Source organism: Halopseudomonas pelagia, assembly GCF_009497895.1.
Taxonomy (GTDB): Bacteria; Pseudomonadota; Gammaproteobacteria; order Pseudomonadales; family Pseudomonadaceae; genus Halopseudomonas; species Halopseudomonas pelagia_A.
The window spans coordinates 2179451-2410136 of sequence record NZ_CP033116.1 but is presented as its reverse complement, the minus strand read 5'-3'; the positions used below and the strand labels follow the sequence as shown (position 1 = coordinate 2410136).

The 230686-nt window shown below is 58.0% G+C and carries 206 protein-coding genes and 5 tRNA genes (2 of these 211 cut by a window edge); 118 read left to right on the top strand and 93 right to left on the bottom strand.

Annotated features, from left to right (window positions below; translation table 11 throughout):
- From EAO82_RS11360 to EAO82_RS11330, 7 genes are all read right to left on the bottom strand, one after another.
- On the bottom strand, nucleotides 1-246 hold the start of the coding sequence (locus EAO82_RS11360) for a DUF4892 domain-containing protein (RefSeq protein WP_096345820.1). 579 nt of this gene lie to the left of the window's left edge; only the first 246 of its 825 coding nucleotides appear in the window; the start codon lies at nucleotides 244-246; the stop codon falls past the left edge of the window.
- A 152-nt stretch (nucleotides 247-398) separates the two neighbouring features.
- The gene (locus EAO82_RS11355; RefSeq protein WP_096345819.1) at nucleotides 399-1262 is read right to left on the bottom strand and encodes an alpha/beta fold hydrolase; all 864 of its coding nucleotides are present in this window, start codon (nucleotides 1260-1262) and stop codon (nucleotides 399-401) included.
- A 124-nt stretch (nucleotides 1263-1386) separates the two neighbouring features.
- Nucleotides 1387-1812 (bottom strand): hotdog fold thioesterase, encoded by a 426-nt coding sequence (locus EAO82_RS11350; protein ID WP_096345818.1) that lies wholly within the window; start codon nucleotides 1810-1812, stop codon nucleotides 1387-1389.
- A gap of 28 nt (nucleotides 1813-1840) precedes the next feature.
- Nucleotides 1841-3523: an AMP-binding protein gene (locus EAO82_RS11345; RefSeq protein WP_096345817.1), complete on the bottom strand. Its 1683-nt coding sequence runs from the start codon at nucleotides 3521-3523 to the stop codon at nucleotides 1841-1843.
- A 172-nt stretch (nucleotides 3524-3695) separates the two neighbouring features.
- Nucleotides 3696-4166: a phosphohistidine phosphatase SixA gene (sixA, locus tag EAO82_RS11340; RefSeq protein ID WP_096345816.1), complete on the bottom strand. Its 471-nt coding sequence runs from the start codon at nucleotides 4164-4166 to the stop codon at nucleotides 3696-3698.
- Entirely contained in the window at nucleotides 4163-4477 is a 315-nt protein-coding gene (locus EAO82_RS11335) for a DUF4389 domain-containing protein (RefSeq protein WP_096345815.1), read from the bottom strand. The genes sixA and EAO82_RS11335 overlap by 4 nt, the downstream gene beginning before the upstream one ends.
- Nucleotides 4477-5523, bottom strand: a complete 1047-nt coding sequence (locus EAO82_RS11330) for an NAD(P)H-dependent glycerol-3-phosphate dehydrogenase (protein WP_096345814.1) — start codon at nucleotides 5521-5523, stop codon at nucleotides 4477-4479. Before EAO82_RS11330 ends, EAO82_RS11335 begins: the two co-directional genes overlap by 1 nt.
- Before the next feature lie 146 nt (nucleotides 5524-5669).
- Here EAO82_RS11330 and EAO82_RS11325 point away from each other — a divergent pair, with 146 nt between their 5' ends.
- The 11 genes from EAO82_RS11325 (at nucleotide 5670) to selB (ending at nucleotide 21687) form a co-directional block, all read left to right on the top strand.
- Nucleotides 5670-7865, top strand: coding sequence for a TonB-dependent receptor plug domain-containing protein (locus tag EAO82_RS11325; RefSeq protein WP_096345813.1), 2196 nt, complete (start codon nucleotides 5670-5672; stop codon nucleotides 7863-7865).
- Nucleotides 7866-7926: 61 nt separating this feature from the next.
- The gene (locus EAO82_RS11320; protein WP_096345812.1) at nucleotides 7927-8850 is read left to right on the top strand and encodes a hypothetical protein; all 924 of its coding nucleotides are present in this window, start codon (nucleotides 7927-7929) and stop codon (nucleotides 8848-8850) included.
- On the top strand, nucleotides 8847-10781 hold the full coding sequence (locus EAO82_RS11315; protein WP_096345811.1) for an ATP-binding protein: 1935 nt from the start codon (nucleotides 8847-8849) through the stop codon (nucleotides 10779-10781). The genes EAO82_RS11320 and EAO82_RS11315 overlap by 4 nt, the downstream gene beginning before the upstream one ends.
- 94 nt (nucleotides 10782-10875) lie before the next feature.
- On the top strand, nucleotides 10876-12426 hold the full coding sequence (locus tag EAO82_RS11310) for a class I adenylate-forming enzyme family protein (protein WP_096345810.1): 1551 nt from the start codon (nucleotides 10876-10878) through the stop codon (nucleotides 12424-12426).
- A gap of 209 nt (nucleotides 12427-12635) precedes the next feature.
- On the top strand, nucleotides 12636-13151 hold the full coding sequence (fabA, locus tag EAO82_RS11305) for a 3-hydroxyacyl-[acyl-carrier-protein] dehydratase FabA (RefSeq protein WP_096345809.1): 516 nt from the start codon (nucleotides 12636-12638) through the stop codon (nucleotides 13149-13151).
- An 11-nt stretch (nucleotides 13152-13162) separates the two neighbouring features.
- Nucleotides 13163-14380 carry a beta-ketoacyl-ACP synthase I gene (gene fabB / locus EAO82_RS11300; RefSeq protein WP_096345808.1) on the top strand — a complete coding sequence of 406 codons (1218 nt, stop codon included), beginning with the start codon at nucleotides 13163-13165 and terminating at the stop codon, nucleotides 14378-14380.
- 268 nt (nucleotides 14381-14648) lie between these two features.
- Nucleotides 14649-16088, top strand: a complete 1440-nt coding sequence (locus EAO82_RS11295) for a methyl-accepting chemotaxis protein (protein ID WP_096345807.1) — start codon at nucleotides 14649-14651, stop codon at nucleotides 16086-16088.
- Nucleotides 16089-16232: 144 nt separating this feature from the next.
- Nucleotides 16233-17669: a thiol reductase thioredoxin gene (locus EAO82_RS11290; RefSeq protein ID WP_096345806.1), complete on the top strand. Its 1437-nt coding sequence runs from the start codon at nucleotides 16233-16235 to the stop codon at nucleotides 17667-17669.
- Nucleotides 17666-18196 carry a UGSC family (seleno)protein gene (locus EAO82_RS21120; protein WP_321540944.1) on the top strand — a complete coding sequence of 177 codons (531 nt, stop codon included), beginning with the start codon at nucleotides 17666-17668 and terminating at the stop codon, nucleotides 18194-18196. The genes EAO82_RS11290 and EAO82_RS21120 overlap by 4 nt, the downstream gene beginning before the upstream one ends.
- 228 nt (nucleotides 18197-18424) lie before the next feature.
- Complete coding sequence (selA, locus tag EAO82_RS11275) at nucleotides 18425-19831, top strand: L-seryl-tRNA(Sec) selenium transferase (RefSeq protein ID WP_096345887.1); 1407 nt, start codon at nucleotides 18425-18427, stop codon at nucleotides 19829-19831.
- Nucleotides 19828-21687, top strand: a complete 1860-nt coding sequence (gene selB, locus EAO82_RS11270; protein WP_096345803.1) for a selenocysteine-specific translation elongation factor — start codon at nucleotides 19828-19830, stop codon at nucleotides 21685-21687. The genes selA and selB overlap by 4 nt, the downstream gene beginning before the upstream one ends.
- Nucleotides 21688-21723: 36 nt before the next feature.
- Here selB and EAO82_RS11265 read toward each other — a convergent pair whose 3' ends face one another.
- Nucleotides 21724-22899, bottom strand: coding sequence for a multidrug effflux MFS transporter (locus tag EAO82_RS11265; protein ID WP_096345886.1), 1176 nt, complete (start codon nucleotides 22897-22899; stop codon nucleotides 21724-21726).
- Between the two features lie 256 nt (nucleotides 22900-23155).
- Here EAO82_RS11265 and EAO82_RS11260 point away from each other — a divergent pair, with 256 nt between their 5' ends.
- Both EAO82_RS11260 and EAO82_RS11255 read left to right on the top strand, forming a co-directional pair.
- Nucleotides 23156-23671 (top strand): ankyrin repeat domain-containing protein, encoded by a 516-nt coding sequence (locus EAO82_RS11260; protein ID WP_096345802.1) that lies wholly within the window; start codon nucleotides 23156-23158, stop codon nucleotides 23669-23671.
- Between the two features lie 229 nt (nucleotides 23672-23900).
- Nucleotides 23901-25262: a diguanylate cyclase domain-containing protein gene (locus tag EAO82_RS11255; RefSeq protein ID WP_096345801.1), complete on the top strand. Its 1362-nt coding sequence runs from the start codon at nucleotides 23901-23903 to the stop codon at nucleotides 25260-25262.
- 26 nt (nucleotides 25263-25288) lie between these two features.
- On the opposite strand, the gene EAO82_RS11250 is transcribed toward EAO82_RS11255, so the two are convergent.
- Nucleotides 25289-26731: a sodium-dependent transporter gene (locus tag EAO82_RS11250; protein WP_096345800.1), complete on the bottom strand. Its 1443-nt coding sequence runs from the start codon at nucleotides 26729-26731 to the stop codon at nucleotides 25289-25291.
- Nucleotides 26732-26817: 86 nt separating this feature from the next.
- Between EAO82_RS11250 and EAO82_RS11245 the strand changes: the two genes are divergently transcribed.
- Nucleotides 26818-28590 (top strand): ABC transporter transmembrane domain-containing protein, encoded by a 1773-nt coding sequence (locus EAO82_RS11245; RefSeq protein ID WP_096345799.1) that lies wholly within the window; start codon nucleotides 26818-26820, stop codon nucleotides 28588-28590.
- Between the two features lie 19 nt (nucleotides 28591-28609).
- Here the strand turns inward: EAO82_RS11245 and EAO82_RS11240 are convergent, their stop codons facing one another.
- From EAO82_RS11240 to EAO82_RS11230, 3 genes are all read right to left on the bottom strand, one after another.
- Nucleotides 28610-29809: a MalY/PatB family protein gene (locus EAO82_RS11240; protein ID WP_218838576.1), complete on the bottom strand. Its 1200-nt coding sequence runs from the start codon at nucleotides 29807-29809 to the stop codon at nucleotides 28610-28612.
- A 26-nt stretch (nucleotides 29810-29835) separates the two neighbouring features.
- Nucleotides 29836-31983, bottom strand: a complete 2148-nt coding sequence (ovoA, locus tag EAO82_RS11235) for a 5-histidylcysteine sulfoxide synthase (protein ID WP_096345797.1) — start codon at nucleotides 31981-31983, stop codon at nucleotides 29836-29838.
- A gap of 178 nt (nucleotides 31984-32161) precedes the next feature.
- The gene (locus EAO82_RS11230) at nucleotides 32162-32404 is read right to left on the bottom strand and encodes a DUF2789 domain-containing protein (protein WP_096345796.1); all 243 of its coding nucleotides are present in this window, start codon (nucleotides 32402-32404) and stop codon (nucleotides 32162-32164) included.
- Nucleotides 32405-32602: 198 nt separating this feature from the next.
- Between EAO82_RS11230 and EAO82_RS11225 the strand changes: the two genes are divergently transcribed.
- From EAO82_RS11225 to EAO82_RS11215, 3 genes are read left to right on the top strand one after another with little or no spacing between them, the layout of a single operon-like run.
- On the top strand, nucleotides 32603-33727 hold the full coding sequence (locus EAO82_RS11225) for an efflux RND transporter periplasmic adaptor subunit (RefSeq protein WP_174958842.1): 1125 nt from the start codon (nucleotides 32603-32605) through the stop codon (nucleotides 33725-33727).
- A gap of 5 nt (nucleotides 33728-33732) precedes the next feature.
- Nucleotides 33733-36891 (top strand): efflux RND transporter permease subunit, encoded by a 3159-nt coding sequence (locus EAO82_RS11220; protein WP_096345794.1) that lies wholly within the window; start codon nucleotides 33733-33735, stop codon nucleotides 36889-36891.
- Between the two features lie 59 nt (nucleotides 36892-36950).
- The gene (locus EAO82_RS11215) at nucleotides 36951-37154 is read left to right on the top strand and encodes a bacterioferritin-associated ferredoxin (RefSeq protein ID WP_096345793.1); all 204 of its coding nucleotides are present in this window, start codon (nucleotides 36951-36953) and stop codon (nucleotides 37152-37154) included.
- 63 nt (nucleotides 37155-37217) lie between these two features.
- Here the strand turns inward: EAO82_RS11215 and EAO82_RS11210 are convergent, their stop codons facing one another.
- Entirely contained in the window at nucleotides 37218-38174 is a 957-nt protein-coding gene (locus EAO82_RS11210; RefSeq protein WP_096345792.1) for a LysR substrate-binding domain-containing protein, read from the bottom strand.
- Nucleotides 38175-38285: 111 nt separating this feature from the next.
- Here EAO82_RS11210 and EAO82_RS11205 point away from each other — a divergent pair, with 111 nt between their 5' ends.
- The gene (locus EAO82_RS11205) at nucleotides 38286-39221 is read left to right on the top strand and encodes a DMT family transporter (RefSeq protein ID WP_096345791.1); all 936 of its coding nucleotides are present in this window, start codon (nucleotides 38286-38288) and stop codon (nucleotides 39219-39221) included.
- Nucleotides 39222-39274: 53 nt separating this feature from the next.
- Here the strand turns inward: EAO82_RS11205 and ogt are convergent, their stop codons facing one another.
- Both ogt and EAO82_RS11195 read right to left on the bottom strand, forming a co-directional pair.
- The gene (gene ogt, locus EAO82_RS11200; RefSeq protein ID WP_096345790.1) at nucleotides 39275-39811 is read right to left on the bottom strand and encodes a methylated-DNA--[protein]-cysteine S-methyltransferase; all 537 of its coding nucleotides are present in this window, start codon (nucleotides 39809-39811) and stop codon (nucleotides 39275-39277) included.
- Nucleotides 39795-41294: an AlkA N-terminal domain-containing protein gene (locus EAO82_RS11195; RefSeq protein ID WP_096345789.1), complete on the bottom strand. Its 1500-nt coding sequence runs from the start codon at nucleotides 41292-41294 to the stop codon at nucleotides 39795-39797. Before EAO82_RS11195 ends, ogt begins: the two co-directional genes overlap by 17 nt.
- Nucleotides 41295-41483: 189 nt before the next feature.
- Between EAO82_RS11195 and EAO82_RS11190 the strand changes: the two genes are divergently transcribed.
- The 3 genes from EAO82_RS11190 (at nucleotide 41484) to EAO82_RS11180 (ending at nucleotide 44094) form a co-directional block, all read left to right on the top strand.
- Complete coding sequence (locus tag EAO82_RS11190) at nucleotides 41484-42740, top strand: RNA polymerase sigma factor (protein WP_096345885.1); 1257 nt, start codon at nucleotides 41484-41486, stop codon at nucleotides 42738-42740.
- A gap of 78 nt (nucleotides 42741-42818) precedes the next feature.
- The gene (locus tag EAO82_RS11185; protein ID WP_096345788.1) at nucleotides 42819-43682 is read left to right on the top strand and encodes a YciI family protein; all 864 of its coding nucleotides are present in this window, start codon (nucleotides 42819-42821) and stop codon (nucleotides 43680-43682) included.
- 43 nt (nucleotides 43683-43725) lie between these two features.
- Complete coding sequence (locus EAO82_RS11180) at nucleotides 43726-44094, top strand: YciI family protein (RefSeq protein WP_096345884.1); 369 nt, start codon at nucleotides 43726-43728, stop codon at nucleotides 44092-44094.
- A 51-nt stretch (nucleotides 44095-44145) separates the two neighbouring features.
- Here the strand turns inward: EAO82_RS11180 and EAO82_RS11175 are convergent, their stop codons facing one another.
- A complete protein-coding gene (locus tag EAO82_RS11175) occupies nucleotides 44146-44499 on the bottom strand; it encodes a DUF1428 domain-containing protein (RefSeq protein WP_096345787.1) in 354 nt (117 codons plus the stop codon).
- Between the two features lie 218 nt (nucleotides 44500-44717).
- Here EAO82_RS11175 and bfr (EAO82_RS11170) point away from each other — a divergent pair, with 218 nt between their 5' ends.
- On the top strand, nucleotides 44718-45182 hold the full coding sequence (gene bfr, locus EAO82_RS11170) for a bacterioferritin (protein WP_096345786.1): 465 nt from the start codon (nucleotides 44718-44720) through the stop codon (nucleotides 45180-45182).
- Between the two features lie 153 nt (nucleotides 45183-45335).
- Nucleotides 45336-46130, top strand: coding sequence for a DUF4377 domain-containing protein (locus EAO82_RS11165; RefSeq protein WP_096345785.1), 795 nt, complete (start codon nucleotides 45336-45338; stop codon nucleotides 46128-46130).
- Nucleotides 46131-46144: 14 nt separating this feature from the next.
- Here EAO82_RS11165 and EAO82_RS11160 read toward each other — a convergent pair whose 3' ends face one another.
- The 3 genes from EAO82_RS11160 to EAO82_RS11150 form a co-directional block, all read right to left on the bottom strand.
- On the bottom strand, nucleotides 46145-46432 hold the full coding sequence (locus EAO82_RS11160) for an encapsulin-associated ferritin-like protein (RefSeq protein WP_096345784.1): 288 nt from the start codon (nucleotides 46430-46432) through the stop codon (nucleotides 46145-46147).
- Nucleotides 46433-46539: 107 nt separating this feature from the next.
- Nucleotides 46540-47517 carry a hypothetical protein gene (locus EAO82_RS11155; RefSeq protein WP_096345783.1) on the bottom strand — a complete coding sequence of 326 codons (978 nt, stop codon included), beginning with the start codon at nucleotides 47515-47517 and terminating at the stop codon, nucleotides 46540-46542.
- A gap of 58 nt (nucleotides 47518-47575) precedes the next feature.
- Nucleotides 47576-48208 (bottom strand): LysE family transporter, encoded by a 633-nt coding sequence (locus EAO82_RS11150; protein WP_096345782.1) that lies wholly within the window; start codon nucleotides 48206-48208, stop codon nucleotides 47576-47578.
- A gap of 187 nt (nucleotides 48209-48395) precedes the next feature.
- Between EAO82_RS11150 and EAO82_RS11145 the strand changes: the two genes are divergently transcribed.
- The 3 genes from EAO82_RS11145 (at nucleotide 48396) to EAO82_RS11135 (ending at nucleotide 49920) form a co-directional block, all read left to right on the top strand.
- Complete coding sequence (locus EAO82_RS11145) at nucleotides 48396-48686, top strand: hypothetical protein (RefSeq protein ID WP_096345781.1); 291 nt, start codon at nucleotides 48396-48398, stop codon at nucleotides 48684-48686.
- Nucleotides 48687-48828: 142 nt separating this feature from the next.
- Nucleotides 48829-49254: an HPF/RaiA family ribosome-associated protein gene (locus EAO82_RS11140; protein ID WP_096345780.1), complete on the top strand. Its 426-nt coding sequence runs from the start codon at nucleotides 48829-48831 to the stop codon at nucleotides 49252-49254.
- 129 nt (nucleotides 49255-49383) lie between these two features.
- A complete protein-coding gene (locus tag EAO82_RS11135; RefSeq protein WP_218838575.1) occupies nucleotides 49384-49920 on the top strand; it encodes a GNAT family N-acetyltransferase in 537 nt (178 codons plus the stop codon).
- 13 nt (nucleotides 49921-49933) lie between these two features.
- On the opposite strand, the gene EAO82_RS11130 is transcribed toward EAO82_RS11135, so the two are convergent.
- Nucleotides 49934-50665, bottom strand: coding sequence for a DsbA family protein (locus EAO82_RS11130; protein WP_096345882.1), 732 nt, complete (start codon nucleotides 50663-50665; stop codon nucleotides 49934-49936).
- 379 nt (nucleotides 50666-51044) lie between these two features.
- On the opposite strand from EAO82_RS11130, the gene thpD reads away from it, so the two are divergent.
- Entirely contained in the window at nucleotides 51045-52004 is a 960-nt protein-coding gene (thpD, locus tag EAO82_RS11125; protein ID WP_096345779.1) for an ectoine hydroxylase, read from the top strand.
- A gap of 104 nt (nucleotides 52005-52108) precedes the next feature.
- Here thpD and EAO82_RS11120 read toward each other — a convergent pair whose 3' ends face one another.
- From EAO82_RS11120 to EAO82_RS11105, 4 genes are all read right to left on the bottom strand, one after another.
- The gene (locus tag EAO82_RS11120) at nucleotides 52109-53755 is read right to left on the bottom strand and encodes a methyl-accepting chemotaxis protein (protein WP_096345778.1); all 1647 of its coding nucleotides are present in this window, start codon (nucleotides 53753-53755) and stop codon (nucleotides 52109-52111) included.
- Nucleotides 53756-53997: 242 nt separating this feature from the next.
- On the bottom strand, nucleotides 53998-54615 hold the full coding sequence (locus EAO82_RS11115; protein WP_096345777.1) for a TPM domain-containing protein: 618 nt from the start codon (nucleotides 54613-54615) through the stop codon (nucleotides 53998-54000).
- A gap of 19 nt (nucleotides 54616-54634) precedes the next feature.
- Entirely contained in the window at nucleotides 54635-55375 is a 741-nt protein-coding gene (locus tag EAO82_RS11110) for a TPM domain-containing protein (RefSeq protein WP_096345776.1), read from the bottom strand.
- A 35-nt stretch (nucleotides 55376-55410) separates the two neighbouring features.
- Nucleotides 55411-56019 carry a LemA family protein gene (locus EAO82_RS11105; protein WP_096345881.1) on the bottom strand — a complete coding sequence of 203 codons (609 nt, stop codon included), beginning with the start codon at nucleotides 56017-56019 and terminating at the stop codon, nucleotides 55411-55413.
- 200 nt (nucleotides 56020-56219) lie between these two features.
- Here EAO82_RS11105 and EAO82_RS11100 point away from each other — a divergent pair, with 200 nt between their 5' ends.
- Both EAO82_RS11100 and EAO82_RS11095 read left to right on the top strand, forming a co-directional pair.
- On the top strand, nucleotides 56220-57470 hold the full coding sequence (locus EAO82_RS11100) for a DEAD/DEAH box helicase (RefSeq protein WP_096345775.1): 1251 nt from the start codon (nucleotides 56220-56222) through the stop codon (nucleotides 57468-57470).
- A gap of 206 nt (nucleotides 57471-57676) precedes the next feature.
- Entirely contained in the window at nucleotides 57677-59026 is a 1350-nt protein-coding gene (locus EAO82_RS11095) for a DUF1329 domain-containing protein (RefSeq protein ID WP_096345774.1), read from the top strand.
- 87 nt (nucleotides 59027-59113) lie between these two features.
- Here the strand turns inward: EAO82_RS11095 and EAO82_RS11090 are convergent, their stop codons facing one another.
- Nucleotides 59114-59287, bottom strand: coding sequence for a hypothetical protein (locus EAO82_RS11090; RefSeq protein ID WP_153274287.1), 174 nt, complete (start codon nucleotides 59285-59287; stop codon nucleotides 59114-59116).
- 78 nt (nucleotides 59288-59365) lie between these two features.
- Nucleotides 59366-59929 carry a phosphoribosyltransferase gene (locus tag EAO82_RS11085; RefSeq protein ID WP_096345773.1) on the bottom strand — a complete coding sequence of 188 codons (564 nt, stop codon included), beginning with the start codon at nucleotides 59927-59929 and terminating at the stop codon, nucleotides 59366-59368.
- 62 nt (nucleotides 59930-59991) lie between these two features.
- Between EAO82_RS11085 and EAO82_RS11080 the strand changes: the two genes are divergently transcribed.
- Nucleotides 59992-60609, top strand: a complete 618-nt coding sequence (locus EAO82_RS11080) for a phosphoribosyltransferase (RefSeq protein WP_096345772.1) — start codon at nucleotides 59992-59994, stop codon at nucleotides 60607-60609.
- A 45-nt stretch (nucleotides 60610-60654) separates the two neighbouring features.
- Here EAO82_RS11080 and EAO82_RS11075 read toward each other — a convergent pair whose 3' ends face one another.
- Nucleotides 60655-61761, bottom strand: a complete 1107-nt coding sequence (locus tag EAO82_RS11075) for a DUF2855 family protein (RefSeq protein WP_096345771.1) — start codon at nucleotides 61759-61761, stop codon at nucleotides 60655-60657.
- Between the two features lie 81 nt (nucleotides 61762-61842).
- On the opposite strand from EAO82_RS11075, the gene EAO82_RS11070 reads away from it, so the two are divergent.
- Nucleotides 61843-62493, top strand: coding sequence for a TetR/AcrR family transcriptional regulator (locus EAO82_RS11070; protein ID WP_096345770.1), 651 nt, complete (start codon nucleotides 61843-61845; stop codon nucleotides 62491-62493).
- 49 nt (nucleotides 62494-62542) lie between these two features.
- On the opposite strand, the gene EAO82_RS11065 is transcribed toward EAO82_RS11070, so the two are convergent.
- On the bottom strand, nucleotides 62543-63475 hold the full coding sequence (locus EAO82_RS11065; protein WP_096345769.1) for an alpha/beta hydrolase family protein: 933 nt from the start codon (nucleotides 63473-63475) through the stop codon (nucleotides 62543-62545).
- Nucleotides 63476-64136: 661 nt separating this feature from the next.
- Between EAO82_RS11065 and EAO82_RS11060 the strand changes: the two genes are divergently transcribed.
- On the top strand, nucleotides 64137-64430 hold the full coding sequence (locus tag EAO82_RS11060) for a PAAR domain-containing protein (RefSeq protein ID WP_096345768.1): 294 nt from the start codon (nucleotides 64137-64139) through the stop codon (nucleotides 64428-64430).
- Between the two features lie 36 nt (nucleotides 64431-64466).
- On the opposite strand, the gene EAO82_RS11055 is transcribed toward EAO82_RS11060, so the two are convergent.
- Nucleotides 64467-65381: a pirin family protein gene (locus tag EAO82_RS11055; RefSeq protein WP_096345767.1), complete on the bottom strand. Its 915-nt coding sequence runs from the start codon at nucleotides 65379-65381 to the stop codon at nucleotides 64467-64469.
- A 196-nt stretch (nucleotides 65382-65577) separates the two neighbouring features.
- Between EAO82_RS11055 and EAO82_RS11050 the strand changes: the two genes are divergently transcribed.
- Both EAO82_RS11050 and EAO82_RS11045 read left to right on the top strand, forming a co-directional pair.
- The gene (locus tag EAO82_RS11050) at nucleotides 65578-66498 is read left to right on the top strand and encodes a hypothetical protein (protein WP_096345766.1); all 921 of its coding nucleotides are present in this window, start codon (nucleotides 65578-65580) and stop codon (nucleotides 66496-66498) included.
- A gap of 161 nt (nucleotides 66499-66659) precedes the next feature.
- Nucleotides 66660-68531: a 5'-nucleotidase C-terminal domain-containing protein gene (locus tag EAO82_RS11045; RefSeq protein ID WP_096345765.1), complete on the top strand. Its 1872-nt coding sequence runs from the start codon at nucleotides 66660-66662 to the stop codon at nucleotides 68529-68531.
- Between the two features lie 50 nt (nucleotides 68532-68581).
- Here the strand turns inward: EAO82_RS11045 and EAO82_RS11040 are convergent, their stop codons facing one another.
- The 4 genes from EAO82_RS11040 to EAO82_RS11025 all read right to left on the bottom strand — a co-directional run bounded on the left by EAO82_RS11040 (nucleotide 68582) and on the right by EAO82_RS11025 (nucleotide 73145).
- On the bottom strand, nucleotides 68582-68818 hold the full coding sequence (locus EAO82_RS11040) for a DUF2798 domain-containing protein (RefSeq protein WP_218838574.1): 237 nt from the start codon (nucleotides 68816-68818) through the stop codon (nucleotides 68582-68584).
- Between the two features lie 133 nt (nucleotides 68819-68951).
- Nucleotides 68952-70172, bottom strand: coding sequence for an alginate export family protein (locus EAO82_RS11035; protein ID WP_096345764.1), 1221 nt, complete (start codon nucleotides 70170-70172; stop codon nucleotides 68952-68954).
- Between the two features lie 180 nt (nucleotides 70173-70352).
- Entirely contained in the window at nucleotides 70353-72410 is a 2058-nt protein-coding gene (locus EAO82_RS11030) for a TonB-dependent receptor (RefSeq protein ID WP_096345763.1), read from the bottom strand.
- 204 nt (nucleotides 72411-72614) lie between these two features.
- Nucleotides 72615-73145 carry an ATP-dependent zinc protease gene (locus EAO82_RS11025; RefSeq protein WP_096345762.1) on the bottom strand — a complete coding sequence of 177 codons (531 nt, stop codon included), beginning with the start codon at nucleotides 73143-73145 and terminating at the stop codon, nucleotides 72615-72617.
- A 268-nt stretch (nucleotides 73146-73413) separates the two neighbouring features.
- Between EAO82_RS11025 and gtfA the strand changes: the two genes are divergently transcribed.
- The 4 genes from gtfA to EAO82_RS11005 all read left to right on the top strand — a co-directional run bounded on the left by gtfA (nucleotide 73414) and on the right by EAO82_RS11005 (nucleotide 77336).
- Nucleotides 73414-74856 (top strand): sucrose phosphorylase, encoded by a 1443-nt coding sequence (gene gtfA / locus EAO82_RS11020; protein WP_096345761.1) that lies wholly within the window; start codon nucleotides 73414-73416, stop codon nucleotides 74854-74856.
- Between the two features lie 24 nt (nucleotides 74857-74880).
- A complete protein-coding gene (locus EAO82_RS11015) occupies nucleotides 74881-75834 on the top strand; it encodes a cation diffusion facilitator family transporter (RefSeq protein ID WP_231703195.1) in 954 nt (317 codons plus the stop codon).
- Between the two features lie 196 nt (nucleotides 75835-76030).
- Nucleotides 76031-76843 carry a helix-turn-helix domain-containing protein gene (locus tag EAO82_RS11010; RefSeq protein ID WP_096345760.1) on the top strand — a complete coding sequence of 271 codons (813 nt, stop codon included), beginning with the start codon at nucleotides 76031-76033 and terminating at the stop codon, nucleotides 76841-76843.
- A 37-nt stretch (nucleotides 76844-76880) separates the two neighbouring features.
- Nucleotides 76881-77336 carry a carboxymuconolactone decarboxylase family protein gene (locus EAO82_RS11005; RefSeq protein ID WP_096345759.1) on the top strand — a complete coding sequence of 152 codons (456 nt, stop codon included), beginning with the start codon at nucleotides 76881-76883 and terminating at the stop codon, nucleotides 77334-77336.
- A gap of 134 nt (nucleotides 77337-77470) precedes the next feature.
- Here the strand turns inward: EAO82_RS11005 and EAO82_RS11000 are convergent, their stop codons facing one another.
- Both EAO82_RS11000 and EAO82_RS10995 read right to left on the bottom strand, forming a co-directional pair.
- Nucleotides 77471-77950 carry a nuclear transport factor 2 family protein gene (locus EAO82_RS11000; RefSeq protein WP_096345758.1) on the bottom strand — a complete coding sequence of 160 codons (480 nt, stop codon included), beginning with the start codon at nucleotides 77948-77950 and terminating at the stop codon, nucleotides 77471-77473.
- A gap of 35 nt (nucleotides 77951-77985) precedes the next feature.
- Nucleotides 77986-78723: an SDR family oxidoreductase gene (locus EAO82_RS10995; protein WP_096345757.1), complete on the bottom strand. Its 738-nt coding sequence runs from the start codon at nucleotides 78721-78723 to the stop codon at nucleotides 77986-77988.
- Nucleotides 78724-78900: 177 nt separating this feature from the next.
- Here EAO82_RS10995 and EAO82_RS10990 point away from each other — a divergent pair, with 177 nt between their 5' ends.
- On the top strand, nucleotides 78901-79827 hold the full coding sequence (locus tag EAO82_RS10990; RefSeq protein ID WP_231703194.1) for an AraC family transcriptional regulator N-terminal domain-containing protein: 927 nt from the start codon (nucleotides 78901-78903) through the stop codon (nucleotides 79825-79827).
- 33 nt (nucleotides 79828-79860) lie between these two features.
- On the opposite strand, the gene ppk2 is transcribed toward EAO82_RS10990, so the two are convergent.
- A complete protein-coding gene (ppk2, locus tag EAO82_RS10985) occupies nucleotides 79861-80790 on the bottom strand; it encodes a polyphosphate kinase 2 (protein ID WP_096345756.1) in 930 nt (309 codons plus the stop codon).
- Between the two features lie 220 nt (nucleotides 80791-81010).
- Nucleotides 81011-81475, bottom strand: a complete 465-nt coding sequence (gene bfr / locus EAO82_RS10980) for a bacterioferritin (RefSeq protein ID WP_096345755.1) — start codon at nucleotides 81473-81475, stop codon at nucleotides 81011-81013.
- A 285-nt stretch (nucleotides 81476-81760) separates the two neighbouring features.
- Here bfr (EAO82_RS10980) and EAO82_RS10975 point away from each other — a divergent pair, with 285 nt between their 5' ends.
- Nucleotides 81761-82141: a VOC family protein gene (locus tag EAO82_RS10975; RefSeq protein WP_096345754.1), complete on the top strand. Its 381-nt coding sequence runs from the start codon at nucleotides 81761-81763 to the stop codon at nucleotides 82139-82141.
- 63 nt (nucleotides 82142-82204) lie between these two features.
- On the opposite strand, the gene EAO82_RS10970 is transcribed toward EAO82_RS10975, so the two are convergent.
- Nucleotides 82205-83698 (bottom strand): ice-binding family protein, encoded by a 1494-nt coding sequence (locus tag EAO82_RS10970; RefSeq protein ID WP_096345753.1) that lies wholly within the window; start codon nucleotides 83696-83698, stop codon nucleotides 82205-82207.
- Nucleotides 83699-84053: 355 nt separating this feature from the next.
- Between EAO82_RS10970 and metG the strand changes: the two genes are divergently transcribed.
- The 12 genes from metG to EAO82_RS10910 all read left to right on the top strand — a co-directional run bounded on the left by metG (nucleotide 84054) and on the right by EAO82_RS10910 (nucleotide 96014).
- Nucleotides 84054-86117, top strand: coding sequence for a methionine--tRNA ligase (metG, locus tag EAO82_RS10965; protein WP_096345877.1), 2064 nt, complete (start codon nucleotides 84054-84056; stop codon nucleotides 86115-86117).
- 242 nt (nucleotides 86118-86359) lie between these two features.
- Nucleotides 86360-86944: an electron transport complex subunit RsxA gene (gene rsxA, locus EAO82_RS10960; RefSeq protein ID WP_096345752.1), complete on the top strand. Its 585-nt coding sequence runs from the start codon at nucleotides 86360-86362 to the stop codon at nucleotides 86942-86944.
- Between the two features lies 1 nt (nucleotide 86945).
- Nucleotides 86946-87527, top strand: coding sequence for an electron transport complex subunit RsxB (rsxB, locus tag EAO82_RS10955; protein WP_096345751.1), 582 nt, complete (start codon nucleotides 86946-86948; stop codon nucleotides 87525-87527).
- Nucleotides 87527-89713, top strand: coding sequence for an electron transport complex subunit RsxC (rsxC, locus tag EAO82_RS10950; RefSeq protein ID WP_096345750.1), 2187 nt, complete (start codon nucleotides 87527-87529; stop codon nucleotides 89711-89713). The genes rsxB and rsxC overlap by 1 nt, the downstream gene beginning before the upstream one ends.
- The gene (gene rsxD, locus EAO82_RS10945) at nucleotides 89713-90780 is read left to right on the top strand and encodes an electron transport complex subunit RsxD (protein WP_096345749.1); all 1068 of its coding nucleotides are present in this window, start codon (nucleotides 89713-89715) and stop codon (nucleotides 90778-90780) included. The genes rsxC and rsxD overlap by 1 nt, the downstream gene beginning before the upstream one ends.
- A 2-nt stretch (nucleotides 90781-90782) precedes the next feature.
- The gene (gene rsxG / locus EAO82_RS10940) at nucleotides 90783-91436 is read left to right on the top strand and encodes an electron transport complex subunit RsxG (protein ID WP_096345748.1); all 654 of its coding nucleotides are present in this window, start codon (nucleotides 90783-90785) and stop codon (nucleotides 91434-91436) included.
- Nucleotides 91429-92145: an electron transport complex subunit E gene (locus tag EAO82_RS10935; protein ID WP_096345747.1), complete on the top strand. Its 717-nt coding sequence runs from the start codon at nucleotides 91429-91431 to the stop codon at nucleotides 92143-92145. Before rsxG ends, EAO82_RS10935 begins: the two co-directional genes overlap by 8 nt.
- A 317-nt stretch (nucleotides 92146-92462) precedes the next feature.
- Entirely contained in the window at nucleotides 92463-93098 is a 636-nt protein-coding gene (nth, locus tag EAO82_RS10930; protein WP_096345745.1) for an endonuclease III, read from the top strand.
- 108 nt (nucleotides 93099-93206) lie between these two features.
- Nucleotides 93207-93389 carry a PA3496 family putative envelope integrity protein gene (locus EAO82_RS10925; RefSeq protein WP_096345744.1) on the top strand — a complete coding sequence of 61 codons (183 nt, stop codon included), beginning with the start codon at nucleotides 93207-93209 and terminating at the stop codon, nucleotides 93387-93389.
- Nucleotides 93390-93557: 168 nt separating this feature from the next.
- Nucleotides 93558-93767 (top strand): DUF2061 domain-containing protein, encoded by a 210-nt coding sequence (locus EAO82_RS10920; RefSeq protein WP_096345743.1) that lies wholly within the window; start codon nucleotides 93558-93560, stop codon nucleotides 93765-93767.
- Nucleotides 93768-93915: 148 nt separating this feature from the next.
- Nucleotides 93916-95208 (top strand): serine/threonine protein kinase, encoded by a 1293-nt coding sequence (locus tag EAO82_RS10915; RefSeq protein ID WP_096345742.1) that lies wholly within the window; start codon nucleotides 93916-93918, stop codon nucleotides 95206-95208.
- Entirely contained in the window at nucleotides 95208-96014 is an 807-nt protein-coding gene (locus EAO82_RS10910; protein WP_231703193.1) for a VacJ family lipoprotein, read from the top strand. Before EAO82_RS10915 ends, EAO82_RS10910 begins: the two co-directional genes overlap by 1 nt.
- A gap of 207 nt (nucleotides 96015-96221) precedes the next feature.
- On the opposite strand, the gene EAO82_RS10905 is transcribed toward EAO82_RS10910, so the two are convergent.
- Both EAO82_RS10905 and EAO82_RS10900 read right to left on the bottom strand, forming a co-directional pair.
- Entirely contained in the window at nucleotides 96222-96674 is a 453-nt protein-coding gene (locus EAO82_RS10905; protein ID WP_096345741.1) for a YcgN family cysteine cluster protein, read from the bottom strand.
- A gap of 3 nt (nucleotides 96675-96677) precedes the next feature.
- The gene (locus EAO82_RS10900; RefSeq protein ID WP_096345740.1) at nucleotides 96678-96941 is read right to left on the bottom strand and encodes a glutaredoxin family protein; all 264 of its coding nucleotides are present in this window, start codon (nucleotides 96939-96941) and stop codon (nucleotides 96678-96680) included.
- 101 nt (nucleotides 96942-97042) lie between these two features.
- On the opposite strand from EAO82_RS10900, the gene EAO82_RS10895 reads away from it, so the two are divergent.
- Nucleotides 97043-98371 (top strand): deoxyguanosinetriphosphate triphosphohydrolase, encoded by a 1329-nt coding sequence (locus tag EAO82_RS10895; protein ID WP_096345739.1) that lies wholly within the window; start codon nucleotides 97043-97045, stop codon nucleotides 98369-98371.
- Nucleotides 98372-98398: 27 nt separating this feature from the next.
- On the opposite strand, the gene EAO82_RS10890 is transcribed toward EAO82_RS10895, so the two are convergent.
- From EAO82_RS10890 to EAO82_RS10875, 4 genes are all read right to left on the bottom strand, one after another.
- Nucleotides 98399-99259, bottom strand: coding sequence for a nitrate- and nitrite sensing domain-containing protein (locus EAO82_RS10890; RefSeq protein WP_096345738.1), 861 nt, complete (start codon nucleotides 99257-99259; stop codon nucleotides 98399-98401).
- Between the two features lie 20 nt (nucleotides 99260-99279).
- A complete protein-coding gene (gene gloA, locus EAO82_RS10885) occupies nucleotides 99280-99681 on the bottom strand; it encodes a lactoylglutathione lyase (protein ID WP_096345737.1) in 402 nt (133 codons plus the stop codon).
- Between the two features lie 157 nt (nucleotides 99682-99838).
- A complete protein-coding gene (locus EAO82_RS10880) occupies nucleotides 99839-101104 on the bottom strand; it encodes an argininosuccinate synthase (RefSeq protein ID WP_321540940.1) in 1266 nt (421 codons plus the stop codon).
- A gap of 68 nt (nucleotides 101105-101172) precedes the next feature.
- Nucleotides 101173-102015 carry a flagellar protein MotY gene (locus EAO82_RS10875; RefSeq protein WP_231703357.1) on the bottom strand — a complete coding sequence of 281 codons (843 nt, stop codon included), beginning with the start codon at nucleotides 102013-102015 and terminating at the stop codon, nucleotides 101173-101175.
- A gap of 178 nt (nucleotides 102016-102193) precedes the next feature.
- Between EAO82_RS10875 and pyrC the strand changes: the two genes are divergently transcribed.
- The 13 genes from pyrC to cobA all read left to right on the top strand — a co-directional run bounded on the left by pyrC (nucleotide 102194) and on the right by cobA (nucleotide 120323).
- Nucleotides 102194-103228, top strand: coding sequence for a dihydroorotase (gene pyrC / locus EAO82_RS10870; protein WP_096345734.1), 1035 nt, complete (start codon nucleotides 102194-102196; stop codon nucleotides 103226-103228).
- 39 nt (nucleotides 103229-103267) lie between these two features.
- Nucleotides 103268-103939 carry a ribonuclease T gene (rnt, locus tag EAO82_RS10865; protein WP_096345733.1) on the top strand — a complete coding sequence of 224 codons (672 nt, stop codon included), beginning with the start codon at nucleotides 103268-103270 and terminating at the stop codon, nucleotides 103937-103939.
- A gap of 270 nt (nucleotides 103940-104209) precedes the next feature.
- Nucleotides 104210-105184: a TAXI family TRAP transporter solute-binding subunit gene (locus EAO82_RS10860; RefSeq protein WP_096345732.1), complete on the top strand. Its 975-nt coding sequence runs from the start codon at nucleotides 104210-104212 to the stop codon at nucleotides 105182-105184.
- An 86-nt stretch (nucleotides 105185-105270) separates the two neighbouring features.
- Nucleotides 105271-107886, top strand: a complete 2616-nt coding sequence (locus EAO82_RS10855) for a TRAP transporter permease (protein WP_096345731.1) — start codon at nucleotides 105271-105273, stop codon at nucleotides 107884-107886.
- Nucleotides 107879-108307, top strand: a complete 429-nt coding sequence (locus EAO82_RS10850; protein ID WP_096345730.1) for a universal stress protein — start codon at nucleotides 107879-107881, stop codon at nucleotides 108305-108307. Before EAO82_RS10855 ends, EAO82_RS10850 begins: the two co-directional genes overlap by 8 nt.
- Before the next feature lie 154 nt (nucleotides 108308-108461).
- On the top strand, nucleotides 108462-109682 hold the full coding sequence (locus EAO82_RS10845) for a CmpA/NrtA family ABC transporter substrate-binding protein (protein WP_096345729.1): 1221 nt from the start codon (nucleotides 108462-108464) through the stop codon (nucleotides 109680-109682).
- Nucleotides 109683-109716: 34 nt separating this feature from the next.
- Nucleotides 109717-110292 (top strand): ANTAR domain-containing response regulator, encoded by a 576-nt coding sequence (locus EAO82_RS10840; RefSeq protein WP_096345728.1) that lies wholly within the window; start codon nucleotides 109717-109719, stop codon nucleotides 110290-110292.
- A gap of 199 nt (nucleotides 110293-110491) precedes the next feature.
- A complete protein-coding gene (locus EAO82_RS10835) occupies nucleotides 110492-111703 on the top strand; it encodes a nitrate/nitrite transporter (protein ID WP_096345727.1) in 1212 nt (403 codons plus the stop codon).
- 2 nt (nucleotides 111704-111705) lie between these two features.
- The gene (locus tag EAO82_RS10830; RefSeq protein WP_096345726.1) at nucleotides 111706-113370 is read left to right on the top strand and encodes a bifunctional protein-serine/threonine kinase/phosphatase; all 1665 of its coding nucleotides are present in this window, start codon (nucleotides 111706-111708) and stop codon (nucleotides 113368-113370) included.
- A 298-nt stretch (nucleotides 113371-113668) separates the two neighbouring features.
- Entirely contained in the window at nucleotides 113669-116125 is a 2457-nt protein-coding gene (gene nirB / locus EAO82_RS10825) for a nitrite reductase large subunit NirB (protein WP_096345725.1), read from the top strand.
- The gene (gene nirD, locus EAO82_RS10820) at nucleotides 116122-116448 is read left to right on the top strand and encodes a nitrite reductase small subunit NirD (RefSeq protein ID WP_096345724.1); all 327 of its coding nucleotides are present in this window, start codon (nucleotides 116122-116124) and stop codon (nucleotides 116446-116448) included. The genes nirB and nirD overlap by 4 nt, the downstream gene beginning before the upstream one ends.
- A gap of 301 nt (nucleotides 116449-116749) precedes the next feature.
- On the top strand, nucleotides 116750-119449 hold the full coding sequence (locus tag EAO82_RS10815; protein ID WP_096345722.1) for a nitrate reductase: 2700 nt from the start codon (nucleotides 116750-116752) through the stop codon (nucleotides 119447-119449).
- Between the two features lie 121 nt (nucleotides 119450-119570).
- The gene (gene cobA / locus EAO82_RS10810) at nucleotides 119571-120323 is read left to right on the top strand and encodes a uroporphyrinogen-III C-methyltransferase (RefSeq protein ID WP_096345721.1); all 753 of its coding nucleotides are present in this window, start codon (nucleotides 119571-119573) and stop codon (nucleotides 120321-120323) included.
- Nucleotides 120324-120364: 41 nt separating this feature from the next.
- Here the strand turns inward: cobA and EAO82_RS10805 are convergent, their stop codons facing one another.
- The 8 genes from EAO82_RS10805 to EAO82_RS10770 all read right to left on the bottom strand — a co-directional run bounded on the left by EAO82_RS10805 (nucleotide 120365) and on the right by EAO82_RS10770 (nucleotide 129516).
- Nucleotides 120365-120763, bottom strand: a complete 399-nt coding sequence (locus EAO82_RS10805) for a nuclear transport factor 2 family protein (RefSeq protein ID WP_096345720.1) — start codon at nucleotides 120761-120763, stop codon at nucleotides 120365-120367.
- Between the two features lie 117 nt (nucleotides 120764-120880).
- On the bottom strand, nucleotides 120881-122671 hold the full coding sequence (locus EAO82_RS10800; protein WP_096345719.1) for an ABCB family ABC transporter ATP-binding protein/permease: 1791 nt from the start codon (nucleotides 122669-122671) through the stop codon (nucleotides 120881-120883).
- A gap of 188 nt (nucleotides 122672-122859) precedes the next feature.
- A complete protein-coding gene (locus EAO82_RS10795; RefSeq protein WP_096345718.1) occupies nucleotides 122860-124209 on the bottom strand; it encodes a hypothetical protein in 1350 nt (449 codons plus the stop codon).
- Between the two features lie 286 nt (nucleotides 124210-124495).
- A complete protein-coding gene (locus tag EAO82_RS10790) occupies nucleotides 124496-125272 on the bottom strand; it encodes a dienelactone hydrolase family protein (protein ID WP_096345717.1) in 777 nt (258 codons plus the stop codon).
- Between the two features lie 179 nt (nucleotides 125273-125451).
- On the bottom strand, nucleotides 125452-127356 hold the full coding sequence (gene htpG, locus EAO82_RS10785) for a molecular chaperone HtpG (RefSeq protein ID WP_096345716.1): 1905 nt from the start codon (nucleotides 127354-127356) through the stop codon (nucleotides 125452-125454).
- A gap of 155 nt (nucleotides 127357-127511) precedes the next feature.
- Complete coding sequence (locus EAO82_RS10780; protein WP_096345715.1) at nucleotides 127512-128519, bottom strand: hypothetical protein; 1008 nt, start codon at nucleotides 128517-128519, stop codon at nucleotides 127512-127514.
- An 80-nt stretch (nucleotides 128520-128599) separates the two neighbouring features.
- Entirely contained in the window at nucleotides 128600-129040 is a 441-nt protein-coding gene (locus EAO82_RS10775; RefSeq protein ID WP_096345875.1) for a PaaI family thioesterase, read from the bottom strand.
- A gap of 2 nt (nucleotides 129041-129042) precedes the next feature.
- On the bottom strand, nucleotides 129043-129516 hold the full coding sequence (locus EAO82_RS10770; protein WP_096345714.1) for a PaaI family thioesterase: 474 nt from the start codon (nucleotides 129514-129516) through the stop codon (nucleotides 129043-129045).
- A 160-nt stretch (nucleotides 129517-129676) separates the two neighbouring features.
- Here EAO82_RS10770 and EAO82_RS10765 point away from each other — a divergent pair, with 160 nt between their 5' ends.
- Nucleotides 129677-130033, top strand: coding sequence for a hypothetical protein (locus tag EAO82_RS10765; protein WP_096345713.1), 357 nt, complete (start codon nucleotides 129677-129679; stop codon nucleotides 130031-130033).
- 152 nt (nucleotides 130034-130185) lie between these two features.
- On the opposite strand, the gene EAO82_RS10760 is transcribed toward EAO82_RS10765, so the two are convergent.
- The 11 genes from EAO82_RS10760 to sdhC form a co-directional block, all read right to left on the bottom strand.
- Nucleotides 130186-130581, bottom strand: coding sequence for an MAPEG family protein (locus EAO82_RS10760; protein ID WP_096345712.1), 396 nt, complete (start codon nucleotides 130579-130581; stop codon nucleotides 130186-130188).
- Nucleotides 130578-131333: a DUF599 domain-containing protein gene (locus tag EAO82_RS10755; protein WP_096345711.1), complete on the bottom strand. Its 756-nt coding sequence runs from the start codon at nucleotides 131331-131333 to the stop codon at nucleotides 130578-130580. The genes EAO82_RS10760 and EAO82_RS10755 overlap by 4 nt, the downstream gene beginning before the upstream one ends.
- Before the next feature lie 163 nt (nucleotides 131334-131496).
- Nucleotides 131497-132381, bottom strand: a complete 885-nt coding sequence (gene sucD / locus EAO82_RS10750) for a succinate--CoA ligase subunit alpha (protein ID WP_096345710.1) — start codon at nucleotides 132379-132381, stop codon at nucleotides 131497-131499.
- Nucleotides 132381-133547 (bottom strand): ADP-forming succinate--CoA ligase subunit beta, encoded by a 1167-nt coding sequence (gene sucC / locus EAO82_RS10745; RefSeq protein ID WP_096345709.1) that lies wholly within the window; start codon nucleotides 133545-133547, stop codon nucleotides 132381-132383. Before sucC ends, sucD begins: the two co-directional genes overlap by 1 nt.
- Nucleotides 133548-133832: 285 nt before the next feature.
- On the bottom strand, nucleotides 133833-135269 hold the full coding sequence (gene lpdA, locus EAO82_RS10740; protein ID WP_096345708.1) for a dihydrolipoyl dehydrogenase: 1437 nt from the start codon (nucleotides 135267-135269) through the stop codon (nucleotides 133833-133835).
- A 102-nt stretch (nucleotides 135270-135371) separates the two neighbouring features.
- Nucleotides 135372-136622: a 2-oxoglutarate dehydrogenase complex dihydrolipoyllysine-residue succinyltransferase gene (gene odhB / locus EAO82_RS10735; protein WP_096345707.1), complete on the bottom strand. Its 1251-nt coding sequence runs from the start codon at nucleotides 136620-136622 to the stop codon at nucleotides 135372-135374.
- Between the two features lie 40 nt (nucleotides 136623-136662).
- The gene (locus EAO82_RS10730; protein WP_096345706.1) at nucleotides 136663-139503 is read right to left on the bottom strand and encodes a 2-oxoglutarate dehydrogenase E1 component; all 2841 of its coding nucleotides are present in this window, start codon (nucleotides 139501-139503) and stop codon (nucleotides 136663-136665) included.
- 303 nt (nucleotides 139504-139806) lie between these two features.
- Nucleotides 139807-140511, bottom strand: a complete 705-nt coding sequence (locus tag EAO82_RS10725) for a succinate dehydrogenase iron-sulfur subunit (protein WP_096345705.1) — start codon at nucleotides 140509-140511, stop codon at nucleotides 139807-139809.
- A gap of 13 nt (nucleotides 140512-140524) precedes the next feature.
- Nucleotides 140525-142297: a succinate dehydrogenase flavoprotein subunit gene (gene sdhA, locus EAO82_RS10720; RefSeq protein WP_096345704.1), complete on the bottom strand. Its 1773-nt coding sequence runs from the start codon at nucleotides 142295-142297 to the stop codon at nucleotides 140525-140527.
- Entirely contained in the window at nucleotides 142298-142666 is a 369-nt protein-coding gene (gene sdhD / locus EAO82_RS10715) for a succinate dehydrogenase, hydrophobic membrane anchor protein (RefSeq protein WP_096345703.1), read from the bottom strand.
- The gene (gene sdhC, locus EAO82_RS10710) at nucleotides 142660-143034 is read right to left on the bottom strand and encodes a succinate dehydrogenase, cytochrome b556 subunit (protein ID WP_096345874.1); all 375 of its coding nucleotides are present in this window, start codon (nucleotides 143032-143034) and stop codon (nucleotides 142660-142662) included. The genes sdhD and sdhC overlap by 7 nt, the downstream gene beginning before the upstream one ends.
- 369 nt (nucleotides 143035-143403) lie before the next feature.
- Between sdhC and gltA the strand changes: the two genes are divergently transcribed.
- The gene (gene gltA / locus EAO82_RS10705) at nucleotides 143404-144675 is read left to right on the top strand and encodes a citrate synthase (RefSeq protein ID WP_096345702.1); all 1272 of its coding nucleotides are present in this window, start codon (nucleotides 143404-143406) and stop codon (nucleotides 144673-144675) included.
- 130 nt (nucleotides 144676-144805) lie between these two features.
- Here gltA and EAO82_RS10700 read toward each other — a convergent pair whose 3' ends face one another.
- Together EAO82_RS10700 and EAO82_RS10695 are read right to left on the bottom strand one after the other, a co-directional pair.
- Nucleotides 144806-145066, bottom strand: coding sequence for a YkgJ family cysteine cluster protein (locus tag EAO82_RS10700; RefSeq protein ID WP_096345701.1), 261 nt, complete (start codon nucleotides 145064-145066; stop codon nucleotides 144806-144808).
- Nucleotides 145067-145162: 96 nt separating this feature from the next.
- Nucleotides 145163-146041 carry an NAD(P)-dependent oxidoreductase gene (locus EAO82_RS10695; protein WP_096345700.1) on the bottom strand — a complete coding sequence of 293 codons (879 nt, stop codon included), beginning with the start codon at nucleotides 146039-146041 and terminating at the stop codon, nucleotides 145163-145165.
- Between the two features lie 292 nt (nucleotides 146042-146333).
- Here EAO82_RS10695 and EAO82_RS10690 point away from each other — a divergent pair, with 292 nt between their 5' ends.
- From EAO82_RS10690 to EAO82_RS10680, 3 genes are all read left to right on the top strand, one after another.
- A complete protein-coding gene (locus EAO82_RS10690) occupies nucleotides 146334-147392 on the top strand; it encodes an efflux RND transporter periplasmic adaptor subunit (protein ID WP_096345699.1) in 1059 nt (352 codons plus the stop codon).
- Entirely contained in the window at nucleotides 147385-150552 is a 3168-nt protein-coding gene (locus tag EAO82_RS10685; RefSeq protein WP_096345698.1) for an efflux RND transporter permease subunit, read from the top strand. The genes EAO82_RS10690 and EAO82_RS10685 overlap by 8 nt, the downstream gene beginning before the upstream one ends.
- Before the next feature lie 72 nt (nucleotides 150553-150624).
- Complete coding sequence (locus tag EAO82_RS10680) at nucleotides 150625-150906, top strand: pyrimidine/purine nucleoside phosphorylase (RefSeq protein WP_096345697.1); 282 nt, start codon at nucleotides 150625-150627, stop codon at nucleotides 150904-150906.
- 95 nt (nucleotides 150907-151001) lie between these two features.
- On the opposite strand, the gene EAO82_RS10675 is transcribed toward EAO82_RS10680, so the two are convergent.
- Nucleotides 151002-151463 (bottom strand): acyl-CoA thioesterase, encoded by a 462-nt coding sequence (locus EAO82_RS10675; protein WP_096345696.1) that lies wholly within the window; start codon nucleotides 151461-151463, stop codon nucleotides 151002-151004.
- Between the two features lie 148 nt (nucleotides 151464-151611).
- Between EAO82_RS10675 and EAO82_RS10670 the strand changes: the two genes are divergently transcribed.
- A complete protein-coding gene (locus EAO82_RS10670) occupies nucleotides 151612-153864 on the top strand; it encodes an Orn/Lys/Arg decarboxylase N-terminal domain-containing protein (protein ID WP_096345695.1) in 2253 nt (750 codons plus the stop codon).
- Between the two features lie 13 nt (nucleotides 153865-153877).
- On the opposite strand, the gene trkA is transcribed toward EAO82_RS10670, so the two are convergent.
- From trkA to EAO82_RS10625, 9 genes are all read right to left on the bottom strand, one after another.
- The gene (gene trkA / locus EAO82_RS10665) at nucleotides 153878-155254 is read right to left on the bottom strand and encodes a Trk system potassium transporter TrkA (protein ID WP_096345694.1); all 1377 of its coding nucleotides are present in this window, start codon (nucleotides 155252-155254) and stop codon (nucleotides 153878-153880) included.
- A 99-nt stretch (nucleotides 155255-155353) separates the two neighbouring features.
- Nucleotides 155354-156040 carry a response regulator gene (locus EAO82_RS10660; RefSeq protein ID WP_096345693.1) on the bottom strand — a complete coding sequence of 229 codons (687 nt, stop codon included), beginning with the start codon at nucleotides 156038-156040 and terminating at the stop codon, nucleotides 155354-155356.
- Entirely contained in the window at nucleotides 156037-157491 is a 1455-nt protein-coding gene (locus tag EAO82_RS10655; RefSeq protein WP_174958833.1) for an ATP-binding protein, read from the bottom strand. Before EAO82_RS10655 ends, EAO82_RS10660 begins: the two co-directional genes overlap by 4 nt.
- Complete coding sequence (locus EAO82_RS10650) at nucleotides 157491-158939, bottom strand: TrkH family potassium uptake protein (protein ID WP_096345692.1); 1449 nt, start codon at nucleotides 158937-158939, stop codon at nucleotides 157491-157493. The genes EAO82_RS10655 and EAO82_RS10650 overlap by 1 nt, the downstream gene beginning before the upstream one ends.
- A 150-nt stretch (nucleotides 158940-159089) precedes the next feature.
- Nucleotides 159090-159165, bottom strand: a tRNA-Ala gene (locus EAO82_RS10645).
- A 43-nt stretch (nucleotides 159166-159208) separates the two neighbouring features.
- A tRNA-Glu gene (locus tag EAO82_RS10640) sits at nucleotides 159209-159284 on the bottom strand.
- Nucleotides 159285-159358: 74 nt separating this feature from the next.
- Nucleotides 159359-159434, bottom strand: a tRNA-Ala gene (locus EAO82_RS10635).
- Nucleotides 159435-159656: 222 nt separating this feature from the next.
- Nucleotides 159657-161132: a glutamate--tRNA ligase gene (gene gltX / locus EAO82_RS10630; protein WP_096347267.1), complete on the bottom strand. Its 1476-nt coding sequence runs from the start codon at nucleotides 161130-161132 to the stop codon at nucleotides 159657-159659.
- 27 nt (nucleotides 161133-161159) lie between these two features.
- On the bottom strand, nucleotides 161160-162125 hold the full coding sequence (locus EAO82_RS10625; RefSeq protein WP_096347266.1) for a LysR family transcriptional regulator: 966 nt from the start codon (nucleotides 162123-162125) through the stop codon (nucleotides 161160-161162).
- 102 nt (nucleotides 162126-162227) lie between these two features.
- On the opposite strand from EAO82_RS10625, the gene EAO82_RS10620 reads away from it, so the two are divergent.
- The 23 genes from EAO82_RS10620 (at nucleotide 162228) to tal (ending at nucleotide 191535) form a co-directional block, all read left to right on the top strand.
- Nucleotides 162228-163259: an HlyD family secretion protein gene (locus EAO82_RS10620; RefSeq protein ID WP_096347265.1), complete on the top strand. Its 1032-nt coding sequence runs from the start codon at nucleotides 162228-162230 to the stop codon at nucleotides 163257-163259.
- On the top strand, nucleotides 163252-164796 hold the full coding sequence (locus EAO82_RS10615) for a DHA2 family efflux MFS transporter permease subunit (protein WP_231703324.1): 1545 nt from the start codon (nucleotides 163252-163254) through the stop codon (nucleotides 164794-164796). Before EAO82_RS10620 ends, EAO82_RS10615 begins: the two co-directional genes overlap by 8 nt.
- A gap of 96 nt (nucleotides 164797-164892) precedes the next feature.
- Complete coding sequence (locus tag EAO82_RS10610) at nucleotides 164893-166176, top strand: NAD(P)/FAD-dependent oxidoreductase (protein ID WP_096347264.1); 1284 nt, start codon at nucleotides 164893-164895, stop codon at nucleotides 166174-166176.
- 192 nt (nucleotides 166177-166368) lie between these two features.
- A complete protein-coding gene (locus tag EAO82_RS10605; protein ID WP_410402943.1) occupies nucleotides 166369-166773 on the top strand; it encodes a PA2779 family protein in 405 nt (134 codons plus the stop codon).
- A gap of 4 nt (nucleotides 166774-166777) precedes the next feature.
- The gene (locus tag EAO82_RS10600) at nucleotides 166778-167719 is read left to right on the top strand and encodes a PA2778 family cysteine peptidase (protein WP_096347263.1); all 942 of its coding nucleotides are present in this window, start codon (nucleotides 166778-166780) and stop codon (nucleotides 167717-167719) included.
- Nucleotides 167720-168404: 685 nt separating this feature from the next.
- The gene (gene tssA / locus EAO82_RS10595) at nucleotides 168405-169991 is read left to right on the top strand and encodes a type VI secretion system protein TssA (protein ID WP_096347262.1); all 1587 of its coding nucleotides are present in this window, start codon (nucleotides 168405-168407) and stop codon (nucleotides 169989-169991) included.
- Nucleotides 169992-170008: 17 nt separating this feature from the next.
- Nucleotides 170009-170518: a type VI secretion system contractile sheath small subunit gene (tssB, locus tag EAO82_RS10590; RefSeq protein WP_096347261.1), complete on the top strand. Its 510-nt coding sequence runs from the start codon at nucleotides 170009-170011 to the stop codon at nucleotides 170516-170518.
- 36 nt (nucleotides 170519-170554) lie between these two features.
- On the top strand, nucleotides 170555-172030 hold the full coding sequence (tssC, locus tag EAO82_RS10585) for a type VI secretion system contractile sheath large subunit (RefSeq protein ID WP_096347260.1): 1476 nt from the start codon (nucleotides 170555-170557) through the stop codon (nucleotides 172028-172030).
- A 3-nt stretch (nucleotides 172031-172033) separates the two neighbouring features.
- Entirely contained in the window at nucleotides 172034-172438 is a 405-nt protein-coding gene (tssE, locus tag EAO82_RS10580) for a type VI secretion system baseplate subunit TssE (protein ID WP_096347259.1), read from the top strand.
- 82 nt (nucleotides 172439-172520) lie between these two features.
- A complete protein-coding gene (gene tssF, locus EAO82_RS10575) occupies nucleotides 172521-174308 on the top strand; it encodes a type VI secretion system baseplate subunit TssF (RefSeq protein ID WP_096347258.1) in 1788 nt (595 codons plus the stop codon).
- Nucleotides 174272-175291 carry a type VI secretion system baseplate subunit TssG gene (gene tssG / locus EAO82_RS10570; RefSeq protein WP_096347257.1) on the top strand — a complete coding sequence of 340 codons (1020 nt, stop codon included), beginning with the start codon at nucleotides 174272-174274 and terminating at the stop codon, nucleotides 175289-175291. Before tssF ends, tssG begins: the two co-directional genes overlap by 37 nt.
- A gap of 15 nt (nucleotides 175292-175306) precedes the next feature.
- Complete coding sequence (gene tssH, locus EAO82_RS10565) at nucleotides 175307-177892, top strand: type VI secretion system ATPase TssH (RefSeq protein ID WP_096347256.1); 2586 nt, start codon at nucleotides 175307-175309, stop codon at nucleotides 177890-177892.
- Between the two features lie 16 nt (nucleotides 177893-177908).
- On the top strand, nucleotides 177909-179447 hold the full coding sequence (locus EAO82_RS10560) for a sigma-54 interaction domain-containing protein (protein ID WP_096347280.1): 1539 nt from the start codon (nucleotides 177909-177911) through the stop codon (nucleotides 179445-179447).
- A gap of 83 nt (nucleotides 179448-179530) precedes the next feature.
- Nucleotides 179531-179668: a type VI secretion protein gene (locus tag EAO82_RS10555; RefSeq protein ID WP_096347255.1), complete on the top strand. Its 138-nt coding sequence runs from the start codon at nucleotides 179531-179533 to the stop codon at nucleotides 179666-179668.
- Nucleotides 179669-179688: 20 nt separating this feature from the next.
- A complete protein-coding gene (gene tagH, locus EAO82_RS10550; protein ID WP_096347254.1) occupies nucleotides 179689-180888 on the top strand; it encodes a type VI secretion system-associated FHA domain protein TagH in 1200 nt (399 codons plus the stop codon).
- A 5-nt stretch (nucleotides 180889-180893) separates the two neighbouring features.
- Nucleotides 180894-181376 carry a type VI secretion system lipoprotein TssJ gene (gene tssJ, locus EAO82_RS10545; protein WP_096347253.1) on the top strand — a complete coding sequence of 161 codons (483 nt, stop codon included), beginning with the start codon at nucleotides 180894-180896 and terminating at the stop codon, nucleotides 181374-181376.
- A gap of 3 nt (nucleotides 181377-181379) precedes the next feature.
- On the top strand, nucleotides 181380-182711 hold the full coding sequence (tssK, locus tag EAO82_RS10540; RefSeq protein ID WP_096347252.1) for a type VI secretion system baseplate subunit TssK: 1332 nt from the start codon (nucleotides 181380-181382) through the stop codon (nucleotides 182709-182711).
- A 5-nt stretch (nucleotides 182712-182716) separates the two neighbouring features.
- Nucleotides 182717-183631: a type IVB secretion system protein IcmH/DotU gene (icmH, locus tag EAO82_RS10535; protein ID WP_096347251.1), complete on the top strand. Its 915-nt coding sequence runs from the start codon at nucleotides 182717-182719 to the stop codon at nucleotides 183629-183631.
- 1 nt (nucleotide 183632) lies between these two features.
- Nucleotides 183633-187157 (top strand): type VI secretion system membrane subunit TssM, encoded by a 3525-nt coding sequence (gene tssM, locus EAO82_RS10530; protein ID WP_096347250.1) that lies wholly within the window; start codon nucleotides 183633-183635, stop codon nucleotides 187155-187157.
- Between the two features lie 14 nt (nucleotides 187158-187171).
- Nucleotides 187172-187888, top strand: coding sequence for a PP2C family protein-serine/threonine phosphatase (locus tag EAO82_RS10525; RefSeq protein WP_096347279.1), 717 nt, complete (start codon nucleotides 187172-187174; stop codon nucleotides 187886-187888).
- Nucleotides 187889-187905: 17 nt separating this feature from the next.
- Nucleotides 187906-188883, top strand: coding sequence for a serine/threonine-protein kinase (locus EAO82_RS10520; RefSeq protein ID WP_096347249.1), 978 nt, complete (start codon nucleotides 187906-187908; stop codon nucleotides 188881-188883).
- Between the two features lie 621 nt (nucleotides 188884-189504).
- Nucleotides 189505-190551 carry a tRNA dihydrouridine(20/20a) synthase DusA gene (gene dusA / locus EAO82_RS10515; RefSeq protein ID WP_096347248.1) on the top strand — a complete coding sequence of 349 codons (1047 nt, stop codon included), beginning with the start codon at nucleotides 189505-189507 and terminating at the stop codon, nucleotides 190549-190551.
- 33 nt (nucleotides 190552-190584) lie between these two features.
- Nucleotides 190585-191535 carry a transaldolase gene (tal, locus tag EAO82_RS10510; protein ID WP_096347247.1) on the top strand — a complete coding sequence of 317 codons (951 nt, stop codon included), beginning with the start codon at nucleotides 190585-190587 and terminating at the stop codon, nucleotides 191533-191535.
- Here tal and rssC read toward each other — a convergent pair.
- Together rssC and EAO82_RS10500 are read right to left on the bottom strand one after the other, a co-directional pair.
- Nucleotides 191524-192009, bottom strand: a complete 486-nt coding sequence (gene rssC / locus EAO82_RS10505) for an anti-sigma factor antagonist RssC (RefSeq protein WP_096347278.1) — start codon at nucleotides 192007-192009, stop codon at nucleotides 191524-191526. The genes tal and rssC overlap by 12 nt on opposite strands.
- Nucleotides 192009-193199 (bottom strand): PP2C family protein-serine/threonine phosphatase, encoded by a 1191-nt coding sequence (locus tag EAO82_RS10500; protein WP_096347246.1) that lies wholly within the window; start codon nucleotides 193197-193199, stop codon nucleotides 192009-192011. Before EAO82_RS10500 ends, rssC begins: the two co-directional genes overlap by 1 nt.
- Nucleotides 193200-193425: 226 nt before the next feature.
- Between EAO82_RS10500 and EAO82_RS10495 the strand changes: the two genes are divergently transcribed.
- Nucleotides 193426-193725: a PilZ domain-containing protein gene (locus EAO82_RS10495; RefSeq protein ID WP_096347245.1), complete on the top strand. Its 300-nt coding sequence runs from the start codon at nucleotides 193426-193428 to the stop codon at nucleotides 193723-193725.
- Nucleotides 193726-193779: 54 nt separating this feature from the next.
- Here EAO82_RS10495 and EAO82_RS10490 read toward each other — a convergent pair whose 3' ends face one another.
- Nucleotides 193780-194505 (bottom strand): VacJ family lipoprotein, encoded by a 726-nt coding sequence (locus EAO82_RS10490; RefSeq protein ID WP_410402942.1) that lies wholly within the window; start codon nucleotides 194503-194505, stop codon nucleotides 193780-193782.
- Nucleotides 194506-194611: 106 nt separating this feature from the next.
- On the opposite strand from EAO82_RS10490, the gene EAO82_RS10485 reads away from it, so the two are divergent.
- Complete coding sequence (locus EAO82_RS10485) at nucleotides 194612-195037, top strand: acyl-CoA thioesterase (protein ID WP_096347244.1); 426 nt, start codon at nucleotides 194612-194614, stop codon at nucleotides 195035-195037.
- 32 nt (nucleotides 195038-195069) lie between these two features.
- On the top strand, nucleotides 195070-195348 hold the full coding sequence (locus tag EAO82_RS10480) for a DUF4404 family protein (RefSeq protein ID WP_096347243.1): 279 nt from the start codon (nucleotides 195070-195072) through the stop codon (nucleotides 195346-195348).
- A gap of 30 nt (nucleotides 195349-195378) precedes the next feature.
- Here the strand turns inward: EAO82_RS10480 and queF are convergent, their stop codons facing one another.
- From queF to EAO82_RS10465, 3 genes are all read right to left on the bottom strand, one after another.
- On the bottom strand, nucleotides 195379-196215 hold the full coding sequence (queF, locus tag EAO82_RS10475; protein ID WP_096347242.1) for an NADPH-dependent 7-cyano-7-deazaguanine reductase QueF: 837 nt from the start codon (nucleotides 196213-196215) through the stop codon (nucleotides 195379-195381).
- A gap of 69 nt (nucleotides 196216-196284) precedes the next feature.
- Nucleotides 196285-197061 carry an ABC transporter permease gene (locus tag EAO82_RS10470; RefSeq protein WP_096347241.1) on the bottom strand — a complete coding sequence of 259 codons (777 nt, stop codon included), beginning with the start codon at nucleotides 197059-197061 and terminating at the stop codon, nucleotides 196285-196287.
- 2 nt (nucleotides 197062-197063) lie between these two features.
- A complete protein-coding gene (locus EAO82_RS10465; protein ID WP_096347240.1) occupies nucleotides 197064-197996 on the bottom strand; it encodes an ABC transporter ATP-binding protein in 933 nt (310 codons plus the stop codon).
- A gap of 202 nt (nucleotides 197997-198198) precedes the next feature.
- On the opposite strand from EAO82_RS10465, the gene EAO82_RS10460 reads away from it, so the two are divergent.
- The 3 genes from EAO82_RS10460 (at nucleotide 198199) to EAO82_RS10450 (ending at nucleotide 202650) form a co-directional block, all read left to right on the top strand.
- Nucleotides 198199-199518 (top strand): spinster family MFS transporter, encoded by a 1320-nt coding sequence (locus tag EAO82_RS10460; RefSeq protein ID WP_218838641.1) that lies wholly within the window; start codon nucleotides 198199-198201, stop codon nucleotides 199516-199518.
- 173 nt (nucleotides 199519-199691) lie between these two features.
- Nucleotides 199692-202166 (top strand): acyl-CoA dehydrogenase, encoded by a 2475-nt coding sequence (locus tag EAO82_RS10455; protein WP_096347275.1) that lies wholly within the window; start codon nucleotides 199692-199694, stop codon nucleotides 202164-202166.
- An 82-nt stretch (nucleotides 202167-202248) separates the two neighbouring features.
- The gene (locus EAO82_RS10450) at nucleotides 202249-202650 is read left to right on the top strand and encodes a PA2817 family protein (protein WP_096347239.1); all 402 of its coding nucleotides are present in this window, start codon (nucleotides 202249-202251) and stop codon (nucleotides 202648-202650) included.
- 90 nt (nucleotides 202651-202740) lie between these two features.
- Here EAO82_RS10450 and EAO82_RS10445 read toward each other — a convergent pair.
- Together EAO82_RS10445 and EAO82_RS10440 are read right to left on the bottom strand one after the other, a co-directional pair.
- A tRNA-Gly gene (locus EAO82_RS10445) sits at nucleotides 202741-202816 on the bottom strand.
- Nucleotides 202817-202832: 16 nt separating this feature from the next.
- Nucleotides 202833-202908 (bottom strand) — tRNA-Glu (locus EAO82_RS10440).
- Between the two features lie 288 nt (nucleotides 202909-203196).
- Between EAO82_RS10440 and EAO82_RS10435 the strand changes: the two genes are divergently transcribed.
- Together EAO82_RS10435 and EAO82_RS10430 are read left to right on the top strand one after the other, a co-directional pair.
- Nucleotides 203197-203967 carry a hypothetical protein gene (locus tag EAO82_RS10435; RefSeq protein ID WP_096347238.1) on the top strand — a complete coding sequence of 257 codons (771 nt, stop codon included), beginning with the start codon at nucleotides 203197-203199 and terminating at the stop codon, nucleotides 203965-203967.
- A gap of 53 nt (nucleotides 203968-204020) precedes the next feature.
- Complete coding sequence (locus EAO82_RS10430; protein ID WP_096347237.1) at nucleotides 204021-204692, top strand: glutathione S-transferase family protein; 672 nt, start codon at nucleotides 204021-204023, stop codon at nucleotides 204690-204692.
- On the opposite strand, the gene EAO82_RS10425 is transcribed toward EAO82_RS10430, so the two are convergent.
- On the bottom strand, nucleotides 204677-205579 hold the full coding sequence (locus EAO82_RS10425) for an ATP-binding protein (RefSeq protein WP_410402941.1): 903 nt from the start codon (nucleotides 205577-205579) through the stop codon (nucleotides 204677-204679). The genes EAO82_RS10430 and EAO82_RS10425 overlap by 16 nt on opposite strands.
- Before the next feature lie 160 nt (nucleotides 205580-205739).
- Here EAO82_RS10425 and EAO82_RS10420 point away from each other — a divergent pair, with 160 nt between their 5' ends.
- A complete protein-coding gene (locus EAO82_RS10420) occupies nucleotides 205740-208082 on the top strand; it encodes an ATP-binding protein (RefSeq protein ID WP_096347236.1) in 2343 nt (780 codons plus the stop codon).
- Here EAO82_RS10420 and EAO82_RS10415 read toward each other — a convergent pair.
- A complete protein-coding gene (locus EAO82_RS10415; RefSeq protein WP_096347235.1) occupies nucleotides 208079-208564 on the bottom strand; it encodes a glutathione peroxidase in 486 nt (161 codons plus the stop codon). The genes EAO82_RS10420 and EAO82_RS10415 overlap by 4 nt on opposite strands.
- Nucleotides 208561-208956: a peptide-methionine (R)-S-oxide reductase MsrB gene (gene msrB, locus EAO82_RS10410; protein WP_096347234.1), complete on the bottom strand. Its 396-nt coding sequence runs from the start codon at nucleotides 208954-208956 to the stop codon at nucleotides 208561-208563. The genes EAO82_RS10415 and msrB overlap by 4 nt, the downstream gene beginning before the upstream one ends.
- Before the next feature lie 101 nt (nucleotides 208957-209057).
- On the opposite strand from msrB, the gene EAO82_RS10405 reads away from it, so the two are divergent.
- From EAO82_RS10405 to htpX, 3 genes are all read left to right on the top strand, one after another.
- Entirely contained in the window at nucleotides 209058-210269 is a 1212-nt protein-coding gene (locus EAO82_RS10405) for a pyridoxal phosphate-dependent aminotransferase (protein ID WP_096347233.1), read from the top strand.
- Between the two features lie 25 nt (nucleotides 210270-210294).
- The gene (locus EAO82_RS10400) at nucleotides 210295-210723 is read left to right on the top strand and encodes a hypothetical protein (RefSeq protein WP_096347232.1); all 429 of its coding nucleotides are present in this window, start codon (nucleotides 210295-210297) and stop codon (nucleotides 210721-210723) included.
- A gap of 161 nt (nucleotides 210724-210884) precedes the next feature.
- The gene (htpX, locus tag EAO82_RS10395; protein WP_096347231.1) at nucleotides 210885-211775 is read left to right on the top strand and encodes a protease HtpX; all 891 of its coding nucleotides are present in this window, start codon (nucleotides 210885-210887) and stop codon (nucleotides 211773-211775) included.
- A gap of 113 nt (nucleotides 211776-211888) precedes the next feature.
- Here htpX and EAO82_RS10390 read toward each other — a convergent pair whose 3' ends face one another.
- Nucleotides 211889-213016, bottom strand: coding sequence for an ATP-NAD kinase family protein (locus EAO82_RS10390; RefSeq protein WP_096347230.1), 1128 nt, complete (start codon nucleotides 213014-213016; stop codon nucleotides 211889-211891).
- Between the two features lie 119 nt (nucleotides 213017-213135).
- Here EAO82_RS10390 and EAO82_RS10385 point away from each other — a divergent pair, with 119 nt between their 5' ends.
- The gene (locus EAO82_RS10385; RefSeq protein ID WP_153274286.1) at nucleotides 213136-213309 is read left to right on the top strand and encodes a PA1571 family protein; all 174 of its coding nucleotides are present in this window, start codon (nucleotides 213136-213138) and stop codon (nucleotides 213307-213309) included.
- Nucleotides 213310-213327: 18 nt separating this feature from the next.
- Here EAO82_RS10385 and pdxB read toward each other — a convergent pair whose 3' ends face one another.
- Nucleotides 213328-214491: a 4-phosphoerythronate dehydrogenase PdxB gene (pdxB, locus tag EAO82_RS10380; protein WP_096347273.1), complete on the bottom strand. Its 1164-nt coding sequence runs from the start codon at nucleotides 214489-214491 to the stop codon at nucleotides 213328-213330.
- 366 nt (nucleotides 214492-214857) lie between these two features.
- On the opposite strand from pdxB, the gene EAO82_RS10375 reads away from it, so the two are divergent.
- The gene (locus EAO82_RS10375; protein ID WP_096347229.1) at nucleotides 214858-215778 is read left to right on the top strand and encodes an alpha/beta fold hydrolase; all 921 of its coding nucleotides are present in this window, start codon (nucleotides 214858-214860) and stop codon (nucleotides 215776-215778) included.
- A 28-nt stretch (nucleotides 215779-215806) separates the two neighbouring features.
- On the opposite strand, the gene EAO82_RS10370 is transcribed toward EAO82_RS10375, so the two are convergent.
- Complete coding sequence (locus tag EAO82_RS10370; protein WP_096347228.1) at nucleotides 215807-216337, bottom strand: elongation factor P hydroxylase; 531 nt, start codon at nucleotides 216335-216337, stop codon at nucleotides 215807-215809.
- Nucleotides 216338-216421: 84 nt separating this feature from the next.
- Here EAO82_RS10370 and EAO82_RS10365 point away from each other — a divergent pair, with 84 nt between their 5' ends.
- Both EAO82_RS10365 and EAO82_RS10360 read left to right on the top strand, forming a co-directional pair.
- Entirely contained in the window at nucleotides 216422-217828 is a 1407-nt protein-coding gene (locus EAO82_RS10365) for an MATE family efflux transporter (RefSeq protein ID WP_096347227.1), read from the top strand.
- 62 nt (nucleotides 217829-217890) lie between these two features.
- On the top strand, nucleotides 217891-218973 hold the full coding sequence (locus tag EAO82_RS10360) for a DUF3080 family protein (RefSeq protein WP_096347226.1): 1083 nt from the start codon (nucleotides 217891-217893) through the stop codon (nucleotides 218971-218973).
- Here the strand turns inward: EAO82_RS10360 and tusA are convergent.
- Complete coding sequence (tusA, locus tag EAO82_RS10355) at nucleotides 218970-219209, bottom strand: sulfurtransferase TusA (RefSeq protein ID WP_218838640.1); 240 nt, start codon at nucleotides 219207-219209, stop codon at nucleotides 218970-218972. The two genes, EAO82_RS10360 and tusA, sit on opposite strands and share 4 nt — an antisense overlap.
- 151 nt (nucleotides 219210-219360) lie before the next feature.
- Between tusA and EAO82_RS10350 the strand changes: the two genes are divergently transcribed.
- Nucleotides 219361-219645, top strand: a complete 285-nt coding sequence (locus EAO82_RS10350) for an antibiotic biosynthesis monooxygenase family protein (protein WP_096347225.1) — start codon at nucleotides 219361-219363, stop codon at nucleotides 219643-219645.
- A 32-nt stretch (nucleotides 219646-219677) separates the two neighbouring features.
- Here EAO82_RS10350 and rlmM read toward each other — a convergent pair whose 3' ends face one another.
- Both rlmM and metE read right to left on the bottom strand, forming a co-directional pair.
- Nucleotides 219678-220763 carry a 23S rRNA (cytidine(2498)-2'-O)-methyltransferase RlmM gene (rlmM, locus tag EAO82_RS10345; RefSeq protein WP_096347224.1) on the bottom strand — a complete coding sequence of 362 codons (1086 nt, stop codon included), beginning with the start codon at nucleotides 220761-220763 and terminating at the stop codon, nucleotides 219678-219680.
- Nucleotides 220764-220792: 29 nt separating this feature from the next.
- On the bottom strand, nucleotides 220793-223123 hold the full coding sequence (gene metE, locus EAO82_RS10340) for a 5-methyltetrahydropteroyltriglutamate--homocysteine S-methyltransferase (protein ID WP_096347223.1): 2331 nt from the start codon (nucleotides 223121-223123) through the stop codon (nucleotides 220793-220795).
- Nucleotides 223124-223246: 123 nt separating this feature from the next.
- Between metE and EAO82_RS10335 the strand changes: the two genes are divergently transcribed.
- The 6 genes from EAO82_RS10335 (at nucleotide 223247) to EAO82_RS10310 (ending at nucleotide 230203) form a co-directional block, all read left to right on the top strand.
- Nucleotides 223247-224170: a LysR family transcriptional regulator gene (locus EAO82_RS10335; RefSeq protein WP_096347271.1), complete on the top strand. Its 924-nt coding sequence runs from the start codon at nucleotides 223247-223249 to the stop codon at nucleotides 224168-224170.
- A gap of 346 nt (nucleotides 224171-224516) precedes the next feature.
- Nucleotides 224517-226382: a carboxylesterase family protein gene (locus tag EAO82_RS10330; RefSeq protein ID WP_096347222.1), complete on the top strand. Its 1866-nt coding sequence runs from the start codon at nucleotides 224517-224519 to the stop codon at nucleotides 226380-226382.
- Nucleotides 226383-226611: 229 nt separating this feature from the next.
- Nucleotides 226612-227478: an alpha/beta hydrolase family protein gene (locus tag EAO82_RS10325; RefSeq protein WP_410402940.1), complete on the top strand. Its 867-nt coding sequence runs from the start codon at nucleotides 226612-226614 to the stop codon at nucleotides 227476-227478.
- A gap of 215 nt (nucleotides 227479-227693) precedes the next feature.
- Nucleotides 227694-228554 (top strand): alpha/beta hydrolase, encoded by an 861-nt coding sequence (locus tag EAO82_RS10320; RefSeq protein WP_096347221.1) that lies wholly within the window; start codon nucleotides 227694-227696, stop codon nucleotides 228552-228554.
- A 104-nt stretch (nucleotides 228555-228658) separates the two neighbouring features.
- Entirely contained in the window at nucleotides 228659-229420 is a 762-nt protein-coding gene (locus EAO82_RS10315) for an SDR family oxidoreductase (protein WP_096347220.1), read from the top strand.
- Nucleotides 229421-229579: 159 nt separating this feature from the next.
- A complete protein-coding gene (locus EAO82_RS10310) occupies nucleotides 229580-230203 on the top strand; it encodes a QsdR family transcriptional regulator (protein ID WP_096347219.1) in 624 nt (207 codons plus the stop codon).
- A 30-nt stretch (nucleotides 230204-230233) separates the two neighbouring features.
- Here the strand turns inward: EAO82_RS10310 and EAO82_RS10305 are convergent, their stop codons facing one another.
- On the bottom strand, nucleotides 230234-230686 hold the final stretch of the coding sequence (locus tag EAO82_RS10305; protein WP_096347218.1) for an ATP-binding protein. It continues 1143 nt past the right edge of the window; only the last 453 of its 1596 coding nucleotides appear in the window; the start codon falls outside the window, past its right edge; it ends in the stop codon at nucleotides 230234-230236.

Sequence of the window (230686 nt, the reverse complement as noted above, 5' to 3'; positions counted from 1 at the left end):
GGTGGCACGGATCAGCTCGCCCGTGGTTCTTACTTCACGCTCCGCGCGTAGCTGATTGTTGATGCGCCGAATACTGCCCATCACCACCGCATGGTCGACAGCCGCTTCGTTGGAAGAATCCACCAGCGTTGCACCAGGAAAGGCGCTCAGCACAAGGCGCTCTGACAGTTCATCTGCGGCCGCGGGCCGGGCCAGCACACAAAGCAAAAGGCCAGCAAAACCGAGGGTGGGTAGAAAAAAGGGCATTCAATCTCCTGTTGGCACCCTCAGAACGGGGCACATGGGACCATACACTACTCAGCAGCATTATATTGGTAAGGCGCTCTCCCCTCGCCGCTGATGGATACTGTAGACCAAGCCGCTGTTGGTATTGATCATTTGCGTCTGACGGTCCAGGGTCAAGTCAGCTTTCTGAAAAAACTGTCAAATATCGTTGCGACTTCCGCAGCTGGTTCCTCAAGATGCAGGTGATGCCCCCCGTCCAATTGATGCAACTCGATATTCTGAAAGCGTTCGATACGGTCCAGCACTTGAGGGTGTTTATGCATTACGCCCTGGTTGGCCAGTACCAGGCAGGTCGGCGAGGTGATGGCCTCAATAAACGCCACAGCATGGTTGCTGGTGAAGCGCATGGGTGAAGGCAGCATGAGCTGCGGATCGGTGCGCCAGGTCCAGCCGCCGTTGTCCGGCATCAACCCGCGCTCCACAAGTATCTTCACCGCCTCATGGCTGATATCCGTATTACTGCCCTTGGCCCGCGCTTGAATGGCGTTGTCGACACTGTCGTAAACCGGTTTGCGCTTGCTCTCCAGTGCCAGGCTGGCAGCGAAGAAACGCGCCATCTGTTTGGGTGCATCCTCGGCTTCGGAGGTAAATGGCAGCAGGCCATCGATCAGGCAGGCACCCATGATCCGCTCAGGCAGGCTGCCGGCCAGCACCCCACTGATAATCGCGCCCATGGAATGGCCAAGCAGCGCAAAGCGTTTCCAGCCCAGATTCTCGGCCACCTGCAACACGGTCGCGGCTTGCTGCCACAGGCTGTAGCCCGCCGCCGGCATGTGCCCGGACAACCCGTGACCCGGTAGGTCGAGCGCTACCAGATGTACATCATTCAGCAACGGCGCGATCCGGTCAAAGGTGGCAGCGTTATCCAGCCATCCATGCAAACCGATCACTGGCAAGCCGTCAGGGTTACCCCAGACCTTGGCAGCAACCTCTAGTGACGGCAGGGAAAATCGAACTTCGTGACTACTCACGCTCATGACAGAATCCTATGGGTGGGATACAGAAAATCGCAGCCTGGACCGCAGTACCGGCGGGCAATCTATGCCACCACTGAATGCGAGACAAGTAATGCAGAGCCCATGAATGACCTGGCATAAGGTCTTATCTGACCGGCACCACAGCCATCGTCAACCGAGCAATACAGGTCAGTTGGTCCGCAGCATTGTGCAGCCGAATGTCCCATACGTGAGTGGTACGCCCCAGATGGATCGGCTTGGCCAGGGCTGTCACACGGCCACTGCGTACCGCCTTGAGATGATTGGCATTGACTTCCAGACCCACGCAATACGATGTGCTGTTGTCGATGCACAGATAGGATGCGGTACTGCCGAGCGACTCTGCCAACACCACCGAGGCACCCCCATGCAATATGCCGTAGGGCTGATGGGTGCGTGCGTCCACTGGCATACTGGCGGTGATCCAATCATCACCCACGTCCTCAAAGCGGATATCGAGCAGCGAGTTGATATGCTCGCCCGGCTTGTTGAGTTCTTCAAGATCGACTTTCTGGTGCCAGATAGCAGCCATTCTTCCTCCTAGATACTGATGCGTTAGCTTACTGGCCTTGCCAGAGCACCCGGTGCCCACTCACCGACCATAATTCGAACTGGTCCTGGTAGGTCGCTTCCACGACATTGCGCTTGATCTTCAGGGTCGGCGTCATAAAACCATTCTCGATTGTCCAATCATCTTCCACGATCACCAGGCAACTGAGCTGCTCATGACGCTCGACTTTCGCATTAACATTATCCAGTAACTCGCTGAAATCTTTAGAAAGCTGTTCACGACTGCCTTGCGCTTCCTGCTGACCAGCCTCTGACAGTTGCACCAACGCCAAGGGTTGACCGAGGTTATTCCCGACCACACAGACCTGCTCTACGCGACTGTGCGCAGCGAGCAAGTTTTCGATCGGCGCCGGCGCCACATACTTGCCTTTGGAAGTCTTGAAAATATCCTTGATACGCCCGGTCAGGCGAAGAAAGCCTTCGTTATCGATCTCGCCTACGTCACCGGTGCGCAGGAAACCGTCTTCGGTAAGCGTTTCTGCGGTTTTCTCCGGCTCTTTAAAATAGCCCAGCATGGTTGCATTGCTACGTACCTGCAGCTCGCCTTCTGGCGAAAGACGACTTTCCACGCCAGGATTGGGCAACCCGATCCAACCTGGCTTGACCCGGCTGGGCCGCCCCAGGTGCGAGTAACCACAGTTCTCGGTCATGCCGTACACCTCGGCGATGCTCAAGCCAAGACGCCTGTACCAGGCCAGCGTGGTGTCGGCCACTGGCGCGGCACCGCATACCGCATAACGAATCTGATCAAGCCCCAAACCAGTCAGCACCTTACGCGCCATCACTCGACCAATTACCGGTATTTTCAACAGCTTATCCAACAAAGCTGCGGGAATTTTACTGATAACCCCCATATGGAATTTGACCCAGATACGCGGCACGCCAAAAAACACCGTGGGTCGAGCGCGCTGCATATCACGCTGGAAGCTCGCCAGGGTATCGGCGAAAAACACGGTCTCCCCCGCCAACAGCGAAGCCACCTCGACAAACTGGCGTTCGGCAACGTGACATAGCGGGAGATAGGACATCAACCGGTCGGCGTCGCTGATATTGAACAAACGCAGGCAGTTGTTAGCAGAAAAATACATGCTGGCGAAACTGAGCATGACGCCCTTGGGCATCCCGGTAGTGCCGGAGGTATAGATGATCGTTGCCAGTTGCTCTGGATCAGGTAGCGGCTCGCCTTGCATGGGCTCATTGGCTTGCAGCAAAGACTGCCAACCGAGCAACTGCGGGTCTTCTGGCGCCAGCGGCAACCCGAGCATGGGCAAGTTTGGCGGCATGCCAGGACGCATGCTTTGCCAATCATCGAGCTTCCCGATGAACACCGCTCGCGCTTCCGAGTGTTCAAGAATCTGGCGCGCCGAGTCGGCGGTCAGGTTCGGGTACAGCGGAACGGAGACATGCCCTGCCATCCAGATCGCCAGGTCAGCGATTATCCAGTGCGCGCAGTTCTTCGAGACCAGGGCGATATGACTGCGCTCGGGAAAATCCAGGCTGCGCAGGTAAGCCGCCACCCGTCGAGCCTGCTCACCAGCCTGCCCCCAACTGATCTCTTCGACCTGCCCGTCGGGCAAGGGCTGGACCAGATAGATTTTCTCCGGATGCTTTGCCTCTCGCTGGTAGAAGGCTTCCAGCGCAGATGACACGGTCAGCCTGACCTGATCTCCCATGACGGCACCTCGGTTCTGATTGTTTTTTATGAGATAAGCTGCACTGCAATACCTACTGGTAACGTTGCTCACCCGTATGAATGAACACTATCCCATCTAGCCACCCCCTCGACAAGATAGAAGAAGCACGCAATAAAGGGCATATCGGCCGCCCCGTGTACTGGTTGCGTGATCAGTTAAGCAGATCGGCCGGGCTGGTCAGGAGCCGCAGTTGACCCAGACCGGCAGCGGGGAGGTCCAGTTCGATGCACGCCAGTCCGGCGGTTGGCATTGGGTAGTGCCCTGCCCGATTACCCTCGACCAGCAGGCTGATCAACTGGCTGACCAAGGGTTGGTGGCTAACCAGCAACAAGTTCTGTTCCGCGCGCTCAGCAAGGAAATCCAGCACCCGGCGCGGGTCATCATCCGGAGTCAGCCAAGCCACTGTGGCCACGCCACGGCGCAGTTGTGTCTGCTGCTGCACAATCTGAGCTGTTTGCTGGGCGCGCAGGTAAGGGCTGGCCAGAACGGCATCCAGGGATTGGCCGGCCAATTGCGCCGCCATCACCTGCACCTCTTCACGACCTTCGTCGGTCAATGCTCGCAACTCATCGCTGGGCGCCAACCCTTCCGCCTGACCATGGCGCAGAATCCAGATCTTCATATTTTCTCGGCGGGCGCTTCAGAGACAGGTGCCGCCGTGTTGTCCGTTGGCCATTCCATGAACGGCCAGGGTTTCTGCTCCGACGCGCCGGTAACGTAGCGGCCGATCTGCGCGGCGTACGCCGACAAGCTACTGCCGAACTCAGCCAACCTGGGGTCAGCCTTGGCAGTGAACACTCGGTAGCCGATCTGGAGTATCACTACCGCTATCAACAGCAACTCCGTAACCTGCCAGGCGAGCGCCAAGAGCAAGGTATAGAGCAGGCGCAGCCAGAAATCGGCCGAGCCGACGGATTGATTCAGTTTACTCATCAAGGTTTCTCCTGCACCGCTGTAGTGGACATGAATGCGGCAAACTCCACATCGTGCTTCTGTTCAGCGCTCATCAGGCGACTGATAACCGCCGCCAGCGGCTGCTGTTCGAACAGGATTGCATGCAAGCCCGCTACCAGCGGCATGTAAACACCCTCTTCCTCGGACTTCTGCCGCAGTACTCGCAACGTATTAACGCCTTCGGCCACTTGCCCCAACTGGGCAACCGCCTCCTCCAGTGTTTTACCCTGCCCCAGCGCAAATCCCACCTGGTAATTACGCGACAACGGCGACATACAGGTCACAATCAGATCGCCCACACCGGCCAGGCCCAGGAAGGTCAGCGGATTGGCACCCATATGCACGGCGAAGCGACTCATTTCCGCCAACGAACGGGTAATCAACATGCTCCGGGTGTTCTCGCCCATACCCATCGCGGCTGCCATGCCGGAAATGATCGCATAGACGTTTTTCAATGCGCCGCCCAGCTCTACGCCGTATCGATCCTGACTGGCGTACACGCGCAAGCGCTTGCTGCCCAGCACGCCCTGCACCTGGGCACAGAGCGCCTGGTCATCGCTCGCTACCACAGTGGCGGTCAACTCACCGGCCGCCATCTCCTTGGCCAGATTGGGACCGGAGAGCACAGCAACGCGGGCCTCTGGCGCTTCTTCAGCGGCGATATCGCTCATCATCAGGAAGCCTGGCTGTTCGATACCCTTGGTGGTACTGATCACGCCCTTGCCGGCCAGAGCCGGTCCGATGTCCTTGAGCACCGAGCGAAAAGCGCTGCTGGGAATGGCTAGAAACACCAGTTCGGCATTAGCCACTGCCATTTGCATATCAGTGCTCACCGTCAGCCGCGGATCAAGCTTGAAACCCGGCATGTAGCGACGATTCTCGTGCAGTCGGTTGATTTCCTCGGCTACCTTTTCATCCCGCAGCCACAGGGTGACAGGTACACCTTCTGCAGCCATCAGTCCTGCCAGCGTCGTGCCGAAACTACCGCCACCCAGTATGCAGACAGGCGTCTTGTAATCGGTCATCTGAGATCCTTGGAACAGTGATTGATAGGCGCAGTATAAATCGTGCTAAGGCTAAATGGGGCGCTGCCGATAAATCAGTTGCCCAAAGGTGGTAAAAAAGCCGCCTCTGGGTAAGATGGGCCGACAAGAACCTGAATGGTCGCAAAATGATGGCATCACATTTGAAGTATCCTTTATTGCCGCTGCTATGCATGCTCGCCAGCACTCCTGCTACTGCAATGGATGATTTGACCCTTGGCGACACCGAACTGCCTTCGGTACTCAGCGCCACCCGACTCAAGCAGTCGCCGGCTGAAGTGCCGGGCAGCATGACCGTTATCGATCGCGACTTGATCCGCGCCAGCGGAGCCCGGGACATTCCCGAGATACTGCGCCTGGTGCCGGGTATGAAGGTGGGCTACCTCTCCGGACATAGTGCCAACGTGAACTACCATGGCACCAACACGACTGAAGCGCGTCGCATGCAGGTGCTGGTCGATGGCAGATCGGTGTATCGCCCCGGTTTGGCCACCGTGGACTGGACTGACATTCCCCTGGCGATTGAAGACATCGAGCGCATCGAAGTGTTTCGCGGGCCGAATACCGTCACCTATGGCGCCAACGCGCTGATGGGCGTGATCAATATTATTTCCACGCGCCCGGAATTGGCCCAGGGTACACGCCTGAAAATCACCCAAGGTGACCGCGGCGTAAAGGATCTGTATGGCAGTCAGGGCTTCAAATTCGGCAACAGCCTGGCCCGCCTCAGCGTATTTGGCAAGGAGGACAGCGGTTTTGACTCCGATGATGAGGGCAATGACTTTCGCGACGGCAGACGTCTCAACGCCTTCAATATGCTCGGTGACACCACTTTATCAGCCAGCCAGAGTCTGAGCTGGCAATTCGGCGCAAAAGAGGGAACCAGCCAACGTGCAAATGACTATTCGGTACTGGCCGAAGGGGTAGAAGACAGCCCATTTCTTTATGACCAGACGATACTGTCACACAACCCTGATTCGGATATGACGTCGCGCGACTACTTTGCGCAGCTTCACTGGAAAAACGATTTGTCGGCTGACCATCGTCTTGACATCAAAACCTATGTGCAACATATGGAGCGCCTGGCTGACTGGCGTGCATGCGATTCACCAATAGTGTTTTCGCCAGAGTTGCGCGAGCTTTATCAGCTCGGGAGTGTTTTCCCACGGCGGATCAACGACATTTTGACCGATAAGAACGGCGTGTGGGGTGATCCGGTATTTGCGAAAAACTATCTGATGACTCGCGACAACATGCCTGAAGAGTACTGGCCGGTGATCGAGGGCGTAGTGGCTGAACACGCCGCCGCGCGCAATGGCGAGCCGGCGTGCTGGGACTTGAATGAAAACCTCCGTGAAACGCGATATGAAGTAGAGATACAGAACACCATGCAGCTCGCCGATAACCTGCGGACCGTGTTCGGCGGCAGCATGCGATACGACCAGGCAGACTCCGACACGTTGTTCGGCGGGCAGGTCAATAATCACATAGGCCAGCTATTCGGCAACATTGAATATCGGCCTCACCACCGCTGGCTATTACATGCTGGTGTAATGGCCGAAGAAGATAAACTGAGTGGCTTCTCCCTCTCGCCCAGGATCGCCGCGCATTTTTTTATCCAACCCACCCACAGCCTGCGAGCAGTGTACTCCGAAGCCGTGCGCTCACCTGACATGTATGAAAACAACGCCCAATGGACCTACACCGCCGACAACCTCAGCGGCCCCGTTTCAGGCAGCAATCAGTATTACGCAGTCGCGAAAGGCCCCGGCAACCTCAAACAGGAAGAGATGCGTTCATACGAGGTTGGCTACAATGGTTACTTCCATCAACTGGGTCTGTCCATCGACATAAAAGGCTTTTATGACGAAATTCGTAACATGATCAGCCAGCCTTTGCAGATCGTGAATTTCGTACCCGACAACAGCAGCTTTTCGCGCTTCACCGGTGCTGAATCCCAACTCGACTGGAAACTGACGAACGACGACCGTTTGCGACTGACCTATGCATACGTCGATTTCGTAGCCTCCAACAGGCTCGACCAGCGCCTGACAGCCCGTAACAGTGGCTCTGCGGCCTGGCTGCGACAATGGCCAGGCAAGATTGAAAGCAGCCTGATTTACTACGGCGCCGACATGCTCAATGAGCGTCGCTTCGAGCGGCTTGACAGTCGCATTGCCAAGCGCTTTGATTTAAGCAACTCAAGCAGTCTCAACCTGGCATTGACCTGGCAGTACCGCCTGGATGACGAGGGCCTGACCTGGCCGGAAAATCAGTTTAATAGCCCCAGCCATTATTATCTTAGTGCCGAGCTCAATTTCTGAGGCACCATAGCAATCCGCAGCAGCGATCGCTGTTGCGTATAGATAGAGCACTAGACAGGGAATGTCGCATGAAGAGACCAATCACCAAGGCACCTGGGCGATGAATCGCCTTCGCCTGCTGCTGATTGGTTGCTGCATGCTGGTCTGCGCAGTCGCCCGTGCCGACACCCTGCTGGTGGTCATTCCCGAGCCTAGCAGCCTGACCGAAGAGTTCGTCGAACGTCTGCGCGAACAGCGCCGCTACGATGACGTATTGGTCCACAGCCTTGCCAGTTCAAGCTCTGCCCCCGATGCCTCCCGCCTCATAACCATGGGCAGTCGCAGCCTGCAATGGCGGCTCAACCAGAAGCTTGATACGCCAACCATCGCTACCTATATCAGCCGCAGCAGTCTGCCCGATCTTGGGAAATCGTCCCCGGCAAAGTCGGTGCAGATATTGCTGGCCAACCCTGCACCGTCCAGGCAACTGCGACTGGCGCAACTACTGATACCCAGAATAGAAAATATCGGTGCGCTGTTTACACCGCAGCATCAAGCACAACTGGCTGAATGGGAGCAATCCGCTGCAGCTCTCGGGCTGAACCTGGTCAGTATGCCTCTCAACAAACAGGCGCAACTTGGCAGGCAGATGATCGATCTGCTTGATCGCAGCGACGTGCTGGTTGCCCTGGACGATCCGAATATCTACAACGCGGACAATCTGAAGACCATTTTGCTCAGCAGCTACACCCGTAACAAAGTGCTGATCGGCCCAAGCGCCCCTTTTATCAATGCCGGCAGCCTGAGTACCACCTACAGCACACCTGAGCAGATGGCGCAGAGCGTCGATGATTTACTCGATGCGCCCTGGCGCGGCGGCGTGATCAGCTACCCACGATATTTTTCCGTTCTCAGTAACGCTCAGGTTGCCCGCTCTCTCGGCTTCCCGCCGCCGGATGACGATGCTCTGAGCAGCCAGTTGAGACAACAGGAGGTGGGCCAATGAGCCCAAGGAACACCGGCAGCATTCACAACCGGCTGATTCTGATCGCCCTGGCCCCCGCGCTGATGTTGGGTTTGGTGGTCTTCGCCTATTTTGTCAGCGCACGCCTGGATGACGTGAGTCGTCAGTTACAGGACACCGGTGCGCTGATCGCGAAGCAACTGGCACCTACCGCTGAATACGGCGTGATCAGCGGCAACCTGAAGACACTCGAAAGCTTGATCAAAGGCACTCTGGACACGCCGCATGTGCGCAGCGTGGAGGTATATGACCAAGCCGGCACACTGATGCTGGATTTGCAGTCCGAAGCACAACAAGCACAGCCCGCCCCTTTGCAATACTTCGCGGCCGACATTCAGCGCCAAAGCATTCCATTACGCAATGAGCTCTACCTGCTGGATGCCCCCACGATGCAAGGCGACGAGGCGTCCCGCTATCTCGGGCAGGTGCGGGTGGGTCTGAGCCGCGAAGCCTTCGATGATCGACAGGATGAAATTCTGCTCGGCGCCCTGCTGCTTGCAGCGCTGGTGATCATGGCAGCGCTGATACTGGCGCTGCGGCTCGCCAGCGCCCTGTCAAGTCCGCTGGCACGCATGAGCCAAGCGGTTCAAGCGCTGCAGGATGGGCATTTGGACACTCGCTTGACCGAAGATCAGCAGCACGAAATGGGCAAGTTGATGCATAACATCAACACCCTCGCAGGCGCGTTACAGCAGTCGGCGTTTGAGCAACAGCAAGCGCTGGATCAGATGAATACAGCAAAGGAAGAGGCCGAAGCCGCCAACCGGGCAAAATCGTATTTTCTCGCCATGATGAGCCACGAGCTACGCACACCCATGAACGGCGTGCTGGGCATGTTGCAGCTACTGGACACCACCGAGCTGAACAATGAGCAGGCCGAGTATGTGCAGATTGCCGGCGAATCTACCGATCACCTGCTGAGGGTCATCAACGACATCCTGGACTTCTCTCGTATCGAACGCGGCGTGCTGGACCTGGAAGAAATAGCCTTCAACCTGCCCGATCTGATCAATCATTCCGTGACCGTGTTCGAGCACACCGCCGCGCAAAAGGGCCTCTCCCTGATCACACACACCCAGGGCAATCCCGTATCGCCCACGGTGATCGGCGACCCGACCCGGATCCGGCAGATACTGGTCAACCTGATCGGTAACGCGCTTAAATTCACTGAGCAGGGTCGCATCGAGATCGATGCCAGTTGGCTGGCAGATACCGATGCGCGCAATATCCGGCTGCGCTGCGAGATTCGCGACAGCGGCATCGGCATCGCGCCTGAACGGCTGGAAAGCATGTTTCAGGCCTTTCAGCAAGCTGACAGCAGCACCTCCCGACGCTTCGGCGGCACCGGTCTCGGTCTGTCCATTGCACGGACCTTTGCGCTGAAAATGGGCGGTAGCCTGGAGGCGCAAAGCATTGAAGGTCAAGGCTCATGCTTTACCCTGACAATGACCTTGCCCTTGACCGACACGCTGGCCGAGACGCCCGACACTGCCATCCCGCCAACCGCAATGATTGGAGAGCTACCGATACTGCTGGTGGAAGACAATCCGGTGAACCAGATGGTCATCGAGGGCATGCTGCACAGCCTGGGTTATCGCGTCATCACCGCGGATAGCGGACAGGCCGCGCTGAGCTATCTGACCATGGACGATCAAGCCTTCTCGGTAATCCTGATGGATCTTCAGCTACCTGATATCGACGGCCTTACCGTCTATCGCCAATACTTGCAGCATTGCCAAAGGCAGCAACACGCCCCCATCAGTTGCATCGCCTTGACTGCCAGCGCCATGCCTGATGACCGGCAACAATGTGTCGACGCTGGCATGCAGGGTTTCCTCAGCAAACCACTGTCGCGCCAGGCATTGCAAAAAGCGGTGGATGACCAGTTGCAGGCGAGAAAAGCCGATCATTGACCGCGCTGATCCACCACTATTTCACTCCTGTGCAAGGCTGCACCGAGCGGCGATACTACGCAGCTGTCATCAACAGCCTGCGAGTATCGTCACCATGACCATCACCCTTGAAACGCCTTTTAGCGTACTGCCTGACCTCATCGCCCTGCACGCCAAGACCCGAGGCAGCCATCCTGCGCTGATTCAGGATGATCAGCAGCTTGACTACGCGGCGTTGAACAAAAAGGTCGACCAAGTGGCGGCAGCACTGCAACGCGACGGCTTCCAGCCCGGCGACAGCATCGCCATCTGTGGCAGCAATTCGATCCCCTATGCCTTGCTGTATATCGGCGCTCTGCGCGCAGGTGTGGTTGTCGCGCCACTGGCACCCTCCTCCACGCCGGAAGGTCTGGTAACCATGATCCGCGACTCGGCAGCCAAGCTGGTGTTTGTCGATCAGGCCGTGGATCAGGCACTGGGCAAAACCGCCGAACAACATCAGATCAAGCTGATGAGCATGGATGACAGCCGTGCTGATCAGAGTTTTACCCACTGGCTCGCTGACGCCACGCCTGCTCCGGTGACCATCACCCCGGAGATGCCGTTCAATATCATCTATTCCTCCGGCACCACCGGCGAGCCCAAGGGCATCGTGCAATCGCACGGCATGCGCTGGTCGCACATTCAACGCGGCATCGTGTTCGATTATGGCCCGCAATGCGTGACGTTGATTTCTACCCCGCTGTACTCCAATACCACGCTGGTTTCCTTCCTGCCATCGATCGGCCTGGGCGGTACCGTGGTATTGATGGCCAAATTCGACGCGGCCAAGTATCTGAAACTCGCCGAGCAGCTGTCAGCAACTCACACCATGCTGGTGCCGGTTCAGTACCAGCGAATCATGGCGCGCGAAGATTTTGATCAATATGACCTGTCTTCCTTCCATATGAAGTTCAGCACCAGTGCGCCTTTCCACGCAGAGCTCAAGGCGGATATTCTCAAGCGCTGGCCGGGCGGCCTGATCGAGTTCTACGGCATGACCGAAGGCGGTGGCTCCTGCATGCTCGCTGCGCACCAGTTTCCAGACAAGCTCGCCACTGTCGGTAAGCCGCTGGAAAATCACGATATGCGCGTGATCGACGAAGAGGGCCTGGAACTGCCCTTCGGCGAGATAGGTGAAGTGGTCGGCCACTCCCCGGCGATGATGACCGGTTATCTGAACAAGCCGGAAAAGACCGCCGAAGCGGAGTGGTACGACGCCGAAGGCAAGCGCTTTATTCGCACGGGCGATGTCGGCCGCTTCGATGAAGAAGGCTTCCTGACGCTGATGGACCGACGCAAGGACATGATTATCAGTGGTGGCTTCAACATCTATCCCAGCGATCTGGAGCAGGAGTTGCGCAAGCATCCTGACCTGCTGGAAGTGACCGTTATCGGTGTGCAATCACGCAGCTGGGGCGAGACGCCGGTAGGTTATGCGGTACTGCGACCTGGCGTGAGCACTGACGCACCGGCCATCTGCCAGTGGTTCAATGAGCGGGTTGGCAAGACCCAACGACTCAACCGCATGATTCTCACCGATGAGCTGCCGCGCAGCGCGATTGGCAAAGTGCTCAAGCGCGAACTGCGTGATCAGTTCCAGGCGCAATATGGCGAGCTGGATTGATTCAGCGCAACCCGCCGTTAGTCGGGGGCAGAGAAACTTTGTCCTCGGCTCCCATCGCAGGTATCCTCAACGCCTGACTCGCCAGTCCGGTCCCGGTTGTGACTCTGAACCGGTACGGGCTGTCTGAGCTTACGCTGGCGGATAAAACCGTAAGCACCGCAGAGCCGAATTAATCGCACCCCACCGAACGGGGTTGAGCAGGAGCCAACATGTCTAAACAGAATGCGTACACCCGGGAAGAGTTGCTTAAATGCAGCCGTGGCGAATTGTTCGGGCCCGGAAACGCACAATTGCCCGCCCCCAACATGCTGATGATCGACCGCATCACCCACATCAGCGAAACCGGCGGTAGATACGGCAAGGGCGAGATCGTCGCCGAACTGGATATCAATCCTGATCTCTGGTTTTTTGCTTGCCATTTTGAGGGCGACCCGGTCATGCCTGGCTGCCTGGGTCTGGATGCCATGTGGCAGCTGGTGGGTTTCCACCTCGGTTGGCTCGGCTATGAAGGCAAAGGCCGCGCACTGGGCTCCGGCGAAGTGAAGTTCTTCGGCCAGGTACTGCCCACTGCGAAAAAAGTCACTTATACCATCCATATCAAACGCACCATCAACCGCTCTCTGACCCTCGGCATCGCCGAAGGCAGCATGGCCGTCGATGGGCGTGAAATCTACACCGCCGAAGGTTTGCGGGTAGGTCTGTTTACATCTACCGATAGCTTCTGAGGATACTCACCATGCGTCGCGTCGTTATTACCGGTATGGGCATCATTTCCTGCCTGGGCCAGGACCTGGAATCGGTCACCGCCAGCCTCAAAGCTGGCAAATCGGGGATTCGTCATAACCCTTCATATGCTGAAATGGGGCTGCGCAGTCACGTTTCCGGCACCGTCGATATCGATCTGGAAGCCGCCATTGACCGCAAGGTCAAGCGCTTCATGGGCGATGCCGCAGGTTTCGCTTACCTCTCCATGCAGCAGGCGATTGCCGATGCCGGCTTGAGCGCGGAAGACATCAGCCACCCCCGCATCGGCCTGATTGCTGGTAGCGGCGGCGCCTCCACCTTGAATCAGATGGAAGCGATCGACATCCTGCGTGAAAAAGGCGTCAAGAAGATCGGGCCATATCGCGTGCCGCGCACCATGGGCAGCACCGTTTCCGCCTGTCTGGCCACGCCATTCAAGATCAAGGGCATCAACTACTCGATTTCCTCCGCCTGTGCCACCAGTGCGCATTGCATCGGCAGTGCCATGGAGCAGATTCAACTCGGCAAACAGGACATGGTCTTTGCTGGCGGCGGTGAGGAAGAACATTGGTCGCAGTCGATGCTGTTCGATGCGATGGGCGCCCTCTCCACCCAGTACAACGATACCCCCGAGAAAGCCTCGCGCGCTTATGACACCAAGCGTGACGGTTTCGTCATCGCGGGTGGCGGCGGTATGGTGGTGGTTGAAGAACTGGAACATGCCCTGGCTCGCGGCGCGAAGATCTATGCCGAAGTGGTTGGCTACGGCGCTACCTCCGATGGCTACGATATGGTCGCACCCAGCGGTGAAGGCGCAGTGCGCTGCATGCAGCAAGCCCTGGCTACCGTTGATGGCACTATCGATTACCTCAACACTCACGGCACCTCCACACCGGTAGGCGACGTCGCAGAACTCAAGGCGATCCGTGAAGTGTTTGGTGACAAGGCACCGAAGATCAGCTCGACCAAGAGCCTCTCGGGGCACTCACTAGGCGCTGCTGGCGTACAGGAAGCCATCTACTGCCTGCTGATGATGCGCGACAACTTCCTCACCGCTTCGGCGAATATCGACGAGCTGGACGAGAATGCCGCCGGCCTGCCGATTCTGCTCGAACGCGCCGATGAAGCTGCAAACCTGATGATGTCCAACAGCTTCGGCTTTGGCGGCACCAACGCCACCCTGGTACTCAAGCGCTGGACTGGCGCCTGACAGCATCGACACTGCAGCACAAGACGGGCGCTAACGGCGCCCGTTTTTTATTGCGCAACCGACTGACCGGTCCGCGCCCGCCACTCCAGATGCACTAGCTGGGATTGCCGACGCACCATTGCGTTCTCCCATAAGCCCCCCCGCACCAAATCAATGCATGCAATGGCCTCCAGGCGGGCGAATCCGCAGGCTAGAGCGTGGCACTCTATTTGCTTGGCAGCAAAGACTGATATCAGATTGATAGCCTAACTCTGCCAAGGAACCTGTCATGAGTCTTTTCAACTTCTCCCGCAAGGATAGAAACGGAGCCGAGCAGCTGGACAGGCTGTTCGATCACCTGGATCTGAGTGTCACCGTGCCGGAACAAGCCGGCCTGCTTGGCAGAATCGGTCGATTGACCGGCAAACTGCAGCAGCGCATTACGCTCAGCCTGCACGCGGCCGTGGGGATAGCTGCGCATGCGCCGAAACTGGCGAGCATTGCCAGAGCAACAGAAACTCAGGGCGACCAATTGGCCGAATCCTCGGAGATGATCGCCAGTGCGATCGAGGAAATCAGTGCGAGCCTGGAGTCGGAACTGGTGCCGGGCGCGACTGCCGTGGCGAATCTGGCCAGCAGCGTATCCACCCAGTTGCAGGCTTGCGAAACCGACAGCCAACTGGTGCTCGGCCAGGTCGACACCATACAGGCAACCGAACAATCGCTAGCAGCGGAAATCCAGACCCTGAGCAAGCAGCTTGAAGAGGTCAACCAGGTGATCGCGATGATCGCCAACATCTCTCAGCAGACCAATCTGTTGGCGCTCAATGCGGCTATTGAAGCGGCCCGCGCCGGTGAACAAGGCCGTGGTTTTGCGGTGGTCGCCGACGAGGTACGACGTTTGGCGGGCCACACCACCCAGGCAACGGATCAGGTCGGGCAGATCATCAATGGCCTGCGCGGCGGCATGCAAAGACTTCATCAAGCCGGGGACAGCATGCACCAGGCCATCTCCGACGGCCGCGAAGGCATTTTACGGGTTGATCAGGGGCTCAGCCATGCGACCGAATCCATGGCCCAACTGGATCAACGCGTGGCTGGCATGGCCAGTGGTACAGAGCAGATCGGCGCGGCCGTACGCTCGGTCAGCGCCGACGTGCAAAAAGTCGCTGACGTTGCCGGTGACCTGAAGCAAAGCGCTACCCAGGTCCGCGAACACAGTGATGCGGTCCGGTTGGAGAGTGACCGTCTGCTGGAGGGGCTGGGCGAATTTCAGCTAGCAGTCCACCAACAAATTCGCGAGCGCGTGGTCGCATTGGCGAAGGAACCCGCGATCTGCTCAGGCATCGGGGCAGCCGAGCAACTGATGCGTAGCTGCCTGGTACAGGATGGCCGCTTTGAATTGATGTACCTGGTGGGTGCAGATGGCATGCAGGTCAGCGAAAACATTCTGGCGCCAGATCTTGAATCCAGCAGCGCCAAGAGCATGAAGGGTAGCAATTGGTCGAGCAGAAGCTGGTTTCGCAAGGTCAAAGATCAGCTCACCCCGCAGATCAGTCCGGTTTACCGCTCCTCGGCTACCGATGCCTTTTGTTTTACCCTCTCAGCTCCGGTGTTTTCCGAGAATGGGCAATTGCGCTATGTGATTGGAGCTGACGTGCGCCTGTCTGCACTGCTGGAGCATGGTGGTACCAGCGGAAGGCCACAGCTGACCGCAATAGCCAGCTGAAGCGCCCAGCGGAAATACCACCGTGAGACACCTTAGTCAGCGCAAGGTAAGGCAGATACCCGTCTCGATATACGACAGTGGGCGAGCACCATCAAACCCAATGATAGTGCTTGCCTGTAGCGCTCAAACTGCTACAACTCAATTATGCAAACACTACCTGATGGACTCATTGTCATCCTCAAGCGCGCCTGCCCGACCTGCGCCTTGATCGAACCCGTACTGGCTCAATTGGCCAGCGGCGATCAACCGCTCACGGTTATTGTGCAGGACACCGCCGATTTCAACGTGGGCGCCGGCCAACAGATCCAGGACGACACGCTGGAGTGGTCCTGGCAGCTGGACTGTGAAATCGTCCCTACCCTTATTCATCGCGCCAACGGCCAGGAACAGAGCCGCACCTATGGCTGGTTCCGCGAGGATTGGGAGCAACTGACCGGCATGCCTGGTCTTGGCTCGGACCTGCCCCCTTCCCGCCCCGGCTGCGGGTCGAAAACCCAGGATCCGGGCATGGCAGAGAAGCTGGCAATCCGCTTTGGCGCCGTTACCTTTCAGTCTCGTGAGGTGGAAATCGGCGAGAGTGAAGATCCGATAGAAGCCTGTCATGAGCGTGGTTGGAGCGACGGTCTGCCCGTTGTGCCACCCACACCCGAGCGCGTGTACCGCATGTTGCAGGGCACCGAGCGCAAAGCCGACGAAGTGCTCGGGTTGATGCCGCCGGACCTGGTGCCCTGCACCGTGGAAAAAGTCGCGATCAATGCGGTCATGGCCGGCTGCAAACCTGAATATATGCCCGTGGTGCTGGCTGCCGTCGAGGCTGCGTTGATTGACGAGTTCGGCATGCACGGTTTGCTCTGCACCACCATGTTTGCCGGCCCACTGGTGCTGGTAAACGGTCCAGCAGCCAAACGTATCGGCATGAACTCCGGTGTCAATTGCCTGGGTCAGGGCAACCGCGCCAACGCCAGTATTGGCCGCGCACTGCAGTTGGTCGTGCGCAATGTCGGCGGTGGCCGACCCGGCGAGATTGACCGCGCAACCATGGGTACCCCTGGCAAATACAGCTTCTGCTTTGCCGAAGCTGAAGACAGCGAGTGGGATTCTCTGGCCGTGGAGCGCGGCTTTACCAAGGACCAATCGGTGGTCACGCTATTTGCCGCCGAGGGCGTGCAGGCGATCGTCGATCAGAAATCCCGCACACCCGAATCCCTGGCGCGCAGTTTTGCCCTTTCACTGCGCGCGGTCGATCACTACAAGCTGGTCATGCACGGCGACGCCATCCTGGTAGTATCGCCCGAACACTGCAGGGTATTTACCGATGCCGGCTGGAGCAAGGCGCGTCTGCACGAAGAGCTAGCTCGCCTTCTGACTCTGCCGGGCAAGGATCTGGTGATGGGCGCTCAAGACATTACCGAAGGCATGCCGGAAAATTTGGCCGGCGCCGATCTACCCAAGTTTCGACCTGGTGGATTGCTGATCGTCAGGGCCGGTGGCCCGGCTGGTCTGTTTTCCGCCGTTATCGCTGGTTGGGCCGCTTCCGGCCCTACTGGCTCCACCCCGGTTAGCAAGGAGGTAACGGCATGATATCGCCGACCGTATTGCTCGACCCGACCGCTGAACGCTCGGCAGCTAGCCGCGCGTTGACGGCCAGACCCGCCACACTGGAGGGGCTGACTGTCGGCTTGCTGGATATTTCCAAGGCACGTGGCAACGTGCTGCTGGATCGTCTGGATGAGTTGCTCAGCGAGCGCGGCATCGAGGTAAAACGCTATCGCAAACCTACTTTCGCACGTATTGCCCCCACGGATCTGAAACAACAGATCGCCAGTGAGTGTGATCTGCTGGTGGAAGGCCTGGCTGACTGAGGCTCCTGTACCTCGTGCTGTATGCATGATATAGGCGACTTGGAAGGCCGGCAGATCCCCGGCGTAGGCATAGCTTCCAGCGAATTTGTTGAAGCGGCAGCGTTGCAGTCCAAGGCATTGGGCATGGACCCGAAAATGGTGTTTGTTCCTCACCCGATTCAGGACCGTACCGATGACGAATTGCGCGCACTGGCCGACAACGCTTTCGAGAGTATTCTGGAGGCGTTAACGCTGCAAGACTCGTGATGGTGACGGGCCTTGCGGCCCGTGCATAAGGTTTGATCGTCAAGATTGGTGCTCTGGGCAAATGGGGCACTCTGCTACAAGACACGCGGCAAGTACGTCCGTGTAGCTCATCAATGCCATCCCTGGCATTGACGGTCTTGTAGCAGAGTGCCCCACTCGCCCTTATCAGCTCCGGCGTTTATCAACCCTCATGCTTAGCATCATCCCTCACGAGGCTAGTGTTCCGTGCTGAATACCGACCTGCCCACATCCTCCGATGTGCGTCGTACCCTGCCCTCCGTGGACCAGATATTGAACTGGCCAATCATCCACGAATTGACCAAGCACCACGGCCGCTCACTGACCAAGCAGATCATCAGCGATGAGCTGAGCCGGCTCAGAGCCAACAGTGAACCTTGCGACCCCGATCAGTTTGTCGAACGTGTACAGCAACAGTTGCACGCCCTGCTCGCCCCCTCCCTGCGCAAGGTGTTCAATCTCACCGGCACCGTTCTGCACACCAACCTGGGCCGCGCGCCATTGCCGGAAGAAGCCATCAGCGCCATGTGCGATGTGGCCCGAGGGGCAAGCAATCTCGAATTCGATTTGGCCAAGGGCAAACGCGGTGATCGTGACAGCCACGTCGAGGACTGGCTATGCCGCCTGACCGGCGCCGAAGCCGCCACCGTGGTCAACAACAATGCTGCCGCTGTACTGCTGACGCTCAATACGCTGGCAAAGGGAAAGGAGGTACTGGTGTCCCGTGGCGAGCTGGTGGAAATCGGCGGCGCCTTTCGCGTACCGGATATCATGCGCCGCGCCCAGGCCAAGCTGCATGAAGTAGGCACGACCAACCGCACGCACCTGCGCGACTACGCAGAAGCGATCAGCTCGAAAACCGGCCTACTGATGACCATCCATGCCAGCAACTACGCCATCCAGGGCTTTACCGCCAGCGTGCCGGAGGCGCAAATTGCCCAGGTCGCGCATGAACAGGGGTTGCCCTACGCCATAGATCTGGGCAGTGGCAGCCTGATCGATATGCGCCAGTGGGGCCTGCCCTACGAGCCCACGCCGATGGACAGCATCGCCAATGGCGCTGACCTGATCACCTTCAGCGGCGACAAACTGCTGGGCGGACCGCAGGCCGGCATTATCGTTGGCAAACGGGCATTGATAGACAAACTGAAAAAGAACCCGCTCAAGCGCGCCCTGCGCTGCGACAAGGTTACCCTGGCCGCACTGGAAGCGGTGCTCAAGCTCTATGCACACCCGGAAAATCTCGCCGCGCGCCTGCCGAGCCTGCGCTGGTTAAGCCGGCCGCAGCACGACATCCGCCAGCAAGTGAACAGGCTGTTGCCGTTATTTCAAGCCTGGGCAGGCGATGTCGCGCAGGCGTCGGTAATCGACGTTATGGGCCAGATTGGCAGTGGCTCCTTGCCGGTGGAAAGGCTACCAAGTAGCGCCATTGCCCTGCAGCCGACGGCCGGAAAGCGCGGCGCTAACAAACAACTACAACGTCTGCAAAGTGCCTTGATGAAGCTGCCGGTACCCGTCATTGGTCGACTGCACGACGGCCGGTTATTGCTCGACCTGCGCTGCCTGGACGAAGAACAGCTGCTGATCGACCAGCTCCAGGCGCGGCCTTTCACATGATCATCGCCACGGCTGGCCACGTTGACCACGGCAAGACGGCGCTGATCAAAGCGCTAACCGGCCAGCATACTGACCGTACCGCCGAGGAACAGCGCCGCGGCATGAGTATCGAGCTGGGCTACGCCTGGATGGCCTGCGCTGACGGCAAGACGATTGATCTGGTGGATGTACCCGGTCACGAAAAATTCATGCGCACCCTGCTCGCCGGCATGGGATGTGTCGACGCGGTGATGCTGGTGGTCGCTGCGGATGACGGCGTTATGCCGCAAACGCTGGAGCATCTGCAAGTCCTCAAATTGCTCGGCGGCCGACCAATCCTGGTGGTCATCAGCAAATGCGCCAGCGTCACTAACGAGCGCGCCTTGCGAGTACAGCAGGAGACCTTGCAGCTTCTGGCCGACCTAGCTGTTCATAATCCACCGAGCTTTTTGATCGACAGTCTGAGCGGCGATGGGATAGCTGCGCTTGTCGAGCAGCTCAACAGCTGGGTCGAGAGCTTTTCCGCGGCGGATAATCAAGGGCCGGCACGGATGAGCATTGACCGCCATTTCAGCCAGCCCGGCGCAGGCGATATCGTGACTGGCACCCTGCTGAGCGGGCGTGTTCAGACCGGTGACGTTCTACGCCTGTCTGACAACGGCGCCTCCTTGCGGATCCGCAGCATACAGGTGCACGGTCGGGCAGCTAGTGCCGCCCATGCAGGCCAGCGCTGCGCGTTGAATCTGGTGGGCGATATGACGGGCGCGGACCTGACCCGTGGCAGCCAATTACTCGACGCAGCCATTTTCGCGCCGAGCACTTGCCTGGACGCACGCATGCAGCTGATCTCCCGCCTGCCCAATCGAGGCACTCTGCAGTTGCATATGGGTAATGCGGTAATCAACGCCCGCTGTGTTCCGTTGAGGGGGGAGCCATTAACCGCAGATCAGCACTACGGACAGTGGATTCTGGACCGACCTGTATGTTGCCGTTACGGCGAGCGGTTTATCATCCGCGACCCGGCCAGCCGCAAGTTGCTTGGTAGCGGCCAGGTGCTCGATCCTTTTGCCGAGACCAAGGGCCGGCAACGGCCGGAACGTCTCGCAGCCCTGGTGGCCATGGATGCTCCCGATGCTGACCAGGCTCTGCAGAACTTGCTGGCCGTGCTGGCCGACGGCGTAGATCTGCGCCGCTTCATGCGTGCCCGCCACCTGACTATCGAGCCTGGGCGAGCGAGACATACAGAAATTCTTCGCGTGGCTGGCTGGCTGTGCAGGCGAGCTGATTTCGATCAGTGTTTGCAGCATCTGCTGGCAGCGTTAGCTGAGCATCATCTTCAGCATCCCGATCAGGCCGGCATGACCCGCCCGCGCCTCACAAGACATCTGGTGTTGCCTACCAGGAGTCGACTGCTGAGCGCGGTGATTCGTCATGCCCTCGACCGGCACATGCTGCAGCAAAACGGTCCCAACCTGCACTTGCCGGGCCATCAACCCCAAGCCGATACGCAAAGTCTGGAGTGGTTCGAACAGCTGCAGCCTGCCTTTCGCGCCTGCGCCCCACGCCCGCCTATTATCGGCGAGCTGATGGCTGATTTTAACCTGGACAAGGCCGGGCTACTGACCAGGCTGGATAAACTAAGCGCCCTGGGGTTACTGGCGTGCGTGGGACGCAATCGCTACCTGCTTCCGGAAAGCGTTGATCACCTGCTCAGCGTCGCTGGCGAGTTGGCAAGGCAACAGTGTGACGGGCAGTTCAGCACGGCCAGCTTCCGCGATCACAGCGGCATTGGTCGCAATCACAGCGTCGCGGTTCTGGAGTACTTCGACAAAGCCGGCCTGACCCGACAAAGCGGACACTATCGACGGCTCGCTTGAATTCAGCGCCCTGGAAAATCCAGGCCGTAGGCAGGTTCAGAAATGCAGACCGCCAGCGCGCCGGGCCTGCCGCGCCATCAACACCACCAGAACGCCACAAGTAGCCATTACGCCCGCCATGGGTAAGGCGGTGCCGTTGTGCAGCAGCCCAACCAATGCGGAAGTAATGCCCGCAATCACAAACTGCATGGTACCCATCAGCGCCGACGCTACCCCTGCCTGATGCCCATGCCCGGCCATCGCACAGGCCGACGAGTTGGGTAATACCAGCGCGATCACCGCGACGCTACCAAACAGCGGGAGCATAAGCGGCCATAGCGATTCAGGCTGCCATAGCGCCGTACCCAGTAGCCAGCAGGTGCACAGCAGATAGATCAGCGTGGTGCGTTGCAGCAGTTTCACCGGCGGCCGACGGCGCAGCATCCTGCTGTTGAACTGGGCGAACAGAATAAAACCCGCGGCGTTGGCACCGAAGAACCAGCCGAAATGCTCCGGGGCAATGCCATAGAGTTCGATAATGATGAAGGGCGAGCCAGCGATGTAAGCAAACATGCCAGCGATGGCAATGCCGCCAGTCAACGCGTGGTACATGAACACCGGTTCGCGCAATAAGCGCATATAGCGACCCCACGCGGTGGATAGCGCCGGCCGTTCATGCACAGACAACGTCTCACGCAAGCCGAAATAAACCGCGAAGGCAAACAGCCCGGAGAACACCGTCAGAAACAGAAAGATCGACGGCCAACCGCCGAGTTTGAGCAGCCAACCGCCGGCCAAGGGCGCCAGAATCGGTGCTACGCCCATAACCAACATCAACTGCGAGAAAGCCTTCGCAGCATCAATCGGCTTGCATAGGTCACGCACTACCGCACGCGTCACCACCATGCCAGCGCAGCCACCTAGCGCCTGACCAAAGCGGCCCACCAAGAGCCATTCGAGCGTGGGTGCCAAAGCACAGGCCAGCGAGGCCAGGCAGAACAGCGCAATGCCAAACATCAGCGGCTTGCGGCGGCCATAACGGTCGGCGACAGGGCCGTAGAAGAGTTGGCCTGAAGCCAATCCAAGAAAATACACTGACATGCTGAGCTGAATGTGCTCGATATCGGTGCCAAAGGCGGTAGCCATGGCCGGAAAGGCAGGCAGATAGAGGTCAATCGCCAGTGGGCCGAAAGCGCTGAGACCACCCAGAATGAGCAGTATTTTGAGAGGCATGTAATATCCGAAATAACGGGCGATCTGCTCGGAAGATAGCAGAACATAGACGCTCATGATGCCAGAAAAGCCCCGCCGCTGCTGGCAACAGACTGTTGCCGCAGAAGCCCGATGCGTGGAGTCAGGAGTGCTGCAAGGGAACCAAAATCAGCTTGGCGAGCCATAGCACAGAGACTGCGCAATTGACCTGCGCCAGTCTGAACGGCCATATCAAGCTTCTACATAAGAACAGCGACTACATCCAAGAAGGTAATTTATGCAGACTGACCCTCCCGGCGTACTTGATGATGAAGTACTCGCTTTTGCCGAAAAGATCTTTGATTTTGCTCGGGACGGAAACAGCCAGGGATTGGCGCCATTACTGCAAGCGGGGCTACCCGCCAATCTGAGAAATCACAAGGGTGATAGTCTGCTGATGCTGGCCAGCTACCACGGTCACCTGGAGACGTCGGCGTTACTTCTGAAACACGGAGCAGATCCAGACCTGGCCAATGATCGCGGGCAGACGCCACTGGCTGGAGTAGTTTTCAAGGGCGAAAGAGCGCTGATCGACGCCTTGATCCTTGACGGAGCTGACGTCAACTTTCGCCCGCCAGGAGGTAAAACCGCGCTGATGTTTGCTGCCATGTTCAACCAGCTCGATATCTTCAATCAATTGCTGGATGCCGGTGCCAACACCCGCGTTAGCGACGATGAGGGCAAAACCGCTCTGGATCTCGCCCGGGCGATGGGCGCCACTGACATAGTCGCTTTGCTCCAGCCCAACGATTGAGGCTGCCGATTACTGGCAAACTCCCCGCAGTTATCGCCTTTAGCGGTGAATGGGCAATACCCGCGTCAGCCACTGGCAATGCTTTTCTTAAGGCAAAACGGTGATATATTGCCAGCACTTGACGTAATGAATTCCTGTGTCGGGTATGCGGCATACTTGTCACTTAGTTCAGCAGAACTAGGATTACCAGCATGCTTGTCTGATCAGATTACGCATGTGAGGTTAACGGGTGAAGCTGGCTGATTTTATTCGCGGCAATATCGAGATACTGCTCCTGGAGTGGGACAAGTTTGCGCTGAGTATCGACTCAGCCAACAACCTCGACAAGAAAGGCCGTCGCGATCACGCCCGCGAAATGCTGATGGCCATCGCTACCGATCTGGACAAGCCGCAAACCGAAGCTCAGCAAATTGCCCGTTCCAAGGGCCAGGCCCCCTTTGATCCCGACGCAGACACCGCTGCAGAAGAGCACGGCGTTGACCGTCTGACCGCTGGTTTTACCATCAATGAAGCCGTATCGGAATATCGCGCCCTGCGCGTCAATGTGCTGCGCCTGTGGATGAAGGAAATCGACCCCGCCAACGCCCCCAACTGCCTGGACGACATTCTTCGTTTCAACGAGGCAATCGACCAGTCGCTGGACGAATCGCTGGCCAGCTACACCAACGAAAAAGACATGGACACTCGCCTGCTGAAAACCATCCTCAGCGCGTCCACCGACCAGACTTTCGTACTCGATCCCGAGGGTCGGTTTTTATACGTTAATGCAGCGACCGCCGATTTGTTCGACCGCCCGCACTACCAGATAATCGGCAAAACCTGCTTTGATCTGGGGTTTGACTTCGCCGCCAGCCTGCAGCGCAACCTGCTGCAGGTGGTCAGCAGCGGCGAAAGCTATCGAGGTGAATTTTCCTACACCCTCGGTGCTGGCCAGCAATTGGAATATATCCTCTCACCAGTATTGGTTAAAGAAGCCGATCAACCTGAAATGGTCGAAGCCGTGGTAGGCATCGCCAGGGATATCACGCTGCGCAAAGCGGCGGAAGACCAGAGCTGGCACCAGGCCAATTTCGACATCCTCACCGACCTGCCCAACCGTCGCCTGTTTATGGATCGGCTGCAGCAGGATCTGCGTCATGCCGAAAGGGCCAAGCTGTCCATTGCAGTGATGTTTATTGACCTGGACGGGTTTAAAGAGGTGAATGACAGCATGGGCCATGAGGCCGGCGACGTGCTCCTGCGCCTGGTGGCACAACGCATCAAGGATTGCGTCCGCGAGTCCGACACGGTTGCGCGCATGGGCGGCGACGAATTCACTGTTGCGCTGAACGAAATCAGCGCTCCCGAACAGGTGATGGCGGTGGCGAAAAAGATCACCACCGACCTGTGTCGGCCCTTCAGTGTTCTGGACACGCTGGTGCAGATTTCCGCCAGCGTCGGTGTGGCGACCTACCCTTTCGACAGCCTGGCCCCGGAAGATTTGGTCAACATCGCCGATCAGGCCATGTATGAGGCCAAACGGGCTGGTCGTAACCAGGTTGCGCTAGCCGCACACACATCCCGCCTGACCGTCTCGATAGAGCAGAGCTGAAAGGCACCCCGCTCCTGTTCTTCGCTTCAGCCGATGTTGCGCCGTGCCAACAACCTTCTGCCGACGCTGAACGCAACGATCATCAACACCGCCAGCACCGCCGGGCGTACGTTGCCTTCGATTTGCGGAATGGTGCGCAGAAACACAAACGCCACAGCCGTGGGGGCGATAAAGCGCACCAGGAACTGCCAGATACTAAACCAACCGGCGTTAGTGCCCATTTCCCCTAGTACCGCATCTCGGCTTAACGCCCAGCCGGCAAACAGTGCGATCAACAGACCGCCCAGCGGCATCAGAATATTGGTTATGAATTCCAGCACGTCAAAGGGTGAGCGGTCGAACAGCTGATGGGTAATGGTCCCTTCCGACCACAGATTGAAGCTGAATACTGTTACCAACCCCAGCAACCAGCAGAGTCCCACCATCAGTGCCACCGCTTTCGGACGGCTGAAACCAAAACGCTCGACCAACCAGGCTGCCACAGGCTCCACCAGTGATATGGCCGACGTTAAGGCCGCGCCAATCACCAATACGAAAAACACCCCGCCCAGAATCGAGCCACCCGGCAACTGGGCAAAAGCGATGGGCAAGGTAACGAACATCAAGCCAGGGCCCTGTGCAGCTTCCAGCCCGCTGCCGAAGACCAGGGCAAAGATCGCCACCCCGGCCATCAGCGCCACCACAGTATCCACCAGCGCAATAGCAAACGCGGTACGCGTCAGTGAAGCCTCGCCAGACATATAAGCGCCATACGCCATAATCGCGCCCATACCCAGACTCAGCGTAAAGAACGATTGCCCCATTGCTTCCAACCAGCCTTCCAGGCTCAGATCCTGCAGGTTGAAGGTAAACAGGAAGCTAAGCGCTGCCGCCGCATCGCCGACCATGAGTGAATACACCAGCACGACCAGCAGAATCAGAAACAATGAAGGCATCAGAAAACGCAAACTGCCTTCGATGCCTTTGTGAATACCCATGCCGACGATCAACCCGGAGCCGACAATAAACAACGTGTGATACATCAACAGCAATCCCGGCGATGCCAACAGGTTGTCAAACGACGCGCCGATGGCTGCCGCGTCCGCACCCGCCAGAGAACCGCTGAACATCAGCCCGGTGTAGTGCACTGCCCAGCCGGCAATCACCGAATAGAAGCTCAGAATAATGAACGCGGCTGCGGCGCCCATCCAGCCGATGCTGCGCCAGGCATTGTTCAAGCCTTGGCTTTCGGTAAGGTGTTTCATCCCCATGATCGGGCTGCGGCGGCTGGCGCGGCCAATCAGGGTTTCGGCGATCAGAATGGGAATCCCGACAATGGCAATGGTCATCGCGTAGACCAGAATAAAGGCTCCGCCGCCGTTTTCACCAGTCAGATACGGGAAGCGCCACAGGTTGCCGAGGCCGACCGCAGAACCAACCGCGGCGAGAAGAAAGGTCCCCTTGTGGGTCCAGATGTTTCGAGAGCTCATCAGTAGGGTTCCAGCAGGCAATTAACGGGAAAAAAATGAGCGCGCAAGGGTACCATAGCTATTATCGAATCTCGACTGGGCCCTCAATGAAGACTATAGCAGCTACGCATCGCCAGGCTCTGTCACTGACGCTGCGCTTTATAGCCCCTTACCGCTGGCAAGTAGCCGGAGCCATGCTGGCGTTGACCTTCACTGCGGCAATCACCCTGTCACTGGGTCAGGGGCTGCGCTTGCTGGTTGATCAAGGCTTCGCCACTCGGTCGCCGGAACTGCTCAATCAGTCAGTTGGCTTTTTTGCGGTGCTGGTGATTGCCCTGGCAGTTGGCACCTTTGCGCGTTTCTACCTGGTGTCGTGGATTGGCGAACGAGTGGTGGCGGACATACGGCGGCAAGTGTTCGATCATCTGATCGAACTGCATCCGGGATTCTATGAAAGCAACCGCGGTCTGGAGATCCAGTCACGGCTTACCGCCGACACCACAGTGCTGCAATCCGTTATCGGCTCGACCGTATCCATCGCCCTGCGTAACGCTTTAATGCTGCTGGGCGGTATTGTTCTGTTATTCGTCACCAATCCCAAGCTGACCAGTATCGTCATGCTGGCAATTCCCCTGGTGATTGCGCCAATCCTGTTCTTCGGCCGACGGGTCAGAAGCCTCTCCAGGCTAAGTCAGGATCGCGTTGCGGACGTTGGCAGCTACGTAGGTGAGATTCTCGGCCAGATCAAGACAGTGCAGGCCTATAACCATCAGGAGCAGGACCGCCGGCGTTTTTCCAGCGTAGTCGAGCAGGCCTTCGAGGTCGCGCGACAGCGGATTCGCCAGCGTGCCTGGCTGACCTTTGTGGTGATTGTGCTGGTGCTCGGCGCCATCGGCGTGATGCTCTGGGTTGGCGGCATGGACGTGATCGCCGGGCGTATCAGCGGCGGCGAACTGGCCGCCTTCGTCTTCTACAGCTTGATCGTCGGCGTCTCCGCCGCCGCGCTGAGCGAGGTGATCGGCGAGTTGCAGCGTGCTGCTGGCGCGGGTGCGCGCATCGTCGAGCTGCTTCAGACCCAGCGGGAAATTACCGCGCCCGTGAGCGGCTTGCTGCAACTGCCCGCCCGAGTCAGCGGCAACCTTGCATTTGAGCAGGTGCGGTTTGCCTACCCCATGCGGCCTGACGTTTATGCCATCGACGGCCTGGATTTGCAGGTTTACGCGGGGGAAACGCTGGCTCTAGTCGGACCCTCAGGGGCGGGCAAGTCGACTCTGCTCGACCTGTTACTGCGTTTCTTCGATCCCAGCTCAGGGCGGATTACCCTGGAAGGCTGCGACATCCGTCAACTGGACCCGGTCGATCTGCGTCGCTGCTTTGCGCTGGTGTCACAAAATCCGGCCCTGTTCTACGGCAGTGTGGCCGACAATATCCGCTACGGGCGTCCTGAAGCCGATATGCAGGCAGTCATCAATGCCGCGCGTGCAGCGCATGCCGAAGAGTTTATCAACGCCATGCCGCAGGGCTACGATACGCCGCTGGGCGATGCCGGCCTGGGCTTGTCTGGTGGCCAGAAGCAACGCCTGGCCATCGCCCGGGCACTGCTCACCGACGCGCCGATACTGCTGCTGGATGAGGCGACCAGTGCGCTGGATGCCCAGAGCGAGCACCTGATTCAGCAAGCGCTACCCGCGTTAATGCACGGCCGCACCACCCTGGTGATCGCGCACCGGTTAGCCACTGTTCAGCATGCCGATCGTATCGCGGTGATTGAGCATGGCAAGCTGGTGGCGCTAGGCACTCACCAGCAACTGATACAAAGCAGCCCGCTATATGCGCGCCTGGCCGAGTTGCAGTTTGGGCTGGGCCAGCGTACTGACTGAGATCCAGCGACTCGATACTCTAACGCGACTCACGGCCGAGCGCGGTGGCCACATGCACCTGAACAGCGTCGCGGATCTGTTCGAGAGCCTGCTGCAACAACGCGCGCCGGGTGCCGATATTGATCCGCATATAGCCACTGCCCGCAACCCCAAAGCTGATACCCGGGTTCAGCCCGACCCCGGCTTTTTGAATAAAGAAGGCCTTGAGCTGCCCATCGGTCATCCCCAGCGCGCGACAATCCAGCCACAACAGGTAAGTACCCTGAGCCTGGGCGCAGCGGATCTGTGGCACATGCTGCTGCAAATACTGCCGGACAAACTGCATGTTCGACTGCAGATACGGCAGCAGCGCATCCAGCCAGGGGCCGCCATGCCGATAGGCCGCTTCGAATGCGACAATACTGAACGGATTGGCCTGCAGCATATGCAGGGAATCGAACACCCGCTTGATTGCCTGGCGTTGGCCGGCATCCGCAATCACCAGCGCAGAAAGACCCATGCCCGGGATATTGAAGGTCTTGCTGGGTGCCAACGCGGTGATGATGCGATCCTCGCGCGTCGCCATACTGGCGAGCATCTGTTGGCGATGGCCATCAAACACCAGATCGCAATGGATATCATCAGAGACCACCAGCAGATCGTGTTGCCGCGTGATCTCCAATAAACCCTCTAGCTCTTCGCGTCGCCAGACTCGCCCAACGGGATTATGGGGCGAGCACAGAACCAGCATCCTGGCGCCCTGCCGTGCACACGCAGACAGATGCTCCAGATCCATCCGGTATTCACCGTCAACCCACTGCAGCGGGTTTTCAATCACCCGGCGCCCGGTTTTTTTTACCGAACTGAAAAACGGCGGATACACCGGCGGCTGAATAATGATCCCTTCGCCCTCAGCAGCGAATGCCATGGCAGCGGCGTGCAGCGAAGGCACCACGCCCGGCGCCAGCAAAATCCAATCACGTTCGATATGCCAGCCATGCCGGGAAGCGAACCAGTCGATCATCGACTGGTAGAGGGATTCCGGAAACAGGCTATAGCCGTAGACCGGATGCCGGGCTCGTTCCTCAAGCGCGCGGGTGATGGCTTGCGGCGCTGCGAAATCCATATCCGCTACCCACAGCGGAATCACCTGATCAGTGCCAAATACCGATTCTCGCGCATCGAACTTGACGGATTCGGTGTGCTCGCGGGAGATCAACTGGTCAAAATCAATACCCAATCCGTTATCCCTCATCTAAAGCCCGGTCACAGGATACGTTCCCATACGCTGGCTTCAGAATAGCTATGTTGGAATTTATGCCGAGTCTCACGGATGACAAATTCAACTTTTTGCGGCTCGCCTACTGGCCGGAAGTGTTTGCCGAGCAGATCCTGTAACCCGTCCAGGGTGGTGTAATTCTCACCGTCTTTCTTGAACCCACCCACCCATTGCGCGCGCGGGGTGTGCTCCTCAAGCCAGGTGTAGGGTGAAGCCAATACCAGTTTGCCACCCAGATTCAACCGTTCATGCACGGTCTCGAGAAAACTGGCGGGGTCATACAGCCGGTCAATCAGATTGACCGCCAGAACAAGATCGTAGCCGCTGAACTGCGGCTTGAGATTGCACGCATCACCCTGGTAGAACGCCACCTTTGACGCGTACTCGGCCAGTCGCAGGTCAGCCAGACTGCTGGACTTGTAGGAAACCAGCTCGCCCTCGTCCGTCAGCGTATAACGTAATATGCCCTGCTCCGCCATCTCTGCCCCCTGGCCGACAAAGCGCGCGGAAAAGTCGATACCGGTCACATGGGTAAAATGCCTGGCCAACTCGAAGGTCGCACGTCCAGAGGCGCAGCCCAGATCAAGCGCGGTTTCAGCCGGTTGATCACCCATTGCAGCAATCGCCAGCTCAGCCATCGCCTTGGGGAAATTCGAGACATTGAAGTAGCTGTCGCCGTAATGAAACTCGGCATATTCGGACATCTGCCGGTCACTTTCGTAATAGGCATTCGGCTCTTGAGCCTGAGCATCGGAAGACACGTAACGGAACCCCGCATGTTGGAAAAAATGACGACGGAAAGCATAGCGCGCACTGCGCCGGGTTTCGTTGCCGCAGGAGGCCCAGGACCCGCCCTTGATCAGATTATGCTGATTGTCGAAGGTCGGGGTGGTGAAATCATCGTACAACGGGTGCACCTGAAAGCCGTCGAAGGGATAGATAGGCGTGTGGGTCCATTGCCAGACATTGCCCACCACATCGTAAAAGTCGCCGTGGGCGAATTCGGTGACCGGGCATGGGGAGGCAAAGTGGTCCAGCTGAAGATTGGCACTGGCAGGGGCTGCCGATATTTCCTGCACCCCGGCGTGATCATATAGCCGATACCACTCATCCTCGCTAGGCAAACGGATCGGCTCACCCGTCTCACGTGCTTTCCAGCGGCAGAACGCGCTGGCCTCCAGACAATTGACCTCTACTGGCCAGTCCCAAGGCATGTTGACTTCTTCGCTCATCAGGCGCAAATGCCAGGCATCGCGCCAAACCCAGAACGCTGGATGTTGCGCAGCGGTGAAATCACGCCACTTGAGCCCCTCTTCGTCCCAAACCTCGTCATCGGCGTACCCGCCGGCCTCGACGAACTGCAGAAACTCGGCGTTGCTGACTAGATAGCGGCTGGCCTGGAACGCTTCGACATCCACTTGCCGGTGACCGTATTCGTTATCCCAGCCATAACGGTCCGCATTGCGCGCCTTGCCCAGAGTCACCTGACCGGCAGGCAAAGACAACAGCTGGTTTGCCGGGGCAGCGCTGTGAACGGCGCAAGAAGACTTGCATCGAGACCATTCGGGTAGGGAGCGAACATAATCGAGCTTGTGCTGACGTATCAGCACGGTGCTGGTTTCCAGATGAATCAGCTCATGTTCAATACACATGATTATCGGCCACCAAGTGCCCTCCCACTGAATTGGCAGGTGCAATGGCAGGCTATTGATCACCTTGAGCACCGCAGCACGCACTTTCTGTCGATAGGCGCGTACCTCACCCACACTGGGCCATTCGTAGTGAGTGTCGTCGAGGTCGTCCCAGCTCATCTCATCCACGCCGACCGCGCAGATGGATTCAAGCCGCGGGTCGATGCGCTCGGGAAGCAGTTTGGCCAATACCAGTTTGTTGGTATAAAAAGTTGCCGTGTGACCGAAGTAGAAAATCAACGGATGACGCAGCGCTATGGGCTTGTCGTAGAAAGCCGCATCATTGGCCAACAGGTCAAAAAGAGATTCGTATCGATCAAATACGCTGGTGAAATACTCAGCCATCTCCGCGCGCTTGGCTTCTGGATCGCTGCCGTCCAATGCGGGTGAACGGGGAAGGTATGACGAGCTAAGCTGGGGTCGCTGTGTTTCTACTGCAGTCATATGACGGAATCCTTTTGCGGTGGTCCGCAGATCTTGATAACCCGTCAATTATGGCTCCAGCGCGGACTCAGTGCTTATACAAATCGTGTACATTCATGTCCTGATGTACCGTTAACCCCAATATCCTAGCAAAACACAGCGCCTTGCGGGCTTGCAAGCCCGCAAGGCGCTAGCTGTCTCAGGCCTTGTTGGCGTGCAGTCTTACATTCAGCTCATCAACAATCGGTGCCCACTCTGCGTCTTCAAGAATCTCTGCCTTCAGGAACGCCGCCTGGCTATCACTCCAGAACGGAGCTTCCGACAGTTTTACCTCGTCGGGCAGTGGGTAGTGGCTAGCAATAAACTCATCGATACTCGCTTCATCTGCGGGTAAACCCAATTGTTCAAACAGTGTGCCAATGTCTTTCAGTGCCGGTTCCATGGGTACATCCTCAATTGCGGTTTTAGTGTTCCGTGTCCATGTAAATAGAGACAGGCGAGCCCGATTCGTTCCCTGCCACCGCTCAAGGCCATACATCTTTTGTAGCAATGCCTTGCGATGCCGCGCGCCCAGTGCGTTGCACTGAAGAAAGGCCTGTGTATGCTGTATTCAATCTATTTTCCGGCCGCTTGAGCAATGATGAACTCACCTTTCCTGCACTCCATGTCCCGGCAGCGCCAACTGCTGTGCGCCCTTCTGTTTTCCGCACTTTCCCTGAAAGTTGGCTTGGTTCATGCCAACAACGCAGTGATCGTTGAAGTGGGCGAAGCACGCGAACAACAGTTGGTCAACGAAGTGCCCATCAGCGGCAGCGTCTCGGCTTCACAGATCGCCTTACTCTCATCGCAAGTGGCCGGTCTGGTGCAACGGATCCACGTGGAAGCCGGTGACCAGGTCGGCGCGGGAGACTTGCTTATCGAGCTGGACAGCGAACTGGCGGAAATTGCTCTGGACGGCGCCCGCGCCTCGGCCCGCAGTGCACGGGAAGCTCAGGCCGACAGCCAGCGGCGCTTTGACGAAGCCCAGACATTGGTGTCGCGCAACGCAATTGCCGCCAGCGAGGTCCGCGGGCTGGAGTCTCAGGCGCGCGTGGATGCCGCCTCGGTCCAGGTAGCCGATGCTCAAGTGCGCCAACGCCAAGCAGAACTGCAACGCCATAAGATCACGGTACCCTTTGACGGTACTCTCAGTCGCAAGCTGGTAGAGGTCGGTGAATGGGTGACGCCGGGTACTGACCTGCTGGAGCTGGTATCCACTGAACAGTTACGTATCGATTTTCAATTAGCCCAGCGCTTCTACCCTCTGGTCGAAGACAGCGCGACCCTGAACATCCGCTTCGACGCGCATCCGCAACGCAGCTTCACCGGCAAGGTAATCAATAAGGTGCCTTTGAGCAGCAGCGATGCACGCACCTTCTTGTTGCGTACCCAGATTGAAGACGCGGATCAGCCACTGCTGATCCCCGGCATGTCAGCCCACGCGACCTTGAGGCTGGCTGAGAAACGCCGCGGTATTGTTGTCAATCGTGACGCATTGCGACGTTACCCTGACGGTCGCGTCAGCGTCTGGGTCGTCGCGGATGCGAGTGCGGAGGAAGGCGAGAATCCGACCGTGCGCGAACTCCAGGTAGAGACCGGCCTGAGCTTTGCCGGCCAGGTGGAAATCCGTTCTGGCCTGGAGGAAGGGCAGACCGTGGTCACCCGCGGCAATGAAACGCTCAGAGACGGCCAGGCCGTGAAGATTACCGCCACGGAAAGCGAGTAAGCCGAATGTTTGAACATATTGTCCGGCACGGCATCCTGGTTACCGTCACGGTATTGATTGTTTGCGTGCTGGGCGTGATTGCTGCACTGCGGATTCCGGTGCAGATGATTCCGGACCTGGAAACCCGCACCATTACCATCGAGACAAGTTGGCCGGGGGCGACGCCGCAGGATATCGAAAAGGAAATTCTTATCGAGCAGGAAGAATTCCTGCGCAACATTCCCTACCTGGAAGAGATCACGTCCACCGCCACTACCGGCTCGGCGGAAATCGAGCTGGACTTTCCCTTTGGCGTGGATATCACCGAGACCCTGATACGCGTCAACAATGCTCTCACTCAGGTGCCCTCCTACCCGGAGAATGTGGATGAGCCGCGCGTCAGCGCAACCTCCTTCTCTTCCAACGCTTTCATGTATTTCACCGTCTCGCCGCTGGAGAATAATCCACGTGGGCTGGATATGGACATGATGCGTGACTACATCGAAGACAATGTACGCACGCGCATGTCCAGTGTTGCCGGCGTGGCCCAGGTCGAGGTTCGTGGTGGGGCCGCGCGTCAGGTCCAGATCCGTATTGACCCCGAGCGACTGTCCGCCCGCGGCCTGAGTCTGAATGACGTGCGCGAGGCCATCGGCGAGCGCAATCAGGATATCTCCGGCGGCGAGATCGATAGCGGCAAACGCAGCTACCTGCTGCGTACGGTGGGCCGGTTTGATGATCTTGCAGATCTGGAAAACATGATTCTGACCCGCCGCGAAGACAGCCTTACGCGGCTGCGCGACGTGGCTGAAGTGGAGCTGGATCATTTCCGTATCCGTGATCGCTCCTATTACAACGGCAGCCCGGTAATCAGTCTGGCGGTTCGTCGGGAAAGTGGCTCGAATGTCATCCGTATCAAGGAGGACATGCAGGCCGAGATCGAGCTGATCAACCAAGAGCTGCTAAACCCGGAGGGCATGCAACTACGCTTGACCGCCGATGACGTAGTCTATGTGCAGGCCTCGATCATCAACGTCTGGAAAAACCTGCTGCTTGGGGCCCTGCTTTCGACGCTGATCATGTATCTGTTCATGCGCTCGTTTCGCGCTACCGCAGTGGGCGTGATCGGCATTCCCATCTGCACCATCGCCGCCTTCCTCGGGCTGGCATTGGCCGGGCGCACCATTAACGTTATCTCCTTGGCGGGCGTTGCTTTTGCTATCGGCATGACGCTGGATAACAGTATCGTCGTGCTGGAGAGCATCGAACTGGAGCGCCGCCGGGGATTGGATCGACTCAAGGCCGCCATTAGTGGGGTAAAAAAAGTCTGGCCCGCGGTCCTGGCCTCAACCCTGACCACCATTATGGTCTTTCTTCCGGTGGCCTTTATTGCCGAAGAGGCCGGTCAGCTGTATTCCGACGTCGCCATCGCCATCGCCGCCTCCATTCTGGCCTCGATGCTGGTGGCGATTACCGTCATTCCAACCATCAGCGCGCGGCTGGATTTCAAACAGAAATCCGACCCGGTCAGTGTCGGCGCGCGCTTGCATGCGGCGGTAGTGCGGCGCCTGGACTGGTTGGTGGCCACCGCCACCCGGCGTATCGGCTGCCTGGCCGTCACGCTGATTGTCAGCCTGTCGATCATTGTCTTTCTGACGCCACCGGCTGAGTATCTGCCAGAGGGCGAGGAGCCGAAGACCTTCGCCTCCATGAACGCCCCGCCCGGCTACAACCTGGCGACGATGGAAGCCTATGCAGAAGAAATACAGGCCTATTTTCTGCCATTCCTGGATGACGATCCCGCCGCTTACGAGAACGGTGATACCGACGTACCAGCGATGAAATACATGAACCTGGGCGTGAATGCGCAAAGCCTGAGAATCATTACCGAGCCCAAGGATCCGTCGCAGATCAATGATCTGATGGCGGCTCTGGAACGCAAATATGAAACCTATCCTGGCATGCGCGCCTTCGCTGCACGCGGGTCCATCATCAGCAGCAACGACGGCGGAACGCGCAGCGTCAACCTGGATATATCCGGCCCGGACCTGGCCACGCTTTACAGCGTCGCGCAGACCGCCTACAACCGCGCAGGAGAAGTGTTCGACGACCCCGGCCTGCAATCCCAGCCGCCCAGCCTCTCGCTGGCGCAGCCGTTGTTACAGGTTCGGCCTGACTGGGAGCGCGCAGCGGAAGTCGGCATGAACACCGAAGACGTGGGCTTTTCCATCGCGGCCCTCACCGATGGCGCCTTTGTTAACGAGTTTTTCCTGGCTGACGACAAGATCGATATGTACCTGTACAACCAGCAAGGCCCAGGCGCGACGCTGGAGACACTGGACAACATTGCGGTCTACACACCCGCCGGCGAAACGCTGTTGTTATCCGAGCTGACCCGTACTGAAGAGAGCGTCGACACCAGCACGGTGAGGCGCAAGGATGGCCGCCGTACCATTACCTTGAACATCATCCCGCCCCGCTCGGTGCCATTGGAGACAGGCGTGGAGATCGTCCGCCGCGATGTAGTTGAATACCTGCGCGATAACGGCGAAGTGCCCACCGGGGTAAACCTGACCATTTCCGGTGCGGCCGACCAACTGGACGCGACGCGTGAATCCCTGGCCAGCAACTACCTGGTGGCACTGATCATTGTCTATCTGTTGATGGTCGCGATCTTCAGTCACTGGGGCTACCCGCTGCTGATCATGACCACTATCCCGCTGGGTATCGCGGGCGGTATTGCCGGACTGGCCCTGCTCAACCTCACGGGTTGGGTAATGCAGCAAATGGGGATGAATGGCTTCACCCAGCCTTTTGACATGATCTCGATGCTCGGCTTCCTGATCCTGATGGGTACCGTGGTCAACAATCCGATACTGATCGTCGATCGGGCTATCCGCAATGGTCTGGAAGACGGCATGAATGCTGTCGATGCGGTCAATGAAGCGGTGGCTTCGCGCCTGCGTCCAATCGCGATCTCCACCATCACCACCATTTGTGGTCTGGCGCCACTGGTGTTCCTGCCCGGTGCGGGAAGCGAGCTGTACCGCGGTGTCGGCGTGATCGTCATGGCGGGCATTATCGGCGCCACGCTGGTCACCCTGACGATGCTTCCGGCATTGACCATTATGGTGCTGCAATGGCAGGAAAAACGCCTTGAGCAAAAGGCACAGAAATCTGTTTGACAAGCATTCTCATTCACATTAGCATGCAGAGCATAGTCATTTGCCCCAGGGTCAACGCCATGTATGTATGTCTTTGCAAAGGTGTATCAGACAAACAAATTCGTAACGCCGTTGCCGAAGGTGCATGCAGCATGCGCGATCTACGCAATACTCTTGATGTAGCCAACCAGTGCGGCAAGTGCGCACGCGATTGCAAGTCGCTGTTGAACGAATCCGTGCTGGCTGCCGCCAATGCATTCAGCGGTCAGTTCGTCGCCGCCTGATAAACGCCCCGCTTATTTTCTGATCCAAGCCCCATCAAATTCAGTTTTTAACTAACGCCTAACTCAGGCCTGCGCTGCATGCCTGAGTCCAGACTCTATGCTCTGATCAAGCAACCAGCGACGCAATATCTGAATCCCCGGCTCATGTCGCCGACTGGTTTTCCAGGCGAAGAAAAACTGGTCTCCGGTCATCAGATGGTGACAAGGCAAGCGCACAAAATCCGCCGAATCCGCGCGGTTACTCAGCATATAGTCATTAGTCAGTGCTATGCCCTGATGATAGCGCGCCGCCTCCAGCGCCAACAGCATATGGCTGAAGTGCTGCAAACGACTGCCCTTGGGTAAGGGTTCGCCGCCCGCGTCGAACCAGGCCGCCCAATCTCCACCGGCGCGATTGTAGATACTATGTGTAGACAGCAGCGGATATGCCGCCAGCAGCGCCGGGTGCATTGACGCCCCTGGCGACAAATGCAGCCCCGGGTCAATCTCCTGCTCGCGGCATAATGTCTGCCAGTATTGCTGGCTGCATACCGGGAACAGCCGTTCGGTGTAGAGCAACTCATAGCTGAATGCCGAAGAATCAGGCCTGACGGTAATAAAACAATCCGCAACCCGATCAGACAATTGCGGATTCCCGCCACTCATCTCCAATGACAGATCAAGCTGTGGCCACTGCTTCTGCAATACCGGCAGCCGGGGTACCAGCCAGCGTACGGCAAAAGAACTGAATACCGACAAGCGCAGCCGCGCCGTTTCGTGGCCCAGCAACTGCTCACTGGCGCGCTCGATCTGCAGCAGTGCGGTACTGACCGCATCGAAGTATTGCCGCCCTTCGTCGGTGAGCGCCAGGTATCGTCCCGTGCGAATAAACAAAGGCTCACCCAGGTAGGTTTCCAGCAACTTGATCTGATGGCTGACCGCGCTCTGCCCTACCGCTAATTCTTCGGCAGCCAGGGAAAAGCTATTGAGCCGCGCCACCGCTTCAAATACCGGCAGCGCTTTAAGGGGAGGTAATTTCATGACTCATCTTTAGTATCTATATTTCTAATAGATACTAGCCAAATATCATTTTCACGGATAGCCCCCACTCTTTACACTCTCGCCTCGTCAATCAGTCATGTGGAGGCCGTCATGTCAGGAAAAACCGTCAACAGTGCCATTCTGTTGCTGGTGATCGGCAACGCCCTGGCTTTGATCTCCGATGTGTTCATCAAGTTTCTGCAGGCGGATGCACCGGTCTTTCAGTACGCCTTCTTGCGCTGTGTGATTACCCTGGCATTGCTGTTGCCGTTCTGGCGGCAGTTGGATACCGGCAATCTGTTCGCCGGCGGCCGGCTGCATTTCATCCGCGGCCATGTGCATCTGGTCGGTATCGTGTGCATGGTCTACGCCTTGATCGCCCTGCCCCTGGCTACCGCCAATGCGGTTTTCTATGCGGCACCGATCATGGTGATGCTGCTCTCGGTGATGTTTTTTGGCGAGCGCCTGACCAAGCTCAGTCTGGCCGCGGTGATCAGCGGCTTTGCCGGCATTCTGGTGATCCTCCGGCCAGTCGACTTCAGCTGGGCGGCGCTGGCCGCTCTGGGATCTGCGGCGGCCTTGGCGATCAACGCCGTGCTGGTACGCAAACTGCCCCGGCAGCAGTCCACCATGCACAAGCTGTTTCTCAACTACTTGATGATCACACCAATGTGTCTGGGATTGATGCTTTGGGAAGCGGCGCCATGGAGTCAGGCGGTGCTTATCAGCGCGGCCGGTTCATCCTTGTTTATTCTCGGCTACAACGTCTGTGTGTTGCTCGCCTACAAGCATGTGGATGCCAACCAGGTCACCAGCGCGGAATACACTGGCCTGATCTGGGCTGTGATCATTGGCTGGGTGTTCTTCGCCGAAGTGCCGGATATCTGGTTTCTGGCCGGCAGCGCGATGATTGTCGTACCGCTGCTCCTGATTGGATTGCAGCAGCACCGCAAGCGTCCGCGGCCCAATCACCACGAATTGGCTGACACACGTTTTCACGCTGCGCCTGATGAAGCGGAGCAAAGCGGCGCACAAAAGACCAGCTAGCGTCAGGCTCACGCTGGGTTGAACCTGGGTTAAACCTTTGTTTAAAACTTTGTTCAAACCAAGGCAAAGGCAGCAGTAGCACCGCTGTGTCGGGCCTCGTGCTCAAGCAACCAGTGCTTGCGCCACAAACCGCCACCGTATCCGGTCAGCTTGCCGCTGGCGCCAATCACCCGATGACAGGGCACCACTAACGCCACCGGATTGGAGCCATTGGCCAAACCCACTGCGCGGCTTGCAGAGGGTCGGCCAATAGCCACGGCCAACTGACCGTAGCTGCGTGTGTGCCCTGCGGGAATATCCCTCAGGGCCTGCCACACTGCGCGCTGAAAGGCAGTGCCTGCGGTTTCGGTCTGTATGCAATCCAGCGCGCTCAGATCCCCGGCGAAATACGCACTTAAAGCCTGCCTGAGTGGTTCGGGCGTGGAACCGGGTCCAGGTTCCAGCTGATAATCGCCGTAGTGTTTATCGAGCAGCCGGATGAGTCGTGCGTGGTAGTCCTCAAAATCCAGCGCGCGCAGCCTGCCCTGTTCATCTGTGACCAGAAACAGTTGGCCCACCGGTGTGGCAAAAGTATCAAGCAGGAAGCGCATCTTTATTCTCCTCAAGTGACTTACGCATACCATCGTCAAGACCGTCGGCAGCCCAAAGGTGCATCACCGCATAGGCTCGCCAGGGTCGCCACTGCTCGGCCAAAGCAAGCAGTTGTTTGGCGTCAGGTCGCCCCTCGTCGCCAGCCATCGCTCGCTGCAGAGCCACATCAGAGGCAAGAAAAGCATCGCTCTCCTGCATGGCCCGCATGGCAATGTAGTTAGCCGTCCAATCACCGATACCCGGTAAGGCGCATAGTCGCTCTAGCGTATGTGGCAGGTCGCGCTGACGTTCGAGCAAACCGGGCTCGGCAAGACAAGCTTGAGCCAGCTTTGCCAAGGCGGTTGCTCGCGCCCGGGGCATGCCGAGGCCGACAATCTGCTCCGTATCAAACGCGTCCGGCGCTGGGAAATACCGCGTTAATCCGCTAGTGGTCGGAGCCACCAACGGCTCTCCCAGCTGGGCTACCAGGCGGCTGACCAGCGTTACGCCAGCGGCGACCGTCACTTGCTGGCCTAGGATCGCACGCACGGCAACTTCAAATGCATCCCAGGCGCCGGCCACCCGCAAACCCGGTCTGGCTGCCAGCATCAGCGCCAATGCCGGATCATGCGACAGGGCACGCTGGATCACCTCGGGATCAGCCTTCAGATCAAACATGCGGCGTAACCGGTCTATGATCAACGGTAACGACTGCAATCGGGAAAAACCTATTCTGACGCGCAGAGCATTGCGTGCCGGGACATGCTCGACGGACACTGCGCCCACATCCGAACCGATGCGGATCGTACGCTGATAGACGCCAGCCACTACCTGCTCCATACCAGGAATCGCCCGGCGTTGGAGGAAATCCAGCATTGCGTCCCAGTCGTAGGGCGGCCGGTAGGGTAACAAAAGCACGATGTCCGAATGCTCTGGAGCGTTGTTGCTCTCGCGCCTCAAGCTGCTCGGTGAGCGGCTATATAGCTGACTGAAGGCTTCGTTGAAACGCCTTATGCTGGCGAACCCGCTAGCCAGTGCTACGTCGCTCATCGGCAGAGGGGTTTGGTGAAGCAGTTGCTTGGCCAGCAACAGCCGCCGGGTTTGCGCTACGGTACTCGGCGCCGCGCCCAGGTGCTTGATGAATAGCCGGCGCAACTGTCTGGTACCCAGCCCTACCCGTTCGGCCAAGGATTCCAGGCTGCCGCTATCCAGTGCTCCGGCTTCGATCAGTGCCAAGGCGCGCGACACCACGGCGGAGGTGCCGGCCCAGGCGGCAGATGAAGGCGAACTCTCCGGACGGCAGCGCAAGCAAGGCCGAAACCCCGCCTCCTGGGCGGCAGCCGCAGTGGCTACAAAGCGGCAGTTGGCAAAACGCGGTGTGCGCGCAGGGCAGACCGGGCGGCAGTAAATCCCCGTGCTGGTGACACAGGTAAAGAACCGCCCGTCGTAACGTTCGTCACGCGCCACAACAGCCTGATAGCAATCGTTCGCTGAAATATCCATGGGCCAAGTCTACATGCACGCAGCGTAAAAGCTGGCGGTTTTCGGACCTGAATGATAACCGCCATATCCGGTATCACCCGCTGTGTCTTGACGAACGACCTGTGGTTAGAACCGCTTGACTGGGGCGAATTACGGCGTAAACATCAGCGCAAGCATTGCCTGCCTTTCAATCAAGCTGCAGATACTCCCATGTCGGTTAGCAAGCAAGTCGATCTAGTTTATCACCGCGAGTCGCGGCGGGTCCTGGCTACCCTGATTCGACTCCTGGGCGATTTCGAGCTGGCCGAAGAAGCCATGCAGGACGCCTTCGCCGCCGCATTACAGCAATGGCCACTGCAGGGCGTGCCCGACAACCCACGCGCTTGGCTGGTCAGTACTGGCAAGCACAAAGGGATAGATCAGATCCGCCGCCGGCAGACGGCCAGCCAACATTTGCAGCGCCTCGACCTGGATGACATCCCCACCCACGAGCTGAACGAAGACAGCATCGCCGACGATCAGCTGCGGCTGATTTTCACCTGTTGCCATCCTGCGTTGGCAATCGAAACCCAACTGGCCATGACCCTGCGGGAAATGTGCGGTTTGAGCACCGAGCAGGTCGCACGGTCACTGCTCCAGCAACCGGCGACCGTGGCGCAGCGGATCGTCAGGGCCAAGCGCAAGATCCGCGAAGCCGGCATTCCCTATGACGTGCCCGAACGCAAGGCGCTGCCGCAACGTTTACACAGCGTATTGCAGGTCATCTATCTGGTGTTCAACGAGGGTTATTCAAGCACCAGCGGCGAACACGTGGTCAACATCGACATGGCCAGAGAAGCTATCCGGCTCGGCACCCTGATGGCCAACTTGCTGCCTGATACCGAAGTCTACGGATTGCTGGCGCTGATGTTGCTGCAGGATTCGCGCCGCGATGCCCGGCAATCAACCCAGGGTGAACTGATCACATTGGAGGATCAGGACCGCAGCCTCTGGCACCAGACTCAGATCAGCGAAGGCGTCCGCTGGCTGGAAGCGGCGTTACAGCGCCCGCCTGCGGGGATCTACACGCTCCAGGCAGCCATCGCTGCGGTACACGCCGAGGCCAGCAGTACCGCCAATACTGACTGGAGCCAAATAATCGGCCTGTATGACGTTTTGCTGCAACGCAATCCCTCCCCGGTCATCGCGCTGAACCGCGCCGTGGCAGTGGCCATGCGCGATGGCCCGCAAGCAGGTCTGGCTTTACTGGACGTGCTCACTGATGCCCCAGCACTGCAGAACTACCATTTGTTGCCCGCTGCGCGCGCCGAGCTTTTGCGCCGTTCAGGTCAGCTATCAGCAGCGCGCGAGGCTTACCAACAAGCGCTGCAACTGGCCCAGCTCGGGCCGGAACAACGCTTTCTGCAGCGCCGGCTCGATGCGTTGGCGCTGGCATCGACTCAAACAGATAAATCGCAAAAAGGTTAGATTGCTGTCGATTTCGTGCTTTGCTCCCCGACTCATCCATATAGCACCCATTAACGTTCAGCTTATGGAGAGAAGGACATGAAATACATGTTGATGCGCAAAGCCGATGACCGGACGGAGCGCGGTGAAATGCCGAGCAATGAGATGCTCGCGACAATGGCAAGTTACAACCAGCAAATGCTCGACGCTGGGGTCTTCGTCGACGGCAATGGCCTGAGTCCCAGCTCCGAAGGTTGTCGCATCACCTTTCGTAATGGCGTCCCAACGGTCACTGACGGGCCCTTTACAGAGACCCGCGAGTTGCTGGCCGGCTACAGCATTCTTGATGTCGATTCGCGAGAAGAAGCCATCGAGTGGGCCTGCAAATGGCCGCGCATGGATAACAACGGTAACGTCACACTGGAACTACGACGCTATTTCGATCTGGAGGATTTTGTGCCCGGCGCCGGTCTCGATCAACATCGGCAGATGGCTGCCAGCATGGCCCGCAGACCCAGTAGCGTCAGCATGCATCTGGTGTTCAACGGCAATTGCCGCGAGGCAATGAACTGGTACTCCGAGGTGCTGGATGCGCGGGTGCTCGCCATGCTGACCCACGCCGAAACACCTGCAGCCAGCGAGGTTCCACCCGAGTGCCAGGAGTTGATCATCCATTCCGAGATACAGATCGGCCGCTACATCATCATGGCCGCAGACATGATGGGTGACTGCTACCAGCCACCTCAGGGATATTGCGTGCAGCTGCAATACGAAAAGGCGCAAGACGCACGCATGGTATTTGACCAATTGGCCGCCGGCGGCTCGGTGCACATGCCCTTCGAAAGAACCTTCTGGGCTGAGGGTTTTGGCATGCTGACCGACCGCTTCGGGACTGGCTGGATGCTGAATGCCGGGGTGGCGCCCATCGAGAACTGCACGCAAACAACTGCTGCTTCAGCATAAACCCGGCTTGGCATAGAACTTGGCATGGAAAAGGGAGATGACGATGAAATACCTGGCACTGGTTTATTATCAGGAAAGCCTGATCAACGCGATGACGGAACAGGAGTGGCATGATCTGAACCAGCAATGCATTCGCTGCGTCGAGAATCTAACGGAGAAAGGCCACTACCTGGCTGGCCAAGCGCTGCAGCCGGTCAGCAACGCGACCACCGTACGGGTACGTGATGGTGAAGCCATTATTTCCGATGGGCCCTTCGCCGAAACCAAAGAGCAACTAGCCGGTTTCTACATGCTCGAAGCGCGAGACTTGAACGAAGCACTGCAGCTGGCCAGCCACATCCCTCCTGCCAGGCTTGGTAGTGTAGAGGTGCGACCGGTCCGGGAATTGCCGCCGAAAGACCAGAGCGTTTGATGGAATCAGGCTGGCTGTTGCCCAACGGCAACGCCAGCCTGAATCACCCCATCAGGCGTCGACGATCATCTGAAACCCACCGTAGATCATGCGTTTGCCATCAAACGGCATGGGGTTGTTTTCCATGTCCAGGCGCGGGTCAGCCATGACTTTCTCCATACCCATATCGCGCACCTCTCGAGACGGCCAGGTGATCCAGGAAAAAACCACCGTTTCGTCATCACGCAATTTGACCGCCATCGGGAAGGAGGTCACCTCGCCATCAGGCACGTCATCGCCCCAGCATTCAACCAGGCTCAATGCGCCATGGTCCTTGAAAACCACCGCCGCGTCAGCCGCATGCTGGCGATATTTCTCTTTATTCGCGGTAGGCACCGCGACCACAAACCCATCTACATAAAGCATAAAATTCTCCACTGTTCAGTACCATTGTCGGGGTAGAAAACCCAGGTCTGCGCATTGATACACGCTACCTGCCTATCAGTCGTTCCAGACCCGGACAAATCGACAAATGCGGATCAAAATCATTACTCCAGGTATTTCAACGATTTACCCCATCAGCCATTTGACAGCCCTGTCAGCGATGACCAAACTCAACACTTGATTAACGCGAGGAAGCAGTCATGAAAGGCGACAAAAAGGTCATTCAGCACCTGAACATCATCCTGGGCAATGAACTGGTAGCCATCAACCAGTACTTTTTGCACGCGCGCATGCTGCAGGACTGGGGCTTGAACAAGATGGGCGATCACGAGTATCACGAGTCCATCGATGAAATGAAGCACGCCGACATGCTGGTCAAGCGCATCCTGTTTCTCGAAGGTCTGCCGAATCTTCAGGATCTGGGCAAGCTGATGATCGGCGAGACCGTACCGGAAATCATCGACTGCGATCTGAAGCTGGAAATGAAAGCCATACCGGATCTGCGCGAGGCCATCGCCTATTGCGAAAGCGTCGCGGATTACGGCAGCCGAGAGCTGTGCGAAAGCATTCTTGAGTCCGAGGAAGAGCACGTCGACTGGCTGGAAACCCAGAAAGGTCTTATCGATAAAGTCGGTCTGGAAAATTTCCTGCAATCACAAATGTGATCTTGCTCTGCGGCTGATGCGGGTGGGCCTTCTGGCTGGCCCGCGCAGCCTGCAGACCACTGCCTGCTTTATGGGTCGAAGTCGCCGCCTGTCAACCAATGTATTTCAGTACTATAATCCTGCCCCTTACCTCCAAGGACAGGGCTCTAGCCAATGCTTCTCATAAAACCCGCTGCCATTACCTGCGCATTGATTACCACTCTGGCCCTTTCCGGCTGCGCCAGCCTGAAAGGCGATTCAGACGCCGCCCCAGTCTCCGCTGATGCGCTGCTGCCTGCCTACTATTGGACTCTGGAGGAAGCAGAAGATCAGCATGGCAATCGCAATCAGGGCCTGTTCGGCGGCGATGCCGAGCCGTTGCAACTGCGTTTTGATAACAACATGATCAACGTCTCCGGCGCCTGCAACCGGCTCAGCGGCTCCTACAGCATCAAGGGTGATGACCTGGTTGCCGGCAATCTGATGCAAACCATGATGGCCTGTGAGGAACCATTGATGCTCCGTGAAGGGAGCATCAAGACCTATCTGGAAACCCCGTTGGAAATGGCGCTGGAGGCACACCCGCACAGCCCCAGCCTGACCTTGAGCAGCGATGAAGCCGGCAAACTCGTATTGCAAGGCAAGGCTACCCCACAAACGCGCTACGGCAGTGAGGGCGAAACCCTGTTCATGGAGGTGCAAGCGCAGACAGTCGCCTGTCCACACCCGTTGATTCCTGATTATCAATGTATGCGAGTGCGCGAGCTAACGTACGACGCTCAAGGTCTGAAAACCTCGGACAGTGAATGGACCCTGCTTTACCAAGGCATCGAAGGGTTTGACCATCAACCTGGCACACGCAATATTCTGCGCCTGCAACGCTTTGTCGTCGCTAACCCGCGAGCCGATGAGCCGGGTATCGCCTACGTGCTGGACACGGTCATCGAGTCGGTCAGGGTGATGGAATAAACCATCACTCAGGATCAGTGGTGGGCCAGATCCTTATCGGTGAACAACCAGTCACGTAGCTCTTTATCAAACACCGGATCACGCCGGCGGATCCATTCCAGGGTCATCGCGGCGTGTTCTTTCTCTTCGTCACGGTTGTGCTTGAGCACGGCCTTGAGGTCGGCATCCTTGCACGCGTCGACGCGCTGGTTGTACCAATCCATGGCTTCCAGTTCTTCCATCAGCGATACGATGGCGCGGTGCATATCGCGGGTCTCGTCGCTCAGCTCGGAAACGGGTTCGTGATAACCTTCATTTGACATTAAAACGTCCTCTTGATTGATGTTCCAGCATGCTATTGAAGCGCTCCCAATTGGGCAACCCTACCAATGCGATAAACCCCTGCGCCAGTGAGATGGCAAGTGTTGGCTCAGCCTACCTGCCAACCATCTGCCCGGCACAGCGCAAGTAATCGAGCACGACATGGCAGGTAGTGGGCCAGTGCCTGTTTAAATTCCTCACTATTGATCGCCGCGCCCTGCTTCACCGCTGCTGCCAGCAACGGTGCCGGGCAGTCAGGATCTTGCTTAACGGTCGCCCCGGAAGCGTGTAGCTGGGCAAAGTTGTGGATACTGCTATTGACTACCTGCAACACGCCCATTGGCGCGCGGCGGTCTGGCGCAGCTACCTGCAACACAAAGCAGGCATCCGCCAACAGCAACACAGCATGCGCTGGAGAAAAATCCACCGAGGTGGAATGAAAATACGCCAGTATCGGATAAGCCAGATGCTTGAGTCGCTGGTGATCGATTTCTCCCGCAGTGGTCAGAAAATGATTTTTCAACGAATCGCGCGGATCGCTCAATCTGGCGTTGTCTATAACCTGCGTTACGCTCGTGCCCATGCCAAAAACCGACTGCGCCAACTTCTTGCGATCAATCGCCGCCGACACTACGGACAGCACATAGGACAGAGAGACCGTCAGCACCGCCGTTCCAGCCAGGGTTCCCAGGGTTGCCAGCAGCGTCCATGGAAACGCCGACGGCACCCAGTCACCATACCCCAGTCCGGACAGGGTGGTGTTAATGAAGTAGTAGCGCGTCTCCAGCGACGCCGGCGCATTCGAGCTACCGTGCACTACCGAGTCGGGCTGCACCGAGAAGATCAGCAGCAGTGCCAGCCCAATCAGACAGTACCAGAGCAGAATGCTGCTGAGCAGCACGAAGGGTCCCGCCAGCGACAGTACCCGATGGATTGGCCGCCGCCGGTGCAGGTGCAGCAGACCTGCCCAGATCCATTTACCCCAACGATAGGACAGCGGCCCTGCCCCCTGCGTACTGAACACCGTGATAAACACATCCCACAGTGTCAGCAGTAGAACAAAGACCGCCAGAATGACCAACAGCATCTGTGTCCTCCATGCCTGAAAATGGTATGCGGTCAGACTCAAATAGGCGGCGAAGGGTTCAGTTGGCAGCCCGACGGACGCAGGCCAGAAGCCCTGCTGCGCCAGCAAACAACCCGGCAAAGGTACGGTTGAGCAGCCGCTGTTGCCGTGGTGAGCGCAGCAATCCCAGTACACGTGCCGCCAGGCCGGTATAACCCGCCATGACGATCAGATCAACCACCACCATGGTTATGGCGATCAGCAGATACTGACCCAGCAACGGCCTGCTCAGATCCAGAAATTGTGGCAGCACCGCCAACATGAACACCACCGCCTTGGGATTACTGGCGTTGATCAGAAAGCCGCGCATGACCAGGCTCAGCGGCCGACCTACCGGTCTGGTCAAAGAGGCTGCATGCATATCCACGGGTGCAGCGCGCCATTGACGCCAGGCCAGGAAGAGTAAATAGCCGACCCCAAACCATTTGATCAATCTGAACGCCAGCTCCGAGGTTGCCAGCAACGCGCCGACCCCCGCAGCCACGACGGCGATCTGCAACAGCAGCCCGAACTGCAAACCGAGGGCCGTCCAATAGCCACGCAGGAAGCCGTAATTCAGGCCACTGGACATCGACGCGATAGCACCGGCGCCAGGCGACAAGCTGATGATCCAGCACGCCAGCAGGAAGGCCAGCCAGGTTTCGATACTCATTTTCTACTCTGCCAGGATGGGTCGATAGCGAGGAACTCTAGCAACAAAATACGCCGTTGGCGCGCTGGTTTTTAAAACTTCACTGCCAGACTGAACAGCCGAGGGGATTGCCTGTCTATCACTTAGCAGCCTGCCATAACATGCACTCATCATTACCCCTTCAGGCTGCCTAACAGGAGAAGTGTCCATGCCTACTTTCAGATTACTCACTGCCGCCCTGGCGCTCAGCGCCCTGGGAATGGCCGCCCCTGCGCTTGCCGACGAACACGCCGCAGATCACGGAGCGGAGCATACTCGGGACGCGGATACAGAAGCTGAGATCGGTGGCTCCGCCCAGGTGCCAAACACGCGCGAGGGTGCCGAAACAACCAACCCCTATGACGATGTTGGCCTGGATGAAATGGGCGATGAAATAAGTGATGAAATGAATACCGACGAAGACGCCATTCAAGATGACGAGCAACCGATCAACGAATGAGGCTTGCCAAGCGCCGGCTGAAGGCGCAATTTGGAACAGTGGAAGGGTCGCAAGCGTGAAGCGCAAGCCGGCCCTTCGCAAGTGGGAACTTTGATCGCCGCAAGGCGTTGAAGCGCAGGTAAATAACCATAAGGAATTTCCTATGCAGGTACAGGTCAACAGCAAGCACATTCAAGGCAGCGCACGGCTGCAGGAATGGGTCAGCGCTACAGTCACCGACCAACTTGATCACTTCGATGATTACCTCACCCGAGTCGAAATACACCTTAGCGACGAGAATGCGCATAAGGCTGGAACCGACGACAAGCGTTGTCAGATCGAACTTCGCCCCAAAGGCCATCAGGCCATGTCTGTCACGCACAAGGCCGAATCTCTGGAACAGGCAGTTAACGGCGCCGCCACCAAGGCGCGCCATGCCCTGGAGCACCTGATGGGCAAACTGGAAGCCAAAGGCACCCCAGCCAAGCTGCTCAGCGACCCCTTGCAGGACGAAGAGCCCAAAGCGGTCAAAGACGCCCTATTGCAGGAAGAATTTCTCGCTCGGCAACACGAACTCGGCAATAGCTGACTCGCGTTTTCAGTCTAGGCACTTTTCAGTCTAGACACATGGGGAGCGCCTCTCCGGCGCTTCCCTCTTGATATCACCTTATACCCTGGAGCCATGCAGGTTTCTGGATAGATAATATGGAACACCCTCATGCGTCAGAAGCCTTGCGTTATTCGCCGCATGCAGCAGGATGATCTGGTCGCAGCTGCACAAATCCACAAAGACGCATTTACCCGACAGCGTAATTCCTATCACTGGCTGGCATGTAACCTGGTGGCCTACCCGCGCATCGTGGCGTACATAGCGACCCAAGATGAGCGATGCCTAGGCTACTGCCTGTGGACCCAGAAAAGCGGCTTTCGCCCCGAAGTGGTACTTGAGCTGGAGCAGATCGCCGTATCAGCTGAATTTCAGGGCAAAGGCGTTGGCGCAGAGCTGATCAGGGAATCGCTGCAGGATATTCGCTCGATCCTGGTGACGCATGGATCGGCGCTCAAACATGTACTGATAACAACCCGTGCGGACAACAGTGCACAACGACTCTACGCGGCTGTGCTGGGTGCCAAGGTCGAGGCTGTCATCAATAACCTGTACTCCGCCGATGAGGTGATCATGGTCGCCCGTGACCTTTCACATATTGGCCAGGCACCGCGATCACCCGATGCCGAAAATCCGCTCCAGAGCTAACAATCCGACTGAATCACTGACCTTCGAGCTGCTGTTCAATCAGCCCTGACAACTGCTCCCAACCTGGCCGGGTAAGCGGGATGTTATCGACCAGCACGGTAGGCGTGCTCGCCACTCGCAGTTGTTGCGCAATCGCTGCACTGGCTTCTACCTGCTCGCGGCGTTGCTCAGTATTCATGCAGCGTTCAAAGCGTCCTTCGTTCAATTCCAGGTTCTGAGCATAACCGTTGAAAATCCTCAGCGGATCACCCTGCGCACTCCAGCTGGATTGACTGGCAAACAATTGATCATGCATTGCCCAATAGGCACCCTGATCCCCCGCGCAACGGGCTGCCTGTGCGGCAGGAAGCGCATTGCGATGCTGACTCAGCGGTAGCTCGAAGAACACCAGGCGCACCTTGCCGGTATCTATATAGTCCGTGCGCAACTGCTCATGTACCCGAGCAAAGGCGGCACATGCGGGACATTGATAATCGGCGAATTCGCGCACCACTACAGGCGCATCCGGATCACCCAGTTCAACACCGTAACGATCCAGTTCCGCGGGAAACGGCGGCGTATTTTCCGGCACGCTTGGCAGTGCCGTGGTCGGGCCGCTACCGGGTGTGGCCAGGTACACCGTTAACCCGACAAGTGCCAGAACCACCACCAGCCCGCCGCCCCATAGCAGCGACTGTTTGTGTTTGCGCTTCTCGCGCTGCGGTGCTGGTTCCCCGGTGGTCCGTCGGCGCTTTGCTTCTCCCATGATGCTCATCCTGTTAACAATGTTGTGCTTGAAGCCAATGCTGGCATCGGCAAATTTCAGGGGCCAAGCGTACACCCAGAAACGACGCGGTGGTGAGCATAAAGAAAACTCTTGAAACTTTTTTCAGCCCCCCCATGTCGCATGGGTACGGCGAAGGTCATTCCGCAACACAATCTGGCGGCGCAGTTGCCGCGACAGCTTGAACATCCGCAGCGCGTACCAAAGCAAGACTCGCACCGGCAACCTGATTCATCTCTGTATGAACAATCTCTGCTGCCACGCTCTGACGGAAATACAACCCGCGATCATTGGACCTTTGCCCAGGACGCTGAACTGTGCTCTTACAGACAGATAACAGATAACCCTGGAGGTTACCCGCATGACGAAATCGTTGGATTTATACCCCACCCGCCTGTCGGAACACCACGCGCCGGTAAGGCGCCGCGACCCCGTAGTGCACTCGCGCAATCAACATCGCTGGAATGGTCCGCTGGACGAGGTGGCTTTGTCCCATTACGAGCGCGATGGTTTTCTCTGGTTTGAAGGCTTCTTTTCCCAGGAAAGCATGCAGCCGTTCTTTGAAGAGCTGAAGGAAATGGCTCAGGACCCTGAAATGCTCAAATCCGAACAGGTCATCTCCGACCCGGCCAGCGGCGCCATTCGCTCGGTATTCGGTATGCATGAGCTGTCGGAACGGTTCAGCAAGTTGACCCGCGACCCGCGAATCCTGGGCATGGTCCGCCAGTTGTTGGGCAGCGAGGTGTACATCCACCAGTCGCGCATCAACGACAAGTACGGCTTTCAAGGCAGCGGATTTGACTGGCATTCGGATTTTGAAACCTGGCACGCCGAAGACGGCATGCCACGGATGCGCGCCGTCAGTGCGTCGTTAATGCTGACTGACAACAACGAGTTCAACGGCCCGCTGATGCTCATCCCTGGCTCGCACCACCAATTCGTGCCCTGTGTCGGTGAAACCCCCGAGGCCAATTGGGAGAGCTCGCTGAAGGCGCAGAAAGCCGGTGTACCTGACGAAACCGTCCTCGCGGACCTGGGCAAGCGCGGCGGTATTCAAGCACCCAAGGGGCCTGCTGGCTCACTGCTGTTATTCGAGTGCAATGTGCTGCATGCGTCAAACGGCAATATGTCGCCCTGGCCACGCTCCAATCTGTTCTTCGTCTACAACAGCGTCGACAACCCATTGGGCGTGCCCTACGCCGCGAATAGCGAACGGCCTGAATACCTGGGTGCGCGCCGCAACGTGAAGCCCCTGGAAATTCACGATGACTTCCCCGAGCTGGCCGGCCAGGGCGTTGAACCCCTGCAAGGCCATGGCTAGATTCGGGATCGGCTAGCGAAGCTACAGCGACAGAGGCGTGGTTCCTACTCCGAACATAGGACCACGCTCTGCCGGCCGATAAAGCACTGGACCACGAGCAATACTCAGGTTCTGAAACGACCTACCTGCTGCTGTAATCCTGCCGCCAGTCTGGCCATTGATTCGCTGGCTTGGCGACTTTCTTCTGAGCTCTGCGCTGCCTGGTTGGACAGATCGCGAATGCCGCTGATATTACGTGCGATCTCTTCAGTGGTTTGGCTTTGCTCCTCACAGGCCGACGCTATCTGCGCGGCCATGTCATTGATGCGTACTACCGATTGGGCGGTCTCGTTCAACGAGCGCTCCGCCCCGGCGGCTTGTTCCACGCTTTGCGAGGCAAGCCCTGCACCGCGCTGCATGACCGCCACCGCCTGACCACTACCTGCCTGCAGGCTCTGAATCATCTCCTGAATATCCCGCGTGGAGGCTTGTGTGCGGGCGGCCAATGCCCGTACTTCATCGGCCACTACCGCAAAGCCCCTGCCCTGCTCTCCGGCGCGCGCCGCTTCAATCGCCGCGTTCAACGCCAGCAGGTTGGTCTGTTCTGCAATCGCCTGGATAACACTGAGCACTCCGCCGATCTTGTCGCTGTCCTGCTCCAGACGATTGATCACCCCGGCAGCCTCTTCGACGTCTGCCGCCAACCGGCGCAGCGCATTCATGGTCTGGCCCACGACCTCGGAGGCAGCGTGCCCCTGCTTGTCTGCCTGGCTGGCAGCCTCGGCGGTGCTGTGGGCGTTATCCGCGACCTCCTGAATGGCCGCGGTCATCTCTGTCGCGGCGGTACTGACCTGATCGATCGCACTGTACTGTTCATTGACCAGGCGATCCTGATGCGCAGCAATGGTACTCATCTGCTCGGACGCCGCTGCCACTTGCAGAGTGGAGTCAGCGACTTCGCGGATCAACGTCTGCAGCTGGGAGAGGAACTGGTTAATAGTGGTGCCCAACTGGCCTATTTCATCAGTCGAATTGACCTCCACCCGCTTGGTCAAATCACCTTCACCATCGGCTATATCACTAATGCGCTGCAGAATGTTCTGGATAGGACGGACAATCAGACCGGGGAAAAATAGGATCATCAGCAAACACACGGCCAATCCGATCAGCGTCATGGTCGTAACAATGGCCGAGCCCCTAGCCGACGCGACGCGAGCTTCAGCCTCCTCCAAGGCGGCCTGCGCATCAATCTGCTGGGTCATCTCATCTATCATTTCTCGGGCATTGCTAAACAGCTGCGCTGACCGTCCAAAACTCAGGGTTTCAGCGCGTATCATATCAGCGTCGTAATCGCTCTGGGCCAAGCTCACCACTTCGTCTGTCGAACGCTTCCACTCTGCAAAAGCATCGTTGAACCGCTGCGCCATAGCCTTCCCTTCACTTGAACGGGTATTGCTAGCAAAGGCGCTAACTCGGTCAATGGCCTGCTGCATATTCTCGCTGTGCTCCGCTGTCATTTCCGCGAACTGATCAGGATCAAGTCCGCTTACCAATGCTCGTTCCGCCAGCAAGGCCTGATACAAGTCACGATCAGCTTGGAGCAGGGTCGTCGACTGTGGCAAAAGCTCATCGGAAAAACGGCTCAAACGGCCTGTAAGATCGGTTACTGCAATATACGACACCATTCCCAGGGCGAAGAACAAGCCGACCAAAATACCTAGCGGTAAAGTCAGCTTCCAACGAAAGCTCATATTGCGAAAAAAGCCGAACATAGTTATCACTCCAGTAACCAACGCAATGCACTCTGCAGAATTTCCGTGACAGCATCACCGATTTCCTGGCGCATCTGACCGGAGTATCGACCAAAATACCGCTTTCTTTAGTTTTGGTTACATTTTATGCAACAGTTCATGCCGGCAAAGGCAACAATTTGCTGGAGCAGTTGGACTGATGAGCATCGAGGCGGGTACTTACAAGGGGAAAACAAGCCAACCCGGGAGGGTTGGCTATTGGATCAGGAGAGCATAACCAGGCGGTTCGGCAGCTCGTTGCGCTCGTGGGTAGCGGGTACATGCTGCTGCAATTGCTCACCACAAGCCTGAATACAGGTTAGAAAGCCTTGGAGCACTTCGCCTTCGCGCACCTGGGCAGTAAAGCGCTCGATGATCGACTCCCACACCGCATCATCAATCCGCGCAGAAATGCCGCGGTCGACCAGTATTTCCACATAGCGCTCGGCCTCTGACACGAAGATCAGCATGCCGGTATCGCCTTCGGTGTGATGCAAACCCTGCTCGACGAACTGCCGACGCGCAAGATTACCCGCGCGCCAGAATCGGACCGGTGCCGGTATTAACCGGGTCATGATTCCCGGTAGCCGGAACACCAGCGCCAGCAAGATAAAGCTCAGCCACTGCACCAGCAGCAGTTGCCACGGCCCCAACCAATCGGTCAGCAGCAGCACCGCTCCCGGCAATACCAGGGCTATCAAGCTGGCCCACAGCAGCGGGATGTAATGATAGTCATCAGCCTGCGCGGCCAATACCGTGACCACCTCGGCATCGGTTGTCAGTTCAATTCGGTCGATCGCATCAGCTACTTGCTGCTGCTCATTTTGCGTAAGAAGAGTCATTGCTTTTCCATCCTGGACATTACCAGCCACCCGAGGCGCCACCGCCTCCAAAGCCGCCACCACCACCACCGAAACCGCCGCCACCGCCCATACCGCCACCACGGCCGCCCATACCACCGAGCAAGGCTCCTGCCAGCATGGCTGTGCCCAGGCGGCCGCGTTTACCACGCCCACCACGGCCACCGCCGCCAATCAGGCCCATGACGATAAAGAACAGCAGAATAAATATCCCGACCGGCGGCTTGTCACCTTTGCCTGCGGGCTGCGCATCCGGAGCGCGAAGTGGATCACCCCCGAGCACCTGAACCATCGCCGTCGTCCCTTCAACGATACCGCGCTCGAATTCATTCTGACGGAAGGCCGGGGTAATAATGCTGTTGATGATCAGCGAAGACTGGGCATCTGTCAGACGCCCTTCCAGGCCATAACCAACCTCGATACGCAGAAGCCGATCATCGCGGGCAATAATCAGCAAGGCACCAGTATCTTCCTCGGCCTGGCCTATACCCCAGGTACGCCCGAGTTCCAGACCGAACTCTTCGATACTGCGCCCCTGCAGGTCCGGTACCGTGACCACAACAACCTGCTCGCCGGTAGCCTGTTCGTGGCTGGCCAACATCGAGGTCAGTTGCGACTCGGTGGCAGATTCGAGCATCTCGGCCTGGTCAACTACTCGACCGGTTAGCTCAGGAACGGTTAAGTCCTGCGCCGTCACTGTGCTCGCCATCAGTACCAGACCTGCGATCAGGGCCGCTTTCATGCCTGACCTTATAACTGACAAGGGTGATGCATAGCTCATTCGAACTCCACAGCAGGCGCTTGTTCAGCGTTGTCGGTTGTCGCTTCGAAGTTTTCACGGATGGGCATATCGCTGTACATCACGCTATGCCAGAGACGTCCTGGGAAGGTGCGTATCTCGGTGTTGTACTGCTCGACGGCAGCGATGTAATCCCGGCGAGCAACCGCAATACGATTCTCGGTGCCTTCAAGTTGCGACTGCAGCGCCAGAAAGTTCTGATTCGACTTCAGTTCCGGATAGCGCTCGGAGACCGCCATCAGGCGGCTCAATGCCCCGGTCAGTTGGCCTTGGGCCTGTTCGAAGGCGCGCATCTTAGCCGGATCATTCAAGTCATCCGCGCTGATCTGGATCGAGGTTGCGCGGGCGCGTGCTTCGACCACTGCGGTCAAGGTCTCCTGCTCCTGGCGGGCAAAACCTTTTACCGTTTCCACCAGATTCGGGATCAGATCCGCACGGCGCTGATACTGGTTCTCGACCTGCGACCAGGCGGACTTAACCTGCTCATCGTAGGTTGGAATATTGTTGATGCCGCAACCGGCCAGAAACGTGGTAATCACGAGAAGAGCTGCCAGGTGCCAAGGTAATCGCAAATGCTGCGTATGCATTTTGTACTCGTCCATGCCGAAAGGGTTTCAAGTCAGACCATCTGCCCGAAGGTGAGTTCAGAGCATTGTGCAGAGCCCACCCTAACAGCATTGCCGCTGTTTTTCTTGCAACGACAACCGCAGGGCTACAAATGCGCGCCGCAGCAGCCGTCGCGAGAGGGTAAACTGGTGTTCAGACTCTAACACCGGTTCCGCAAACAATGACCTTCGCCTCCCTCGGCTTGATTGATCCGCTCGTACGCACTCTGGCAACGCTTGGCTACGAGACCCCGACGCCCATCCAGCTACAGGCCATACCCGCCGTTCTCAAAGGCGGCGATCTGCTGGCTGCCGCCCAAACCGGCACGGGTAAAACGGCCGGTTTCGCCTTGCCGCTGTTGCAACGGCTGACCCAGGAAGGCGCCAAGACAGCCAGCAACTGCGTGCGGGCCCTGGTCCTGGTGCCGACCAGGGAGTTGGCCGAGCAGCTATTGCACAGCTTCACGGCCTACGGTGAACAACTGCCATTGCGCAGCTACGCGGTATACGGCGGTGTGGCGATTAATCCGCAGATGATGGCTTTGCGCAAAGGGACGGATGTGCTCATCGCCACGCCTGGCCGACTACTCGACCTGCATCGTCAGAACGCGGTGAAGTTTAGTCAACTGCAGGTACTGGTCCTGGATGAGGCCGACCGTATGCTCGACCTGGGTTTTGCCGACGAGTTGCAACAGCTATTCATGACGCTGCCGAAACGGCGTCAGACGCTACTGTTCTCCGCAACCTTTTCCGCGACCATCCGGAGCCTGGCGGATGAGTTGCTGCACGATCCCCTGCAGATTGATATCAGCCCGCGTAACTCCGCAGCGCGTAACGTTACCCAGCACGTCATTCCGGTGGATAAAAAGCGCAAAAGCGAGCTTTTTCTCCACTTGCTCACCCAGCGCAGCTGGGGCCAGGTGCTGGTCTTTGCGAAAACCCGTGTTGCCGTCGACCAGCTAGCGGAAGCGCTGCAAGCCCAGGGCATACCGGCGGACGCCATCCATGGCGACCGGCCACAGCCCAGCCGCTTGCGCGCCCTTGCCCGATTCAAGGCTGGCGAGGTGCAGGTGCTGGTGGCTACCGACGTGGCCGCCCGTGGCTTGGATATCGAAGCGCTGCCGGTGGTGGTCAATCTGGACCTGCCCATCGTCGCCGAGGATTACATCCACCGCATTGGCCGTACTGGTCGTGCTGGCGCTGATGGGGAAGCTATCTCTTTAGTCAGTGCAGATGAAGTCAGGCAGCTCGCCGCCATTGAAACGCTGCTGCAAACCTTGCTGCCACGCCAATCCGAGCCCGGTTTCGAACCCGAGCACAAAGTCCCCGTTACCGGGCTCGGCGGCCAGTTGATCAAGAAACCGAAAAAGTTGAAAAAGAACAAAACCGCTAAAGGACGTATCCACCTGGGCGACTGGTTCGAAGAGAAATAACTTTCGGTTGGGGTGCAGCGCCCGAAGCAAAATGTGCATCAAGTCTCAGCCTCGCTTCTTACCAGCCATCTGGAGCCTTACAGCAGTGAAAAATCGCGCTACAATCCGCGCGATTTTTTGCGTCTGAGCGGCATTTCGATCCGTATAGCCGATAAATAGACACGGACCGCATCGGTGTCCGTAGTGAGTCATCAGGGAGCAGGACGATGGACAGGAAGTGGGGATTAAGAGTGCTGACCTTTGCGGCAGCTTTGAGCGTAACCCAGGCTCACGGCAAAGTTGACAGTACGCAGGCGGCCCAACTGGGCAATGGACTTACGCCATTGGGGGCGGAACGCGCCGGTAACGCAGAGGGCACCATTCCAGCCTGGACGGGCGGAGCCAGTGCACCTGCCCATTACCGCCTAGGCATGCACCACCCAGACCCTTATGCCGACGAAGCCGCGCTCTACCAAATCTCTCACGAGCACACCGAACAGAACGCCAGCCTGCTACCCGAGGGTCTGCGTGACTTGCTTGAGCGCCATCCTGAATACTACCTGCGGGTCTTTCCCTCACGCCGCAGTGCCGCGGCACCAGAGCGGGTCTATGAGGCGACCCGGCAAAACGCCTTGAATGCTGAGCTGGTCGAAAATGGCAACGGCATCACTGGCGCTGCTGCCGGCATACCCTTTCCTATCCCGCAAAATGGTACCGAGGTGATCTGGAACCACATCCTGCATTACCGCGGCGATCAGAACCATTTCATCAACAATCAGGCAGTGGTTATTAACGGCAATGCCAACCTGATCAAGCGCGACCGGCAAATTTACTATGTTTACGGTCGCGAGGGCATGACGTCGGCCAAGCTCGACAATACGCTACTGCACTACAAATACACTGTCACCGCACCGGCTCGTCTGGCCGGCACGTCGTTGGTCGTCGAGGATCCGTTAGACCAGATTTTCACTACGCGCAAGGCCTGGCGTTACAGCCCGGATAACCGCCGGGTTCGCCGCCTGCCCTCGCTGGCCTATGACTCCTTGCAACCCGATACCAGCGGCCTGGCCACTGCCGACGTGGTGGACTCCTACAATGGCGCGCCGGATCGCTATGAATGGACGCTGGCGGGAAAGCGCGAAATGCTGGTGCCCTACAACAGTTATGCCGTTCACCAAAAGGGCATTCCCTACGACCAGATCGTCCAGGCCAAAACCCTGAACCCGGAACTATTGCGCTACGAGCTGCATCGGGTTTGGGTTGTTGACGCCAATTTGCGCTACGGCTACACCCATCCCTACGTGGTGCGCCGTTTCTATATCGATGAGGACAGTTGGCAAATCCTCGCCGTGGATTTGCGGGACAAGAATGGTGAGTTGATCGGATTACAGGAAAGCCATCCGATCAACTACTACGATGTGCCCATGTTCGGCAGTACGCTGGAAACCCTTTACCACTTGAAGACGGGCAACTATTTCGTCGACGGCCTGGATAACAACGAACCGATGTACAACTTCGAGGCTCAATTGAGCCCCCGGGATTTCTCGCCCCAGGCGTTGCGCCGGGAAGGAAACTGACCCAAACGCTCCGCGGTCTGGCCAGCCAGTCGCGGGGCTGCCCGCCTGGACCTACCCCCCAGAACGAACTGCGCCGACTAAAGAACCTCAGCGGTTTCTTTCGTCCTTCTCATCGAGTTGCTCGCGTATCTTGCCGGGATCTATCTCGTTCAGCTCCTCGCCCTCCAGCGGACCTTCCCACTGATCATGAGGCGGCTCATCACTGGGACGCGGCTTGTGAGGCGGATTATTTTCACCGGGATGTTGATGGTCGTTAGTCATGAGAACTCCAGCCAATACAGATGCATGTTCTGGTGTGATAGGTAAAAACCGGCCCGAGTTCCGCTGACCGTGTCTATCTCACTTCAAATGCGGCGCCAGAATGGCATACAGCTCGGGTCGATTGGCCCTGATCTCTTCATGCGACAATCCCTCCAGCGAATGCGGATACTTTAGCCACGCATCGGTATTGTGCTGATAGTAGTCAGGTTCCCAGCCCACCTCGTTGCGGCTTGGCTTGTAGTACGGCACGGCGACACGGATGTCATTCGGAGTATTGAGCCGCGCCTTCTGACGCAGCTCCTCGATAATCGCAGCAACCGACCTGCCAGTATCGAATACATCATCAACGATCAGCAGCCGGTCTTCCTGGGTGACGTGTTTAACCAGGTAATTCAGCCCATGCACTCGTACCGTGCGGCTTTGCTGGTCTATTCCGTGGTAGGAAGAAGTGCGAATGGCGATGTTGTCGGTCTGCACGCCGTGATAATCAAGAAATTCCTGAACGGCGATACCCATGGGCACACCGCCGCGCCACACGGCGATCATGAAGGTGGGGCGAAACCCGGAGTTGAGCACCTGCGCGGCGAGATGAAAGGCATCTTCGAGCAAACTTTGTGCGCTGAGGTATTGTTTCTCTGGCATAAGACCGTTAGCGTTTGTGACTTCGCGCCATAGTCCCACCAGTCGGAGCATCCTGGCAAGTCATGCAAGAGCCTTCAGCACCTCAGCAAACCCCACGCCAGCGGCGATTCCTACAGGAAAACGAGCTGATTGAAGACGCCTTTCGCCTGGGGGTGCAAATCTATGAGAGCGGCTTCCGACCCAATTTTATTGTCGGCCTGTGGCGTGGCGGCAGCGCCATCGGCATCTATGTACAGGAATGCTTGCAAACCCTTGGTGTAGCTACTGACCATATCGCCTTGCGCACCTCCTATCGGGGTATGGATCATTACGATGCGATGGTGGCCTCGCCCGAGGAAGAAATACGGGTTCACGGCACCCATTACCTGCTAGACAACCTCAACCACGACGATCGCCTGCTGATCGTGGACGATGCCTTTGGCACGGGTTACAGCATGACTGCCGTATTGAATCGGCTGAGCCAGCAACTCAAGCGCAATATGCCGCAGGACACGCGCATTGCTACGCTTTATCAGCGCCAGGGTGCCGGGCGTACCGCGCTAAAACCTGACTACTGTCTGCACAGCACCGAAGATTGGTTGGTCTTTCCTTACGAAATGAACGGCCTGAGTCGCGCAGATATCGACCAGCACAAGCCCTATCTCGGCGCCATACTCGATAGCGTCAAACCGCGGACATAAACAGGGCGCCATCTGGTGCCCTGTCCGCAGAGAAAAAACCAGGTCTTAGTCGATCAGCACCACATGCCCTTCACGCGGATCAATGCGCCCGGCGCAAAGATCTTCGACCAGCGCCTGCGCGGCTTCCAGACCGTGATGCTCATTGACCCGCATCCAGGGTTGCTGTTTGTCGCCGACCCGGCGAATAAACGCCAGCTGCGCCTCATTGAACCGACGTGTTACTTCGGCCGCGCCCCAATCGGCATTGCGCTTCTTGATCTGATAGGGCGCGAAGTAAAACTGCGGCGCGGGCCCCGGCAAGTTTTTCTCGCTCTCGTCCAGATGCTCATGGGACTGTGCAGAGCCCGCGTAACAGTCGTAGACCAGCGAATCGCCAAAATGGTGGTGTACACGCGAGCGCAACTGATCATCACCGGAGAAATCCACATACAGCGTGGGTACGGATGGATCGAGGGTTTCCAGCTCGTCATAACCCACGCTCTGATCGTAGCAACCCAGAGAGTCGACAAATGCCTGGTTGCCGGAAGAGGTCAGGCCGAACAGATGCACCTTATCCAGGCTCTCCAGGCAGAACGCTGTACCGTAAGCGGTTTTGCTCGAAGCGCTGGATACCACAATCTGCCGGGCACCGAAAAAACCATTGTCTTCCAGAAAGTCCGCCAGCATGAATGAGGTGATAAACAGCGGGCGCAGCAGCATCTGGTAGTACTCGTCATCCGCGCGGTAGGCGGCATCAGTACGGGTACGCTGGTATTGATTGTAGGCAGAGGTCAGGTCCAGCCGATGTTCGCTACCATCATAGAAACCGCGCTCGCCGACCCGGACTGGTTTGACCACCAGATGGCTCGCAATCGGCCAGTAGCCATAGAAGCGCTCACCTTTCTCCAGCCCTTCCACAGTGGACTCGACCACCTCGGCAAAGCCCCAGGCCGGCATGTGGCCCCAGCCCTTTTCCTGGGTGGGAAAGAAGTGCCAGTAGCGCAAATGTGGCGTGTCACCGAAGGCGGCATAGGTGATATTGTTGGTTGTAACCGCGAGCCCGTCGATTTTCATCAGCGCCTCGCCTTGCTGCAGCCTCGGTAATTCGCTGGTTACAATACGTGTGCGCTCCAGCGCGGACTTATCAGTTTGCAGTTGAGTCAGCATTGTCATCGCTTGTTGCTCCATAGGAGGGGTTTTCAGGATGCAATTACTCTATCGCGTTGAATCGAGCCCCGGGTTCGGTTATTGAACATGCGCCCCGCTGCCCCTGAAACCAAGGCCCGGCCGCTAAAAAGACCTTCGCAAGCGCGGGCCAAGTTCACCGTTCAAGCCATTTTTGATGCCTTTGTTCGGATTTGGCAGCGCGACGGTTGGCAGCGCATCACCACGCGCGCCGTCGCGCTGGAAACGGGTATCGCCGTAGGTACCCTGTACGACTACTTCCCGAACAAGACCGCCCTGCACTCGGGCTACATGCGCTACTGCATAGAGTCGCTGATTGAAAAGGTCGATACTCAAGTGACGCAGGCGCAAGGCCTGGACTGGGAAGCCCGCCTGCACGGTCTGTTACAGATACTCTGTGGCGTGGAACGTACGGGCTTGCCCTGGTTTCATCCAGACATGCTGGACCTGGAGCCGTCCATCGCTGAACTCAAACACCAGCAGCGCGCACACCAGGAACTGAGCCAGATGTGGCAGCGCGTGTTTCAAGCCTGTACCGATCTGCCGCGCATCCCTTCCCCAGCAACCATAGAGGCGTTACACATCGCAGTCTGGGGCGGGCGGCGTTATGCCCTGTTACTGCAGATGGATGACGATTACATGCGTCAGTGGGCGGAACAGATGGAGCAGCTGTGCCGTGCCGCAATTCAAGCCGACAACAACATCTCGACATCCAACTGAAAACGCCGAGCCCTGAGGGGGTCCCGGCGCTTCATTAGTAGCCTGCCGCTTAGTAAGGGCAGTTACCGCGATACTCGGAAATGTCGCTGTCGTCCTCATGGTCAGGACCGCAGAGGAACTGCTGATAACGGTCATCATTATCCAGATGCAGCTTCATCCAGGACACACCGAAACGGCTCAGCACATCATTGTTGAACCCACCACCGTTGCCGCAGTAGTGGCTGCCACCGTCGATCTCGACGAAGGCCTTGTCCACGTCCTCGGGGATGCGGTTGTAGAACGGTGATGCATGACTTCCCACCGGAGCAATAATGTCGGACTCGCAGGCAATGATCAGCGTCGGCGCCTCTACATTGCGAAAGCGCAAGCTGGAGGTATCCCAAGGCGCCAGCGGTATGGCCGCACTGATACGACCCTCAGTGGCCACGCGCAGCGTGCCGCCGCCGCCCATCGACCAGCCAACTACACCCAGGCGATCGGTATCGATCATGCCCTGCACCGGGCTACCCGAGCTGGTGTTTTCATCAACCAGATAATCAAGAGCGGCATTGATCTGATCAGCACGGCTTGGCGGCTGATCGAAGCCGCTGTTGGTATCGATGGTCATGACTACAAAGCCGTGTGAAGCCAGCTTGGGCCCCCACCATTCGATAGACGACTCGGCAGATACATAACCGGGAATCACAACGATCGCCGCCATGGTGCCGGTGGTGTCTTCAGGGTAGTGAATAGTACCGCCACCGAAACCACTCACGAAGCCAGAGACCCGTTCGGTATCGACAGAATAAGGACCGGTAGCCGCTTCCAGAAAAGACACACTGGGATCGGGACCGCGCTCAAAGCCCGTACCAGGCTCACTCGGCTCGTCTGGAGGAACTGGGTTTGCGGCCATCGCAGTAGCAGAGAGCATCAACGCACTCGCCGTAAGGAACGTAGACAGAGTCTTGGAAAGGCGGGCTGGGCGGGAAATAGTATTTTTCATTGAAACTCCATGGATATAACAACGGTTTTATTATTCAAACTTGTTTTAGCTGACGGTCCACGGACCAGAGAAATACCATCAGCCGGCCGAAGTTTTGATCCATAAAGAACACAAGTCAATGCCATCTGGGCACTTTCACCCATATGGGTTAAAGTTATAAATGATACACTTTCATTTTATGACCATACGAAATGAATTGTTTTAAATCAATTGCTTAACCCAAATGGGTGAGATAGCGTTGTGCCGAAATGCATATAAACACTTCGTCACTAACAACACGAAAACTTGAATAGAAAGACCAAAGAGCCCGACATAGTAAGTTAGCGATTAAAACACCAACTTATAAAGTTAAGACGTGGTGCGATTAACACCAATGCTAACGAACAAATCAGCCAACGCGTGCTTATTGAGCAGTAGTGTCAAGCGCTGCGCTGCCTGTCTAAAAAGCCAAGAACACAACCAGCTTATGCCCAGGTGTCCGCACTCATGCGTCAAAATGTGATCTGCCCAGCAAAGCTGTCACCTTCGAATTGACCTGAGCGCCTGGGTTATTAAGCTCATGCGCCAGAGTGTTGTCGTCATGCCTGTGCATCTAGAGCAAAACCAATGCTCCCACTCTTCACAACAGGCTAAAGCGGTTTTACCAGGAGCGTTAAGCGTCATGCTGAAAATAGGGATTGGTTCTAAGACCTCCACTGGAGGCGCCGTTATTGAGGGCAACTCGGGGCTGACGTTCGATGGCCTTGTAGCCAGCTCCATTGGTCACAAGGCCACCTGCCCAGCTTGCAAGAAAGGGATTGGCGAGATCGTGGCGGTCGGCAAAAGAACTGTCACTCTGCCCGCAGGCCTGGCAGCCAGAGCTGGCGATTACGTTGCCTGCGGTTGCCCGCCGGGGTCCAATACGCTGCTTGGCGAGGGAACCATTACCTTGGGCAGTAACAGTGTGCGTGGTTAACCCCGAAGCGTGATCGCCAACACGCAGCGCCATCAATCAAGGCAAGGGAATAAACTCGTCCTCATCACCCACTACCTTGGCGAATTGCCCCGCGCGCCAAGCCTGTTTGGCCTGTTCTATCCTTTCTCTGCGGCTGGATACAAAATTCCATTCGATAAATCGCCGCCCCAGTGGCTCGCCCCCAATCAGCGCGATGCGGGCGTCCTCGGTGGCAGTCACCACAATATCTGGGGCGCTGGAGAAGATCGCCATCGAGTGCAGGGGTAACGCCGTGCCTCCTGCCTGCAATGCACCACTGGCAACATACACCGCACGTTCGCCGGTTTCGGGGAGCATCAGCGATTGCCCGGCTTTTAAATGCGCCTCTACATACAGCGTCTCGGAGAACACCCGCACTGGCGAGGTGACGCCGAAGGCGCTGCCCATCATCACTCTTACTGTTACGCCTTCTACATCGACGGCAGGTATATCGCGGCTCGGATAGTGGTGAAATGTCGGCGCCACCTCCTCATCTGATTCAGGCAGCACCAGCCACAATTGCAGACCATGCAACTCATGCTCGACTGCCGTGATTTCCGGTCGTTCGCGCTCGGAGTGCACCATGCCGCTACCCGTCACCATCAGATTGATGTCGCCAGGCCGGATAGGCTGCAGACTACCGATGGAGTCCCGATGCAAAATTTCGCCGGCAAACAGGTAGGTCACGGTGGCAATACCAATATGCGGATGTGGCCGCACGTTGATGCCCTGCCCCGCGGAAAAACGTGCGGGCCCCATATGGTCGAAAAATATCCAGGGGCCGACCATCTTGCGTTTCGCCGTGGGCAACGCCCGCCGGACCACCAGACCGCCGATATCGTGCTCGCGTGGCTGGATGATCAGCTCAATGGCGGCGCAAGGCGGGTCAGATACTGAGCAGGACTGAACGGCATCTGGCAACGTATTGCTCATGTGATTTTCCTCCCAACTTAAATTCGCGTAAGACCCGGCCCGCCAACCAGCTCAGCATAGCTCCAGCAACACAAACAGGTCGAGCTTCCCCAGACCTTTCCATCATTGCTCTGAATATCTCTACAACCGCACGTTTGCCGAGCCCCTGTCACTCTGACTACACTTCAGCGATCCCCTGTACACCAAGGACAGAACCATGAGCTTTGCTACCCCTCTCTACCTTTGCGGGCCACTGCGCGAACCCAAGCAAATGCTGGCCGACCAGCAATACAGCGGCCACACCTCCATTCACGATGACAGCATGGCGGAAAAGCTCGGCTTCCGAGCCGGACCTATTGAAGGCCCCACACACTTCAGCCTGTTCGTTCCGCTGTTGGCGGAAATCTGGGGCCAGGCCTGGTTTGAGCGAGGCTGTTTCTCGTCGCACTTCCAGAATATGGTCGTTGAGGGTGAACTGGTTCGCGCTTTTGTCGAGCGGCCTGCTCCCGGCGCCACTCGTGTGCGCGCCTGGGCGGAGAAAGCCGATGGCACTCCGGTACTGGAAGCCAGCGCCAGCCTCGGCCCGGATGACAGCCCTACACTGCTGGATGAGCGTATGGCGAAACTGCGCGCACCGGAGAAGCTGGTCATCCTCTCCGATCTGCACGTCGGCATGCTGGGTGCTGAGGACGAGAAAGTGCGCATGGATGCCGAGCAGCACATGGGCGACCTGTATCCCTTCTCGCTTGCGCAAAAGCTTGAGGGCATAACGGAAAATTCACCCTGGTATTCTGACGACGCCAGCACGCCCTGGGGTCACGCGGTCATTCCGCTGGAGATGGTCAGCGTACTGGCCGAGTACACCAGCAAGCAAGCCGCCTTTCCGGTCAAGCAGCCGGTGATCGGCCTGTTTGCCGATCAGGAGATCCGCATGATCGACGGCCCCCTGTTTGTCGGCGAGGACTACCTGATCCGTCGCGAGATCGTGGCCCTGTCAGAAAGCAAACGCACCGAATCCTACTGGGTCCGCAGCCGCATCTACGACGCCAGCGGCGGAACACTCAAGGCTGAAATGCTGCTAAACCACGCTACGCTAAAGCACTCTTACGCCAACTACGAGGCTGAAGCTTCGGCTTGATGGGCCGCGCCGTTACTGAAGGTAGCGGCGCTTCATCCAGCCTCTCTAGCGCTGCCAGAGTTCAGCACCTGTGTTGATGAATCTTGCATGACGGTCATCCATCGGTAATACCCGCATCCTAGGTTTGAAGTACTTCGTCATACACAACCAAGGATGCGTCAATGTTGAACAATCAATTCAAGGGACTGGCTTGTCTGGTCATCTGCACTTCTCTGACAGCCTGTAATAGCGACTCGTCGGATGATTCCAACGATGATCCGGCTCAGGCGGGCCCACTGACGCTCAACATAGCGCACATAAACGATCATCACTCGCAGCTCGACGCCACCGGCAATTTTGAAATCCAACTGGACGGTGAACCTACCCGCGTTGAGCTCGGTGGCTTTTCACGTGTTACCGCGGCCTTTGCCGAGATAGAACAAAATGTTCCCAATCTGCTGAAGTTACACGCCGGTGACGCTATCACCGGCACTCTTTACTACACCTTTTATCAAGGTGAAGCGGACGCGGACATGATGAATACTGTCTGCTTCGATGCTTTTGCTCTCGGCAACCATGAGTTTGATGACAGCGACGCAGGCTTGAAAACCTTTCTGGATTACCTGGCTGATGGTGACTGTGATACCCCGGTGCTGGCCGCCAACGTCAAACCGCAGGTCGGCACACCACTGGCTCCATCGGCGGTTGATGATTACATCAAGCCTTACATGATCCGCGAAGTCGACGGCGTGCAAGTCGGCGTTATCGGTATCGACATCAGCGGCAAGACCACCAACTCCTCTCGTCCCCTGGACACCACTGAGTTTCTCGATGAAGTTCAGACAGCCCAAGATACGATAGACGATCTACAGAGCCAGGGGGTCGAACATATCGTTCTGCTCACCCATCAAGGCTATGAGAACGACCAGACCATGGCCGCGAGCCTGAGCGGTGTAGACGTCATTATCGGTGGCGACTCACACTCGCTGCTTGGTGATTTCAGCGCCCTGGGCCTGGCCTCCTCCGGAGACTACCCGACCCGCACCACCAACGCCGATGGCGACCTGGTCTGCATCGGCCAGGCGTGGGAGTACAGCAAAGCGCTGGGGCTGATGAGTATCGAGTTCGACAGCGAAGGTAAAGTGGCCAGTTGCGAGGGTCAGGCATCGTTGCTGGTGGGCGACAGCTTCCAACCAGCAGTAGAGGGTAGCTTTGCGGACGTAGACGAAACTCGCCGCCAGGAACTGCTGGCGCTGGTTGAAGGCATCGACGAGCTGCGTGTCACCACGCCGGACGCCGCTGCAGATGCTATTCTAGCGAACTACAAGGAGCAGATAGACGAGCGCAAACAAGAGATCATTGGCCTGGCCAACGAGTCATTCTGCCTGGTACGTGTTCCTGGCGAAACCACTAATCGCAGCAGCGGCACGCCCGGTTGTGACACAGCCAACACACTGGCTCAGGGCAGCGATGCTGCACAACTGGTAGCCGAGGCCTTTCTCAATGCCAGCCAGCGTGCTGACTTTGCATTACAGAACGCAGGCGGTGTGCGTATCCCCTTACCCGCAGGCAACATTACCTATAACACCGCATCGACCATGCTGCCCTTCACCAACGTGCTGGTAGAGCTGGACATCACCGGTGCCGAGGTGATCTCAACCCTGGAGGATGCAGTAGCCAACCATCTTGACGCTTCAGGGTCCGACGGCTCCCAGCCTTATGCAGCGGGCTTGCGCTGGGATGTTGATCTATCCGAAATACCAGGCTCACGCTTCAGTAACGTCGAAGTGCGGGATGTGAACGGACAATGGGCGCCGATAGCGCTGAATCGTACTTACGTGTTGGTGACCAATGACTTTATCGCTGAAGGTCGTGACGGTTACACCACACTGGGTACGGTGACCGAGGATGGGCGGTCGGTAAATACTTACCTGCTGTACACCCAAAGCCTTGTCGATTACCTGATCGCTCAGAATAATGTGTCTCGCCCGTTGCGGGCAGATTATTCTCACCAGGCGGTAGTGACCGCTGATGATGTGCGACTGCTGGACTGAGGTCTGCCACTGCGCTAATAAGCGCTCCGTCTGGGGCGCTTATAATGGGCTCAGATGTTCTTGTCTGACGCCACGATAAATGACACCAGATAACGCACCACCGGCACCACTACGGTAATGGTCGGGAACGCTACCACGAACGCCAGCATCCACGCCTTTAGCCAGATCGCCAGAATATTGTCTACCCAGCCGATATTGAACAGCGAGATCACCATCGACATGATGCCAGACATGATCAAGGCCATCAGAAAGGAAAAAACGTAAGCGGCGTATTTCTGCGGTATCAAACGGGGGCCTCCTCTTGGGCGATGCCAACATCAGGCATCTCAATAGGTCGCCATGATACCCCCTGCAGGCGCGACAGGGGCATGAACACTGTGTTGCATATTAAGGTGTTGCTCCGCCACCCCTGCTCTGACGCTAGAAACTGTAGGCCAGGTAGAGAGACGTTCGCGTCGCATCATCATTGAGCTCATCCGCCCAGTAGCGTCCAAGGCGCCAGCTGATGGTGGTCTTGCTCAACCCCTTGTATTCGAGCATCAGGTCCAGACCGTTGCCATAATGGGCGTCACCGGTGTCGGCGTTATAGTCGTAGAGCACGGTGAGGAATGTCAGGGCATCGACGCCAGGCACCTTGCCCGCGGCATTGACGGAAAACACCTCAAGCCCGTGATTGTCCCCGACGCTGGGGTTGACCAGAAACAGCTCGGTCAGACTGTTGAAGGTATGCGACAAAGGTGTGATGAACTTGTTGGTGAGCGACTCGCCACTGAGCAAATTGTAGCCCGCACGATAGGCGATATCGGATACCTGAAAGCCCAACTCCAGTAATTGATACTCCGCATCGACATGATTCGGGTTGTGCCCGGCATCGCGCTGAATAGCGTATTCCAGTGTGGACAAGAGCTGCCAGCCGGCCATAGGCGAACTGCCTTCAAAACGCACGCCGTAAGTATCGACGGAATTGGTCGGCTCACTGTCATAGTCCAGCAGCACGCCATAGGTTTTCAACGTGCCGAGGTTATCGATCTGATAGCCCAGATTGTAGAAATGTGAATCCATATCGGCACGGCCGTTGCTCGCCCGTTCGCCAAGCACTCGCAGGGCGCGATTGAGGTAGCCATATTCCAGCTTCAAACCTGCCACGGGCACAGTGGTAAGAGTAAAGCCGTTGAAGGATTGATGGTTCTGGCGCAACCCCGAGGTGCTGATAAAGCGGCCATTGTTAAGCATGATTTCCTGGCGTCCCGCACGCATCTGCAACAGCCCGCCCGGGTCTGCATATTGCACATAGGCCTGGTTCATCTCGGAGCCACTGGGGTCAGCAATCACCGGGTAGCCCGGCTTGTTCTGGTCTGGAACCGTCGGCACGTTGTAGCCGTCGTTGAACTGCTCTACCGCTTCGAATTCGGCAAAGCCACTGAAGTAATCGCCAACATTGGCTTTGGCCTTGAGCCCCAGACGAACGGTCGAAGCCTTGGACGTCTCGTCGATATCAAACCATTCGTAGCGATAACGCAGATCTGCGCCGTACTCCATACTGACCTGGGCATTTGACACATCGCTGATCAGCAAGCCAGCGAAGCCAATCCCTATTACAACTATCGGTGCGCGCGACACCTTCGATAGCAGTTTCTGCATTTTTATTATTCTCTTTGGGTAAAACGCATGCGCGATCCAGGACAAGTTTCGCACTGCGAGGCATGAGCCTATATCACCTTGGCGCTTCGACCAATTAGCGCGCGAGCATAATAAATGACAGGAATGACGAAGCCCCGGCTGAAAACGGCCGGGGCTTTGTGTGGCGTTACGCGTTACTGATTAGAAGTCGAACTTGACCCCCACGGTCAAATTCCGGCCCGGCAGCAACACTTCATCCTTGATAAACGACGAATGCTGGCGGGCTTTTTCATCGAGCAGGTTATTGGCCCGTGCATACAGCAGGTAACCCAGATCCTCATTTGCCTGCCCGCGATAACTCAAACCGGCGCCCAACATGGTGTAGCCCGAGGTTGAGGTTTCATTATCAGCCACCCGGCTCTGCCCCTTCACACGGTAAGCTTCCACCTGCCCGGCAAGGCCTGCAGTGATGCGTTGATCGAAACGTACACCCAGCCGGCTCGCGGGAATGCGGGGTAGATTGCCGTCGCCCTTCAGCTTGCCCCGTACCAGATCGCCAAACAGGCTGACTTTGAGACCATCAGTGGCCTGCAGTCCGATAACGCCTTCCACCCCGTGCAGCACGGCATCGCGCTGGCGATACTCGAACTCGCGTACTCCGTCGCCGGGATCGGTGCCGGCATCGGCCATGTAGATAAAGTCGGAAATCTGATTGCGATACAAACTCAGGTCATAAGTCACCACCCCGGCCAGCTTGCTCAGCCCGAACTCGATGTTGTAGCCAGTTTCCTTCTTCAGGTCGGGATCGCCGACTTCGATAACGCCGGTCGCCGCGTGCGGTCCGAAGGCATACAACTCCTCCGCACTGGGCAAGCGCTGCGAGCGTGAAAGGCTGCCACGCAGTGCGTATTCCGGTGCAAAGCGCCATGTAGCGCCAGCCGAGGCCGAGGTACCACTGTGCGAACGGTCTGGTGCCGCCACACCGGCGCGGATACCGTCTGCATCAATATCCTGCCAGTCATGCCGCAGACCCAGTTCGTAGCGCCAGTCGCCGACCTTGAGCTCTTCCAGCAGGAAGACCGCATGGCTACGGGTAAGCGTGGGTATCAGGTAATCCTCTTCGCCTTCGGCGGAGAAATCCCGTCGGGAGGTCTGCCCACCGACCACGCCACGCCATCCGTGGAAGGGTTGATGAGTCAGCTCCAGACGCGCCTCAGTGCCCTGGTTCTCAAACCGGGTACCCACCAGGCCCTCCTCGATTTCGTCGTGCTCGTAATCGGTATGTGACACACGCAGCTTGGCCAGCTCAAAACCGGCAAAGGGATCGGCGTATTCGCCGCGCACATCCCAGCGGCGCTGAACCATGCTGATGTAGGCGCCGTGATCATCTCCGTGCTCGTGATCATGATCGTGGTCGTCGTGATCGCCGTGGCCACCGCAGTGCCACTCGGTCTGATGGTGGGTGTGGCAGTCGATATGCTCATGCGCGAGCAGACCATACTCCTTCTGCTGGCGACTGAATGCAGCGCCCAGATAGCCGCGCTCTCCAATCCAGCTCAAGCCCAGTGAATAGGACTCCGAATCATTGAACGCACCTTCCTGCCGTGACGGGTTGCCGGGTATGCGATAAGGATCCGCTTGGGATTTACTCGCTTCGATATGCCCGGCCACCTGGCCCGCGCCCAGGGTCACGCCCACAGCTCCGGCTCTCTCGTCGGCGACTGTGTTGCCGCGCAGATGTACATTTCCTTCAATGCCTTTCTCCGGGACGTAGGTAGGGACCTTGCGGTCGATCAGATTGACCACGCCGCCTATGGCACCACCGCCGTAGAGCAGGGTTGCCGGTCCCTTCAATACCTCTACCTGCTCAACCAGCAGCGTATCGGTGGTGATGGCGTGGTCCGGGCTGATGGTCGAGGCATCCATCACGTCAACGCCATCGCTCAGCACTCTGACCCGCGCACCTTCAAGGCCGCGTATCACCGGCCGGCCCACACCGGGGCCAAATCCCGAGGCATGTACACCGGGAAAGCCGTTAAGCGTATCGCCCAATGTCGCCTCAGTGCGCTGGGTCAATTCATCGCCACGCAGCACTTCCACCGGGGTGGTCATTTCGGTCGTGCGGGTATTCAGGGCCGAAGCGGTAACAGTTACCTCGTCCAGCACGATCGGTTTATTCGTTTGAGCAAACGCCGATGCGCTGCAAGCCAGTGTGGCCATGGCCACCGACCAGGCTAATGGATGGTGTAGCAGTCTCATAAATCTCCCTTGTGCATATTGTTTGTGCGCAATGTGTCGCCAGTAGCGAACCGGGGGAGAATATAAACGTTATGTTATAACAATAGAACAAAAGAATGAGCTAATTTTGTTCCTGGCGCCGCAAGTGAGGGCTTGCGGCGTTCGCATTGCTGCCAATTGGTAAGGGGGGGGATTTGAGAGCAAGGCGCTCTGGACACCTTCAGATCAGGTGTTGCTGCAATCTGGCTCGGTGGTAAAAGTCTTGCTGGAATCTACTACCGCACCGATGTTTTCCAACGTTCGGCGGCCGATAAGGACGGGATAGTTCATCCGGTCACGGTCATTCAATGAGAACTGCTCGTCATAGACCTTGTCACCAATACAAATTTTCATCATCACTACCGGCCGTCTCTCGGCCCCGCCAGCACCACGCACCTTGATGTAGCGCCGTACTTCGCGTTCAAAGGTCGACTCGATCTTCTCGTCACGGTCGACGTCTTCCAGCTCTACGCTAAAACGAACCCAGTCATCCCCATCCTTTTCAAATTCATCAATGTCTTCAGCGTGCATGGAAGAGGTCAATGCCCCCGTATCCAACTTGAATTTCACTGCGACTCGTTCGGGTAATACCAGCCCTTTTTCTATCCAGCCCAGCGAATCTGACTCAGCGAGGGCCAGAGGAGCAGCCGTACAGAGCCCCAGGAGCGTGGCCGCCAGCAGACGCCGTGAAAATAGATGTCGCGAACAAATAGTCATGCCAGGACTCCTGCTTGATGGGCACTCAGTGCCAGAAAAGTTGTGTACGATGGATTGGCAGCGGCTGGATAAGTTCATACCGTCCGACCAGGAGCGCGCTACAGAGCGCGTTCATGTGCCTGGGATCATGGCTTGCAATGCCATAGCAGATTCTTTGTGCCGGGATCAGCACGAAAAGTGCATAGGAATCTGTAATGTGATAATTGTCGAAAAACCTATTGCACAGCATAAATCTCGAACCGATTAACGCGAGCACCTGGAGGCCACATTGATCCTACGCAACGCAGTCCAGCTCATCTGTTATCCCAACCGCATCGGCAATAACCTCACCGACCTGCACACGGCGATTAATCGTCACCTGTCCGATGCCATCGGCGGCATACACATACTGCCGTTCTTCCCCTCCAACGCTGACGGCGGTTTTTCACCGCTGACGCACAAGGAAGTCGATCCCGCTTTTGGCACTTGGGAGGACATCGAGCGGCTGGCAGCCGAATACGACATCTGTTCAGACCTGACGGTCAACCACATTTCCGATGAGTCGGAGCAGTTTAAGGATTTTGTGCAGAATGGCTTTGACTCGCCCTATGCCGAGCTCTTCGTACACGTCAACCGGTTTGGCGAGATCACCCCCGACGACCTGGCCAAGATTCATATCCGCAAGGAGAAAGAGCCATTCCGCGAGATAACCTTTGCCGATGGCAGCATTGACCGCGTCTGGTGCACCTTTACCGAGCGGCAAATCGACCTGAACTACGAGGCAGACATCACCTACCGGCTGATGGAGGAATACATCCAGTTTCTTACCAGCAAAGGCATCAAGCTGCTACGTCTGGATGCCTTCGGCTATACCACCAAACGGATCGGCACCAGCTGTTTCCTGGTCGAGCCGGATGTGTATCGCATTCTCGAATGGGTCAATGAAACGGCCGCCCGGCATGGCGCCGAGTGCCTGCCAGAGGTGCACGACCATACCAGCTTCCAGTACGCGATCAGCCGGCGCAATATGCATCCTTATGCGTTCGCCCTACCACCATTGCTACTGTACACGCTCCTCGACAATAACAGCGTGTACCTGAAGAACTGGCTGCGCATGTGCCCGCGCAACAGCATCACGGTGCTGGATACCCACGACGGCATCTGCATCCCCGATGTCGAAGGTGTACTGCCCGAGAACAAGATTCGCGAACTGATCGACAACATCAGCGCCCGCAGTGCCGACCCGATTCTGCGCCGCTCCGCCGCCCGGGTGAACAGCGTGGGCGCTATCTACCAACTCACCTGCACCTTCTACGATGCCCTGATGAACAACGACGACAGCTACATCGCCGCCCGCGCCATTCAGTTCTTTACACCCGGCATACCCCAAGTGTATTACGTCGGGTTGCTGGCTGGCTGCAACGACGAGGAACTGATGAACGCCACAGGCGAGCTGCGGGATATCAATCGGCACTTCTACAGCCTGGAGGAAATGGACGAAGCCATCGAGCAGCCTGTAGTGCAGCGCCTGCTGAAGCTGATGCGCTTTCGCTCCAACTACCCGGCCTTTGATGGCCGCTTCGAGCTCAACTATTCAAACGATTCCAGCGTGGCCATGGCCTGGCGTCACGGCGAGTACTATTGCCACCTGTTGGTCGATCTCAACTTCAAGACCGCCCGTATCACCTATCGAGACGAAGATGATTTCAGCGAAAAACTCTTCACTTGCTAAGCACGTTTACCCAGGGAGCAACAGGTGAGTAGCCATAACACGGAAGCAGCGCACGGAGCCCATGATCACCACCATGGGCATGAGCACCATCATGGCCACTCCCACGCACCGGAGGTGAACACCTCCAATGAACGTAGGCTGCTGATGGTATTTGCCCTGACGTTCGGTTACGCCTTGATCCAGGCCGTGGGTGGCTGGTTGTCCGGGTCACTGGCGTTGATTGCCGACTCCGGCCACATGATTTCCGATGCCGCCGCCCTGCTGCTGGCTCTGATCGCCTACCGGATTGCCCGCAAGCCCGCTGATGCCACGCGCACTTACGGCTTTCATCGCATACGCGTGCTCGCCGCGCTGGCCAACGGCGCCAGCCTGCTGATTCTGGTTGCCTGGATTGCTTGGGAAGCCATAAGCCGAATCAACTCGCCGGTCGAAGTACTGGCCGGACCCATGTTGGTGGTCGCGGTGATCGGCCTGCTGGTGAATATTATTGGCGCCTGGACGCTCTGGTCGGGCAATCGGGATGATGGCAACCTGCGCGGCGCTCTACTGCACGTGATCGGCGATCTACTCGGCTCGGTGGCTGCCATCGCCGCGGCCATCGGCATCATGCTCACGGGCTGGACGATTCTCGACCCGTTGCTGTCGATACTGGTCGCGCTGCTGGTGGTCAAATCTGCCTGGGGGTTGGTTGCGGATTCCATCCGCGTGCTGCTTCAGGCCGCACCCCGTGGGCTGGACGCTGCAGCGGCAGAGCGCGAGCTGGCGCAATTGCCTGGCGTACTGGAGGCCGGCCATTTCCACGCCTGGACGTTGATGGATCAAACCTGTGTCGCCACCGTGCATGTCACCCCTCAGCCTGGCACCGATGCCTTGGCACTGCCGCCGCTGGTCGCCCAATGGCTGAAGGACCAGTACGCCATCGAGCATGTCACTGTGCAGGTAGATCCGCCGGGGGGATTGATCCAGGCCTCGCACTAGCACTGCTCTAACGCTTAAGCGTCGATTATCTGTACTCCTCGGCGCCCTTCTACAGGAACGGCAGTTAATGTGCCGCGTTAGACCTGCAACCATAAGCTATCCTGAGGCTTGATCCAGAACTATCATCAAACTCGTACTGCCTCAGCCTCGCACGGGCAATGCGCCTAGCGCCCCGGAAGCAGCCTGGTATTCGCTCATGTATCCACGCCCTTTGACGCCCGACTCACCCCGCCCAGCGGTTGCGCTGGTGCACTATGCGCCAGCCATGGCGCTGCTGCCGTGGATTCAAAGTTACTGGGTGCTTGAGCAGACATTTTCTGCACTACCCACCCCGCAAAAGTTGCACCCTGACGGTGGGGTCAGTCTGATACTTGATCTTGCCAGCGCCGCGCCGCAGGCCACTCTTATGGCGTCCTCCAGGCTGGTTTACCAATCATTCAGTGGGCCTGTCAGCCGCCTGGGCATTCGGTTCCAGCCTGGCGGGCTGGTCGCGCTATTCGGTCTGGATATACAAGAGCTCATGGATACGCCAATTCCGGTCGCGGACCTCTCGCTACCGGGTTGGGACAGATTGTTCGCCGGCATAACTGGCGCCCCCTGGCCCTTGGTCCGACATCTACCGCTACTGGATAATTGGCTGCTGCTCCAGGCCAGAGCCCAACAAGCGGCTCCCGGCACCTTGCAACGCTTGCTGCCCTGGCTACTGACCGGCCGGTTGGATATCAATACCCTAATCAGCACCCAGGGCTTGAGCCGCAGAACCCTTGAACGTCTGCTGCGCGATCAGGTCGGGCTCGCCCCGGCGCAGTTGAATCGCCTTGGCCAAATAAAACGGGCTCGTAATCTACTCATTGGCGGCGCCCAGCCAGTGTCAAGTATCGCTCTGGACTGCGGCTTTCATGACCAGGCGCATTTCACCCATCACTTTCGCCGGCATACCGATGAAACGCCAGGCGCCTACCGGAAACGCAAATTGACGCAAATATACAATCGCCCACCAGGCTCATAACGCATGCTCTCCTCAACCACTCAAGAGGAGCAACACCATGCAAGAACGTCTGAGCTACCCTAAATTTCACCGTTTGCAACCTGCGATTGCCGAAGGCCTGGGCCTCATCCACGAAGCTGTGGCGGCTTCACTGGATCCGCAATTGGCCCACCTGATTCACTATCGGGTGTCGCAGATCAACGGCTGCGCTTTCTGCCAACATATGCACGCCGCAGAGGCGCGGCAGGATGGCGAACAGCAGGAGCGCCTGGACATGCTAGCGGGCTGGCATGACGCGCCCGGCTTCAGCACTCGCGAACGCCTGGCATTGGCCTGGGCTGAAGCCTTGACACGTATTGCTGATGCCCCGGTGGACGACGACCTCTACGGCTCGGTGAAGGCGGAGTTTGGCGACAAAGGCATGATCGACCTGACCGCTGAAGTGCTGATCATCAACAGCTGGAACCGCATAGCCATTTCCAACCGTTTTATGCCAAAGCTGACAACCCAATAAACCGGAATGGATCCCCGCTTTCGCGGGGATGCCGGGGCCTCAGGTTGTGCTCCTGCGGCTTGGAGACAAATGCAATGTCTCGCCGTCACCAAGTCGTCATCCTCGCGAACGCGGGGATCCATTTTCAGCGCTGATTACTCCATCAACTCAACCAGTGCCCAGGTATCAAGGAACGCCATCACCCGCGTAATAGCACCATCTTCCATCTCCAGGTGCCAGGCGTAGCTGTTGTTATAAGGCGCTCCGTTCCGCGCAGTGGCAGTACCATCCCAGAGCACGACTACGTTGTTGCCCTGGGCAATGATGTGCTTGACCTCTGGCGTAATCGCCGTCGACAGCTGCGCGTGAATCGGCTCAACAGCCTCCTGCACCAATGCTTGCCTGGTCGGGTAGACGGCCGACACCGGACTGACGCCCGCCACCGTCCACTCGGCATCCTCAGACAGTAGGTTAAATACGCTGCCTCGACCATTCTCCCAATCGTCGAACGCCTGACGAATCAGTGCGCTATTGGTCTCTTCTACAGATTGGGCATTGGCTTGGCTGCTGATGGCCATAAGAAACAGCAGAGCCAGCACGACACGAGTTTTGCTACTGCGATTTTTGATAAGCATGGGACGATCCTCCTGGAGCTTGATCGATAATCGACTTAAAATGGGCTGGCCGTGGGCCGAACGATAATTTCGCTGGTGTCCACATCATCAGGCTGCTCAACCGCGAAACAGATCGCCCGGGCGATGGCGGAGGCGCTGATAGCCACCTTGCGAAACTCCTTCATTTCTTCACGGCCCTGCTCGTCCGAGATACTCTCGGCCAGCTCCGACTCTGTAACGCCGGGGCTGATGGTAGTAACGCGAATCTCGGGGCTTTCCTGGCGCAGCCCATCGGAAATCGCCCACACCGCATACTTGGTCGCGCAGTAAACCGCCGCTGTCGGTGATACCGCATGCGCGCCGATGGATGCCACGTTGATCACCTGTCCCCAACCCTGCTTCTGCATTACGGGCAACACCGCCGCGATTCCGTGCAGCACGCCACGAATGTTTACATCGATCATGCGATCCCACTCGTCCACCTTGAGTGCAGCCAGGGGCGACAGCGGCATGACGCCAGCGTTATTGATGATCACGTCAATCCGGCCGAAATCGTTGAGCGCCGCGTCGACGAACGCCTGCACTTCTTCGCGCTGCGTCACGTCTAACTGGCGGGCCATGGCGATCTCACCGGCGTCACGGATCTCGGCTACCAGGTGTTCCAGCCGATCTGTGCGGCGGGCCCCCAGCACAACCTTGGCGCCCTGCTGTGCAAGCTGGCGCGCCGTGGCTTCGCCGATACCGCTGCTGGCACCGGTAATGAGGATGACCTTGCCTTGAATATTGCTGTTCATTGTCATGACTCCTGCTGATACCTGAATGAAAAATGATTACCGCTTCATCCTAGGTAGCCACGACACGAACGCTAAGGCCCGTTCATCTCGGAACCTTGCCTATTTGTATCAGGGGCCTGTCAAGCAGCGGAAAATATGCTGATATAGTCGCTGGCTCTCCAGTCGGGACTCAGCAAAATGGCCAGCACATCAGATCAGCAGGCACGCATGATCGAGCTGATAAAGCGCTTGGCGCCAACCGAGGGTTACACCCAGTCAGCGCTGGATAGCGTCACCTTCATGCGCTCGAATCGTTCTATCCCGCGTACGCAGGCACTCTATGAACCCAGCATCGTTATCGTGCTGCAGGGCAAAAAACGCGGGTATTACGGCGGAGAGATGATTGTCTATGACGCAGGGCATTACCTGGCCCTCTCGGTGCCGCTACCATTCAGCACGCAAACTGAAGCCAGCGAAGCCGAACCCATGCTCGGGCTGGCACTGCGCATGGATGCGGCAGTAACTGCAGAGTTGGCGATGGGCGTGGATGAGACGGCGCCAGCGGATGCAAAAAAACCGGCGACCCTCTACGCCACACCCATCGACACCAAGCTGGAAGATGCGATCTTCAGGTTATTGGAGGCGCTGAGCTCGCCGGTGGAAAGCAAGCTGCTCGCCCCCTCAATCTTTCGCGAAATCACTTTTCGGGTACTCACCAGCGAACAGGGTGGCGGGCTGCGCGCTGCATTACTACAAGACGGCCATTTCGGCCGCATCGCCAAGGTGCTCAGACATATTCACGGCAAGTTTGACAGCAACCTGGATGTAAGCACGTTAGCGAAGGAGGCTTATATGAGCGTCCCTTCTTTCCACAACCATTTCAAAGCCGTAACCCAGACCTCACCCATTCAGTACATCAAGGCCATACGCTTGCACCAGGCACGGCTGATGATGATCCGCAACGGCATCAGCGCGTCCAGTGCGTCACAACGAGTGGGTTATGAGAGTCCATCGCAGTTCAGCCGCGAGTTCAAGCGGCTGTTTGGTCGCAGCCCGTTGGAGGAGGCGCGTTATTTCCAGGAGGTTCTTACACTGTCAGCACCGGTAGCGACTCCGGCGCTATAGCTGAGGGCACCAAAGCTGCACCCGCGGAACAGACTAATAAATCTCAGGCACAAACATCTCTTTGGACACAGGTCGGCGAACATAGTCCTCATGATGTTCACGCGGGGGTAATTGGATAGACGGACGCTTTACTTCGGTATAGGGGATTTGCGTGAGCAGATGATGAATGCAGTTCAGTCGCGCCTTTTTCTTGTCGACCGCTTCCACAACCCACCAGGGCGCCTCACTGATATGCGTGCGCTCCAGCATCACTTCCTTGGCTTTGGTGTACTGCTCCCAGCGCCGGCGTGACTCAAGATCCATGGGGCTCAATTTCCACTGCTTCAGCGGATCGTGAATACGCCCCATAAAGCGCAGATACTGCTCGTCATCGGAAATCGAGAACCAGTATTTGATGACCTGAATACCCGAACGCACGAGCATGCGCTCAAAATCCGGCACTGTGCGAAAAAACTCCTCGTATTCATGCTCATCGCAAAACCCCATTACTCGCTCAACGCCCGCGCGGTTGTACCAGCTGCGGTCAAATAGCACCATTTCACCGGCCGCCGGCAGATGCGATACATAACGCTGGAAGTACCACTGGGTACGTTCCCGCTCATTGGGCGCGGGCAGCGCCGCAACGCGGCAGATACGCGGATTGAGGCGCTGGGTGATGCGTTTGATTACCCCACCCTTGCCAGCGGCATCGCGACCCTCAAACAGAATCACCACTTTGTGCCCCGTGTGGGCAACCCAATCCTGCAGTTTCACCAGTTCAATCTGCAGGCGAAACAACTCTCTGAAGTATTGCCGCCGACCCTCTTTACGTATGAGCGTTTCCTGCGGCGACTCCGGCGCTCTGGCCATACCCGGTACCAGGTCGTAAAACTGATCCTCAAGCTCCAGCTCGAACTCTTCGTCATGGCTATCGAGCAGGTCATCGTTGATCCGCTGCATGATGTCAAGGTGGTTAAGGTTCATGGGCGTCTCGATTGAGGGATTTTTGAATCAATCATGCTACCCACCCTAAGTGACAGAATTATTTCGCCTCGCCTATGGCCGTTTGTGTGTGAATCGGACACGCGCAAACAAACTACCTTTAGCAGTTCGTCTTCGCGAATAAGTTAGTGATCGTAAAAGAATATGGTTTGGCCAGGCGGCCACCAGCAAGTTCAGAGAGCGGTATCGCTCAGCCCCACTCTCAGATCTGCGATTGCAGATAGTTCTCCATACCCAGCAGCTTGATCAGGCGCAGTTGCTGTTCCAGCCAATAAGCATGATCTTCCTCAGTATCCTTGAGTTGAATCTCAAGCATCTCGCGGGTCTGGTAGTCGCGGTGTTTTTCGCACAGGGCAATGGCGTTGGCCAGGTTCTCGCGCACCTCGTATTCCAGCTTCAGATCAGCAGCAAGCATGTCAGGCACGGTATAGCCGGGGTCGATCTCGGAGGGACGCATGTCCGGCATGCCTTCCAGAAACAGGATGCGCTTGAGGATCGCATCGGCGTGCTGGGTTTCCTCTTCCATCTCATGGTTTATGCGCTCGTACAACTTGGCGTAACCCATATCTTCGTACAACCGGGAGTGCAAAAAATACTGATCGCGAGCACCGAGCTCGCCGCGCAGCAATGCGATGAGACAGTTGATGACGTCCTGTTGGCCCTTCATGGTACTGCTCCCCTGCTACGGCTGTAATCCGTGAATTGTGCCGAACAGTGGCATCAATTACCACCCTTTCCTTTGAACAAAAAACCAATACGAACAAAGGTTTATGTGGAATTTTATCGTAGCCGGAAGAGCAACCATTGGCATTCTCATCCCACAATGCAGCCAACCTCCTGAAAAATAAACTGGAACTGGCTTGTTACGATAAGCCTGTTGACGGGCCAGGCGTTTCACTGAAGTCTAGCGGGGTTAAACCGCACAATAAACCTAACAATCAAAGGAAACACCATGTTCAGTCACGTCATGCTCGGCACCAATGATATCCAGGCCTCCAAGGCGTTCTACGACGCCATCCTCGGCGTCGTAGGCTGCAAACCCGGCGTTATCGACGAGAAGGGTCGCTGCTTCTATTTCACCAAGACCGGCACATTCGCGCTCAGCAAACCGATTGACGGTGAGCCCGCTTCCCACGGCAACGGCAGCACCATCGGCTTCGCCATGGAAACATCCGAGCAAGCCGACGCCTGGCACGCTGCCGGCGTCGCCAATGGCGGCACTACCTGTGAAGATCCGCCGGGCGTGCGCGAAGGCGGCGGCATGAAACTCTACCTGGCCTACCTGCGCGACCCGTCCGGCAACAAGATCTGTGCGCTGCATCGCATGGGCTGATGCCTGATCAACAGGCAATAAAAAAGGACCCCGAGGGGTCCTTTTTCAGTAGTGCCGCCAATCTCAGGGTTGAGTGCCAATCACAGCATCCAGCGTCACCGCAGTCTGGCCGAGCGCCCGGCCATTAAAGGTAGCACCTGTCTGCATTACGATTTCCTTCTCGCTCAGCAGAATACCGTTCAATGTAGCGTCTGTACGCAGCGTAACATTACCCGTTACCTGCCAGAAGATGTTCTCAGCTTTGGCACCGCCAGCCAACTGCACGGCCACCCCAGTTTCCAGCAGAAGATCCTGCGCAATCTGCAGAATCCAGACATCGTTCGGACCACCATCAAAAGTGAAATCTGATGACGCACTGACACCCGTGCCCCATTTGTACAAGCCAGGAGACAAGGTCAAACCACTGATATCACCAGCGCCCAGCTCAGTTTCCGAAGGGTTGCTGCGACCGGCGGCATCATTGAATGCCAGCTCCATGTCGCTTATCGCGGTAGTCAGGTAAGTCGGCGTTGGCGTGGCCATATTGGCCGCGTAGATCTTGCCGGTAACCAGATCGGAAGTGGAAAAGGTATCGGTCGAATCCCGTACCTGACCAAAACCGGTAATGGCTGCCTCATTGATCGGGCTAACCCCCATATCACCGGTAATCGCAGTAACACCCGTGGTGGTGATGCCGGTCTTCGAGAGGATTACGAAATTACCCGCGGTCCCCAACAGAACCGGATCCGGGCCAGCAGCGGGCAGTACCGTGTTTGCCGTTGTGAAAGACACAATCTGATCCGCTGGTAGTGCATTGGCCGGGCTGGCCAAGTCAGTAATCGACGTAGTCAGGGTAGCGATGTAGTCCGTATCTGGCAGCAAATCTACCGCAGGATTGAATACCGCCGTAGTGCCGATATAAGTCACTGTGCCCAGTACAGCCGTACCGGCAGTTTCCAGCGTAAAGCTGTCTGCAGTCACTGTGGTCGGATCAATACTTTCGGAGAAAGTCGCGGTGACGGTACGGCTGGTCGCCACATCAACAGCGCCGTCCAGCAGACTGAACGCTGCGCTAGGCGCAACGTTATCTGTCGTGCTACCGGTGGTGAACTGCCAGCTCAAATCGTCTTCCAGGGCAACACCCAGTGCATCTTCCACATCAGTGGTCAGGGTTGCGGTATAGAGCGTCTCGTCGGTCAGGCCACTGTCGGGGGTGAAAATCGCGGTGCGGGTGTCTGCGTCATAAGTGACTACGCCCACAATCGCCGGGCCGGTATCGCCCTGTAACAGGAAGCTGGTGCCATTGATGGTGCCGGCATCCATGTCCTGGTTGAAGGTTACGGCCAGTTTCTTATTGGTATCAACAGTGGCGCTCTCGCTGATGGGGCGCACGGCCTGAACAAGGTCAGACTCGGTGATCGGCACCAGAGGTGCGGCAACCGGAGGATTGGTTCCGCCGCCGGTGTTGTCATTATCGGAACTGCCGCCGCTGCCGCCGAAGCAACCAGCCAGCGATAGGCCGGACACGATAATGGCGCTAACCGCCAGCAACCTGGCGATAGGAAGAGATTTTTTCATGGGAATTACCTATGGTCGAACACTGACCGCGTAAAAAGATGAAGGCGATCGCATTCGGTAAAATGGAAACTCAAATCTGAAACGGACGCTCAAAACCCCTGATCGGTTGTTAGTAGAGTTCAGGATGATGAGATGGCGTCGGGATGGGAGTCTGGCGCAAAATATTCAATACAAGTCAGTTATACGCGGTATTCGAATGGTTTGTGGGTTTATTTACAGGACTCCAAGGAACAGCACTTGGTTCTTCCGCGCGTTAAGACCTGCTGTGACCTAGCACGCTGGCTAATGACCCCCGCCCCCCAAACAGGTATCATTCCCCCCTTTTCCACCCGTCACCAATAGAAGCCGAATGTCCATGTCCAGCCACAGCAAACCTCGTCAAATTCTGGTTACCAGCGCCCTGCCCTATGCCAATGGATCCATCCATTTGGGGCATATGCTTGAGTACATTCAGACCGACATATGGGTGCGCTTTCAGAAGCTGCGCGGCAATCAGTGCATCTATGTGTGTGCGGACGATGCCCACGGCTCGGCGATCATGTTGCGCGCGGAGAAGGAAGGCATTACCTCCGAGCAGTTGATCGATAACGTCAAGGCCGAGCACACGGCAGATTTTGCCGATTTTCTGGTCAACTTCGACAACTACCACTCCACCCATTCGGAAGAGAACCGTGAGCTGTCGGCGCTGATCTATGAGCGTTTGAAGGATGCCGGGCATATCAGCACGCGGTCGGTGACGCAGTATTTCGATCCTGAAAAGGAAATGTTCCTCGCTGACCGCTTTATCAAAGGCACCTGCCCGAAGTGTGCCTCGGAAGACCAGTATGGCGATAATTGCGAAAAATGCGGCGCGACCTATGAGCCGACCGAGCTGAAAGATCCACGCTCGGCGATCTCCGGTGCGACACCGATATTGAAGGATTCCAAACACTTCTTCTTCCGCCTGCAGGATTTCAGCGACATGCTGAAGGAATGGACCCGCAGCGGTGCGTTGCAGGATGCGGTGGCAAACAAGATAGCCGAGTGGCTGGATTCCGGTTTGCAGGAATGGGACATCAGCCGTGATGCGCCCTACTTCGGCTTCGAAATTCCCGGCGAGCCGGGCAAATATTTCTATGTGTGGCTGGATGCGCCGGTTGGCTACATGGCCAGCTTCAAGAACCTCTGCGAGCGTCGTCCAGAGCTGAGTTTTGATGCTTTCTGGAGCACCGATTCCGATGCCGAGCTGTATCACTTTATCGGCAAGGACATCGTCAACTTCCATGCGCTGTTCTGGCCGGCAATGCTTGAAGGCGCAAACTTCCGCAAGCCGACCGGCATCAATGTGCACGGTTACCTGACGGTCAATGGCCAGAAGATGTCCAAGTCGCGCGGCACCTTTATCAAGGCGCGTACTTATTTGGATCACCTGTCGCCGGAATACCTGCGTTATTACTACGCGGCCAAGCTGAGCCGTGGCGTTGAGGATCTGGACCTGAGCCTGGACGACTTTGTGCAGAAGGTGAATTCCGATCTGGTTGGCAAGGTGGTGAATATCGCCAGCCGTTGCGCGGGCTTTATTCACAAGGGTAACGGCGGCGTGATGGTGGCAGCTAATCCCGCGCCCGAGCTGACCGATGCGTTTGTCGCCGCCGCGCCAAGCATTGCCGACGCTTATGAAAAGCGCGACTTTTCCCGCGCCATGCGTGAAATCATGGGCCTGGCGGATAAGGCCAATGCCTATATCGCCGACAAGGCGCCCTGGGCGCTGAACAAGGTGGAAGGCAAGCAGGCCGAAGTGCAGGAGATCTGCGCGCTGGCTATCAACCTGTTCCGACAACTGGTGATCTTCCTCAAACCGGTACTGCCGAAGCTGGCCGCCGATGCGGAAGCCTTTCTGAACGTGCCGGAATTGACTTGGGATAGCCACACGAAGTTGCTGGCTGATCATCAGTTGAATGCCTTTACCCCGCTGCTCACGCGTATCGAGCCCGCCAAGATCCAGGCTATGGTCGACGCATCCAAGGAAGATCTGGAAGCCGCTGCCACAGAGACTGCGCCCGCTGCCGCTACTAATGGCAACGGCGAACTGGCTAAAGATCCGATAGCGCCGGAAATCGATTTCAACACCTTTGCTGCGGTGGATCTTCGCATAGCTCTGATCGAGAAAGCCGAGTTTGTCGAAGGTGCGGATAAGCTACTGCGTCTGACACTGGATATTGGCGATGCCAAGCGCAATGTGTTCTCCGGGATCAAGAGCGCTTATCCTGATCCGAGTAAACTGGAAGGCGAGCTGACGCTCTACGTAGCCAACCTCGCGGCGCGCAAGATGAAGTTCGGGCTGTCGGAAGGTATGGTGCTGGCCGCTGGCCCCGGTGGCGACGAGATTTACCTGCTGAGCCCGGATGCCGGTGCCAAGCCGGGGCAACGGGTTAAATAATAGAACGGCAGACTGCGCGGAATTCAAAGCGGTGTTGACGACCGCTTGTTTCGGACCGTCGATGCCCTGGTCGAAAATTGCTCCTGCATTTTCGACACTTCCGCCATCCATGGCGGTCGGATGGGCATCGCCGAGCTTACAGGGATGTATTTACAGCGTGTCCGGAACAGGCGGTCGGCAACGACGCAAACACAACAAGCCGAGCACTGACAAGCCAAGCGATCTCAATACGGTTAGGTAAGATGACGGAATTTGCCCTGATCCTGGTCAGTACCATACTGGTCAACAATTTTGTGCTGGTGCAGTTTCTCGGGTTATGTCCCTTTATGGGCGTGTCCGGCAAGCTGGAGACCGCTATTGGCATGTCGGCGGCCACCACCTTCGTGTTGACGCTGGCGTCGATCCTCAGCTACCTGACCTTCCAGTACATTCTGGTGCCCTTCGATCTGGAATTTCTGCGCACCATTTCCTTCATTCTGGTGATTGCGGTGGTTGTCCAGTTCACCGAGATGGTCGTGCACAAGACCAGCCCATTGCTTTACCGCGTACTAGGCATCTTTCTGCCACTCATTACCACCAACTGCGCGGTACTGGGTGTGGCGCTGCTGAACACCAACCGCGCCGAGCAGACCTTTATGAAGTCCGCCGTGTACGGGCTTGGCGCGGCGCTGGGTTTTTCGCTGATTCTGATTCTGTTCGCCGGTCTGCGTGAGCGCATCGCCATTGCCGATGTGCCCAAGCCCTTCCAGGGCGCCGCCATCGGCATGATCACTGCCGGGCTGATGTCCCTGGCATTTATGGGCTTTACCGGGTTGATCAGGCTTTAACATGTCCATCGTCCTCACTGCCATCCTCGTCCTGCTGGGCCTGGCGCTGATCTTCGGCGCCATCCTCGGCTATGCCGCCATTCGCTTCAAGGTCGAAGGCGATCCTATCGTCGACCAGATCAATGCCCTGTTGCCGCAAACCCAGTGTGGCCAGTGCGGCCATCCTGGTTGCAAGCCCTACGCCGAAGGCATCGCCAATGGCGAACCGATCAACAAGTGCCCGCCCGGCGGCGAGGCCACGATTCACGCGCTGGCCGACCTGCTGGATGTGGAAGCGCCGCCGCTGGACGCCGAACACGGTGAAGAAAAGCCGAAGATGGTCGCCTACATTCGCGAGGCCGAGTGCATTGGCTGTACCAAGTGCATTCAGGCCTGCCCGGTGGATGCGATTCTCGGCGCGGCCAAACAGATGCATACGGTGATCGTCGATGAATGTACCGGTTGCGACCTGTGCGTTGAGCCCTGCCCGGTCGACTGCATTGATATGTTGCCGCTGCCAACCACCGCGCAGAACTGGAAGTGGGATTTCCCGTTGCCACCCGCCCGGCTGATCGCCACTGACGCCCAACACGGAGCTGCCTGATGCTGGCCAAGGTGAGAATCTGGGACATTCCCGGCGGTATCCACCCCGAAGAACACAAGCATGAGTCTACCCAGCATGGGCTCGAGCCTATGCCCCTGCCGAAGCAGCTGATTCTTCCACTGCTGCAGCATATAGGCGCCCGCGCAGAGCCGGTGGTGAACATTGGCGACCGCGTACTCAAGGGCCAGTTGCTCGCCGAAGCCAGTGGCCTGGTCAGCTGCCCACTGCACGCGCCGACGTCCGGCACCGTAACGGCGATTGGGCCTGCGCCCTACCCGCACGCGTCCGGTCTGGAAGAGTGGGCGATCACGCTGGATACCGACGGCCTGGATGAATGGACCCAGCTGCAGCCAGCGACCGATTACTCAGCCCTGGAAGCCACTACCCTGCTGAACATGATCCGCAATGCTGGCGTGAGCGGACTGGGCGGTGCCGGCTTTCCAACTGCAGCCAAGCTCAAGGCCCGGCCGGAGCAGAAGCTGCATACGCTGATCATCAACGGCACCGAGTGCGAGCCCTATATCACCGCCGACGATACCGCGATGCGCTACAAGGCAGTCGAGATCGTCGCCGGGATCGAAATCCTGATGCATATCCTGCACCCAGAGCAGGTGCTGATCGGCATCGAGGACAACAAACCCGAAGCCATTGCGGCGATGCGCGAGGCGGTCGGCGACAAGCCGATGCAGGTGATCGAGTTCCCGACCAAATACCCTTCCGGCGGCGAAAAGCAGCTGATCCAGATCCTGACCGGCATGGAAGTCCCCAGTGGCGGGCTGCCGGCGGATATCGGCATGGTCTGCCAGAACGTCGGCACCTTGATCGCCATTCACGACGCCGTGCTGCTGGGTCAGCCATTGATCAAACGCATCACCACCTTGACCGGTGCTGCGCTGCAGCATCCGACCAATGTGGAAGCGCTGATCGGTACACCGATTCGCGACATGCTGAATTTCGCCGGTTTACAGCCTGAGCAGCTGTACCGCCTGGTCATGGGCGGGCCGATGATGGGCTTTACCCTGCAAAGCCTGGACGCGCCCATCGTCAAAACCAGCAACTGTTTGCTCGCTGGCACCCAGAAAGAGCTGCCACCGCCACCACCTGCGCAAGCCTGCATTCGCTGCGGCCTGTGCTCCGAAGCTTGCCCCGCCGAGCTGCTGCCGCAGCAGCTTCACTGGTTTGCTCTGGGCAAGGACTATGAACAGCTCAAGCGCCAGCATCTGTTCGACTGCATCGAATGCGGCGCCTGCTCCTACGTATGCCCCAGCAGCATTCCGCTGGTGCAGTATTACCGCGCGGCCAAGGCGGATATCCGCGCGCAGGATCTGCAACAGCACAAGGCTGACCACTCCAAGCAACGCTTCGAGCAGCGTCTGGAGCGCCTGCAGCGCGAAGCCGAGCAGAAGGAAGCCGACCGCCAGGCCCGCGCGGAAAAAGCCGCGCGCCTGAAAGCCGCCAAGGAAGCCGAAGCCGCCAAAGCGCCGGAAGATGCGCCGGCTACAGGCAATGCCGAACCAGACGTAGCGCGCATGGAGGCGAAAAAGCCCAGCGGCCTGACGCCGGAACAGAAACAGCTGAAGATCGCCGCCGCCACCGCGCAGATGGCGCTGAAAAAAGCCCAGAAGCAACTCGCCGCCAATCCGGACAATGCTGACCTGCAGGCGCAGATTCCCGAACTGGAGCAGGCCTGCGAACAGACCCAGTGCGCCTACGACCAGGCCATGGGCGAGGCCGCGGTGGAGCCTGCTCCTGCGCCCGCCTCCGCCGCGACGGACGACACCAAGCGGTTCAAAATCGAAGCCGCTATGCTCAAGGCCAGCTTGCGCAAGGCAGAAAAGGCTGCAGGTGAAGCGCCAACGGAAGAGCAGCAGGCCGAGATCGCCAAATTGCGCGAGGAGCTGACTGCCGCCGAAGCGCGTTTGCCCAACGAAGCCAAGCCGATCGCGAGTGCCGGGAGCAATCAAGCTGAACCGGAGACCAAAGCGAAAAAGCCGGTCGACCCCGTCACCCAACAACTGAAGACCGATATGGCAATGGCCAAGGCTGAATTCAAGAAAGCCGAACGCGCGGTACAGGCCGACCCAGACAGTGCCGAGGCGCAGGTGGCGCTAACCGACGCCAAGCAGGCCCTGGATATCGCTGCCAAAGCCTTCGCCGAGCACATGACCAGCAAGGAGCGAGCGTAGTGGCCCTGCCCCGCATTACCTCACCCCACGCCCGGGGCAACAACCGTACTCAGACCATCATGCTCTGGGTGTTGGCCGCGACCCTGCCCGGCATCATCGCCATGACCTGGTTTTTCGGTTGGGGCACGCTGATCAATATTGTCCTGGCCAGCGTCGTGGCCCTGGGTACCGAGGCACTGATTCTGCTGCTGCGCAAACGGCCGCTGAGCTTCTTTCTCAGCGATGGCAGCGCTCTGGTCACCGCCTGGCTATTGGCGCTGGCCCTGCCACCCCTGGCGCCCTGGTGGCTGGTGCTGATCGCCAGCAGTTTCGCCATTGTGTTCGGTAAGCAGTTATACGGCGGTCTGGGCCAGAACCCGTTCAATCCGGCGATGCTGGGCTACGCCGTGGTGTTGATCTCTTTCCCGGTGGAAATGACCAGTTGGCCGGCGCCGCGCGGCATTGAACAGTTGATGCCCGATATGCAGGCCACTCTGGGGCTGATGGAAGCGCTGCAGCGTGTGTTCCTGCCCGCCACCCAGGCAATGGATGGCTGGGCCATGGCCACACCGCTGGATGTGGTCAAGAACAACACCAGCCTGAGCATGGCCGAGCTGGCCGCCGCACAACCTGTCTTCGGCAACTTTGCCGGTTATGGCTGGGAGTGGGTCAGCCTGGCGTATCTGGCCGGTGGCGCCCTGCTGCTCTACAAGCGCATTTTTACCTGGCACGCACCCGCCGGCATGTTGATTGGGCTGGGGCTGATGAGCCTGCTGTTTTGGGGCGGTTCCGGGTCGAACTCCAACGGCTCCCCGCTGTTCCACCTGCTCAGCGGCGCGACCATGCTCGGCGCCTTCTTTATTGTGACTGATCCGGTTTCCGGTGCGACCAGTAAACTGGGCCGGCTGGTCTTCGGGCTCGGCGTCGGGGTGCTGGTGTACTGCATTCGCGCCTGGGGTGGTTACCCCGATGCGGTGGCTTTCGCCGTGCTGCTGATGAATCTGGCCGCACCAACCATTGATTACTACACCACTCCGCGCACCTACGGCCATCGCAAGGCCGAGCGCGGCATGGGCAAGGTGGACTGAGCATGCAGAACCCTCTCACCGCTGGCAGCTCGATCGTCCGTAACAGCATCATTCTTGGCGTGTTTGCGATGGTTACCGTGGGCCTGATTGCCCTGACGCAACAAGGCACCGCCTCACGGATTGCCGAAGAGCAGCGGCGCATGCAGATGAGCGCGCTCAATGAGATTCTTCCCCACGATCAGCACGACAACGACCTGCTCGAAGATGCCTTCGCCATCAACAATCGGGAGCTGCTGAACCTCCCCGGCGATGCCATGGCCTATCGGGGCAAACTGGACGGCGAAGTAGTCGCGGTGATTCTGCCAACCATCGCTCCGGACGGCTACAGCGGCCGCATCGACCTGCTGGTGGGCGTGCGCGCCAACGGCGAGATTGCCGGGGTACGTATTACCAATCACCGTGAAACACCCGGCCTGGGCGACAAGGTGCAACTGAACAAGAGCACCTGGGTACTGGATTTCAACGGCACCAGCCTGAGCATGCCCGCCCCCGAGAATTGGGGCGTGAGCAAGGATGGGGGCGATTTTGACCAGTTTACCGGCGCTACCATCACCCCGCGTGCCGTGGTGCAAGCGGTGTATCGCGCGTTGCAGTACTTTGAAGCCAACCGTGATCAGTTGCTGGAACTTAACAACGAGGAGCCTGCTCGTGGCTAGTACCCGTTTCGTCGACATCACCAAGGAAGGCCTCTGGCACAACAACCCTGGCCTGGTGCAGTTGCTAGGCTTGTGTCCGCTGCTGGGCGTCAGCAGCACCGCCGTTAACGCGCTGGGCCTGGGAATTGCGACCATTCTGGTGCTGGTCGGCTCCAACTTTGCCGTCTCCTTGATTCGCAGCGCCGTCACCGATGCAGTGCGCCTGCCGGCGTTCGTGATGATCATCGCCGCGCTGACCACCTGTATTGAGCTGCTGATGCAGGCATTTACCTTTGAGCTCTATCAGATCCTGGGCATTTTTATCCCGCTGATCGTGACCAACTGCGCGATCCTCGGCCGCGCCGACGCCTATGCCTCCAAGAACCCGGTCCTACCTTCGGTAATCGACGGTTTCATGATGGGCCTGGGGTTTGCGTTGGTGCTGCTGGTGTTAGGCATGCTCCGGGAGCTGGTGGGGTACGGGACCCTGTTTGCGGGAATGGATCTGCTGTTAGGGCCGATGGCCGCTGACTGGCGCATTGTCGTATTCCCCAACTACAAGGATGTGCTCTTCGTCATCTTGCCGCCCGGCGCGTTTTTGTTTATGGGCTTGCTGATTGCGGTGAAGAATGTGATTGATGGGGTGGTAAAGGACCGCGCTGCGGCGCGTGCCGCCAAACCTGCCGTGGGTGGCAAGCGAGTGCGGGTGACTGGGGCGGTGGGGCCTTGACCTGGAAGGTGTGAGTGGCCTTGATACTCCGCCTGGATTCCCGCCTGTGCGGGAATGACGTGGGTTTTGGGGTTGGCATGGTAGGTATTCTGGAAGTCCGCATGGATTTCCGCCTGCGCGGGAATAGCGGGAACGACGGGGAGTTCGCCCGCCCCACCGTCATTCCCGCGAAGGCGGGAATCCATTCTGACTGTCAGATGAATGCAGGAAGGCGTTAGGCTCGCCCCACCAACTAAATCACCCCATGAGTTTCCCGCTTGTTGCCTGCCCGGGTAAAGACAAACAACCATCAACCAGACGCAAGAAAACCACTACCCATGAACAAACAAAAACGCGAAGAAATTTTTCGTCGTCTGCGTGAAGACAACCCCACTCCGACTACCGAACTGACCTACAGCAACCCATTCGAGCTGCTGATTGCAGTGATTCTCTCCGCGCAGGCGACCGATGTGGGCGTAAACAAGGCCACTGCCAAACTCTACCCGGTGGCCAATACCCCGGAAGCGATCTATGCGCTGGGGGTCGAGGGGCTGAGCGAGTACATCAAGACCATCGGCCTGTACAACAGCAAGGCGCGCAACGTGATTGAGACCTGCCGCATGCTGGTCGAGCTACATAACAGCCAGGTACCGGACAACCGCGAGGCGCTGGAGGCGCTGCCTGGGGTGGGCCGCAAGACGGCCAACGTGGTACTGAATACCGCTTTCGGGCACGCCGCCATGGCGGTGGATACGCATATCTTTCGTGTCAGTAACCGCACCGGCATCGCGCCGGGTAAAAATGTGCTGGAGGTCGAGCGGCAGCTAATGCGTCACGTACCCAAGGAATATCTGGTCGATGCTCACCATTGGCTGATCCTGCACGGCCGCTATGTATGCAAGGCACGCACCCCGCAATGCGGTAGTTGCCGCATCGAAGACCTGTGCGATTACAAGTTCAAAACCAGCAACTGAAAACCTATTGGTAAAATTCGCCCGGTTTGATTGAAAAAATCTATTTCCGCTGAATTCGATTGCCCGTTATAAGGTGCGCAAATGGCATCTTCATAGTGGAGTTGAGTCATGGCCAAAGCAAAAGCGGAAATAGAACTGGACGACGATGACTTTGTTGAAGAAGACGATGCGCCCGATACGGACTCAGCGGCCAATTCCAAAGCCAATCTGACCAAACGCAGATTGATCGATAACTATCTGGAAGAACGCCGTCTGCAGAAACAGCTGCTGGATTTCGACTTCGACGTGTAACGATTATGGCCGCTCCTGACGCTCCTGAGGGGCGGCTGGCTTGCAACCCGCGGGCTGCCATTGAGCGAAACAATCGAAGCCATTATTCAAATCTGTTTTATCTATTAACACCAATCTCCTACACTCAACTCATCGGGAATGATTCCCATTTATGATTTGAGGTGCACCATGGTCAAGACCACTACTTTCGCAATCATGCACTTCACCGTGGCCTTTGCTGTGGTGTATGCGATGACTGGCAGCCTGATGATTGGCGGTGCCGTCGCATTGGTCGAACCCGCCATCAACACGGTGGCTTTCCACTTCCATGAAAAGGTCTGGAAGCGGATCGAACAAAAGCGTAGCAGCCGCTTGCCCCCTCCGGTGTTCAATGCGTAGTTCAATGCGTAGTTCAATGCGTAACAGGCTGAGCCAAAAGGGGGCTTAAATTCCGCTATAAACTGCTCTGACAGCACCTATTCAACGGTGCTGTGGAACTTTATTCGTGTTATTCGGGTATAGTCAGTGGAGTCCACTGGAAAACCATATGCCCCTATATATTTATGCCCTGATTTTCAGCCTGTTCGCCGCGTCGGCTCAGGCTCAACAGATTGATAACTTCAGTTATCCCGACATTAACGCTTTCATGTCCACTATCGGCGGTACCCCAGAGCCATTGCGTGCTCCGGTCTCCGACGACGTGGATGTGCGCCAGACAGATCTGTCCGTGCGCGTGCTGCCTGATCGGAAGCTGCCGCCTGCGCTGTCACGGTATCGCGACATGCACTATCGGCTGGCCTATAAGACCGGACCCGCGCCGCTGATTTTCCTCATCGCCGGTACCGGCTCGGGTTTCGACAGCCCGCGTCTGGATTACCTGAAAGCCCTGTTCTGGGATGCTGGCATGCATGTGATCATGCTGTCATCGCCGACCAACCATGACTTTATTGCCTCAGCCTCCAGCACCGGCTTGCCGGGGCTGGGCCGCGAAGATGCCCGCGATCTGCATACTGCCATGTCATTGGCGGTTGAACACGCTCGCGATGAAAAGGGTATCGAAATTACTGAATACCGCATGGCCGGATTCAGCCTCGGTGCCTTGAACGCCGCCTTCGTCAGCCACCTCGATGAAACCCTCGGTCAATTCAACTTTACCAAGGTATTGATGCTCAATCCGCCGGTGGATCTGTATTCGTCCATCCAGCGCCTGGATGCACTGTCGGATACCAAGGTGGAAGGCATCAGCAACACCGAGAGCTTCTATGAGCATATTTTCGACAAGCTCTCTCGTCACTTTGCCCGTAGCGGTGACACCGACGTGGAAGCGGGTCTGTTCACTAGCATCCAGACCTCTGAAGAAGCGTTGACCGACGCCGAGATGGCATTGCTGATTGGCGCAGTGTTCCGCTTTGCAGCAGCCGATTTGAACTTCATGACCGACGTGATCAACGGGACTGGCCGTTATGCACCTCCCGGCGCGACCATCAAGGTCAGTACCTCGCTGACTCCATACCTGCGCCGTGCCTTGTTCTGTGACTTCAACTGCTATGTGCAGAGCCAGCTGTGGCCGTCCTGGAACAGCCGCAATATCGAAAAGACCATTAATGACATGGCCTATGAAACCAGTCTGCGCAGTATTGAAGGGCACCTGGTTGATAACCCGAATATCGCAGCTATCACCAATGCTGATGACTTTATTCTCGATGCCGGTGACTATGCCTACCTCACGCAGTTGCTGGGCGAGCGTGCTTATGTGTATCCGCGCGGGGGCCATGGTGGAAATCTGCAACACGTCAACGTGACTGCACGGATGCTGAGTTTTCTTGAGGGAACAGAATAATGCGTAGAACTACCCTGACCCTGACCCTGTGCCTGGCGCTGTGTGCCACGCCACTGTTTGCCCAGGAAACGCCCGAAAGCACTCGTGACGCAGTTTCCACGGCGTCCATGACGCCGGAATACAAAGATCCTTTTGCCGAGCTGGAGATCGACCCCTACGCCAGCCAGTACCAGTTTGAGCGCTCCAGCCTGCGCGCGCTGAATGTGCAGGATCCGATCGAAGGTTTCAACCGGCGCATCTATCGTTTCAATGGCCGGTTTGACGAGCTTGTGTATTTGCCGGTGATCCGCACTTACGAATGGGCCACCCCCAAATTCGTTCGCACGGGCGTCTCTAACGTGTTCTCCAACCTCGCGGACATACCCAATCTGGGCAATAGCATCCTGCAGGGCAAGGCGCAGAAAAGCATGCGTACCACTGCGCGCTTGTTGTTCAACACTACCTTGGGTGTCGTTGGCTTGTTCGATGTGGCCAAGGCCATGGGCCTGCCGCAGGAATCGGAAGACTTTGGCCAGACGCTGGGTTTTTATGGCGTACCGCCGGGACCCTATCTGGTCGTCCCCTTTCTGGGCCCATCATCCCTGCGCGACACCAGTGGTCGAGCGGTGGACTGGACCATGGAAGACGCCGCAGCCTACTTGAACAACCGCGAGATCATGAATGAGAACCCGTGGAGCTATGGGCTGTATGCCATTGATATAAGATATAAAAATGGCTTCCGCTATGGTGCCCTGGATAGCCCTTTTGAGTACGACCAGGTACGTTACTTGTATACCAAGCTGCGCGAGTTTCAGATAAGCCAGTAGCCCTAAGCCGCTGTGCGGCTTCGGGCTACTGGCAGCGGTAAGCCTCAAGCTGCAAGCCGCAAGTTGTCCGAGTGGCTGCAAGATTTACTTCCAAACCAAAACCCGGCGCCGCTTCAAATCCGCGCCGTGGTTTTGTTTTGCTTCTAGCTTCTAGCTTCTAGCTTCTAGCTTGCGGCTTGCGGCTTCTTTTTTAGCAGCCTCCGGCTGCTACCCCACTCTGAAAATAATCTGATCTTCCCAATCATCCTCGGCTACAGCGTTTTCCGCGAGCATGCGGCCGGCCTGTGAAATCCCGGCGGCGTGCACCGCTTTGCGGTCGCCGCAGACCAGATGGTGCCATACGGGCAGATCCTTGCCTTCGGCTACCAGGCGATAGCCGCAGGTGGGCGGCAACCAGGCAAATCCTGCGGCGGCTGTAGGGGTCAGCTGGATGCAGTCAGGTACGAAATCCCGGCGCTGCGGATAGTTGCTGCATTGGCAGGTGTTCAGGTCCAGTAGCTTGCAGGCAACGCGCGTGTAGTAGATGGCCTGGGCATCATCTTCATCTTCGAGTTTTTGCAGGCAACAGAGTCCGCAGCCGTCACAGAGTGACTCCCACTCCTGCTGATCCAGCTGCTCCAGCGTTTTGCGTTGCCAGAAGGGTTTGACGATCTGTGCCATGCCTCAGCCCTCCTCTACCAGCAAGTCGCCCAGCCAGTCCATCAACTGAGGCAAATTGAACGGCCAATCCAGCTCGGCGCCGGTGTCCTCTCGACGCAATACGGGAATGCGCAGCTGGTAACGGGACATGAGCTCCGCGCTCTCGGTAATATCCTGCTCGCGCACCTGCACGCCATTACCTGAAAGCAGGGCCAAAAGACTACTGGCCTCCTCACAAAGGTGACAGGCCTGGGTACCGTAGAGGGTGAGTTCCGGGTTGGTTTGCATCAATGGATAATCAGGGTCGGGAATCAGTGCCTAGTGTAACCCGCCTGCTTGGCAGTGGCGACGCCATGCAACATACTGCGGTCAAATCACGGAGACACAATATGGATTGGGAAACACTGCTGTGCCGCGAGCGCCTGGGCAAACCCGTGGCCGGTTCCGATGAACTCGGCCGCACGCCCTTTCACAAGGATCATGACCGAGTCATCTTCTCCGGGGCGTTTCGCCGCCTGGGCAAAAAAACCCAGGTGCATCCTGTTTCCAGTAACGACCACATCCATACCCGCCTGACCCATAGCCTGGAAGTCGGCTGCGTTGGCCGCTCATTGGGCATGCGCGTAGCAGAGATGCTTCGCGATCAACTACCCGACTGGTGTGAGCCGGCCGACATCGGCGTCATCGTTCAGGCCGCGTGCCTGGCCCACGACATCGGTAACCCACCCTACGGGCACTCGGGCGAAGACGCGATCCGCCATTGGTTCCATCAGGCAGATCAGCGCGGCTGGCTGGCACCGCTGACGGATGCCCAGCGTCTGGACTTTCTCAGCTTCGAGGGTAACGCCCAGGGCTTCCGGGTATTGACCGAGCTGGAATACCATCAGTTCGAAGGCGGCATGCGCCTGACCTACGCGACGCTGGGGGCTTACCTGAAATACCCCTGGACCGCCCGGCATGCCGACAGCCAGGGCTACAAGAAACACAAGTTCGGTTGCTATCAGGCCGAATTCCCCCTGCTGGAACAGATCGCGGAAAAACTGGGCCTACCGCTACAGGCAGATCAGTGCTGGGCGCGGCATCCGTTGGTGTATCTGGTCGAGGCGGCGGACGATATCTGCTATGGCCTGATCGACCTGGAAGACGGCATGGAAATGGAGTTGCTTGATTACGCCGAGGTCGAAGAGGTGTTATTGCAGCTGGTCGGCGATGACCTGCCAGAAACCTACCGGCTGCTTGGCCCGCAGGACTCGACTCGGCGCAAATTGGCGATTCTGCGTGGCAAGGCGATCGAGCATCTGGTCAATGCCGCCGCCGAGGCGTTTATCAATCAGCAAGACGCGCTGCTGGCTGGCGACCTGAAAGGTGATCTGGTCGAGCATATGCATGAGAACGCCCGCCGCTGCGTGCAAACAGCCAAGAACATGGCGCGCGAACGGATTTTCCAGGACAAGCGCAAAACCCTGCACGAGATCGGTGCCTACAGTACGCTGGAAACGCTGCTGGATGCGTTCTGCGGCGCGGTCAATGAGCAACATGCCGGGCAGCACCTGAGCTTCAAGCACCAGCGGATTCTCGATTTGATGGGCAATAACGCACCCAAGCCGGATTGGGATCTGTATCGCAGTTATATGCGCGTTATCGATTTTATTGCCGGGATGACCGACCTCTACGCCGCCGACATGGCCGCGCGCATTCGCGGTGTCAGCCCGATATGAGCCGGACATTCACTGGCGGGGTGAGGATCATTTGTATGCCAGCGCGCCGGGGGCCTGTAACCGCTCCAACAGCAAATCGACGATCGCCAGTGTGGCGCTGATCGCCTGCGTAGCGATGCTGAAATAGCGATTGGACGCCAGGCCAGGCCTGTCGCCAGTTTCAAGCAACTGATCTACCGCCTGGAGCAGGCTGTCCAGGCTATCTTCGGCGGCGCGCACGGGTTTGTCCACTGACAAACGCAGCAGCGGCTCGGTGCATAAGCGTGCCAATGGCTGATAACACTGAGTATTGATCTGCTCGCGCAAGCGTTGCAGCTCCTGATGCTGCAACGCGCTGTTTTGCCGCCGCGCAGCTATGCCGGTACCCACCGCCCGGGCGCGGCCGAGCAACTCGGTATTCTTCAGCAGCTCCAGCCACATACCCTGCGGTTGCGGCGCCAGCGTGCCCAAGCACACCAGATCATGGCGGACAGCCAGCGCTTCAATGGTACTGATCAGTTGTTCGGCCATGCGGTGGTGTAGCAGCAGAACCGCTTCGGCAGAGGCATTTTGCGCGCGTTGCTCAGCGATCTGTTGCCAGACCGGCAACACTGGATGCCAGGCGGTGTACCAGAACAAGCTGGCCTGGTGGACTGCGACAGCTTCAAGCGATTGCGCCACCTGGGCTTCGACCTGCCAGCGCTGACTTTCCAGGCTGTGCTCTCCCGCCATCACACCAAAACACAGCCCCCGGTGACGCTGCACCTGTTCAAGCAGCAGACGCAACAGTCGGATCTGGTCCAGCGCTTTGAGCCGGACATGACGCTTTTGGAGAGTGCGACGCCGGCTGCCGATTCTTTCCAACAACACCGCCAATACAACTGCTACTGCGAATAAGGTCCAGACCATAGTGCACCAGCTTCACGCTGTCAGCGAGCCACTCCGGGCGTGCGCCCCGACAGCAATTCAATACGATACCCGTCCGGATCCTCGACAAAAGCCAGGATACTGCTGCCGTGTTTCATCGGCCCAGCTTCTCTGACAACCTTGCCCCCCGCGGCTTTGATTTGCTCACAGGCCTTGTAGACGTCCAGCACTTCTATCGCAATATGACCATAACCGTCGCCAAGATCATAGCGCGCCGTATCCCAGTTATGCGTCAGCTCCAACACAGCTTGATCATCTTCGTTGCCGTAGCCGACAAAGGCCAGGGTAAAGCGTCCCTCGGGGTAATCCTTGCGACGCAACAAGGTCATACCCAGCACTTCGGTATAAAACGCAATCGAAGCGTCCAGATCACCAACGCGAAGCATGGTATGTAGTATGCGCATGACAGCAGCCTTTGATTGAGCTTCAAGCTTTAACTTACAAGCTTCAAGCGGTAGGTGCAAAACGAAAACGGGCGCCGGACCATTACAGTCAGGCGCCCGAATGTACGGCCTTTGCCAAGCTGCTAGCGCTTTGAAGCCGGCAGCTGGCAACTACGCGTCAGAGCAGCTTGCGGCCTTTACCAGCGGCAATGCGCATGCGCAGGGCGTTGAGCTTGATAAAGCCTGCAGCATCAGCCTGATCATAGGCGCCCGCATCGTCTTCGAAGGTAGCGATGGCAGCGTCGAACAGGGAATCGTCAGACTGACGGCCAACGACGATGACGTTGCCCTTGTAGAGCTTCAGCCGCACCACACCGTTCACATTGGCCTGGGATGCGTCGATCATCTTCTGCATCATCAGACGTTCCGGGCTCCACCAGAAACCGTTGTAGATCAGCTCGGCATACTTGGGCATCAGGCTGTCTTTCAGGTGCGCGACTTCACGGTCCAGGGTGATGGACTCGATGGCGCGGTGGCCCTTGAGCATGATGGTGCCGCCGGGGGTTTCATAGCAGCCGCGGGACTTCATGCCGACAAAGCGGTTCTCGACGATGTCCAGACGGCCAATACCATTCTCACCACCAATGCGGTTCAGCTCGGCCAGCACGGTGGCCGGTGACAGCTCTTTGCCGTCAATCGCGGTGATGTCGCCATTGCGATAGGTCAGTTCGATATAGGTGGGGGCGTCCGGGGCATTTTCCGGTGACTTGGTCCACTTCCACATGTCTTCTTCGTGCTCGGCCCAGGTATCTTCCAGCACGCCGCCCTCATAGGAAATGTGCAGCAGGTTCGCGTCCATGGAATAAGGCGACTTCTTCTTGCCGTGGCGTTCGATCGGAATATCGTGATGCGCGGCGTAATCCATCAGCTTCTCGCGGGACAGCAGATCCCACTCGCGCCAGGGAGCAATCACTTTAACGCCAGGCTTGAGCGCGTAGGCACCCAGCTCGAAGCGAACCTGGTCATTACCTTTGCCGGTCGCACCATGGGAAATGGCATCCGCGCCGGTTTCATTGGCGATTTCAATCAGGCGCTTGGCGATCAACGGGCGCGCAATAGAGGTACCCAGCAGGTACTCACCTTCATAGACCGTATTGGCGCGGAACATCGGGAACACGAAGTCACGCACGAATTCTTCACGCAGATCGTCGATGTAGATTTCCTTGACGCCCATGGCCTTGGCCTTGGCACGTGCCGGTTCAACCTCTTCACCCTGACCCAGATCGGCTGTGAAGGTAACCACTTCACAGTCATAGGTTTCCTGCAGCCATTTGAGGATTACCGAGGTATCCAGACCACCGGAATAAGCCAGGACGACTTTTTTCACATCAGACATTACGCGCTCCCTAGAAGATTGATCAGCGCCACATGGGGCGACGGGCAAAAGCGCTATTCTAGCGCCGCGCCGCGAGGAATCACAGGGGCGATAGTCTTCGCCGGCCTGCCGAGGGGCTAGTTTTTCTCTAGCCGCAGGGTAACGCGGCGATTCTGCTGGCGGCCTGAATTGCTGGCATTCGTGGCCACCGGATAGCTTTCGCCGTGAAAACGCATGGTGAACAGGTCTTCTTCCACGCCCTGCTCCATCAGGTAATCGCGCACTGCCAGGGCGCGCTGCCGCGATAGCTCGCGGTTGGTCAGCCGATCGCCCAGGTTGTCGGAATGGCCATCGAGTTGAATAGCGCCAATGTCTTCATCCGCCTTGATATAGACCAGTGCGGTATCCAGCAATGCTTTGGCTTCGTCGGTAAGTCGGGTGCCGCCGCTGGCAAAACTGACCACACTGCGCGATACCTGATCGAAATTCAGCGGCAGCAAACCGCCGGCGCAGGTTTGAAATTCAGTCCAGGCTTGCTGATAACCTACGCTCGAAACCACTACCCTGACTGACTCCACAGCGCTGGCCCAGGCCGCGCGCTGAATGGTCGGATGCATGCCTGAAGCCAATCCCGCCAGCATTTGCCCGGCTTGCTGTTGAGAAGCCCGTAAGGTCACTGGCCCGTTTTCGACCAACGCCGCGCCCAGCACGGATGCGCGCAGGTTATGCCGCCAGGGTGGCGGATCGTTGAACAACTGGGCCTGGCCCGGCTGCATCAGATTGCTGGTGGCTTCCAGTTGAAACACCGGACGCTCACCTGCCCTGCGTACAAACACCGCTTGGCCGTAACCGCTGACGGGTTGCGCCATACGACATTCGAACTGATCACCTTCCACCGTCCATTCGACCTCTTCCATCCGGGTCTGAAAGGTGATGGCCTGCACAGGCAAGGCGACTCCCAGCAGTAAGGCACAATACATTCGACGCACGACGATCTCCATGCACTATTGATTCTCTCAGGTCCTGCATCGGCCGTTGCAGTTAAAACTTTACCCGGCGCATGCTTTGACGCTGAGACTTAAGTCCGGGGTGAAAGCAGGTGTGAAAACAGGGCGTTTCCGGTAGCATGATGGGATTGAAATTGTCTGGAATTTGCTGATGACTGATCGTCTTACCCTGATCCGGCCGGATGACTGGCACATTCACTTGCGTGACGGAGAGGTACTGAGCAATACCGTGGCCGACGCCAGTCGCACCTTTGCCCGGGCGATCATCATGCCCAACCTGGTGCCGCCCGTTCGCAACGGCCAGCAGGCGGCTGCCTATCGTCAGCGCATTCTCGCTGCTCGGCCCAGCGGGTCTGGTTTTGAGCCGCTGATGGTGCTCTATCTCACCGATCAGACCACCGCCGAATGTATCCGCGAAGCACACAGCGCTGGCCAGGCCATCGCGGCCAAGCTTTACCCTGCTGGTGCCACTACCAACTCCGATTCCGGCGTGACCCGGCTAGAGCACATTTATCCGGCACTGGAAGCGATGGCCGATGTAGGCATGCCGCTGCTGGTGCATGGCGAAGTGACTCATGCCGAGGTAGACATTTTTGATCGCGAAAAGGCTTTTATCGATCAACAGCTGGTCGGTCTGGTCGAGCGCTTCCCGACCTTGAAAGTGGTCTTCGAGCACATCACCACCGCTGACGCGGTGGATTTCGTCAATTCCGCACCGGACCGCGTAGGCGCGACCATCACCGCCCACCATCTGCTGTATAACCGCAACCACATGCTGGTAGGCGGCATTCGCCCGCACCTGTTCTGCCTGCCGATCCTCAAGCGCCAGCGCCATCAGCAAGCACTCTGTGATGCAGTGGTCTCAGGCTCGAGCAAATTTTTCCTCGGCACCGATTCCGCTCCGCACGCGCGTCACGCCAAAGAGGCCGCGTGCGGTTGCGCTGGCTGTTATAGCGCGCACGCAGCATTGGAGCTGTATGCCGAAGCCTTTGACGAACTCGGCGCGCTGGAAAAACTGGAAGGCTTTGCCAGTTTGCATGGTCCTGATTTCTACGGACTGCCGCGCAATACCGATACCGTCACTTTGGTGCGCGAGTCCTGGAGCGTGCCCCCCAGCATGCCGTTGGGCGACCAGACCATTGTGCCGCTGCGGGCCGGCGAGAGTATCCATTGGCGCGTTGCCTGACATCCTGGATTTGAGCGGTATAACCATTAAGGATCGCCCGTGAGCGAGTTTGAGTTCGATAGTGAAGACCAGCAAGAGACCTTGGCCAAAGGTCACAAGCCACCCATGGCCTACCGTTTCCGCGGTTTCTTGCCGGTGGTGGTCGATGTCGAGACCGGCGGTTTCAACGCCGCCACCGATGCGCTGCTGGAAATTGCCGCAACACCTCTGCTGATGGATGAAGAGGGCATGCTGTATCCGGACCAGACCCACTTTTTTCGCGTCGAACCTTTTGCCGGCGCCAATGTAGAACCGGCCGCGCTGGAATTCACCGGCATCAAGCTTGATCATCCGCTGCGAATGGCGGTGGATGAATCCGAAGCACTAACGGAAATATTCAAACACGTGCGCAAGGCAGTCAAATCTGCCGGCTGCACCCGCGCTGTACTGGTCGGGCATAACGCGTTCTTTGATCTGGGCTTTCTTAATGCCGCGGTAGAGCGCACCCAAATCAAACGCAACCCCTTCCACCCCTTTTCCTGTTTCGACACAGCCACCCTGGGCGGCTTGGCGTATGGCCAGACCGTACTGGCCAAAGCCTGCGCGGCAGCGGACATCGACTTTGACGGCAAGGAAGCACACTCCGCCCGTTATGACACGGAAAAGACCGCCGAACTGTTCTGCAGCATCGTCAATCGCTGGCGTGAGATGGGCGGATGGCCACCCGTCTGAGGTAGCCGCCTAACAGCGCACAGCACCCGGTGTCGCAATTCCATAGATATCAGTCGAATCAATAACTTGCCCGAAACCCGGGCTAGGGTTATTTTCCAGCGTTGGCGGAATACTCCGCTACACTTCAAGGACCGGGCACCAAATCATCGACCACGAGTTGATAATCTCTCCCTGGCCAAAACGCCAGGGAATACCGTGACATCGGCAGTTGATTGCAGTGATGTATTGCAACGTTGCCGATTGATAACCAGAAAAAGGAGTCACCCTCTAATGAAACGTCAATCGCTCGCCATGCTGTTTTCCGCAGCAATCGGATGTGCCGCACTGGCATCCACTCCGGCTGTGGCCCAGCAGAACTTCGTAACCATCGGCACCGGCGGCCAGACCGGCGTCTACTACGTCGTTGGCCAGTCTGTTTGCCGCTTGATCAATCGCAATACTGACGAGCATGGCATTCGCTGTAACGCCCCGTCCAGCGGTGGCTCCGTGGCCAACGTCAACGCCATTCGTGGTGGTGAAATGAACATGGGCGTAGTCCAGTCGGACATTCAGTACAAAGCCTATGAAGGTGTTGAGAACTTTGAAGACGCTGGCAAGTTCGACGGTATGCGTGCCATGTTCGCGCTGCACGGTGAACCACTGACTGTGGTTGCCCGCCGTGACGCCGACATTACTGACGTCAAGGATCTGAAAGGCAAGCGTGTGAATATCGGCAACCCGGGTTCCGGTCAGCGCGACACTATGGATGTTGTACTCGATGCACTGGGCTGGACGCACGAAGACTTCTCCCTGGTCTCGGCACTTGACGCCGCCGAGCAGGCCGCCGCACTGGGTGACAACAACATCGATGCCATGGTCTACGTTGCTGGCCATCCCAATGGCTCCATTCAGGAAGCGACCACTACCGTAGATGCAGTACTGGTGTCAGTCGACGGTGAGGAAATCGACAAACTGATCGCCGAGCGGCCTTACTACGCCAAAGCGACCATCCCGGGCGGCATCTACCGTGGCAACGATAATGATGTGAACACCTTTGGTGTCCGTGCCACACTGGTAACCTCAACCGATACTGATGACGAAACCGTGTACCAGACCGTGAAGGCCGTGTTCGAGAACTTCGATCGCTTCAAGCGTCTGCACCCCGCTTTTGCGACACTGAAAGAAGAAGAGATGATCAAGGAAGGTCTCTCCATTCCTCTGCATGATGGCGCCGTTCGCTACTACAAGGAACGCGGCTGGATGTAAGCCCCCAAACCCGGATCACTGATCCGGGTTTGTTTTTTGCATGTTTCATTCCTTTATTAGCACCATGCAACTACTCAAGGGCTACCATGAGCGTACAAAACAACCAACGTGATGATCTGAGCACCGAACTGGAAGACCTGGTAGCCACCAGTGATACCGGCGCTCGAAAACCCCAGGGATTCACCGGCAAATTAATCGTGTCGGTCGCAGCAGCCTGGTCTCTCTTTCAGCTGTGGATCGCGTCCCCACTGCCCTATCTGGTCGGCTTTGGCGTATTCAACAGTGCAGAATCCCGGTCTATTCACCTGGCTTTTGCGATTTTTCTCGGCTTTATGGCCTTTCCCGCACTCAAGCGTTCACCAAGAGAACGCGTTCCCGTGCAGGACTGGGTTCTGGCCTTCGCAGCCTCGTTCTGCGCCGCTTACCTGTTTATTTTCTATACCGAGCTGGCCAGCCGCCCGGGCAACCCGACTACGCTGGATGTGATCGTCGGCGTAGCAGGTCTGGTGCTGCTGCTGGAAGCCACTCGCAGGGCTCTGGGTCCGCCTTTGATGGTCGTCGCTCTGGTGTTTCTGGTCTATTGCCTCGCCGGCCCCTATATGCCCGGTATTATGGCGCACCGTGGCGTCAGCATTGAAGCGCTGGTCAACCACCAATGGCTGACTAGCCAGGGCGTTTTCGGCATTGCCCTAGGCGTATCTACCAGCTTCGTATTTCTGTTTGTCCTTTTCGGCTCCCTGCTGGATAAAGCCGGCGCCGGTAACTACTTCATCAAGGTCGCGTTTTCGCTTTTGGGTCACTATCGCGGAGGCCCAGCTAAGGCAGCGGTGGTGGCATCGGCGATGACCGGCCTGATCTCGGGCTCATCAATCGCCAACGTAGTGACTACCGGTACCTTTACCGTACCGATGATGAAACGCGTAGGTTTCAGCTCCGAAAAAGCCGGCGCGGTAGAAGTGGCCTCGTCAGTAAACGGCCAGATCATGCCGCCGGTAATGGGCGCTGCGGCGTTTCTGATGGTAGAATATGTCGGCATTTCCTACGTCGACGTGATCAAGCATGCCTTTCTGCCCGCGCTGATCTCCTATATCGCACTGGTTTACATTGTGCACCTGGAGGCAATGAAGGCGGACATGCAGGGCCTGCAGAGCAGCAACCCGCCGCGGCCATTGTTGCGTAAAATTTTTGGCTTCATGACCGGCCTGATTCTGTTGATGGCACTGTCATTTGCGGTGTACTACGGGCTCGGCTGGCTCAAACCGCTGCTCGGCGATGCTGCTGGCTGGGTCATTGGCGCCTGTCTGTTGGCTGTGTACGTTGGGCTGCTGAAGGTCGGATCACGCTACCCGGTGCTCGAGATGGACGATCCCGAATCCCCCGTGGTAACGCTGCCGCAAACCAAACCCACAGTGATGTCCGGCCTGCATTATATTCTGCCGGTGATCGTGCTGGTCTGGTGCTTGATGGTAGAACGCCTGTCCCCTGGCCTGTCGGCCTTCTGGGCCACGGTTCTGATGATCGTGATCATCATCACCCAGCGCCCTCTGATGGCCATGTTCCGCGGCGAAAGCAAGCTCGCACATGATCTGCATGAGGGGCTGGATGACTTGTGGCAAGGGTTGGTCGCCGGCGCGCGCAACATGATCGGTATTGGCATCGCCACTGCAGCGGCAGGGATCATTGTTGGCGCCGTAGCGCAGACTGGCGTAGGCCTGGTACTCGCCGATCTGGTCGAGATACTCTCCATGGGCAACCTGATGCTCATGCTGATCCTGACCGCCATTCTCAGCCTGATTCTGGGGATGGGTCTGCCGACTACCGCCAACTACATTGTGGTCTCGGCCTTGCTCGCCCCCGTTATTGTGACCCTGGGCCAGCAGAACGGCCTGATCGTGCCCCTGATTGCCGTACACCTGTTCGTGTTCTACTTCGGCATCATGGCGGATGTCACCCCGCCAGTCGGGCTGGCGTCCTTCGCCGCTGCGGCGGTGTCTGGCGGTGATCCGATTCGAACCGGCTTTCAGGCTTTCTACTACAGCCTGCGCACAGCGGCCCTGCCCTTCCTGTTCATCTTCAACACTGACCTGCTGTTGATCGATGTCACCTTCTGGCAAGGGATAGTGGTGTTCATTGTCGCCACCATTGCCATGTTGATCTTCGCCGCAGGCACCCAGGGCTGGCTGCTGGTGCGGAGCCGCTGGTATGAAAGTGTGCTGATGCTGTTGGTAGCCTTTACCTTGTTCCGTCCAGGCTTCTGGATGGACATGATTCACGATCCCTACCAGTCGATTCCGCCTGCTGAAATCGCCACCGCGCTCGACCGCGTGGACGAAGGAAGCAACCTGCGGATTCAGATCAGCGGTAAAGACGACATTGGCAGTGCGCGCACTTTCTACGTGCTGATGCCCGTGCCGGATGGCGAGACCGGCGAAGAGCGTCTGGAAGAGACCGGGCTGATGCTGATGCAGGATGGCGACCGCACCCTGGTTGACATGGTTACCTACGGCAGCATGGCTGCTGATCTGGGGTTCGACTTTGATCAGGAAATCATCGAAGTGCTAGCGCCGGTGGACCGGTGGGCCAAGGAATGGATGTGGATTCCCGGTTTCTTGCTGTTCATGCTGATCATCGGGCTGCAGTGGCGACGTCGCCCGGCTGCTGAAGCGCCTGTTGCGACCGCGCCTGGAGGTAACAATGTATAACCGGATCCTCTTACCAATCGATCTGAATCACAAGGCGTCCTGGGCCAAGTCCTTGCCTACCGCGCTGCAGCTGTGCCGTGATTACACGGCCTCGCTGCACGTGGTCATGGTGATTCCGGATTTCGGGTTGCCGCTGGTAGGTGGCTTTTTTCCCAAGGAATATGCGGAAAAAGCCAAACAGGCGATCACCAACAATCTCAAGGAATTCGTCAAGGCAAATGTGCCGAAGGACGTCAAGGTGCAACGCATCGTGGCTGATGGCAAAGCTTACGAGGCGATTTTGCGGGTAGCGAAAAAGATCGACGCAGATCTGATTGTCATGGCATCGCATAAGCGCAAACGTGCCGAGGATTATGTATTGGGTACCAATGCGCTGCGCGTAGTGCAGTTGTCCAAAACCTCGGTAATGATCGTGCGCTAATATCGCTGGCACAGTCCTTGCTCTGATTTTTTCCAAACCCGATTAATCGGGCAGCAGCAAACGACAACGGCGTCGTGTATCCAGATCAGTAGCAGCGATCTGGAGCACGGCGCTTTTTTATTTGCCGCGCACCCGACAGTTAAGGAAAAACCTCATGAAGCAAGATCGCCAACCACGTGCCGATGCGCTGGCCTGGGTCAACGGTAGCGATGCTCCGGAAAAAAGCCTGTTAAAGCTGGGTTACCTGCCATTAACGGACGCCGCATCGCTGATTGTGGCCGCCACTCAAGGTTTCGCCGAGCCCTACGGGCTAAGTCTGCAACTGCACCGACAGGCTTCGTGGGCGGGATTGCGAGACCGCCTGCTGAGCGGCGAGCTGGACGCCGTACAGGGCCTGTACGGCCTGATCTACGGGGTGCATCTGGGCATCGGCAGTCCGAGCACGCCGATGGCGGTGTTGATGGGCTTGAACCAGAACGGCCAGGCGATCAATCTTGCCGCCAGCATGCAACGCGCTGGCGTGACCGATCCCAAGGCGCTGGGCAAGATGGTGCATCAAAATAGTGCGCCACTGCGGTTTGCCCAGACCTTCCCCACCGGCACCCACGCTATGTGGTTGTATTACTGGCTGGCGGCGCAGGGTATTCATCCGCTAAAGGATGTTGAGACTCTGGTAGTCCCACCCTCCTTGATGGTCCAGCATCTGAAGGCCAAGCGTATCGACGGCTTTTGCGCAGGCGAGCCCTGGGGCGCCTGCGCCATTCAGCAGGGCGAAGGTTTCACCATGGCGACCAGCCAGTCGATCTGGCCTGACCACCCCGAAAAGGTGCTGAGTACCACACAGGAATTTGTCGACCGCTACCCCAATACCGCCAGAGCCCTGGTCATGGCGATACTCGATGCCAGCCGTTTTATCGACCAGAACGACGCCAATCGTGAGAGTACCGCCCAGTTGATCAGCAGCCCAGAGTTCGTTGATGCGCCCGTTGATGCACTGCTGCCGCGCATGCTGGGAGAGTACAATGACGGCAACGGAGATATCTGGCAGGATAGCCACCCGCTGCGTTTCCACGGTGAAGGCAGCGTCAACATGCCCTATCTGTCGGACGCAATGTGGTTCATGACCCAGTTCCGCCGTTGGGGCCTGTTGCGCACGGATCCTGATTACCTCGCCGTCGCCCGGCAGGTGCAGCAACTGGATATTTACCGTGATGCAGCCAGTGCTCTGGGGGTAACCATCCCGTCTTCACCGATGCGCAGCAGCACCTTAGTTGATGGTATGCATTGGGATGGCAGCGACCCACGCGGCTACGCTCGTGGGTTCGCACTGCATGCTCTGGATATACACCATGACCTGGGACGGACGCCTGGATGAATGCTTCTGACCCTTGTTCGTACGGGAGTGCACTATGCGCATCCTGCTGATTGACGACACAGCCCGCAAACTCGGGCGGCTTCGGGATTCGCTGATCGAAGCTGGCTTTGAGGTGCTGGAAGAATCAGGCTTGTCTATCGACCTGCCCGCCCGGGTGCAGAGCTGCAAGCCGGATGTGGTATTGATCGATAGCGACTCACCCGGCCGCGACGTGATGGAACAGGTCTGCCTGGTGACCCGTGACCAACCTCGGCCGATCGTGATGTTCACCGACGACCGTGACCCTGGGGTGATGCGCCAGGCAATTCAGTCCGGCGTCAGCGCCTATATCGTTGAAGGTATTCAAAGCGCGCGCATGCGGGCAATTCTAGATGTGGCCATGGCGCGGTTTGAAAGCGACCAGAAGCTGCGCTCCGAACTACTTGAGCGCGAACAGCAACTGAACGAACGCAAGCGCATTGAAAAAGCCAAAGGCCTGCTGATGAAAATGCGTAATTGCGATGAAGCCGAAGCGCATACATTGATGCGCCGCCAGGCCATGAGCAAGCAGCAGAAGATCATCCAGGTCGCCGAACAGATTATCTCCATGCACGAGCTGCTTAAAGACTGAACCCTCGCTGCTAAACCTTCGTCTGGCACGTATCCTGCTTGGATTAACTCAGGCAGCCAACGGCGGTTGCCATCAGACAACGACGTCATTTCCCATCAGACCTTTACTGGTCTGCCGGGAAGTGGCGTTTTTTTTTGCCTCAATGGCGCAGGCAAAACTATCTGCAGCACTGATACCGCCCACTCCTGAGGGATTTCACATGAACAAAAGTTTCTGGAAAGCCGGTCATACACCGACTCTGTTTGCCGCCTTTCTCTACTTCGATCTTAGCTTTATGGTCTGGTATCTGCTTGGCCCCCTTGCGGTGCAGATCGCTACCGATTTGAGCCTCAGCGCACAGCAAAGAGGCATGATGGTCGCCACGCCGATTCTCGCGGGCGCTGTCCTGCGACTGTTGATGGGCTTTCTGGCTGACCGGTTGTCTCCCAAAACCGCGGGCATCATTGGTCAAGTGGTAGTGATTACCGCATTGGCTACTGCCTGGCTGCTGGGCGTCGACAGCTACAACAAGGCGTTGCTGCTGGGCCTGGGGCTGGGTTTTGCCGGCGCCGCCTTTGCGGTCGCGCTGCCACTGGCCTCGCAATGGTACCCAGCAGAGCATCAGGGCAAGGCCATGGGCATTGCCGGCGCGGGTAATTCAGGCACCGTGCTTGCCGCGCTGTTTGCACCCGGACTGGCCTATCTGTTCGGCTGGCAGAATGTATTTGGCCTGGCACTGATTCCGCTGGTCGCCACTCTGATCATCTTTATATTGGTGGCGAAGAACTCACCCCAGCGCCCCAAGCCCAAGGCCGGCAAGGACTATCTGCTGGCGCTGAACGATAAAGACAGCTGGTGGTTCATGTTTTTCTACAGCATAACCTTTGGTGGCTTTATTGGTCTGGCCAGTGCCCTGCCCGGCTACTTCAGCGACCAGTACGGGCTAAACCCGGTGACCGCGGGCTACTACACCGCCGCCTGCGTATTGGCCGGCAGCCTGATGCGGCCGTTGGGTGGCGCCTTTGCCGACCGGGTCGGTGGCATTCGCTCGCTGCTGTGCATGTATGCCGTAGCATCGCTGTGTATCGCGCTGGTTGGCTTTAACCTCTCCAGCTCCTTTGCTGCACTGGCGCTGTTCGTCACAGCCATGCTGGGATTGGGCGCTGGCAACGGTGCGGTCTTCCAATTGGTACCCCAGCGCTTTCATCGTGAAATCGGGGTAATGACCGGGTTGATCGGCATGGCCGGCGGCGTAGGCGGGTTCGTACTGGCCGCCGGGCTGGGTACCATCAAGCAGCAGACCGGCGACTACCAACTGGGACTCTGGTTGTTTTCTGGCCTCGGCCTGCTGGCCCTGTTTGGCTTGATTGGCGTCAAACGTCGCTGGCGCACCACCTGGGGTTCGTCAGCCATGACCTCGGCGCGAATCTGATCATGAGTCTGGAACTGCGCATCGCCGAAGCGAGCGCCAGGGGCCCGCGGGAAGAGAACCAGGATGCGATACGCATCGTTACGCCTGCCCCGCACCTGGCCGCAAGCAAGGGCCATCTGCTAGCGCTCGCTGATGGTGTCAGCCACTGTGCCGATGGTGGTCTGGCTGCCCGGGCAACCTTGCAAGCGTTGGCGCTGGATTACTACTCGACGCCCGAAACCTGGACCGTGACTCAGGCTCTGGAGCGGCTGTTGACCGCACACAATCGCTGGCTGCGCTGCAATGGCGGCGGGCAGCCGCTACTCACCACCCTGAGCCTGCTGGTGCTGCGCGGGCAGCGCTATACGCTGGCACATATCGGCGACTGCCGGGTCTACCTGTTGCGCGATGGCCAGCTGCGCAAACTGACCCAGGAGCATGTGTGGGAGCAGCCCGGCATGCAGCACGTACTCAAGCGCGCCATGGGCCTGGATGAACATCTGGTGATGGACTACCTGGAGGGCGAGCTGCATAGCGGCGATCGTTTTCTGCTGGTCAGCGATGGCGTCTGGGCGCAGTTGGATGATCAGCTACTGCACCAGTACCTGACCCGGGAGGATGAACCGGCAAACTGCTGCAATGAGCTGGTCAGCCAAGCACATCTGGCCGGCAGCCCGGACAACGCCAGCGCATTGCTGGTATGCATTGATCACCTGCCGAAAGCCAGCCTGAATGATGCGCTGCTGCCAGCGGACGAACGTGCCGTTCCTCCGCCTCTGAAGAACGGTCAGAGTTTTGAAGGCTGGCTTGTCACAGAGCGCTTGGCCGAATCGCGCCAATCCTTGCTGTATCGCGTCAAGGACGCCACCCAGCAGAACTGGCTATTGAAAACCCTGCCCGCTGCGCTCAAGGATGACCCTGAGGCGCAGCGTCAGTTGGTGCTGGAGGAATGGTTTCTGCGCCGGGTGGCGGGTACGCATGTACCCGAACTGCATGCGCATTGCAGTCGTCGGCACCTGTACTACGTAATGCGCGAATATGCCGGCATGACCCTGCAGCAACAGAAGCGCAGCACCGGTCTGCTCAGCCTGGCGCAATTCCAGAGCCTTGCACCCGCTTTGACACGTGCTGTCGGACTATTGCATCGGCGCAATATACTGCACAGGGATATAACCCCCAGCAACCTGCATATCGGCGATGACGGCGTGCTGCGCCTGCTCGATTTCGGTCTGGCATTCTGCCCCGGCTTGTCAGACTGGCAAGGCGGTTTACCCGGCACGCCCAGCTATATCGCCCCGGAAGCTTTTGCCGGGGCCGAGCCCTCAGCGCAGCAGGATCTGTACAGCGCAGGCGTCAGCCTCTATTACCTGCTGACCGGCCATTACCCCTATGGCGAAATCGAAGCGTTTCAGCATCCGCGCTTTGGCCAACCGACTCCACCGAGTCGTTATCGGCCGGATCTGCCTACCTGGATTGACCGCTGCCTACTCAAGGCGTTGGAGACCGATCCCGGCAAGCGCTACGAAACCGCCGAGGAATGGTTATTGGCTTTAGAACGGGGTGATCGCTCAGCTCTGGCGCCGGCACATCGGCCGTTACTGGAGCGCGCGCCGCTGGCGATATGGCGCGGCATTGCACTGGGTGCGTTGGGTTTGAATCTGCTGCTGCTGGTGATGTTGCTGCACTGAGTATCGCATAAGCGCACCAGGGTGGTGCCGACCGCCTCATATGGGTGCAGTAAAATCTCACTCAGCGCCCTGCAACCCGAGGAATATCAGTTACTTGGAAGCTGGCACGCACTGTGCATTGTTGTAATCAAGAGATATTCATACAAGCAAGCCACGCAAGTGCAACACCCTTACATAACGTGCAACTGTCAACGGCGACAGGGCACTACCTGACTGATCAGGAACCGGACAAAGGCGTCCTACCGCGAGAGCGGTGGGACGCCTTTTTTGTTTTGCGCTCAACAACACGGAGCAACAGATGCAAAAGCTCAAACTGGTGATGGTAGGCAACGGCATGGCCGGGGTACGTACCCTGGAAGAACTGCTCAAGCTCGCACCTGACATGTACGACATAACCGTGTTCGGTGCCGAGCCGCACCCCAACTACAACCGCATTCTGCTCTCGCCGGTTCTGGCCGGCGAGCAGGCGTTCGAGGACATTATCCTCAATGACCTGAAGTGGTACTCAGATAACAACATCACCCTGCATACTGGCCGCAAGGTGGTCAAAATCGATCGCAAGGCCTGTCGTGTGTATGCCGACGACGGTACCGAGGCGGAATATGACCGGCTGTTGATGGCGACCGGCTCCAATCCTTTCATTCTGCCGATTCCCGGCAAGGATCTGGAAGGCGTGATCGGCTATCGGGATATCGCCGATACCGAAACGATGATGAACACCGCCAAGACCCACAAGCACGCCGTGGTCATCGGCGGCGGTCTGCTCGGCCTGGAAGCGGCCAACGGGCTGAAGATGCGCGGTATGGAAGTCACCGTCGTGCATATCGGTGAATGGCTGCTGGAACGCCAGTTGGATCGCACCGCGGGAAATTTGCTCCAGGGTTCGCTGGAAGAGCGCGGACTGAAGTTCCTGCTGCCACAGTTCACCAGCGCGTTGCTGGATGATGGCAAGGGCCGGGTCAAAGCCGTGCGCTTCAAGGATGGCAGCGAAATTCCCGCCGACCTGGTGGTCATGGCCGCCGGCATCCGCCCGAATACCGATCTGGCAGAAAGCGCTGGCCTGGCCTGCAATCGAGGCATTCTGGTCAGCGATACGCTGCAAACCTACGATCCGAAGATCTACGCCATCGGCGAATGTGCCAGCCACCGGGGCATCGCCTACGGTCTGGTTGCGCCACTGTTTGAACAAGCCAAGGTCTGCGCCAATCACCTGGCCATGCTCGGTTATGGTCGCTACGAAGGCTCGGTCACCTCGACCAAACTCAAGGTTACCGGCATCGACCTGTTCTCCGCTGGCGAGTTCATGGGCGATGACGACAGCGAAGTGATTACGCTGTCCGACCCCATCGGTGGCGTGTACAAGAAGCTGGTGATCAGAAACAACATCCTGGTCGGCGCCTGCCTGTACGGGGACACCGCCGACGGCGGCTGGTACTTCCGCATGGTCAAGGAAAGCCACAACATTCACGAGATCCGGGACCACCTGATGTTTGGCGAAAACGCCATTGGTGATACCGGCCACCAGGGTCAGAGCAAGACCACCAACATGCCCGATGACATGGAAGTCTGCGGCTGCAACGGCGTATGCAAGGGCACCATCGTCAAGGCGATCCAGGAGCACGGCCTGTTCAGCGTCGATGACGTGAAAAAGCACACCAAGGCTGCCAGTTCCTGTGGCTCCTGCACCGGCCTGGTCGAGCAGATCGTGATTAACACCGTGGGCGGCGCCGCTGATGTAAAGCCCAAGAGCGAGAAAGCCGTGTGCGGCTGTACCGATCTGAATCACGGCCAGGTCCGCAAGGCGATTCGCGAGCACCACCTGATCAGTATTCCCGATGCCATGCGCTTTATGGAATGGCGCACGCCGAACGGCTGCGCCACCTGCCGCCCGGCGCTGAACTATTACCTGATCTCCACCTGGCCAGGCGAGGCCAAGGACGATCCGCAGTCGCGCTTTATCAACGAGCGCGCCCACGCCAATATCCAGAAAGACGGTACCTACTCGGTTATTCCACGCATGTGGGGCGGCATTACCAATGCGGCGGAGCTGCGCCGGATCGCCGATGTAGCCGACAAGTATCAGGTGCCCATGGTCAAGGTCACCGGTGGCCAGCGGATCGATCTGCTCGGCATTAAGAAAGAGGATCTGCCCGCGGTCTGGAAGGATCTGGATATGCCCTCGGGCCACGCCTACGGCAAATCCATCCGCACGGTAAAAACCTGCGTAGGCAGCGAATTCTGCCGCTTTGGTACGCAGAATTCGACGCAGATGGGCATCGACCTGGAGCATGCGCTGTTCAACATGTGGTCGCCACACAAGGTCAAGCTGGCGGTGTCCGGTTGCCCGCGCAACTGTGCAGAATCCGGCATCAAGGATATTGGCATTATCGGCGTGGACTCCGGCTGGGAGCTGTATATCGGCGGCAACGGTGGCATAAAGACCGAAGCTGGCGAGTTCTTCGTCAAGGTCAAGACCGAAGCCGAGGTGATGGAATACAGCCTGGCCTTCCTGCAGCTCTACCGTGAAGAAGCCTTCTATCTGGAACGCACCGTGCACTACATGCACCGCGTCGGTCTGGAGCACATCAAGAAGGGTGTGCTGGAAGATGCCGAGCGTCGCAAGGCTTTGCATGAGCGCCTGCTGTTTTCCCTCTCGTTTGAACAGGATCCCTGGAAAGAACGCATCGAGAAGGAAGAGCTTAAAAACGAATTCCGCCGCATTGCGGTCAAGGAAATTGCCGAGGTGGCCCTATGAACTGGCTGGATATCTGCGCGCTGGAAGACATTCCCCCACTTGGCTCACGCGTAGTGACCGGCGCCAAATGTGATATCGCGGTATTTCGCACCAGCGATGACGATGTATTTGCCGTGGACGATCGTTGCCCACACAAGAATGGGCCGCTGTCTCAGGGCATCGTTTTTGGCAAGCAGGTCACCTGCCCGCTGCACAACTGGACCATTCAACTGGAGAACGGCGAGGCCGTGGCCCCCGATGTGGGATGCACGCATCGCTATCCGACCCGGGTGGAGAATGGGCGGGTGCAGTTGGTGTTGGACAAGGCTCGGGAGCCAGCGTGATTGCTTTTATCGCAGGCTGCACGCAGGACCATAGCGTCGTTGGGGGCGGGATGGGCTGGACCGTCGATGCCTGGTCGAAAAATGCTCCTGCATTTTCGACACTTCCGCCGTCCTTGGCGGACGGACGGCATCGCCGAGCCCCCAGGGGTGAGGCGAGCGTTGACGAAGCTCAGCTTCGTGCGAAGCCGAACACCCACCAATCTGTGATTGGTGGGCTGGCCCGGAGGGGGTTCACGGCGTGTCCAGCCCAGCCCGCCGCCAATGAAGCCAAACTCGAAATATCAGAATCGAGCGTAATGCTATGACCACAATAACCGCCTCCACTTGCTGCTACTGCGGCGTCGGCTGCGGTGTGCTGATCGAGCACGATAATGAGCGCATTATCGGCGTCAAGGGCGACCCGGCGCACCCGGCCAACTACGGTCGGCTGTGCAGCAAGGGCGCGACCCTGCATTTGACCGGTGACCTCACAGCGCGAGCGCTGTACCCCGAATTACGGCTGGGCAAAGGCTTGGCGCGCAGCCGTAGCGATTGGGATACCGCCATGGGCCATGCCGCTCAGGTGTTTGGCCAGACCATTGCCGAGCACGGCCCCGACAGCGTCGCGTTCTATATCTCTGGGCAGTTGCTGACCGAGGACTACTACGCCTTCAACAAATTGGCCCGAGCGTTAGTGGCCACTAACAATATCGACAGTAACTCAAGGCTGTGCATGTCCAGCGCGGTGGTCGGTTACAAGCGCAGCCTGGGTGCCGATGCACCGCCCTGCTCCTACGAGGACATTGAACAAAGCGATTGCCTGCTGATTGTCGGCAGCAATATGGCTTATGCGCATCCGGTGCTTTTCCGCCGCCTGGAGCAGGCCAAGGCGGACAAGCCGGATATGCGCATCATCGTTGTTGACCCGCGGCGCACCGATACCTGCGATATCGCCGATATGCATCTGGCAGTGCAGCCCGGTACCGACGTGGCGTTGTTTCACGGCATTCTGCATATTCTGATGTGGGAAGGCTGGCTCGACCGGCGCTTTATCGACGAGCACACCGGCGGGTTTGATGAACTGAAAACCCTGGTGCGGGACTATACGCCAGAGATGGTCTCGGGCATCTGCGGCATCCGTCAGGATGATCTGCAGAATGTGGCACGCATGATCGGCACCGCGCCGTCGTTTCTCTCGCTCTGGTGTATGGGTTTGAATCAGTCCAGCGCCGGCAGCGCAAAAAATAGTGCGCTGATCAATCTGCATCTGGCCACCGGGCAGATCGGCAAACCCGGTAGCGGACCCTTCTCACTAACCGGCCAGCCGAATGCCATGGGCGGCCGCGAGACAGGCAGCTTGTCCAATCTGTTGCCTGGCCATCGCGAAGCCGCCAATGCCGAGCATCGCAACGAAGTGGCCGAATATTGGGGTGTCGACAGCCTGCCGGGTAATGTCGGCTTGAGCGCTGTCGAGCTGTTCGAGTGTGTACGTCAGGGCAAGATCAAGGCGCTGTGGATCGCCTGCACCAACCCCGCGCAATCCATGCCGGATCAGACACTGATCCACGAGGCGCTGGCCGCCTGCCCTTTTGTGGTGGTGCAGGAAGCCTTTGCCACCACCGAAACCTGTCATTACGCCGACCTGCTGCTGCCCGCCGCCAGTTGGGGCGAAAAGGCCGGCAGCGTGACCAATTCCGAGCGGCGTATCAGCCGCGTGCGTTCAGCGGTCGCCGCACCGGGCGAAGCGCGACCGGACTGGGCGATTGTCTGCGACCTGGCCACGCGTCTGGAAGCGCAATTACGCCCTGGCCAGCCAAGTCTGTTTGACTTCGACAGTCCCCAATCGCTGTTCGATGAGTACCGTGGGTTGACCGCCGGCAGGGATCTGGATTACAGCTCTCTAAGCTACGCGCTGATCGACGAACTGGGCCCGCAGCAGTGGCCGTTCGACGCGGCTACACAAAAAGGCACTGCACGGCTGTACGCAGATAATCAGTTCCCGACCGACAACGGCCGCGCGCGTTTTATCGCCGAGTCCTACTTGCCGCACAAGGAACAGCGCGATGCGCGCTTCCCGCTGACATTGAACACCGGGCGACTGCGTGATCAGTGGCACGGCATGAGCCGAACTGGCACTGCGGCGCAGCTGTTCGGCCATGTCGAGCAGGCGCAGATCAGCCTGCATCCGGACGACCTGCGCAGCCGCCGTCTGGTCGATGGCCAACTGGTGCAGGTCAAAAGCCGGCGCGGTGAGCTGATCCTGCCGGTGCTGGCGGATGAACAGATTCGCCCCGGCCAGGCCTATATTCCGATGCACTGGGGCAACCGCTTTCTCAAGGGCCTGGGCGTTAACGTGCTGACTCAGCCGCTATTTGATCCGCTGTCCAAGCAGCCCGAGCTGAAACAGGCTGGCATCAACGTCAAGCCCGTGGTCTTTCCCTGGGAACTGTTCGTGCTGGTGGAAGGCAACGTGCAGCAGCGCTTCACCGCGCTGCGTGACCATTGTGAAGAGCTGGCCTTCGCCAGCTTCAGCCTGGCTGGGCGCGATCGCCCTGCCTTGCTGATCCGCGCCGCGCACCGTAACGCGCCGGATGCCGACTGGCTGGCCAAGCTGGATAGCCTGCTGGACCTGCAGAACGGGCCGGTGCTGATCTACGATGACCTTCGCCGGGCTATTGGCAAGCGGGTCAGGATTGAAGAAGGCCGAATCACCGCTATTCGATTGACCGGGGAAACCGCCGCCCGTGATTGGCTGCGCGCCGTCTGGCAGAGCGGTGAGACCGATGCCGAACTGCGGCGCTGGTTTCTGGCGCCGATCAGTTCGCCGCCGGGGGGTAAGTCAGGTGCTGCTGACCGCACGCTGTGCAATTGCATGAACGTCAGTCAAAGCCGCATTCAGGCGGGCATTGATCGCGGTCTAGACCTGAATGGGCTAAAAGCCGCGCTGGGCTGTGGGACAGAGTGTGGTTCCTGCGTGCCGGAAATCAACGGGTTACTGAGCCGGGCTAGGGAGGCTGTATGACAGAGGTCCTTCGCGGCGGGGCCGCCGCTCCTACTAGCTTATGCGTACAGGGTTCTGGTGGGAGCGCCGGCCTCGGCGCGAACGGCCGGAACCATCACACCCTATCCAACGGAGAAACCCCATGACCGCTCTTGTCCATCTGGTAGGTGCAGGTCCTGGCGACCCGGAACTGCTGACCCTCAAAGCAGTGCGCATACTCGGTCAGGCCGATGTGGTCATGGTCGATGATCTGGTCAATCCAGCCATTCTTGAGCACTGCCCGCAGGCGCAACTGGTACGGGTGGGCAAACGCGGCGGCTGCCGCTCGACGCCACAGGATTTTATCAACCGCCTGATGCTGCGCTACGCCCGCCAGGGCCGCAAGCTGGTGCGTTTGAAGGGCGGCGATCCGTGCATTTTTGGTCGCGCCGGTGAAGAAGCGCAATGGCTGGCCGAGCGCGGGATTGAATCGGAAATCGTTAATGGCATAACCGCTGGCCTCGCCGGCGCAACCCAATGCGGGATTCCGCTGACGTTGCGTGGTACCAGCCGCGGCGTCACCCTGGTGACCGCGCATACGCAGGACGATAGCGAACTGAACTGGCAAGGCCTGGCGATGGGCGGCACCACCCTGGTCATCTATATGGGTGTCGCGCGGCTGGGGCAAATCCAGCAAGGGCTATTGGTCGGTGGCATGCCTGCGAGCACGCCCGTGGCGATGATCGAGCGAGCCAGCCTGCCGGATCAGCGTCAGCACATGTGCACTCTCGCCGACCTCTACGAGGCAGCGGGGACCTTCCAGTTACAAAGCCCCGCGGTGCTGGTGATTGGCGATGTGGTCGCTGCGGCGCGCCATTTGAACCAACCTGCGGCATTGGCGGCTGTGGGTCACTAACCAGCCAGCAAGCCGAGCAAGCTGGGCTTGCTGGCTCCGTCTCAGCTTTTCGGCTTCATTGCCTCAAGCATCGAGCCCATCGCCTGATGAATGGCATTGATCGCTTTCAGCGGCCGCACCATGACCTTGAAATCGATGATCTGACCGGCATCGTTCCACTCGATCATATCCACACCGTTGATCTTCACGCCGTCGATCAGGGTTTCGAACTCGAGGACTGCGTGATTGCCCTGCTCTATTTCACGCAGGTAGCTGAAATGCCCGGGCGCATTGAGCACCTGCATCGCTGCCATCAGATACAGACGGGTGATCTTCTTGCCGGTCTGCGGGGTATGCACTACTGGCGAGTGGAACACCACGTTCTCCGCCAACAGCGCATCCAGGCCTTGTGCGTCCTGGTGTTTGACGATCTGATGCCACTGTTCGATTACGCTACTCATGAACGTGCTCCTCTGTCTGTTTGCAGCATTCTTGATCGCCTGCCCGGCTGGCTCAAGTCGCATAAGTGTCAAGAATAAGGGCGCTATGCTCCGGCTGCCAGCGATGGTCAAATCATGTCAGCCCTGGGGTTGTTGCTCCCGTTGTTGATCGGCCCAGAGGCGCGCGTAGGCGCCGCCCGCCGCGAGCAGCTCCTCATGACTGCCCTGCTCCACTACCCGCCCCTGGTCCAGTACCAGAATGCGCTCGGCGTGCACGATGGTCGATAATCGGTGGGCGATGGCCAATGTGGTGCGCTTTTGCGAGATCAGATTCAACGCATCCAGAATCAGCCGCTCGGCATGGGTGTCCAGCGAAGAGGTAGCCTCGTCGAGAATCAGTATCGGCGGATTTTTCAGCAGCACCCGAGCGATAGCGATACGCTGCTTCTCGCCACCGGACAACTTCAGACCACGCTCCCCCACCTGGGTATTCAAACCCTTGGGCAGGCGCCGAACGAAATCTTCCAGCTGCGCCATGCGCAGCGCCTGCCAGATCTGCTCTTCAGTCGCACCGGGTTTGCCGTAGGCGATGTTGTAGCCGATGCTGTCGTTGAACAGCACCGTGTCCTGCGGTACCACGCCGATGGCCTGGCGCAGGCTGTCCTGGGTCACGCCGCGAATATCCTGCCCATCAATGCGGATCGCCCCGCCGCCGACGTCGTAGAAGCGAAACAGCAGCCGTGCCAGCGTGGATTTGCCCGCGCCGCTGGGGCCGACGATGGCCAGGGTATGGCCGGCAGGGATATGCAGGTCCACACCCTGCAGAATCGGCCGGGCAGGATCGTAGGCATGGCTGACCTGGTCGAAGTCCACCGCACCACCGGTGATCTGCAACGGTTTGGCATCTTCTGCATCAGCGACCTTGACCGGCGCTTCCAGCAAACCGAACAGACGCTCGATGTTGGTTAGCGCCTCGCGGATCTCGCGGTAGATAAAGCCGAGAAAGCCCAGCGGCACGAACAGCTGGATCATGTAGGCATTGATCATCACCAGCTCACCTAGGGTCATGTCGCCAGCGGCGACCTGGTTGGCGGCCATGAACATCATCAGCGTCACTGACCCGGCAATGATCAGTGCCTGCCCGGAATTTAGCGCTGCCAATGACAGGCGATTCTTCATCCGCGCTGCTTCCCAGCCCTCAAGGTGCGTGTCGTACTCCTGCGCTTCGAAGCGCTCATTGCCGAAGTATTTGACCGTCTCGTAATTCAGCAGACTGTCCACCGCCCGGGTATTGGAGCTGTTGTCGAGCTTGTTGCTCTCGCGCACAAAGCGGTTGCGCCATTCGGTACACCAGATTGAAAACGTGCCGTACAACAGCACCGATCCCAGTACCGTCAGCGCATACATGGGGCTGAAGTTGGCCAGCAGAATCACCGCAATCAAGCCGATCTCAAGCAGTGTGGGAATGATATTGAAAACCATAAAACGCAGTAGAAAGCTGATGCCGCTGGTGCCGCGTTCAATATCCCGCGCCAGCCCGCCGGTGCGGCGTGCCAGATGAAAGCCCAGATCCAGTCGATGCAGATGTTCGAATACCCGCAACGACACCCGGCGCATGGCGCGCTCGGCTACGCGGGCAAAGACCGCATCACGCATTTCGGAGAAAAACACACTGGAGAAACGCAACAAACCGTACATGGCCAACAAAGCGACCGGCACCAGGACCAGTGCATCGGCCGTCGCTTCGAAATGCTCTACGATCAGCTTCAGCGCCCAGGGCACCGCCACGCCGGCCAGTTTGGCGACCAGCAGAAAGCCCATGGCCAAGGCAACGCGGCCACGGAACTCGCTGAGATAGGGGATCAGGCTGGTCATGATGCGCCAGTTGACCGGCCCACCATCGTATTGACTATCGGAATTGGGGCGCACAGGGTTTCCTTCGGAAAAGCGGCAAGCGGCAAGCGGCAAGCGGCAAGCGGCAAGCGGCAAGCGGCAAGCGCGCTCAGTTTGGGCCGCAGCCCGACAATGTCAACACTCTAACCAAAACCCCGCCAATGCTGGCGGGGTTTTTCTTGAAGCTTATAGCTTGAAGCTTGTCGCTAACCGCCCAGAGGCGGTCAGTCCTCGTGCGGAATCGGATCGCGGTTGACGTCCCAACCGACCAGCAGCAACGTCGCCAGCACACCGAAGCTCAGACCGATCCAGGGGTCGAAAAATGCCAGTGCAGCACCGATAAGCACCACGGTACCCCGCGCTGTATTGTTTTGCGGAATGGCCATGGCCACGTAAGCACAGGCAAAACCGGTTAACACCAGCGTCAGCGACAACGCAATGCCCAGCAGCGGCTGCAGCCCCGTGAGCAGTGGCAGCAGGAAGAACATCAACGGAATGCCCATCAGGTAATAGGACGCCATGCCACTATGCAGGCTGTTCATGTTTTCCTTGCCCTGCTTCCAGCGCTGCACAATGATTACCTGCACGCCTGTCCACATGGTGCCTTGGGTGGGGAAAAATGGTGCCGTTATGCCCATTACCGCATTGCGTATGCCCACTGACAGATGTGTGCGCGTCGGATTGATGTCGATATGCTCGTCATGACGCGCAGTCAGACCGTCACGGATCACTTCGTTACCGGTGACCATATCGCCAAACAGGATGACGTAGGTAATGATCGCCAGCGGAATGCCCTGCAGGAACATTTCCAGACTCGGCCAGCCAATAGCGAAGGGTGACATCTGCGCCCAGGCATCACCGACCGGCGGAATAAGAATGCCCCATTGAATGTCGTACGTTACCTCGCCAACCAGCGGACCAACCAACGCAGCGATCATGAAGCCTGGCAGCAAACCAAGCGCACCAATGATGGCAAACACCTTGTACTTGGCCTTGAGCTTCGCCATTGGCAACGAGAAGGCGAAGATCAGACACACGGCGCAGGCCAATGTAATCGCAATGGGTTGCTGCAGCAGAAAGCGCTCGGCGTCGTCGATAAATACACGCTTGAGGGCGGCAATGGCGGCGCCAAGGATAATACCGGCCTTGAGGGTGTCGGGCAGCCAGAGCACAAACTTCTTGCCCAGCCCGGAAATACCCAGAATAAACAGCAAGGCGGCGAAGTTAAGTGACAGCGCTGTCATGGCCTGCCAGCGTGAGGCTGGATCGTCGTAGCCTCCGAGTACATACGCAAGCACCAGTGGTAGCGCTGGCGTAATCCACCCCGGCGCATAGGGTTCACCAAACACGATAATCGCCGAGGCAATGATCGCCGAATGGATCATCGATACCGCGACCGCTTCTTCAAACCCGAGCCCAAAAAACTCCATCATCAACGGCACCAGCGCCAAGCCTGTGGCTGCCGCTACAAACAAGCCCTGCAACGCTTCTTGCCAATAAAATCGGGTGTGATAAAAAGGCATGCGGAAGGTAAAGGGGCCCCAGCGCCAACCGGGCAATTCGGGTTTGGACATAACAGACTCTCCGTGACGTTGAAATTATTCTTTTAGGTCAATTGACGGTACACACCGTTGCGGTGTGCCGTTAAGGACGGCATCCATTATGCCGTCTGAAATCGCAAATGGGCATAGGCTGTGAAGTGCCCTCCAGAGCCGTCGTGAGCCGCAAAAAGCCTCATAGGGTTTGCCAATCGTTAAGCCCTGTCACGCTTTGCAGCCACAGCACGGTGTGACAACACAGCCACACCGAGGGCAAGTACGTGTCATCACCGCCGTGAATAAGCCTCTAGCTTAGGCCGCTTTACTCCATGGTCTCGGCAAAAAACAGCTGCATGGCGGCGAATGAGCGAGCGGCCACCTGAGGGTGATATTCATTGCGCCCCGGATTAGCCGCGGTAGGATCGGTAAATGAATGCACCGCTCCGCCATAGTTCACGAACTGCCAATCCACTTCGGCATCACGCATCTCCTTTTCGAAGGCGCGGATCTGCTCGGCAGGCACGGCCGGATCGTCTGCGCCGTTGAGGACCAATACCGGGGTTTTGATTGCCTTGGCATCGCTGGCATCCGGTGTATCCAGATTACCGTGGAAAGACACCACGCCGTCGATTTCGCTACCCGAGCGTGCCAGTTCCAGCACCACACCACCGCCGAAGCAGAAGCCGATAGCGCCCATTTTTGAACTGTCCAGCACTGCTAGATCACTTTGTTTGAATACGTCCAATGCAGCGTTGATACGTTTGCGCATCAATGGTCGGTCTGACCGCACAAAGGTGGCGGCCTCCTTGGCCTCGTCGGCATTACTCGGTCGCACCGATTTGCCATACATATCAGCAACAAACACGACGTAATCAGAGCCGCCAGCACGGTAGGCTTTCTTCAGTGAGTTCTCGGTCATGCCCATCCAGTTGGGCACCATCAGCAAGCCCGGGCGCTTGTCTTCCACCGAACCGTCGTAAACCAGCACGCCCTCGTAGGCCTCGCCATCAATCTCGTAGGCGACCGGCTGGGTTACCATCTCGGCATTGGCCGCCCCTGCGGCGCCAAGCATCATCATGGTGGTCAGGGTCTTTCTCATATCGGCTTCCTCACAGGCTGAATGGTTTGCGGTGTTGAAGGTGGCTGTCTGCAAGCATAGACGTTTAGCGAGGTGGTGCGGGGGGTTGTCACATCCTGTCGCCATTTGCATTGGCCAATAAAAAGGCCCAGTCATCGGAATGACTGGGCCTAGGTTCACACATGTACCGCTTTTGCAGCCTACTTGCTAAGTTCCACCAGCAGGGCGTTCAAGCGCCGCACATAAGCACCCGGGTCCTGCAAACTTTCGCCGGCCGCCAGCGCCGCCTGGTCGAACAGGATGTGGCTGAGATCGCCGAAGCGCGCTTCATCCTGCTCCTGATCGAGCTTCTCCAGCAGCGGGTGCGCCGGGTTGATTTCCATAATCGGTTTGCTTTCCGGTGCAGGCTGCCCAGTCGCTTCAAGGATCTTGCGCATCTGCAAGCCCATGCCATCTTCGTTGATCACCAATACCGCCGGTGAATCAGTCAGACGGTGCGAGACTTTGACGTCTTCAACGCTGTCGTTGAGCACAGCCTTGATGCGCTGTACCAGATCAGCCTTGGCCTTGGCCGCTTCTTCCTGAGCCTGCTTGTCCTCGTCGGCTTCCAGCTTACCCAGATCCAGATCACCGCGGGCGATATCCACGAAGGTCTTGCCCTGGTAATCGCTCAAATGGCTCATCAGCCACTCGTCGATACGATCGGTGAGCAGCAGGACTTCGATGCCTTTCTTGCGGAAAATTTCCAGGTGCGGGCTGTTCTTCACCTGGTTGTAACGCTCACCGGTCAGGTAGTAGATCTTGTCCTGCCCTTCCTGCATGCGCTCGATATAGGCGTCGAGGCCGACTACTTCGCTGTCGTCATTTTGCTGAGTAGAGGCAAAGCGCAGCAGGCTGGCAATTTTTTCGCGGTTGGCAAAATCTTCTGCCGGGCCTTCTTTCAGCACGCTGCCGAAGTTCTTCCAGAAGGTGGCATACTGCTCTGGCTCCTTCTTCGCCAGTTTTTCCAGCATGTCCAGTACGCGCTTGGTCAACGCCGACTTCATGCTGTCGATCGCCGGATCTTTCTGCAGGATCTCACGCGAGACGTTCAGCGACAGATCATTGGAATCGACCACCCCTTTGATAAAGCGCAGGTACAACGGCAGGAACTGTTCGGCGTCATCCATGATGAACACACGTTGCACGTACAATTTCAGACCGCGTGGCGCTTCACGCTGGTACAGATCAAAGGGCGCGCGGCCCGGCACGTACAGCAGGCTGGTGTACTCGAGTTTGCCTTCAACCTTGTTATGGCTCCAGCTCAGCGGGTTCTCGAAGTCATGGGCCACATGCTTGTAGAACTCCTGATATTCCTCGTCCTTTACCTCAGTACGAGCGCGAGTCCAGAGTGCGCTGGCGCGGTTAACGGTTTCCCATTCCAGCTCGGCTGGCTTGTCCTTGTCTTCGCCAGTGTGTTGCTTGGGCAATTCGATGGGCAGGGAGATGTGGTCGGAGTATTTCTTCACCACATTGCGCAAACGCCAGCCATCGGCAAACTCGGACTCGGCGGCCTTGAGGTGCAGCACAATACGCGTACCGCGTTCCGCCTTGGCGACGTTCTCGATGGTGAACTCACCCTCGCCAGCAGATTCCCAGCGCACACCTTCGGCGTTGTCCAGGCCCGCACGGCGGGTGAATACTTCAACCTTGTCCGCAACGATAAAGGCGCTGTAGAAACCTACGCCGAATTGGCCGATCAAACTGGCATCTTTCTTCTGGTCACCGGTGAGCTGTTGCATAAACGCGGCGGTGCCAGATTTAGCGATGGTACCCAGGTTCTCGATCACTTCTTCGCGCGACATGCCGATGCCATTGTCTTCGATGGTCAGCGTGTTGGCGGTTTCATCCGAGCTGATGCGGATACCGATGTTCGGTTGATCTTCCAGCAACTCAGGCTTGGCAATCGCTTCAAAACGCAGCTTGTCGGATGCATCAGAGGCGTTGGAAATCAGCTCGCGGAGAAAGATCTCTTTGTTCGAATACATCGAATGGATCATCAGGTGCAGCAGCTGTTTCACTTCTGTCTGAAATCCGAGCGTTTCCTTATGGGCTTCCACGGTCATCTTTGGTTGTCTCCCTTTGGTTTCTCAAGGCATGTTTCAGTCAAGGCTTACAGATCCGTGAAAGGTCGATAAGGCAATGACAGAATGCTCGTTAGCGAACGCATTCGCCAACGAACTGATGGGCCTTTAATGGGGACAACTGCGGATAATTCAAGTCACCGCCTGGAACGATAGCGCACTTCCAGACTGCGAATATCCAGCGGGTGAAAATGATAATCCACCTGATTGGGACCGCGCGGCTGCGCTATGACGACGCGCTGATCACCACTGACTGCTTTCAATCGACCTTCGTACACACGGGCAGTGACCGTGGTCAGCCTGATGTTCTGGTCGATAAATAATTCCGGCTCATCCAGCAGAGCCAACAGGCTGACCGTCTGCCAGTCGCCCAGTTGCGGCGCTACCGGCGCCTGAACAGAACGCTGGACCGCCGGGCGACTGACAGGGGTGGCAGGCGCTGGCTTAGCTTCCAGAGGCTGCAGCGCCTTGAGCCAGCCTGGTGTTTCCTCCAGCCAGACTTCCCCGGTTACCCGCGTGGCTTCCGGGCTCGGCAGATGCAGATGAATATTCACCCGAGTGCGCCCGTCGGCTTGCGGAGCGAAATCCAGACTCAAGGTGTAATCGTCCACGACCCGCCGCAATCCCGGCGCTTCCAGCGCGCCGGTATACCACTGCAAGACCAGTTCCGGACCCGCACCCTCATCGCCGGGCAAACGTTCTATTCTGCGTTGGTGCAACAGCTCTGAGGTGTTGGCAAAGCGAATGCTGAGCGAGCGCCGTACGCGTTCGTCTTCGCCCTCCTCCAGTATCAGTTCTTGAGCTTTCCAGTAAACACGGTCAGGCACAAACCGCTGGCCCATCAGCTCGCCTTCGAGCTGGTGAGCCGATGGCCGCGCGAGCCAGTCGCCGGCGAGTAATGAATCAAAGCGTTCGGGTTGATCCCGGTATAACCAGGCGCCGCCGGCGAATAGTAATATCAGCCCGACGAACATTAGTAGTCGCGGCATCAATGCATAACCGCGGCGGCGCAAAAACAAGGTTATCAGCGGTAGGAAAATCGCCAGCAACAGCAGGCCCAGGCTCAGGTTTCGTGCTTGCAACGCCAGCCAGATCCAGCCAATCAGCACTGCGACAATACCGCTGACGATCAACAAGGCGTCCATGTCTGCACTTTCCCGATGCGTAGGTGGTCTCTGGAACTGACGTGCCTGTCGCGGATGAAGACAATCATCGCCAGCGGCGGTCAATCCAGCTTGAAATGCGCCCGGGCGGTGGCTATCGGTTCATTGGAGCGTGTTTGCCAGGCAGTTATTGCCACATTACCCACTCGCCTACCCTGACGCCATACCTGGCAGGTGGCATAAGTGTCTTTGTAGAGACCGGCGCGCAGATAATCGATGGAGAAATCGATTATTTTTGGGAAGTTCGAGCTGCTCATCGAGATCATCAAATGCAGCATGGCCGCCTGTTCCATAAAGCCGGCGATCACGCCACCATGCAACGCTGGCAGAACCGGATTGCCTATATTGTCTTTGGCAATCGGCAGATGAAATACCACTTCCTCCCCCAGCCTCAACACCTGCAGACCTATGGTGCTGGCGTAGGGAATGCTTGCTACCAAGGGGGCGAAATTTCCCGAGTCATGCGCCTCACGCACCAACTGCTCGATTTGTGCGGTGGTCAAGGTCATTGCGTCTCTCCGTCAATCTTGCGCGACAGCTGCCCTTTTGCATCCGGCTTCCCCATGCGCATAAAGGTCCCTACCACGTGAGCAATAGGTTGCTCACGGTCATCCTGATAGGCAACACCGCGGGTAAAGATAACCGTAGGGGTAATTCGATAACATTCGGCAAAACCGTAAATGGCCTTACCCGGCTCGGCAGGATGCATGTAGTCGATTCGCAGATCGAGCGTGGGGCAAATTTCAAATTCGGGCAGATAGCACACGGTGGAAATGCCGCAACAGGTGTCCATCAGAGTGGTAATGGCTCCCCCATGAACGACGCCACTGACAGGATTACCCACAATCGCTGGACTGTATGGCAATCTGATGATCAAACCTTCCTCGTCCGCCTGCTCCACAGTCATTCCCAATACCTGGCAATGGCGTAAAACTGATAGAAAACTGGTGGCGCGCTCTTGGATATTGTTCATGCACATTCTCGATACTGGCGAACAGCCGCAATAAGGGCGGCCATAGTAAACAGAACGCGCCGCAGACTCCACACTTCAGCTATTCTATCGAAGGTCCACGGAGCGATGGAACTATTACAAATCTCCTCGGACTAAGAATAGGGTAATAATCACCAAGGAGAATTCGATGAAAAAATTGTGCGCAACGGCCGTTCTGATGGCCAGTTTGAGTCTCTTGGCAGCTTGCCAGGACGAACCAGAAGACAAGATGGATGATGCCGCTGACTCCATGTCAGAGTCCATGGATAACATGGGTGACGCTGCGGAAGAAGCTGGCGAAGCAGCTGAGCTGAAAGCTCGTGAAGCCACTGGTAACGAAGAAACCATGGGTGAGCGCGCTGAAGAAAACATGGAAGAAGCTGGCGATGCCGTTGGTGAGGCGTATGACGATAGCGCTGACTATGTGAAAGAAAAGGCTGGTGATGTTCGTGACTCTGCGGCTGAGACTAAAAACTCAATCGAAGAAAGCATGGAAGAAGAGTAATACCGCAGGGCATGCCTCGCCAGGCATGCCCTTCTCTCTGTTTATCCTGTTTATCGTTTTACCTCCCGCCACCACCTAGCGCCTTCCAGCTCAAGCCCTGCTCAACTCGACCTTCAGCAAAGCAATTGTGCCAACTCGATTCGCCCTACTCGTCAAGCCAATGCAGGCGACAAAAGCAGACCCAGGCAGCTGATAAAGCCAACACCCCAAACCAGACTGCGAACCTTGTCCAGATTCATCAGGTACAAAGCGGTGTAGGCAATGCGCGAAATGATAAATAACGCCGCCAATAGATTGATCGTGAAGCCTTGAGTATTGGTCACCTGGGCGACCAATACCCCTGCGGCAAACAACGGGAAAGCCTCAAGCATATTTGAATGCGCGGCCATGGCGCGCGCACCCCAACCGGTCAGCGCCGCCTGCTGGGCACGCGGGTGGCGGTTGTCGTAACCCTTTTCACTGCTTTTGGCCATGGCCACCGCGACGGGCGCTTTGGTAAACACAATCAACAACGCAGCAAAAAACAAACACCATAGTGGGAAGCTCATTCGCCTTTCTCCTGGCTGGCCGGACCGGTCGTTACCGTCGGGCTGAACATCATGACCGCAAGCACATCCGAATGGAACTCCCGGCGGTACAGCACCCACACCACACCTGCGGTGGTGAACATGAAGAACAGTGGATTGATAAACCAGGTCAGTGCCGCCAGCGCGAAATAATAAGCTCGCAGCCCCAGGTTGAACTCATTGCCCGCCATCGACAGCACTGCAGCGGCCCTGGCCGCATAGGCCTTGCGTTCGGTTTCGGTGACATTCTTTTCACCTACCAGAGGCGCGGACCCAAGCAGCACCGAGGCAAAGTTATACTGGCGCATGCCCCAGGAAAAAGTGAAAAACGCGTAAACAAAAATCGCCAACATGACCAGCAACTTCATTTCCGACATTTGCCGGCTGACAGTCGCCACAAAGGGCATATCCTGCAGCAGAACCTGAGCCCGATCCGTTGCACCCATCAGGGTAATAAGACCCGCCAGAATCAGCAGTGTACTCGAGGCGAAGAAGGCGGTATTTCGCTCCAGATTACCAATCACACTTGCGTCGGCTATGCGCTGTTCACGCATCAATAGCCGGCTCATCCAGTCCTGGCGGTAGAGGTGTAGCACGCTCGCCAGGCACACAGTATCGCGTCCCTTGTGGCGCGCGTACCGGGTATAGCCGATCCAGCAAAACAAAAACCAGAAAAACGCCACCAGGTTCAGCCATGTGGCACCGGCATCGGGCAGTTCGGGTAACACGAGCATTCAAGCCCCTTATCGAGAAAGTCGTATGTGTCCTTGCAGCGTCAGTATAGACAGCTCTGCGCTACGCGTACTGATGAGAAGCACTGCGTGCAGCGAAAGACACCTGCGCATAAAAAAACCCCGCCGAAGCGAGGTTTCTTATACAACGGGTCTCAGCGAAGAATTACTTCTTCAGAGCCCAACCGGTCAGTTCAGCCAACGCGACACCGATGTCTGCCAGTGAACGCACGGTTTTAACACCAGCGTCTTCCAGCGCGGCGAACTTCTCGTCAGCCGTGCCCTTGCCACCGGAGATGATCGCCCCAGCATGGCCCATGCGCTTGCCCGCAGGTGCGGTCACGCCGGCAATGTAGGAAACCACTGGCTTGGTAACATTGGCTTTGATAAAGGCCGCAGCCTCTTCTTCAGCGCTGCCACCAATTTCGCCGATCATCACGATCGCTTCGGTCTTCGGGTCATCCTGGAACATCTGCAGGATGTCGATGAAGTTGGAGCCCGGGATCGGGTCACCACCGATGCCAACACAGGTCGACTGGCCGAAGCCGGCGTCAGTAGTCTGCTTCACGGCTTCATAGGTCAGGGTGCCGGAACGTGACACGATACCGACCTTGCCTGGCAGGTGAATGTGACCAGGCATGATGCCGATCTTGCATTCGCCGGGAGTGATCACGCCTGGGCAGTTAGGCCCGATCAGGCGTACGCCCAACTGGTCACAGACGACTTTGCAGTCGAGCATGTCCAGGGTAGGGATGCCTTCGGTGATGCAGACGATCAGTTCGATGCCGCCGTTGGCTGCTTCCAGGATCGAGTCCTTGCAGAACGGCGCAGGAACGTAGATCACGCTGGCAGTAGCGCCGGTTTTCTCGACCGCTTCGCGCACGGTGTTGAACACGGGCAGGCCCAGGTGAGTAGTGCCACCCTTGCCAGGCGTTACGCCGCCGACCATCTTGGTGCCGTATTCAATCGCTTGCTCAGAGTGGAAAGTACCCTGTGCGCCGGTAAAGCCCTGGCAGATAACTTTGGTGTCTTTGTTGATCAGGATGCTCATTATTTACCCTCCGCGGCCTTGACGACTTGCTGGGCAGCGTCGGTCAGACTGGTTGCTGCGATGATGTTCAGACCACTTTCCTTCAGTACCTTGGCGCCCAGTTCGGCATTGTTGCCTTCCAGACGTACGACTACGGGTACTTTCACGCCGACTTCCTTCACCGCGCCGATGATGCCTTCGGCAATCATGTCGCAACGAACGATGCCACCGAAGATGTTGACCAGAACGGCCTTCACATTGGTGTCGGAAAGAATGATCTTGAATGCTTCGGTCACGCGCTCTTTGGTAGCGCCGCCGCCCACATCCAGGAAGTTGGCAGGCTTGCCGCCGTGGTGGTTGACGATGTCCATGGTACCCATGGCCAGGCCAGCACCGTTGACCATGCAGCCGATGTTGCCTTCCAGCGCAACATAGTTGAGCTCGAACTTGGCAGCGTGGGCTTCACGGGGATCGTCCTGGGACGGATCATGCATGCCGCGCAGCTTGGGCTGACGGTACATGGCGTTGCCGTCGATGCCGATCTTGGCGTCCAGGCAGTGCAGGTTACCGTCTTCCTTGATAACCAGCGGATTGATTTCCAGCAGAGCCAGATCATAGTCGGCAAAGAGTTTGCCCAGGCCAACAAAGATGTTGGTGAACTGCTTGATCTGGTCGCCTTTCAAACCCAGTTGGAAAGCCAGGTCGCGGCCCTGATAGGGCTGGGGACCGACCAGCGGATCAACGATGGCCTTGATGATCTTCTCGGGAGTCTCTTCCGCTACCTTCTCGATTTCCACGCCACCTTCAGTAGAGGCCATGAAAACGATACGACGGCTGGAGCGATCAACGACGGCGCCCAGGTACAGTTCCTGAGCGATATCGGTGCAGGACTCAACCAGAATCTTGGTCACTGGCTGACCATTGGCGTCTGTCTGATAGGTCACCAGACGCTGGCCCAGCCATTTTTCGGCGAACGCCTTGGCTTCTTCCTTGCTCTTGATCAGCTTGACGCCGCCAGCCTTACCGCGGCCGCCAGCGTGGACCTGGGCTTTAACTACCCACATGTCACCGCCGATCTTGTCGCAGGCCTCAGCGGCCTCTTCTGGAGTGTCTACTGCAAAGCCTTTTGAAACAGGAAGGCCGTACTCAGCGAACAGCTGCTTCCCCTGATATTCGTGAAGATTCATGCGTATCTACCGTTTTGATCGTGTAGGAATTGCGTTCATAACGCGGGCAGCATCAGCGGAAATAATCCGATCACCTGCCTGCATTACCCTTATCACCGGGATGGAAGCTCTGAACAGCTGCCTGGCTGTCGAATCGCGCCGTTGCGTTCGATGTACTTCCCGCGCCCTGTTCAGAACCGCCATTGGTGACCAGACCGATTGCTCGGCCGGATTTGCCGCTTCGAAATAATGTCACCGGGAACTGGCAGGTTTTACACCCGACCTGCCAGTCACAGGGACGCTATATTATCGCTTCTTGCGATTGGCGACATGTATTGCGTGACCATTTACCGCCAGAGCTGCTTCATGCAGCGCTTCGGAAACGGTCGGGTGTGAGAACACCATCATGCCCAGGTCTTCGGCACTGGTGCCGAATTCCATGCCGATTGCGCCCTGCTGCACCAACTCAGCTGCGCCAGGGCCAATCACGTGAACACCCAGCACCCGGTCGGTCTTGGCATCAGCGATGACCTTGACCATGCCGCCAGCATCGTTGGCAGCCACGGCACGGCCGTTGGCAGCAAAGGGGAACACACCGACATTGACTTCAACGCCTTCGGTCTTGAGCTGCTGCTCGTTCTTGCCGACCCACGCGATCTCCGGGTGAGTATAGATAACCGAGGGGACCAGGTCGTAGTTCATTGCAGTCTTGTGACCAGCGATGCGCTCGGCAACCATGACGCCCTCTTCCGAGGCCTTGTGCGCCAACATGGCGCCACGTACCGCGTCGCCCACCGCGTAAACACCAGGTACGCTGGTAGCGCAGTAGTCGTCAACAAAGATCACGCCACGCTCGTCCATATCCACACCGGAATCACTGGCCAGCAGGTTTTCGGTATAGGGGCGGCGGCCTACGGCGACAATCAGCTTGTCGAAGCTCAATTGCTGCTCACCATCTGCGTCGGTGAAGGATACGGTGACTTGCTTGCGCTTGATATCAGTACCAGTAACGCGAGCACCCAGACGGATCTGCATACCCTGCTTGGTAAAGGTCTTCAGGGCTTCTTTGGAGATCTGCTCATCGGCTAGGCCGAGAAACTTGTCCAGCGCTTCGAATACAACCACTTCAGCGCCCAGACGACGCCAAACCGAACCCAGCTCCAGGCCAATGACGCCGGCGCCAATGACACCCAGCTTCTTCGGTACCGTCTGGAATTCCAGCGCACCGGTCGAATCGACGATAACGTCTTCGGTCAACGGCGCTGGCGGAATATCGATCGGACGCGAACCAGAGGCGAGAATCACGTTCTCGGCTTCGATGATAGTGGTCTTGCCTTCGGAATCGGTCACTTCAACTTTTTTGCCCGCCAGCAATTTGCCGTGACCTTCGATGCTGGTAACGCCATTGGCTTTGAACAGCGCGGTAACGCCGCCAGTGAACTGCTTGACGATCTTGTCCTTGCGCTCCAGCATGGCTGGGATGTCGATGCTCAGTCCCTTGGTGCTGATGCCGTGAATCTGAAAACCATCCTGGGCTTCATGGAATTTCCAGGAACTGTCCAGCAGCGCCTTGGAGGGAATACAACCCACGTTCAGACAGGTGCCACCGAGGGCCTGCTTGCCGTCCTTGCCTACGTATTTCTCGACGCAAGCCGTCTTTAAGCCCAGTTGGGCGGCACGAATGGCAGCCACATAGCCGCCAGGGCCGGCACCAATTACCACTACATCGTATTTATCACTCATAACCCAATTCCTCTGTTTGCAGCTGTTAGGGTAAAGCTGCCCCTACACTTGTGGCGCTCTGGGGCAACTTGCCGCTTGCCACTTGAAGCTTGCAGCTGTTTATCAGATGTCCAGCAGCAGACGTGCTGGATCTTCCAGCAGTTCCTTGATGGCAACCAGGAAGCTGACCGCTTCCTTGCCGTCAATCAGACGGTGATCGTAGGACAGCGCCAGATACATCATCGGCAGAATCACGACCTGACCATTGACCGCCATTGGGCGCTCCTGGATTTTGTGCATACCCAGAATCGCTGCCTGCGGCGGATTGACGATTGGCGAAGACAGCAGCGAGCCAAATACGCCACCGTTGGAAATGGTGAAGGTGCCGCCGGTCATGTCTTCCATGGACAGCTTGCCTTCCTTGGCCTTGCGACCGAAGTCAGCGATGGTACCTTCCACCTGAGCCAGGCTCATGTGTTCGGTGTTGCGCAGAATCGGAACAACCAGACCGCGATCACTGGATACAGCTACGCCGATATCCTGATAACCGTGGTAAACCACGTCAGAACCATCGAGGGAAGCATTCACCGCCGGGTAGCGCTTCAGCGCTTCAGTCGCGGCCTTGACGAAGAAGGACATAAAGCCCAGTCGCACGCCGTTGTGCTTCTTCTCGAACAGGTCCTTGTACTTCTTGCGCAGATCCATGATCGGCTTCATGTCGACTTCGTTGAAGGTCGTCAACATGGCCATGGTCGACTGAGCATCTACCAGACGCTCGGCGATGCGCGCGCGCAGGCGAGTCATTGGCACGCGCTTCTCTACACGATCGCCTTCACCCAGGCTTGGCGCTGCTTCAGCGGCGGCAGGCTTGGCGGCAGCAGCCGGCTTGGCCGGAGCGTTTTTCTTCGCTTCGACGGCGTTCATCACGTCTTCTTTGGTAACTCGACCACCTTTGCCGGTGCCGGCGATATCGCCTGCAGCCAGACCATTTTCTTCGGCCATTTTGCGCGCGGCTGGCGAGAGCAAAGGCTCTTCGCCGGATGCGGCGCTGGCGGCGGTCTTGTCTTCAGCCTTGGCCTCGGGCTTGGTTTCAGCCTTGGCTTCAGATTTGGCTTCCGGCTTGGCAGAAGCAGTTTCGCCATCCTTCAGGCTGCCGAGCACTTCACCGCTGAGTACGGTTTCGCCTTCACCCTTGACGATGTCGCCAAGTACGCCGTCGGCTTCCGCCAATACTTCCATTACAACCTTGTCGGTTTCAATGTCGACGATCAGTTCATCACGCTTGACGGCGTCGCCAGGTTGCTTGTGCCAGGTAGCCACGGTGCCATCGGCAACCGATTCCGGAAAAGTAGGGGCCTTGATTTCAATAGCCATTGTCGATCCTTAAATTAATGCTGTGTTGTCTGCCAGATGCTCAAGCGGTGAGTGCGTCTTGCAATAGTTTTTCCTGTTGCTCGGCGTGCATGGAAGGATAACCACAAGCAGGTGATGCAGAGGCCTCCCGTCCAGCGTAGTCCAAGTACAGGTTCTTGACCTTATGCTGGGCAATCACGCGTCGCATATGGTGTTGGCTGCAGTACCAGGCGCCCTGGTTCATCGGTTCTTCCTGGCACCAGACGACCTTCTTCAAGGATTTGTAGCTGGCCAGTACTTCGGCCAGATCATCCTCTGGGAAGGGATACAGCTGTTCGATACGGATAATCGCCGCGTTGTCGATCCCATCCTTGCGGCGCTTCTCCAACAGATCGTAATACACCTTGCCGCTACACATGATGACGCGCTCGACCTTCTTCGGATCCAGCGCATCTACCTCTGGAATAACGGTCTGGAACGAGCCCTCGGCCAGATCTTCCAGTGAGGAGATGGCAAGTTTATGACGCAGAAGGGATTTGGGTGTCAACGCGACCAATGGCTTACGCAGCGGACGAATCACCTGACGACGCAGCATGTGGTACATCTGCGCAGGAGTAGACGGCACGCAAACCTGAATGTTGTGCTCTGCGCTCAACTGCAGGAAGCGCTCGAGACGTGCGGAGGAGTGCTCCGGCCCCTGCCCTTCGTAACCGTGCGGCAGCAACATGGTCAGGCCGCAAAGACGCCCCCACTTGTGCTCACCACTAGTGATGAACTGGTCGACCACCACCTGGGCACCGTTGAAGAAGTCGCCAAACTGCGCCTCCCAAACAACCAGCACGTTCGGTGTGGTAGTGGCATAGCCGTATTCAAATGCCAGAACCGCTTCTTCCGACAGCAACGAATCGTAGATATCAAAACGTGGCTGATTCTCGGCCAGATTCGCCAGCGGAATGTAGGTGCTGCCATCCTTCTGGTTGTGCAGTACTGCGTGACGGTGCGAGAAAGTACCGCGACCCACGTCCTGCCCAGTGATGCGCACTGGATGGCCTTCGTGCAACAGCGTGGCGTAGGCCATGGTTTCGGCAAAGCCCCAGTTCAGCGACAAGGCGCCGGCGGCCATCTTGCTGCGATCTTCAACAATCTTGTTGACCTGACGTTGAATCACCAGCCCATCAGGCAGGCTGTTGAGCTTGTTGGCCAGTTCCTGCAGGGTTTTCAGATCAATACGAGTGTCGTGGCGCGCGGTCCACTTGTGGCCCAGATACGGTGCCCAGTCGACGAAGGAGCTGGTATCCGGCTCCTTGACCAGACTCTTGACCACATGATCGCCGTTGTCCAGAGCATTGCGGTATTCCTCCATCATGCCCTGCACATCGTCACTGGAGATCACTTCTTCCGCCACCAGACGATCCGCGTAGATCTCGCGGGTAGTCGGGTGCTTGGTGATCTTTTCATACATCAGCGGCTGGGTGCCGGACGGCTCGTCAGCTTCGTTGTGACCACGACGGCGGTAGCAGACCAGATCGATGACCACGTCGCGCTTGAACTGCATGCGATAATCCACAGCCAGCTGCGTAACAAACAGGACCGCTTCCGGATCATCACCATTAACATGGAAGATCGGTGCCTGAATCATCTTCGCCACGTCGGTGCAGTACTCGGTAGAGCGCGCATCATCCTGACGGCTGGTGGTGAAGCCGACCTGGTTGTTGACGATGATGTGGATGGTGCCGCCGGTCTTGTAAGCACGGGTCTGCGACATCTGGAAGGTTTCCATGACGACGCCCTGCCCTGCAAAGGCAGCATCGCCATGGATATTGATCGGCAGTACGCGATCACCGGAGAAATCCTTGCGGCGATCCTGACGGGCACGCACCGAACCTTCCACTACCGGAGAAACAATCTCCAGGTGCGAAGGGTTGAAAGCCAGGGCTAGGTGCATCTCGCCGCCAGAGGTCATCACGTTGGATGAGAAACCCTGGTGATACTTGACGTCGCCGGAGCTCAGGTCGTTCTTCTTCTTGCCTTCGAACTCGTCGAACAACTCGCGCGGGTTCTTGCCGAGAATATTCACCAGCACGTTCAGACGGCCACGGTGCGCCATGCCCAGTACGGCTTCCTGAGTACCATAGGATCCAGCGCGCTGAATGATCTCATCCAACATCGGGATCAGGCTTTCGCCGCCTTCCACACCGAAACGCTTGGTACCGGGAAACTTGGTGCCCAGGTATTTTTCCAGGCCTTCTGCAGCGGTCAGACGCTCCAGCAGGTGGCGCTTGGTGGGTACTGAGTGCTGGGGTTTGCCACGCACACTTTCCAGACGCTGCTGAAACCAGCGACGCTGATTGGAGTCGACAATGTGCATGTATTCCGCACCGTAGGTCGAGCAATAGGTCGAACTCAGCGCATCAAGAATGTCTTTGAGGGGAGCTTCTTCCTTGCCGATATGCAGTTCGCCGGTACGGAAGGGAGTATCAAGATCTGCATCGGTCAGGCCGTAGTCGGCCAACGTCAGATCAGCGATTTCTTCGCGTTGCCAGAGGCCAAGCGGATCCAGGCTGGAGCTTTGATGCCCGCGCATGCGGAAGGCCTGAATAAGGCGCAGTACATCTACCTGTTTCTTTTCATGCTCACTGCTGACGACCCCGCCGCCGTTAACCGTTGCGGTACGACGCTGGTTCTTGGCCAACAGTTGGAAGTGTTCACGAATCGTCGAATGGGAAACATCCGACCCGGCATGGCCGTTGGATTGCGGCAGCTTCTGGAAATAGCTGCGCCACTCATCGGCGATACTGTTTGGGTCGTGCAGATAGAGCTCGTATAGCTCTTCAACATAGGAGGCATTCCCACCGTCAAGATGAGATGTGCTCCACAGCTGCTGCATTTCGCTGTCTGGCATGCTTGGTCACCCTCTATAAGGGGACACCATCTGGCGCAAAGACCATTAATTGGCAAAAACACTGCCATCCGCGCAAAACATGTGGTGACCATGGCATTGTCTCTGCCACTCACCCTGTCTTGTCATGTTCTGCGAAACCGGAATATTGCCGGCCCCGACAGATAGTTCGGGTGTTACCCGATTGCCCCTGTTGGTTTAGGTACATACAAACCGCGGCTTTGTGGGCTGCGGCTCGATTAAAATACTGACCGGCTCCCTGTAGCAGGAGCCGGCGCAGGCCAACGTGATGCAGACTTCAACCGATCAGGTACCGCTCTGCAGCAACATGTTGCGGATGTGGCCAATGGCACGGGTCGGATTCAGACCCTTGGGACACACATTCACGCAGTTCATGATGCCGCGGCAGCGAAATACGCTGAACGGGTCGTCCAGTGCAGCCAGACGGTCAACGGTCTGGGTGTCACGGCTGTCCGCGAGAAAGCGGTAAGCCTGCAACAGACCAGCAGGACCGATAAACTTGTCCGGATTCCACCAGAAGGAAGGGCAGGAAGTAGAACAGCAGGCACAGAGAATACACTCGTAGAGGCCGTCCAGTTTTTCCCGCTCTTCCGGCGACTGCAGGCGCTCGATAGCCGGCGCCGGCGTGTCGTTCTGCAAATACGGCTGAACCTTTTCGTATTGCTTGTAGAAGATGCTCATATCCACGACCAAGTCACGTATGACGGGCAAACCCGGTAGCGGACGCAACACCAACTTGTTTTTCTTGACCACATCGGACAGGGGTGTGATGCACGCCAGTCCGTTTTTGCCGTTAATGTTCATCCCGTCAGAGCCACATACACCCTCGCGGCAGGAGCGGCGGTAGGACATGCCTACATCCTGTTCCTTGACCAGAGCGAGCACGTCAAGAACCATGATGTCCTTGCCGCCAGTATCGACCTGGAAGTCCTGCATGTAGGGAGCGTTGTCGCTCTCCGGGTTGTAACGGTAAACGCTTACTTGCAGCATATCGGTCACCCTATTAATAAGTACGAACCTTGGGTTCAAAAACAGGCACTGTTTTCGGCGCGAAGTTGACTGCTCGCTTACGCAATTCTTTGGTAGCGGGCATGTACAGGCTGTGGCACAGCCAGTTTTCATCATCACGATCTTCAAAATCTTCACGGGCATGCGCACCACGGCTTTCGGTACGCAGGTTTGCGGCTACCGCAGTTGCTTCGGCCACTTCCAGAAGGTTTTGCAATTCCAGTGCTTCGATACGCGCAGTGTTAAACGCCTGGCTCTTGTCATCAATCTTCACGGTCGCAATGCGCTCGCGCAGATCGGCCAGCTGTTTGATACCTTTTTCCATGAACTCGCCAGTACGGAAGACACCGAAGTAGTTCTGCATGCAGTTCTGCAATTCCTTGCGCAGCGGCGCAACGTCTTCACCGGCGGTACGCTTGTTCAGCGAATCCAGACGGCTCAGCGACGCTTCGATGTCAGACTCGGATGCCGAGCGATGCTCAACGCCATCTTTCAATGAAGACTCAAGGTGCATACCTGCGGCACGACCAAACACCACCAGATCGAGCAGCGAGTTGCCACCCAGGCGGTTGGCACCGTGTACCGATACACAGGCCACTTCGCCTACAGCAAACAGACCATCAACGATCTTGTCCTGGCCGTTGGCATCCTGGGTAATCGCCTGACCATGAATATTGGTCGGGATACCGCCCATCATGTAGTGGCAAGTCGGGACTACTGGAATCGGTGCGGTAACCGGATCAACGTGAGCGAAAGTCTTGGACAACTCACAGATACCCGGCAGGCGGCTGTGCAGCACTTCCTCGCCCAGGTGATCAAGCTTGAGCATTACATGGTCGCCATCCGGGCCACAGCCGTTACCGGCAAGGATTTCCTTGACCATGGAGCGGGCCACAACGTCACGACCAGCAAGATCTTTGGAGTTAGGCGCATAACGCTCCATGAACCGCTCGCCATGCTTGTTGATCAGGTAGCCACCTTCACCACGGCAACCTTCGGTCACCAGGGTACCCGCGCCGGCAATACCGGTCGGGTGGAACTGCCACATTTCAATATCCTGTACCGGTACGCCAGCGCGCAACGCCATGCCGATACCGTCGCCGGTGTTGATCAACGCGTTGGTAGTCGAGGCATAAATACGCCCTGCCCCGCCGGTCGCCAATACAGTTGCCTTGGAGCGGATGTAGGCGGTCTCGCCGGTTTCAATGCAGATCGCGATCACACCCACCACAGTGCCGTCCTGGTTCTTCACCAGATCGACTGCATACCATTCATTAAGGAAGGTGGTGTTGTGCTTGACGTTGTTCTGATACAGCGTGTGCAACAGAGCATGGCCGGTACGGTCGGCCGCGGCGCAGGTGCGTGCTGCCTGAGTAGGGTTGTCCGGGCCCTTGGACTGACCACCGAACGGACGCTGATAGATGCGGCCCTGCTCGGTACGGGAGAACGGCAGACCCATGTGCTCGAGCTCAAAAATGGCTTCCGGGCCAACCGAACACATGTATTCGATTGCGTCCTGGTCACCGATATAGTCGGAGCCCTTGACGGTGTCATACATGTGCCAGCGCCAGTCATCGTTCGGATCGGCCGACGCGATAGCGCAGGTAATGCCGCCCTGGGCAGAGACAGTATGCGAACGGGTCGGGAATACCTTGGTGACCACGGCAGTCTTGTGACCACCCTGGGCCAGCTGCAGCGCTGCACGCATGCCTGCACCACCACCACCTACAATGATGGCGTCAAAAGTCAAAGTACGGATGTTAGACATTTAGATACCCCAAAAAATCTGCACGCCCCAGACAAACAGGACAAACATCGTCAGACCGCACACCACCTGAAACAGGAAGCGAACTACGGTGGCGGATTTGCCAACTGCCATAGGCGTCAGGTAGTCAGTAGAAATAGTCCACATTCCGACCCAGGAGTGAACACTCAGAGCCACCAGTGTGAGCAGACTGAATATACGCATCCAGTTCTGGCTGAATAGACCCTGCCAATCCGCATAAGTGAGGCCCGGATTGAATATCAGGTAACCAAGCAGGAACAGCACATAGGCTGCCAGCAATACGGCGGAGACGCGTTGCGCCATCCAGTCATAAAGGCCGCTGCGCGACAGGTTGGTGACGTTGGTTACCATATCCAAACCCCCAGAAGAACAATCAGAATGACGGATACGACGATCACGATCTGTGAACCACGCTTGCCACTCTCAAGGCCTTCGCCTACGCCGGCGTCCATGATCAGGTGGCGAATACCGGCAACCAGGTGATACAGCAGGGCAGCGAGCACGCCCCACAGGATCAGTTTGGCCAGCGGATTCTGCAGAAGCGACTGCACTTGCTCAAAACCACTTTCGGAGCTCAATGAAACGTCCAGCATCCACAGCAGGCCAGCGATGGAGATGAACAGAATGATTCCCGAAATGCGATGAGCAATTGAAGTCAGCGCGGTGACAGGTTGCTTGATTGTCCTGAGATCTAGATTGACAGGTCTTTTGCTATTCACGGCTATATTCACACTCGTGGCCCTTTTTATGATTCAGGGCTGGATTATAGGAAGGTGCACTATTGTGGGTACCCCAGCAGCATAACTACTTGACCTTGCAGGAAGGTCGATATGCCACTTTGCCGGTCATGGAGTATAGAGACTTGACCCCCTGATTACAATGCAACCAAGCCTTTGGAATGCCCTTGTTACAACCGCGCAGGGCGTTTACCAGACTCGTTCAGGGTGCAAATAAAAGCTTTTTATCTGACTGATATCCATTCACTATCGGTAGAATTGACAAACCGATTTATCACCTTATAGTGATGCGGGCCCTGCGTGGGGGCTTTTTTCGATTCCAGTTCGATTCCAGCAGACAGGAGGCCATCAATGGCTGATAAGAAGGCGCAGTTGATCATCGAGGGGAACTCCCCCATTGACCTGCCAATGTATTCAGGCACTCTTGGCCCGGATGTTATCGATGTGCGCGGCCTGACCGCTGAAGGCTACTTCACCTTCGACCCCGGCTTTATGGCCACCTCGTCCTGCGAATCCAAGATTACCTACATCGATGGCGACAAAGGCGTGCTGTTGCACCGCGGCTACCCCATCGAGCAACTGGCTGAGAAAGCCGATTTCCTGGAAACCTGCTTTCTGCTGCTCAAGGGTGAACTGCCTAACGACAGCGAAAAGGACCAGTTTGTCAGCACCATCAAGAACCACACCATGGTGCACGAACAACTCAAGACATTCTTCAACGGCTTCCGCCGTGACGCCCACCCGATGGCCATCATGTGTGGCGTGGTCGGTGCGCTGTCTGCGTTCTACCATGACTCGCTGGACATCAACGATGCGCATCACCGCGAGATCTCGGCTGTTCGCCTGATCGCCAAGATGCCGACACTGGCAGCCATGGTGTACAAGTATTCCATGGGCCAGCCCATGATGTACCCGCGCAACGACCTGAGCTATTCCGAAAACTTCCTGCACATGATGTTCAATACGCCCTGTGACGAGAAGAAGGTCAACCCGGTACTGGCCAAGGCCATGGATCGCATCTTCGTCTTGCATGCCGATCACGAGCAGAACGCCTCCACCTCGACTGTGCGCCTGGCCGGCTCTTCCGGCGCCAACCCCTTTGCCTGTATCGCTGCGGGCATCGCTGCCCTGTGGGGACCGGCGCACGGCGGTGCCAACGAAGCGGTACTGCGTATGCTCGACGAAATCGGCGATGTGTCCAACATCGAGAAGTTCGTGGCCAAGGCCAAGGACAAAGACGATCCATTCAAGCTGATGGGCTTCGGTCACCGCGTTTACAAGAACTTTGATCCACGCGCCAAAGTGATGAAGCAGACCTGTGATGAAGTACTGGCCGAGCTGGGTATCAATGATCCGCAGCTGGAACTGGCGATGAAGCTGGAAGAAATTGCCCGCAACGACCCCTACTTCGTCGAGCGCAACCTGTACCCGAACGTCGACTTCTACTCCGGCATCATTCTCAAGGCCATCGGTATCCCGGCCTCGATGTTCACCGTGATCTTTGCCACCGGCCGCACGCCAGGCTGGATCGCGCACTGGAACGAGATGATCAGCGGCCCGTACAAGATCGGCCGTCCGCGCCAGCTGTACACCGGCGCCGCCAAACGCGACTATCCAGGCTGATCTTCAGCCAATAAAAAACCCGCTTCGGCGGGTTTTTTATTGGCTGGCTACAAGCCACGAAGAATGGAGCATCCCCTACTGAAGAGTTCGTATTTATCTTGCAGCTTGAGACTTGAAGCTTGCCGCTGCCCTACCCCGTCTGCGCTTCCCACCAACCGATAATCCGCAGGGCATCCGCAGCGTTCTCGCCGCACACGTCTGCAGCCGGGTGGAATTCTGCACAGACCCGGGGGCGATCCGAAGAGAAAAAGATCGCGCAGCGGGCGTCTGCATCCAGATGAATACAACGCACCCCGGCAGGCTTGCCCAGTGGCATGCCCGGGATCGGTGAGCTTATTGAAGGTGCTATGCAGCAAGCGCCGCAGCCGGAGCGGCAACTAGTCAATGACATGAACGTTGCCCTCCTGTGGACGCGACATGACCAAGGCGCGGTATTATCCACAAGAGAGCAGCAGCTGTCGATCTGAGGTCGCGGACCGGACCGCCGTTATTCCTCGCGCTTACGCTCCAGCCGCGCGATCAGGCTGGAGGTGTCCCAACGGTTACCACCCATGGCCTGAACATCTGCGTAAAACTGATCGACCAGCGCAGTAACCGGCAGTTGTGCGCCATTGCGACGCGCCTCATCCAGCACGATACCCAGGTCCTTGCGCATCCAGTCCACCGCGAAACCAAACTCGAACTCACCGGCGAGCATGGTCTTGTGGCGGTTTTCCAGCTGCCAGGATTGCGCCGCGCCTTTGCTGATCACTGACATCGCCGCCTCGCCATCCAGCCCCGCACTCTTGGCAAAATGCAGCGCTTCCGCAAGCCCCTGGACCAGGCCGCCGATGCAGATTTGGTTGACCATCTTGGTCAGTTGACCCGACCCCGCCGGCCCCATCAATTTGAGCATCTTGGCGTAGCAATTCATCACCGGCCGGCTAAAGTCGAAAACGGACTCGTCGCCGCCGACCATGATGGTCAGCTGACCATTTTCCGCACCCGCCTGACCGCCGGATACCGGCGCATCGAGAAAACCCACGCCCTTTTCAGCACAGAGCTGGAACAGCTCGCGGGCCACGCCTGCAGATGCCGTAGTATGGTCAATAATCACTGCGCCAGAACGAATACCCTGAAGCACACCCTGCTCTCCACAGACCACTTCGCGCAGATCATCGTCATTACCCACACAGATCATCACCAGATCCTGCTCTGCCGCGGCTTCAGCCGGGGTCGAACAAGCGCGACCACCAAACTCGTCAACCCAGGCCTTGGCTCTGGACTCAGTACGGTTGTAAACCGTCACGTCGTGGCCGGCGGAGCGCAAATGGCCCGCCATGGGGTAACCCATCACTCCCAGTCCGATAAAAGCTAGGTTCGCCATTGGTATCTCCTCAAGAAAGAAGCTGCAATCGCAGCCTCACTGGTTTAGGTCACACTCACCCGGTACGAGCCGGAACTTTCATTGCGTGCACCATAGCCTAACTTGGCGACAGTGGCTTTTTCTTGAAACCTTTTGCCAAGAAATAACAAGAATGATTATCAGCTTGCGCTGATTCTGTCATCAGTAACGGTTAGCATACAGCTACCCGACCGCGCTTAATCCATGCCAGCGGGCCATGCTCGTCTTTCCGATAAGCGAGTACATGTGCGCCATTAAAGGAATGTTCAAACGCATGCTGAGGTACAAGTCCGGTTTCCCCCGTCCGCTGCTGGCCACTCTCGCATTCACACTGCTCGTCGGCTGCGAGCAGGAAGCGGGCCCACCACCAGCGTCGCGTGACGCTACACCCGTAGCCGCGCACCAGGTAAGCACACGTGATCTTTCCCGCCCGCTGCGGCTTGCAGCGACCGTAGAGCCCCGCGCCCTGATCAGTCTGGCCGCCCGCACCGAAGGTACAGTAAAGAGCGTAGCGGTCGAGGAAGGCGATCGCGTCAAGGCCGGGCAGGTCCTCGCCCAACTGGATGTCGCCGAGGCCGCCGCCGAGCTCGCGCGCTCAGAGGCACAAATGGCCTCGGCCAAACTGGATTTCGATCGCGCCATCGAGCTGCGCCGGCGCGGTGTCGCGACCCAGATAGAATATCAGGCCGCCGATGTCGCCCTGCAGGTGGCCCGCAGTCAGCGTGATCTATGGCTCAGCAGAGTCGCCTACGGACGTATTGAAGCACCTCAGGCCAGTACCATCATCGCCCGGCATATCGAGACCGGTGAAGCCGTGGAAACCCAAAGTACGCTGTTCGAACTGGCAGACCTGGAACAACTGGTACTGCGCCTGGGTGTATCGGAACTGGATGTGGTGCATATCAACCAGGACCAGATACTGCCCGTCACACTGGATGCGCTGCCCGAGCTGCGTCTGGAAGGCAGAGTGAGGCGGATCTTCCCCGCAGCACAGGGCAGCAGCCGGCTGATTACCGTTGAAGTATTGCTCCCCAGCAGCGCCTGGGATCAGGGCGTGCGTCCGGGCTTTCTAGCTCGCATAGACGCGGCTATTGATCCGCGGCCGAATACGCTCGTGGTACCAGGAGCGGCGGTCGGCAGCCTGGACAATGGTCATTACGTGTACGTGATAGAGAACGACAGACTGGTTCAGCGCGAGATCAGCAAAGGCATCAGTCGCGGCCGCTGGACGGAAATCGTCAACGGCCTTGAACCCGGCGAAACCATATTGGCCAGCAACCCGATAGATATGCTGGAAGATCAGAAGGTACGCATTGTGATCAACCATGACTGATCCCGAGCGCCCACGCTTCGGCCTGACTACACTCGCCATCGGCCGCCCGGTTGGCACCCTGGCTCTGGCGTCAGTGGTGTTGGTCATGGGCTTGTATTTTCTGCAACGCCTGCCGATCGACCTCCTGCCCAGTATCGATTATCCGCAGATCCGCGTCAGTGTTGAATACCCTGGGGTCTCTGCTGAGGTAATTGAAGAGCAGGTCACCCGAGTGCTGGAACGCAACCTCGCCGCCACCGAGAACCTCACCAAAATCAGCAGTGAAGTCGAAGACAGCCAGACCGATCTGGATCTGACTTTCGAATTTGGTACCGATCTCGACCTGGCATTGCAGGACACCGCGCGAGGCCTGGAACAGGCCAGACCTCTTTTGCCGGACGTTGATCCGCCACGTGTACGCAAGTTCGATCCTGGCCAGCAAGCTGTCTGGCAAGGCGGATTCAGCTCGACCGTGCGCAATGAGGCTGCGGTCAACGACTGGATTGAGAATACGCTGACCCCGCAACTGATCGGCATTCCCGGGGTGTCTTCGGTGGAAGCTGCTGGCGGCATGGTTCGCGAGATCGAGGTGATTGTTGATCAGCAGCGGCTGCTGTCCTACGGCATGGGGATGGCTGACGTAAGCCGCATCCTCGCTGCCGAGAACCGCGACTTGGCGATTGGCCGCGTGACCTCCGACACCTTTGATGTCGCGGCCAAGACCGAGGGCCTGTTTACCTCTCTGAAGCAGATCGAGAACCTGCTCCTGCCACTCCCCCGCGAAGTGTCCCGCTACGGGCAGAATATCCGCCTGGCAGACGTAGCCGAAGTGATCGACGGCAACCGTCGGCAACGGGTCTTTGCCCGTCTGGATGGCACTCCCGCATCGCAGGTATCCATTTACAAACTGCCGGAGGCCAACACCGTCGCCGTCGCGGATGCCGTGCGCGACACGCTGAAAAGGCTTGAGCGCAGCGACTTCATTCCTGCCGATATCAGTTATCGGCCGACCCAGGACCCGACCTATTTCATCCGTGGTGCGCTGTCCAGCGTGACCTCTGCCGCGCTGCTGGGCGGCACGTTGGCAATGATTATCGTGCTGCTGTTCCTCGGCAGCCTGCGCAAAGGCTTCGTCATCGGCATTTCCATCCCCATCGCCATAATGGCGACCTTCAGTCTGATGGGCATGAGCGGCCTGACGCTGAACATCATCAGCATGGGGGGGCTGGCGTTGGGTGTCGGCCTGCTGCTCGACAACGCCATCGTCATGCTGGAAAACATCTATCGGCACCGCGAAACTCTGGGAAAATCACCTGATGATGCAGCGCGCGACGGCGCCAGCGAGGTGGTGTCAGCTATAACGGCCGGCACCATGACCAACCTGGCTGCGGTATTACCCTTTCTGCTGGTCAGTGGCATTGCCGCGCTGGTGTTCCGCGAAATGATCGTGACCATTTCCTTCGCCATCCTCGCCACGCTGCTTGCCGGCCTCACGCTGGTACCCTCGCTGGCCGCCCTGATGGGGCGTATCAGTTTCACCAGTGGCCTGGTTAACAGCCCGCCGGTACGCGGTTTCAGCGTTGGCATATTACGTCTGCGCAATGGCTATGCCCGCGTATTGCCCGGCGTTCTGCGCTGGCGGTGGGGCGTGATGGGCCTGGCTACGCTGTTGCTGGCCGGCTCAGCGTGGCTGTTCACTCAGCTGGGCAGCGAGTTTCTGCCGCAGCTGGATGACGGCGCAGTACAGATCCGCATTACCATGCCGGCAGGCACGCCCCCGGATGAAACGCAGCGCGTGTCTCGGCAGATTGAACAACTACTGCTTGAGCGCGATCACGTCGATAACGTCTTTACCCTGGCAGGTGGAGCCTTATGGGGCGGCGTCATCAGTGAGCGGGCTGGTTCGGGTATCTTTCAGATTCAACTGGTGCCAGCCAGCGAACGCCCGGACATGCCCGCAGGCATCTGGATCAACGACGCGCAGCGGGCGGTGCGTGACCTGGGCTTACCCGGCGTCAGCATCACCGCACGGCCGCCGCAGATTCGCGGTCTGCGTTTCACCAGCGACGGCAACGATCTGGCGATTGGCGTGACCGGTCCTGAGCTGGACGAACTACAGCGCATTTCCGATGACATCAAGCAGCGCCTGGAGGGCCTTCCAGGGCTGATTGGACTGGAGACCGGCGCCGAGGATCAAACGCCCCTGCTCAGGCTGTTCGTTGATCGCCAGCGCGCCGCCCAGTTCGGTCTGCGCGTCAGTGAGGTAGGCGAAGCCATCCGCCATGCGGTGGACGGCCAGGTGGCTACCCAGTACATCGACGGCAACCAGGAGTACGACATGCGCGTACGCCTGCCCTACGACACTATCACCAATGCTGAAGACCTGGGCAGCCTGCTGCTGTTTCGTATTGACGATGAACCGGTACTGCTGCGCGACGTCGCCCGGTTGGAGCTGGGTGAAGGACCGGCGGTGATCTATCGCGAGAACCAGACGCGGATCATGCGCGTGGTGGGTGATATCAATACCAGTATTTCCGATGTCGGTACCGTGATGATGGCCGTGGAAGAACGCCTGGCGGATCTGGAAATACCAGAACGCTACAGCCTGCTTACCGGCGGGCAATGGGAAACCATCCAGGAAACCAATCAGGAAATCATTCTGGTGGTCATGCTGTCGATTTTCCTGGTGTTCGTGGTCCTGGCCGTGCAATACGAACGGCTGAGCAATCCACTGATCATCATGGCCGCAGCGCCCCTGTCCATGGTGGGCGTCAGCCTCGCGCTGTGGGCTACCAGCACGCCAGTTTCCTCGCCAGTGATGATTGGTCTGATACTGCTGATCGGCATTGTGGTCAACAACGCCATCCTGTTGGTGGAATATATCGAGCAGGGGCGCAGGCAGGACGGTCTGAGCGTGATAGAAGCGATTGCCCGGGCTGGCAGCGTGCGCTTGCGGCCGATCCTGATGACCACGCTGACCACCGTACTCGGCATGCTGCCATTGGCGATCGGCATTGGCGAAGGTGCGGAGATCATGCGCCCGCTGGCCTTGACGGTTGTCGGCGGGCTGATGGTCTCGATGCTGTTGACGCTGTTCGTGGTGCCCTGCCTGTACATGATCATCAATGGCTTGGCCGAGCGCGCAACGGCTAAATTGACCGGCAGACCGGCGGCAGTCTGATTTCGATTGCCGGTATATAGCCGGCTTAGGCATACTATGCGGCTCTTAATCACGCTCTCGAGGAGCCCACAGATGTTCAAGATCAACGAGTATTTTGATGGCAAGGTCGCGTCAATCGGCTTTCAGCAGCCCGACGGTACCGCCACTGTGGGCGTGATGGCACCGGGCGAGTACGAATTCGGCACCAACCAGCTGGAGATCATGCAGGTGATCACCGGCAAGCTCACCGTGCAATTGCCGGGTGGCGACGAATGGGAAGAATATGCCGCTGGCAGCCAGTTTGTTGTGGCCGCGCATAGCAAGTTCAAACTCAAGGTAGAGGAAGATACCGCCTACCTGTGCGAGTACCGCTAAATCCATAGCAGCGGCAGGCCAACACCTGCCGCTTTGCTTGCGCTCCAGCTCCAGCTCCAGCTCCAAGTGTTAATTCCGCTCCAGCATCCCCCGCTTCAATCCCTTGTAACTTCTCCGGTCTCGGCATCGGCAGACATGCCCTTGGCGTAGACTTCGATAAAAATCGGCGGCATACGCTTGGGTTTGCCCGTGGACACTTCTATGCAAACGAATGTCGTGCGGGCACGCAACAGTGTGGCTCCGTCCGATTTGCGGCATAACTGAAAGTGACGCGTCATGCGCAGTTTTTTATCCCAACTGATAATCCAGGTCGCCATGATCAGTTGATCGCCCTCGTAGGCGGCGCTCAGGTAATCAATCTCGTGACGAAACACCGCCATGGCTCTATCCAGTTTGCGGTATTCCTCCACCCCCAGACCCAGAGAGCTGGAATGCTGCCAGGCGCAGCGCTCTAACCAACCAACGTAAACGATATTATTCGCGTGACCTAGGCCGTCGATATCCTCCGGCTGCACGGTGATTTCCAGGGTGTGCGGATTGTCCAGATCCCATTTCACTGTCGCTAACTCCCATCCATATCGTTTGTAAGGTCCAAAGCATACCATTGCTCAAGCTTTTTCTGACCCGTCAGTCTTACTAGTAGACCAGGCAGCACACGCGTCTGTGGTGTAGTCTGGAGGCAGGTCTTTCAAGGAATCGGCTTTCATGTTCAAGCACTTGCACTTCCCCATTCTGGTCATCAACCCGCACATCGGCCGCCAGGATGTGGCCGGCAGCCAACTTGCCGAGCTGTTCAAAGCGCTGAAGCAGGAAGGTCTCGAAGTGTTGGCCACTGCCTCGATCGACGAGGGCCGATTGATCGCCGAAGCACATCGCGGGCTGTCCTGCATTCTCTTCACTGCCGACCAGGAGGATGATCTTGAGCCGGTCAGAGCGCTGTTCCAGGCTGCCCATTGCCGCTCACCAGAACTGCCGATCATGGCACTGACCACTCGTCAGAGTCTGGATAACGACAAGCTCAGCGCGCTGCGAGACCTGCACCAACTGCGCGGAATCATCTACCTGTTCGAAGACACCTTACCCTTTATTGCCGGGCAGATCGCGCGTACCGCACACGCCTATCTAGGCCAGCTGTTGCCCCCATTTTTCAAGGCGCTGCTCGATTACACCGGCCGCGCCAGCTACTCCTGGCACTCGCCCGGCCATGGCGGTGGCGTAGCCTTTCGCAAAAGCCCGGTGGGTCGCGCGTTTCATGACTTTTTCGGCGAAAACACACTGCGCTCGGACCTCTCCGTATCAGTGCCTGGTCTGGGCTCGCTGCTCGATCACAACGGGCCCATCGCCGAAGCTGAGGCCAATACCGCGCGCACCTTCGGCGCCGATCACAGTTTCTATGTAGTCAATGGCACCTCGACCGCCAACAAGATCATCTGGCACGCCTTTGTCAGCCGTGATGATGTGGTGCTGGTCGACCGCAATTGTCACAAGTCGATATTGCACGCGATCATCATGACCGGCGCCATTCCCGTGTACCTGACCGGCTCGCGTAACGACTACGGCATTATCGGACCTATCAGCCTGGAGTCCTTCGCTCCAGCCAATCTGCGCCAGCGGTTGGCCGAGCATCCGCTGCTACAGGGCCGCGACGCCAAGATCCGCCTGGCGGTGCTGACCAACTCGACGTACGACGGGCTGTGCTACAACGCCGAACTGATCAAGGACGAGCTGGAAGATGCGGTCGACATACTGCATTTTGATGAAGCCTGGTATGGCTACGCTGCGTTTCACGAGTTTTACGCCGGCCGTCATGGCATGGGCAGCAAGCGCGGCTTTGAGCGTGCCAGGCACCCTCTGGTGTTTGCCACCCAATCCCCGCACAAGGTCCTGGCCGCGCTATCCCAGGCCTCGATTATTCTGGCCGAGAACAGCCTTGAGCAGCAGCTTGATCTAGAACGCTTCAACGAAGCCTTCATGATGCATACCTCCACTTCGCCGCATTACGGCATCATCGCCTCGATCGACGTCGCCACCGGAATGATGGCCGGCGAACCCGGTCGCTCGTTGGTGCAGGAAACCCTGGATGAAGCACTCTCTTTCCGCCGCGCAATGCAACAGACTGCGGCGCGGCTGCATGAAGACCAATGGTGGTTCGACGTCTGGGAACCGGAGGATGCATTGGAGGCAGAGCAGGTTCAGCCCCGCGATTGGACGCTGGATGACCACGAAGACTGGCACGGCTTTGGCCCCATGGCCGATGACTATGCGCTGCTTGACCCCATCAAGGTCACCCTGCTTACCCCTGGTGTCGAAGAACAGGGGCGCCTGGCGAAGAGCGGTATACCCGCGGCGGTGGTAACGCGCTTTCTCGCCGAACGCGGCCTGGTGGTGGAGAAAACCGGCCTGTACTCCTTCCTTATTCTGTTTTCCCTGGGCATCACCAAGGGCAAGTGGAGCACCCTGGTATCCGAGCTGCAGGAATTCAAGCGGCTATACGATGCCAACGCGCCTTTAGAGGCGACACTCCCGGGGGTTGCCGCCACCGGCCATTATCGCGGCCTGGGTTTGCAGGATATTTGCCAGCAGTTGCACGCTTTCTACAAGGAGCAGCGCATGGTGCGCACCTTGCGGCAGATTTACACCGAGCTGCCGGAAATGGTCGTGCGTCCAGCCGACGCCTACCAGCACATGGTGCGCGGTCAGGTGGAGATGGTGCCGGTCGAGCAATTGGCCGGGCGCATCAGCGCGGTGATGCTGGTGCCCTACCCGCCCGGTATTCCGGTAATCATGCCCGGTGAACGCTTTCCGGCAGACGGTTCGGCGATTACTGACTTTCTGCAGATTGCCGGCCGCCAGGACCAGCGGTTTCCCGGCTTTGAAAGCGACATCCATGGCCTGCGCAGTGCCCAGCAGGACGACGGCAGCCTGCTGTACTGTGTCGACTGCCTGAAAGGCGACTAACGGGCTGCAGGCTTCAGATAAAACCTATGCCCACCTGAAACAGGCGCTCGACCTGCTTTACCGCGCGCTTGTCGGCAACGAACAGAATCACATGATCGCCGTCCTCGATCACACTGTGATCATGGGCGATGGAGACCACATCGTTCCTGACCAGGGCACCCACCGTGGTGCCCTCCGGGAGGTCCAGCTGGTCTATCCGGCGCCCGACCACCTTGGAGCTATGCTGGTCACCGTGGGCAATGGCTTCCAACGCCTCCGCAGCCCCTCGGCGCAGCGAGTGCACGGCCACGACGTCACCACGCCTTACATGGCTAAGCAGAGCACTGATAGTCGACTGCTGGGGTGACAGGGCAATATCAATCAGGCCGCCCTGCACCAGATCAACGTAGGCAGGATTATTGATCAAGGTAATCACCGTACGCGCGCCCAGCTTTTTCGCCAGCATCGAGGCCATGACGTTAGCCTCGTCATCATTGGTTAGTGCCAGGAATACATCCGTGGCCTCGATATTTTCCTCAATCAGCAGGTCACGATTGGACGCACTACCATGCAAAATGGTGCTTTGCTTCAACTCCTGCGACAACAGCTCACAGCGCTCCAGATTCAACTCGATGACCTTGACCCGATAGCGGTCCTCGATGCTCGCCGCCAACCGCGCGCCGATATGCCCGCCACCGGCGATGACCACGCGCTTATAGGGACGATCCTGGCGGCGCAGTTCACCCATTACCTGACGAATGTCTTCGCGCGCGGCGATAAAGAACACTTCATCGTCAGCTTCGATCACCGTATCACCGCGGGGGATCACTGCGCACTCGCGCCGGAAAATCGCCGCCACGCGAATTTCCACACCGGGCAGATGCTCTCGCAGAGACGCAATCTGCTGGCCCACCAGGGCGCCACCGTAACGCGCCTTTACAGCCACCAGTTGTGCCTTGCCGCCAGCAAAATCCAGCACCTGCAATGCTCCTGGATACTGCAGCAGCCGTTTGAGGCTGCGGGTCACCAGCGCTTCCGGGCTGATCAGCACATCCACCGGGATCGCCTCACGACTGAATAACGCGTCCCCGTGGGTCAGGTAATCGTGCTCACGCACTCTGGCGATCTTGCGCGGCAGGTTGAACAGGCTCTGGGCTACCTGGCAGGCAATCATGTTGATTTCATCGCTACTGGTGACCGCCACCAGCATATCGGCATCCTCTGCACCGGCCTGGGCGAGGATATGCGGAAGCGAAGCGGAGCCGCAAAGGGTACGCAAGTCCAACCGATCCTCCAGCTCCCTGAGACGCCGGGGGTCGTGGTCGACTACGGTAATATCGTTGGCTTCGCCAGCCAGGTGTTCGGCCAGGGTGCCGCCGACCTGCCCGGCACCCAGAATAATGATACGCATGCGTAACTCCCGGTTATGTGCATGCGTCCAGTGTTGCTGACCAGCCTGTAAAAAAACGATGCTCAGCTACGGGGCAAGGCGTAAACAATGCGTATACGCTTAGTCCTGCTGGCCGAGAAACCGGTAGCCGACGCCCGCTTCGGTTTCGATATAGCGCGGTGCGGTGGGGTCATCGCCGAGCTTGGCGCGCAGTCTTCCGATAAATATGCGCAAATAGTGAGTGTCGTGAGTATGGTGCGGGCCCCAGATATCCTTGAGCAATTGCTGCTGAGTGATAATCCGCCCGGGATGCGTGATCAGCGAACGCAGCAGCTCAAACTCTTTCTTCGACAGGTGCACATCTTCCCCGGCGACGCTGACGCGCCGATCCAGCAGATCGACTTTCAGGTAGCCGTCCTCGTAGCCGACCGGCGGCACAGACACTCCGGTGAAGGTGCGCAATACTGCTCGAATGCGAGCCAATAGCTCATTAGCGCCGAAGGGCTTTTCCACGTAGTCATTGGCCCCATTATCCAGCGCCATGACCTTGTCTCGCTCACCATTGCGCACAGACAGCACGATCACCGGCCCGAGATAGAATTCGCGTAGGCTCTGCAGCAACTGCTGACCGTCCATATCCGGCAAGCCGAGATCCATGATCACCAGGTCCGGCTCGTGCAATGCTGCCTGTTGCAGGCCGCGCCGCCCGTCTTCAGCCTCGAGTAACTGGTAGCCCTGGGAACCCAGGCAGATGGTCAGAAAGCGCCGGATCTGCGGTTCATCGTCGATGATCAACACGCGGTTCATAGCGGCTCGCCCGCTGTCGAATCGACCGGCTTCGGCAATGGCAAGCTCAGGCGCAGCGTCGCGCCCGTGCGGGTAGCGCTCTCAAGCACAGACACAGTGCCGCCATGCGCCGCCAGAATACTGCGACAGATGGCCAGGCCCAGGCCCGTGCCCGCCGCATACTGATCACCGTGACTGAAGGTATGAAACATATCGAAGACCTGATCGCGCTTGTCCGATGAAATGCCCGGCCCGCTATCACGCACATCAACATGCAGCCAGCCGTCATCCTCTACGGCGCTGAGCCAGATCCTGCCGCGGGGCGGCGAAAAGCGAATGGCATTTTCCAGCACGTTGAACAGCGCCTGCTCGATCAGCGCAGGATGCACATGCAACAAGGGCAGGCCCGTGGGTATATCGAGCTTCACCTCCAGATCACCAACCAGGGGTTTGCTGCGACGCATCACTACGCTGACGATATCGTCGAGGCCTATCCAGTCGCGATCCAGGGTCAATTCACCGTGCCCCAGGCGAGTCATATCCAGCAGCTTCTGGATGTAGCGATCGAGGCGCCGGGCTTCACTCAGCGTATTGTCCAGCAACTCGGCGCGTTGTGTCGCATTGAGCGAGTCGCTCAGGTCAATCAGGCTGGAGACCGAGCCAATCATCGTCGCCAGCGGCGTACGCAAATCATGCGAAACCGATGATAACAGTGCGGAGCGCAGCTGCTCGCGCTCCTTGCCCAGGGTTTCATCGCGCAGGGAGGCTTCCAGCTGCACTCGCCCCCAGGCCAGACGAGCCAAATTCACCAGCATCTCCAGACGCTGCCGATGGGTGCTCTGCAACGGCTCGGTGGCGGACAAGCGTATCGCCCCTACCCGCTCGGCCTTGGAATTGGTAAAGATCAGGCTGACGCCGCCTGCGTCCTCAAACCAACTGACTTCGCGCGCCTGCTGCACGGGATGCTGACCGGCCATTACGCTGTCCGATGGTCGAGCATACCAGCCCAGAGCTTCTTCCAGCTGCGCCGAAAAAACCTTGATCACCTCCTCTGCCGCGACACACACCGATAGCGCTCTGGCACAGGCCATCTGCTGTGCATTCCAGCGCTCACTATCCCTTAGCGCCGCCACTTGCTCGCTGAGCCTGGCAGCCAGATGCCCGGTGACAATGGCGACCATGATTAACAGGATGCCGGTGAGGATGTCCTCGCGGTGCAGCATGCGCAGGGAGAAGTGGGGCTCAGTGAGAAAGAAGTTATACGCCAGAAAACTGAGAACAGCTGAAACCAATGCTGGCCGCACACTGGTACTGATCGCCGTAAGTAACACCGCCGCCAGGTACAGCAAGGCCAGATTGGCCACCGCCAGCAAGGGCGACAGCATAACCGCCAGCAGCGTCGCCAGCGCGGGCAACAGTACCGGCAGGATCAGCGATTTGAGAGAGGCCACGCCCCAGGTTTTTTTGGTCATCAACTGCGCCAGAACATCGGTGTGAACAGAACCATCATCGTCAGCAACTCCAGACGGCCGAGAAGCATCGCAAAGGATAACAGCCATTTGGCCGCATCCGGTAAGCCCGCGAAATTACCGGCAGGCCCGACAATGGGGCCAAGCCCGGGGCCCACGTTGGTCAATGCCGTGGCAGTGGCGGTCAGACTGGTGACCAGATCAAACCCCATCATCGACAATAGCAGGGTGAAGCCAGCCAGACAGAGGAAAAACAGAAATGAAAAGGCAATCGCCGAGAGGATGATGTCATCGCTGACCGGCTTGCCGTTGTACTGGGTAACAAAAATGCCATTGGGATGCACCAGTTTGCGAACCTGGCTGCGCAGAAACAAATAACTCAGTTGAAAACGGAAGACCTTCATACCGCCACTGGTTGACCCGGAACAGCCGCCAATAAACATCACCATGAAAAACAGCGCCACGGCGAACGGCCCCCACAGGGTGTAATCGCCCGAGGCGAAACCAGTGGTGGAGATCACCGATACCAGATTGAATGTAGCGTGAGTCAACGCTTCGAACGGCTCATGCGAGCCCTGATCGATCAGATAAGCCGTGAGCGCCAACGAGACCGCTGCGACGATTAACAACAGCCCCTTGACCTGCTGGTTATTCAGCGCAGCCAGACTTGGGCGTCGGGCGAAGCCGATGAGCATGGTAAATGGCATGGCCCCCAACAACATGAAGACAATCGAGACCCATAATACAGCGCTGCCAAAGCGCCCCATTGACCGGTCATCGGTCCCGTACCCACCGGTAGACACCGTTGCCATCGCATGATTGATTGCATCAAACAGGCTCATGCCAGCCCACCAGTAACTCAACATGCAGGCCAGGCTGATGGTCAGATAAGTGCCCAACAACATGCGCGCCAGGGTCTGAATGCGCGGCATGGATTTATCGGACCAGTCGGAGGATTCGGTATGGAACAACCGCATGCCGCCGACCCGCAGGAAAGGCAGAATTGACACTGCCATGCCCACCACACCCAGCCCCCCCAGCCACTGCAACAGAGAGCGCCAGAGCAGCAGGCTTGGCGGCAGGGTTTCGATTTTGACCAGAATCGTGGAGCCGGTGGTGGTAATGCCCGACACCGCCTCAAACACCGCGTTAACAAAGGTCAGCTCAAAATGGCTGAAGAACAGCGGCAAGGCGCCGGCCAGCGACATCATCACCCAGCTCAAGCTGGTCAGCAGGTATAGCTGCCGGGCAATCAAATGAAAATGCGGGGTACGGCCGCCTATCACCATAACCAGGCCCAATGCCGAGACCAGCCCGGCGCTGATCAGAAAGACCGACATTTCCGGATCCTGGCGGATCCAGGCAAACAAGGCTACCGACAGCATCAGCCCGGCCATGATCAACATGAGAATGCCGCACACATAGATGATCGGACGGAGGAACTTGAGCATAGCCTGACTCCTGAAATGATGGAGTACAGGCTAAGGGCGCGTGGCATAAACAAACGAGGCGCAAATGACTGGCCGGGCGTAAACATTGCGTAAAAGCCGGACCGAAAAGCGCAAAAAAAAGGGCCGACAACGAATGTCGGCCCTTGGTAATGGTGGAGCTATGCGGGATCGAACCGCAGACCTCCTGCATGCCATGCAGGCGCTCTCCCAGCTGAGCTATAGCCCCGTGGTCTCACGACCCCGATACACAATGTGTACCGGTCAAACAATGGCGTCCCCTAGGGGACTCGAACCCCTGTTACCGCCGTGAAAGGGCGGTGTCCTAGGCCACTAGACGAAGGGGACGCAAACCCTTCTCACTGGGGCTGGAACCCCGGTGCAGTGATAAAACAGGCCAACGCAGAGCGGTGACCAAAAAATGGTGGAGCTATGCGGGATCGAACCGCAGACCTCCTGCATGCCATGCAGGCGCTCTCCCAGCTGAGCTATAGCCCCGTCTCTAGGACGGGGCGCATATTATGATTCGAGCCATGAACTGTCAACATATTTATCTAGAACAGGCACTTAAGCGGCAAGCGAACTACGGGCTAAAGCTTCAAGCTTCAAGCTTCAAGCTAACTGACCAGCCGGCAGCACCTCGGTTCCGATCTGCTCCACCACTAAAACAAAACCCGGACAACTTGAAGCTTATAGCTTGCCGCTTGCAGCTGGGGCGCTTCAGCGCCCGCCCAACAGCTTTTCCCACGCCTTGACCTCCTTCTTCGAGCTGCCGCCCAGCAGCTCAAGCGCCTGACGCAGACGGAAGCGGGTCAGGTCCGGCCCCAGATGAGCCATGGCGTCCAACACCGAAACCGAGCTGGCCTGCCCGGTAATAGCGGCAAACAGCAGCGGCATCAGATCACGTAGTTTCAATTCAAGTAATTCGGCAATCTGCTGGATGCTCGCGGTGATGCTGTCCTTATCCCACTGGCGGGTCGCCTCGAGCTTCCACAGCAGCAACTGGAGAGCCTGACGCACCTGATCCGGCGACAGCTTCTTGTGTTCAAACAGGCTTACATCCGGATAGACCTGGCCGGTCATAAAGAACCCGGCCAGCGGAACCAGCTCGCTGAACGTTTCCACCCGGCTCTGCACCAGCGGAATCATTGGCTTCAGATACTCTGCATTCAATGCCCAGGTCTGCACTGCTGTAGCGAATTGATCAACCGAGAGCTCGCGTATCCACTGGCCATTCAACCAAGCGAGCTTTTCCACGTCGAAAATCGGACCGCCGAGCGACACACGCTGAATATCAAAGTGCGCGACCATCTCATCCAGAGAGAATTTCTCACGCTCATCCGGCATCGACCAGCCCATGCGCCCGAGATAGTTGATAACGGCCTGCGGCAGGTAGCCCATGCGCTCATAGAAAGTAATACTGGTCGGATTCTTGCGCTTGGACAGCTTGCTCTTGTCCGGGTTGCGCAGCAGCGGCATATGGCACAGCTGCGGCATGTCCCAGCCAAAATACTGATACAGCAGCATGTGCTTGGGCGCCGAGTTGATCCATTCTTCGCCACGCAATACGTGGGTAATACCCATCAGATGGTCGTCGACGACATTCGCCAAGTGGTAGGTCGGCAAGCCATCGGCCTTCATCAACACCTGCATGTCCACCTGCTCCCAGGGGATGTCGATCTCGCCGCGGAGCATATCCTGCACCTGGCAGATCCCGATCTCGGGCACTTTCATGCGAACAACATGGGACTCGCCAGCCGCCACCCGTTTAGCAACTTCCTGCTCGCTCAGGGTCAGGCAGTGCCCATCGTAACCCGGGGTCTGTTTGTTGGCGGTTTGCTCGGCGCGCAGACTATCCAGCCGTTCGCTGCTGCAGAAGCAGCGGAACGCATGACCTTTGCTGATCAGTTGCTCACTGTGCTCATGGTAGATTGCACTGCGCTCACTCTGACGATAGGGCCCGTGCGGGCCGCCCACGTCCGGACCTTCATCCCATTCCAGACCCAGCCAGCGCAATGAATCAAGAATCTGCTGTTCTGATTCGGCGGTGGAGCGTACCTGGTCGGTATCTTCAATGCGCAGGATAAACTGTCCGCCGTGCTGACGGGCAAAGCACTGGTTGAACAAGGCAATGTAAGCGGTGCCCACATGGGGGTCGCCGGTAGGAGAAGGAGCAATACGCGTACGGACAGTCATGGAATCTCTCGTGATGGGAAGCGGCGGTTACTTATCGTGCAGATCTGGATCATGCAGTTCTGGCTGCGCAGGGATGGATGATAGCAGCGCCTCCACATCCGTCTCCACACCCAGACCAACGAATCGCTCCAGGCTTTCAATCATGAAGTCGATAAACGCCTTGACCTTCATCGCCTGGAAACGCCGGGACGGATACAACGCATAGAGTTCGCTGGACGGCAGCCTGACATGCTCGAGCACGCGGACCAGTTGGCCCTGCTCGACATAAGGCTCGGCGATAAAGGCCGGTACGTTGATGATGCCGGCACCCGCAATCGCGGCCTCACGGGCAAAGGTAATGTTGTTGACTGTCAAGATCGGGTTGACCTGCACGGCGACCTGCGGTTCCAGGAAATGCCATTTACGCCCGCCATCCATCAGCGTGTGGATACACCGGTGCTTGGACAACTCCTCGGGCTTCTGCGGCATGCCGTACTGGGCAATATAGTCAGGGCTGGCAAACAGCTGACGCGGGCTCGACATCATCGGCCGCGCAACCAGGCTGGAATCCTGGGGGCGGCCGCGGTGAATCACCACATCGATACCCTCCTCCACCGGATCAATCATCCGCGTGGTCAGCTCCACCTCCACCTGAATCGCCGGGTAGCAACGCATGAATTCCCCGACCACACCGCCGAGGAACAACTGCCCGAACTCGATTGGCGAGCTGACTCGCAACAGGCCGGTGGGTTCACGCTGCAATTGCATGATCGCCTGCTCGGCTTCGGCAAACTCCTGCATGATCTGTCGGCAGCGTTCGTAATAGGCCTGACCCACCTCGGTCAGCCGCAACTTGCGTGTGGTGCGGTTAAGCAAGCGCACCCCAAGTCGCTCCTCCAACTGCGCGATCCGGCGGCTCACTGTGGACTTTTGCATACTCAACGTCAGTGCGGCACTGGTAAAGCTATGACATTCGACTACCCGAGTGAAAATAAGCGCGTCATCCAAACCCATTTCAACTGTTCCTGTGATGCAACAAAGTGTCCAGATTCTAACCCCTCTTTACCTGAGCGGAACAGTGCTAGAGTGCGGGCAAGAACAAAAACAGGATCAATCATGTCGTCCCGAGTCCGCGCCCGTCTCTTCATCTTCTTTCTTCTCGTCGCCCTGGTGGCCGCGGGTTTCTTTGCCCATTGGTGGTTTATCGGGCGTTTTTACCAACAAACCGACAACGCCTATGTGCATGCTGAAATAGCCCGTGTCAGCAGCCAATTGAGCGCGCAGGTCACGGAGGTGCTGGTCAGCGACAACCAGGTTGTAGCTGCCGGCGATCCCCTCGTGCGCTTGGATCCGCGCGATTTCGAAATTGCCCTGAGCCATGCCCGGGCCAATCTGGCCATGCGGATGGCGGAAAAAGCCGAAGCTGAATCCCGCCTGTTGCAACAAGACAGCCTGATTGCCGCTGCGCAGGCCGATGTGGAAGCGCGCCAGGCAGAGCAACGGCGCATTGGCCTGGACATAAAACGCATTGCACCGCTGCGAAAATCCGGCTATGCGTCGGAAGAACAGATGAGTAACTTCCGCGCTCAGCTCGATGTCGCCAAGGCGCAGGTGCGCCGCGCTGACGCTGACAGCAAAACCCAGACCCTGAATAAAGACGCCCTGCGCGCGGATATCGATCGTTTGAGCGCGCTGGTAGAAGCCGCCCAGGCGGACATCGTGCGCGCCGAACTGGACCTCAACCGCACCAGTATCGTTGCACCGGTTGCCGGCCGGGTGGGCCAGCGTTCAGTACGCATTGGCCTTAACGTACAGCCCGGTGCGCATCTGCTTGCGCTGGTGCCGCAACAACAGCTCTGGGTCCAGGCCAACTTCAAGGAAACCCAGCTGCAAGGCCTGCGTGAAGGGCAGAAAGCCACACTGGAATTTGATGCCTTCCCGGGCGAAGAGGTGCCGGGCGTTATCGACAGCCTGTTCCCTGCCTCCGGCGCCCAGTTCAGCCTGTTACCGCCAGACAACGCTACGGGCAACTTCACCAAGGTGGTTCAACGAATCCCGGTGAAGATACTGATTGATGACGAGCACCCGCTCAGCCCCAAGCTGCGGCCGGGCATGTCGGTAAACGTCAAGGTCGATCTGCGTGGCTGAAGGCGTCGCGGAACAGATTATCCCGCCGCCCAGCCGGCGTGACTGGATAGCGTTGCTCAGCGCCATTCTCGGCGCGTTCATGGCGATTCTGGATATTCAGATCATCAACTCGTCGCTCAAGGATATCCAGGGCGCCCTGTCCGCGACGGTGGAGGAAGGCTCGTGGATATCCACCGCCTATCTGGTCGCCGAAATCATCATTATTCCGCTGGCCGCCTGGCTAGCCGTGGTGATGTCGCCGCGACGCTTCGCCGTGACGATGTCATCGTTGTTCGTGATCGCCTCCTTACTCTGCTCCATGGCCTGGAGTCTGGAGAGCATGATCATTTTCCGGGTATTCCAGGGACTGGCCGGCGGCGCCCTGATCCCCTTCGCATTCATGCTGATCCTCACCAAGCTGCCGGCCCGCGACCGCCCGAAAGGCATGGCCATGTTCGCCATTACCGCTGTTTTCGCGCCTTCGATCGGGCCGACTATTGGTGGCTGGTTGACCGAAAATTATGGCTGGGAGTATATTTTCTACATCAATGTGGTGCCCGGCATGCTCATGATCAGCGGCTTGCTCTACGGCCTGGAAAAATCCTCCCCGCGCTGGGAGCTGCTGAAACAGGGCGATTACGCCGGCATTGTAACCATGGCCCTGGGTCTGGGTTGCCTGCAGGTGTTTCTTGAGGAAGGCCATCGCGAGGACTGGCTCGAATCGCGCTGGATGGTGGTGCTGGCGGTCATTGCCTTTGTCAGTCTGGTCAGCTTTGTCATACTGCAGCTCTCACGGGACAACCCGCTGATCAATCTGCGCCTGTTCAAGGATCGCAACTTTCTATTCGGCAGCCTGGCCAATATCGGTTTGGGTGTGGGGCTTTACGGTACCGTTTTCGTGCTGCCGGTCTACCTGGCGCAAATCCAGCAATACAACGCGCTGCAGATTGGTCAGGTGATCATGTGGATGGGCGTGCCGCAGTTATTGATCATTCCGTTGGTGCCGATTCTGATGCGCTATGTGGATGCGCGCCTTATCTGCGCTACCGGCTTCTTTCTATTTGCCTTCGCCAGCTTTTTCAGCGGCAGCCTGAGCCTGGATTTCGCCGGCGATCAGTTTATCGGCATCCAGATCTTCCGCGCCCTGGGTCAGCCTATGGTGCTGGTACCCATGTCGATCCTGGCCACCGCGATGATTCCGCCCTCGCAAGCCGGCTCCGCCTCCAGTTTGTACAACATTCTGCGCAACCTAGGTGGTGCCGTGGGTATTGCCGCGCTGGCGACCATCCTCGACAGTCGCGCCAAACACTACTTCGATTTCCTGCGCGAATACATAGTGCCAGGCAATCCAGCGGTCGAGGAACGCCTGGGCATTCTGACCGAGCAACTGGGCGACCCCCAGGCCGCATTGATGATGCTCAACAACCAGGTTCATCAGCAGGCACAGATCATGGCCTATAACGATGCCTTCCACCTGATCGGCATTCTGCTGGCTTGCTCCATGGTGTTTATTCTGCTGGTTCGTCCACTACCCAAAAACCCGCCAGCAGCCCCCTGATACTGTCATTTTTTTTGACCACCCTCTGGAATTAAAGCCCTGCCGTAGGTAGCATCAGCCAATCTTGTAAAAAATATCAAACATGGCAGGTACCTTATGGCCTATACATCGCATACCTCTTCCTATTACGCCGCCTCCGCCAACAACAAGGCGGATCGCCCGGCGTTGCAAGGCGCGCATGAAACCGACGTATGCGTGATCGGCGCAGGCTATACCGGTATTTCCACCGCACTGTTTCTGCTTGAGCATGGCTTTCGTGTCACCGTGCTGGAGGCGGCAAAGGTCGGCTTCGGTGCTTCTGGGCGGAACGGCGGGCAGATCGTCAACAGTTACAGTCGCGATATCGATGTCATCGAAAAGACTTTGGGCGCCGAGCAAGCGCGAATGCTCGGCGAAATGGCGTTTGAAGGCGCGCGCATCATCCGTGAGCGCGTGGCCAAATACCAGATTCAGTGTGACCTCAAAGATGGCGGCGTGTTTGCAGCGGTCACCGACAAACAGATGAGCCACCTGGAGGGGCAGAAGAAACTCTGGGAACGCTACGGTCACACGCAGATGCAATTGCTCGACGCCAAAGCGATACGCGAGGTAGTGAATACCGATCTGTACGTGGGTGGCTCGCTGGACATGAGCGGCGGTCATATCCATCCGCTCAATCTGGTACTGGGTGAAGCAGACGCAGTGGAATCGCTGGGTGGGGTCATTCATGAACAATCTCGCGTCACCCGCGTGGATCAGGGCGCCAAAGCAGTAGTGCATACCGAGCAAGGCCAGGTGACCGCTGATTTTGTTGTGGTTGCCGGCAATGCCTACATCGGTGATCTGATGCCACAACTGTCCGCCAAATCAATGCCCTGCGGTACCCAGGTGATTACCACCGAACCACTTGGCGACGAACTGGCCAAGTCGCTGCTACCCCAGGATTACTGTGTCGAAGACTGCAACTATCTGCTGGATTACTACCGCCTCTCCGCTGACAAGCGCATGATCTTTGGTGGTGGCGTGGTTTACGGTGCCCGCGACCCGGCAGACGTGGAAGCCCTGGTCCGACCCAACCTGATCAAAACCTTCCCGCAACTCAAGGATGTAAAGATCGACTACGCCTGGACCGGCAACTTTCTGCTGACCCTGTCGCGGCTGCCTCAGGTCGGCCGGCTCGGCAGCAACATCTACTACTCCCAGGGCTGCAGTGGCCATGGCGTGACCTACACCCATCTGGCCGGCAAGATTCTTTCCGAGGCCATTCGCGGCCAGGCAGAACGTTTCGACGCCTTTGCCACCCTGCCGCACTACCCTTTCCCTGGCGGCCGAATGCTACGGGTGCCTTTCACCGCCATGGGCGCTTTGTACTACAGCCTCAGAGATAAACTTGGCTGGTAAATCCGTGTTGTAAATCAGTGTGTTGGATCACGTTTTCGTAACAAAAGATGGAACACGGCAGCGTCTGCGTTGTCAATCCAGAGGTAGCCGCCCTTATATAGGGCTATGCTACGGGGTAAGCGCCGGAACATCCGGCGCTTATAAGGCAACCGTTGACGGAAGCCTCAAGATAAAAAATCAGGAGTAGGCCCTATGACTTTCATGCAATCTACCAAGCGTTATATGTCCATCATGCTAACCGCACTGTTCCTGTTGACGACAGTCACCAGCGTACATGCTCAGGCCAGCATGATCGGTACTCAGGAAGTGATCACCAACGAACAGGTTAGTGTTGACCGTGAAGCGCTGAAAAGCATGCTGTCAGACGAAGCTGTTCAAGAGAAAATGGCGTCAATGGGTGTCTCCCCTGATCAGGTAGAGCAGCGCATCAATAGCCTGACTGCTGATGAACTGGCCTACTTCAATGCGCAATTGGATGAAGCCCCTGCTGGTGCCGGTATCCTCGGTGTGATCGTGCTGTTCCTGGTGATCTTCATCATTACCGACTTGCTGTGTGCTACCAACATCTACAAGTTTGTAAACTGCATCAACCGCTAATCAGGTGCGTCGCTTAACCCACCTTGTGGTTCTGCTCGGGCTGGCAGCTTTGCTGTCAGCCTGTGCAAGTCGACCCACAGCAGTTCCTTCACCTGAATCCCTGGCTGATCTTCCTGCCAGCACCTACCTGGATCAGGTCCCCTTTCATGCGCAGGACGCTTACCAATGCGGCCCCGCGGCACTGGCCATGGTGCTGAATCATCGCGGCCTGCCAGACACTCCCGACCAGCTCAAGGATCGTGTGTATATCCCTGAACGCAAAGGCACGCTCCAAGTGGAACTGGTCTCGGCTTCACGTGAACGCGACCTGCTGGTGTATCCGGTAGAAGGCGAGCTCAAAGCCGTCATGGCTCAGGTGGATGCCGGGAACCCGGTATTGATCATGCAGAACCTGGCTTTTAACTGGTTTCCGCAATGGCACTATGCGGTAGTCGTCGGTTATGACCTGGAAAAACGCGAGATGATCGTGCACAGCGGCCTGAGCGAAGCCCAACGCGAGCCTTTCAAGGTCTTTATGCGCACCTGGGATAGAGCAGACCGCTGGGCCAGGGTCATGCTGCCGCCACACCAGTTGCCCGCTGACGCGCAGCCGCTGGTGTATCTGCAAGCAGCCAGCGACCTGGAACAGACCGGCCGCCTGGACAGCGCCAGGCAAGCCTACGCGACGGCCCTCAGCACCTGGCCTGAACAGCCGTCTGCCCGCTTTGGCCTGGGTAACGTGGCCTGGGCTCAGAAGCACCCGGAAATAAGCGTCGAGCATTTTCGTACGCTGGTTACTGATTTCCCGGACTTCAAACCCGGCTGGAACAATCTCGCTGTAGCACTGGAAGCTACGGGCTGCCCGACGAGCGCCAAAGCCGCTCAAGCCTGTGCCAGCGAAACGGTTAGCCCATCCAGTGCAGCTCCGGAAAACGGACGCTGTGCTATTCCCCGATGCGCTGATTAGCCAACAATCCAGTGCATGCAGTAACCTACTGCATGCACTTTAACTCCCAGCCTTGCAAACACCTTCGCAACTTTCTTACTTGTTATTCTGCATATCTATAAATTAAAAAGCATAAATCCGGATGCTTGCAGCGGAAAAGCCAACCGCAATAAACGCAGAACAATCAACAACTCCGCAGCCACGATGCGATACAGTTCGCATTTTCGACCAAAGTCACTCAAGCGTCTCGATGCGCGACAAAATCCATCTGACCCATCTAGAAGCAGCATAATATTTTCAATTATTTCAATAGCATGCAGCCAGCTCCTAATTTTACAGACAAGTAAAGACTTATGACTATTCGTGCCATGAAAATGGGTCTGATGGGAATTGATGGTATTTTGGCGCCATTTTCGCTGTTAATATCTAATTACTCAGAAAGCAAAACAGTTCACAGTTTATCGCCTTGCTACTCACTTTCGCCGCGACTAGGATACACCCCGTTCATCACCTATGCGCAACTTGTTGCACATAGAAGATTGCGCAGAAAGTTGCGCAGTGAATAAAGTGCGCAACTTTCTGCGCACCTGTTAATGAAACTAATTGGTTAAATGGAAGTTGTACGATCAACTTGACTAGTAATTGGTTACTTGGCGCTCAAGTTAATCGATTAACGAGTCTCAGATCAGGGATTGATGATTCAGTCATGCTCGCAAACCATTACAGACAGTTGGCTGAGAAGCCCATCAGTGACGCTGATTTTTACGGCGATGATGTGCGCTATTCGGCTGAGTTTGAGGGCTTGGAAAACGAGCTGAACAAAGCCAATTCCCTGCATGACAAGCAAGGCCCGGACTGGATACTGGTACGTGACGGCTGCGAGGCCCTGCTGCAATCCCAATCCAAGGATCTGCGCGCCGCGGTCTGGCTCACCTGGAGCCTCTACCAGGTGGACTCTGTCACCGGACTGGAAGCAGGCCTCGGTGCGCTCAACTACCTGTGCAGCCAACATTGGCCTGCCCTGCACCCGCACAAGCCGCGAACCCGCCTGGCTGCATTCAGCTGGCTGATACCGCGCATCGACCAAGCGGTCTCCGAGCTGCAACCCGGCGCAGCGCAGCCGGAGACACTGGAACGGCTGGGTAAGCAGTTACGCGAACTTGACCAATGTCTGGCCAGCCACTTTGACGACCAGGCGCCCTTGTTGATACCCACATGCCGACGCCTCGAGACCTTGGTCAAGGCCCCCGAGCCGCCAATTCAAAGCGCCAACGACAGTCTTGCCCCGGCATCAACCTCGGCCAACAGCGCAAAAATCATCCCGATCAATAACGCCAATAGCGACATGCCCAACGCGGTGAACGACAGCCGGGACGCGCACAAGTGTCTGCGCAGCATTCAGGACCAGGCGCGGCTTCTGAGCAACTGGTGGCTACAGGAAATGACCACGGATCCTCGCGCTTTCCGCCTTGCCCGCACCCTGTTATGGCTGCCGATCGACGCCCTACCGGAACACGATACACACAACTGCACAACGCTCAGAGGACTGCCGGCCGATCGATTGTCAAGTTACCGCGAGCGTCTGGAGCAGGCCCAGTTCAGCGGACTACTGGTCGACCTGGAAGCCAGTCTGGCTCGCTCACCGTTTTGGCTCGATGGTCAGTTTATAGCCTGGCAGTGTCTGCAAGCCCTGGATGCACAGGCGGCCATGTATGAAGTGGAAATCCAACTGGCAATGTTGCTGAAACGCCTACCAGGTCTGGAGCAGCTATGTTTCCACGATCAAACGCCCTTTGCTGATGACGAAACCCGCCGCTGGATCAGCGCGCATATCCTGCCGCATACCAGCAGCAATCACCTGCCCGCCGAAGGCCAGGCAAACAGTGGCACTGAAGGCGCGCAGCCGCCCTGGGAAAAAGCCCTCGCAGCGGCAATCCAACAACTGCGCAAAGGCTCGCTGAAGGCCGGCATTCAGTTGATCAAGCAGGCAATGCCCAACCTCGCAGGCGATCGCGAGCGGTTTAACTGGCAACTGGCTCAAGCGCGCCTCTGTTTTCAGGCCCGGCAGTACGACCTGGCCCGCCACCAACTCGAATCCCTCTACCAGGTTCTCCAAGGCTCTGATCTTGAGCGCTGGGAACCCGATCTCGCCCTGAGCGTACTGCACCTACTGCTCGAATGCTGCGACAAGCTGCCCAGCAGCCCTGCCCTGCGTGAACGCAAGAACGAGATCTACCAAAGGCTGTGCCACCTCGACCTTGAAGCGGCACTCGACCAGGCCTCAGGGCCATAACTGTAACGGAGAAGATCATGGCCAAAGACGGCTCAGTAGCGCCCAAAGAACGCGTTAATGTCACTTTCACCCCCACCAATGGTGGCGCCCAGGAAGAAGTCGAACTGCCGCTGAAACTGATGGTGCTGGGGGATTTTACCCAGCGTCCTGATGACCGCAGCATCGAACAGCGCAAGCCCATCGCGATCGACAAGGGCAACTTCGATGAGGTGCTGGCCAAACAGGAACTGACGCTCGACTTCGTGGTGCCTAACCGCCTGCACAACGATGAAAACGCCGATGACAGCCTGAATGTGCATCTGAAGATTGATTCCATGAAGGATTTCAATCCCGCCAGCCTGGTCGCTCAGGTACCGGAACTGCAGAAACTGATGGAGTTGCGTGACGCGCTGGTGGCCCTGAAAGGCCCGTTAGGTAACGCACCCGCGTTCCGCAAGGCGATCGAAAGCGTGCTCAGCGACGATGACTCCCGTGAACGGGTACTCGCCGAACTGGGCCTGGATTCACAAGACCAGCCCAAAGCCTGATCACCTAACCGATCCCCCAAACAAGGACGCTTATTCATGAGTACCCGTGCAGCAGCAGAAAGCGGCCAGAAGGCCGGAGAAGTCAGCATTCTCGACAGCATTATCGCTGAAACCCGTCTGACGCCGGACGACGAGGCGTACGGCATCGCCAAACGCGGCGTGTCAGCGTTTATCGAGGAGTTGCTGAAACCGCAGAATGACAAGGAGCCGGTGAAAAAGGCCATGGTCGATCGCATGCTTGCCGAGATCGACGCCAAACTGAGCCGGCAGATGGACGAAATCCTTCACGAGCCCAGCTTTCAGGCACTGGAATCGTCCTGGCGCGGTTTGCAGGTACTGGTCGATCGGACCAATTTCCGCGAGAACATCAAGCTGGAAGTCATCAACGCGTCCAAACAGGACCTGCTCGAAGACTTTGAAGACAGCCCGGAAATCGTGCAATCGGGCCTCTACAAGCATGTCTACACCGCCGAATACGGCCAGTTCGGTGGTCAGCCGGTCGGCGCACTGATTGCCAACTACTACTTCGACCCCAGCTCCCAGGACATGAAAACCCTGCAGCATGTGGCGAGTGTGGCGAGCATGTCACACGCGCCCTTTATCGCTGCTGCCGGCCCCAAATTCTTCGGTCTGGAGAGCTTTACCGGCCTGCCGGATATCAAGGATCTGAAGGATCATTTCGAAGGCCCGCAGTTCGCCAAGTGGCAAGCCTTCCGCGAAAAGGAAGATGCGCGCTACGTGGGTCTGACCCTGCCGCGCTTTCTGCTGCGCAACCCCTATGACCCGGAAGACAACCCGGTCAAGAGCTTCGTCTACAAGGAAAACGTCTCCAATAACCACGAAGACTATTTGTGGGGTAACACGGCGTTCACCTTCGCTACTCGCCTTACCGAAAGCTTCGCCAAGTTTCGCTGGTGCCCGAACATCATCGGCCCGCAAAGCGGTGGCGCGGTGGAAGATCTGCCGCTGCATCATTTTGAAAGCATGGGCGAAATCGAGACCAAGATTCCGACCGAGGTGCTGGTCTCCGATCGTCGCGAGTATGAACTGGCCGACGAAGGTTTTATCGCCCTGACCATGCGCAAGGGCAGCGACAACGCGGCGTTCTTCTCCGCCAACTCCACGCAGAAAGCCAAGTTCTTCGGCAACAGTGAAGAAGGCAAGGCAGCCGAGTTGAACTACCGCCTGGGCACGCAACTGCCTTACCTGTTCATCGTCAACCGTCTGGCTCATTACCTGAAGGTGCTGCAGCGTGAACAGATCGGTTCCTGGAAGGAGCGCACCGATCTGGAGCTGGAACTGAACAAGTGGATCCGCCAGTACGTGGCCGATCAGGACAACCCCAATGCCGAAGTACGTGGCCGCCGCCCGCTGCGGGCAGCGCAGATTACCGTCAGCGATATTGAAGGTCAGCCGGGCATGTACCGCGTGGGTCTGAGCGTGCGCCCGCATTTCAAGTACATGGGCGCGGACTTCACCCTGTCGCTGGTCGGCAAGATGGAAAAGGAATAACCCATGGGTTACGGCAGCCTGTTCGAGCGCCTGGCCGGCGACTCCGCGAAACGCAGCAGCCTGAGTGTCGACCAGGCAATCGTCGCCTCGATCGCTGCGCACCTGGCGAAGATGCTCAGTACCCGCGCCGGCAGTGTTCAGGCACTACCGGATTACGGGCTGCCCGACCTCAATGACATGCGCCTGTCGCTGCACGATTCGCTGCAACAGGCACGTGTCGCCATCGAAAGCTTTATCGAAGCCTACGAACCGCGTCTTTCTCAGGTCAGGGTGGTTGCCCTGCCCCGCGAGCAAGACCCTCTGAACCTGGCGTTTGCGCTCGAAGGCATGGTTGATCTGGACGGTCAACGCCGCCCGGTCAGCTTTACCGCACGGCTTAACGGCAGTGGTCAAGTGCAGGTTCAGTAGAAGCAGGCAGTGCCGCGCCTCGCGCGGCAGCGCTTTGCCCACAACGACTATTCGAACACCGCGAATACCAGAGACTGACTGAATGTCATTCAATCATTACTATCAAGGCGAGTTGACCGCACTGCGTCAGCTCGGCAAGCGCTTTGCCGAACGTAGCCCGGCGCTCGCCCCGTTTTTAGGCCAAAGCGGCCGTGATCCTGACGTCGAGCGTCTGCTGGAGGGCTTCGCCTTTCTTACCGGGCGCCTGCGGCAAAAGCTCGATGACGAGCTGCCGGAGCTGACGCACTCGTTGATGTACCTGCTCTGGCCCAACTATATGCGCCCACTGCCGGCCTTCAGCATGCTGCAGTTCGAGCCCATGTCAGCACCCGGCGCGGCGGTGATCGTCCCGCGCGATACGCCAGTGGAATCCAATCCGATCAAGGGCGTGGCCTGCCGCTTCAGGACCACCGCCAATACCGAGTTGACCGCCCTGGCCATGCGCGCCGTAGACTATTCGGTCAAGGGTGACGGCGCATTGCTGAGCCTGCGACTGGGCGTGAATGGCGGCAAGCTCGCCGATGTTCAACTGGACAAGCTGCGTTTGCATCTGGCCGGTGAACGTTACATCAGCCAGACCTTGTACCTCAGCCTGCTGCGGCATACCGAGGATATCCAGCTGGTGCTGCTGGACAACGCTGGTAAACCCTTGAAAGACAGTTTTGACCGCCCAGTGCCCGGGCTGAAGCTTGATCGCAGTCTGCTCAAGCCGGCAGGTTTCGATGAAGATGAAGCATTGGTGCCCTACCCGGTGAATACCTTTCGCGGCTACCGCTACCTGCAGGAGTACTTCGCATTCCAGGAGAAATTCCTGTTCGTCGACATCGGCGGGCTCAAAGCCATCCAGAGCTTCTCCGAGGATCTGCTCAAGCGCACCGGCGGTTTTGAATTGCGTATCGAACTCAATCGCTCGGGCTCGCAGCGGGTCAAGCCGACGCTGGACAATATTCGGCTGTATTGCACCCCCATCGTCAACCTGTTCGCCCACGATGCCACTCCCATTCGCCTCGACGGCAGACAGGACAGATATATGCTGCGCCCGGCCGAGTATGAAAGTGCGCATTGCGGCGTGTTTTCGGTAGACCGGGTGACCGGTTGGAAGCCCGGCGGCATGGGTTACGAGGAGTACGTCCCCTTCGAGTCATTCGAGCATGACGCCAGCTTCGACTTTCCCGAGGCGCGCCCCTATTACAGCCTGCGGCAGAATCCCTCTCTGCTCGATGACGGCATGGACACCTATCTGAGTTTCGGCATGCGCAGCTTCGAGCAGCACGAGACCCTGTCGGTAGAGCTGACCTGCACCAACCAGAACCTGCCATTGCAACTGCCACTCGGCGCCATCTGTCGCCCCAGCGAAGGCACGCCGGAATTTCTGCGCTTTCGCAACATCAGCGCCGTCACCGCCAGCTACGCGCCGCCGCTGCAGCAGGATTTTCTCTGGAAGCTGATCAGCAACATGTCGCTGAATTATCTGTCCCTGGCCAACGTCGAGGCGCTCAAGGTGATTCTGGAAACCTATGACTTGCCGCGGCATTACGACCAGCACGCCGCCAAGGTCAGCCAACGGCTGCTCAACGGCCTGAAAAAAATCAGCCACAGCAGCGTCGACCGTCTCTACCGCGGCCTACCTGTGCGCGGTGTACGCACCGAACTGGAAATGGATACCGACGGCTACCTGGGTGAAGGCGACCTGTTCGTATTCGCCTCCATTCTGAACGAGTTTTTCGCGCTGTACGCCAGCCTCAATTCCTATCACGAACTGACCGTACGCAGCAGCAAAGGAGAGATTTACCAATGGACACCACGCATGGGGCAACAGCCCCTGCTCTGAACCTGCTGAGTCGCAACATTCGCGAGTACAGCCTGTTCCAGGGTGTACTACAGGTAATGGAGCGACTGCGCAGCGAATACCCAGAGCACAACGAAGACGCGCTATACAGCCTGATCGAGTTCCAGGCGAATCCGAGCATGGGCTTCCCCGGCAGCGATATAGAACGGGTAGAGTTTTTCCGTGAGAACGGCGAAACCCGCGCGCGCCTGCGGCTCAATCTGATCAGTCTGTTCGGTGCCGGATCGCCCTTGCCGGCGTTCTATGCGGAACAGGCGCTAGGCGACACCGCCGAGGGAAATCCGACCCGGGAATTTCTCGACCTGTTCAATAACCGCCTGCAACGTCTGCTGCTGCCGATCTGGCAGAAGTATCGCTATTACTCGCGCTTTTCCAGCGGCGCTCTGGATCCCTTCTCTTCCCAACTGTTTTCGCTTATCGGACTCGGCGGCGAGTCGATCCGCTCTCACTCGGAGCTGAACTGGAAGCGTCTGCTGCCCTATCTCGGCCTGCTCAGTCTGCGCGTGCAATCCGCCGCAGTCATCGAGTCGGTGCTGCGCTACTACTTTCGGCATCAGGCGCTGCATATCGAACAGTGCATGGAACGCCAGGTCGAGGTGCAGCCCGAACAGCACAACCGTCTTGGTCTGGCCAACAGTGCGCTCGGCGAGAGTCTGGTCCTGGGGGATCAGGTGCGCGACCGCAGCGGCAAATTTCGCATCCATATCCAACAGCTGGATTGGGAGCGCTTTCATGAATTTCTACCGACCGGCACCGAATTTCGCGGCCTTTGCGCACTGGTGCGTTTCGCACTGCGTGATCCGCTGGATTACGACATCCGCCTGCAGTTGTGCAAAAACGCCGTTCGCGAACCGCGCTTACAAGCCGACAGCCCCTGCCTGTTGGGCTGGACCAGTTGGCTCGGCTCGGATGCCCTGGGCGCCTGTGCGGACCCCGCGGTAACGCTCAGCAGCAAAGCTTATTAAAGGATTGATAACCTCATGATCGATGTAGATCTACAACAACTGGTACAGGCGCTGGATGCCCGAAGCCGGCAGGATCTGGAAGCCGCCGCCGAGCGCTGCGTGGTGCGGCATGGCAGCAAGGTGTTGGTCGAGGACCTGCTTCTCGGGCTCCTGGAGCGCAATGACAGCGTGCTGCACCGCGCGTTGCAGGATGCGCAACTGGATGCCGGTGAATTTGCCCGGATACTGCAACCCTGCACTGAAGACAATGCCTCGCGCAATCCCGCCTTTTCGCTGGAGCTTGTGCAATGGCTGCAGGACGCGCTCCTAGTGGCCAGCCTGGAGCTGGGCCAGAGTCAGGTTGATCAGGCCGCACTGGTACTGGCGCTGTTGCGCAACCCGCTACGTTACGCCGGCAGCCAGTTGCAGCCGCTGCTGAGCAAGCTGAATGCTGAACGCTTGCGTGATTACGCGCTGGCCCAGCAAGCCACAACGGCCGCGCCGCAACCGTCCAAGGGTGCGGATTCCGCGCTAAGCCGCTTCACCCACAACTTTACCCAGCAAGCACGCGACGGTCGCCTGGACCCCGTGCTGTGTCGCGATGCAGCGATTCGGCAGATGATCGACATCCTCGCCCGCCGGCGCAAGAACAATCCCATCGTCGTCGGTGAGGCCGGGGTCGGCAAGACCGCCGTGGTAGAAGGCCTGGCGCTACGCATAGTACAAGGCGAAGTGCCTGCTGCGCTGCAAGGGGTGGAGCTGCACTGCCTGGATCTTGGCCTGCTGCAGGCCGGCGCCAGCATCAAGGGCGAATTCGAAAAACGCCTTCAGGGTGTGATCGATGAGGTCAAAGCCTCGGTCACGCCGATCATTCTGTTTATCGATGAGGCCCATACCCTGATCGGTGCCGGCGGTCAGGCCGGCAGTGGCGACGCGGCCAACCTGCTCAAACCGGCACTCGCCCGCGGCGAGCTGCGCACCATCGCCGCTACTACCTGGAGCGAATACAAACAGTATTTTGAAAAAGACCCGGCCCTGGCCCGACGGTTTCAGCCGGTGCAGTTGCACGAACCTAGCATCAGCGAAGCTGTGACCATCCTGCGTGGCCTGGCGCCGGTGTATGAAAAAAGCCATGGCATCTACTTGCGCGATGACGCAGTGGTGGCGGCAGCCGAACTGTCTGCCCGTTATCTGGCAGGCCGGCAGTTACCGGACAAGGCTGTTGATGTGCTGGACACCGCCTGCGCCAGGGTCCGGATCAGCCTCGCTGCCGCCCCTGACGCATTGGAAAAGTTGCGCACCCGGATTGCAGAGAATCAACGCCAACTGCTGGCAGGCACCCGCGACCATCAGGCGGGGCTGGCCATTAATGCTGATGAACTTGCCGGCCTGCAACGTACGCTCGACGAAGACCATGCCAGCGTTTCAGCGATGGAAGCTCGCTGGTTGGCACAAAAAGCACTCGCCGAGAGTTTGCTGGAGCTACGCCAGCAATGCGCTAGCGCACGCGCTGATGACAGTACGCCCGGGGAGGATATTGCAGAATTGGAAGCTAGCTTGCGCGAGACCCAGGCAGAGCTGTCCGCTGCGCAAACGCAAGAGCGCCTGGTTAGCCACGAGGTCTGCCCGCGACTGATTGCCGAAGTGATCAGCCACTGGACCGGGGTTCCGTTGTCGCAGCTCGCGCGCGAACACAATGCCAACGTCTCACACTTTGCCGATAACCTGCGCCAGCGCGTGCGCGGCCAGGAGCAGGCAGTTGCAGCGCTGGATCGGGCGATGCGCGCCAGCGCCGCCGGCCTGAACCGAGCTGACGCCCCAGTCGGCGTATTCCTGCTGGTCGGCCCCAGTGGCGTCGGCAAAACCGAAACTGCCCTGGCACTGGCCGATCTGCTGTATGGCGGTGAGCGCTTTCTGACCACCATCAACATGTCCGAATTTCAGGAGAAGCACACGGTATCGCGGCTGATCGGCGCGCCGCCCGGATACGTCGGCTATGGCGAGGGCGGCATGCTTACCGAAGCCGTCAGACAGAAGCCTTATTCGGTGATACTGCTCGATGAAGTAGAGAAAGCCGACGCTGACGTGATGAATATTTTTTACCAGATATTCGACAAGGGCGTAGCCAATGACGGCGAAGGCCGGGAAATCAACTTCCGCAATACGCTGATCCTGATGACCTCGAACCTGGCCAGCGAACAGATAGCTCACCTTTGCCAGGACGCGCAACGGCCGGATCCGGAACAATTGGAAGAAGCGATCCGCCCGCGCCTGAGTCAGCATTTCAAGCCCGCGCTACTGGCCCGCATGCAAGTCGTACCCTACTACCCGATTGCAGGTGACGTACTGCAGCAACTGATCAACATGAAGTTGGCGCGCTTCGGAGAACGTCTGCAGCGTCGTGACCTGACTTTCACGCATTGCCCGGCATTGGTTGACCATTTCGCTGCGCGGTGCGCTCGCAGCGACAGCGGTGCCCGGCTGATCGACCGGTTGATAGATCAGCAGCTGCAACCGCTGGCAGTTGATCGCCTGCTGGAAGCCATGGCCAGCGGCGAGCCAGTGCACCGCGCACATGCCACGCTCGACCGCGAAGGAGCAGTGATCTGTGAATTCGCCTGACGTCCCAACCGCACAGATGTTTGCGCAGATACCGCGCCCCTTGCAGTTCGCCGAATCAATGCTGGAGCGCTTCGCCGCCCTGTCAGTGCTGCGTACTCCGAGCGCGTTATCCAGCGCTCTGGTGGAAGCCTGCGCACTACTCAGCGACTGCACCCTGAGCCAACTGTACCTGCTGGATGTCACCCAGACGCGTCTTTCGCTCTGCGCCCAGTGGTACCAGGGGCAACTGCAGATGCCGGAGAGTGTCAGCGTATCCAGCGACTATTCCGACATGCATCTATTGCAATACTGCTTGTGCCAGAACCGTCCGCTGCTAATGAACAACCTGGATGCCAATCTGCACAGTACTGCGTTTCTGCCTGACAGCGATCGGCCCTGGGGCAGTTTGTTGTGCTTGCCGTTGACCGATGAACAGCAGCACGTGCGCGGCCTTTTGGTCACCGCCAGCCGCACCCATGGCGAACTCGGACAGATGGATGAGGCGCTGCAGATGCTGGGCAATTTCGCCGTTGCGCAAATGCAGCTACTTGGTCGCCCACATCAATTGGCGGAACCTGCTGCCGTGGCCACCGAGATCGCTCCGCCAAGCCGTGAGCACTTCGGTCTGATTGGCGAAAGTGCCGGCATGAAGCAGGTCTACAGTCTGATCAGCAAAGTGCTGCACAACCCGGTTACCGTATTGATCACTGGCGAGACCGGCACCGGCAAGGAGCTGGTCGCCCGCGCCATCCATGATTTCGGTCTGCGCCGCAGCAAAGCCTTTATCGCCTTGAACTGCGCGGCAATGCCGGAAAATCTGCTTGAGAGCGAACTGTTCGGCTACCGAAAAGGTGCCTTCAGTGGCGCTGACCGCGATCACAAGGGACTGTTCGATGCCGCAGATGGCGGCACGCTGTTTCTCGACGAGATCGGCGATATGCCGCTGCTGCTGCAAGCCAAGTTGCTGCGTGTGCTGCAGGAAGGCGAGCTGCGCCCACTCGGCAGCAACGAGACGCACAAAGTGGATGTGCGCGTGGTCACCGCGACCCACCATCAATTACTGGAGCAAGTGCAAGCCGGGCTGTTTCGCGAAGACCTGTTCTATCGCCTGACACACTTCCCCATCCACCTGCCACCGCTGCGCGAACGTGGCGAGGACATCCTGCTGCTGGCACGCGAATTCGTTGAAGCTGCGTGTTCATTCCTGCAACGCGAACAATGCCGCTGGTCCGACGCTGCACTGGAACAGCTGGCCAGTCACGAGTTTCCCGGCAACGTACGCGAGCTCAAAGGCCTGATCGCCCGCGCGCTGCTGCTGTGCGACGGCAACCTGCTGCTCCCTGAGCACTTCAACCTGCCTGGCTCCCCGAACAACGAAGGTCAGTTGAGCCTACGCGAACGCATGGAGCGCGTCGAACGCAACCTGCTGGTGGACTGCCTGCGCAAGAATCAGGGCAATCAGACCAGCGCCGCCACCGAACTCGGGCTACCCCGCCGCACGCTGTTATACCGCATGCAGCGGCTGAATATCTGCCCCGCAGAGCTCAAGGCCAGCAGGGGGAAGAACAATGCCTGAACCCATGCAAACCCGATTTTTTAACCGCCATCCCTTTTTTAAACAGTACCGGCATCAAGCCGCCCGAAAACGAGGAAGTACACATGAACACACGTCGCTACTGGCCCGTCGCCCTGCTCCTGTTGGCCGTCAGCCTGAGCGCCTGCTCGGGCAACCATAAATTCAACGACGATGATTACCGCCCCCTGGGTGACCCGCAGACGGTAAACCGCGGCGAGTAGCCGCAAAGGAGAACAGCATCATGGAACTGATTCTGGATATGGTCGGCTCTGAGCAGTTTATCAGCGGCATGCCGGTCACCAAGACCTTCCGCCAGGCGGGGGGCATTATCGGCCGCGCCGAGGATTGCGACTGGGTCATTCCCGACCGCAAACGCGTAGTGTCCGGGCGGCACGCGCAAGTGAGCTTCGAGGACGGTGCCTTCTTTCTGACCGATACCAGCAGCAACGGCATCCTGCTCAAACCCGGCAACACGCCTCTGCCCAAGGGGCAACCGCAGCGCATCGAACACAACACCCTCTACGCGATCGGCGACTTCGAGATCCGCGCCCGCGTCATGCAGGACCCCGCCGTCTTCAGCGAAGACCTGGGCCGCCCGCAGGACGCCGGCAGCATCATCCCGGACGATGCATTCCTTGATCTGGATCCGCTCAACGCGCTGGACCAACAGGAGGCCATGTACGCCGCAGGTGACGACCTGGCGATGTTCAGCCAAAGCGCGCATGCCGAACCCGCGCAAGCGCCCGATTATGCCCCCATCAATATGGAGAATCTGACGGTGCCCGAATTGGTCGCCGCCCCCGCCCCGGCACCACCCGCGCCCCAGCCGGCAGCCGCTCCTGCCGGGCAACCTGAGCCGTTCTGGCAGAGCTTCGGCGATGCGCTAGGCGTCAGTCTGGAAGGTCTGGATGAAGGGCAGCGCCAAGCGCTGGCACTCAAGGCCGCGCGCCTGCTCAAGCAAAGCGTCGGGAGCCTGCAACAGAGCCTGCGCAACCGTAATGAGCTGAAAGCCGAGATGAAACTGGCGGTGACCAGCGTCGAACAGGTCAGCAGCAATCCGTTGAAATTCAGCAGCGAAAGCCGTCAGGCAATGGGTAGCCTGTTGCGTCCCGCCGCGACAGAGATGCCCGCCGAGCAGGCCATCAATCGTTCGTTCCGGGATCTGCAGGCGCATCAGGTGGCGCTGATTGCCGCCAGCCGAGCGGCGGTAAAAAGCATTCTTGAGCACCTGTCGCCAGAGCAACTGACGCTACGTTTCGAGCGCGAGAACAAATCGCTGATGAACACCGCAGGCAGCCGCTGGCGCGCCTACACCCACCTGTATCAAGCGCTGCAACGCGATGACAACTGGAGCCAGCGCCTTTATGCGCGTGATTTCGTTGTCGCCTATGAAGAGCAGATCCGCCTGATTGCCACTCTCAACACCGATCATCAAGGATGACCACCATGTGTAAAGCTATTCTTCTGGCCCTGGCCACCAGTCTGTTTGTGTTGACCGGCTGTTCAACGGTGTCGCCCTATTCCGACCTGACCAAACTGGATCTGACGCTGGAAGGCAGCAGCCAGCTCAATCCTGATCTGAACGATCGGCCTTCCCCCATCGTCTTGCATCTGATGGAACTCAAGCATCCGGTCGCCTTCGAAAACGCGGATTTTTTCACTCTCTATCAGCGCCCGCGCGAAGCACTGTCCCCGGACCTGATCGCCATCGAAGAGCTGGAGCTGCGCCCCGGCGAGAAACGCGAGCTGAAACTGGCGGTCCAGGAAGGCAGCCGCTACGTAGCCGTGCTGGCCGCTTATCGCAATCTGCCCGATACCAACTGGCGTTTCATTATTCCGCTAGAAGAAAAAGGCCTGAACCAGATCAGGCTGCGTCTGGATGCCGAAGGGATTCGCGAGCTGGACAGCGACGACAAGGACAAGGATTAAGCCATGATGAGCCAAAAAGTCGTCTGGCAAGAAGGCATGCTGCTGCGCCCGCAACACTTCCAGCAGAACGACCGCTACCTGGATCACCAGTTGACCAGCCGTACAAGGCGCATGAGCCATTACGCCTGGGGTTTTTTCAACCTGGAGATTGATACCCAGTTCCTGAATATGGGCAAGCTGGTCATCAGCCAGGCCAGCGGCCTGCTACCCGATGGCAGTTTCTTCGAATTGGGTAATGAGCGCGAAGCGCTGGCCATGGATGTACCGGCCAATACCAGCAATAGCCCGGTATACCTGGCTCTGCCCCTGGTTACTGGCAACCATGTGGAAACCCGACGCCCCGAACAGCGTGACGTACTGGCGCGCTATACCGCCTTTGACAGCCAGGTTGCCGATTCCAATGCCGGGGACAGCAGCAGCAGTCAGGTCAGCTGCGGCTTGCCGGACTTCCGTCTGTTGCTCGGCGAGCAGCATAACGACCACGCCTATGTGAAGCTGAAGATCTGCGACATCCTCGATACCACCCCTGATGGCGCGGTCGGCCTGGATCCGGATTTTGTGCCCGCCTACCTGCACTTTCACGCCAGCCCCTTTCTGCAATCGTGCATGAAGGAAGTGATCAGCATGCTGACGCACCGCGGCGACATTCTCGCCGAGCGCATTCGCGCTACTGGTAAGGTCGGCGGCGCCGAGGTTGGTGACTTCATGATGCTGCAGTTAATCAATCGGCACGAGCCGGTGCTGCGGCATTACCAGGGCATAGAGCAGGTACATCCCGAACAGATGTACCGCGAGTTGCTGGGGTTGCTCGGCGAGCTTTCGACCTTTGCCAGCGAGACCAAGCGCCCACGTCTGGATAGCCGCTATCAACACAACGATCTGGGTCAGAGCTTTCGCAAGCTGATGGATGCGATACGCCAGGTACTCTCGATGGTGCTCGAACAGCACGCGGTCGAACTGGTGTTGCAGCAACGCCAGTACGGCATCCAGGTATCGCCGCTGCAGGACCACACCCTACTCGGCAGCGCCTCCTTCGTACTCGCCGCCAGCGCCGATTGCGACTCGGAAGAACTGCGTAAACGCCTGCCGTCGCATCTGAAAATCGGCCCGGTCGAACGCATCCGCCAACTGGTCAATCTGCATTTGCCGGGCATCAAGGTCAAGCCGCTACCGGTCGCGCCACGGCAGATCCCGTTCCATTCGGGCAAGACCTATTTTGCATTGGAGCTTAGCTCCGAAGAGCTCTCGCAACTGGAGCGCTCCGGTGGCTTTGCCTTCCATGTGTCCGGTGAGTTCACCGGGCTTGAGCTGAAATTCTGGGCTATCAGGAGCTGACCGTCATGATCAGGGAAATGGATTACCACCAGGATGATCATACGGTCATCGTCAACCGCCAGGGCACCTCGGCGGCGCAAAGCCCGCTGACCGACTCTGCGGTACCGCAAAAATTCGACAAGCTCGAAGAGCGCATGGTGTATGCCGCACGGTTGCGACCGGCGGAGACACTCAATCTGGGCATTAACCCGCTGGTCGCCGTGGCCTCGGCATTGCTCTCGGAGATGGTACGCCTGCAGCAGAGCTATGAGCGTGAGGACCTGTTCGCGCTCAAAGACCGCCTCTCTTCGGAGATTAAACGCTTCGAACACCGCGCCCTGCAGGACGGCGCCGAAAGCAGCCAGGTAATGGCCGCACGTTATGTGCTCTGCACCGCGCTGGATGAGGCCGTAGTGACCACGCCCTGGGGTAACGAAAGTGAATGGTCACAGATGAGCCTGCTGAGCAGTTTCCACAATGAAACCTTCGGTGGGGAGAAGTTCTTTCAGTTGCTTGAGCGCCTGTCACGCGATCCGGTCAAACATCTGCCGATGCTGGAGTTGATGTACATCTGCATGTCGCTTGGCTTCGAAGGGAAATATCGGGTGCTGCCGCGCGGCACGCTGGAACTGGAAGCGCTGCGCGACAGCCTGTATCGACAGATCCGCCAGCTGCGCGGCGACGTGCCCAGGGACATTTCTCCGCACTGGCAGGGGCTCACGGAAAATCGCCGGCGCCTGATCCGTATCGTGCCGTTGTGGCTGGTCACCCTGTTCACGCTGATCTGTCTGGGCGTCATTTTTGGGGTTTTCAACTGGATGCTCACCGAGCAACGCGACGCTGCATTGAAACCGTTTGCCCAGACCCAGAATACGGCTATGGAACCGACGTCGGCTGCCACGGCAATCAATGAACCAAACGTCTCTTCAGGGATGAACTGATATGAAGTCCTTTTTCCTCAAAGCCGGAAAATTCTTCCGGAAAAGCTGGGTATGGAGCCTGTGCCTGGTATTTGCGCTAGCCCTGCTGGTCTGGTTTGTCGGCCCGTTGCTGGCGATCAGCGACAAACGTTTCTGGGCCTCAGCCAGCAGCCGCTTGCTGACCATCAGCCTGATGTTCCTGATCTGGGGCCTGTGCATGGTCTATGTCAGCTGGCGTGCGGGCGTGGAGAAAAAAGCCAATGCCGAAGATGAGGATTATCTGGTGCGTCAGCAGCGCCAGGAACTGATCGTCGAAGAGCATTTGCAGTTGACCGGCCGTTTCAAGGACGCGATGCGCACCATGCGCCGCTCCAGCCTGTACAGCGGCCGCAGCGAGCGTTGGCGGCGCGAACTGCCGTGGTACCTGGTGCTTGGTCCGACCGGTAGCGGCAAGACCAGCCTGGTGGATTTCTCCGGTCTGGAGTTCCCGCTGAACAAGGGCGACAAGCAGCGCCTGACCCGCGATGTCAGCAGCACCCGCTATGCCGACTGGTATTTCGCCGAGCATGCAGTGATCATCGACACCGCAGGGCGTTACCTGAGCCAGCCGGATCCCGAAGTGGATGCCGCCGGTTGGTTCAGTTTGCTGGGGCTGTTGCGCAGTCGCCGTCCGCGTTCGCTGAATGGGGTCCTGATCAACGTCCCGGCCGAGCTACTGCTGCGTGGTAGCGAGCTGGAACTGGAAAGTCTGGCGCGCCAGACCCGTCTGCGCCTGCAGGAAATCAATCAGCGTCTGGGCGCCGATGTGCCTGTTTATCTGGTCATCAGCAAGGCCGATGGCATCAGCGGTTTCAATGAGTTCTTCGATCAGCTGTCGCGCGAGGAAAGCGATCAGGTTCTGGGTGTCAGCTTCCGCAAGAACCAGGATGGTACTGACATCCAGGTGGTGCGCGGCGAGTTCGAATCCTTGATGCAGCGACTCAACAGTCAGGTGGTCATGCGCATGCATCAGGAGCGCGACAACCAGCGCCGCGGTCGCATTCTCGACTTCCCACTCAAGCTCGGTCAGATCGAAGAGCATCTGGGGCTGTTTATCGAACTGGCTTTTTCCGGCAACCGTTATCAGCGGGCCAGTCAATTGCGCGGGTTCTACCTGACCAGTGCGCCGCAAGTATTGGACCCCGCACATCAGCACTCGCTGAGTCAGAACAGCCGAGCCGGCTTGCCGACCTTCCATGCCAGCCACGGGCGCTTCATCAAGAACCTGCTGAGCCGAGTCATTTTCCCCGAAGCCGATCTGGCTGGATTGGACGAGCGCGAGGTCAAACGCATCAACTGGCGCCAACGGCTGATGTACACCGTGGCGCTTGGGTGTCTGCTGGTATTCGGCATCGTCTGGGGCAGTAGCTTCTCCAATAATCACGAACGGCTGGAGCACCTGCGCGAAGTCGCTCAGGCGCTGACCGAAGACAAACAACAGATCCGTCTCAACGACGACGCTGCTGAAGTGCTCGCCGCATTGGACAGCAGCTACGCCGCTACCCGCGTGTTCCCGCCGCAGGACCAAGCCGGCACTTTGCAACGCGGCGGCTTGTTTCAAGGTAACCAGGTAGATCCAGTGGTCCAGCAGGCTTATCGACACGAGTTGGAGAATCTGTTGTTACCGCGCGTTGGCGAGCAACTGGAAAGTCAGATCCGCACCAGCCTGACCGATCGTGAAAGTTTGCTAGGCAGCCTGCGCGCTTATCTGATGCTGAACCTGGAAGAGCGTCGAGAAACCCCTTATTTGCAGGATTGGATGGCCACCGAGTGGTCGTTTCTCTACCGCGGCGACACCGAAACACAGAACGGCTTGAACACGCATTTTGCCCGCCTGCTCAATCAGCCCTTTACCCCTTACGCGTTAAACGACCAACTGGTAGCGGATGCCCGCCAGGAACTGCGTAGCGAGTCTCTGGCGACCGTGGTCTACCGGATGCTTCGCGATCAGGCGGCAAGCCTGCCGGAGTACCGTCTGGGTCAACGCCTGGGTCCGCATGCACGACTGTTGAGCAGCAATGACAACAGCATCCCCGGTTTCTTCACCCGCGACGGCTACGAACAAACCTTCATGGCCGAGGGCGGCGAACTGGTTCGCGAGATCTTGCAGGATAACTGGGTGCTTGGCGACAGTGAGCGCCTCAGCGCCAGTGACCTGGGCCGTCTGATGGTCGAGATGGAACAGATGTACTTTCAGGACTACGCCAGTCACTGGAACGAAGCCCTCGCCCTGCTGCACCTTGAGCCTCTGGCCAGCGCCGCACTTGGCGCCTCGCAGCTTAACGGTCTGACCGCAGCCAACTCGCCTTTGATGCTATTGCTCACAGAGGTGCGCGACAACACGCTGCTGGGCGGCATGCTGGACACGGATGTGTCCGCGAAGGATCTCACCGCGACGGCGCAGAAAGCTGGAGTACATGTCGGCCGTACCGGGCGTCTTGCAGCCGCAGCGGCCGAGCAGGGTCAGGCAGCGGTGGCCCAGAGCCTGCCAGCCACCGCACGGAAAAATCTGGCACGGCAGTTCGAGTCTCTGCACCAGCTGTTGGATGAGCAAGGCGGTCCGGGTCCGGAGATGACCAGTGCGCTTCAGGCGCTGGATGCGCTAAAGGCGCAGCTCAGCGGTCTGGCCAACGCCAGTGTGCCGGGCCAGGCAGCCTTCGATATGGCGCGCTCGCGCATGCAGGGGCGCAATGACGCAATCAACCAACTGCGCAGCAGCGCGGACAGTCTGCCAGCACCGATGGCCGAGTGGCTCAAGGCCCTGGCGGCCGACAGCTGGATGCTGGTACTCAATGACGCGTATCAGTACCTCAATCAACGCTATCGCAGTGAGCTCTACAGCGCTTACACCGACTCTGTAGGCAAGCGCTACCCGTTTGCAGCCAATAGCGAAAGCGATGTTGCGCTGGCGGATTTCCGCGAGTTCTTCAGAACCGAGGGTACCGCAGACAGTTTCTTCGAGCGTTACCTCGCCGGCTTCGTCAGCGACAACAGTGGCGCGTTCCAGTTGCGCCGGGTAGACGGCCGCAGCCTGCCGGTGTCGCGCGAGTTCCTGAAACAGATGACCACGCTGCAAACCATTCGCCGCAGCTTCTTCGCCGAAGACCCCGACGAGCCGCAGATTCTGTTCAAACTGGAACCGCATTCGCTGGATTCCAGCCTGGGTCGTGCCAGCTTCCGCTTTGGCGGTCAGAGCATGGAGTATCGCCATGGTCCTATCGTACAAACGGCGTTTCGGTGGCCAGCGGCGAACAGCGAGGGGCGTACCAGTCTGATGGTCGAGGACCTTGGCGGGCGGCGCGTGGGCATTGAGCAGAATACCGGGCCCTGGTCGCTATTTCGGCTGCTGGATCTGATGGACGTAGAGCACCACAGTGATCGCGACGTGCTGATGCTGCGGGCTAACCTTGACGGCATGCGCGCCCAGTATCTGCTGCATAGTCAACGCTCGCCCAACCCCTTCGACCTCAGTCTGCTGCGCGGCTTCAGTCTGCCGGCTCGACTCTGATGCTGGAGGTCGACATGCTCTGGCAAAGCACAGCCAGAACCGACAAGGGCAAAGTCCGCAAACGCAATGAGGATGCGGTGTTGGACTTGCCCGAGCGCGGTCTGTGGGTGGTCGCCGACGGTATGGGCGGTCACCAGAACGGCGCTTTGGCCAGCCGTCTGATCATTGAAGAGATGCTTGAACTGCCGGATCAGCTCAGTCTGGATGAACGCCTGCTGGGCGTGCGTGATTGCCTTTATCGGGTCAATCGCTTGCTGGGTCATGACATCACCGTCACCGCCGACCGCCCGGACAGCATCATGGGCAGCACCGTAGTCATGCTGCTGGCCGAAGGCGAGCGGGCCATTTGTGTTTGGGCCGGAGACAGCCGTTGCTATCTGTGGCGCAGTGGCCGGCTGTTTCAATTGTCGCGCGATCATTGCCTGATGCAGGAGCTTATGGAGGAGCAGCAAATGAGTGAAGAAGAAGCGGCCAGCCACCCGTCTGCCAGAGCATTAACCCGAGCGGTGGGCGCCAACGATGAGCTGATGCTCGACGTGGTGGATTTCACTGTGTACCCGGGCGACACCCTGCTGTTATGCAGCGACGGGCTCTATCAGGACCTGAGCCGCACGGCGATTGGGGACGCACTGGCGTTGGACAGCACCGAACACGCCGTGCAACGCCTGTTCAAGGAAGCACTCGAGGGTCCGGCCCGAGACAATATCAGCGCCGTTGTGGTGCGCCCATGAATTCGTCGGAGTCAATGATGATCTCCTCATCCGCCCAGCCATCCCCTGCGTCTCTCGATCGCTCGACAGAAGAACCCGAGGCTGTTTCAGCAGCGCTGGTCCGTCCGCAGACCAGCACCGCCACCGAGCTACCCGAGATTCTCTGCAAACGTTACAAGATCGAGCGCCTGCTCGGAGTCGGCGGCATGGGCGCGGTGTACCGGGCGAGAGATCTGCTACGCGAGCAATACGGCGATCCCGATCCCTATGTGGCGATCAAGACCTTGAACGAGGAGTTTGCTGAATACCCGGATGCCAATGCGCTGCTGTATACCGAGTTCGCCTTGACCAGCCGTCTGCGTCACAGCAACGTGATCCGCCTCTATGCATTCGATGTCGATCCTCACAGTCAGCGCGCTTTCATCACCATGGAACCCTTGAAGGGCCCAACCCTTGACCAGCTATTGGAAAGCCATCCTGATGGCCTGCCCTGGAATGAATTTCGGGATATCGCGCTGCCGCTTATTGAAGCTCTGGCATGTGCACATGAACGTGGTGTGTTGCACGGCGATCTCAAACCCAGCAATGTCATGCTGGCCAAGGACGGGTTACGTCTGTTCGATTTCGGCCTCGGCCAGCCAGTACAGGGCTTGCTTAACGGCCTACCGAAACTCAGCCGCAAACGCATAGCCGCCTGGACCCCGCGCTACGCCGCGCTGGAGCTGCTCAATGGCGAAGGCCTGACCAGCACCTCCGATATCTACGGGCTGGCTTGCGTGCTGTATGAACTGAGCAGCGGTCTGCATCCCTATAGCCGGCTGACGGCCAAACAGGCAAAAAGCATGGAACAGGATAAAAGTCTGCAGAAGCCTGCCAACCTTCCCGCCCACTGCTGGCCTGCGCTACGTCAGGCGCTGGCGTTTGACAAGGAAGCAAGGCGGGTTGATGCGCGGGGCCTGTTGCAGGCGTTCAGTGCGTCCGCGCCTGGGCTGTTCAAACGTCTGTTGCGACGCTAGAACCGATGTTCACAACCCTGGAAAAGTACGCTTGGGGGTCATGAATTCAATGGCGGGTGATACGCGAGCGTCTCCAGCCGCCATGACTTGAAAAGGCTCCGGTATCTCCAGTCAGGAAAAACCGCGTGGCTCGATAGCCGGCGTTCAAAGATGAAAGATGGTAACTGCGCGCTTTACGGTAAGCCCAGATCCATCCGTGTTTTTTCTGCTCCATTTTGCTTCTTTCCGTCCCTGGCCATGGATAAAGGTGATATTAAAAAGACATCGCATACTACCAAGGATTGCGTCAAAAATATCACCATTTTTTGCATGCCGACAAATAAATGACATTTCTCTGAAACAGCCGTTTTAGAGCGGCCAGAAAAAATTCAGGAAGGCCTGATCAGCCGAGTCATTGCATGACAGTCTGGCCCACCTGCCCGGCTGCAGCTTTCCTGATAAACTGCGCTTTCTGAATCCCGACACTCCAGTTTCAACCATGTGCCGCAGGCGGCCGGTTATATCCGGCCTACCTTGGGCTTGCCCGGGCTCTGATACGCCGTCGCCAGGTCTCTCACCCGAGCCGTATCCGAGTGACTCTTCATGGCACGCTGGAGCCCAGGCACCAAACAGGCAATAGAGATGCATACAGACTCACCATCGACCCCCATCCTCTCCCGCCCCGGCCCGAGCCGGCGCTTCTGCGTTGCGCCTATGATGGACTGGAGTGATAGACATTACCGCTACTTCGCCCGCCTTATCAGCCGCCGCGCTCTGCTCTATACCGAGATGGTCACCACCGGCGCGGTAATTCATGGCGAGCGTTCGCGTTTTCTCGGTTATAACGCAGAGGAGCAGCCGCTGGCGTTGCAACTGGGCGGCAGTAATCCTGCGGAGTTGGCGACTTGCGCTGCGCTGGCTGAAGAAGCCGGCTTTGCTGAGGTGAATCTGAATGTCGGCTGCCCCAGCGATCGGGTGCAGAACAACATGATTGGTGCCTGTCTAATGGCCCATCCGAAGCTGGTCGCCGAGGGCGTACGGGCGATGCACCAGACTTGCAGCGTGCCCGTGACGGTCAAGCATCGCATCGGTATCAACGGCCACGACAGCTATGCGCAGCTCTGCGACTTCGTTGGCCAGGTACAGGAAGCAGGCTGCGAGACATTCATCGTACATGCACGCATTGCTATTCTGGAAGGCTTGTCGCCGAAGGAAAACCGGGATATCCCGCCGCTACGGTATGAGGTGGTGCAGCAGCTCAAGCGCGATTTTCCCCAGCTGGAAATCATCATCAACGGCGGGCTGACAAACCTTGATGTGATGACCGAGCAGTTGAAGACACTGGATGGCGTCATGGTCGGCCGTGAGGCTTATCACAACCCCTACCTTCTCGCAGAAGTCGATCAGCGCTTCTACGGTGACACTCATACTGCTCCTGACAGGCTTGAGGTGATGGCCGCCATGCGTCCATACATTGCCCGGCATATGGCCAACGGCGGAGTCATGAATCATGTTACTCGGCATATGCTCGGGTTATTCCAGGGATTGCCCGGCGCGCGACATTTCAGGCGTCAATTGAGCAGTGCCATACATCAAACCTCGGATCCGCTGGCGCTTTACGATCAGTTGCTGACTGATATGAGCGAACGCCAGCAGGCAGGATTGCTCCGCGCAGCGGGCATAAGGTAAGGTCGGGGTAACTTCTTTAACGGGCTCCCGATCATGACCAGCAAATTAGACAGCCTCAAACAGCACACACTGATTGTCGCCGATACCGGTGACATACAGGCGATTCGCAACCTGCAGCCGGTGGACGCGACTACCAACCCTTCCTTGCTGCTTAAAGCCGCGCAGCAGGAGGAGTATCACCAGCATCTGGACCGTGCCCTTAGCGTATCAGCGTCCAGTTTCAATCCAATTGCCGATGCCTGCGACCACTTCGCAGTAGGTGTCGGCAGTGACATCATCAAGCTGATTCCCGGCCGCATTTCCACCGAAGTAGATGCACGCTTGTCTTTTGATCGCCAGGCGACGCTGGACAAGGCGCATCGACTGATTGAACGTTACGAGGAAGCGGGCGTCACCCGTGATCGGGTACTGATCAAGATCGCTTCCACCTGGGAAGGCATCCAGGCCGCCGCCGAGCTGGAAAAACAGGGCATTCAGTGCAACCTCACCCTACTTTTTTCCTTCGCCCAGGCTCAGGCCTGTGCAGATGCTGGCGTATTTCTGATATCGCCCTTTGTTGGTCGTATCTACGACTGGTACAAGAAGCGTGACGGGCGGGATTTCCAGGGTCAGGAAGACCCCGGCGTGCAATCGGTGGCACGTATCTATCGCTACTACAAACAGCATCAGTACAGCACCGTGGTGATGGGTGCGAGCTTCCGCAACATCGGCCAGATTGAAGCCCTGAGCGGCTGCGACAGGCTGACCATCAGCCCGGCGCTGTTGCAACAGCTGGCCGAGGAAGAAGGCGAATTGAAGCCTTCCGAGGTTCTGACTCAGCCAAGCAGCGACGAGCGTGAAGTGCTGGACGAGGCGGCGTTCCGTTGGGCGCATAATGAAGATGCCATGGCCACAGATAAACTTGCCGAAGGCATACGCGCCTTTGCGGCTGATCAAGTCAAACTGGAAGAACTGCTGTTGTTGCGGGCCAGGTCAGCCGCTTGATTCGAGGGCGCTGACCAGATCGCGGAAGGCGTCGCGGTTGTGCTCATTGAGGTTCATCAGAATACGGTGGGCCTCGAGCACTTTGTCTTTAACCAGATTCTCGGATAATAACTGCCCGGGCAAATCCTCAAGCTCGGCGTCAGTCGGGGTGATCTGACTGACGATATTGAACACCTGATCGAAACCCATGCTCTGCAACAGACGATTCATGTCTTCCTGATTGGAAACCAGCGTCGGTAGGAAGCCCACTTTCTGCTTGGACAAAATCGACAGCTTTGCCAGCAACCCCAGGGAAGTGCTGTCGATGCCATCGGTTTCGGTCAGATCAATAATAATGGCGTTAAAGGTCAGTACGCTGAAGATTTTCTCGATATAAGCGTCCAGCGCCGCGCACAGTGTCAGCCGCACGTCACCCACGAATTTAAGGACAAAGGTGCCCTCCGACTCTGCAAACTGGATCTTGCCAGTGGTCATCATCCTGGGTTCCTGCTTAACATCATCAGTGAAATATCATCCGGCATGACTTTGCCGGGTTGCAGATTAAGCTTGCCCATAAGGGCTTTCAACCTTCCACCGGCCTCTTCGATCAGGCGCGGCAGCTGCTGTTCTTTCTCTCTCAGCGTAGTCCCGCTGAGGCAATCAAGCACGCCATCAGAGCATAAAGTCAGCGAAAAGCGCTGAGGAAGCTCAATCACGTTGTCTTGATAGACCGCGTCCTCAAACAACCCGACCGGCCGGCCCTTGCCTTCCAGATAGCGCGCCTGGCCATCACTGTACAATACAGGTAGCGGCAGATGACCGCCGATACTGTAGGTCAGCGTCTGCTGCGCCTCATCTATGATCCCGCCGAGCATTGTCACGTGCTTGCCGAGCTTGCAACTGATCAGGCTTCGGTTGATATGCCCGAGCACGTCAGATGGCTTGAATGCGATAGGCCCGTTGCCATCCTGCCGCCGCTGCTCATAGAGCAGGCGCGTCGTCATGAACTTGAGCAGCACCGTGGCGAACGCTGAAGAAGCGCCATGCCCGGACACGTCAGCCAGATAGAAAGCCAACTGGGTCTCAGACACGCGGAAATAATCGACGAAATCACCAGACAGATACAGCGAAGGAATAATTCGGTGCTGGAATTCGTACTCGCCACTCTGCCAAGGTGATTGAGGCAGCATATTTAGCTGCACCTGGTGGCCAGCAGCCTGATCGTCCTTCAGCTCCTGCAGGTGGTTCTGCAACTCGCGGTTTGCGGTTTCAAGGCGCTCGCGAATGCGCTGATTCTCGACTCGCAGCCGCGCCTGCTCCAGCGAGCGCTTGACCACATGTTCGAGCACTGCCAGATCCGCCAGAGGTTTAAGCAGATAATCGCTGGCACCGGCATGAAGAGCCTCTACCACAGCGCTCATGTCACCTGCATCAGCGATGACCACCAACGGCGTATCGGGAGAGTTTTCAGCGATCTGACGGATCAGGGCAAGTCCGCTTTGATCTGACATCTGCAGATTGAATAGCACCAGGTCAGGCGCATTCCGGGCGAAAAGCTCCAACCCTGGTCCAGCCTGATTGGCCTGGAGCACATCAAATCCGCCGGTCTGCAAACGCATCGCGATGTCTTGCCGGACGACGTCATCATCGTCAATAACCAGCAAAGTCGTGCCAGTAAGCTGCATAGAGTCCCTACGTCATTGCCCGGCAGCTGAGCAGGCTGCAGGCCACAGGGTGTGTGAGCCGATGTCAGGTAACCTGACGTTTTCAAGGGGCAAACACTACTCCCATCCGCAGGTTCAGGCAACCACCTGCGAAGCCAGGCGGAAAGCTTGTGCGCGCCAGCGCGGGGAATTAGGATGAGCAGGTAGCATAAACCTGCTATGACGCAGGCCTAACGGAGATTCGAGCATGTCATTTCATGATCAGCAATATAACGAAAAGCGCGATTTCATCCGTATGAAGGTACAGACTGCGGCAACGCTGACCGCCAACGGCGAACAGCTATCTGTCGAATGTCAGGATCTGTCCAGCCAGGGCGTGCAAGTGGTGCTGGACAAGGCGCTGCCCGAGGGCACGCAGGTTCAGCTGAGCATCCCCTCTCCCACCGAGCACCTCAAAGGGTTGCAAGCCAGCGGCCAGGTCACCCGTTGCGTCACTGACGCACAGGGACGCTATGCCGTGGGTATTCAATTCGACAGCCTCGATTAAGCCCGAGACTGCAGGTGCATAACGCTGGCAGCACCAGCGCCATGCACTTCCAACTTAAAAGGGATCTTCTACATCGCCATCCTTAACCTTGAACTCGCGGTTTTGCAGGAAAGCGTTGCGGATAAAGTTGTAACGATCGCCTCTGATCATCTTTTCCTGAGCCAGAAGTGATGCACGCGTGTCGATCAGATCAGTGCCCAGTGCGGTATTACGGGTAGGCACGTGATCGATCTGACCGGTATAGCTGTAATTCGCCAACGCTTCCGGCACACGTGCTCCGCCGTCACGTACAGTACTCGGCCCCAGCAGGGGCAGTACCACGTAAGGTCCGCTTGAGACGCCCCAGGCACCCAGTGTCTGGCCGAAGTCTTCATCATTACGCTGCAAGCCCATGCGTGTGGCCACATCAAACACGCCTACCACGCCCACTGTGGTATTCAGCAGGAAGCGCGCCATATCCACGCCAGCGTCGCGAAACTTGCCCTGCAGGGTGTTGTTGACCAGGTTTCTCGGCTCGCCCAGATTACCAAATACGTTGCTGATACCGTCGTCGAGCTGCTGCGGCATAAAACGGTCGTAGGTTTTGGCAATCGGCTTTAGCGTGTAGGTATCCAGCGTGTCATTAAAGCGAAAGATCACGCGATTGACCGGCTCCCACGGGTCGGCATTGGCGCTTTCATCCGCATAGGTATCCTGAGCATTAACCATTGCTGGCGTCAGCAACAAACCGGACAATACCGCCACCAAAAAAGCCTGCTTTCTAACGGGTATCCGCGACATCTGTATTCTCCATAAACAACTATCTATAGGCGTCGGGAAGCATAACCATTCCCATTAGACCGGCAAGTGTAATGCATAAACCACCATTGATCAGTGATTTTCAAATATGAGCGCAGCAGTCAAACCACCACTTTATGTTTCAAACATCCCTGTTCGCTGGGGCGACATGGACACCAACCAGCACGTCAATAACATTCGTTATTATCAATATCTGGAGGAAGCGCGTATCGAATGGCTTGACGGCATCGGCGCGCAACGTCGTCAGGTGGGCCAGGGACTGGTGTTGCTATCGTGCACGCACCATTTTCTCAAACCGGTGGATCATCCATCCACCGTGGTGGTCGAACTCCACGCTGGCGAGGTCGGCCGCACCAGCTTGACGCTCAAACACAAGATGTATGTCCAGGGCGACACGGCACTGGTTGGCCACGGTGAGGTCAAAATGGTGTGGATCGATGTTGCCAGTCAGCGACCCATTCCCGTGCCTGATAAAGTCAGAGTAACCATGGGTTTCGCCCCCTTGGTGGTATAGTGAAAACAGATAATTCAAAAGAGGAAGTGCCCATGCCCGCACGTCAATTGCAGATCCAGCTGGAGAGCTTGCAACGCACGCTCAACGAGACCGATGGCCCGATGTCGGAAGAAGAGCGCGCGTCACTGCAAGCGCTGGCCGACAATATCGAAGCGCGCTTGCGCGCGGTTGAAGCCAATGAGGCGCCCGAAGAGGATCCGACGCTGGTAGATGGCGTAAACCTGATGATTGAGCAATTCTCCGCCCGGCATCCGACCGTTGCAGCGACGCTGCAGAGTGTCGGCAAGGCGCTGTCGGATATGGGTATCTGACATCGTCCAGCGCTACCCGGGCGCGGCGCTTTACTGCCTGGCCAGGCGTAGATTGTCCGGGAAGCTGGCGCTGGTAGATCGATATGGATTAATATCCAGCCCGCCGCGACGCACGTAGCGGGCATACACCGTCAGCTCCGCCCCCCTTCCCAGCAACGCCAATACGTCACAGAAAATCCGCTCCACGCACTGCTCATGAAAGTCCGAATGCTGCCGGAACGACACCAGATACCTCAATACCGAAGCATGGTCCAGGCGCTTGCCGGAATAGCTGAGCATGATGCTGCCCCAGTCCGGCTGGCCGGTGACCGGGCAGTTGGACTTGAGCAGATGACTGTGCAGTGACTCACGGGCCAGTCCACCCGCCTCGGCAAGCTCCAGCAGCGTTGGATCGTATGTGTACTGGCTGACAGCAACTGGCAGGTCGTCAATGCACTCACCCGGCAGCTGACTCATGCCCACATGGTAGAGCTGATTCATACCGAACAGCCGCACCATGACCGGACCTTGCGCCGCCACACTGAGATCCGACTCCAGCGTATGCAAGACTTCTGCGCGGTCGCGGAACACGGTCTGGTTGAACGAGTTCAGGTACAACTTGAAGGATTTCGACTCGACGATGCGCTTGGCCTTGATCGGGAATATGAACTCCGCAGCCGCCACTTCCGGCTTGCCCGACGGGCTCAGCCAGGACAGCTCGTAACAGTTCCAGATATCCGCACCGTGAAACGGCAAATGCTCGGGATCCAGCTCCAGCTGCAGCCATTTCGGCTCGCGAGCTATGGGGAAAAGCAGTGATGGGGTATAGACGCTGACATAGACACTGCTCTTGCCCAGCGGCGACTGTTCAGCAGGGTGCTGGTCCATTGATTGATCTCCATGCAAGCAAGCAATCAAGCATACTCCGCAGCACCCGTGCCGACCAGTAGCTATTAGCTACTGGCGCATGCCAATGCCGCGCAGTAGCAGCCAATAGCTGACGCTATAAAGAAGCCCGACAAACACCACCATCAAGACCAACGCGACACCGATCGGAATGTCCGAGACGCCGAGAATGCCATAGCGGAAGGCGTTGACCATGTGCAGGATCGGATTGATCAGCGACACCTTTTGCCAGAACTCCGGCAGCATGCTGATCGAATAGAACACCCCGCCCAGGTAGGTCAGTGGCGTCAGCACAAAGGTCGGGATAATCGAAATATCGTCAAAGGTCTTGGCAAACACCGCGTTGATAAAACCGCCCAGCGCAAAGACCAGCGAGGTGAGAAATACCACCACTATCGTCAACCCCAGATGCTGCACTTGCAGCCGGGTAAAGAACAACGACATCAGCGTGACGATCAGCCCCACCGCCAAACCGCGCGCCACACCGCCAAAGGTATAGCCGAGCAGGATCACATGCGGCGACACCGGCGCGACCATCAGCTCCTCGATAGAGCGCTGGAACTTGGTGCTGAAGAAGCTCGACACCACATTGGAATAGCTGTTGGTAATGACCGACATCATGATCAGACCAGGCACGATGTAGTCGATATAGGCATACCCGTCCATCTCGCCGATCCGGCTGCCAATCAGGTTCCCGAAGATGACGAAATACAAGGCCATGGTGATGCCTGGTGGCAACAAGGTCTGAGGCCAGATACGAGTGAAACGGCGTATCTCCTTGAGAACGATGGTCGTGAATGCAATCCAGCTACTACGCCAGTAAGTCATGATCAGGCAGCCCCTTTTTCAGCGTTTTCATCGACCAACATCAGAAACAGCTCTTCCAGCCGGTTACTGCGGTTGCGCATACTCTGTACCTGTACACCTTGCTCGCTGAGCACGGCGAACAAGGCGTTGAGTCCCTGGTGCTTGTCCACCTGCACCGCCAGCGTATGCGGGTCCACCAGATTGCAGGCGTAGCCAGGCAAGCTCGGCGCCTGATCAAAACTTGCTGCACAATCGAGCAGGAAGGTTTCAGTGTGCAGCTCCATGAGCAATTTGCGCATGCTGGTGTTATGGATGATCTGGCCCTGATCAATGATCGCGATGTTCTTGCACAGTTGCTCGGCTTCTTCCAGATAATGCGTGGTCAGCACGATGGTGATGCCCTGCGCGTTGATTTCCTGCAGGAACTGCCACATTGACCGGCGAATCTCGATATCAACGCCGGCGGTAGGCTCATCGAGAATCAGCAGCTTGGGCTCATGAATCAGCGCGCGGGCGATCATCAAGCGGCGTTTCATCCCGCCGGAAAGCATGCGCGATGGTTCGTTGCGTTTGTCCCACAAGCCCAGCCGCTTCAGATACCGCTCAGCCCGCACCTTGGCATCGGCCAATGCGATACCGTAATAGCCAGCCTGGTTGACCAGAATATCCATGGTCTTTTCGAACTGGCTAAAATTGAACTCCTGCGGCACCACGCCGATACAGCGCTTGGCGGCCAGCAGATCGGTATCCAGGTCATGCCCGAACACACTGACCTTCCCGGTGGATTTGTTCACCAGTGATGAGAGAATGCCGATGGTGGTGGACTTACCGGCGCCATTGGGGCCCAGCAGCGCAAAGAAGTCGCCCTGCTGCACCTCGAGATTGATGCCCTTGAGCGCCTGAAAACCGTTGGCATAGGTCTTCTCGAGGTCGCGAATACTGATAGCTGCTGTCATGCATGCCTTCCAGCGAATAGAAATGAGCTCACTTATATGGGGCCTTTGCGAACAATATCAACCCCCGTCAAAGGCACCGGCGCTGCGCCCAGCTACAAATCTGCTACAAATGTGACCCTCTGGTCAGTTGTGCGCCAGCCGCCTGCAGCCCTATGCTTCCGGCACACAAAAACAACTCAGCATGACCTTTTCGGAGACGCCAATGGCCTTGAAGCCAGACTCACCCGTCGATATGGAAGACTACGCCGCCCGTATCACTCCCCGTTATCGCCGCTATGCGTTATTTCTGTTGGTACTCGCCTATACCTCAAGCCATGTCGACCGCAATATCGTTGGCATTCTGATCGAACCACTGAAGGCCGACCTGCTGCTCTCGGATACTCAGTTAGGCTTTCTATCCGGCATCGCCTTTGCGCTGTTCTATGCCACCTTGGGCATCCCTATCGCAGTGTGGGCTGACCGCTCCAACCGCCGTAACATCATTGCCTGGTCCATCGGTATCTGGAGCCTTATGACGGCGGTCTGCGGTCTGGCGCAGAACTTCTGGCAGTTGGCGGCAGCCCGGGTCGGTGTGGGTATTGGTGAGGCCGGTTCAAGTCCGCCTTCGCACTCCATGTTGTCTGACCTGTATCCGAAGGAACAGCGTTCCAGTGCCATGTCCATCTACGCTCTCGGCGTCTATTTCGGCATCATGCTGGGCTTTATGATTGGCGGCTTCGTCGCTGAGTGGTGGGGCTGGCGCGCAGCCTTCTTCGTAGTGGGCTTGCCTGGTCTGGCCATCGCCTTGCTGGTGCGTTTCACCATGATCGAGCCACCCCGTGGCTTTGCCGACGGCGGCGCCAAGCCATCTGCATTGCAAAAGGTCAACGTTAAAGCCGGCTTCGCCGTGCTCTGGCGTGTACGCACCACACGGCACGTGGTTATTGGCGTGACACTGACGGCGCTGGTGGGCTACGGCAGCATCGTCTGGGGTCCTGCATTCCTGATTCGCAGCCATGGGCTGACGCCCGGCCAGGTGGGTCTGTTCCTGGGCCCGGTCATGGGTATTGTCGGCGGTCTGGGTGCGTACATCGGCGGCATACTCGCCGACCGCCTTGCTGCCAAGGACCAGGCCTGGAACGCCTGGATCGTCGGCCTGGCCAAGGTACTGGCCATCCCCTTCATCGTGTCTTTCTACATGATCGACAGCACCTTCTGGGCACTGGTGGTGTATATGCCGGCGGCCTTCCTGGGCGCGTTCTATCTTGGGCCCAGTTTCGCCATGATCCAGAGCCTTACGCCGCTGCGCAGTCGCGCATTGGCCTCGGCCATCATGCTCTTCGTGCTCAATCTGGTTGGCCTGGGTTTTGGACCGCAACTGATCGGTATCGCCAGCGACGTGATGCGCCAGTGGTTTGATAACGACAGCCTGCGCTACGCGCTGCTTGGCGCTGCGTTCGTCAATCTGTGGGCGGCCTATCACTATTACCTTGCAGGCAAAACGATCTCCTCTGACACCGGCAATCTAGTGGATCCGGGCTAGTCAATCCTCCCGGCGGCGCCTCCCGGAGCCGCCGTTTTTACCGCCTCGCCGGGCACTAATTTCACCTCCTGATTGTCCATTCTGTTACATCCTGCGGTTACCCTCGAGTGCTCAAGGGTCTATGCTAGGAACTGTGCTGTGAATTGGATCAATGGAAAAAGGAGTGCTGAATGATCACCCTACTCTGGCTTATCGGCCTGGTGCTAGGCATCGCATTATTGGCTTATCTGCGCGTGGGGCTACTCAATGCCTGCCTCGCTATAGGCGCTTATCTGCTGGCAATGACCCTGCTGGCGCCAGTGCATTGGTTTATCGACCTGCTGCTCTGGGCAGTCTTCCTCTGCGTTGCCATCCCCCTGAATCTGCCTGATGTACGCCGGAACAGCATCAGTAAACCAATGTTCTCCTGGTTCAAGAAAGTCCTCCCGCCCATTTCCGATACCGAACAGGAAGCGCTGGACGCCGGCACTGTCTGGTGGGATGGCGAGCTGTTCAGTGGCCGTCCCGACTGGAATCGGTTGCACAGCTTTCCCAAGCCGACGCTAACTGAGGAAGAGCGTGCCTTTATGGATGGGCCGGTGGAAGAACTCTGCCGCATGACCGACGAATGGGAGCTTACCACTGAGCTGCAGGACCTGTCTGAAGACAGCTGGAGCTACATCCGCAGCAACGGCTTTTTCGGTCTTATCATTCCCAAGGAATACGGCGGAAAGGGCTTTTCAGCCTATGCGCACTCGCAAATCGCGATGAAACTGGCCAGTCGCAGTGGTGACCTTGGGTCGACCGTCATGGTGCCCAACTCCCTGGGGCCGGCTGAACTGCTGATGCATTACGGTACCGAAGAGCAGAAAAATCATTACCTGCCCCGCCTTGCCAACGGCACGGACATTCCCTGTTTTGCCCTGACGTCTCCCGAAGCTGGCTCCGACGCTGGGGCCATGCCGGACAAGGGCATCGTCTGCAAGGGCCAGTGGCAGGGTCAGGAAGTCATTGGTCTCAAGGTCACCTGGGAGAAGCGTTACATCACCCTGGGCCCGGTCGCGACTATCCTGGGACTGGCCTTCAAGGTATTTGATCCGGACCACCTGCTCGGTGACGAGGAAGAGCGCGGCATTACCCTGGCGTTGATTCCTACCGAAACTGAAGGGGTCGAGATTGGCCGCAGACATTTCCCGCTGAACGCCGCCTTCATGAACGGCCCCAACTCCGGCAAGGACGTGTTCATTCCGATGGACTACCTGATCGGCGGCCAGGACATGATCGGCCAGGGCTGGGTAATGCTGATGAACTGCCTGTCGGTCGGCCGCTCCATCTCCCTGCCCGCCGGCAGCACCGGCGCGGCAAAAATGGCCAGCATGACCACCGGCGCCTACGCACGCATTCGCAAGCAGTTCAATCTGCCGATTGGCGAGTTTGAGGGTATTCAGGAAGCCCTGGCCCGCATCGGTGGCAACACCTATGTAATGAACGCCGCCCGCACCATGACTGCAGGCGCCGTGGACCTGGGTGAAAAGCCCTCGGTGCTCTCCGGCGTGGTCAAGTATCACCTGACCGAACGCATGCGTACCTGCATCAATGATGCAATGGATGTTCACGGCGGCAAGGGTATTTGCATGGGGCCGAAGAACTATCTCGGCCGCGGATATCAGTCGATTCCGATTTCCATCACCGTGGAAGGGGCAAACATCCTTACCCGCAGCATGATGATCTTCGGCCAGGGCGCAATTCGTTGCCACCCTTATGTATTGCAGGAAATGCAGGCCACCCAGGACCCGGATGAAAACTCCGCACTTGAGCGTTTCGATCAGTTGTTGTTCGAGCACATTGGTTTTGCGCTCGGCAACGCCTCGGGCAGCCTGCTGTTGGGTCTGACCAATGGTCGCTTCGTGAAGAACCCGGGCAACGCCGAAACCAGTGCCTATTACGGCCAGCTGTCACGCCTGGCCGCCGCCTTCGCCACCCTGACCGATGTCACCATGTTGATGCTCGGTGGCGAACTCAAGCGCCGCGAGCGGATCTCGGCACGCCTGGGCGACGTACTCAGCAACCTGTATATGGCCAGCGCCACCCTGAAGCACTATCAGGACCAGGGTTGCCCGGAAGAGGACCTGCCTTTTGTTCAGTGGGGCGTTGAGGACTTGCTCGCGCAGACTGAGCAGGCCATGCACGAAGTGCTGCTGAACTTCCCCAACCGCGCCGTGGGCATTCTGCTGCGTCCGATCATCTTCCCGCTCGGCCGTCACCTGTCGCCGCCCAGCGATCTGATTGGTGCAGAGATCGCCCGCCGCCTGATGACGCCCGGTGCAGCGCGTGATCGGCTGCTGGATGGCTGCTACCGTAGCAACGACCCAGAAGATGTCACCGGCCTGCTCAACAGCACACTGGAGAAGGTGATCCTCGCCGATCCGTTGGAGCTGCGTCTGGGCAAAGCCATTCATTCCGGCGAGTTGGAACACGACAGCGAGGCTGACATGCTGGAAGTGGCGGCGGAAGCTGGTGTTATCAGCCCGGAAGAAGCCGAGCAGATTCGCTCGGCACGACTGGCGCGCGCCGCCGTGATTGCCGTAGACGATTTCTCCAAGGAAGAGATGTCGCCGAAGGCAACCAAGCCGGCGAAGAAACCCAAAGCCTCAACTACGCCTGCGTAGCCTTGGCAACAGCAGTAACAGGCCGGCGCATCGCCGGCCTTTTTTTTGCTAGACTGCCGCACCTCGCAACAGGAGCTATCCCATGAATCCAGAACTGCCCTACCACCGCTACCACATGGCGCTGCTGAAAAGCCTGTTTGACACCCTGCGCGCACAATCCGTGCTGATGGAGCAGGTGCCGGAAGAGAGCAACCTGCTATTTCTCGAGCGCTTTGACGAACTGATCACTCAGCTGGAAGCAGGCGACCACGACAGTCTGCATGCCGGCCAGGACATCATGTGTCAGATCATCAGCCGCTATCCACAGATCGCGCACATGATCCCGCGGGATCTGCTCTGGTATTTTGGCGGCGATTGTCTGCACTTCATGCCGGACGAAGAAATTGCCCAGTACCAGCTGATCGACGAGCACCGTGCCGCTGCTGAAGAACGCGGCGAGGAGTTCAATTGGGAACAGGCTCGGCAATTGATTCAGAGCCCCTGAAGCCAAACCTCCGTGGCGACCCCGCCGCGGAGAGGTTAGCTTTGTAACAGGCACAAAAAAACCGCCACAGGGCGGTTTCTTTGTTACATATGGAGCGGGAAACGAGACTCGAACTCGCGACCCCGACCTTGGCAAGGTCGTGCTCTACCAACTGAGCTATTCCCGCAAATCAGACGCCGAAGTGGCGTCCCCTAGGGGACTCGAACCCCTGTTACCGCCGTGAAAGGGCGGTGTCCTAGGCCACTAGACGAAGGGGACACAGTTCCGGACTTCACAGTGCCGAGCGTTAACCCGACTACTTGCTGCTGCTTGGCTGTTGCCTTGTTCGCTGCAAGTGGCGCGCATTTTATGCATGCACCGGAGTAGCGTCAAGCCCCAAGTCGATCTTTTTTCAGGTATTTCCATCAAACCGTTCTGACATAGCGCCAATCGCAGGGTCAAGCGTCCGCCAGGCGGTAACGGCAGTTTGCGATCAAACCTTCCTTAACCTTCCCGATTGTGGCATAAAGTTCAGGAAAAGCTCCCGGCAAAAAAGAGAGATATCCCGTGTCACCTCTACTCATCGGCATTCTGGTCGCAGGCGGCGTTCTGATCCTGCTAAGCATTGGCTATATAAACCACAGTCTAGAGCGGGCCAAGCTTGAGCGCGCACGGCAAACTGCCGAGCTGAATGCCAGGCTCAAGGTGTGTCAGAACACCAGCAGCCAACTACCGGGCCAGTTCATGAGCCCGGAACTGAAGAAGCTGCTGCTCAGCTATGAAGCCCATTTACTGACAAAGCTGCTACGCGTAGACCGCAAGAATCAACGGGCCCAGCAGCAACTGGACGCCACCCGGACTCTATTGGCGCAAACCGATATCCCGGTTGATAACGCCCCCTTGAAAATCGACAACCCGGTAACAGCCAAGGAAGTACGCTCGCAATTGGAAAACGTGCGTCAGCTTCTTACCCAGGCGCATCTGGAGGGCCTGCTCGACAAAGCCACTCTGGCCCAATGGTCGAATCAAATTCGCCAGCAGTTGATTGCAATCGCGTTGGACATGTTTCAGGTCGTCGCTGAACAGGCCATGCGCGATAAAAAGCCCCGCGTTGCCAAACTGCAATACGAGCGCGCAGTCACTTATCTGAACAACCTCAACAGCCCGGCCCATGCCCAAGAGCTGGAGCGCTACAAGCAGCTGATGAAGATGGCTGAAATAGCCACTGTACGCGCCGAGCAGGCAAACTCTGATGAGAACAATGAGTTGAGCGCAGGTCTGCAGGAGCTGGAGCAGAGCGATGACTCCTGGAAGAAAAAAGCCGTTTACGACGACTGATTTCTGATCAACAGCCTAACTCACCCCCCTCTCCTGCCCCCACGGATTCCCGCATGGCCCTGACCCTGTACGGCGCAATACTCTCGCCTTTTGTACGCAAGATCCGCATCCAACTCGGTGAGCAGGGTATAGCCCACGAGCATGTGGCGGTGCCACCCATGCAGCAGCCGGACTGGTATTACGCGATCAGCCCCTTGGGGCGCATCCCGGCAATACAGGATGGTGACCTTGCGTTAGCGGACTCGGCGGTGATCGCCCAATATCTGCACGAAACTTACCCTGGCTCTACCCTTTATGGACATAACCCTGCAGAAGCAGCCAGGGTACGCTGGCTGGAGAAATACGCCGATTACGAATTGGCCGCCTTTGCTACCTTCACCGTGTTTAGCCAACGCTTTCTGGAGCCGCTCAAGGGCGGTCAAACCGACGAACAGGCGGTCGAGCGGGCGCTGCAAACCCAGTTGCCGCCGTTGTTTGACTACCTGGAAAGGGAACTGGGAGATCAACGCTACTTTCTGGGCGAGGTTTTCAGCATTGCCGACATTGCAGTCGTCAGCCAACTGATCAACCTGGCCCACGTCGGCGCGTTGATCGATGAAGAGCGCTGGCCCGGGCTCGCTTCATTACTCAGCCGAGTGACCGGGCGCAGCAGCGTCAGCGGCTTATTGCCCGCCGAACATCAATTGATCGCTAAATACGCTGACCGGCGTCACGCGCCAGCCTGATTCTCTTCCAACAGGCGCCGGCCCACCCAGGCACGGGCAAACTGACTGGCGCAGCGGCCGTTGCGGTTGCCCCGCGACAACGCCCAGCGCAGTGCTTCCAGCTGCAGCTCGTCGTCCCAGGCCCATTCGAGCTGATACTGCGCTGCGACTTCCGTCAGCCAGTGCTGCACTACTGCGAGATAATGCTCCTGACTAAAGGGATAGAAAGAGACCCACAGGCCGAAGCGATCAGACAGGGCGATCTTTTCTTCTATCGCCTCACCCGGGTGCAGCTCGCCATCGACCATTTTCGCCGCCTGATTATCGCTGCGCTGCTCCGGCAACAAGTGCCGGCGGTTCGAAGTTGCATATAACAACAGGTTGTCCGGTGCGGTTTCCACGCTGCCATCAAGCACGGTTTTCAGGGTTTTATAGGCGCTGTCATCCGCCTCGAATGCCAGATCGTCGCAGAACAGCAGAAAGCGCCAGGGCAGATCGCGTATTTGCTCGACCAATGCGGGCAGATGCAGCAAATCCGTCTTGTCGATCTCGATCAAACGCAGCCCCTGATCGGCATATTCCGCCAGCAACGCGCGCACCAGCGACGACTTGCCCGTGCCTCGAGCACCCCAGAGCAACGCATTGTTGGCCGGCATGCCTTGCACAAACTGCCGGGTATTGGCCTGCAACAAACCTTTTTGCCGATCAACACCAATCACGTCACGCAGATGCGCTTCGCTGCCCTTCACCAACGGCCGCAGCCAGCCGCCGGCGCCTTCAGCCATCCAGCGGGCGGCATGGACCTGCTGCCAATCGATAGCGGCCGGCACATACGGCCCCGCGCGTTCGAAACGGTCGATAACCGAGAGCACGCGCTGCATGAATTGCTGCGCCGAGATTTCTGACATACTGTTCTCCAAATACTCAAAGAATGCCACGCGACTAGACTGACGACCATGGCCAAGCACCATGTCAGACCAGCCAGCTTGGCCGCAAGGCAACAACTGCGACTCCCCATCGGGCAGAGTTGAGCTAAGCTCACGGACAGATTATGGCAGATGGACACGCATGAATATTCGCTTTACTGATCGTCTTTCCTTCAAGCAGACCCGTCTCGGAGTATTGGCCGCCTTTATGCTGGGAACCCTCCTCGGGTTGATCCAGGTAATGGTCGACTATCGTGCACAGAATGCCGCCATCGACGATGAGGTACAGGCGCAGATCAATGTCAGCCTCGGCCCGGCCTCACGGATTGCCTACAACATCGACGCCGAGCTGGCCCTGGAGCTGGTTAACGGACTGCTGCGCGCGCCACCGGTAGTACGCGCCGAGATTGTCGACAACAACGCCATCGCTCTGGCCAGCGTCAGCCGACCGATGGCCAGCAGCCCCTACCGGCCGGTCAGCGATGCGCTGTTCGACCGCCGCCGCACCTATTCCCAACCGCTGTTCGTCAGTCACGCGCCCAACGAGCTGCTGGGCCACCTGGTGATCGAGGTAGACACCTTCCATCAGGGTGCCAACTTCTTGCGCCGCGCCGGGCTGACCATGCTCTCGGGCTTCATTCTCAGCCTGGTACTGTCGCTGGTGCTGATGGTGCTGTTCTACGCCATGCTGACCAAACCGCTGGTGCGGCTGATCGACGATCTGCTGGATATGAACACCGGGGGCGATGACCGCAGCCGCCTGCCCTGCCCCGACCATCACGAGCGCGATGAGATTGGTGCGCTGGTCGAAGTGATCAACCGCCAGCTGCAAAGCATCGACGTCAACATGCGCCAGAAGCTGCGTGCCGAAGAACGCCTGCGGCAATATCTGGAAGAGCTGGAAATCATCGTCGAGGCGCGTACCACCGAGCTTCAGGAAACCAACGCGCAGTTGCGGCGCTCCAACCAGGATCTGGAAACCTCCCGCGAAGAAGCCCTGGGCATGGCCCGTGCCCGCTCTACGTTCCTGGCCAGCATGAGCCATGAGATCCGCACCCCGATCAACGGTTTGCTCGGCATGATCGGCCTGACGCTGGACAGCTCGCTCAATAACGAGCAGCGCCAGCAACTGACCATTGCCTATGATTCCGGCAAGGTACTGGTCACCCTGCTGAATGACATCCTCGACCTGTCGAAATTCGAGGCCGGCAAGCTGCAATTGGAGGCGATTCCCTTTGATCTCGGCGCGTTGCTGGAGGATACCGCCAACCTGCTGTCGCAAAATGCCGGCAAACAGGAGGTAGAACTGACCTGCCGGATTGACCCCCTGCTGCCTGGCTTGCTGGTCGGCGACCCAACCCGCGTTCGGCAAATTGTCAGTAACCTGCTGTCCAACGCATTGAAGTTTACCGAGCACGGCTATGTTGCCATCCAGGTCGAACTGGAACCGCTGGTCAACGGCGGACAGCAAGTCCGTATCAGCGTGCGCGATAGCGGTATCGGCATCGCCGAAGAGGCCCTCGAGACTATTTTTTCGCCCTTCACTCAGGCCGATGCGCAGATTTCCCGGCGGTTTGGCGGCACCGGACTGGGGCTCGCGCTGTGCAAGAGTCTCACCGATGCGATGCACGGCGAACTCTCGGTCGAGTCCACTCCAGGCCAGGGCAGCACCTTCAGCGTCACCCTGCCGGCGATCACGCACCAGCAGGCCGCCACCTTTGAATATCCGCAACCCTGCAAAGTGGTGATCTGGAACCAGCAGGGACGGCTACAGGGCCGGATCCTCTATGAAATGCTCCGGCACTGGCGTCTGAGCTGTCAGTTGCTGGATTACGACGCAGAGCAACTGCCCACTGCCGATCTGCCTGACGCCGATCTATGGCTGCTGGATAGCGCCGCTCTGGCACGCCAGCTTGAGCTGCGCCAGGCAGCTATCCCGCGCTTGTTGGTCTGCCCCTACACGCAGTTATTGAGCGCGGAGCAAGCTTCCAGCCTGGGCATTGCCCACCAGGTACCCAGCCCGCCCGCCCGAGCGCGCCTGGCCAGAGCAATAGATCACTGCCTTGGCGGCCAGAGCCAGCAAACCGAGCAGGCGCGGGCAGAGCCCGCGGCCACCGGACAGCGTCTACTGCTGGTGGAAGACAATATCGTCAATCAGATGGTCGCCAAGGGCATGCTTACGCGCCTGGGGTATGAGGTCGATGTGGCCGAGCAGGGTGAAGCTGCTCTCGCGCGGCTGGAAACCAGTGACTACGACCTGGTGCTGATGGACTGCAATATGCCGGTCATGGACGGCTATGAAACCAGCCGGCGGATGCGCGCCGATGCCCGCTGGCGCGATATCCCGATCATCGCCCTTACTGCCAACGCACTGCAGGAAGACCGGCAGCGTTGCGAGGCGGCGGGCATGAACGACTACCTGGCCAAGCCGTTCAAGCGCGAAGATCTGCAAGCACTGCTCAGCACATGGTTAACGCCTGGTTAACCCAGCAAAGCTTCGATATCGCCACTCAGATCAGCCGGGCTGGTGGTGGGCGCGTAGCGCTTGATCACACGCCCATTGGCATCCACCAGAAACTTGGTAAAGTTCCACTTGATGCCCTTGCTGCCGAGCAGCCCCGGCGCTTCTTCCTTCAGCCGCACGAACAGCGGGTGGGCATCGTCGCCGTTGACATCCACCTTGCTGAACATCGGAAAGCTCACACCGTAGTTGAGCTCACAAAACTCGGCAATGTCGCCGTCGCTGCCGGGTTCCTGGGCGCCAAACTGGTTACAGGGAAACCCAACCACCCGCAAGCCCCGCTCGGCGTAGGAGCGCGACAGATCCTCCAAGCCCTTGTACTGCGGCGTGAATCCGCACTTGCTCGCGGTGTTGACGATCAGATAGGCCTTGCCGTTCAGATCAGCCAGGCGAGTTTGCTGATGGTCGATGGTGGTGCACGGGATAGTCAGGACTGAGTCGTTCATGAGCGTGGCTCCAGGCGCAGGCAAACGGAGTTGATACAGTAGCGCAAGCCAGTAGGCGGCGGGCCGTCGGGGAATACATGGCCCAGATGCGAATCGCAGCAGGCGCAGGTCACTTCAGTTCGCTGCATGCCATGGCTGCGGTCCTCCACCTCGTTGATCAGCTCTTCGGCAATTGGCGCGTAATAACTGGGCCAGCCACAGCCGGCGTCAAACTGGGTCTCTGTATCAAACAGCGGCGTATCGCAGGCAACGCAGTGGTACACACCCGGCACCGTATTGGTGTAGTACTCGCCGGTAAACGGGCGCTCCGTCCCGCGCATCCGGCATACCTGGAACTGGGCATCATCCAGCTGTTCGCGCCAGGCGTCCTCGGTCTTTATGACTTTCTTCATGATTCACTCCTCGGATGGTGTTGTCGGACTTTCCCAGTCAGGGCCGCACAACGTATGATGCTGGTTTTACCCTCACTCTGACAGCCCCCAGGGAAAGTACCATGCAGGTTAGCAAGTCGAATAAATTGGCCAATGTCTGTTATGACATCCGCGGACCGGTTCTGCGCCACGCCAAACGCCTTGAGGAAGAAGGCCACCGTATTCTCAAACTGAATATCGGCAATCCTGCGCCCTTCGGTTTTGAAGCGCCGGAAGAAATCCTCCAGGACGTTATTCTCAACCTGTCCACTGCGCAGGGCTACAGCGATTCCAAGGGCCTGTTTTCAGCGCGCAAGGCGGTCATGCATTACACGCAGACCAAGAACATTGCCGGCGTGACCATCGAAGACATCTACCTGGGTAACGGCGTTTCCGAGCTGATCGTCATGTCCATGCAGGGCCTGCTGAACAACGGTGACGAGGTGTTGATTCCGGCGCCTGACTACCCGCTGTGGACCGCTGCCGTGAGCTTGTCCGGCGGCAAGCCGGTGCATTACCTGTGCGACGAGCAGGCCGACTGGTATCCGGATATCGAAGATATCCGCAGCAAGATCACCCCCAACACCCGGGCGATGGTCATCATCAACCCGAACAACCCGACCGGGGCGGTTTACTCGCGGGATATGCTTGAGCAGTTGGTGCAGGTTGCCCGTGAGCACAACCTGATCCTGTTTGCGGACGAGATCTACGACAAGATTCTGTACGATGGCACCGAGCACGATTCGGTCGCTGCGCTGGCACCTGACGTGTTGTGCCTGACCTTCAACGGCCTGTCGAAATCCTACCGGGTGGCGGGCTTTCGTTCCGGTTGGATGATCATCAGCGGCCCCAAGCACAATGCCCAGAGCTACATTGAAGGCATCGATATTCTCGCCTCCATGCGCCTGTGCGCCAACGTGCCATCCCAGCATGCGATTCAGACTGCGCTGGGCGGTTACCAAAGCATCAACGACTTGATCCTGCCCGGCGGGCGCCTCCTGGAGCAGCGGGATGCGGCCTGGGAAATGCTCAACGATATTCCCGGCGTCAGCTGCACCAAACCCAAGGGTGCGCTCTATCTGTTTCCGAAGCTGGACCCGAAGGTCTATCCGATCCACAACGACGAAAAGATGGTACTGGACCTGTTGTTACAGGAGAAGATCCTGGTGGTTCAGGGCACTGCCTTCAACTGGCCCTGGCCGGATCACTTCCGCATCGTCTCGCTACCGCGCAAGGACGACCTGGAAATGGCAATCGGCCGGATCGCCAATTTTCTCAAGACCTACCGTCAGTAGTCAGCAGGCGCCAAGGAGTCGCGGCATGGCCGATCTGCATATCGAGGATTTTTATCAGGATGTCGCTGGCATCCTGCTCGGGCTATTCAACAGTTTTCCGCGCCCGACCACCTTGTTTGTCAGTGATCTGGTTGGCGAACTGGAGCCGGATGCATTTGGCGTACCGGCGCCTCGGCACCAGGCCTGTTTCAGCGCCATGCTATGGCTGGCTGAAGAAGGCTTTCTGCGCTACACCGACGTGATTCGTCAGGAAGCGATTGATCAGTGCTGTTTGACCGAGCGCGCCTTTGTCCGCCTGGCCACGCCGATCAAAGCATTACACGACGACACCCTGCCACCGACCATTGCCCGACAACGCGCGACCCTGGCTCAGCAGCTACGTGATGCGCGGGCCAGCGCATCGTCAATCCAGTTGGCCAATGTCGTCCAGCACTGCTTCCAGGATCCGGTCTAGACAGCGCTTATTGGCGCCGCCGCAGTACACGATTTGAAATAGACTGGCGATTGAAAGCCGCACGGAAACACCCAATATATCCACACATAAGACCCGGTTGCTGTGCCTGTGGGAAGCAGGCACAGCAACCGGCAGATTTTTCATTACTGGAGCTTCATTAAATGATGCGCATTGTTCTTTTTCTGGCGACCAACTTCGCCATTCTGTTGGTAGCCAGCGTGACACTCAGTTTGCTGGGTATTGGTACTACTGACGGTGCAGGCGGGATAAACCTGACCGGGATGCTGATCTTCTGCGCCCTGTTTGGCTTCGGCGGAGCCTTTGTTTCTCTGTTCCTGTCCAAATGGATGGCCAAGCGCGGTACCGGCGCACGGGTCATTGAAACACCGCAGAATCGGCAGGAGCAGTGGCTGGTCGATACCGTCGCGCAACTGGCCAAGCAGGCCAATATCGGCATGCCCGAAGTTGCCATCTTTCCCTCGCGCGCGCCCAATGCCTTCGCCACCGGCTGGAATCGCAACGCCTCGCTGGTCGCCGTATCCGAGGGCATGCTGCAGCGCTTCAGCCCCAACGAAGTAAAGGCCGTGATGGCCCACGAGATAGGTCATGTGGCAAATGGCGACATGGTCACCCTGACGCTGATTCAGGGCGTGGTAAACACCTTCGTGATGTTCTTTGCGCGGATCATCGGCAGTTTTGTCGACCGCGTGATATTCAAGAATGAAAGTGGTGGAATAGGTTTCGGTTACATCATAGCGACGATTTTCGCTGAAATTATACTGGGCATTCTCGCCAGTATTATCGTCATGTGGTTCTCGCGCCAGCGCGAGTTCCGCGCAGACGCTGCCGCGGCGCAGCTTGCCGGGGCCGGTAACATGATTGCCGCGCTGGAACACCTGCGCGCGGAACAGGGCATTCCGGTAGAGATGCCTGGCGAGATGGTCGCCTTCGGCATCAACGGCAGCCTGAAAAATGGACTAGCCGGCTTACTGATGACCCACCCTCCGCTCGAACAGCGGATCGCTGCACTGCGCGAAGGAAACCTCCGGTAACCCCAGCGGCAAGCGGCAAGCTTCAAGTAAAACAAAACCTGCGAAGCCTGGAGCTACGCAGGTTTTTTATTGGGTTTGCTTCAAGCTTCCAGCTTGAGGCTTGAGGCTTGCCGCTAACTGGCCTGCCAGTTAGCGGGGTACAACATCTCCTCCCGATAGCCACTTAACACCCGGCGCAGACCGGTGAGCTCTTCATCCAGCTGCTGGTCTCCGCTGTCCACCAGAAATGGCCTACCGGCGAGCGTCTTGAGTTTGCTTTTGGTCGCCACCACCAGCAGATTCTCGACCCCGACCGCGCGCACGATACGCGGTGAAATCTGTTGATTGCCGCGACCCAGAATATGTCCCTGACCGCCAATCGCAGTAACCAGAATCCGCGCCTCTTCGGCGTCCTGCAGCAGCTGCCACAATTGCGCTTCAGTTACATCGCGGCCGATCAACTCGCCAGCGCGCAGTACGTCCACGCCCAATAGCGTGCCTTCCAGACCCATGGCTTCCAGCAGACCCAGATTGGTCGAGCCCGGACCCATGATCCAGGTGATTGCGTCGCCTTCCTCCTGCAAGCCAGCAGCAATATCATCCAGCACCAGGGTTTCCAGTTCGCGACCGCCCTGTTTGACCTGCTGCACAAAACGACCCTCTTCGGGGATCGACAACTCACCGTAATGGCGGGTGCGGACCTGGCCTTCGCGGAACGCCACTTCGTCTATATCACGCACGTCGGCGCTACCCAGCCGCACCAGTTCGCCGGTCACCAGCAGCGCTACCAGCTCTCCCGCCGCGCGGGGATTCACCGCGTAAACGCCGGAGTGGATCTTTACCCCAGCGGGTATGCCCAGCACCAGCTGCCCCGGGCGCGCGCTGTTGCAGATATTTCGCGCAGTACCATCGCCACCGGCAAACAACAAAAGATCCACGCCACGCGCCTGAATCTGTTCGGCCAGGCGCTCGGTGTCCTCAGCGCGGGTCTGATCACCGCTCAACTCGCCTATTACCTCATGCTCAAAGCCCAGTTCCTCGAGTAACGCCGCGCCCATCAGGCCGGGTGCGGCGAATATCTGCAATTGATCACGCAGTGGCAACAGCGCCTGCAGCGAGACTTTCACCCGTTGCTGAGCCAGCGGTTCAACGCCCATCGCCAATGCCTGGTCAGCCACGCCATCCGAGCCTTTCAATGCGGCTCGACCACCCAGGCCAGCCAGCGGATTGATGATCAAACCCAAGCGAAATAGTTGCGACATAGATCCTCATTAGATTGCGCCGGTTGTAACACGGCCGTCATACCCGTGACCTATTCTGCGATCAAACCAGAAAAGTACAAGCAAGGCCCTGATTACCTGATAACCGAACGGAGAAAAGCATGAATGTACAAGCGCGCCAGCCCCCTTTTGCCTCGGCTCACATCATGTGTCATCCCGCCCAGTTTACCGGTGGCTGGCTGATCGATGAGCACGGCCGGGAAATCGCCATTACCGAGCATATGGTCCAGCAGGCCTGTGCCGCGCTGGAAGATTCCTGCTCCGAAAACGCTTAAGCCTGAGCTGAGCGCCTTTCAGTCCAGGCTGAATCCCGCGGCCTGGAGCGATGTTTTGAGATCGGCCGAGGCAGCGCTGCCCAGGCCGATACTCAGTAACGGGGCCTCCCTGCGTAAGGGGTAGTTCTTGCGCAACCGATCAAAGCCGGCGCGGCAAGCCGCTGCACTGTCCGGCGCCGTCTGTGCCTGCTGCAGCATCTGCCGCATCCTTGCATCGTCATCACGCACGTCATATACACAGCGAAGCGCCTTTTGTAGCGCCCAGTCCGCCGGGGGTGAAGCTGCCAGCTCCAGCCGGGCCTGGCCGGTCAGCGGCGCCAGGTTGGCCAACTGATGCTGATACGACTCACCCAGATAATCACACAACGCCTGGTAGATCTGCTCGGTACCGCGCAATTTGCCATCCAGGCTGTAACCGGCGACGTGCGGGGTAGCCAAGGCACAACACGCCGCCAATGAGCTACTGACCAGCGGCTCCTCTTCCCAGACATCCAGCGCCACCTGCAGATCATCACGCTGCGCCAGCACTTGCTCCAGGGCGCCGGCATCAATCACCGGACCACGGCTACTGTTGATCAACCAGGAGCCCTGGCGCAGGCTGTGCAAACGCTGCTCGTCGAACAAATGCCGGGTGGCGTGCGCTCCGCAAACACTCAGCGGCACATGGCAGCTGACTACATCAGCCCGCGCCAGCAATTCATCCAGGCCGACGAAGCCAGGCTCTCCGGCTTCCGCGCGCAACGGATCGCAGAGCAAGGTGCTAACGCCCAGCGCATCCAGGGTCGCTGCCAGCCGGCTACCTACCTGCCCTACCCCGACTATACCCACCACACGCTCCTGCCAGCGCTGGCCAGTGCGCTCCGCCAGCGTCAGCAAGCAACTGAGTACGTATTCGACCACACCGCGGGCGTTGCATCCCGGTGCGCTGGCCACCTGTATACCGGCACTGGCGAGCCAGGCCAGATCCAGATGATCCGTACCTATGGTGCAGGTGCCGACGAAGCGCACAGGCGTACCAGACAGCAGCGCCTTGTCCACCCGGGTCACCGAGCGCACCAGCAACACGTCTGCATCCATCAGGTCGACGGTTTTCAGCTGCCGGCCAGGAAAGACACTCAAGCGGCCGTGTCCGGCAAAAAATTCGCTTAACAAGGGAATATTGTCATCCGCCACAATATGCATTGAAAATTCCACGACCATTTGTCAGTGATTTAAGAATTACCTCTTGCCTGAGGTACTGGCTACTGCTTTACTTGGATCACGAGTCGATATGTGACCAAAGAGTCGCATGGTTGTTCTAAGAATGCCTGGCACTTGTGCCATTTGAAGGATCTGCCTGAATCACCTGCACCAACGGCAATTACCCATTGCTGGCAGTTGATTATCCTTCACACCCGCCCCGCCATAACAACACTCTGGTGATACAAAAGCCCTGCTCGCAAGCAGGCTTCGGGATTATACGTTTCCGGCCCTCTGGCCTTTCTGCCCTGACTTGCGCGGCGGCTAACTGCTGCTCGCCCAAACCTCCAACACCGGGAGACAGGGAATATGCACGCACAGAACGCACTGTTCAACAGCCAAGGGTTATTCACCGTTCATACCGCTTACTATGCCAGTCCGGCACCGCGGGGCACCATTATTCTGGTTAACGGCTCTTTGGCGACAACTGCCTCTTTTGCCCAGACCCTGCGTTATCTGCAAGCTGATTTTAACGTGGTGATGTTTGACGAGCCCTATGCCGGCCTGTCAAAAGCGCACAATCGCCACGACAGGCCGATGTCCAAGGAGCAGGAAACGCGGCTGCTGCTCGACTTGATCGATCATTTCAATGCAGACCACCTGCTGTCCTTTTCCTGGGGTGGAGCATCGGCAATGCTGGCGTTGGCGCAGAACCCACCGAGCATCAGGCGCGCAGTGATCATGGGCTTCTCGCCAGTGATTAATCCTGCCATGCGCGATTACCTGCAAACCGGCCTGGAACGGCTAAGCCAGTGCGACCGCCGGGGTGTCGCGGAACTGATCAACGGCACCATAGGCAAGCACCTGCCATCACTCTTCAAGCGCTTCAATTTCCGCCATATCTGTAGTCTGGATGACCACGAGTACCTGCAGATGGCCTTTCATGTGCGCCAGGTATTAAATCAGGACAGCCACTGCTACCTGCAGGACGCAGAATGTATCGACGTTCCAGTGCTGTTCGTCAATGGCGAATGGGACGAATACACCAGCGCCGACGACGCGCGCCAGTTTTCGCAACTGATTGATCAGTGCGAGTTCGCTCGTATTGCCCTGGCCGGGCATTTTCTCGACGCGGAGAACAAGCACGCATGGAGTCAGACACGGGACGCCGTGATGGATTTTTTGCTACCCGCCGAGCGCCCGGTCGTCAATTATCGTCAACAACAATTCACTCAGTTATTGCTCGGCGGGGAGCCTGAAATGCGCATGGGATTGCAAGCCGTTAACTAGCGCAGCTGCGGGTGGTTTCTACCGCGGCTCAGTCGAGCAGAAATTCAGCGGGCTCTAGCGGCTGCCCACCGCGGTAGGTATCAACCAGCGCCTGGATAAAGCGTGCAGGCCGCTCCGGCACGCCGTTCTCCAGGTAGCTGAGCAGTTGCTGACGCACCGCCTGCTCAAAGGGCGCGGGATCAGTCTCCTCGCCGCTAAGATTATCCAGACTGACCCGAAACGGATGCACGGCCGCGGCGCAGAATAACCACTCCAGCGCTTGCGGCTTGACCTCTACCTGCTCGAAAGTACGCTGCTGCTCGGCATCGCGACCATCCGGGGCGTACCAATAGCCGAAATCCGGTAATAACCGCCGCTCTGCTCCCGCCACGCACCAGTGCGACACCTCATGCAAGGCGCTGCGAAAATAGTCATGGGCGAAAATGATGCGGTGCTGCGAGTGCTCGGGCGAAGCCGGTATATACTCCGGCTCCTGGCCGCCAGCGACCAGACAGGTGTGGTATTGCTCGGCGAAGCAATCGGCAAATAGACGAATCAGATCCTTAACATCGTGGGTCATGGCAGGTTGGCTAGACAATGTCGGGCAAGTTGTTAGGATGAGGCGCTTTTCTCCAGACAGATCCCATATGATTCGCAAAAAATCATGACCCGCAGAAAATCCGCCACCTACAGGCGCCGCAGTGTAACAGAATTGCGCTCCCTGATCTGGCTCGCACTGCCCATCATCGCCGCGCAGATGGCCCACACCCTACTCGGCTTCGTCGATACCGCCATGGCCGGTCGAGTCAGCGCGCTGGATCTGGCCGCCGTCGCGTTAGGTAATTCTTTCTGGGTACCGACCTTCCTGTTTCTGACCGGTGTACTGATGATCGTCACCTCCAAGGTGGCGGCCAACAATGGCAGCGGGCACAACGAGCGCAGTGGCGCTTTGGTGCGCCAGGGCGGTTGGCTCGGCGTGATCATTGGCACGCTGTGCTGCGGCTTCCTGTTCTCGGTCGAGCCGATTCTGCACTGGATGGACGTGCAACCCGAGCTGACCAAGATCACCATGGGTTATCTCAAAGGCGTTGCTCTTGGGTTTCCCGCGGTGGCGTTATACCAAGCTTTGCGCGGCCTGAGCGACGGGCTATCGCAGACCAAACCAACCATGCTGATCGGCTTTCTCGGCCTGGCGTTGAACGTGCCAGCCAATTACATATTGGTCTACGGTAAGCTCGGTTTCCCGGGCATGGGCGCCGTCGGCTGCGGCTACGCCACCGCGCTGGTCATGTGGTTCATGCTCGGCTGCATGCTGGTTTACCTCAAGCGCTCATCGCTATACAACAGCATCCGGCTGTTCGAGCGGTTCGACTGGCCAAACTGGCCGGAACAACGGCATTTGCTTGGTCTGGGTCTGCCGATCGGCATCGCACTTTTCGCCGAAACCAGCATGTTCTGTCTGATCGCACTGTTGATCGGCGGACTGGGAGCGGTGGTGGTCGCCAGCCATCAGGTGGCGCTGAATTTCTCCTCACTGACGTTCATGGTGCCTTTCAGCCTGGGGCTGGCGATCACTGTGCGCGTTGGTCATAACCTGGGCCTGAACGGCGCCCGTGCGGGCTTGTTCGCAGCGAAGATGGGGATGGGCGTAGCACTGGCGTTCGCCTGCATCGCAGCGGCAATCATGTTTGGTTTTGCCGACTGGATACCGCTGCTCTACACCAATGATCAGGCCGTCATCAGTCTCGCGTCCCAGCTGTTTGTTTACGCCGCCATTTACCAATTCTCTGACGCCATCCAGGTGGCCTGCGCGGGCGCGTTGCGCGGTTACCAGGATACCCGTCTGCCCATGCTGCTGACGCTGATCGCCTACTGGCTGATCGGCCTGCCCTGCGGTTATGTCTTGGGCCTGACCGACTTGCTCGGACCCGCGCGCGGCCCTGCCGGCTTCTGGCAAGGCTTGATTATCGGCTTAACTGCGGCGGCGCTGTTTCTCGGCGTGCGCCTGGCCTATGTCGGGGCCGGACGTAAACGCAATCAGCCCTACGGTGTCGCAGGAAAAATCCAGTAACGCCTGCTTTCAGCGGGCGCGTATCGGCATGCCATACTCAACATCCCCGCCTTGTGGGAGACATGATGCGTTGCCTGCTACTCACAATCACCTGTTGCCTGATCCTGTCCGGCTGCGAACGCGCGCCTGAAGCCAGCCAGCAGATGGACAACTATCTCGAGCGCGTTGGTCGCGTGCTCGACGCGCCGTGGACCCGGTTCGATAGCCAAAGCCTGAGCCAGTATCGCCTCCCCTCGCGGCGTGATCGGCTGCTCCCGGTCGCAGAGCAACGGATTGGCATGCTTGAACTACTGGTCGAATCACGCCGCTGCCAGACCCTCCAGCAAAGCGTCGCCCAGCGCAACAGCAGCCTCGGCAAGGTCATGCCCTGGAGCCATCGCCTGGCCGCGGATGGTGAGCTAATTCAGGCCCTGGATGATTGTATCGAGGTTCTGCACGATGATCCTGCACGTGAAGCGCTGCTGGTGGATCTGCAAAACATTGCCGCGACCAAGCGTGAAGAGCTGCCGGAGGTGTTCTGGAACGCGCTGAATGCCAGCAGCGAATTTGAATACTACCTGCGCTTTACCGCTGACCCCTTACCGGTTTCCAGCACCGCGTTGACCGATCAGGCCGCTCTTGACGCCCTGCAACAATTGACAGCCATTGGCCAGGCCTTACCAGGTGTGTTGCCGCCGCCACGCACCGAACTGCAATCCCATTTCCAGGCTTTGCAGCGCAGCCAACGCGGCAGCGAGTTGATCCACAGCCTCGCGCGGCTGACCCATACGCTGGAGCAGGTCACCGCCATGCTGGGTAGCGAACGGGCACAAAAGCTCTGCCCGCTGGGCAAACCTACTCAGCGTTCACAGATTCTGCTCAATGTATTTGTGACCTTCTACGCCGGTGAGATACAACCCTACCTGGCACAGGTGCAGCGCCTTGGCCAACCCTGGCAACAAAGCCTTGGCGAACTGGCCCAGGTGCAAGCAATTCCGGCCGAGACAGAGCACTACCTGCGCGCGCTGGTAGGCGCAAAAGATTCGCTCTGGGAACGTTACCAGCAGCAACTGAACGCGCACAGCACGGCCTGGCAAGACGTATTGGGACAATGCCAGCTCAGGCCGGGGCAGCCGGGCTGGAACACCAGGGATACCGACACCTAGCCCTGTTTACGTAACAGGTAGCGATATACCCCCTCGGCTTCGCTGCGCTCGACCAGCTCATGTCCGAGAAAGGAGCAAAAACGGGGAATATCCCGTTCGGTCGAGGGGTCGGTGGCCAGCACCTCAAGCAACTCGCCCGCCTGCATATCGCGCACCGCATTGTGCAGCAGCATTACCGGTTCCGGGCACATCAGCCCCTGGGCATCAAGTTGTTTGTCTGGTTGGTTGGCCGTCACGGGCAATTGTCCTGAGGTGGCATATCGAAGTGGCGAGATTGCATTATCCGCAAAAGCACAGGCACTTGCCAGCCGCGCCAGCAGAGCCGACACTGTATGACAGAAGCGCCAATAAAGGCGCCATACATCACTGGTAAGTAAGGATTTATTGATGATCAAAGTACTGATCGAACGCGTTATTGCCGAAGGCCTTGAACAACCTTACGAAGAAGCGGCTCGCAAGGTCATCCAGCAGGCCATCCAGTCACCCGGTTTTATCTCCGGGGAATCCTTCCGCGATCTGGAAAGACCCAATCACCGCATCGTCATGGTCACCTGGCAGAACCGCCACTCCTGGGAGCGCTGGGAGAATTCCCAGGCGCGTTTTGACAGCATCAGCGCCTTCGCCCCGATGCTGCAGGAAGAAGAACGCGTGACACTACTCGAGCCGCTGTAGCTATCGCCTAGCGCGCTGGCAGTTCCAAGCCCTTAACTAAGGGTCTGAATCTTGAAGCTGCCGGCGTGCAGGATCCGCACGTGGCAGGTCACTTCTTCCCGGTCACTGTATAGCTGCTTGCAGGATACAGTGGCCTTGATGCCCGCCTCGTCCAGCGCTTCCTGCACGTGCTCCATGCACTGGATCACTTCCTGATAGCGGCGCTTCATCGGCAGTTTGAAGTTGACGATTGCTTCGCGACACCAGCCGCGACCGACCCAGCGCGCCAGCAATGCGCTGGAACGTGCCGGCTTGTCGACGATATCGCAGACCATCCAGTGCACGGTTTTATTCGGCTTGTACAGATAGCCGTCGGCCTGAATATGCTCAACCTGGCCGCTGTCCATCAGGCTTTGCGCCATGGGGCCGTTGTCTATGGCTATGACTTTCATGTGCCGATTGACCATCTGCCAGGTCCAGCCGCCCGGTGCAGCGCCCAGATCCACAGCGGTCATGCCCGGAGCCAGGCGCGCGTCCCAGTCATCCCGCGGGATGAAATGGTGCCAGGCTTCTTCCAGTTTCAAGGTCGAACGGCTGGGTGCATCACGCGGTACTTTGAGGCGCGGAATACCCATTGGCCAAGGTGCAGCGTTGTGCGCCCAGGACCAGCCGACAAATACCCGCGTGCCGCTTTCAAAACACAGGTGCAGGCGCGGCATCTCGGTTTTTGTCGGACGCACGAAGCGGGTCTTGGTCAGCGCTGATTCCAATGGCTTGCTGAGCTTCTTGGTCAACGCGGCCATGGCTTTGCCGTCATTGGTGTCAGCGGTTTCCAGCCACATGCAGGACGCTATCGGGCCCTTGGAGCAGGCGGTGATGATCGGCGCAATGCGATCTTCCACCGGCACTTCCAGCCAGTTGCCCAACGCCCATTGGCGCACAAAAATCAGCTGACGAAAGTCCAGCTTGTGCATCAGCCGTTCGGCGTCGCCCTCCCCAGGGCAAACAAAGCGCACCAGCGCCGAACCTTCCTTGGTCACGGCATAGCCGGCAAAGCCCTTGACGGCAGACAGCTCCTGCATTTCAGCAGCCGCTTCGCCCTCAAATCCGGGACGGCAGTGCAACAACAATTCCTGCATGGTCTAGCTCCAGCATGATTTACCGGCCGCTACTCTACAGGCTGCGCCCTCCGGGTAGAAGCAGAATGCGACGGGGCACCGGCGGTCTCGGTTCGCAGTTGCTGTGTTGCCTGCACCATTGCCGCCAAAGCGGCGCGGGTTTCCGGCCAGCCGCGGGTCTTCAGACCGCAATCCGGGTTCACCCACAAACGTTCGGCAGGTATGACCCTGGCCGCCTTGCGCAACAGCCGCACCATCTCCGCCACCTGCGGCACGCGCGGGGAATGAATGTCATACACTCCCGGCCCGATGGCATTCGGATAGGCGAAATCCGAGAAGGCTTCGAGCAGCTGCATATCCGAGCGCGAGGTCTCGATAGTGATCACGTCCGCATCCATCGCCGCAATCGAGTCGAGAATATGATTGAACTCGCTGTAGCACATATGCGTGTGGATCTGGGTCGTGTCCTCCACGCCACTGGCGCTCAAACGGAAGGCTGCCGCCGCCCACTCTAGATAAGCCGGTTGCGCCGCCGCACGCAGGGGCAAACCCTCACGAAAGGCCGGTTCGTCGATCTGAATAATGCCGATGCCCGCCGCTTCCAGATCCACCACTTCATCGCGGATCGCCAACGCCAATTGCCGCGCGCTCAGCTCGCGGCTGACGTCCTCACGCGGGAATGACCACATCAACATGGTCACCGGGCCGGTAAGCATGCCCTTCATTGGCTTGCTGGTCAGGCTCTGCGCATAACGCGTCCATTCGACCGTCATCGGCGCTGGGCGGCTGATGTCGCCATAGATGATCGGCGGCTTGACGCAGCGTGAACCGTAGCTCTGCACCCAGCCAAAGCGCGAGAACGCATAACCACTCAACTGCTCGCCGAAATACTCGACCATGTCATTGCGCTCGGCCTCACCGTGCACCAGCACATCCAGGCCCAGCGCTTCCTGCTCGCGCACTACCAGCTCGATCTCGGCGCGCATGGCGTCGATATAATCTGCTTCAGCCAGGCGACCCTGTTTGAAGGCCTGGCGGCTGGCGCGAATCTCTGTTGTCTGCGGGAAAGAGCCGATGGTCGTGGTCGGCCAGGCAGGCAGTTTGAGCGCCTGCTGTTGCAGCCACTCGCGCTCAGGATAGGCCGCATTGCGCTTGGCGTCCTGCGCTTTCACCTCGGCCAGGCGCGCTGCGACTGCCGGGTCGTGGATGCGTTTGGATTGTCGACGCGCCAGCTGAATCGCATCCGACGCCGCATTAGCCTCGCGCACCATCGCATCATCAGGGGTATTCAGCGTTCGGGCGAGCAGACTGACCTCACCGACTTTCTGCGTGGCAAATGCCAGCCAACCGAGCAGTTCATCATCCAGCTGATCCTCCCGTTGCAGGTCCACCGGGCTATGCAACAAGGAGCAACTGGGCGCAACCCAGAGTCGCTCACCCCAACGCTCCTTGGCCTGACCTAGCTTTGCCAGGGTCGCGCTCAAATCACAGCGCCAGATATTGCGACCATTGACTACGCCGAGCGACAGCACCTTGTAGGTTGGCAGCCGATCCAGGATCAGCGGCAATTGCTCGGGGGCGCGCACCAGATCCACATGCAAGCCGTCCACCGGCAGATTGCAGGCCAAGCCCAGATTGTCCTCGAGTCCGCCAAAAAATGTGGCGACGAGCTTTTTCAGTGGTGCGCGCTGAAGCAGGTTATAGGCACTTTCAAAAGCTGCCTTCCAGTCGGCCGGCAGATCCAGCACCAACGCCGGCTCGTCGATTTGTACCCACTCTACGCCCTGCTCCGCCAGGCGATTGAAGATCTGCACATACACCGGGAGCAGCCTTTCCAACAGCTCCAGCTTGTCGAATCCCTCGCCCTTGACCTTACCCAGCCACAGATAGCTGAGGGGGCCCAGCACCACAGGTTTGACCGCATGCCCCAGCGCTTGCGCTTCTGCCACTTCATCGAACAATTGCGTCCATTGCAGGCTGAAGTCTTGATCGCGGCTGAACTCGGGCACCAGGTAGTGGTAATTGGTATCAAACCATTTGGTCATCTCACAGGCGAAGGTTTGCTTGCCGCCCTGGCTGACGCCGCGAGCCATCTGAAACAACGTATCCAGTGTCGGCGCCGCATCCGTGGCAAAACGCGGCGGCACAGCGCCGACGGTCAGACTATGCGTGAGCACCTGGTCGTACCAGGCGAAGTCACCGACCGGCAATAGATCCAGCCCGGCGTCTGCCTGCACCTGCCAATGGCGAGCGCGTAGTTCGCGCCCCACCTGTAGCAGGGCTGGCTGATCAAGCTTGCCCGCCCAATAGGCCTCAAGGGCTTTTTTCAATTCGCGGTCGCGGCCGATGCGAGGAAATCCCAGCGAGTGAGCCAAAGCCATAACGTTCTCCACAATAATTAAACTATTTGATGTCGTGGCGTTATGGTCTGCTTGCTCTGCTACTGAATCAAACTCATCCTTTTAATGCTAAACTTCGATTTCATTCATGTTGAGAACTTGGCCATGCTCGAGCTCCGCCACCTGCGCACCCTCGCCACCCTGCGTGAAGCCGAAAGCCTGGTGGAAGCCGCCGAGCGTTTGCACCTGACGCAATCAGCCTTATCCCATCAATTGAAAGATCTGGAAGAGCGTCTGGGTCTGCCGCTATTTGTGCGCAAGAGCAAGCCGGTACGGTTCACCAGCGCCGGGCTGCGCCTGCTGCGGCTGGCGGATAACCTGCTGCCGCAAGTACGCCAGGCCGAGCGCGATCTGCAACGTCTCGCCGGCGGCCAGGCCGGCCGCCTGCATATGGCCATTGAGTGCCACAGCTGCTTTCAGTGGCTGATGCCGACCATTGACCAGTTCCGTAACGCCTGGCCTGAGGTGGAAGTGGATTTCGCCTCCGGTTTCTTCTTCGCGCCCCTGCCGGCACTGGCGCGTGGCGAGCTGGACCTGGTAGTCACGTCTGACCCGCAGGAAATCAACGGCATCAGCTATGTGCCGCTGTTTACCTACGAAGCGGTACTGGCGATCAGCAACCAGCATCCACTGGTCAACCGCAGCCATATAGAACCGGCCGATCTGGCTGAGGAAACGCTGATCAGCTATCCGGTAGATCGCGAGCGCCTGGACATCTTCAAGCAATTTCTCGATCCCGCCGGCGTGGAACCGCTAGCTGTGCGCAACGCCGAGCTGACGGTGATGATGATGCAACTGGTCGCCTCTGGTCGCGGCGTCTGTTGCCTGCCCAACTGGGCAATTGCCGAGTACCTGCAGCGCGGCTATGTCAGCGCGCGTCCGCTGGGCGCTGAAGGATTGTTCGGCACCCTCTATGCCGCGGTGCGCGAGGACATGCTGGAGATGTCCTACCTGCAGGACTTTCTCCTCACCGCCAAGGATACGTCCTTCGCCACTTTGGATGGCGTCAGCGCCAAAATAAGTAGATGACCAGTAGAGATATATTCCTGACTTATGTCTCGACATGAACGATCATTCGCATCTAGCTTGAATTGAGCACTGCACCAAACGAGCTGCAGGTAAGCCCATCCAAGGGGATGACGGCAGGGAAACGGAGCGCGTAAATAAAAAGCGCGGTGAGCGGTGGGGCCGTGAATATTGGTTTCCGCTTAGCTCAGGGCCGCTTGCTCAAGGAAAGTCTCTGCACTCATCAGTAATCGTCATCCTCGCGCACGCGGGGACCCATTCTCTGGGTAAGTCAGCGAGCTAGTGCGGTGCAACTTTGCGACTGTTCTACTGTTGTCCTTCAATAAAAACAAGATTCAGGAGAAGCTCAATGCATTGCTGCGCACCCAAGAAAGTCACTCGCCGTATCTTTTCCAAACGACCTTTGATAACCGCCGTCGCTTTGGCGACCGGATCCTTACTGCTTGCCGGCTGCCTGGGTGGCGGCGGCGGAATTGATTCAGATGATTCTGACAATCGCGCCCAGTTAACCTTGGCGAACGGCGCCGTCGCCGGGATTGCCGAAGACGACACTCTGATCTGGCACGGCCTGCCCTATGCTCAGCCGCCGGTAGGCGACCTGCGCTGGCGTGCGCCACTGCCACCGCAAAACTGGAGCGGTACGCTGGACGCTACCGAGCGCGCTCCGGAATGTGTGCAGGCGGAAACCACCACCCAGTGGCAACGCACTTCCAATATGGTCGGCGATGAAGATTGCCTGATCGTTGATATTTACCGCCCCAACCGTAGCGACTTTGCGGATGAAACCTTACCTGTTTACGTCTGGATTCACGGCGGCTCGAACAACTTCGGTACCGCCAAACAGTACGATGGCCGCGCTCTGGCCAATCAGTCCGACGTGGTTGTCGTGGTCGTTCAGTATCGGCTTGGGCCACTGGGTTGGTTCTTCCACCCGGACGTACAGACTGCAGGTGCAGATCCACTGTCGGACTCCGGCAACTTTGGCACTTTGGACACCATCCGCGCGCTGGAATGGGTCAAGGCCAATATCAGTGACTTTGGCGGCGACCCGGATAACGTGACCATCACCGGCGAATCCGCAGGCGCGCATAACGTACTCAACCTGATGGTGTCGCCAGAGGCCGGCGGTGGTCTGTTCCACCGCGCCATGTCGCAAAGCGGTTCGATGAATACCCGCAGCCCCACCACTGCCCGCGCCTCAGCCAACAGTCATATTGAATGGCTGATCCGCCTGCAAGAGGATCGGAAAACCCCAGACGCACCAATCAGCGCGGGCCAGGCCACGCAGATGCGGGAGGATATGGAAGCCGCCGGTACGCTGAATGATTACCTGCGCGCAGCCGAAGGTCGAGACCTCTATCAGGCGGTCTTCAACTACAGCTCGCTCAGCGCTTATGGTGCGATCGAAGACGGTACCGTGATTCCCACCGGCGGCTGGATCCCGCGCTTTACCAGCGGCAATTTCAATAATGTACCGGTGATCCTCGGTGCCAACGAGTACGAGCAGAAGTCATTCATGCCCTTGTACGGTGCCGCAGTAAAAGGCGCCCTGCCCGACATACCCTCTCCACCGGACAAGACCTGGCTCGATCTGCTGGATGTCGCCTTCGAAGGCACCCAGACCCTGGACGAGGTGCTGCCTACCCAACAGGATAAAGACACCTACGAAATCACCGGCTACCACGGCGGCCGCGCCTGGCGGGCGAAATATGTGGATGAGCTGGCGCGCCTGATCAGTCAGCACCAGCCCGCCACTTACGCCTACGATTTCCGTTGGGGCACCCAGTCCGGGCCCACTCCATTCAACTTTATCTACGGCGCCGGGCATGCAGCGGATATTTCATTTTTCTTTGGTGCGGGTGAAGGCCTGTTTGAGCTTCCCTTCACCGATGAAAACGAAGCCGGTCGCGTCGCGCTGCAGGAATCCATGATGAGCTATCTGGCAGACTTCGCCCGTGATGGTGATCCCAACGGTACTGCCAGTGAGGCGCAACCCGAGTGGTCAGCCTGGACGTCCGCTGTCGGCCAGAACAAGGTGATTGTGTTTGACGCGACCAACGAGGAGGCCGACGTGCGCATGTCCGCCGAGGAGCTGACCCTGGCCGGGGTCAATGCGGCCTGGACCACCGCACTGACCAATGCAGGATTGAGCCCTTTGGAGATAGGCACCTTGCCCGCCTTCTTCGGTCAATCGCCCAACTACTCTACCCCGTAATCCTTCCTTAGCAGCCAGAACGGGGCCATCCGGCCCCGTTTTATTATTTTTTACTAGCTCGCGCCAAGCTGCGCAATACAGCCTGCTTTCAATTCTGTCTCAAATTTAACCCAAATAGGCGAATGTGGGGATTTCCCTTCGGCGTTAAGGTTTGTCTCGTACTGAGCCTGCTGTTGGTATGTTCAGTGGTCTCAACTGACACAACAACAACACCAAGAGAGATCAACAAATGACTTCTATCCAGTTCAAACTGAGCGCTTTCGCCAGCACCCTGCTGCTGTCTACCAGTGTTATGGCTTACAACCCGCCGACTGACCCGCCTCCCGGCGGTGGCGGTGATGGCTCCTTCCCCCCGGTTTCCAGCTTTAGCGATGACGGTCCTTTCGCTACCACCAGTGGTAACGAAGGGCCGAGCTGCCGCATCTACCGCCCCCGTACCCTGGGCGATAATGGCCTACGTCACCCGATTATCATCTGGGGCAACGGCACCGGAAGCTCGCCCACTACCTACAGCGGCCTGCTGGATCATTGGGCCAGCCACGGTTTCGTGGTTGCTGCTGCACGAACCTCCAACGCCGGTAGCGGTGAGGACATGATCGATTGTCTGGATTACCTGGTGCAACAGAACGGCCGGAGCACCGGTACTTATGCCGGCAATCTGGATGTCAACAATGTGGGCTCCGCCGGGCATTCGCAGGGTGGCGGCGGTTCCATCATGGCCGGTCGGGATAGCCGTATCACCGCCACGGCGCCGTTCCAGCCTTACACCATTGGCCTGGGCCATCGCTCATCATCCCAGAGCCAGCAGAACGGCCCGATGTTCCTGATGACTGGCGGGCGTGACACCATCGCCTCACCGACCTTGAACGCAGCACCTGTATTCAGCCGCGCCAACGTGCCGGTCTTCTGGGGTGAGCGCACCACCGCCAGCCACTTTGAACCTGTGGGTGACGGTGGCGATTATCGCGGGCCTTCCACCGCCTGGTTTCGCTACCACCTGATGGACGACGGCAATGCCGAGAGCACCTTCTACGGCGGCAACTGTGAGCTGTGCACCGACTTCCGCTGGGACGTCGAGCGCAAAGGCATCAACTGAGCGTAAGTCAGCAACAAAAAAGACCGGCCCAGCGCCGGTCTTTTTGTGTGCAACGATACACTTTATAGTTTTGTATCGGTTTTTCACCCGAATAGGCGAGTGCTGCACATAATCTCACACCGTATTGTCTGTATCGCAATGAGTCTGACCGTCGGTGGTTGGCCAGAGGCTCAGCGGTTGCATACAACAACAATATTCCCCTTCAAGAGATTATTATGAAAACATCCAAATTCGCCCTATCCGGCCTCGCAGCTGCTCTGGTGGTATCCACCTCCGTTCTGGCCAGCAACCCCACTCCGCCACCGACCGATCCAGGCGATGGTAGCTTTCCACCGGTATCAGACTTCAGCCGCTCCGGTCCCTTCGCCACCACTGATGGCAATGAAGGTCCTAGCTGCACCATTTATCGCCCGCGCACTCTTGGTGAAGAAGGCCGGCGTCACCCGATTATCCTCTGGGGCAATGGCACCGGCGGAACGCCTGGCACCTACGGGGACTTGCTTGAGCATTGGGCCAGCCATGGCTTCGTCGTCGCTGCCGCACGTACCTCGGACGCAGGCTCAGGCGAGGAAATGATCGATTGCCTGGATTACCTGGTACAACAGAACGGTCGTAGCAGCGGCACCTATGCCGGCCGCCTGGACGTTAACCGGGTAGGTTCTTCAGGCCATTCGCAGGGCGGTGGTGGTTCGATCATGGCCGGCCGCGATAGTCGTATCACCGCCACTGCGCCATTCCAGCCTTATGTGCTGGGCCTGGGTCACGTCAGCTCCTCACAGGGTCAGCAAAATGGTCCGATGTTCCTGATGACCGGCAGCTCCGACACCCTCGCTGGCCCGGTATTAAACGGCCGCCCGGTCTTCAACAACGCCAACGTGCCGGTGTTCTGGGGCAATCTGGACGGCGCTGGGCACTTCGAACCCGTGGGTGACGGCGGCGATTTCCGCGGGCCTTCCACTGCCTGGTATCGCTATCACCTGATGGATGATAACAACGCCGAGAGTACTTTCTACGGCAGCAACTGCGAGCTCTGCACCGATCGCGATTGGGAAGTCGAGCGCAAGGGCATCAACTGATTGCCCGCGTATCACTCAACGTAATGCAGCCGGTTACCTTAGGGTGACCGGCTTTTTTGTAATCGGCTATGCTGCGGGGCTGAACCTAGCCTTGGAGCCCAATCATGACAACAACCACCTCCCCCGTCGCCCTGGTCACCGGGGCTGGCAGCGGTATTGGCCGCGCCACCGCGCTGGCGCTGTTGCGCGCAGGCTACCGCGTGGTGCTGGCGGGCCGCCGTGCCGAACCTCTCGAAGCCACTGTCGCGGCCGCCGCACACCTCGCCGAGCACAGCCTGATGGTAATGACCGATGTGCGCCAACCCGCTTCGGTAACCGCCCTGTTTGATCGTACGCTTGAGCACTTTGGTCGCCTTGATCTGCTGTTCAACAACGCCGGTACCGGCGCACCGCCCGTACCCTTGGAAGACATCAGCTTTGAGCACTGGCAGGCCACGGTGGAAACCAACCTGACCGGCGCCTTTCTCTGTACCCAGCAAGCTTTCAAGATCATGAAAAGCCAACAGCCCATGGGCGGTCGCATCATCAACAACGGTTCGATTTCCGCCCACGCGCCACGACCAAACTCAGCGCCTTACACCGCCACCAAACACGCGATGACCGGCCTGACCAAATCCACCTCGCTGGACGGCCGGCGCTACAACATCGCCTGCGGTCAGATCGACATCGGCAATGCCGCCACTGAGATGACCGAGCGCATGAAGCACGGCGTCCAGCAGGCAAATGGCGACATAGCGCAAGAGGCAATGATGGATGTGGAGCACGTTGCTCAGGCAGTGGTGCAGATGGCCAATCTGCCGCTGGAAAGCAATATTCAGTTCATGACCATCATGGCCACAAAAATGCCCTTTGTCGGTCGTGGTTAGTCGGCTGAAACCGCCTTCTTCATGACAAATGCGACTAAAGGATGATATCAAAATAGGATTCAAGCAATGATTCAACATCGGGACACTTCTCATCTTGGTATCGTCCTTGCTACTATAGGCAGCTAGAGAGCCAACACATAAGTCACACAGGCAGTGAATATGAGCAGTCAGAATACCCCGCTATCCATGGCGCTATCGCAGCGCAAATCCGATGAGCGCGCCACGCCCATCACTGCTTTTCGCATGGCCCGCCGCTGGTGGCTTGAGGGCCGCCGACTGAACCTTTCGCTGCTGGCGGAGGAGCTCAACATCGGCCGCGCCACGCTCATGCGCTGGGTGGGGAACAAGGATCTGCTGATGGGCGAGATTCTCTGGTCACAGTACAAGTTCATCTATGATCAGGCGATAGAGCGCGCGAATGAGACACCTGAGCTGCAAGGGATCGATTACCTGGTACAGATTTACACCGATATCAATATTGCGCTGATCAACGCCAAGCCGATGCATGATTTCCTGCTGGCAGAGCCGCAATGGGGTTTGCAGTTACTAACCTCAAACATCTCCGGCTTGCAGAGCCGCTTGATTGAGACCTGGCGCGAGCTGTTCGATGGGCAGATCAAGGCCGGCAAGATCAATCCGGAAATGGACGCCGAAAGTCTCGCCTATTTCATTATTCGCATTGGTGAAGGTGCAATTTACTGTGATCTGATCTGCGGCCGCACCCCGGAACCCGGCCCTGCCAGCCAGGCCTTCCGTTTGCTGGTCAACGGCCACAGCCGTTAACCCTCGCTGTGTTCCGCCGGTACTGACGCCCTAGCGGCGCTGTACCGGCCAGTCCAGGCTGAAATCCGCACCACCCAAGGCTTCCGAACGCCCGACTCGGGTGCGACCGTTATGCCAATAAATTACCCTGCGCACAATCGACAACCCCAGACCGTATCCTCCAGAAGAGCGCGTGCGGCTGTCATCCAGCCTTAGAAACGGTGTGAAAATACGCTCGCGCCATTCCTCGGCGATCCCCGGCCCGTCATCCTCGACGTTGATCACGCAACGCCCGTACACCACCCGCGTGCTGATTCTTACCTGGCTGCTGGCGTGACGCTGGGCATTGCTTACCAGGTTGGTAATCGCGCGGTGCAGGTAGCGCGGCTCGGCATCGATACGGGTAGCGCGGCCCAGCGACAGATCCCTCGCTTGCAGATTGATGTTCTGTTGTAACGGCCCCAGCTCGCTGACCACCTGGGCTACCATCGCCGGCACGTTCAC

Bases quoted from the DNA above. Each gene is read 5' to 3' on its own strand.
- EAO82_RS10625 (WP_096347266.1), bottom strand. From the start codon at position 162,125: ATGGGTTTGGATGACGCGCTTATTTTCACTCGGGTAGTCGAATGTCAT.
- ogt (WP_096345790.1), bottom strand. From the start codon at position 39,811: ATGCGCTTCCTGCTTGATACTTTTGCCACACCGGTGGGCCAACTGTTT.
- EAO82_RS10400 (WP_096347232.1), top strand. From the start codon at position 210,295: ATGGCCGATCTGCATATCGAGGATTTTTATCAGGATGTCGCTGGCATC.
- EAO82_RS10525 (WP_096347279.1), top strand. From the start codon at position 187,172: ATGCTCTGGCAAAGCACAGCCAGAACCGACAAGGGCAAAGTCCGCAAA.
- EAO82_RS11135 (WP_218838575.1), top strand. From the start codon at position 49,384: ATGCGTCAGAAGCCTTGCGTTATTCGCCGCATGCAGCAGGATGATCTG.
- EAO82_RS10805 (WP_096345720.1), bottom strand. From the start codon at position 120,763: ATGAGTAGCGTAATCGAACAGTGGCATCAGATCGTCAAACACCAGGAC.
- tssH (WP_096347256.1), top strand. From the start codon at position 175,307: ATGATCGATGTAGATCTACAACAACTGGTACAGGCGCTGGATGCCCGA.
- EAO82_RS11080 (WP_096345772.1), top strand. From the start codon at position 59,992: ATGCAAGAGCCTTCAGCACCTCAGCAAACCCCACGCCAGCGGCGATTC.
- tssE (WP_096347259.1), top strand. From the start codon at position 172,034: ATGGGTTACGGCAGCCTGTTCGAGCGCCTGGCCGGCGACTCCGCGAAA.
- EAO82_RS10920 (WP_096345743.1), top strand. From the start codon at position 93,558: ATGGTCAAGACCACTACTTTCGCAATCATGCACTTCACCGTGGCCTTT.
- EAO82_RS10480 (WP_096347243.1), top strand. From the start codon at position 195,070: ATGCCCGCACGTCAATTGCAGATCCAGCTGGAGAGCTTGCAACGCACG.
- EAO82_RS10460 (WP_218838641.1), top strand. From the start codon at position 198,199: ATGGCCTTGAAGCCAGACTCACCCGTCGATATGGAAGACTACGCCGCC.
- EAO82_RS10490 (WP_410402942.1), bottom strand. From the start codon at position 194,505: ATGTCGCGGATACCCGTTAGAAAGCAGGCTTTTTTGGTGGCGGTATTG.
- EAO82_RS10700 (WP_096345701.1), bottom strand. From the start codon at position 145,066: ATGTCATTGACTAGTTGCCGCTCCGGCTGCGGCGCTTGCTGCATAGCA.
- EAO82_RS10970 (WP_096345753.1), bottom strand. From the start codon at position 83,698: ATGAAAAAATCTCTTCCTATCGCCAGGTTGCTGGCGGTTAGCGCCATT.
- EAO82_RS10695 (WP_096345700.1), bottom strand. From the start codon at position 146,041: ATGGCGAACCTAGCTTTTATCGGACTGGGAGTGATGGGTTACCCCATG.
- metG (WP_096345877.1), top strand. From the start codon at position 84,054: ATGTCCAGCCACAGCAAACCTCGTCAAATTCTGGTTACCAGCGCCCTG.
- EAO82_RS11190 (WP_096345885.1), top strand. From the start codon at position 41,484: ATGTCGGTTAGCAAGCAAGTCGATCTAGTTTATCACCGCGAGTCGCGG.
- EAO82_RS10520 (WP_096347249.1), top strand. From the start codon at position 187,906: ATGATCTCCTCATCCGCCCAGCCATCCCCTGCGTCTCTCGATCGCTCG.
- EAO82_RS11150 (WP_096345782.1), bottom strand. From the start codon at position 48,208: ATGAGTATCGAAACCTGGCTGGCCTTCCTGCTGGCGTGCTGGATCATC.
- EAO82_RS11165 (WP_096345785.1), top strand. From the start codon at position 45,336: ATGCTTCTCATAAAACCCGCTGCCATTACCTGCGCATTGATTACCACT.
- EAO82_RS11030 (WP_096345763.1), bottom strand. From the start codon at position 72,410: ATGAGACTGCTACACCATCCATTAGCCTGGTCGGTGGCCATGGCCACA.
- EAO82_RS11035 (WP_096345764.1), bottom strand. From the start codon at position 70,172: ATGCAGAAACTGCTATCGAAGGTGTCGCGCGCACCGATAGTTGTAATA.
- gltA (WP_096345702.1), top strand. From the start codon at position 143,404: ATGGCTGATAAGAAGGCGCAGTTGATCATCGAGGGGAACTCCCCCATT.
- EAO82_RS10335 (WP_096347271.1), top strand. From the start codon at position 223,247: ATGCTCGAGCTCCGCCACCTGCGCACCCTCGCCACCCTGCGTGAAGCC.
- sixA (WP_096345816.1), bottom strand. From the start codon at position 4,166: ATGAAGATCTGGATTCTGCGCCATGGTCAGGCGGAAGGGTTGGCGCCC.
- EAO82_RS11290 (WP_096345806.1), top strand. From the start codon at position 16,233: ATGCAAACACTACCTGATGGACTCATTGTCATCCTCAAGCGCGCCTGC.
- EAO82_RS10905 (WP_096345741.1), bottom strand. From the start codon at position 96,674: ATGGCACAGATCGTCAAACCCTTCTGGCAACGCAAAACGCTGGAGCAG.
- EAO82_RS10910 (WP_231703193.1), top strand. From the start codon at position 95,208: ATGCGTAGAACTACCCTGACCCTGACCCTGTGCCTGGCGCTGTGTGCC.
- EAO82_RS11115 (WP_096345777.1), bottom strand. From the start codon at position 54,615: ATGACTCTTCTTACGCAAAATGAGCAGCAGCAAGTAGCTGATGCGATC.
- EAO82_RS10465 (WP_096347240.1), bottom strand. From the start codon at position 197,996: ATGACAGCAGCTATCAGTATTCGCGACCTCGAGAAGACCTATGCCAAC.
- EAO82_RS10840 (WP_096345728.1), top strand. From the start codon at position 109,717: ATGCGCATCCTGCTGATTGACGACACAGCCCGCAAACTCGGGCGGCTT.
- EAO82_RS10660 (WP_096345693.1), bottom strand. From the start codon at position 156,040: ATGAACCGCGTGTTGATCATCGACGATGAACCGCAGATCCGGCGCTTT.
- tssK (WP_096347252.1), top strand. From the start codon at position 181,380: ATGATGAGCCAAAAAGTCGTCTGGCAAGAAGGCATGCTGCTGCGCCCG.
- rsxB (WP_096345751.1), top strand. From the start codon at position 86,946: ATGTCCATCGTCCTCACTGCCATCCTCGTCCTGCTGGGCCTGGCGCTG.
- EAO82_RS10900 (WP_096345740.1), bottom strand. From the start codon at position 96,941: ATGCAAACCAACCCGGAACTCACCCTCTACGGTACCCAGGCCTGTCAC.
- EAO82_RS10605 (WP_410402943.1), top strand. From the start codon at position 166,369: ATGACTTTCATGCAATCTACCAAGCGTTATATGTCCATCATGCTAACC.
- EAO82_RS11005 (WP_096345759.1), top strand. From the start codon at position 76,881: ATGCAAGAACGTCTGAGCTACCCTAAATTTCACCGTTTGCAACCTGCG.
- EAO82_RS10850 (WP_096345730.1), top strand. From the start codon at position 107,879: ATGTATAACCGGATCCTCTTACCAATCGATCTGAATCACAAGGCGTCC.
- EAO82_RS10975 (WP_096345754.1), top strand. From the start codon at position 81,761: ATGTTCAGTCACGTCATGCTCGGCACCAATGATATCCAGGCCTCCAAG.
- EAO82_RS10495 (WP_096347245.1), top strand. From the start codon at position 193,426: ATGTCATTTCATGATCAGCAATATAACGAAAAGCGCGATTTCATCCGT.
- EAO82_RS11100 (WP_096345775.1), top strand. From the start codon at position 56,220: ATGACCTTCGCCTCCCTCGGCTTGATTGATCCGCTCGTACGCACTCTG.
- EAO82_RS10470 (WP_096347241.1), bottom strand. From the start codon at position 197,061: ATGACTTACTGGCGTAGTAGCTGGATTGCATTCACGACCATCGTTCTC.
- EAO82_RS11110 (WP_096345776.1), bottom strand. From the start codon at position 55,375: ATGAAAGCGGCCCTGATCGCAGGTCTGGTACTGATGGCGAGCACAGTG.
- htpG (WP_096345716.1), bottom strand. From the start codon at position 127,356: ATGACCGTGGAAGCCCATAAGGAAACGCTCGGATTTCAGACAGAAGTG.
- EAO82_RS11060 (WP_096345768.1), top strand. From the start codon at position 64,137: ATGCTGAAAATAGGGATTGGTTCTAAGACCTCCACTGGAGGCGCCGTT.
- EAO82_RS10365 (WP_096347227.1), top strand. From the start codon at position 216,422: ATGACCCGCAGAAAATCCGCCACCTACAGGCGCCGCAGTGTAACAGAA.
- EAO82_RS10430 (WP_096347237.1), top strand. From the start codon at position 204,021: ATGGCCCTGACCCTGTACGGCGCAATACTCTCGCCTTTTGTACGCAAG.
- EAO82_RS10755 (WP_096345711.1), bottom strand. From the start codon at position 131,333: ATGCTCGTGTTACCCGAACTGCCCGATGCCGGTGCCACATGGCTGAAC.
- EAO82_RS10925 (WP_096345744.1), top strand. From the start codon at position 93,207: ATGGCCAAAGCAAAAGCGGAAATAGAACTGGACGACGATGACTTTGTT.
- EAO82_RS10795 (WP_096345718.1), bottom strand. From the start codon at position 124,209: ATGTCCAAACCCGAATTGCCCGGTTGGCGCTGGGGCCCCTTTACCTTC.
- EAO82_RS11225 (WP_174958842.1), top strand. From the start codon at position 32,603: ATGAACTCACCTTTCCTGCACTCCATGTCCCGGCAGCGCCAACTGCTG.
- ppk2 (WP_096345756.1), bottom strand. From the start codon at position 80,790: ATGAACCTTAACCACCTTGACATCATGCAGCGGATCAACGATGACCTG.
- EAO82_RS10485 (WP_096347244.1), top strand. From the start codon at position 194,612: ATGAGCGCAGCAGTCAAACCACCACTTTATGTTTCAAACATCCCTGTT.
- nirB (WP_096345725.1), top strand. From the start codon at position 113,669: ATGCAAAAGCTCAAACTGGTGATGGTAGGCAACGGCATGGCCGGGGTA.
- EAO82_RS10555 (WP_096347255.1), top strand. From the start codon at position 179,531: ATGAACACACGTCGCTACTGGCCCGTCGCCCTGCTCCTGTTGGCCGTC.
- EAO82_RS10875 (WP_231703357.1), bottom strand. From the start codon at position 102,015: ATGTATTGTGCCTTACTGCTGGGAGTCGCCTTGCCTGTGCAGGCCATC.
- EAO82_RS10830 (WP_096345726.1), top strand. From the start codon at position 111,706: ATGAGTCTGGAACTGCGCATCGCCGAAGCGAGCGCCAGGGGCCCGCGG.
- EAO82_RS10915 (WP_096345742.1), top strand. From the start codon at position 93,916: ATGCCCCTATATATTTATGCCCTGATTTTCAGCCTGTTCGCCGCGTCG.
- EAO82_RS11265 (WP_096345886.1), bottom strand. From the start codon at position 22,899: ATGCCTCTCAAAATACTGCTCATTCTGGGTGGTCTCAGCGCTTTCGGC.
- htpX (WP_096347231.1), top strand. From the start codon at position 210,885: ATGATGCGCATTGTTCTTTTTCTGGCGACCAACTTCGCCATTCTGTTG.
- EAO82_RS11130 (WP_096345882.1), bottom strand. From the start codon at position 50,665: ATGGGAGAAGCAAAGCGCCGACGGACCACCGGGGAACCAGCACCGCAG.
- EAO82_RS11085 (WP_096345773.1), bottom strand. From the start codon at position 59,929: ATGCCAGAGAAACAATACCTCAGCGCACAAAGTTTGCTCGAAGATGCC.
- EAO82_RS11070 (WP_096345770.1), top strand. From the start codon at position 61,843: ATGCGCCCCGCTGCCCCTGAAACCAAGGCCCGGCCGCTAAAAAGACCT.
- EAO82_RS11205 (WP_096345791.1), top strand. From the start codon at position 38,286: ATGTCAGGAAAAACCGTCAACAGTGCCATTCTGTTGCTGGTGATCGGC.
- EAO82_RS10855 (WP_096345731.1), top strand. From the start codon at position 105,271: ATGAGCGTACAAAACAACCAACGTGATGATCTGAGCACCGAACTGGAA.
- EAO82_RS11025 (WP_096345762.1), bottom strand. From the start codon at position 73,145: ATGACTATTTGTTCGCGACATCTATTTTCACGGCGTCTGCTGGCGGCC.
- msrB (WP_096347234.1), bottom strand. From the start codon at position 208,956: ATGAAGAAAGTCATAAAGACCGAGGACGCCTGGCGCGAACAGCTGGAT.
- EAO82_RS11010 (WP_096345760.1), top strand. From the start codon at position 76,031: ATGTATCCACGCCCTTTGACGCCCGACTCACCCCGCCCAGCGGTTGCG.
- EAO82_RS10815 (WP_096345722.1), top strand. From the start codon at position 116,750: ATGACCACAATAACCGCCTCCACTTGCTGCTACTGCGGCGTCGGCTGC.
- tssJ (WP_096347253.1), top strand. From the start codon at position 180,894: ATGTGTAAAGCTATTCTTCTGGCCCTGGCCACCAGTCTGTTTGTGTTG.
- EAO82_RS10370 (WP_096347228.1), bottom strand. From the start codon at position 216,337: ATGACCCACGATGTTAAGGATCTGATTCGTCTATTTGCCGATTGCTTC.
- EAO82_RS10650 (WP_096345692.1), bottom strand. From the start codon at position 158,939: ATGCTCAAGTTCCTCCGTCCGATCATCTATGTGTGCGGCATTCTCATG.
- EAO82_RS10990 (WP_231703194.1), top strand. From the start codon at position 78,901: ATGGCCAGCACATCAGATCAGCAGGCACGCATGATCGAGCTGATAAAG.
- tal (WP_096347247.1), top strand. From the start codon at position 190,585: ATGACCAGCAAATTAGACAGCCTCAAACAGCACACACTGATTGTCGCC.
- tssM (WP_096347250.1), top strand. From the start codon at position 183,633: ATGAAGTCCTTTTTCCTCAAAGCCGGAAAATTCTTCCGGAAAAGCTGG.
- EAO82_RS10405 (WP_096347233.1), top strand. From the start codon at position 209,058: ATGCAGGTTAGCAAGTCGAATAAATTGGCCAATGTCTGTTATGACATC.
- EAO82_RS11220 (WP_096345794.1), top strand. From the start codon at position 33,733: ATGTTTGAACATATTGTCCGGCACGGCATCCTGGTTACCGTCACGGTA.
- EAO82_RS11145 (WP_096345781.1), top strand. From the start codon at position 48,396: ATGCCTACTTTCAGATTACTCACTGCCGCCCTGGCGCTCAGCGCCCTG.
- EAO82_RS11330 (WP_096345814.1), bottom strand. From the start codon at position 5,523: ATGACCGATTACAAGACGCCTGTCTGCATACTGGGTGGCGGTAGTTTC.
- EAO82_RS10680 (WP_096345697.1), top strand. From the start codon at position 150,625: ATGTTCAAGATCAACGAGTATTTTGATGGCAAGGTCGCGTCAATCGGC.
- EAO82_RS11185 (WP_096345788.1), top strand. From the start codon at position 42,819: ATGAAATACATGTTGATGCGCAAAGCCGATGACCGGACGGAGCGCGGT.
- EAO82_RS11045 (WP_096345765.1), top strand. From the start codon at position 66,660: ATGTTGAACAATCAATTCAAGGGACTGGCTTGTCTGGTCATCTGCACT.
- EAO82_RS11295 (WP_096345807.1), top strand. From the start codon at position 14,649: ATGAGTCTTTTCAACTTCTCCCGCAAGGATAGAAACGGAGCCGAGCAG.
- thpD (WP_096345779.1), top strand. From the start codon at position 51,045: ATGACGAAATCGTTGGATTTATACCCCACCCGCCTGTCGGAACACCAC.
- icmH (WP_096347251.1), top strand. From the start codon at position 182,717: ATGATCAGGGAAATGGATTACCACCAGGATGATCATACGGTCATCGTC.
- EAO82_RS11065 (WP_096345769.1), bottom strand. From the start codon at position 63,475: ATGAAAAATACTATTTCCCGCCCAGCCCGCCTTTCCAAGACTCTGTCT.
- EAO82_RS11160 (WP_096345784.1), bottom strand. From the start codon at position 46,432: ATGTCAAATGAAGGTTATCACGAACCCGTTTCCGAGCTGAGCGACGAG.
- tagH (WP_096347254.1), top strand. From the start codon at position 179,689: ATGGAACTGATTCTGGATATGGTCGGCTCTGAGCAGTTTATCAGCGGC.
- EAO82_RS10325 (WP_410402940.1), top strand. From the start codon at position 226,612: ATGACTTCTATCCAGTTCAAACTGAGCGCTTTCGCCAGCACCCTGCTG.
- EAO82_RS11175 (WP_096345787.1), bottom strand. From the start codon at position 44,499: ATGCTTTATGTAGATGGGTTTGTGGTCGCGGTGCCTACCGCGAATAAA.
- EAO82_RS10390 (WP_096347230.1), bottom strand. From the start codon at position 213,016: ATGTCGCAACTATTTCGCTTGGGTTTGATCATCAATCCGCTGGCTGGC.
- EAO82_RS11260 (WP_096345802.1), top strand. From the start codon at position 23,156: ATGCAGACTGACCCTCCCGGCGTACTTGATGATGAAGTACTCGCTTTT.
- EAO82_RS11315 (WP_096345811.1), top strand. From the start codon at position 8,847: ATGAGCCCAAGGAACACCGGCAGCATTCACAACCGGCTGATTCTGATC.
- EAO82_RS11075 (WP_096345771.1), bottom strand. From the start codon at position 61,761: ATGACAATGCTGACTCAACTGCAAACTGATAAGTCCGCGCTGGAGCGC.
- EAO82_RS10415 (WP_096347235.1), bottom strand. From the start codon at position 208,564: ATGAACGACTCAGTCCTGACTATCCCGTGCACCACCATCGACCATCAG.
- EAO82_RS10890 (WP_096345738.1), bottom strand. From the start codon at position 99,259: ATGGTCTGGACCTTATTCGCAGTAGCAGTTGTATTGGCGGTGTTGTTG.
- lpdA (WP_096345708.1), bottom strand. From the start codon at position 135,269: ATGAGTGATAAATACGATGTAGTGGTAATTGGTGCCGGCCCTGGCGGC.
- EAO82_RS11105 (WP_096345881.1), bottom strand. From the start codon at position 56,019: ATGCATACGCAGCATTTGCGATTACCTTGGCACCTGGCAGCTCTTCTC.
- rlmM (WP_096347224.1), bottom strand. From the start codon at position 220,763: ATGCAGGAATTGTTGTTGCACTGCCGTCCCGGATTTGAGGGCGAAGCG.
- EAO82_RS11155 (WP_096345783.1), bottom strand. From the start codon at position 47,517: ATGCTGTTGGTCATTCTGGCGGTCTTTGTTCTACTGCTGACACTGTGG.
- EAO82_RS10760 (WP_096345712.1), bottom strand. From the start codon at position 130,581: ATGAGCTTCCCACTATGGTGTTTGTTTTTTGCTGCGTTGTTGATTGTG.
- EAO82_RS10500 (WP_096347246.1), bottom strand. From the start codon at position 193,199: ATGCAGCTTACTGGCACGACTTTGCTGGTTATTGACGATGATGACGTC.
- EAO82_RS10450 (WP_096347239.1), top strand. From the start codon at position 202,249: ATGAATCCAGAACTGCCCTACCACCGCTACCACATGGCGCTGCTGAAA.
- EAO82_RS11335 (WP_096345815.1), bottom strand. From the start codon at position 4,477: ATGAGTAAACTGAATCAATCCGTCGGCTCGGCCGATTTCTGGCTGCGC.
- EAO82_RS11320 (WP_096345812.1), top strand. From the start codon at position 7,927: ATGTCGCATGAAGAGACCAATCACCAAGGCACCTGGGCGATGAATCGC.
- EAO82_RS10560 (WP_096347280.1), top strand. From the start codon at position 177,909: ATGTTTGCGCAGATACCGCGCCCCTTGCAGTTCGCCGAATCAATGCTG.
- EAO82_RS10670 (WP_096345695.1), top strand. From the start codon at position 151,612: ATGTTCAAGCACTTGCACTTCCCCATTCTGGTCATCAACCCGCACATC.
- EAO82_RS11120 (WP_096345778.1), bottom strand. From the start codon at position 53,755: ATGTTCGGCTTTTTTCGCAATATGAGCTTTCGTTGGAAGCTGACTTTA.
- EAO82_RS11230 (WP_096345796.1), bottom strand. From the start codon at position 32,404: ATGGAACCGGCACTGAAAGACATTGGCACACTGTTTGAACAATTGGGT.
- bfr (WP_096345786.1), top strand. From the start codon at position 44,718: ATGAAAGGCGACAAAAAGGTCATTCAGCACCTGAACATCATCCTGGGC.
- ovoA (WP_096345797.1), bottom strand. From the start codon at position 31,983: ATGACTGCAGTAGAAACACAGCGACCCCAGCTTAGCTCGTCATACCTT.
- EAO82_RS11195 (WP_096345789.1), bottom strand. From the start codon at position 41,294: ATGGATATTTCAGCGAACGATTGCTATCAGGCTGTTGTGGCGCGTGAC.
- tssF (WP_096347258.1), top strand. From the start codon at position 172,521: ATGTCATTCAATCATTACTATCAAGGCGAGTTGACCGCACTGCGTCAG.
- nth (WP_096345745.1), top strand. From the start codon at position 92,463: ATGAACAAACAAAAACGCGAAGAAATTTTTCGTCGTCTGCGTGAAGAC.
- EAO82_RS10610 (WP_096347264.1), top strand. From the start codon at position 164,893: ATGGCCTATACATCGCATACCTCTTCCTATTACGCCGCCTCCGCCAAC.
- EAO82_RS11345 (WP_096345817.1), bottom strand. From the start codon at position 3,523: ATGGGAGATCAGGTCAGGCTGACCGTGTCATCTGCGCTGGAAGCCTTC.
- EAO82_RS10350 (WP_096347225.1), top strand. From the start codon at position 219,361: ATGATCAAAGTACTGATCGAACGCGTTATTGCCGAAGGCCTTGAACAA.
- selB (WP_096345803.1), top strand. From the start codon at position 19,828: ATGATCATCGCCACGGCTGGCCACGTTGACCACGGCAAGACGGCGCTG.
- EAO82_RS10620 (WP_096347265.1), top strand. From the start codon at position 162,228: ATGTCGTCCCGAGTCCGCGCCCGTCTCTTCATCTTCTTTCTTCTCGTC.
- EAO82_RS10845 (WP_096345729.1), top strand. From the start codon at position 108,462: ATGAAGCAAGATCGCCAACCACGTGCCGATGCGCTGGCCTGGGTCAAC.
- EAO82_RS10895 (WP_096345739.1), top strand. From the start codon at position 97,043: ATGGATTGGGAAACACTGCTGTGCCGCGAGCGCCTGGGCAAACCCGTG.
- EAO82_RS10685 (WP_096345698.1), top strand. From the start codon at position 147,385: ATGACTGATCCCGAGCGCCCACGCTTCGGCCTGACTACACTCGCCATC.
- EAO82_RS11250 (WP_096345800.1), bottom strand. From the start codon at position 26,731: ATGAGCTCTCGAAACATCTGGACCCACAAGGGGACCTTTCTTCTCGCC.
- EAO82_RS11350 (WP_096345818.1), bottom strand. From the start codon at position 1,812: ATGGCTGCTATCTGGCACCAGAAAGTCGATCTTGAAGAACTCAACAAG.
- EAO82_RS11325 (WP_096345813.1), top strand. From the start codon at position 5,670: ATGATGGCATCACATTTGAAGTATCCTTTATTGCCGCTGCTATGCATG.
- sdhA (WP_096345704.1), bottom strand. From the start codon at position 142,297: ATGTCTAACATCCGTACTTTGACTTTTGACGCCATCATTGTAGGTGGT.
- EAO82_RS10310 (WP_096347219.1), top strand. From the start codon at position 229,580: ATGAGCAGTCAGAATACCCCGCTATCCATGGCGCTATCGCAGCGCAAA.
- rsxC (WP_096345750.1), top strand. From the start codon at position 87,527: ATGCTGGCCAAGGTGAGAATCTGGGACATTCCCGGCGGTATCCACCCC.
- EAO82_RS11310 (WP_096345810.1), top strand. From the start codon at position 10,876: ATGACCATCACCCTTGAAACGCCTTTTAGCGTACTGCCTGACCTCATC.
- tssG (WP_096347257.1), top strand. From the start codon at position 174,272: ATGGACACCACGCATGGGGCAACAGCCCCTGCTCTGAACCTGCTGAGT.
- EAO82_RS10780 (WP_096345715.1), bottom strand. From the start codon at position 128,519: ATGGACGCCTTGTTGATCGTCAGCGGTATTGTCGCAGTGCTGATTGGC.
- EAO82_RS11245 (WP_096345799.1), top strand. From the start codon at position 26,818: ATGAAGACTATAGCAGCTACGCATCGCCAGGCTCTGTCACTGACGCTG.
- fabA (WP_096345809.1), top strand. From the start codon at position 12,636: ATGTCTAAACAGAATGCGTACACCCGGGAAGAGTTGCTTAAATGCAGC.
- rsxA (WP_096345752.1), top strand. From the start codon at position 86,360: ATGACGGAATTTGCCCTGATCCTGGTCAGTACCATACTGGTCAACAAT.
- EAO82_RS11055 (WP_096345767.1), bottom strand. From the start codon at position 65,381: ATGAGCAATACGTTGCCAGATGCCGTTCAGTCCTGCTCAGTATCTGAC.
- EAO82_RS11090 (WP_153274287.1), bottom strand. From the start codon at position 59,287: ATGACTAACGACCATCAACATCCCGGTGAAAATAATCCGCCTCACAAG.
- tssB (WP_096347261.1), top strand. From the start codon at position 170,009: ATGGCCAAAGACGGCTCAGTAGCGCCCAAAGAACGCGTTAATGTCACT.
- fabB (WP_096345808.1), top strand. From the start codon at position 13,163: ATGCGTCGCGTCGTTATTACCGGTATGGGCATCATTTCCTGCCTGGGC.
- sucD (WP_096345710.1), bottom strand. From the start codon at position 132,381: ATGAGCATCCTGATCAACAAAGACACCAAAGTTATCTGCCAGGGCTTT.
- EAO82_RS11050 (WP_096345766.1), top strand. From the start codon at position 65,578: ATGAGCTTTGCTACCCCTCTCTACCTTTGCGGGCCACTGCGCGAACCC.
- EAO82_RS10315 (WP_096347220.1), top strand. From the start codon at position 228,659: ATGACAACAACCACCTCCCCCGTCGCCCTGGTCACCGGGGCTGGCAGC.
- EAO82_RS11140 (WP_096345780.1), top strand. From the start codon at position 48,829: ATGCAGGTACAGGTCAACAGCAAGCACATTCAAGGCAGCGCACGGCTG.
- EAO82_RS11215 (WP_096345793.1), top strand. From the start codon at position 36,951: ATGTATGTATGTCTTTGCAAAGGTGTATCAGACAAACAAATTCGTAAC.
- EAO82_RS11180 (WP_096345884.1), top strand. From the start codon at position 43,726: ATGAAATACCTGGCACTGGTTTATTATCAGGAAAGCCTGATCAACGCG.
- EAO82_RS10425 (WP_410402941.1), bottom strand. From the start codon at position 205,579: ATGTCAGAAATCTCGGCGCAGCAATTCATGCAGCGCGTGCTCTCGGTT.
- EAO82_RS11210 (WP_096345792.1), bottom strand. From the start codon at position 38,174: ATGAAATTACCTCCCCTTAAAGCGCTGCCGGTATTTGAAGCGGTGGCG.
- rssC (WP_096347278.1), bottom strand. From the start codon at position 192,009: ATGACCACTGGCAAGATCCAGTTTGCAGAGTCGGAGGGCACCTTTGTC.
- odhB (WP_096345707.1), bottom strand. From the start codon at position 136,622: ATGGCTATTGAAATCAAGGCCCCTACTTTTCCGGAATCGGTTGCCGAT.
- EAO82_RS10320 (WP_096347221.1), top strand. From the start codon at position 227,694: ATGAAAACATCCAAATTCGCCCTATCCGGCCTCGCAGCTGCTCTGGTG.
- bfr (WP_096345755.1), bottom strand. From the start codon at position 81,475: ATGAAGGGCCAACAGGACGTCATCAACTGTCTCATCGCATTGCTGCGC.
- rsxG (WP_096345748.1), top strand. From the start codon at position 90,783: ATGCAGAACCCTCTCACCGCTGGCAGCTCGATCGTCCGTAACAGCATC.
- EAO82_RS10360 (WP_096347226.1), top strand. From the start codon at position 217,891: ATGATGCGTTGCCTGCTACTCACAATCACCTGTTGCCTGATCCTGTCC.
- EAO82_RS11095 (WP_096345774.1), top strand. From the start codon at position 57,677: ATGGACAGGAAGTGGGGATTAAGAGTGCTGACCTTTGCGGCAGCTTTG.
- EAO82_RS10655 (WP_174958833.1), bottom strand. From the start codon at position 157,491: ATGACCAAAAAAACCTGGGGCGTGGCCTCTCTCAAATCGCTGATCCTG.
- EAO82_RS10860 (WP_096345732.1), top strand. From the start codon at position 104,210: ATGAAACGTCAATCGCTCGCCATGCTGTTTTCCGCAGCAATCGGATGT.
- dusA (WP_096347248.1), top strand. From the start codon at position 189,505: ATGCATACAGACTCACCATCGACCCCCATCCTCTCCCGCCCCGGCCCG.
- EAO82_RS10690 (WP_096345699.1), top strand. From the start codon at position 146,334: ATGCTGAGGTACAAGTCCGGTTTCCCCCGTCCGCTGCTGGCCACTCTC.
- EAO82_RS10330 (WP_096347222.1), top strand. From the start codon at position 224,517: ATGCATTGCTGCGCACCCAAGAAAGTCACTCGCCGTATCTTTTCCAAA.
- sdhD (WP_096345703.1), bottom strand. From the start codon at position 142,666: ATGGTAACCAACGTCACCAACCTGTCGCGCAGCGGCCTTTATGACTGG.
- nirD (WP_096345724.1), top strand. From the start codon at position 116,122: ATGAACTGGCTGGATATCTGCGCGCTGGAAGACATTCCCCCACTTGGC.
- EAO82_RS10375 (WP_096347229.1), top strand. From the start codon at position 214,858: ATGCACGCACAGAACGCACTGTTCAACAGCCAAGGGTTATTCACCGTT.
- trkA (WP_096345694.1), bottom strand. From the start codon at position 155,254: ATGCGTATCATTATTCTGGGTGCCGGGCAGGTCGGCGGCACCCTGGCC.
- queF (WP_096347242.1), bottom strand. From the start codon at position 196,215: ATGGACCAGCACCCTGCTGAACAGTCGCCGCTGGGCAAGAGCAGTGTC.
- pdxB (WP_096347273.1), bottom strand. From the start codon at position 214,491: ATGCATATTGTGGCGGATGACAATATTCCCTTGTTAAGCGAATTTTTT.
- EAO82_RS10835 (WP_096345727.1), top strand. From the start codon at position 110,492: ATGAACAAAAGTTTCTGGAAAGCCGGTCATACACCGACTCTGTTTGCC.
- pyrC (WP_096345734.1), top strand. From the start codon at position 102,194: ATGACTGATCGTCTTACCCTGATCCGGCCGGATGACTGGCACATTCAC.
- gltX (WP_096347267.1), bottom strand. From the start codon at position 161,132: ATGACTGTCCGTACGCGTATTGCTCCTTCTCCTACCGGCGACCCCCAT.
- tssC (WP_096347260.1), top strand. From the start codon at position 170,555: ATGAGTACCCGTGCAGCAGCAGAAAGCGGCCAGAAGGCCGGAGAAGTC.
- EAO82_RS10765 (WP_096345713.1), top strand. From the start codon at position 129,677: ATGAAAAAATTGTGCGCAACGGCCGTTCTGATGGCCAGTTTGAGTCTC.
- EAO82_RS10995 (WP_096345757.1), bottom strand. From the start codon at position 78,723: ATGAACAGCAATATTCAAGGCAAGGTCATCCTCATTACCGGTGCCAGC.
- cobA (WP_096345721.1), top strand. From the start codon at position 119,571: ATGACCGCTCTTGTCCATCTGGTAGGTGCAGGTCCTGGCGACCCGGAA.
- EAO82_RS11355 (WP_096345819.1), bottom strand. From the start codon at position 1,262: ATGAGCGTGAGTAGTCACGAAGTTCGATTTTCCCTGCCGTCACTAGAG.
- gloA (WP_096345737.1), bottom strand. From the start codon at position 99,681: ATGCGCATACTACATACCATGCTTCGCGTTGGTGATCTGGACGCTTCG.
- EAO82_RS11000 (WP_096345758.1), bottom strand. From the start codon at position 77,950: ATGCTTATCAAAAATCGCAGTAGCAAAACTCGTGTCGTGCTGGCTCTG.
- metE (WP_096347223.1), bottom strand. From the start codon at position 223,123: ATGGCTTTGGCTCACTCGCTGGGATTTCCTCGCATCGGCCGCGACCGC.
- EAO82_RS10385 (WP_153274286.1), top strand. From the start codon at position 213,136: ATGAATGTACAAGCGCGCCAGCCCCCTTTTGCCTCGGCTCACATCATG.
- EAO82_RS10420 (WP_096347236.1), top strand. From the start codon at position 205,740: ATGAATATTCGCTTTACTGATCGTCTTTCCTTCAAGCAGACCCGTCTC.
- EAO82_RS10730 (WP_096345706.1), bottom strand. From the start codon at position 139,503: ATGCCAGACAGCGAAATGCAGCAGCTGTGGAGCACATCTCATCTTGAC.
- EAO82_RS10790 (WP_096345717.1), bottom strand. From the start codon at position 125,272: ATGAGAAAGACCCTGACCACCATGATGATGCTTGGCGCCGCAGGGGCG.
- EAO82_RS10725 (WP_096345705.1), bottom strand. From the start codon at position 140,511: ATGCTGCAAGTAAGCGTTTACCGTTACAACCCGGAGAGCGACAACGCT.
- sucC (WP_096345709.1), bottom strand. From the start codon at position 133,547: ATGAATCTTCACGAATATCAGGGGAAGCAGCTGTTCGCTGAGTACGGC.
- EAO82_RS10770 (WP_096345714.1), bottom strand. From the start codon at position 129,516: ATGTGCATGAACAATATCCAAGAGCGCGCCACCAGTTTTCTATCAGTT.
- tssA (WP_096347262.1), top strand. From the start codon at position 168,405: ATGCTCGCAAACCATTACAGACAGTTGGCTGAGAAGCCCATCAGTGAC.